Annotated in this window: 193 protein-coding genes, 6 pseudogenes and 1 riboswitch (1 of these 200 cut by a window edge); of the genes and pseudogenes, 165 read left to right on the top strand and 34 right to left on the bottom strand. The window is 37.4% G+C overall.

Going from position 1 to position 230,686, the window contains the following annotated elements:
* The first annotated feature begins 5 nt into the window (after positions 1 to 5).
* From Ana3638_RS08600 to Ana3638_RS08705, 21 genes and pseudogenes are all read left to right on the top strand, one after another.
* Positions 6 to 248, top strand: coding sequence for a hypothetical protein (locus Ana3638_RS08600; RefSeq protein WP_161837652.1), 243 nt, complete (start codon positions 6 to 8; stop codon positions 246 to 248).
* 283 nt (positions 249 to 531) lie between these two features.
* On the top strand, positions 532 to 1,680 hold the full coding sequence (locus Ana3638_RS08605) for a LacI family DNA-binding transcriptional regulator (protein WP_161837653.1): 1,149 nt from the start codon (positions 532 to 534) through the stop codon (positions 1,678 to 1,680).
* Between the two features lie 347 nt (positions 1,681 to 2,027).
* Positions 2,028 to 3,782 (top strand): extracellular solute-binding protein, encoded by a 1,755-nt coding sequence (locus tag Ana3638_RS08610; protein ID WP_161837654.1) that lies wholly within the window; start codon positions 2,028 to 2,030, stop codon positions 3,780 to 3,782.
* Positions 3,783 to 3,845: 63 nt separating this feature from the next.
* Positions 3,846 to 4,787, top strand: a complete 942-nt coding sequence (locus tag Ana3638_RS08615; RefSeq protein WP_246240914.1) for an ABC transporter permease — start codon at positions 3,846 to 3,848, stop codon at positions 4,785 to 4,787.
* 12 nt (positions 4,788 to 4,799) lie between these two features.
* The gene (locus tag Ana3638_RS08620) at positions 4,800 to 5,585 is read left to right on the top strand and encodes a carbohydrate ABC transporter permease (RefSeq protein WP_246240917.1); all 786 of its coding nucleotides are present in this window, start codon (positions 4,800 to 4,802) and stop codon (positions 5,583 to 5,585) included.
* A gap of 1,293 nt (positions 5,586 to 6,878) precedes the next feature.
* Entirely contained in the window at positions 6,879 to 7,460 is a 582-nt protein-coding gene (locus tag Ana3638_RS08625) for a hypothetical protein (protein ID WP_161837656.1), read from the top strand.
* A gap of 117 nt (positions 7,461 to 7,577) precedes the next feature.
* A complete protein-coding gene (locus tag Ana3638_RS08630; protein ID WP_161837657.1) occupies positions 7,578 to 8,933 on the top strand; it encodes an ABC transporter substrate-binding protein in 1,356 nt (451 codons plus the stop codon).
* A 151-nt stretch (positions 8,934 to 9,084) separates the two neighbouring features.
* Entirely contained in the window at positions 9,085 to 9,966 is an 882-nt protein-coding gene (locus Ana3638_RS08635) for a carbohydrate ABC transporter permease (RefSeq protein ID WP_161837658.1), read from the top strand.
* 4 nt (positions 9,967 to 9,970) lie between these two features.
* Positions 9,971 to 10,867 carry a carbohydrate ABC transporter permease gene (locus Ana3638_RS08640; RefSeq protein WP_161837659.1) on the top strand — a complete coding sequence of 299 codons (897 nt, stop codon included), beginning with the start codon at positions 9,971 to 9,973 and terminating at the stop codon, positions 10,865 to 10,867.
* Positions 10,868 to 11,243: 376 nt separating this feature from the next.
* A complete protein-coding gene (locus Ana3638_RS08645) occupies positions 11,244 to 11,822 on the top strand; it encodes a hypothetical protein (protein WP_161837660.1) in 579 nt (192 codons plus the stop codon).
* Positions 11,822 to 12,103 (top strand): hypothetical protein, encoded by a 282-nt coding sequence (locus Ana3638_RS08650; protein ID WP_161837661.1) that lies wholly within the window; start codon positions 11,822 to 11,824, stop codon positions 12,101 to 12,103. The genes Ana3638_RS08645 and Ana3638_RS08650 overlap by 1 nt, the downstream gene beginning before the upstream one ends.
* Entirely contained in the window at positions 12,103 to 12,996 is an 894-nt protein-coding gene (locus Ana3638_RS08655) for a sensor histidine kinase (RefSeq protein ID WP_281352941.1), read from the top strand. Before Ana3638_RS08650 ends, Ana3638_RS08655 begins: the two co-directional genes overlap by 1 nt.
* Entirely contained in the window at positions 12,993 to 13,733 is a 741-nt protein-coding gene (locus Ana3638_RS08660; RefSeq protein ID WP_246240922.1) for a response regulator transcription factor, read from the top strand. The genes Ana3638_RS08655 and Ana3638_RS08660 overlap by 4 nt, the downstream gene beginning before the upstream one ends.
* 377 nt (positions 13,734 to 14,110) lie before the next feature.
* Positions 14,111 to 14,298 (top strand): annotated as a pseudogene (locus Ana3638_RS08665) (ArsR family transcriptional regulator).
* Positions 14,299 to 14,306: 8 nt separating this feature from the next.
* Positions 14,307 to 14,903: an SdpI family protein gene (locus Ana3638_RS08670; RefSeq protein ID WP_161837663.1), complete on the top strand. Its 597-nt coding sequence runs from the start codon at positions 14,307 to 14,309 to the stop codon at positions 14,901 to 14,903.
* Between the two features lie 431 nt (positions 14,904 to 15,334).
* Positions 15,335 to 15,894, top strand: a pseudogene (locus Ana3638_RS27025) (AAC(3) family N-acetyltransferase).
* Between the two features lie 354 nt (positions 15,895 to 16,248).
* On the top strand, positions 16,249 to 16,998 hold the full coding sequence (locus Ana3638_RS08685) for a class I SAM-dependent methyltransferase (RefSeq protein ID WP_161837666.1): 750 nt from the start codon (positions 16,249 to 16,251) through the stop codon (positions 16,996 to 16,998).
* 225 nt (positions 16,999 to 17,223) lie between these two features.
* Entirely contained in the window at positions 17,224 to 17,958 is a 735-nt protein-coding gene (locus Ana3638_RS08690; protein WP_161837667.1) for a 4Fe-4S double cluster binding domain-containing protein, read from the top strand.
* Positions 17,959 to 17,994: 36 nt separating this feature from the next.
* Positions 17,995 to 18,342, top strand: coding sequence for an inorganic pyrophosphatase (locus Ana3638_RS08695; protein WP_161837668.1), 348 nt, complete (start codon positions 17,995 to 17,997; stop codon positions 18,340 to 18,342).
* Between the two features lie 140 nt (positions 18,343 to 18,482).
* Positions 18,483 to 18,920, top strand: a complete 438-nt coding sequence (locus tag Ana3638_RS08700) for a hypothetical protein (RefSeq protein WP_161837669.1) — start codon at positions 18,483 to 18,485, stop codon at positions 18,918 to 18,920.
* Between the two features lie 140 nt (positions 18,921 to 19,060).
* Positions 19,061 to 20,356 carry a helix-turn-helix domain-containing protein gene (locus Ana3638_RS08705; RefSeq protein ID WP_161837670.1) on the top strand — a complete coding sequence of 432 codons (1,296 nt, stop codon included), beginning with the start codon at positions 19,061 to 19,063 and terminating at the stop codon, positions 20,354 to 20,356.
* Between the two features lie 351 nt (positions 20,357 to 20,707).
* Here Ana3638_RS08705 and Ana3638_RS08710 read toward each other — a convergent pair whose 3' ends face one another.
* Positions 20,708 to 21,400 carry a class I SAM-dependent methyltransferase gene (locus tag Ana3638_RS08710; RefSeq protein ID WP_161837671.1) on the bottom strand — a complete coding sequence of 231 codons (693 nt, stop codon included), beginning with the start codon at positions 21,398 to 21,400 and terminating at the stop codon, positions 20,708 to 20,710.
* Positions 21,401 to 21,549: 149 nt separating this feature from the next.
* On the opposite strand from Ana3638_RS08710, the gene Ana3638_RS08715 reads away from it, so the two are divergent.
* From Ana3638_RS08715 to Ana3638_RS08740, 6 genes are all read left to right on the top strand, one after another.
* A complete protein-coding gene (locus Ana3638_RS08715; RefSeq protein ID WP_161837672.1) occupies positions 21,550 to 22,158 on the top strand; it encodes a TetR/AcrR family transcriptional regulator in 609 nt (202 codons plus the stop codon).
* A gap of 59 nt (positions 22,159 to 22,217) precedes the next feature.
* Positions 22,218 to 22,925, top strand: a complete 708-nt coding sequence (locus tag Ana3638_RS08720; protein ID WP_161837673.1) for a response regulator transcription factor — start codon at positions 22,218 to 22,220, stop codon at positions 22,923 to 22,925.
* The gene (locus Ana3638_RS08725) at positions 22,918 to 24,327 is read left to right on the top strand and encodes a HAMP domain-containing sensor histidine kinase (protein WP_161837674.1); all 1,410 of its coding nucleotides are present in this window, start codon (positions 22,918 to 22,920) and stop codon (positions 24,325 to 24,327) included. The genes Ana3638_RS08720 and Ana3638_RS08725 overlap by 8 nt, the downstream gene beginning before the upstream one ends.
* 123 nt (positions 24,328 to 24,450) lie before the next feature.
* Positions 24,451 to 26,322: a serine hydrolase domain-containing protein gene (locus Ana3638_RS08730; protein WP_161837675.1), complete on the top strand. Its 1,872-nt coding sequence runs from the start codon at positions 24,451 to 24,453 to the stop codon at positions 26,320 to 26,322.
* 485 nt (positions 26,323 to 26,807) lie between these two features.
* Complete coding sequence (locus Ana3638_RS08735) at positions 26,808 to 27,083, top strand: YciI family protein (RefSeq protein ID WP_161837676.1); 276 nt, start codon at positions 26,808 to 26,810, stop codon at positions 27,081 to 27,083.
* A 457-nt stretch (positions 27,084 to 27,540) separates the two neighbouring features.
* Positions 27,541 to 27,945, top strand: a complete 405-nt coding sequence (locus Ana3638_RS08740; RefSeq protein ID WP_161837677.1) for an NUDIX hydrolase — start codon at positions 27,541 to 27,543, stop codon at positions 27,943 to 27,945.
* A 26-nt stretch (positions 27,946 to 27,971) separates the two neighbouring features.
* Here the strand turns inward: Ana3638_RS08740 and Ana3638_RS08745 are convergent, their stop codons facing one another.
* Complete coding sequence (locus Ana3638_RS08745) at positions 27,972 to 28,853, bottom strand: AraC family transcriptional regulator (protein ID WP_161837678.1); 882 nt, start codon at positions 28,851 to 28,853, stop codon at positions 27,972 to 27,974.
* Between the two features lie 426 nt (positions 28,854 to 29,279).
* Between Ana3638_RS08745 and Ana3638_RS08750 the strand changes: the two genes are divergently transcribed.
* Entirely contained in the window at positions 29,280 to 31,199 is a 1,920-nt protein-coding gene (locus Ana3638_RS08750; protein ID WP_161837679.1) for a glycoside hydrolase family 127 protein, read from the top strand.
* Between the two features lie 332 nt (positions 31,200 to 31,531).
* The gene (locus Ana3638_RS08755; RefSeq protein WP_161837680.1) at positions 31,532 to 32,881 is read left to right on the top strand and encodes an MATE family efflux transporter; all 1,350 of its coding nucleotides are present in this window, start codon (positions 31,532 to 31,534) and stop codon (positions 32,879 to 32,881) included.
* Between the two features lie 170 nt (positions 32,882 to 33,051).
* Here the strand turns inward: Ana3638_RS08755 and Ana3638_RS08760 are convergent, their stop codons facing one another.
* Positions 33,052 to 33,933, bottom strand: coding sequence for an aldose 1-epimerase family protein (locus Ana3638_RS08760; RefSeq protein ID WP_161837681.1), 882 nt, complete (start codon positions 33,931 to 33,933; stop codon positions 33,052 to 33,054).
* A 215-nt stretch (positions 33,934 to 34,148) separates the two neighbouring features.
* Between Ana3638_RS08760 and Ana3638_RS08765 the strand changes: the two genes are divergently transcribed.
* From Ana3638_RS08765 to secD, 17 genes and pseudogenes are all read left to right on the top strand, one after another.
* A complete protein-coding gene (locus Ana3638_RS08765; protein WP_161837682.1) occupies positions 34,149 to 35,003 on the top strand; it encodes a class II fructose-bisphosphate aldolase in 855 nt (284 codons plus the stop codon).
* Positions 35,004 to 35,047: 44 nt separating this feature from the next.
* Entirely contained in the window at positions 35,048 to 36,064 is a 1,017-nt protein-coding gene (locus Ana3638_RS08770) for a LacI family DNA-binding transcriptional regulator (protein ID WP_161837683.1), read from the top strand.
* A gap of 183 nt (positions 36,065 to 36,247) precedes the next feature.
* The gene (gene xylB / locus Ana3638_RS08775; RefSeq protein WP_161837684.1) at positions 36,248 to 37,759 is read left to right on the top strand and encodes a xylulokinase; all 1,512 of its coding nucleotides are present in this window, start codon (positions 36,248 to 36,250) and stop codon (positions 37,757 to 37,759) included.
* A gap of 5 nt (positions 37,760 to 37,764) precedes the next feature.
* Positions 37,765 to 38,814: a galactitol-1-phosphate 5-dehydrogenase gene (locus Ana3638_RS08780; RefSeq protein WP_161837685.1), complete on the top strand. Its 1,050-nt coding sequence runs from the start codon at positions 37,765 to 37,767 to the stop codon at positions 38,812 to 38,814.
* A gap of 26 nt (positions 38,815 to 38,840) precedes the next feature.
* A complete protein-coding gene (gene pfkB / locus Ana3638_RS08785; protein ID WP_161837686.1) occupies positions 38,841 to 39,776 on the top strand; it encodes a 1-phosphofructokinase in 936 nt (311 codons plus the stop codon).
* Between the two features lie 197 nt (positions 39,777 to 39,973).
* Positions 39,974 to 40,987: an aldo/keto reductase gene (locus Ana3638_RS08790; RefSeq protein WP_161837687.1), complete on the top strand. Its 1,014-nt coding sequence runs from the start codon at positions 39,974 to 39,976 to the stop codon at positions 40,985 to 40,987.
* A gap of 129 nt (positions 40,988 to 41,116) precedes the next feature.
* Positions 41,117 to 42,766, top strand: coding sequence for a response regulator (locus tag Ana3638_RS08795; protein ID WP_161837688.1), 1,650 nt, complete (start codon positions 41,117 to 41,119; stop codon positions 42,764 to 42,766).
* 5 nt (positions 42,767 to 42,771) lie between these two features.
* Entirely contained in the window at positions 42,772 to 45,552 is a 2,781-nt protein-coding gene (locus tag Ana3638_RS26160) for a substrate-binding domain-containing protein (protein WP_161837689.1), read from the top strand.
* 447 nt (positions 45,553 to 45,999) lie between these two features.
* Entirely contained in the window at positions 46,000 to 47,493 is a 1,494-nt protein-coding gene (locus Ana3638_RS08805) for a sugar ABC transporter ATP-binding protein (RefSeq protein ID WP_161840497.1), read from the top strand.
* A gap of 13 nt (positions 47,494 to 47,506) precedes the next feature.
* A complete protein-coding gene (locus Ana3638_RS08810) occupies positions 47,507 to 48,490 on the top strand; it encodes an ABC transporter permease (RefSeq protein ID WP_246240924.1) in 984 nt (327 codons plus the stop codon).
* A gap of 26 nt (positions 48,491 to 48,516) precedes the next feature.
* Positions 48,517 to 50,009: pseudogene (locus Ana3638_RS08815) on the top strand (sugar ABC transporter ATP-binding protein).
* A gap of 12 nt (positions 50,010 to 50,021) precedes the next feature.
* Positions 50,022 to 51,017: an ABC transporter permease gene (locus Ana3638_RS08820; protein WP_161837691.1), complete on the top strand. Its 996-nt coding sequence runs from the start codon at positions 50,022 to 50,024 to the stop codon at positions 51,015 to 51,017.
* A 61-nt stretch (positions 51,018 to 51,078) separates the two neighbouring features.
* Positions 51,079 to 51,282, top strand: a complete 204-nt coding sequence (locus tag Ana3638_RS26170) for a hypothetical protein (protein ID WP_330587948.1) — start codon at positions 51,079 to 51,081, stop codon at positions 51,280 to 51,282.
* Between the two features lie 23 nt (positions 51,283 to 51,305).
* Positions 51,306 to 52,280 (top strand): substrate-binding domain-containing protein, encoded by a 975-nt coding sequence (locus Ana3638_RS08825; protein WP_330588027.1) that lies wholly within the window; start codon positions 51,306 to 51,308, stop codon positions 52,278 to 52,280.
* A gap of 392 nt (positions 52,281 to 52,672) precedes the next feature.
* Positions 52,673 to 54,535, top strand: a complete 1,863-nt coding sequence (locus Ana3638_RS08830) for a methyl-accepting chemotaxis protein (protein ID WP_246241097.1) — start codon at positions 52,673 to 52,675, stop codon at positions 54,533 to 54,535.
* A 385-nt stretch (positions 54,536 to 54,920) separates the two neighbouring features.
* Positions 54,921 to 55,376 (top strand): hypothetical protein, encoded by a 456-nt coding sequence (locus Ana3638_RS08835; protein WP_161837693.1) that lies wholly within the window; start codon positions 54,921 to 54,923, stop codon positions 55,374 to 55,376.
* 92 nt (positions 55,377 to 55,468) lie between these two features.
* On the top strand, positions 55,469 to 57,631 hold the full coding sequence (secD, locus tag Ana3638_RS08840) for a protein translocase subunit SecD (RefSeq protein ID WP_161837694.1): 2,163 nt from the start codon (positions 55,469 to 55,471) through the stop codon (positions 57,629 to 57,631).
* 323 nt (positions 57,632 to 57,954) lie between these two features.
* On the opposite strand, the gene Ana3638_RS08845 is transcribed toward secD, so the two are convergent.
* Genes Ana3638_RS08845 through Ana3638_RS08850 form a run of 3 tightly spaced genes read right to left on the bottom strand, consistent with a single transcriptional unit; the run spans position 57,955 to position 60,138 of the window.
* On the bottom strand, positions 57,955 to 59,037 hold the full coding sequence (locus tag Ana3638_RS08845; RefSeq protein WP_161837695.1) for a tetratricopeptide repeat-containing glycosyltransferase: 1,083 nt from the start codon (positions 59,035 to 59,037) through the stop codon (positions 57,955 to 57,957).
* The gene (locus Ana3638_RS26175) at positions 59,030 to 59,320 is read right to left on the bottom strand and encodes a hypothetical protein (protein ID WP_330587949.1); all 291 of its coding nucleotides are present in this window, start codon (positions 59,318 to 59,320) and stop codon (positions 59,030 to 59,032) included. The genes Ana3638_RS08845 and Ana3638_RS26175 overlap by 8 nt, the downstream gene beginning before the upstream one ends.
* A gap of 17 nt (positions 59,321 to 59,337) precedes the next feature.
* Positions 59,338 to 60,138 carry a glycosyltransferase gene (locus tag Ana3638_RS08850; protein WP_330587950.1) on the bottom strand — a complete coding sequence of 267 codons (801 nt, stop codon included), beginning with the start codon at positions 60,136 to 60,138 and terminating at the stop codon, positions 59,338 to 59,340.
* Positions 60,139 to 60,478: 340 nt separating this feature from the next.
* Here Ana3638_RS08850 and Ana3638_RS08855 point away from each other — a divergent pair, with 340 nt between their 5' ends.
* From Ana3638_RS08855 to Ana3638_RS08895, 9 genes are all read left to right on the top strand, one after another.
* Positions 60,479 to 61,081, top strand: coding sequence for a hypothetical protein (locus tag Ana3638_RS08855; RefSeq protein WP_161837696.1), 603 nt, complete (start codon positions 60,479 to 60,481; stop codon positions 61,079 to 61,081).
* 132 nt (positions 61,082 to 61,213) lie between these two features.
* The gene (locus tag Ana3638_RS08860; protein WP_161837697.1) at positions 61,214 to 62,023 is read left to right on the top strand and encodes a GNAT family N-acetyltransferase; all 810 of its coding nucleotides are present in this window, start codon (positions 61,214 to 61,216) and stop codon (positions 62,021 to 62,023) included.
* Positions 62,024 to 62,472: 449 nt separating this feature from the next.
* A complete protein-coding gene (locus tag Ana3638_RS08865; protein ID WP_161837698.1) occupies positions 62,473 to 64,314 on the top strand; it encodes a sensor histidine kinase in 1,842 nt (613 codons plus the stop codon).
* Positions 64,292 to 65,578, top strand: a complete 1,287-nt coding sequence (locus Ana3638_RS08870) for a response regulator transcription factor (protein ID WP_161837699.1) — start codon at positions 64,292 to 64,294, stop codon at positions 65,576 to 65,578. The genes Ana3638_RS08865 and Ana3638_RS08870 overlap by 23 nt, the downstream gene beginning before the upstream one ends.
* Before the next feature lie 179 nt (positions 65,579 to 65,757).
* On the top strand, positions 65,758 to 67,131 hold the full coding sequence (locus Ana3638_RS08875; protein ID WP_161837700.1) for an ABC transporter substrate-binding protein: 1,374 nt from the start codon (positions 65,758 to 65,760) through the stop codon (positions 67,129 to 67,131).
* Between the two features lie 65 nt (positions 67,132 to 67,196).
* Positions 67,197 to 68,021, top strand: a complete 825-nt coding sequence (locus Ana3638_RS08880) for an alpha/beta hydrolase (RefSeq protein WP_161837701.1) — start codon at positions 67,197 to 67,199, stop codon at positions 68,019 to 68,021.
* A 131-nt stretch (positions 68,022 to 68,152) separates the two neighbouring features.
* Complete coding sequence (locus Ana3638_RS08885; RefSeq protein WP_246240927.1) at positions 68,153 to 69,040, top strand: carbohydrate ABC transporter permease; 888 nt, start codon at positions 68,153 to 68,155, stop codon at positions 69,038 to 69,040.
* A gap of 10 nt (positions 69,041 to 69,050) precedes the next feature.
* Positions 69,051 to 69,938 carry a carbohydrate ABC transporter permease gene (locus Ana3638_RS08890; protein WP_246240929.1) on the top strand — a complete coding sequence of 296 codons (888 nt, stop codon included), beginning with the start codon at positions 69,051 to 69,053 and terminating at the stop codon, positions 69,936 to 69,938.
* 12 nt (positions 69,939 to 69,950) lie between these two features.
* Positions 69,951 to 71,756, top strand: a complete 1,806-nt coding sequence (locus Ana3638_RS08895; RefSeq protein WP_161837702.1) for an FAD-dependent oxidoreductase — start codon at positions 69,951 to 69,953, stop codon at positions 71,754 to 71,756.
* 423 nt (positions 71,757 to 72,179) lie between these two features.
* On the opposite strand, the gene Ana3638_RS08900 is transcribed toward Ana3638_RS08895, so the two are convergent.
* Complete coding sequence (locus tag Ana3638_RS08900; protein ID WP_161836914.1) at positions 72,180 to 72,359, bottom strand: hypothetical protein; 180 nt, start codon at positions 72,357 to 72,359, stop codon at positions 72,180 to 72,182.
* A 55-nt stretch (positions 72,360 to 72,414) separates the two neighbouring features.
* A complete protein-coding gene (locus tag Ana3638_RS08905) occupies positions 72,415 to 73,572 on the bottom strand; it encodes an IS91 family transposase (RefSeq protein ID WP_161836913.1) in 1,158 nt (385 codons plus the stop codon).
* Positions 73,573 to 73,867: 295 nt separating this feature from the next.
* Between Ana3638_RS08905 and Ana3638_RS08910 the strand changes: the two genes are divergently transcribed.
* From Ana3638_RS08910 to Ana3638_RS08925, 4 genes are all read left to right on the top strand, one after another.
* Positions 73,868 to 74,920: a ComEC/Rec2 family competence protein gene (locus tag Ana3638_RS08910; protein WP_161837703.1), complete on the top strand. Its 1,053-nt coding sequence runs from the start codon at positions 73,868 to 73,870 to the stop codon at positions 74,918 to 74,920.
* 70 nt (positions 74,921 to 74,990) lie between these two features.
* Positions 74,991 to 75,848, top strand: coding sequence for a hypothetical protein (locus Ana3638_RS08915; protein ID WP_161837704.1), 858 nt, complete (start codon positions 74,991 to 74,993; stop codon positions 75,846 to 75,848).
* A 27-nt stretch (positions 75,849 to 75,875) separates the two neighbouring features.
* The gene (locus Ana3638_RS26180) at positions 75,876 to 76,034 is read left to right on the top strand and encodes a hypothetical protein (protein WP_202621590.1); all 159 of its coding nucleotides are present in this window, start codon (positions 75,876 to 75,878) and stop codon (positions 76,032 to 76,034) included.
* A 487-nt stretch (positions 76,035 to 76,521) separates the two neighbouring features.
* Positions 76,522 to 77,640 carry an anaerobic sulfatase maturase gene (locus Ana3638_RS08925; protein ID WP_161837705.1) on the top strand — a complete coding sequence of 373 codons (1,119 nt, stop codon included), beginning with the start codon at positions 76,522 to 76,524 and terminating at the stop codon, positions 77,638 to 77,640.
* 182 nt (positions 77,641 to 77,822) lie between these two features.
* Here Ana3638_RS08925 and Ana3638_RS08930 read toward each other — a convergent pair whose 3' ends face one another.
* Positions 77,823 to 79,163, bottom strand: a complete 1,341-nt coding sequence (locus tag Ana3638_RS08930) for an MATE family efflux transporter (RefSeq protein ID WP_161837706.1) — start codon at positions 79,161 to 79,163, stop codon at positions 77,823 to 77,825.
* A 20-nt stretch (positions 79,164 to 79,183) separates the two neighbouring features.
* Positions 79,184 to 79,504 (bottom strand): ArsR/SmtB family transcription factor, encoded by a 321-nt coding sequence (locus Ana3638_RS08935; protein WP_161837707.1) that lies wholly within the window; start codon positions 79,502 to 79,504, stop codon positions 79,184 to 79,186.
* A 335-nt stretch (positions 79,505 to 79,839) separates the two neighbouring features.
* On the opposite strand from Ana3638_RS08935, the gene Ana3638_RS08940 reads away from it, so the two are divergent.
* The 19 genes from Ana3638_RS08940 (at position 79,840) to Ana3638_RS09030 (ending at position 104,540) form a co-directional block, all read left to right on the top strand.
* A complete protein-coding gene (locus Ana3638_RS08940) occupies positions 79,840 to 80,802 on the top strand; it encodes an ABC transporter permease (protein ID WP_161837708.1) in 963 nt (320 codons plus the stop codon).
* A gap of 14 nt (positions 80,803 to 80,816) precedes the next feature.
* On the top strand, positions 80,817 to 81,686 hold the full coding sequence (locus tag Ana3638_RS08945; RefSeq protein WP_161837709.1) for a carbohydrate ABC transporter permease: 870 nt from the start codon (positions 80,817 to 80,819) through the stop codon (positions 81,684 to 81,686).
* Positions 81,687 to 81,793: 107 nt separating this feature from the next.
* Complete coding sequence (locus Ana3638_RS08950; protein WP_161837710.1) at positions 81,794 to 83,419, top strand: extracellular solute-binding protein; 1,626 nt, start codon at positions 81,794 to 81,796, stop codon at positions 83,417 to 83,419.
* A gap of 139 nt (positions 83,420 to 83,558) precedes the next feature.
* Positions 83,559 to 85,883, top strand: coding sequence for an AraC family transcriptional regulator (locus Ana3638_RS08955; protein ID WP_161837711.1), 2,325 nt, complete (start codon positions 83,559 to 83,561; stop codon positions 85,881 to 85,883).
* A gap of 309 nt (positions 85,884 to 86,192) precedes the next feature.
* Positions 86,193 to 86,711: a TetR/AcrR family transcriptional regulator gene (locus Ana3638_RS08960; RefSeq protein ID WP_161837712.1), complete on the top strand. Its 519-nt coding sequence runs from the start codon at positions 86,193 to 86,195 to the stop codon at positions 86,709 to 86,711.
* Between the two features lie 68 nt (positions 86,712 to 86,779).
* Entirely contained in the window at positions 86,780 to 88,021 is a 1,242-nt protein-coding gene (locus Ana3638_RS08965; RefSeq protein ID WP_161837713.1) for a hypothetical protein, read from the top strand.
* A 75-nt stretch (positions 88,022 to 88,096) separates the two neighbouring features.
* Complete coding sequence (locus tag Ana3638_RS08970) at positions 88,097 to 90,322, top strand: YhgE/Pip family protein (RefSeq protein WP_161837714.1); 2,226 nt, start codon at positions 88,097 to 88,099, stop codon at positions 90,320 to 90,322.
* On the top strand, positions 90,298 to 91,341 hold the full coding sequence (locus Ana3638_RS08975) for a YhgE/Pip family protein (RefSeq protein ID WP_161837715.1): 1,044 nt from the start codon (positions 90,298 to 90,300) through the stop codon (positions 91,339 to 91,341). Before Ana3638_RS08970 ends, Ana3638_RS08975 begins: the two co-directional genes overlap by 25 nt.
* 517 nt (positions 91,342 to 91,858) lie before the next feature.
* Positions 91,859 to 92,740 (top strand): hypothetical protein, encoded by an 882-nt coding sequence (locus Ana3638_RS08980; protein ID WP_161837716.1) that lies wholly within the window; start codon positions 91,859 to 91,861, stop codon positions 92,738 to 92,740.
* Positions 92,741 to 92,820: 80 nt separating this feature from the next.
* Positions 92,821 to 93,657: a heparinase II/III domain-containing protein gene (locus tag Ana3638_RS08985; RefSeq protein ID WP_161837717.1), complete on the top strand. Its 837-nt coding sequence runs from the start codon at positions 92,821 to 92,823 to the stop codon at positions 93,655 to 93,657.
* 10 nt (positions 93,658 to 93,667) lie between these two features.
* Entirely contained in the window at positions 93,668 to 95,398 is a 1,731-nt protein-coding gene (locus Ana3638_RS08990; RefSeq protein WP_161837718.1) for a type 2 periplasmic-binding domain-containing protein, read from the top strand.
* 96 nt (positions 95,399 to 95,494) lie between these two features.
* Positions 95,495 to 96,451, top strand: coding sequence for an ABC transporter permease (locus Ana3638_RS08995; RefSeq protein WP_246240931.1), 957 nt, complete (start codon positions 95,495 to 95,497; stop codon positions 96,449 to 96,451).
* 43 nt (positions 96,452 to 96,494) lie between these two features.
* Positions 96,495 to 97,388: a carbohydrate ABC transporter permease gene (locus Ana3638_RS09000; protein WP_161837719.1), complete on the top strand. Its 894-nt coding sequence runs from the start codon at positions 96,495 to 96,497 to the stop codon at positions 97,386 to 97,388.
* A 46-nt stretch (positions 97,389 to 97,434) separates the two neighbouring features.
* Positions 97,435 to 98,244 carry a hypothetical protein gene (locus Ana3638_RS09005; protein ID WP_161837720.1) on the top strand — a complete coding sequence of 270 codons (810 nt, stop codon included), beginning with the start codon at positions 97,435 to 97,437 and terminating at the stop codon, positions 98,242 to 98,244.
* A 185-nt stretch (positions 98,245 to 98,429) separates the two neighbouring features.
* A complete protein-coding gene (locus Ana3638_RS09010; protein WP_161837721.1) occupies positions 98,430 to 99,233 on the top strand; it encodes a hypothetical protein in 804 nt (267 codons plus the stop codon).
* Positions 99,233 to 99,727 carry a helix-turn-helix domain-containing protein gene (locus Ana3638_RS09015; protein WP_161837722.1) on the top strand — a complete coding sequence of 165 codons (495 nt, stop codon included), beginning with the start codon at positions 99,233 to 99,235 and terminating at the stop codon, positions 99,725 to 99,727. Before Ana3638_RS09010 ends, Ana3638_RS09015 begins: the two co-directional genes overlap by 1 nt.
* Positions 99,728 to 99,885: 158 nt before the next feature.
* A complete protein-coding gene (locus tag Ana3638_RS09020) occupies positions 99,886 to 101,427 on the top strand; it encodes a L,D-transpeptidase (RefSeq protein ID WP_161837723.1) in 1,542 nt (513 codons plus the stop codon).
* Between the two features lie 187 nt (positions 101,428 to 101,614).
* On the top strand, positions 101,615 to 103,354 hold the full coding sequence (locus Ana3638_RS09025; protein ID WP_161837724.1) for a pyridoxal-dependent decarboxylase: 1,740 nt from the start codon (positions 101,615 to 101,617) through the stop codon (positions 103,352 to 103,354).
* A 163-nt stretch (positions 103,355 to 103,517) separates the two neighbouring features.
* Complete coding sequence (locus tag Ana3638_RS09030; protein ID WP_161837725.1) at positions 103,518 to 104,540, top strand: zinc-dependent alcohol dehydrogenase family protein; 1,023 nt, start codon at positions 103,518 to 103,520, stop codon at positions 104,538 to 104,540.
* Between the two features lie 216 nt (positions 104,541 to 104,756).
* On the opposite strand, the gene Ana3638_RS09035 is transcribed toward Ana3638_RS09030, so the two are convergent.
* Positions 104,757 to 106,619 (bottom strand): hypothetical protein, encoded by a 1,863-nt coding sequence (locus Ana3638_RS09035; RefSeq protein ID WP_161837726.1) that lies wholly within the window; start codon positions 106,617 to 106,619, stop codon positions 104,757 to 104,759.
* 29 nt (positions 106,620 to 106,648) lie between these two features.
* Positions 106,649 to 108,838, bottom strand: coding sequence for a helix-turn-helix domain-containing protein (locus Ana3638_RS09040; protein WP_161837727.1), 2,190 nt, complete (start codon positions 108,836 to 108,838; stop codon positions 106,649 to 106,651).
* Positions 108,839 to 109,084: 246 nt separating this feature from the next.
* Here Ana3638_RS09040 and Ana3638_RS24655 point away from each other — a divergent pair, with 246 nt between their 5' ends.
* From Ana3638_RS24655 to Ana3638_RS09110, 15 genes are all read left to right on the top strand, one after another.
* On the top strand, positions 109,085 to 109,387 hold the full coding sequence (locus Ana3638_RS24655; RefSeq protein WP_202621591.1) for a hypothetical protein: 303 nt from the start codon (positions 109,085 to 109,087) through the stop codon (positions 109,385 to 109,387).
* 38 nt (positions 109,388 to 109,425) lie between these two features.
* Positions 109,426 to 110,046 carry an ABC transporter permease subunit gene (locus Ana3638_RS09045; protein ID WP_202621592.1) on the top strand — a complete coding sequence of 207 codons (621 nt, stop codon included), beginning with the start codon at positions 109,426 to 109,428 and terminating at the stop codon, positions 110,044 to 110,046.
* Between the two features lie 15 nt (positions 110,047 to 110,061).
* Positions 110,062 to 110,934 (top strand): carbohydrate ABC transporter permease, encoded by an 873-nt coding sequence (locus tag Ana3638_RS09050; protein WP_161837728.1) that lies wholly within the window; start codon positions 110,062 to 110,064, stop codon positions 110,932 to 110,934.
* A 48-nt stretch (positions 110,935 to 110,982) separates the two neighbouring features.
* Positions 110,983 to 112,560 carry an extracellular solute-binding protein gene (locus tag Ana3638_RS09055; protein WP_161837729.1) on the top strand — a complete coding sequence of 526 codons (1,578 nt, stop codon included), beginning with the start codon at positions 110,983 to 110,985 and terminating at the stop codon, positions 112,558 to 112,560.
* Positions 112,561 to 112,666: 106 nt separating this feature from the next.
* Entirely contained in the window at positions 112,667 to 114,685 is a 2,019-nt protein-coding gene (locus Ana3638_RS09060) for an alpha-glucuronidase family glycosyl hydrolase (protein WP_161837730.1), read from the top strand.
* 250 nt (positions 114,686 to 114,935) lie between these two features.
* Positions 114,936 to 115,619 (top strand): response regulator transcription factor, encoded by a 684-nt coding sequence (locus Ana3638_RS09065; protein ID WP_161837731.1) that lies wholly within the window; start codon positions 114,936 to 114,938, stop codon positions 115,617 to 115,619.
* The gene (locus tag Ana3638_RS09070) at positions 115,612 to 116,292 is read left to right on the top strand and encodes an ATP-binding protein (protein ID WP_161837732.1); all 681 of its coding nucleotides are present in this window, start codon (positions 115,612 to 115,614) and stop codon (positions 116,290 to 116,292) included. Before Ana3638_RS09065 ends, Ana3638_RS09070 begins: the two co-directional genes overlap by 8 nt.
* Before the next feature lie 26 nt (positions 116,293 to 116,318).
* Positions 116,319 to 116,618: a hypothetical protein gene (locus tag Ana3638_RS09075; RefSeq protein WP_161837733.1), complete on the top strand. Its 300-nt coding sequence runs from the start codon at positions 116,319 to 116,321 to the stop codon at positions 116,616 to 116,618.
* Complete coding sequence (locus tag Ana3638_RS09080; protein ID WP_246241103.1) at positions 116,603 to 116,839, top strand: ATP-binding protein; 237 nt, start codon at positions 116,603 to 116,605, stop codon at positions 116,837 to 116,839. Before Ana3638_RS09075 ends, Ana3638_RS09080 begins: the two co-directional genes overlap by 16 nt.
* A 567-nt stretch (positions 116,840 to 117,406) precedes the next feature.
* Complete coding sequence (locus Ana3638_RS09085; RefSeq protein WP_161837734.1) at positions 117,407 to 118,441, top strand: WD40 repeat domain-containing protein; 1,035 nt, start codon at positions 117,407 to 117,409, stop codon at positions 118,439 to 118,441.
* A 226-nt stretch (positions 118,442 to 118,667) separates the two neighbouring features.
* Entirely contained in the window at positions 118,668 to 119,675 is a 1,008-nt protein-coding gene (locus tag Ana3638_RS09090) for a hypothetical protein (RefSeq protein WP_246240933.1), read from the top strand.
* An 8-nt stretch (positions 119,676 to 119,683) separates the two neighbouring features.
* Positions 119,684 to 120,544 (top strand): carbohydrate ABC transporter permease, encoded by an 861-nt coding sequence (locus Ana3638_RS09095; RefSeq protein WP_161837735.1) that lies wholly within the window; start codon positions 119,684 to 119,686, stop codon positions 120,542 to 120,544.
* Between the two features lie 98 nt (positions 120,545 to 120,642).
* Positions 120,643 to 121,491 carry a carbohydrate ABC transporter permease gene (locus Ana3638_RS09100; protein WP_161837736.1) on the top strand — a complete coding sequence of 283 codons (849 nt, stop codon included), beginning with the start codon at positions 120,643 to 120,645 and terminating at the stop codon, positions 121,489 to 121,491.
* A gap of 19 nt (positions 121,492 to 121,510) precedes the next feature.
* A complete protein-coding gene (locus Ana3638_RS09105) occupies positions 121,511 to 123,553 on the top strand; it encodes a hypothetical protein (protein WP_161837737.1) in 2,043 nt (680 codons plus the stop codon).
* Positions 123,540 to 124,616, top strand: coding sequence for an ABC transporter permease (locus Ana3638_RS09110; protein ID WP_161837738.1), 1,077 nt, complete (start codon positions 123,540 to 123,542; stop codon positions 124,614 to 124,616). The genes Ana3638_RS09105 and Ana3638_RS09110 overlap by 14 nt, the downstream gene beginning before the upstream one ends.
* Positions 124,617 to 125,074: 458 nt before the next feature.
* Here the strand turns inward: Ana3638_RS09110 and Ana3638_RS25695 are convergent, their stop codons facing one another.
* The 3 genes and pseudogenes from Ana3638_RS25695 to Ana3638_RS09120 all read right to left on the bottom strand — a co-directional run.
* Positions 125,075 to 125,209, bottom strand: a complete 135-nt coding sequence (locus Ana3638_RS25695) for a hypothetical protein (protein ID WP_281352897.1) — start codon at positions 125,207 to 125,209, stop codon at positions 125,075 to 125,077.
* Positions 125,206 to 125,652: a DUF6932 family protein gene (locus Ana3638_RS09115; protein ID WP_161837739.1), complete on the bottom strand. Its 447-nt coding sequence runs from the start codon at positions 125,650 to 125,652 to the stop codon at positions 125,206 to 125,208. Before Ana3638_RS09115 ends, Ana3638_RS25695 begins: the two co-directional genes overlap by 4 nt.
* 545 nt (positions 125,653 to 126,197) lie before the next feature.
* A pseudogene (locus Ana3638_RS09120) lies at positions 126,198 to 126,362 on the bottom strand (helix-turn-helix transcriptional regulator); the annotation flags it as partial.
* Between the two features lie 150 nt (positions 126,363 to 126,512).
* Between Ana3638_RS09120 and Ana3638_RS09125 the strand changes: the two are divergent.
* The 4 genes and pseudogenes from Ana3638_RS09125 to Ana3638_RS09140 form a co-directional block, all read left to right on the top strand.
* Positions 126,513 to 126,818: pseudogene (locus tag Ana3638_RS09125) on the top strand (recombinase family protein); the annotation flags it as partial.
* A gap of 468 nt (positions 126,819 to 127,286) precedes the next feature.
* Positions 127,287 to 127,940 carry a 4Fe-4S binding protein gene (locus Ana3638_RS09130; protein ID WP_161837741.1) on the top strand — a complete coding sequence of 218 codons (654 nt, stop codon included), beginning with the start codon at positions 127,287 to 127,289 and terminating at the stop codon, positions 127,938 to 127,940.
* A 115-nt stretch (positions 127,941 to 128,055) separates the two neighbouring features.
* Positions 128,056 to 129,441, top strand: coding sequence for a redoxin domain-containing protein (locus Ana3638_RS09135; RefSeq protein WP_161837742.1), 1,386 nt, complete (start codon positions 128,056 to 128,058; stop codon positions 129,439 to 129,441).
* Between the two features lie 222 nt (positions 129,442 to 129,663).
* Complete coding sequence (locus tag Ana3638_RS09140) at positions 129,664 to 130,119, top strand: RpiB/LacA/LacB family sugar-phosphate isomerase (RefSeq protein ID WP_161837743.1); 456 nt, start codon at positions 129,664 to 129,666, stop codon at positions 130,117 to 130,119.
* Between the two features lie 316 nt (positions 130,120 to 130,435).
* Here the strand turns inward: Ana3638_RS09140 and Ana3638_RS09145 are convergent, their stop codons facing one another.
* Positions 130,436 to 132,316: a PfkB family carbohydrate kinase gene (locus Ana3638_RS09145; RefSeq protein ID WP_161837744.1), complete on the bottom strand. Its 1,881-nt coding sequence runs from the start codon at positions 132,314 to 132,316 to the stop codon at positions 130,436 to 130,438.
* Positions 132,317 to 132,594: 278 nt separating this feature from the next.
* On the opposite strand from Ana3638_RS09145, the gene rbsK reads away from it, so the two are divergent.
* The 16 genes from rbsK (at position 132,595) to Ana3638_RS09225 (ending at position 156,142) form a co-directional block, all read left to right on the top strand.
* Positions 132,595 to 133,518, top strand: coding sequence for a ribokinase (gene rbsK, locus Ana3638_RS09150; RefSeq protein WP_161837745.1), 924 nt, complete (start codon positions 132,595 to 132,597; stop codon positions 133,516 to 133,518).
* A 100-nt stretch (positions 133,519 to 133,618) separates the two neighbouring features.
* Entirely contained in the window at positions 133,619 to 135,007 is a 1,389-nt protein-coding gene (locus Ana3638_RS09155; protein ID WP_161837746.1) for an ABC transporter substrate-binding protein, read from the top strand.
* A 195-nt stretch (positions 135,008 to 135,202) separates the two neighbouring features.
* Positions 135,203 to 136,084, top strand: coding sequence for a carbohydrate ABC transporter permease (locus Ana3638_RS09160; protein ID WP_161837747.1), 882 nt, complete (start codon positions 135,203 to 135,205; stop codon positions 136,082 to 136,084).
* Entirely contained in the window at positions 136,074 to 136,916 is an 843-nt protein-coding gene (locus Ana3638_RS09165; RefSeq protein ID WP_161837748.1) for a carbohydrate ABC transporter permease, read from the top strand. The genes Ana3638_RS09160 and Ana3638_RS09165 overlap by 11 nt, the downstream gene beginning before the upstream one ends.
* Before the next feature lie 71 nt (positions 136,917 to 136,987).
* The gene (locus Ana3638_RS09170; protein WP_161837749.1) at positions 136,988 to 139,126 is read left to right on the top strand and encodes an ADP-ribosylglycohydrolase family protein; all 2,139 of its coding nucleotides are present in this window, start codon (positions 136,988 to 136,990) and stop codon (positions 139,124 to 139,126) included.
* A 95-nt stretch (positions 139,127 to 139,221) separates the two neighbouring features.
* Positions 139,222 to 140,148: a carbohydrate kinase family protein gene (locus Ana3638_RS09175; RefSeq protein ID WP_161837750.1), complete on the top strand. Its 927-nt coding sequence runs from the start codon at positions 139,222 to 139,224 to the stop codon at positions 140,146 to 140,148.
* A 46-nt stretch (positions 140,149 to 140,194) separates the two neighbouring features.
* A complete protein-coding gene (locus Ana3638_RS09180) occupies positions 140,195 to 141,217 on the top strand; it encodes an ADP-ribosylglycohydrolase family protein (RefSeq protein ID WP_161837751.1) in 1,023 nt (340 codons plus the stop codon).
* A 256-nt stretch (positions 141,218 to 141,473) separates the two neighbouring features.
* Entirely contained in the window at positions 141,474 to 143,318 is a 1,845-nt protein-coding gene (locus Ana3638_RS09185) for a sensor histidine kinase (RefSeq protein ID WP_161837752.1), read from the top strand.
* Between the two features lie 177 nt (positions 143,319 to 143,495).
* Positions 143,496 to 145,103, top strand: a complete 1,608-nt coding sequence (locus Ana3638_RS09190; RefSeq protein ID WP_161837753.1) for a response regulator transcription factor — start codon at positions 143,496 to 143,498, stop codon at positions 145,101 to 145,103.
* A 205-nt stretch (positions 145,104 to 145,308) separates the two neighbouring features.
* On the top strand, positions 145,309 to 146,256 hold the full coding sequence (locus tag Ana3638_RS09195; RefSeq protein ID WP_161837754.1) for an ABC transporter permease: 948 nt from the start codon (positions 145,309 to 145,311) through the stop codon (positions 146,254 to 146,256).
* A gap of 289 nt (positions 146,257 to 146,545) precedes the next feature.
* On the top strand, positions 146,546 to 147,436 hold the full coding sequence (locus tag Ana3638_RS09200; protein ID WP_161837755.1) for a carbohydrate ABC transporter permease: 891 nt from the start codon (positions 146,546 to 146,548) through the stop codon (positions 147,434 to 147,436).
* 265 nt (positions 147,437 to 147,701) lie between these two features.
* Positions 147,702 to 149,471 (top strand): type 2 periplasmic-binding domain-containing protein, encoded by a 1,770-nt coding sequence (locus Ana3638_RS09205; RefSeq protein ID WP_161837756.1) that lies wholly within the window; start codon positions 147,702 to 147,704, stop codon positions 149,469 to 149,471.
* 177 nt (positions 149,472 to 149,648) lie between these two features.
* On the top strand, positions 149,649 to 151,967 hold the full coding sequence (locus tag Ana3638_RS09210; protein WP_161837757.1) for a hypothetical protein: 2,319 nt from the start codon (positions 149,649 to 149,651) through the stop codon (positions 151,965 to 151,967).
* A gap of 281 nt (positions 151,968 to 152,248) precedes the next feature.
* Entirely contained in the window at positions 152,249 to 155,158 is a 2,910-nt protein-coding gene (locus tag Ana3638_RS09215) for a glycoside hydrolase family 38 N-terminal domain-containing protein (protein ID WP_161837758.1), read from the top strand.
* A complete protein-coding gene (locus Ana3638_RS09220; protein WP_161837759.1) occupies positions 155,145 to 155,435 on the top strand; it encodes an ABC transporter permease in 291 nt (96 codons plus the stop codon). Before Ana3638_RS09215 ends, Ana3638_RS09220 begins: the two co-directional genes overlap by 14 nt.
* 389 nt (positions 155,436 to 155,824) lie before the next feature.
* Positions 155,825 to 156,142 (top strand): cyclic-di-AMP receptor, encoded by a 318-nt coding sequence (locus Ana3638_RS09225; protein ID WP_161837760.1) that lies wholly within the window; start codon positions 155,825 to 155,827, stop codon positions 156,140 to 156,142.
* Positions 156,143 to 156,265: 123 nt separating this feature from the next.
* On the opposite strand, the gene Ana3638_RS09230 is transcribed toward Ana3638_RS09225, so the two are convergent.
* On the bottom strand, positions 156,266 to 157,099 hold the full coding sequence (locus Ana3638_RS09230; protein ID WP_161837761.1) for a helix-turn-helix domain-containing protein: 834 nt from the start codon (positions 157,097 to 157,099) through the stop codon (positions 156,266 to 156,268).
* A 209-nt stretch (positions 157,100 to 157,308) separates the two neighbouring features.
* Between Ana3638_RS09230 and Ana3638_RS09235 the strand changes: the two genes are divergently transcribed.
* The 3 genes from Ana3638_RS09235 (at position 157,309) to Ana3638_RS09245 (ending at position 161,963) form a co-directional block, all read left to right on the top strand.
* Positions 157,309 to 159,174, top strand: a complete 1,866-nt coding sequence (locus tag Ana3638_RS09235; RefSeq protein ID WP_161837762.1) for a beta-L-arabinofuranosidase domain-containing protein — start codon at positions 157,309 to 157,311, stop codon at positions 159,172 to 159,174.
* A gap of 395 nt (positions 159,175 to 159,569) precedes the next feature.
* Entirely contained in the window at positions 159,570 to 160,568 is a 999-nt protein-coding gene (locus Ana3638_RS09240) for an aldo/keto reductase (protein WP_161837763.1), read from the top strand.
* A gap of 213 nt (positions 160,569 to 160,781) precedes the next feature.
* Positions 160,782 to 161,963 (top strand): iron-containing alcohol dehydrogenase, encoded by a 1,182-nt coding sequence (locus Ana3638_RS09245; protein ID WP_161837764.1) that lies wholly within the window; start codon positions 160,782 to 160,784, stop codon positions 161,961 to 161,963.
* Between the two features lie 133 nt (positions 161,964 to 162,096).
* On the opposite strand, the gene Ana3638_RS09250 is transcribed toward Ana3638_RS09245, so the two are convergent.
* On the bottom strand, positions 162,097 to 162,348 hold the full coding sequence (locus Ana3638_RS09250) for a hypothetical protein (RefSeq protein WP_161837765.1): 252 nt from the start codon (positions 162,346 to 162,348) through the stop codon (positions 162,097 to 162,099).
* A gap of 210 nt (positions 162,349 to 162,558) precedes the next feature.
* Here Ana3638_RS09250 and Ana3638_RS25045 point away from each other — a divergent pair, with 210 nt between their 5' ends.
* From Ana3638_RS25045 to Ana3638_RS09275, 6 genes are all read left to right on the top strand, one after another.
* Positions 162,559 to 163,272 carry a M20/M25/M40 family metallo-hydrolase gene (locus tag Ana3638_RS25045; RefSeq protein WP_246240935.1) on the top strand — a complete coding sequence of 238 codons (714 nt, stop codon included), beginning with the start codon at positions 162,559 to 162,561 and terminating at the stop codon, positions 163,270 to 163,272.
* Between the two features lie 29 nt (positions 163,273 to 163,301).
* On the top strand, positions 163,302 to 163,664 hold the full coding sequence (locus Ana3638_RS25050) for a M20/M25/M40 family metallo-hydrolase (protein WP_246240938.1): 363 nt from the start codon (positions 163,302 to 163,304) through the stop codon (positions 163,662 to 163,664).
* A 111-nt stretch (positions 163,665 to 163,775) separates the two neighbouring features.
* Positions 163,776 to 164,840: an ABC transporter ATP-binding protein gene (locus Ana3638_RS09260; protein ID WP_161837766.1), complete on the top strand. Its 1,065-nt coding sequence runs from the start codon at positions 163,776 to 163,778 to the stop codon at positions 164,838 to 164,840.
* Positions 164,841 to 164,860: 20 nt separating this feature from the next.
* Entirely contained in the window at positions 164,861 to 165,730 is an 870-nt protein-coding gene (locus Ana3638_RS09265; RefSeq protein WP_161837767.1) for an ABC transporter permease, read from the top strand.
* Positions 165,727 to 166,500, top strand: coding sequence for an ABC transporter permease (locus Ana3638_RS09270; RefSeq protein ID WP_161837768.1), 774 nt, complete (start codon positions 165,727 to 165,729; stop codon positions 166,498 to 166,500). The genes Ana3638_RS09265 and Ana3638_RS09270 overlap by 4 nt, the downstream gene beginning before the upstream one ends.
* Positions 166,501 to 166,589: 89 nt before the next feature.
* Positions 166,590 to 167,759 (top strand): polyamine ABC transporter substrate-binding protein, encoded by a 1,170-nt coding sequence (locus Ana3638_RS09275; protein WP_161837769.1) that lies wholly within the window; start codon positions 166,590 to 166,592, stop codon positions 167,757 to 167,759.
* Positions 167,760 to 167,922: 163 nt separating this feature from the next.
* Here the strand turns inward: Ana3638_RS09275 and Ana3638_RS09280 are convergent, their stop codons facing one another.
* The 7 genes from Ana3638_RS09280 to Ana3638_RS09310 form a co-directional block, all read right to left on the bottom strand.
* On the bottom strand, positions 167,923 to 169,308 hold the full coding sequence (locus Ana3638_RS09280; protein WP_161837770.1) for an APC family permease: 1,386 nt from the start codon (positions 169,306 to 169,308) through the stop codon (positions 167,923 to 167,925).
* Positions 169,309 to 169,556: 248 nt separating this feature from the next.
* Positions 169,557 to 170,684 carry an NAD(P)/FAD-dependent oxidoreductase gene (locus Ana3638_RS09285; protein WP_161837771.1) on the bottom strand — a complete coding sequence of 376 codons (1,128 nt, stop codon included), beginning with the start codon at positions 170,682 to 170,684 and terminating at the stop codon, positions 169,557 to 169,559.
* A 2-nt stretch (positions 170,685 to 170,686) separates the two neighbouring features.
* Entirely contained in the window at positions 170,687 to 171,013 is a 327-nt protein-coding gene (locus tag Ana3638_RS09290; RefSeq protein ID WP_161837772.1) for a (2Fe-2S)-binding protein, read from the bottom strand.
* 198 nt (positions 171,014 to 171,211) lie between these two features.
* A complete protein-coding gene (locus Ana3638_RS09295; RefSeq protein WP_161837773.1) occupies positions 171,212 to 172,789 on the bottom strand; it encodes an FAD-dependent oxidoreductase in 1,578 nt (525 codons plus the stop codon).
* A gap of 182 nt (positions 172,790 to 172,971) precedes the next feature.
* Positions 172,972 to 173,280, bottom strand: coding sequence for a (2Fe-2S)-binding protein (locus Ana3638_RS09300; protein ID WP_161837774.1), 309 nt, complete (start codon positions 173,278 to 173,280; stop codon positions 172,972 to 172,974).
* 35 nt (positions 173,281 to 173,315) lie between these two features.
* On the bottom strand, positions 173,316 to 174,452 hold the full coding sequence (locus Ana3638_RS09305; RefSeq protein ID WP_161837775.1) for a tyramine oxidase subunit B: 1,137 nt from the start codon (positions 174,450 to 174,452) through the stop codon (positions 173,316 to 173,318).
* 130 nt (positions 174,453 to 174,582) lie between these two features.
* Positions 174,583 to 174,978, bottom strand: coding sequence for a Rid family hydrolase (locus tag Ana3638_RS09310; protein ID WP_161837776.1), 396 nt, complete (start codon positions 174,976 to 174,978; stop codon positions 174,583 to 174,585).
* A 570-nt stretch (positions 174,979 to 175,548) separates the two neighbouring features.
* Between Ana3638_RS09310 and Ana3638_RS09315 the strand changes: the two genes are divergently transcribed.
* Positions 175,549 to 176,394 (top strand): helix-turn-helix domain-containing protein, encoded by an 846-nt coding sequence (locus Ana3638_RS09315; RefSeq protein ID WP_161837777.1) that lies wholly within the window; start codon positions 175,549 to 175,551, stop codon positions 176,392 to 176,394.
* 310 nt (positions 176,395 to 176,704) lie between these two features.
* On the top strand, positions 176,705 to 177,874 hold the full coding sequence (locus Ana3638_RS09320; RefSeq protein WP_161840503.1) for an iron-containing alcohol dehydrogenase: 1,170 nt from the start codon (positions 176,705 to 176,707) through the stop codon (positions 177,872 to 177,874).
* 150 nt (positions 177,875 to 178,024) lie between these two features.
* Here the strand turns inward: Ana3638_RS09320 and Ana3638_RS09325 are convergent, their stop codons facing one another.
* A complete protein-coding gene (locus tag Ana3638_RS09325; protein WP_161837778.1) occupies positions 178,025 to 178,927 on the bottom strand; it encodes a PhzF family isomerase in 903 nt (300 codons plus the stop codon).
* Between the two features lie 364 nt (positions 178,928 to 179,291).
* Here Ana3638_RS09325 and Ana3638_RS09330 point away from each other — a divergent pair, with 364 nt between their 5' ends.
* Positions 179,292 to 179,642 carry a winged helix-turn-helix transcriptional regulator gene (locus tag Ana3638_RS09330; RefSeq protein ID WP_161837779.1) on the top strand — a complete coding sequence of 117 codons (351 nt, stop codon included), beginning with the start codon at positions 179,292 to 179,294 and terminating at the stop codon, positions 179,640 to 179,642.
* A gap of 11 nt (positions 179,643 to 179,653) precedes the next feature.
* Here Ana3638_RS09330 and Ana3638_RS09335 read toward each other — a convergent pair whose 3' ends face one another.
* Entirely contained in the window at positions 179,654 to 180,118 is a 465-nt protein-coding gene (locus tag Ana3638_RS09335; RefSeq protein WP_161837780.1) for an Lrp/AsnC family transcriptional regulator, read from the bottom strand.
* Positions 180,119 to 180,458: 340 nt separating this feature from the next.
* Here Ana3638_RS09335 and Ana3638_RS09340 point away from each other — a divergent pair, with 340 nt between their 5' ends.
* The 4 genes from Ana3638_RS09340 to Ana3638_RS09355 all read left to right on the top strand — a co-directional run bounded on the left by Ana3638_RS09340 (position 180,459) and on the right by Ana3638_RS09355 (position 185,840).
* Positions 180,459 to 181,877 (top strand): aspartate ammonia-lyase, encoded by a 1,419-nt coding sequence (locus tag Ana3638_RS09340; protein WP_161837781.1) that lies wholly within the window; start codon positions 180,459 to 180,461, stop codon positions 181,875 to 181,877.
* A gap of 266 nt (positions 181,878 to 182,143) precedes the next feature.
* Positions 182,144 to 182,656, top strand: a complete 513-nt coding sequence (locus Ana3638_RS09345) for a DedA family protein (protein WP_161837782.1) — start codon at positions 182,144 to 182,146, stop codon at positions 182,654 to 182,656.
* A 201-nt stretch (positions 182,657 to 182,857) separates the two neighbouring features.
* A complete protein-coding gene (locus Ana3638_RS09350) occupies positions 182,858 to 183,559 on the top strand; it encodes a response regulator transcription factor (protein WP_161837783.1) in 702 nt (233 codons plus the stop codon).
* A complete protein-coding gene (locus Ana3638_RS09355; protein ID WP_161837784.1) occupies positions 183,534 to 185,840 on the top strand; it encodes a sensor histidine kinase in 2,307 nt (768 codons plus the stop codon). The genes Ana3638_RS09350 and Ana3638_RS09355 overlap by 26 nt, the downstream gene beginning before the upstream one ends.
* Positions 185,841 to 185,965: 125 nt before the next feature.
* On the opposite strand, the gene Ana3638_RS09360 is transcribed toward Ana3638_RS09355, so the two are convergent.
* Positions 185,966 to 186,724, bottom strand: coding sequence for a YfjL-like protein (locus tag Ana3638_RS09360; RefSeq protein ID WP_161837785.1), 759 nt, complete (start codon positions 186,722 to 186,724; stop codon positions 185,966 to 185,968).
* 352 nt (positions 186,725 to 187,076) lie between these two features.
* Here Ana3638_RS09360 and Ana3638_RS09365 point away from each other — a divergent pair, with 352 nt between their 5' ends.
* From Ana3638_RS09365 to Ana3638_RS09455, 19 genes are all read left to right on the top strand, one after another.
* Positions 187,077 to 187,556 (top strand): MarR family winged helix-turn-helix transcriptional regulator, encoded by a 480-nt coding sequence (locus Ana3638_RS09365; protein ID WP_161837786.1) that lies wholly within the window; start codon positions 187,077 to 187,079, stop codon positions 187,554 to 187,556.
* Between the two features lies 1 nt (position 187,557).
* The gene (locus Ana3638_RS09370) at positions 187,558 to 188,955 is read left to right on the top strand and encodes an MATE family efflux transporter (RefSeq protein WP_161837787.1); all 1,398 of its coding nucleotides are present in this window, start codon (positions 187,558 to 187,560) and stop codon (positions 188,953 to 188,955) included.
* Positions 188,939 to 190,303: an MATE family efflux transporter gene (locus Ana3638_RS09375; RefSeq protein ID WP_161837788.1), complete on the top strand. Its 1,365-nt coding sequence runs from the start codon at positions 188,939 to 188,941 to the stop codon at positions 190,301 to 190,303. The genes Ana3638_RS09370 and Ana3638_RS09375 overlap by 17 nt, the downstream gene beginning before the upstream one ends.
* 474 nt (positions 190,304 to 190,777) lie before the next feature.
* Complete coding sequence (locus Ana3638_RS09380; protein WP_161837789.1) at positions 190,778 to 190,951, top strand: hypothetical protein; 174 nt, start codon at positions 190,778 to 190,780, stop codon at positions 190,949 to 190,951.
* 298 nt (positions 190,952 to 191,249) lie between these two features.
* A riboswitch (FMN riboswitch) is annotated at positions 191,250 to 191,363 on the top strand.
* Between the two features lie 179 nt (positions 191,364 to 191,542).
* A complete protein-coding gene (gene ribD / locus Ana3638_RS09385; protein WP_161837790.1) occupies positions 191,543 to 192,643 on the top strand; it encodes a bifunctional diaminohydroxyphosphoribosylaminopyrimidine deaminase/5-amino-6-(5-phosphoribosylamino)uracil reductase RibD in 1,101 nt (366 codons plus the stop codon).
* 3 nt (positions 192,644 to 192,646) lie between these two features.
* Positions 192,647 to 193,294 (top strand): riboflavin synthase, encoded by a 648-nt coding sequence (locus Ana3638_RS09390; RefSeq protein ID WP_161837791.1) that lies wholly within the window; start codon positions 192,647 to 192,649, stop codon positions 193,292 to 193,294.
* A gap of 121 nt (positions 193,295 to 193,415) precedes the next feature.
* Positions 193,416 to 194,627, top strand: a complete 1,212-nt coding sequence (locus Ana3638_RS09395) for a bifunctional 3,4-dihydroxy-2-butanone-4-phosphate synthase/GTP cyclohydrolase II (RefSeq protein WP_161837792.1) — start codon at positions 193,416 to 193,418, stop codon at positions 194,625 to 194,627.
* Positions 194,628 to 195,089, top strand: a complete 462-nt coding sequence (gene ribH, locus Ana3638_RS09400) for a 6,7-dimethyl-8-ribityllumazine synthase (protein ID WP_161837793.1) — start codon at positions 194,628 to 194,630, stop codon at positions 195,087 to 195,089.
* 1 nt (position 195,090) lies between these two features.
* The gene (locus Ana3638_RS09405; RefSeq protein WP_161837794.1) at positions 195,091 to 195,765 is read left to right on the top strand and encodes an HAD family hydrolase; all 675 of its coding nucleotides are present in this window, start codon (positions 195,091 to 195,093) and stop codon (positions 195,763 to 195,765) included.
* 483 nt (positions 195,766 to 196,248) lie between these two features.
* Complete coding sequence (gene hydE / locus Ana3638_RS09410) at positions 196,249 to 197,304, top strand: [FeFe] hydrogenase H-cluster radical SAM maturase HydE (RefSeq protein ID WP_161837795.1); 1,056 nt, start codon at positions 196,249 to 196,251, stop codon at positions 197,302 to 197,304.
* Between the two features lie 309 nt (positions 197,305 to 197,613).
* Positions 197,614 to 197,898 carry a DUF2325 domain-containing protein gene (locus tag Ana3638_RS09415; RefSeq protein WP_161837796.1) on the top strand — a complete coding sequence of 95 codons (285 nt, stop codon included), beginning with the start codon at positions 197,614 to 197,616 and terminating at the stop codon, positions 197,896 to 197,898.
* Positions 197,899 to 197,951: 53 nt separating this feature from the next.
* Complete coding sequence (locus Ana3638_RS09420) at positions 197,952 to 198,383, top strand: flavodoxin (protein ID WP_161837797.1); 432 nt, start codon at positions 197,952 to 197,954, stop codon at positions 198,381 to 198,383.
* Between the two features lie 109 nt (positions 198,384 to 198,492).
* A complete protein-coding gene (gene acnA / locus Ana3638_RS09425) occupies positions 198,493 to 201,252 on the top strand; it encodes an aconitate hydratase AcnA (protein ID WP_161837798.1) in 2,760 nt (919 codons plus the stop codon).
* Between the two features lie 399 nt (positions 201,253 to 201,651).
* Complete coding sequence (gene rhaM, locus Ana3638_RS09430; protein WP_161837799.1) at positions 201,652 to 201,963, top strand: L-rhamnose mutarotase; 312 nt, start codon at positions 201,652 to 201,654, stop codon at positions 201,961 to 201,963.
* Positions 201,964 to 202,126: 163 nt separating this feature from the next.
* Positions 202,127 to 203,317 (top strand): anaerobic nitric oxide reductase flavorubredoxin, encoded by a 1,191-nt coding sequence (locus Ana3638_RS09435; protein ID WP_161837800.1) that lies wholly within the window; start codon positions 202,127 to 202,129, stop codon positions 203,315 to 203,317.
* Positions 203,318 to 203,550: 233 nt separating this feature from the next.
* On the top strand, positions 203,551 to 204,267 hold the full coding sequence (locus Ana3638_RS09440) for a Crp/Fnr family transcriptional regulator (protein WP_161837801.1): 717 nt from the start codon (positions 203,551 to 203,553) through the stop codon (positions 204,265 to 204,267).
* A gap of 107 nt (positions 204,268 to 204,374) precedes the next feature.
* Entirely contained in the window at positions 204,375 to 205,064 is a 690-nt protein-coding gene (gene ric / locus Ana3638_RS09445) for an iron-sulfur cluster repair di-iron protein (protein WP_161837802.1), read from the top strand.
* A gap of 104 nt (positions 205,065 to 205,168) precedes the next feature.
* Complete coding sequence (locus Ana3638_RS09450; protein ID WP_161837803.1) at positions 205,169 to 205,399, top strand: DUF1858 domain-containing protein; 231 nt, start codon at positions 205,169 to 205,171, stop codon at positions 205,397 to 205,399.
* Between the two features lie 74 nt (positions 205,400 to 205,473).
* A complete protein-coding gene (locus tag Ana3638_RS09455) occupies positions 205,474 to 206,679 on the top strand; it encodes a DUF438 domain-containing protein (RefSeq protein WP_161837804.1) in 1,206 nt (401 codons plus the stop codon).
* A 159-nt stretch (positions 206,680 to 206,838) separates the two neighbouring features.
* On the opposite strand, the gene Ana3638_RS09460 is transcribed toward Ana3638_RS09455, so the two are convergent.
* Positions 206,839 to 207,537 carry a GNAT family N-acetyltransferase gene (locus tag Ana3638_RS09460; protein ID WP_161837805.1) on the bottom strand — a complete coding sequence of 233 codons (699 nt, stop codon included), beginning with the start codon at positions 207,535 to 207,537 and terminating at the stop codon, positions 206,839 to 206,841.
* 395 nt (positions 207,538 to 207,932) lie between these two features.
* On the opposite strand from Ana3638_RS09460, the gene rfbA reads away from it, so the two are divergent.
* The 4 genes from rfbA (at position 207,933) to rfbB (ending at position 211,548) form a co-directional block, all read left to right on the top strand.
* The gene (gene rfbA, locus Ana3638_RS09465; protein WP_161837806.1) at positions 207,933 to 208,802 is read left to right on the top strand and encodes a glucose-1-phosphate thymidylyltransferase RfbA; all 870 of its coding nucleotides are present in this window, start codon (positions 207,933 to 207,935) and stop codon (positions 208,800 to 208,802) included.
* 84 nt (positions 208,803 to 208,886) lie between these two features.
* Complete coding sequence (rfbC, locus tag Ana3638_RS09470; RefSeq protein ID WP_161837807.1) at positions 208,887 to 209,444, top strand: dTDP-4-dehydrorhamnose 3,5-epimerase; 558 nt, start codon at positions 208,887 to 208,889, stop codon at positions 209,442 to 209,444.
* Positions 209,445 to 209,590: 146 nt separating this feature from the next.
* Positions 209,591 to 210,469, top strand: coding sequence for a dTDP-4-dehydrorhamnose reductase (rfbD, locus tag Ana3638_RS09475; protein ID WP_161837808.1), 879 nt, complete (start codon positions 209,591 to 209,593; stop codon positions 210,467 to 210,469).
* Between the two features lie 5 nt (positions 210,470 to 210,474).
* Positions 210,475 to 211,548, top strand: a complete 1,074-nt coding sequence (rfbB, locus tag Ana3638_RS09480) for a dTDP-glucose 4,6-dehydratase (protein WP_161837809.1) — start codon at positions 210,475 to 210,477, stop codon at positions 211,546 to 211,548.
* Positions 211,549 to 211,809: 261 nt separating this feature from the next.
* Here rfbB and Ana3638_RS09485 read toward each other — a convergent pair whose 3' ends face one another.
* Positions 211,810 to 212,328 (bottom strand): GNAT family N-acetyltransferase, encoded by a 519-nt coding sequence (locus Ana3638_RS09485; RefSeq protein WP_161837810.1) that lies wholly within the window; start codon positions 212,326 to 212,328, stop codon positions 211,810 to 211,812.
* 556 nt (positions 212,329 to 212,884) lie between these two features.
* On the opposite strand from Ana3638_RS09485, the gene Ana3638_RS09490 reads away from it, so the two are divergent.
* The 7 genes and pseudogenes from Ana3638_RS09490 to Ana3638_RS09515 all read left to right on the top strand — a co-directional run bounded on the left by Ana3638_RS09490 (position 212,885) and on the right by Ana3638_RS09515 (position 220,666).
* Positions 212,885 to 213,730, top strand: a complete 846-nt coding sequence (locus tag Ana3638_RS09490; RefSeq protein WP_161837811.1) for a cell wall hydrolase — start codon at positions 212,885 to 212,887, stop codon at positions 213,728 to 213,730.
* 173 nt (positions 213,731 to 213,903) lie between these two features.
* Positions 213,904 to 214,226 (top strand): annotated as a pseudogene (locus tag Ana3638_RS09495) (BlaI/MecI/CopY family transcriptional regulator).
* Between the two features lies 1 nt (position 214,227).
* Entirely contained in the window at positions 214,228 to 215,823 is a 1,596-nt protein-coding gene (locus Ana3638_RS09500) for a M56 family metallopeptidase (RefSeq protein WP_161837812.1), read from the top strand.
* Between the two features lie 245 nt (positions 215,824 to 216,068).
* On the top strand, positions 216,069 to 217,472 hold the full coding sequence (locus Ana3638_RS09505) for a S41 family peptidase (RefSeq protein WP_161837813.1): 1,404 nt from the start codon (positions 216,069 to 216,071) through the stop codon (positions 217,470 to 217,472).
* 611 nt (positions 217,473 to 218,083) lie between these two features.
* Complete coding sequence (locus Ana3638_RS25055; RefSeq protein ID WP_246240940.1) at positions 218,084 to 218,884, top strand: ATP-binding cassette domain-containing protein; 801 nt, start codon at positions 218,084 to 218,086, stop codon at positions 218,882 to 218,884.
* Between the two features lie 8 nt (positions 218,885 to 218,892).
* Positions 218,893 to 219,615, top strand: a complete 723-nt coding sequence (locus tag Ana3638_RS25060) for an ATP-binding cassette domain-containing protein (protein ID WP_246240943.1) — start codon at positions 218,893 to 218,895, stop codon at positions 219,613 to 219,615.
* Positions 219,616 to 219,685: 70 nt separating this feature from the next.
* Positions 219,686 to 220,666: a nucleoside hydrolase gene (locus Ana3638_RS09515; RefSeq protein ID WP_161837814.1), complete on the top strand. Its 981-nt coding sequence runs from the start codon at positions 219,686 to 219,688 to the stop codon at positions 220,664 to 220,666.
* Between the two features lie 228 nt (positions 220,667 to 220,894).
* On the opposite strand, the gene Ana3638_RS09520 is transcribed toward Ana3638_RS09515, so the two are convergent.
* Both Ana3638_RS09520 and Ana3638_RS09525 read right to left on the bottom strand, forming a co-directional pair.
* On the bottom strand, positions 220,895 to 221,260 hold the full coding sequence (locus Ana3638_RS09520) for a helix-turn-helix transcriptional regulator (protein ID WP_161837815.1): 366 nt from the start codon (positions 221,258 to 221,260) through the stop codon (positions 220,895 to 220,897).
* A gap of 38 nt (positions 221,261 to 221,298) precedes the next feature.
* On the bottom strand, positions 221,299 to 221,790 hold the full coding sequence (locus Ana3638_RS09525) for an AraC family ligand binding domain-containing protein (RefSeq protein WP_161837816.1): 492 nt from the start codon (positions 221,788 to 221,790) through the stop codon (positions 221,299 to 221,301).
* A 248-nt stretch (positions 221,791 to 222,038) separates the two neighbouring features.
* Here Ana3638_RS09525 and Ana3638_RS09530 point away from each other — a divergent pair, with 248 nt between their 5' ends.
* The 5 genes from Ana3638_RS09530 (at position 222,039) to Ana3638_RS09550 (ending at position 228,381) form a co-directional block, all read left to right on the top strand.
* On the top strand, positions 222,039 to 223,415 hold the full coding sequence (locus Ana3638_RS09530) for an ABC transporter substrate-binding protein (RefSeq protein WP_246240945.1): 1,377 nt from the start codon (positions 222,039 to 222,041) through the stop codon (positions 223,413 to 223,415).
* Positions 223,416 to 223,615: 200 nt separating this feature from the next.
* Positions 223,616 to 224,521: a carbohydrate ABC transporter permease gene (locus tag Ana3638_RS09535; protein WP_161837817.1), complete on the top strand. Its 906-nt coding sequence runs from the start codon at positions 223,616 to 223,618 to the stop codon at positions 224,519 to 224,521.
* 13 nt (positions 224,522 to 224,534) lie between these two features.
* Positions 224,535 to 225,368: a carbohydrate ABC transporter permease gene (locus tag Ana3638_RS09540; RefSeq protein ID WP_161837818.1), complete on the top strand. Its 834-nt coding sequence runs from the start codon at positions 224,535 to 224,537 to the stop codon at positions 225,366 to 225,368.
* A gap of 97 nt (positions 225,369 to 225,465) precedes the next feature.
* Positions 225,466 to 227,400 carry a glycoside hydrolase family 127 protein gene (locus Ana3638_RS09545; protein WP_161837819.1) on the top strand — a complete coding sequence of 645 codons (1,935 nt, stop codon included), beginning with the start codon at positions 225,466 to 225,468 and terminating at the stop codon, positions 227,398 to 227,400.
* 375 nt (positions 227,401 to 227,775) lie between these two features.
* Positions 227,776 to 228,381: an HAD family hydrolase gene (locus Ana3638_RS09550; RefSeq protein WP_161837820.1), complete on the top strand. Its 606-nt coding sequence runs from the start codon at positions 227,776 to 227,778 to the stop codon at positions 228,379 to 228,381.
* Between the two features lie 155 nt (positions 228,382 to 228,536).
* Here Ana3638_RS09550 and Ana3638_RS09555 read toward each other — a convergent pair whose 3' ends face one another.
* Both Ana3638_RS09555 and Ana3638_RS09560 read right to left on the bottom strand, forming a co-directional pair.
* The gene (locus Ana3638_RS09555) at positions 228,537 to 229,628 is read right to left on the bottom strand and encodes a GNAT family N-acetyltransferase (RefSeq protein WP_161837821.1); all 1,092 of its coding nucleotides are present in this window, start codon (positions 229,626 to 229,628) and stop codon (positions 228,537 to 228,539) included.
* A complete protein-coding gene (locus Ana3638_RS09560; protein WP_161837822.1) occupies positions 229,625 to 229,819 on the bottom strand; it encodes a hypothetical protein in 195 nt (64 codons plus the stop codon). Before Ana3638_RS09560 ends, Ana3638_RS09555 begins: the two co-directional genes overlap by 4 nt.
* Positions 229,820 to 230,237: 418 nt before the next feature.
* Here Ana3638_RS09560 and Ana3638_RS09565 point away from each other — a divergent pair, with 418 nt between their 5' ends.
* A protein-coding gene (locus Ana3638_RS09565; protein ID WP_161837823.1) for an iron-containing alcohol dehydrogenase crosses the window boundary here: on the top strand, positions 230,238 to 230,686 show its start. 721 nt of this gene lie beyond the right edge of the window; 449 of the gene's 1,170 nt are visible here — the first part of the coding sequence; the start codon lies at positions 230,238 to 230,240; its stop codon lies beyond the right edge, outside the window.

Genomic DNA, 230,686 nt, shown 5'->3' on the forward strand with positions numbered 1-230,686 from the left:
TGCTTATGAATAATCCTACTTATTGCAGTATTTTCAAAACCGAGTTCCAGGATCTGGTAGAAGTCAAAAAAGCACTTGGTTTCTCCTATGATGCAGAAGCAGCCAGCTTCCAGCGAATAGACATGTTCTTTGTCCAAAACCACCTTACAGTTAAAATGATTTCCTGGGAGCTTTGCGATGAATGGTGCAAAAAGCGCAGCTATGAAAACGAGCTTTATCCACTATTGTGCTCACAGCAGATATGCTAACATGCTGAAAGTATACCCGTTAGCTGAACCGAAGACATATGTCAGTGTTTACTCTGAATAATTGTTAACAATTAATTTTGTGAAAAGCCGGATGCGGGAAAATCGCACGTCCGGTTCTGTGAAGGGGTATGTCTACCCGACTGGTGCAAAGGCATTGATTCAAGTGTGAAGTTTTAGTAATTTAGTTAACGGTATGTGTGGCCTATACGTGTCTTTTGTTGAGGTACGAGGCTTAAAAAACACGCGCCATTGAGAGCCAAAAAACGAAGGGAGGATAAATAAGATGAAGAGGGTAGTTACAAGGGCAGATGTTGCAGAAGCAGCAGGTGTGTCGGTAGCTTCGGTAAGCCGTGCTATAAATAATTCGGGTTACGTCAAAAAAGAGGTTAAAGAGCGAATCTTGGAGGTGGCAAGAAACATGGGTTATAACCCTAACCCCATCGCATTGTCGTTGTATAGACAAAAGACAAGGCAACTCATTCTCTATCAAAACGAAATAACTGCGCCGTACAACCTTCAATTTTTTAATGGGGCAACAAGGGCTGCTTATAAGCGGGGTTATTCGATATTTCTGGACATTAATTGCGACTTCGATAAAATTAGGAGACATATGGTTGATGGCGTTATGTTTTCTTTGGATTATATAGCAGAAAATTATATCAACACAGTTGGCTTCAATTATCTTTTGCCAGTAGTTGTTGCCACAAATGATGCGAATTTCACGTTTTCTCATCCTGTTCATGAAGTCATTATTGATAATTATAAGGTAGTCAACATAGCAATCGATTATTTTTTGGAAAAAGGGCATCGGAGAATTGGGATGGTTTTACCTGAGAGGGGGAAGCATAGCGAAATACGGTATCAGTTATGGAAAGCGCGAATGAATCAAATTAAACAAGATTTCGAAATAAATATGAACTTAGAAGAACTCGTTGTACGAGCGGAAATTGATGATACCGATAATATGCATATTAATCACCCTGACCCACCGCTCATATTACAACCTTCGGATGATAATTATGCAAATTATTCATCCTTCAATATGGGTAAAAGAGCGGCGAAGAAATACTTGGAAAGTAAAAACCCAGCAACTGCTTTGTTGTGCTTTAACGATGACATGGCGTATGGTTTTATCCGAGGTGTGGAAAAGAGTGGTTTGTGTATACCCGAGGACATTTCAATTATGGGTATAGACGGTATTTATTTACGGGAATGGCTTGAAAAAAAGGTAACAACGGTATCTATCGACCCAGAAAACATTGGCACTCTTGTCACTGATGTTATGATAGATATTTTGGAGAACAAAAATCCAAAGTATAGAAATTGGACTTCGCCAAAAATACTTGAGGGCGAAACGGTCAAAACAATTGCTGTGCGTGAGAGTAAAGACGGTATGAGGAGGGTAATTTGCCCCAAATCAAGCGACCTTTAAATACTGCATTATCCCGATGGGACGCGTCTTTGAGAACGCGAAGACGATGAACCACAATTCGATCCGGGTGTATTTATAGAAAGAGAACATATCTATCTGTATACCGCTTTTTCGGGCATGGTGATGTCTCGAGGGCGGGTGCGATGGTTACAGTGCTTGAGAATGTGGTGTCTGCCAGTAACATCCCAGACAATATTCATAATCATAAATATATGTACATAGGTACATGTTTCTGATATTTGACAATATTGCATAAAAAAGTTAAATTAATTGTGTTATATATGTATAGAATTACATATATTTAAAATCAAAGAAATGATTTACTAAAACTAAGAGGAGGAGATTATATGAAAGTAAAGAAAATTTTAGCGCTTGCTATGGTTCTTGTAGTAATGCTTACCGCTGTAGCATGCAAAAAGGATGCTGAGCCGACGAAGGCTCCAGGTTCCGTAACGAATGCACCTGGCACAACTGAAACACCTGCTACAACTGAAACACCTGCTACAACAGATCCGCTTGCCGATCCATCCGGCGTACTTACACCCGACAAGGAAACAACACTTTCGGTGTGGTTGATGACCGCCGAGCAGGCACCTGCACCTGACAACAAGATCACCAAATTACTTAAAGACAAATTGGGTGTAACAATCAACTATGAAATAGTTTCTCCGGACAACGCTGACCAGAAAATCGGCGTTATGTTAGCAGGTGGTGAATATCCTGACCTGGTTGGCACAACAGATTTAAAGATGCGTCTTCTGGAAGGTGGTGCACTGATCAAACTGGATGATCTCCTTGCTACAGGCAATTATCCAAATCTTAAAACACACGTGGATCCATATATTAAAAAGATGAGTTATAGCGGCAGCGAGGTGGATCCAGGACTATACATAATCCCGAACTATAATCGTTTTTATGGTGAGATCACCGGCGGTATACACTGGGGTACAGCATTCTGGATTCAGAAGGCTGTTCTTGAGGATGCCGGTTACCCAGACCTTACCAACATTACGCTTGAACAATATTTCAAATTGATTGAAGATTACAAGGCAAAATATCCGGAGATTAACGGTCAGAAGACGGTAGGCTTTGCAGTTCTTGCCTCTACCGGACGAGAATGGGGTATGACGAACGCTCCGAACTTCCTTGCGGGTAATCCAAACAACGGTGGCGTTATCGTTGACAGTAATAATGTTGCGACGATTTATGCCGACAAGCCGATTGCACACGACTACTTCAAGATTTTGAATGCTGAGTATGCAAAGGGTATAGTAGACCCTGAATCTTTCACAGAGAATTTTGACCAATATATTGCGAAAATTGCAACAGGCACTGTACTTGGTATGCATGACCAGTATTGGAACTTCCAGACTGCTACACAGTCTTTACAAGGTGCCAAAATGGATGAACGCACGTATGCTCCGGTTATGCCGGTATATCCCGGTGCGGAGCCATACTATGCAGACCGGGATGTTATGAATACAAATCAGGGCTTCGGTGTATCAGTATCCAGCAAACAGCCTGAGACTGCACTTAAATTCGTAGATTTGATGCTGAGCGAGCCTTGGCAAAAGGTTTTGTCATGGGGTATTGAAGGAGAAGACTATGAAGTTGACAGCGATGGCAAGTTTTACCGTACGGAGCAGCAACGAATTAACTACAAGGATTTGACATGGCGTTCCAGCAACAGGTTAACTGCGTTACTTGATTTATTGCCAAAGCACAATGGGCAGTACACCGACGGTAATGCCTACAGCCCGGATGACCAACCTACTGAATTCTATGATACATTAAGCGATTATGATAAGGCTTTCATGAAAGCCTATGGCAAGCAGACATGGCGTCAGTTCGTGAACAGCCCGCCTGAAAATCCAGTGTATTATCCATGTTGGAATATCACACTGAGTGACGATGCCACTGAGGTTAACCAACAGCTTACTGATGCGGGAGTGCAGTATTTGCCAAAAGCAATTACGGGTTCAGTAGATGACTTCGAAAGTAACTGGACTAAATATGTTGATACCATAAAGAAAGTGGATGTAAAGGTGTATGAAGATGCTATAAACGCAGGCATTCAGGAACGTATTAAAAACTGGAAGTAATCACTAAATTTATGTAAGACTATGGGGGATTCAATGCCCCCCAATTTTGTGGGAGGTGCCAGATTGAATCATAAAAGAAAAAAAAGTGTGCGGGCTACCATCTGTTCCCAGAAAGCCTTGCTCATCATGAGTGTACCGTTATTATTATATCAGATTTTGTTCAGGTATGTACCGATATACGGTTGGTCTATCGCATTCCAGGACTATAAGCCGGGGCGCGGTCTGTGGGATCAGAAATGGGTTGGATTTTCCAATTTTAAGAAGTTGTTTACGGGCGTTATGGGTGAGCGATTCACGCGGGATATTGTAAACACACTGGGGCAGAGCATACTGACATTGCTCCTTGGTACGATATTAGCGATTCTGCTGTCACTCATGTTGAACGAGGTAAAAAACGTGGCGTTTAAGCGAGTCATTCAAAATATTACTTATATGCCACACTTTCTTAGCTGGATTATTGTGGCAGGCATTGTTTCAGTTGCACTCTCTGAACCAAGCGCCGGCGGATTTATCAACTCTATTCTCATGGCGTTGCATATTATTGACCAGCCGATACAGTTCCTTGCGAAACCCGGATATTTTTGGGGCATCGCTGCAGGTAGTAATCTATGGAAGGAATTAGGTTGGAATACTATCTTGTATATGGCAGCTATGACAGCCATAGACCCGACGCTTTACGAAGCGGCGGATATGGATGGCGCAGGTCGCTATAGAAAAATATGGAACATTACACTTCCGAGCATTCGACCAACCATCGTCATACTGTTGATTATGTCTACGGGTTACATTTTAGAGGCAGGGTTTGAAATTCCATATTTCTTAGGTAACGGACTGGTAGTGGAAAAATCAGAAACAATCGATGTATTTGTTATGCGATATGGCTATCAGATGGGAAATTACAGCTTGGCTGTTGTGGCAGGTATCTTTAAGACAATTGTAGGCATTGGTATCGTTGGCCTGGTCAACTATATTGCCGGGCGGCTTGGCGAAGAAACACTGGTGTAAGGAGGCAAACGAGTGAAAATTAAGAGGTGGAAACCAGAGAAAATTATATTCACAATATTAAATTCAGGCATTCTTTTATTATTGTCTGCATTTATGATTTATCCGCTACTGAATACACTGGCGATTTCCTTTAATGACGGACTGGATGCGATAAAAGGCGGAATTACTATATGGCCGAGAATGTTCTCACTAAAGAATTATGATATTGTCTTTCATATGTACACGATTTATGATGCATTTTTTACTAGCGTGACAAAGACGATAGTCATTGTGCTTACAAATATTTTATTTACATCTATGCTTGCATATGCACTTAGTCGGAACGAGTTTTTCTTAAGAAAGCCGATTACGATTATATTCGTGTTGACAATGTACTTTAACGCTGGTCTTATCCCGAATTATTTATTGATAAAGGATATGAATATGTTGAATACATTTCAGGCTTATTGGGTACCAAATATCATCAGTGCGTTCAACCTCATTGTTATACGAACATATATGAAATCAATCCCCGATTCGCTTACGGAGTCTGCCAAGATTGATGGTGCGGGACATTTCCTTATATGGTGGCGTATCATTATGCCACTGTGCAAGCCAACGCTTGCGGTTATTGCACTTTTCGTAGCTGTAGGCAGCTGGAATAGTTGGATGGATACGCTTCTGTATAACTCAGGGGATCAAAAGCTGTCCACGCTTCAATACGAGTTGCAGAAACTACTGGCAAGCGCAATGAACGCAGGAACGAATCAAGGCGGTATGGCAGGCGCAGCGGCAATAGCCGGTCAAGGGGGCAGGTAACGACGCCGCTGGCTTTACGTGCCGCGATTACCATTGTGTCTGCTGTACCAATATTATGTGTGTATCCATTTTTGCAACGGTACTTTGTCTCTGGTTTGACTATCGGCGGCGTAAAAGAGTAATTTCTTATTACAAGACAAAACGATCCATAAGCTTACGTTTAAATTATAAGAGGATGTTGGATGAGATTTATCTCCTTGTTAAAGACAAAATAGAATTAGCTTAATATAACTGTCTTCAGTTGCGAACAAATACGTTTATTTCAAGAGCGGAATGAGAGCAGAATGTCGAAGTTAAGTTTAGCTCTTGCTATTTTTAGATAATCTGTTATAATGCAATTAGAAAAGGCAATCGCCACAGGGTGGTTGACCAGTAGAAAAAAGTAAAAAACCTTCCTGAACCGGTCAAAGTACAGGGAAGGTTTTTTAAGTTAGAGTCATATTAAATAAATGTCAGTAATGCAATAATGAACATTCCAAATTGTATTAAGTATTTAAAATCAAACTTATTATTCATACGCATCTCCTCCATTCTATGTAGAATGAAGGTCAACCACCCTATATACGATGGCCGGCAGTTATGGCTACTGCTTAGGTAAACTATACCATAATTAAAATGAGAACACAAGTTCGAAAAGCGGATTGTAAATATATTTAACTAAAGACAATAAAAATACTTGAAATAGCAAGCTTAAGTTTTGGCTTCGAAGAAAATTGGTAGCTATGTTTTCATTGGGGTCTACACAGGCTGTTCTGAATAATAAATAGTTTTAAAATACAGAAAAGCAGTCCGTAAGGGCTGTTGTTAATATAGGCTGTCGTAGTGCCGAATGATATTTAACTGTTGAAGTATATATTTGTATATCAAAAATTCAAAATACAGCACTCTATCATATGAAAATGGTAGGGTGCTATATTTTGGGGGATTATGAGCGAAAAATAACAATGACTGCCGAAGATGGCCGAAAGATAACCAAAAATTTATATAATGCAAAAGATTTTCATATTTATCAATACTGAGAGGCTAAGGAAAATTATATTAGTTGATACTCCTGGGTTTAAATACTGTATCTTGCTCGAAGAAGTTTGAGGTGAGATTCCTCTTGCTTACTTAACTGTGAGGACGGAAGCTGCTTACTCCCTCCTACCGGGTAATAAACAATCCTAGGCATAAAACTAAATTAAAAAAATATAAATTGGCAAAAATGGTAAAAATAGTGCTTGATGAAGTAAATATATTACATTTAAATTCTAGATAGATAACTATATAATGAAACAAGAAAGAGGGAATTGCATGAAAATAGTTAAATTTCTGCCAACTTTTTTGGTTATTGTGCTCATAATGCTGTTGACGACAGCATGTGGTAAGAATGCCACCGCTAAATCGAACGAAGCAAAGGGGATATGCGGCAGTTGGGCTTATACACACGATAAAGAGACGGCTATAGCAGTATTTCATAAAGATGGTACCGCACAGTATGAAGGCAAGGATTATTCTTTCGAATGTGACAGTCAATTTATTAAGCTAAAGGATAAAGACGATAAGACAATAAAGCTTCGCTATTTGCTTGATGACGAGGGAATGTACCTATATAGCAATAATACATATACCTTTAGTGGTAAGGGGGAGCCTCATGGGCTGGTAGGTGAATGGTCATGCGCAGATAAAAACTGGTCTTACTCCTTTACTGAGGCAGGAACATTTTTGGAGGATGGTTTTTTTCCCGGCAACTATACAATAGATGATGAGAAATCGACCATCAAGCTTGTTTACAATGATCATTTTGAGGATACAGTGTGCTATTTTCTTCAGTTAGGCGATAGTAAGCTGCAGTTAGAATATCCGTGGCCAATGGTTAAAACAAGCAACGAATAACAGGGATGGAAATGTGATTTGGACTTAGGAGACATACGGCAGAAATCCGGATGCTTCCAAGATACACAGGATCATATCACATTAACATAAATAAAATTATTTTATAGGAGGAGCATAATGAAAAAAGTTATTGCGTTATTAATGACTATGATGATGCTTGTATCTCTCGCTGCATGTGGAAAAAAAGATTCCAGCACATCTACCGACAATACTGCACCTGCAGCAACCGAAGCTGCAACCGCAACTGAAGCAACTGAAACACCTGCAGCAACCGAAGCACCGGATGTAAGCAAGAGTGAGCCTACCAACCTCACTATGTGGTGTATAGCAGTAGAGAGCGATTCAAATCGTCATGCTTATGAAACTGCCATCGCTGATTTCCAGAAAGCACATCCGGATATCAACCTCAAATGGGAAGCTACCCAAAACCAGGATTATAAGACAAAGATTAAGGCAGCAGTAGCAGCAAATGAATTGCCAGATATCTTCTTCACATGGGGAGGCGGTTTCCTTAGAGAATTTGTTGATGCTGGTCGTGTTTATGGCTTAGATGATGTCTATGCTAATTATTCTTCTGAATTGCCTGATAAAGTGTTGACAAACCACAAATTTGACGGAAAGCTTTATGCCGTACCAACAAATTACAACGCCGTTGCTATGTTCGCTAATATGGAACTTCTCAAACAAGCAGGTTTCGATAAAGTTCCTGGTACATACGAAGAACTGTTGGCTTGCTGTGATGCTCTTGTTGCAAAGGGAATTATTCCTTTTGGCTGTTCAGGGAAAGAGACCTGGTGTGTTACCGAGTATCTTGAGTCTATTATCGAGAAGAGTGTTGGTGCTGCCGCACTTACCGATATGTATCTTGGCAAAACTCCATGGAATAACGAGGGTGTTATCAAGGCAGTTGATAGTTTCCAGGAAATGATTAAAAAGCAGTATTTTGATCCGGAAGGAATTGCACTTAGTAATGATGAGGTGAAAGCAAACTTCATAGCAGGAAAGTACGCATTCTATATTAATGGTACATGGAACTGTGCAAGTTTTGTTGATATAGCGGATAAGGTTCAGGTTGCTGAGTTCCCGGTTATTGATTCTACCAAGTCTCAGCTGGGCGAGCTCATTGGAGGTCCTAGTGATTCACTTGCTGTTTCAGCTAGTTCTAAGAGTCCTGAGATTGCTGCAATGGCCGCATTTGAACTTGCTAAGAGTGTTTGCAAATATGGTTACCTTGATGGTAATGGACTTCCAGCATGGACACAAGATCCTAATGGTGACTATTCATCCGTCAACCCTCTGACACTGTCAGTTGCTGAAATTATGAATAATTCAAAACAGAGTGTTCTGTTTGGTGATGGTATTCAGTCTGCTGATAATGCAAACATTTATCTTGACTATGTTAGCCAGATTTATGCTTCTGCAATTGATGGTAAGGCATTTGTTGAAGGTCTTGATAAGGACCTTAAAAAATAATTCTGAGAAGTATATGATAATTTAAGAAACATGAATAAGAGCTGTTGAGCTATTAGGCTCTGATTTGATAAAGCAAGAAGCGGTTTCCCAACGATTGTCTGGATCAAAATCATTTGGGAACCGCTTCTTATCTATTAGGGAAGGAATCAAGATGAAAAAACTATATAGTAATAAACTAACAATTATTCTTTTTATTCTCCCTGCGCTGCTACTTTTTTTTCTCATTCTTGTTGCACCGATATTTATATCGGGCTATTACAGTTTTTTTGATTGGAACGGCTTTGGAACAAAGACTTTCATTGGATTAGAAAATTATAGGGAACTGTTTACCAGCAACTCGATAGGCTTTGTAAAGGCTATGGGTAATGCTCTGCTTTTGGCACTGCTTTCGGTAGCGCTTCAATTGCCTCTTGCGTTAGGGCTTGCACTTCTTCTCGGCAAGGGAAGAAAGGGGGAACGAGGTTTCCTTTCAATTTATTTTATGCCCGTTCTTATATCGACGGTTGTTATCGGTCAGCTCTGGCTAAAGATTTACAATCCATCCTATGGTTTACTTAATGTAATGCTGAGATCTCTTGGTCTGGATAGTTTGGCAAAGATTTGGCTTGGAGAAAAAGCTACCGCACTCGGTGCTGTTTTCGTACCTGTTTTATGGCAGTTTGTCGGTTATCATATGCTGCTAATGTTTGCAGGTATCAAGAGTGTTCCTCCCGAGTATCGTGAGGCAGCAATGATTGATGGAGCAAGAGAGGGACAGGTAAACCGTTATATTATTTTACCGTACATAAAGCCTATACTGAAGATAAGCACTATCTTCGCTGTTACAGGCTCCCTTAAGTCTTTTGACTTAATTTATGTTTTAACAAATGGCGGACCGTTACACGCAACGGAAGTGCCCAGTACGCTGATGATAAGTATGTTGTTCCTGCGTAATAGATATGGTATGGGCAGTACGATTGCTCTCCTTCTCATCATTTTATGCTTCGCATTTGCTTTGATTATTGGCCGCATATTTAAGGATAAGGAGGATTAACAACATGAAACAAGGTGATATCTTTCTGAATCAGAATAAGAAATCCAGACCTCAGGATAAGTCTTTCCAGAATAAAGGAATTAAGGGCAAAGAGATTTGGGTATACATAGTATTTGGTATATGGGCGCTTATTAACCTGTTCCCCGTCTATTGGATGTTTACCTTTTCCCTCAAGGGAAACGAGGAAATATTTGGCAGTAATATTGCCGGTCTTCCGAGAGAGTGGCTGTGGTCAAATTATGAGCAGGCAATGAGGGATGGGCATATTGGTAAATATTTCATAAATAGTACCATTATTGCCGTTGTGACCATTTCAATAGTTATGATGTTTTCACTTATGGCGACTTTTGCCCTGACAAGATTTATTTGGAAGGGAAGGAAGCAAATGAACGCATTTTTTATGCTTGGCTTGACGATTCCTATTCATGCGGCAATCGTGCCTATCTATGTCATTCTTTCCAAAATGGATATGCTCAATAAGTATGTTTCTCTAATTATTCCATACTCTGCCTTTTCATTGGCGATGGGGATACTTATTTGCACAGGTTTCATGCAAGAATTGCCCATAGATCTTGATGAGGCAGCGTGTATCGATGGCTGCAATACATGGGGTATTTTCTTCCGAATCATAGTACCGCTGATGAAGCCGGCTGTAGCAACGGTGTCAATTTATACGTTCCTGCAGTGCTGGAACGAGTTGATGTTTGCAACTGTCTTTATTAGTGATTCTGCGCACAAAACACTACCTGTCGCTATACAAGGTCTTTCCGGAACGTATGCGCAGAATTGGGGACCTATTGGTGCAGCGTTGGTTTTAGCAACGTTCCCAACGCTCATATTCTACATATTCTTTAGCAAGAAGATACAGGATAGCTTCATTGCAGGAGCAATCAAGGGCTAGTGTGCTGTCCGCCTGATATCTTGACTAATTACTTGCCTGAATTTCCTTCTGCTGCGTTGTCGTCAATCGCCGTAGCATTTATGCTGCTGACATCGCTACGATTCATTCCTCCGTCTTGAAGGCTGATTCTTCATTCTGCGTAATTAGTTCAAGTACCAAGCGGACAGTACACTAATGATAAGTTAATATTTTTATCAGATGGGTTTCAGACTATGCTTAAGTATACATAACAGAGTCGGAGACCCGTTGTAATATCAGAGTTGTGGATAACTTTGGATGTACCGTGTTGAAAATAAGGAGCAGGTGTGATACGATAACATATGTAAAGTATAGGTAAAAATAGCATTTACATAAATATACGTGTTTGAGGTGTAGAATGAGGAATGGCGGCAATGAATTTAAACGCGATATTAGAATGTCGCTGCAGCAAAAGGCCCTGTTAATGCTTATTATTCTGTTGCTTTTTTTCTGTATGATGTTTATAATAACAACCTCTATCATAATTAAGAAAACGGAAGATGATTTCAAAGCAAGAACATCGGAAACGGCAGTCAACAATGTGGTGTCCACCATCAGAGCAAGTTTGGTGAACTACAATTATTTGACACGACTGATCATGCTCAATGACAGAGTCGTGAGCTATTTAAAAATGAAAGAAACAGATAGAGAAACGATATATGACGCACGAGAGAGTATAAATGAAATACAAAGTTTATATAGCTATATTGATTCGGTATATATCTTCCGCAACGATGGTGAGCATGTAAGTACAGGAATAGGTGAATATACTATCGAAATAAACAGCATAGAGCGTTCTAATATATTGGAGGCACGTGGTGCCACAGTTATTTCAATTAATGGCAACGGCACGATTAGAAAAAAAGAAGTAAACCGTTACTTACTATGTCACGTGCAATATATGATATTAATTCACAAAAGCTTTTGGGTATGCTGATGATGAACATATCAGGCGATGTGTTTGACGATGCGCTTGCGTTACAGAATTCCAGCGGTATGTGTATAATTGATCATAATGGTACACTTCTATGTGGGAATAAAGAAATCGGTGCATTGTATGACAGAGACTACGATAGTAACAGTATAGTTTATAAGAGTATTCGCTTAGGAGATGAGAGGAAGACTCTGACCGGCAAACTTGCGGTAAAGCCGCTAGTGGTTTTGTGTGCCAGCGGTAGGGGGCAGAGCCACTACCGCGAGATACCTTATATGCGTTGATGATCACTCTGACAGCATTTATCCTGTCGGCGTTTGTTTGTGCTTGGTTTATTACATATAATATTGCACGACCTATCAGAAATCTAAGTGTAGCAATGGAACGCACGAGATCATCTGGGTGGCTTAAGAAGATTGAAACCAAAATGCCAAACAATGAAATTGGCAGGTTGGCTGAAAGCTACAATAGCATGATAGAGTATCTTAACGAGCTGTTCAATCGCCTGCTGGAGAATGAAAAGAATGTGCAGAAGGCAGAGATACGCGTGCTCCAAGAGCAGATAAAGCCTCATTTCCTCTATAATACATTAGAAACGATCAGCTATATGGCAGTGCAGGAGAATGCAAGCAAAGCCCATGATGCACTGGAAACACTGGGCAGCTTTTACCGCAATTTCCTTAGCAAAGGTGATCGCGAGATACCACTAAAACGTGAGCTGCGCATTACGCAGGATTACCTCTCACTGCAAAAGCTTCGGTATGGAGATATATTTGAGGATGAATATATCCTTGACGATAGTACACTCGATTACATGATACCTAAGCTGATTCTTCAACCGCTTGTGGAAAACTGTATCTACCATGGAGTACGTCTCAAGGGAGAAAAGTGCGTTATTCGCATCACTACCTGCATGGACGAGGGCGGTTTGCATATAATTGTGTACGATTCAGGCGTTGGCATGAGCCCTGAGCAGATAAAGAACGTGCTGGAAGCAAGCGAGAAGGATGATATCAAGGTACTGTCAGGTTTCGGTCTGCGCGGCACCATCAATCGAATACGTTATTACTATGACTGCGACAACGTAGTACAGATATGCAGTGAGCCTGGCGAGTATACGGAAATTGAGATATACATACCCAAGATGAGGAAAACAAAAGTAGAGGGGGAAGAATGATGTACCGAGTTATGATCATAGACGACGAGGTGTCTGCTCGTAGGCTGCTGCAGGTATCCATAGATTGGCAATCGCTTGATATGGAATTGGTGGGTGAGGCGGCAAGCGGTATAGAAGCGATTAATATCATTGATGAGTTGCGGCCAGACATTGTTTTTGTTGACATTTCCATGCCCTTTATGAATGGGATAGAATTCATAAAAGTTGCAACGAAGCGATATACAGACTTGATGATTATCGTTTTGACAGGATTTGATGATTTTGAGTATGCACGTCAGTGTGTTCGTCTGCCGGTGGTAGAGTATATGCTTAAACCGATTGTACGGCAAGAGGTGACTGAGGTGTTAACCAAGATAAAGGAAAAACTTGATAAACACAAAACTCGTACACAGGAGATTGGACAGGAAATTACGACCTCTGATATCGAGAAGATAATGCAGTATTTACGCGATAATTTTACCGATTCTAACATCAACCTAACCTCTGTGGCCCAACATTTTGGATTTAATCCGAGTTATCTTAGCCGGAAATTTAAGCAGGAAACAGGAAAGAGCTTTGTCGAATTCCTGAACAAGTGCCGGATGGAACGGGCAATTGTGCTGGCAGGAACAAGCAAGAAAATGTTCTGTACTGCCAATGATGTCGGCATCCCTGACCCGAACTATTTTGGACGCTGCTTCAAAAAATATACGGGCAGCAGCTATTCGGATTATGTCAGCTCACATACCCCACGGTAAACTTTTTCGTATTACGGTATTTTACTATAATCCAAATATCACCGCAGAACCGGAATATTGAAAGCGTGTTTTGGAGCATATTCTACACCAATTTCAAATCATGGCCGCAGCAGCACAGGCAGTGCTGAACAACAATAATTGATAGAAACTAATAAATGAAAAAGAGGACGTATAGTCCTCTTTTTCATTTATGGAAGAAGGCTCGGGCTTGCAAGTCAAGATATAATAATCTATTGACAATGGGAAACTTAAATGATACTATTTAACTAAATAGTTAAATAGTATCATTCAAAAGGAGGGTTAATGTGGCGAATGTATTTAAGGCTTTAGGAGATCCGACAAGGCGAGAAATTCTAAAATTGCTTAGAGAAAAAGATATGAGTGCAGGTGAAATTTCTGAAATTTTAGTATGTCAAAGCCGGCTATAACAAAGCATTTAGAAATACTGAGAGAAGCGGAGTTGGTATCTTCTGAAAAGAAAGGTTTGTATATAATATATTCGATAAATATATCTGTATTACAAGAAGCAATAAGTAACTTTATGACATTTTTTGAAAAGGAGTAGGAAAGATTATGAATAAAAATTACAGCGTTTTAGAATTAATAGTTTGTATTTTGTCTTTAATTGTATTGATTTGTGGATTCTTAGCACCAAATACCAATACAACATCTACCATAGTAGGAATATTAATATTTATTCTTTTGATAATATTTCACGTTTATACGCCAAAGATTGCAGGATTATCAGCAGATAATCCTAAAGTAAAGACTATGAGAAGAATGAATGTGCTCTCGATGGTATTAGTAGCGATCTGTTTTGGAATCATGAATTGGTCATCAGAGTTACCGTTTGTTAAAGATAATCAAAGTTTTATGGAATTTACTATTATCATTGCAGTAATTATTGGTATAGGAAATGTTGCACCGAAATTTCCGTTTAACAGGTATATGGGATTGAGGCTGCCATGGACAATTCGTGATGAGAAGACATGGAAAATAGCACACCATATATTAGGATATTTGACGTTCCCTATAGTTATAATAATACTTATTGGTGGATTATTGGTTGATACTGAAGAATTTGCAAAATGGGGAATTATTGCATGGGTTGCTATTCCAAGTCTTTATTCATGTTATTATTATTACATGAGGATATCAGGAAAAAAGTAATGCAGATAATTACATCCTATATTTTGTTTGATTTTCCGAAAGGACAGTCATATCTGGTAATTAGATAAGTAGAAGTGTTAAAAACCTATCATCTCTGTATTCGGTTGGTAGGTTTTTTGCTTCCATAAAATATATTTTAAGTTATCGATTATGATAGTTGAAGGAATAAAAGGTTTCATAATATATACAGAAATAAAGAGAAATGATAAGTAAGAGGGTTATAGGCATCTGAGGATAACTGGAATAAAAAGGTAGAAATTAATATTCTATGATGCTATAATTTAATTAATGATTTGAAATTGTTGCAACAAGCATAAAATTGATCATATAAAGCGCTTTGGCAAGCAGGAATTCATGGAGGAAATGCAGTGATGATTGTTACTAAGTCACAAATTATAGCGGGTTTAAGAGATTTAGGCATAAAAGAAGAAATGGAACTGGAAGTACATAGCTCTCTTAGTAGTTTTGGTATCGTAGATGGCGGGGCTAAGACAGTAATTGATGCGTTAAAAGAAGTGCTTGGTCAGAATGGAAGTATATTTATGCCGGCATTGCGATTAAGTCCTGAATTGCCTCTTTCAGAAACTGATAAAAAATTGGGGATATTTCGTAAAATAAAGGTTCTTTCACCTGATAATACACGAAGTGCGATGGGATAATCGCAGATACATTTCGGATTATGCCGGATGTTTATACAGGTAATGGAGTTTTTCGAATATCTGCATGGGGAAAACACGCAAAAATGTCTGAAAGAGGATTGGAGTATTTGATTTCAAATGGCGGGAAAGCACTTTTGCTGGGTGTTGATATATATAAATTAACTGCTATGCATTATGTTGAAGATTTACTTCCACAAAAAATTCGTGATATTTTTAAACCTTCTGACGAAGTTAACAAAATCTATCCCCCGGAAGACTGGTTTATTGAAATGGGAGAACCCCAGTTAAACCTTGGTATACAATTCAAGAAATGGCATATAAAAAAGGGCTGATTAAGACAGGAGTAATTGGAAATTGCAAATGTATGTTTTTTGACATTTGGGATGTGGTAGGGATATACGAAAGAGAACTTCGAGATAATCCTTATAAGCTTTATGGAATAAAGTAATAATTGCAATTTGCGAGATGATTTCCAGGAAATGATACCAATGGATATGGCGAGATTGCAACTTTTCAATGTCCAAATTCAAAGCTGTGTTTTCAGGTGTTAACGAAACAATTTTTTAGAGCTAATTTATCTATAAAAGAAAAATTAGTGATTTCCGACATTCCATGCAAAAGTGGGGACGCTTTACCTGTACTATTAACAAGTTACAAAAATAATATAGGAGAAATCAGGAGGCCACATGAATAAACATACAATCATTCAAAAAGCAAGAGCTGGATTTGATGAAGATTTTTTAAAGAAAAATTATATGGAAGAACGTACTGGAGATGTTGAACATTTACTTAAAATCCTTAGCCATTTAAACATAACATCTCATAGCAGAATCCTAGATTTAGGAACGGGTAGCGGATTCTTAGCATTTCCAATAGCACAGGCTGATCCGGAAAATACTGTTACTGGACTTGACATAGCAGTCAGGACACTTGCACAAAACAGAGAGAAGGCATCCATGATGGGACTGACCAATCTTAATTTCATGGATTATGATGGAATAAACTTCCCGTTTGAAGATAACACATTCAATTATGTTGTTACAAGATATGCATTGCATCATTTCCCGGATATCGAAAAGTCTTTTATTGAAATCAGTAGAGTCTTAAAAACGGGTGGAATTCTATTTATCTCTGACCCGACTCCAAATGGGATTGATGACATTAGGTTTGTTGATACCTTTATGCAGATGAAAGATGATGGGCATGTTAAATTCTATTTGAAATCGGAGTTCACGGAATTAGCAGGTAAGCATGGATTTCAACTAATAGCTTCATTTGATTCTGAAATCAGATTTCCAAGTGACCGTACAGAGAAATATCTTCAAATTGCAGATAGTATTGATGAAACAATTATTGAAAGCTATGACCTTGAGGTGAATCAAGGGCAGGTATTTATTACAGAGCAGGTTGTTAATCTTATGTTTAAGAAGCTGTAAGTATTAATTGGTGAATTAGGATGATATGGAAATATGTTGCATGATATCATCAAATATCAATATGCGGGGGCTTACTTCGCATTTATCCCCGAATGTTGACCAATTTAACACTTGGGAGTGGTGAAATTAACTTGAAAGAGAGATGGAAGATAGCTGAAGAATATGGCTGCAGATGTGTTATAGAGACCAAAACAATAGAATGTTAAAATGGAAACGAGGTGCTGTATGAATCAAGAAATCGAACAAATGTTATTAGAAAATGGTGCATCTATGGTTGGGTTTGCAAAGATTGGTGAATTATATAGTAATGTGGATTTGAATGGTCCAAGAAGTGGAGATTCGGTAACAGAGCCAATAAACATACCGAATTATCCACTTGGAATATCTATTATTCTTGCCCATCCTAAAGATGTTATAAAGAACATTAGCATTTCTCCGACGATGGATTATTATGATGCATATCATAGGTTAAATAATAAGCTGGATGATTTAGCAATTCAATGTGCCGAATACATAAAGGAGCAAGGTTATAACGCATATCCGCAAACGGTCTTAGCTACGAAAGAATATGGCATATTCCGGACAGTTATGCCTCATAAGACAGTAGCTGTTCATGCAGGACTAGGATGGATTGGAAAGAGTGCATTATTTATTACAGAAAAATATGGTTCCGCTGTTCGCTTAACGTCAGTTTTGACGGGCGCTCCTTTGGAGTATAACAAACAAATAATGCAATCAAAATGTGGAAGCTGTATGCTTTGTACAAATGCATGTCCGGGAAAAGCGATTTCCGGACAAATATGGAATCCTGAGCTTAACAGGGATGAGTATTTTGATGCAATGGCTTGCAGGAAGAAAGCTAGGGAAATTGCAGCTAAAACGATTGATAAGCAAATTACTTTGTGCGGTAAATGCATTGAAGTATGCCCATATACCAGAAGATACACGCTCGATATATAACAACCAAATACAAGGGAATGCGGAGGATAAGATAAAATGAATTGTGAATTTTGGACAGCATTAGATAATTTAGTAAATCAATCTGAAATAGTAATCGACAGACCAAAAGGGACTGCTCATCCAAGATATCCGGATTTTATATATAAAGTGGATTATGGATTCCTGAAAAATACTACCTCTATGGATGGAGCAGGAATCGATGTATGGGTTGGAACGGATGAAAGAAAGAGTATCGATGCAATCATATGTACTGTTGATTTGATGAAGCGAGATACAGAAATTAAGATACTGATTGGATGCACAGAAGAAGAAAAGGAAATTGCTTATAAAACTCATAATGAATCAGAATATATGAAAGGTATTTTAATAAAACGGGAAAATTAGATAACAGTTGTTTGAAGAACTGCCGGGATTTGAAATTGAATAAATGAGTGATAAGTATTATATCTGATATTATAAATACGCTAGTAAAAAGATATTTGGTAACCAATGTCAAGGATTTAGGTTATTAGATTAATGCCCAATTGGGTATTGGTGATATACCGGATAAACTTAAAAGGGCTATAAGTAAATCTCATGAAGTGGATAAAGAGACCGCAGGATATGAAGATACGAATAAATATTATTCTTATGGATGGAGTAATGATGTAGAAGATAGAGTGATTAACCATAGCGGAAGTAATCCGAATTATTCTTCTCAGGTTATGATAGATTTAGAAAAGCAGGAGGCTATATTTGTACTGGCAAATTTAGATTCAAGTGTACCTACTCAAATAGCTGATAATATATATGAAAATATGAATGGTAAGCAGTTGAGAAAATTTAGTTATGATGATTTTAACATATTACTGGATTTGATATTTTCAATTTTAACAATAATAGCATTGGTGAGCTTATATTTTCTTACCACAGTAGAAAAAAAATACACATTCTACTTGGGCTTTTGGCACTCTATCATGTAAAAATGACAGGGTGCTTTTAAATATGGGCTTTAGCCTGTTTAGCTGGAGTGGAATTTCGCAAAACAGGAAAGGTTTATTTAAAACTTTAATGTTATGATATGTGTGTAGCTTGCAAGCACAAATAAAGTGAGGTGAGACAGATGGATAACCGAGAGATTATTCAAAACAGCATTGACTATATTGAAGAGAACCTAAAAACAGAAATAACGGCATATGAGCTTTCTGAAAATGCGGGATTTTCGATTTATCATTATTATAGACTTTTTCAGTCGGCTGTTGGTATGCCGGTTATGCAATATATTATAAGGAGAAAACTTATCAATGCAGTTTATGATACCAGTCAAGGTCAAAAGATGATAAACACCGCTTTGATATATGGCTTTGATACTCATGCAGGATTTTATAAGGCATTCAAACGTGAATTCGGTTATACACCATCTGAGTTTCTCAAGAAATATAAGGCAAAAAAACCTTATAGAATCAATCTATTTAAGGAGGAACATATTATGGTAACACATAAAAAAGTGAGTGAAGTTCTTAAGAAATGGGGACTTCAAAACGAAACTATTAAAGACATTTATTACGAGAAAACAGGAAATCATAACGACAGTGCATATTATGTCGGTAATGACTATGTAATTAAATTTACAGCTAATGTAGGTAAGTTAAAAAATCATATAGAACTTTCAAAAGCCATTGAAAATGTAGGGTTATGGTCAGCAACAGTAATAAGGACCGAAGATGGTAAGGAATATATCCAAGACGGGGAATTGTATTTCTATCTGACTAAACGTCTCAATGGCAGCCAGATAAAATCAGGCGATATATATGAAGGGGATTATGATAGGAAAGGACGTTTTGTCGGTGAAATTATTGGGCAGCTTCACTTGGCTTTGAAAGAAGCAGATATAATAGTTAATGATGTTGATATGTATGAGAATGTAAAGAACTGGGCTATGCCAAAAGTAAGAGAGCTTATGAATTTGCCAGATTATATTTGCAAGGATTATATAGAAGTTTTTGGAAATCTCTACCCTAAATTGCCCAAACAAATTATTCATCGCGACCCAAATCCTGGCAATATTATAGTCAATAATGAACGATGGGGATTTATTGATTTTGAACTTTCGGAAAGAAACTTGAGAATTTATGACCCTTGTTATGCTGCGACTGCCGTTTTATCTGAAAATTTTTCAATTGGTGCCGATAAAAAACTTACACAGTGGATAGAACTATGTAGAAGTATTATTGAGGGATATGACAGTGTTGTAAAACTATCCGAAGAAGAGAGAAAAGCAATCCCTTATGTAATACTATCAAATCAGCTCATCTGTGTTGCTTGGTTTTCAGAACAAGAAAAGTATAAAGAGATTTATCAAATAAACAAGGCAATCACTAATTGGATAGTAAATAATTTTGATAAATTGCATATATAACATATATCAATCCGCTTGAAAAGAGTATATGTATTATGCGGTAATTTCTAATTAATTGAAGAAAAGCAAGAGGAAGCTGTTACGCTTCCTCTTTTGATTTCCGCGAAAGCAAAGTGAGAATTAGCAAGCTTGCTTGCAATAATTCGAACGCGCACGCGAACCGAAGAAACTCGCAAAGCGTGTTTCTTCCGGTTCTAATTGTTAATATGAAAGTTGTTGTTCAGACATAAATGGAACACCCATTTCATTTGCAGAACAGCATTAAGGATGGCAGATACAGATTTTGAAAAATGCCTTGATTATATTGAAATTAGTCCGGAGTCAGTTATTTGTTGGGCGTAATAGCTTCATTTATTTTTTCTTGGCATATAGCACTTTACATGGAGGAAAGATCTGAAAAGGATGTTTATCAATATATTCAATAACAAAACCTTGATTTACAAGAATATTTTTATAATACTTAATGTATGCTATATCCAGTATAGCTAATTTACAGCCTTTTTTTGCCACTCTTGTTATTTCAAGAAGAGCTTTTTTTCTTTCTGCATTATTTCTTAGATTATGTATAGCAAGACTTGATACAATGACATCAAAATATTCATCTGCAAATGGTAAGTTTCTCATGTCTGAATTTATTACTTCAACTTTTGATTCAGTACCTTCTATCTTTGCATTTTGCATAACAGCATCAAGCGTGTTTCCGGATTGATCTTTAATCTTCCAAATATCGATACCATATGCTTTCCCGGAATTGAGCTGAGCGGCTACTCCATGAAGCATCAAACCTCTTCCGCAGCCTACATCCAAGGATAGTTCTTCTCCGTTTAAAGATAGTCTTTGTATTATTTTTTCTCTCATCTTGTACTTACCAATTTTGCTGCTATAAATCATATAAAACCCAATGACGAAACATAAAGCTCCTAAATAGAACAGCCAGCTTTCACTGGAAAAATTAAAATATCCTATAAGAGATAACAGGATACCGGATGTAATATATGCGATAACTACAGCTGGTGCATCTAAACCATACTTGCCTTTTTTCATAATATTTTATCTCCTATATTGTTATTATATTTTTTTAGTAATTTTGACCGACGGTCAATTTTTATATAGAGTATCCTATTTTTGACCACTGGTCAAGTGAAATTTTATATGATACAATAAAATTAGTTAATTAAAAATAGGAGGATAAAATGAATAAAAAAGATTTAATTTTAGATGCAATGTTGGAGTTGTTAAAGGAAAAATCAAATGCTTCTATAAGCGAAATTGCTAAAAAAGCCGGGATTGCAAAAGGTGGAATTTATTACTATTTTTCCTCTAAGGAAGAAATACTTGATTCACTTATTGACCGTTCCTTTAATGAAATTATAGAAAACTGCAGGATAAAGCTTCAAGAAAAAGAGGCAGATGCCTTATTGAAAATTAGCATATTATTTAAAGCATATTTTAGCCAACATGTGAATTCCGAAATAGATACTTATTTACATTTACCCCAAAATGCTGAGTTGCACCAAAAGTCACTTGCTAAAATATTAATGGAGATATCCCACATTCTTGCGGAAATTCTTAAGCAGGGTGTAGAAGAGGAAAAATTCCATTGTGATTTTCCTGATGAGTATGCTGAAATAATACTGTCTGTATTCACTTTTTTGCTTGACCCTGGTATTTTTCATTGGACTATAAATGAGATTGACACTAAATTAAAAGCTTTAGCTAATTTATTGGAGCGAGGTTTAATGATTCCTTCCGGCAGCTTTAGCTTTTTATATGAAATTGATTTATCAGTACAAGAAAGCTGAACCCAAATTGTGTTAAGATATACTGCAAAGGGATCTTATAAGATTTATGGAGGTATTAAATGCATATATTGGTAGCGGAAGATGAAAAAGATATTTTAAATCTGATAACAGAACAACTAAGAATGGAAGGATATACAATCTATCAAGCATTCAGCGGATTGGAAGCATGGAATTTATTTCAAAAAGAAACGATTGATTTAGCTTTACTGGATGTTATGATGCCAGGAATGGATGGATTAACACTATTAAGAAAAATTCGCGAAACAAGTGAAATTCCGGTTATATTTTTAACAGCAAGGGGAGAAGAGATGGATAAAGTGTCGGGGTTATCATTAGGTGCCGATGATTATATGGTAAAACCTTTCAGTCTTGCAGAATTGAGTGCACGAGTAGCTGTGCAGTTAAGACATTTGAAAAAAATAAAACGGCCGGATGTTAAAGAAGATATTATAATTTGCGGTGAATTGTGTCTGGACAGGCTTCACGGTACATTGCATAAAAGGGGGAAACTGATAGAGTTAAATGCAAAGGAATACTTGTTGCTGACATACATGATGGAAAATCAAGAAATCATTTTAACCAAAAGGCAAATGTACCAGGCAGTATGGGAAGAAGAATATATTTATGATGATAATACGGTTATGGTACATTTATCTCATATCAGAAATAAGATAGAGGATAATGCGAAAGAACCGCAATATATGATTACATTCCGGGGTGTAGGTTACAAATTAACAGATCCGATAAAGAGTGAACATTATGAGTAAGAAATATAAAAATATTTCAAGAGTACTTTGGAAAAATTACATAATAATGGTTATAGTTTCATCCGTTTTGATCATAGTCCCATTTGTATTAATGATAATTATAACTGATATCATGAAAGATAAGGTTGTTTCTTATAAATATACTGCAGATTCCATCATGTGTGATGATATTAATAAAATCACAGTAGATGATGTTATAAAAAATCATGGGGGAGTGCAGGTGATAACAAAGGATTTGGAAGTAATCCAATTGGGCGGGTTAAATAACATACTGTCTAATCAGTTGTCAGTTACGGAGTGGACGGATTTTTTGCTTCAATGTAACAGGGAAGAATCGGAATACGCTTATTCTATAGCTTATAATGAAAAAGAAAAATTCTGGCTGGTTGTAGAATTCCCGGTTTCTTTGATATTCAAAGTATATTATAATTTTAACTCGGATTCTGTTAATTTTGGCAGGATGGTCTGGTTAATGGGTGTAATTGTAATAACTTATATCCTGCTTTTGATAATTAGTGCAATTATTTTTTCAAATATTACGGTAAGACAATTTATAAATCCAATTAAAGATTTAAACAGGTTTATGAAAGAATTAGAAAACGGCCAATATCAGAAGAAAAGGGAAACAAGCAGCATTACTGAATTAAAAGAACTGCAGGAGGGATTTAACCATCTTACAGAGGAACTTAAGGTACAGGAAACCATTCGCCAGGAGATGCAGGAAAATAGAAACAGACTGATACGGGATATTTCTCATGATCTTAAGAATCCGCTGGCTAGTATACAGGGTTATGCAGAGATGTATATGAGACAGAAAGGACTACCAGATGATACTCGGGATAACTATCTAGGTATCATATATAATAATAGTGTAAGAGCTAATACTCTGATACAGAGTTTGTTCCGTTACTCACAAGTAAACAGCAGTGATTTTAAACTGAATCTTAAGAAAACGGATTTATGTGAATTATTAAGAAACAAAATGGCATCATTTATTCCTGTTCTTGAAGAAAAAGGGTTTTCTTACGAAATCAATATACCGGATGAGGACATCATCTGTTTGATTGATGTATTGCAAATGAATCGAGTTTTTGATAATCTTCTGGATAATGCATTAAAATATAATAAAGTTGATACTAAGATAACGGTAATGATTCGTAAAACAAAGCAGAAAGTAATAATTGAAATATCAGATAATGGTGTTGGAATGGATGAAACAGCATCAAAATCTATTTTTGAACCCTTTACAAGAGCGGATGAGAAAGTCAGAAATTCCGAAAACGGCGGCAGTGGACTGGGTCTGGCAATAGTAAAAAGAATTGTTGAATTACATAATGGCGTAATTTATGTTAAAACAAAGCCGGGTGAAGGCTGTTTGTTTGAGATCATTTTAAATATCTGAAAGTTTAAGATAGATTTAAGGCAGATTCAAGATATATTTATAGGTACTTAGTTATAATATGTTTAAAGGTTTTGGAAAGCTTTATTCCAAACTACATATGTCAAATAACTAAGTGGAGGTTTTATGAAAAAACTTGCAGGATTATTTATAGCCATTGCTGTTGTAATGAATTTATTTTCAATGAAAGCTTATGCCGAAGAAATAAAGGAATGGGAAACACCCTCAGGAATTTCTAGTGAAGAAATAGAGACTGTTTGTGATAAGGCTTTTGCTGGTTATATCGGTGATAGTGTGGCCGGAGGAGCAATTGCCATTGTAAAAGATGGGAGGATTGTTTTTGAAAAAGGGTATGGTTATGCTGATATTAAAAACCGGATTACAGTTGATCCAAAAACTACGGTTTTTGAGTATGGTTCCGTAACCAAATTATTTACATGGATAAGCGCCATGCAATTGGCAGAGCAGGAAATGCTTGATTTAAATGCTGATATCAGAAATTATCTTCCTAATGGTTTTAAACTAAAGATGAATTTTGAAAAACCGATTACCATGCTCAATTTAATGAATCATCAGGCAGGATATGATGATTATCTGATTCATCTGTTTAGTAAGGCAAATGAAATACCGGATTTAAAATCCAGCCTTTATGAAAATCAGGCAGATCAGGTACATGAACCGGGATTTGCCATGAGTTATTCTAATTATAGTGCCGGACTCGCAGGATATATCGTCCAATGTGTCAGTAAAGAACCTATGTACCAATATGTGCAGGAACACATTTTTGATGCGGCAGGAATGGAACACACAACCATGAATCCTGATATTTCAACTAATGAATATGTGCAGGAACATAAATCATTAGCCTATAAAATGCAGGACAGCGGTGATTTAGCAGAAGCCCGGTGGAGTTATGTGCCAATGTATCCGGCAGGAAGTGCCAATGGAACGGTTGAAGAGCTTGCTGAATTTGGTATTGCACTATGTAATGAGGATGAGAATCCGGTACTGTTTAAAAATAAAGGCAGTGTGGAGAAACTTCTTTCTGCCAGTTACCGGGCAAAGGAAGAAGTTTCGGGTATTGCACATGGTTTTATTGAGTATGACGGAGAATTTAAAACTTATTGGCATAATGGAGGCACAGAAAACTTCTCCACCTTTTTTGCAGTAGTACCGGAAGCTGATTATGCAATTGCTATGGCAGCCAATACAGAAGCTGGAATGTCTTTGATTCAGGAGCTTGGATTTCAAACCGTACAAAAAAAGGCTGTGACTCTGGAAAAACCGGAAGATAATCTTCCGGATACGAAAAACGTGGAAGGAAAGTATAAGGATTTCAGGGAAGTACATCATGGTATCTCACAGTTATTTTATTTGTTCCCCGAAGCTATTAAGGTAAAGGCAGTTAATAACACTCAGATATCGGTGGCTGGAGAACTTTATACCCAGATAAAACCATACCTGTATCAGAGTGTGAAAACAGGAATAAAAAGCGGGTTTGTTGTAGAAAAGGGTAAAGTAGTGAAATACTCCAATATGATTGACTATATCCCCGTTACCTGGAAAGAAAATATTAAAAGGTATATTACATATATTATACTCGTCTGCTTCTTACTGTCATTTTTTATTCAAGTTATTTACCTGATCGGAACATCTGTCAGAAATAGAATCCGCGGTACTGAACGGGTTCAAATAACCGGTATAAATAAAAAAAGATGGGCGATTTTTTCCTTGGCTGGTTACCTGGCATTGTTTTCTAATATTTATATAATAATTAATAAAATTCTTTCGTGGGAGAATTTTTCAAGCATACGAATCCATATTTTTGTGAATTATGGAATCGGTATATTTGTAATGATAACGAGTGGAATTGTTATTTTTTCTTTAAGACAAAAGAAAGGCAGATTGGAGAAATTTATATATGGAAGTTATGGCATTTCCTCTGTTTTTATGATAATTACCTTAGGAATGTGGGGAGTCTTTAACTTTATGAGATAGGATCAGCGCTGATGTGCAGAGGTTCGTTTTAAATGACCGGTTATGTCAGAGGTATCAATGCTGGTATTTATGGGATTTATGGTGATAGAGGACAAGCAAATTATAATAACCGCATTAAATTTATGTTTACCGGAAGATATTTGTAAGAGTATACAATTTCGCTTTGTTAAAATTCCTGTCATATGCCAATGATCGAAAATCCCGTGGAATTGGCTGATATAATAAAAGAAATAATTAGAGTAATTTAATTGATATTTAAAAATATCTTGTGATTTAACCATTGATAAAGTATATTTTAATAATATTAGGTAATTGCGAAACTCTAAAGTTTTATGGATATACCATACAATTAATACAATTTCATAGCTTCAGTTGCCTTTAGGGGTAAAATTCAGCTCTGAAATTGTATTAATTGCATGGCATATAAATGCAATAATCTAGTTTCGCAATTACCTATTTAATAATTTATGAAAGAGGATAAGAGTATGTTATATGTTTATTTAATGAAGAATCAGAAGCCGCTTAATAGCGATATCATTAAGAGTCATGTGGAACACTTAAGAAAATTGAACAAGCGGGGTAAACTAGTACTTTGCGGTCCTTTCACTGATTATCCGGGAGGAATGGTTATCCTATCGGCAAAGGATATTCAAGAAGCAACAGACCTTGCAAGTTCTGACCCATTTATCGCATCAGGTTGCAAATCTTATGAATTAAGATCACTTGAACCAGCAAACGAAGAAAATAATTATTTACTTTAATTCAGTATTAGAGGCTGTTGTAAAATTCAAAAAACAAACTATATTCTAGACCTAAGCCCGGTAAATTTATAATTTTGCAGCAGCCCCTATAATAAAGCGTTTCATGAAAAATAAGCAAATGCGAAACCAGATTAGTATCATTAGTTTTTGGATTAATTTCACATTAAATACTTGTAATTACAAATTTTGGTTGAGTGCCAGTCGATTTTATAGTAATATGATAAAGTATTAAGATATAAGAAATACAAAAGTAAGAGAAAAAAACTGTTTGTGATAAAAGGTGATAGTGTGAATAGTCTCGCCAACAACATGCGAGCCATTAAAAGAATAGCAAAAGACGCTATTCTTCACGATTTTTGCCCAAAGAGCATGGGCGTTAGTGTGCAAATTAAAAGCAATTTTCACTTTCTATTTGAGCAGTTTCGCAAGTAAATTTACAAAATGCAAGAGGTGTAATATGGAATGTAAAATTTACAACTTAAATGAATTAAAAGAATATAAATATGTTGTAATTCTTTCAAAATATAAAGGCAGCATATTACTTAGCCGTCATAAAAAACGTTCAACCTGGGAAACCCAGGGTGGACATATCGAAAAAGGAGAAACACCCCTTGAAGCAGCAAAACGGGAATTGTTCGAGGAATCAGGTGCAGTAAAATATACAATTACTCCTGTATTCGACTACCTGGCAGGGGATGAAAAGTCTTCAGCCAACGGTATGGTATTTATGGCAGATATAACCGAACTAGCGGATATCCCGGATAGTGAGATGAAAGAAGTAAGGACTTTTGATAAGTTACCTGATGCCTTGACCTATCCTGAAATAACTCCGATTCTTTTTAAGAAGGCAAAGGAATTTTAACCATTTTAGGCAGTATATGGTCTAAACTATCTATCGTTTATCATTTTTCTGGTAAATGCTTTCTTGTATTGGGACGGAGTCATACCTTCTAATTTCTTAAATATTTTCAAAAAATACTTCTCATCTGAAAATCCGCAGGAATAAGCAACTTCTTTAATCGATAAATCATAATTGCTGATCAGTGACTTCGATATTTCAATCCTTGTTTTGTTAATATAATTTGTTAAGGTAATATCCGTAGTCTTTTTAAACAGGGTAGATAAATAATCTGAATTATACCCGAATTCATTGGCTATTTCTTTTACAGTGATAGGCTTATAATAATTTGCTTTAATCCATTCCATAACCCGGGCAATATTCGGGGAAATATTGTGTTGTATTTTATAATGCATTTCTATAAATTCCTGGGAAATCTCCATTATCAATAAACTAAGTGCATAATCTATTATCTGGTTTGAATAAATCATTTCCTGTCTTGATAAATCCAGCAGTTGATTAAAGAGTAACGGAGCTCTTTGAGTAAGTGCTATTTCTCCGTATTCCGGTATTATATAAAAGTTGTTTTGCGTGGATTCTATTGTTCGGTCCATGATGCCATTTAAAAAACTTTCTTTGGTGGTAACTGTCATTATATCATTTGTTACAAAGTGAACCCATAAATAAGATAATTTTCCGGTAGACGGTTTATATCCATAGTGTTCCTCCTTTGCTCTTAATAATATAAATTGATTCGGGCCGACTTCGTAATTTACTCCGTCCTGGGCAATATATAATAACCCTTCTTTTACCATAATAAGTACGTTTATATTAAAATTACGCCTTACATGCAGAAATTCCTGCTTACTAATCAGATTACCGCATGATAGGTATTTTAATGGATAATTAGCGTCAGATAAAAAATACCGCATCTAAGTTTTCACCACCTTTTATATAGTTATAGCAGTTGATTATTAATTGATAATATCTATAATTAGTATATATCATAAAACAATTTAAAATAATTGTCTATCTGTTTTATACACTTAAGATTAGGGTGTCAAAAGCCATACGAATAATTAACATTCGTCAATTTGCACATCTATTCCTCTGCATTAGCGGGATACTGAATATAGTTTGAGGAGCAACTGTATGAAGTCGTTGGTACTTAGGTCCTGTATTTTAGGACCTTATGTACCATTACGTACGTCATCCAAGCGAGAGTGTGCCCGGAATGAACTATGTTCTGTATCACCTGGTCAAGAAATTAAATTGTGCAAATTGCGTACCATAATTTAAAATTGACCTTTTGAAACCTTAATCCTAATAATTTATAATCATAAAAAGGAGGATAAATAATGAGTGATTTATTAAAGAATTTTACTGTTTCCGACAGTTTCCTCGGAAGATATGAAAAACTTGTAAAGGATATAGTGATACCCTACCAGGAAAAGGTGTTAAAGGATGAAATCCCGGATACTGAAAAAAGCCATGCAATTGAGAATTTTAACGCAGCAGCTAAATTGCTTGAAACCGGAAAATGTGATGATGAATTTTACGGGATGGTTTTTCAGGACAGTGACGTTGCGAAATGGCTTGAGGCTGCCGCTTATTCACTTCTTAAGTATCCGGATAAAGAACTGGAAAAACGCTGTGATGAGGTAATTGCTCTTATCGGCCGTGCTCAGCAAAAGGATGGATATCTGAATACTTACTTTACGGTTAAGTCCCCTGATAAGCGCTGGACTAACCTGGAAGAGGCCCATGAGCTTTATTGTGCGGGACATATGATGGAAGCAGCTGTTGCTTATGCAGAATCAACAGGCAAAACAAAACTTCTGGATATAATGAGCCGTATGGCTGATCACATTTACAAACGATTTATAGAAGAGGGTGCAGAGGGATATCCCGGACACCCGGAAGTTGAACTGGCTCTTATGCGAATGTACCGATGCACCAAAAATGAAAAATATAAAGAACTGGCAGAGCATTTTATTAATGTACGGGGTGTAGACAGTGATTATTTTATAAAGGAAAGTGAGAAGTACAATTGGACCATATGGGGAAATGACTGCCACAATAAGGAGTATACCCAGAACCATGTGCCGGTACGTAAGCAGACAAAAGCCGTAGGTCATGCAGTCCGCGCCGTTTATCTATATACGGGTATGGCAGACGTAGCTATTGAAACGAATGACCAGGAACTAAAAGATGCCTGTAAAACATTATGGGATAACATCACCCAGTGCAGAATGTACGTCACCGGAGCTATCGGCTCAGCTTACGAGGGGGAGGCTTTTACAAAAGATTACCATCTACCCAATGACACGGCTTATGCCGAAACCTGTGCTTCGATAGGATTAATTTTCTTTGCAAGAAAAATGCTTGACCTGGAGAAAGACAGCAGATATTCGGATACCATGGAACGTGCGTTGTATAACTGTGTACTGGCTGGAATGCAGCTGGATGGAGAAAAGTTCTTCTATGTTAATCCCCTGGAAGTAATTCCTGGAATTTCCGGTGAAGCCGTAACACACCGCCATGCTCTTCCCCAGAGACCGAAATGGTTTGCCTGTGCCTGCTGTCCTCCTAATGTGGCCAGATTACTGTCTTCCGTAGGCAGATATGTTTGGAGTGAAGAAAGAGATACGGTTTATTCTCATTTGTTTGTAGGCGGAACCCTTGATCTTACCCATACTTTACATGGTAAAATAGATGTTGTAACCGAATACCCATATGGCGATAAGGTCACATATAAATTTAAGCCGGATGATACGGTAATGAATATGACACTGGCAATTCGGCTGCCTCAGTGGAGTAAAGAAACCATTATTACTCTTAACGGTAAAAACTGCAATTATGAAACAAAAGGCGGGTATGCTTATCTTACCGGAGAATTTACTGATAAAGATGAATTAACCGTGAAATTTGACATGAGTGTAAGGCGTATTTTTGCTTCCAGTAAAGTTAGTTCCAACAGCTGTAAGGTTGCATTTTCCAGAGGACCTTTGGTTTATTGTGCGGAAGGTATTGATAATAGCGATGATGTTCTTAGCCTAAGTGTTAAGAAAGAAGCGGAAGTGGAAACTTGTACATCAAATAAACTGAACGGAATCGTTGAAATTAAAATGGATGGATACAGGACTATAACAGGTGATTCCCTATATTCACTTGAACGCCCTAAGACGGAAACCTGCAAGCTTACACTTATCCCATATTATGCCTGGGGTAACAGAGGGTTGAATCAAATGCGGGTATGGTTACCGGAAGAGGAATAATAATATAAAACTAATTGAATAATAGGGCTGTTGCATAATATAAAATCTATCTTGCTTAGGAGAGAATATAAACCATATTCCAGTTCCAAGCTTTATAGGTTGATTAGATTGCAGCAGCCTTTTTTCAGTATAATGATAACTGACTTATTAGAGTAATTTTGAAATTTTTAATTATTTGTATTGTAATTTTCTACCCCAATGCATAAAATGGACATATGCCATTTAGTTTCGGAATTATAAGGCTTAAGTATTAAAGATGGGGAGGCAACCTATAAGTCTTTCATTAGGGTAAGATTAAAGTATTTATATAGAGGTGGAAAGGGGCTAAATTCATGCCGAATGATATGACAACAGATAAACCTATGAAATTGATGATTGGTTTTACAATCCCGATTTTAATAGGCAATATAGTACAGCAATTATATTATGTAATTGATTCCATTATTGTAGGACAATACTTGGGGGTAAATGCACTTGCAGCAGTAGGCTCTACGGGATCACTTACTTTTTTGGTTATTGGATGGGTTATGGGAATGACAGGAGGTTTTGCAATCATTATAGCCCAGCGTTATGGCGCAAAAGATTTAAAAGGTGTGAGACATTATGTAGCAATGTCTTATTATTTATGTATTTTTATGGCAGTTGTTTTAACAGCCGGATTATTAATAGCTAACAGATGGATATTAACTGTAATGAATACACCGGAGGAAATCATGGAGGATACCTATCGTTTCATACGTGTCATTTTTATGGGACTGACCGCTACCATTGCATATAATATACTCGCTTCCATTTTACGGGCGTTAGGTGATAGTAAAACTCCATTATACTTTTTAGTCCTTTCTTCCATCGTAAATATTATATTGGATTATATATTTATCGCAGGATTTTCTATGGGAGTGGAGGGTGCCGGTTATGCTACGGTAATATCCCAGGCTTTAGCCTCTCTTTTGTGTTTCGTTTATATGGTAAAGAAATTTCCGGTTTTAAGATTGAAGAAAGAAGATTCCAATTTCTCAGGGAAAAGTATTAAGCGATTAATCGGAATGGGAACTCCTATGGGGCTTCAATTTTCTATAACAGCGATTGGAACGATGATGGTTCAGGTAGCTCTGAATGGATTAGGTCCGATTTACATAGCTGCATTTACCGCATGCGGTAAGATTCAGAATATTATTACACAACCATTTCCGTCTTTAGGAGCTAGTATGGCCACCTATGTAGGTCAGAATACCGGAGCCGGAAGAATGGACAGAGTCAAAGACGGAGTCAGGGCAGGTATTATTATAACATTAATCTGCAGTGCGGTTTCAATGGTGGCAGTATTGGTTTTCGGCGATTTATTGGTAAGGTTATTTATTACTGATAACAGCGGAGGCGTTGTGGAAAAGGCAAAAGTTTATTTCTGCGCGGTAGCCGGATTTTATCCTGCCTTAGGATTTATTTATGTTTACAGAAATTCATTGCAGGGTTTGGGATACGGACTGTTACCTATGTTAGGCGGAGTTTTTGAATTATTTGCAAGAGTGCTTGTTATAATAATCCTGGCTAAGCCTTTTGGTTATGTTGGAATATGTTTTGCAAATCCTGTTGCCTGGGTATCCGCGTTAATACCGTTAATTCCGGCTTATTATTACCGAATGAAAAAGTTAAGCGGTAATATTACCAATACTTTGGAATAATAAGATAATATCAAATTAAAAAGGTGCTTGAACGAAAAAAACAGCAGGATTACGCTCTGCCAGACTAACCCTGCTGTTTTTATGTGCAAATAAATTCCATATGAGTAAAAGTATTAAATTAAAAATTAAATATAATATCCCCGCGCCGCATGGGAGTATGGTTTCATTAATTATAGTATGGTGATATCAAAGGCAAGTACTGTAGACTGGTTCGGAGGCAGTATTTTAACTCCTCTTTTTTCTTCAAAGATATCGGATTCATCATTGCAGGTGGAAATTCCGGTCCAAGGTTCCAAAGCTACAAAAGGGCCATTATTGGAACTTGACCATAAAATAAAATAATCAAAACCTTCAAAATCCACTTTAATTCCTTTGCCGGTTCCTGGATTAGTCAGTTTTACGGAACGGGATTTTAATTGGTCAAAAATCAACGCATCCACACTGAAATAGCTGTGTTTCAGCGGAAGTACGGATTCATTGTTAAGAACAGGCAGACGGTTATCCACATTTATCAGGCCGGTGGCAGGTATGGATTCCGGACATAGTGCAACTTCAGGTTTTTCAAATTCTACAATATAATCTTCAAATTTTTCACCGGGCAGAAGCGGACAATTAAAGCCAGGATGTCCCCCGATAAAAAATGGCATTGGGATGGAATTACGGTTAAATACATTAAAAGATGTTGTTATTGTTTTATCCTTAAGCATATATGTAATTTGTAATTCAAAATCATAGGGGAATCGGGATTTTAATTCCTCATTGGACCGAATGGAAAATGTTATGGAATCATCTGTTTGGCCTACATAGGTGAATTCCAGTTTTCGTACTATTCCATGACGCTCCATAGTACAGGACAAACCATCACCGATAACAGCCTTTTTATCCCTTATACTTCCGCATATGGGGAACATGACAGGGGCCTGTCCGGACCAGAAAGCAGGATCCCCTTGCCACAGGTATTCTAAACCCTCAGAATCTTTAATCGAAACGATTCCACCACCCAGGGTATCAAATTTTACTGTAATCTTATCGTTTTTTAAAAAATATTGCATAATTACCTCCATTTCTATACATATCTTATTGGGAATCTGTAGTTTGTAACATAAAACTTAGATATTAAACTAATATTATTAACTTGTTTTTGAAAAGTCAATAGAAAAATTTATTTAAATAGTCGAAAATAATAAAGTTGACATTGATGATGGTTATGATATAATGTAATTGAAAACAGAAACGTTTCGGATTTGAATAAAGGAGGAAATGGAATATGGCACTTGTAACATCGGAAAAAATGCTTTTAGATGCTCAGAGAGGTGGATATGCCGTTGGAGCATTTAATGTTGAAAATATGGAGATGGTAAAGGCAGTTTTAGCGGCAGCAGAAGAATTGAATGCACCAGTTATGCTTCAGACAACTCCTTCTACTGTTAAGTATGGTTCACTTGAAACCTTTGCAGCTATCGTTACAGCGGAAGCCAAGAAAGCTTCAGTTCCGGTTGCATTGCATCTGGATCATGGCAGCAGCTTTGAACTTGCAGTAAGAGCGATTAAAGAGGGATATACTTCAATTATGATTGATGGGTCCCATGAAACTTTTGAAAATAATATTGAAGTCAGCAGGAAAGTAGTTGAAGTAGCAAAACCTAATGGTATACCCGTAGAGGCGGAGCTTGGCAAAGTCGGCGGTAAGGAGGATGATCTGGAAGCGGAAGCAGATACCAATACAGATCCTATGGAAGCAAAAGAATTTGTGGAAAGAACAGGAATCACTTCTCTTGCAGTAGCGATTGGAACAGCACATGGTTTTTATAGTGGTACTCCGGTGCTTGATAAAGAAAGACTTTCTGAAATCAGAAAGGTAGTATCCATACCTTTGGTATTACATGGTGCTTCCGGGTTAAGCGATGAAGATGTAAAAGACTGTGTAAAACGGGGAATCTGCAAAGTTAACTTTGCTACGGAACTTCGGGTTGCTTATACGGACGGAATTAAGGAATTGTTAAAAGAAAAACCGGATACCTTTGATCCGAAGAACTTTGGAAAAGCAGGTATGGAGAAAGTGAAAGAGCTGGTTAAAAACCGTATTTTAGTTTGCGGAAGTGATAATAAAGTGATAAAATAATTAAAAGTTATTAGTTATTTTATAAAAAGGCGGGTAGTAAAGCAGTGGTAGCTACGATTAAAGATATAGCAAAGTACACAGGTCTGGGGCTTGCGACAATTTCTTCCTATTTAAATGGCGGTAATGTCCGGGAAGAAAACCGGAAAAAGATAGAAGCGGCAATTAAAGAGTTGAATTTCGAAGTAAACGAAGTAGCACGTGGCCTAAAAACAAATAAAACCAAAACAATTGGTGTCGTGATTCCGGAATTAAATATTAATTTTTGTACGGAAATTATAACTGCTATGGAAGATGTTTTGAGAAACCATGGATATGCTACCATTGTCTGTGACTGTAGAACCAATAAAGAGCTGGAGAAAAATGCAGTTGATTTTCTTTTTCGTAAAAGAGTGGATGGAATTATTAATATGCCGGTTAATTCGGACGGGTCCCATTTAAGCTGTTTCCACAAGGCAAAGAAACCAATTGTTTTGATTGACCGTAAAATTAATGGAATCGAATGTGATTATGTTCTGGTAGATAATCTTACCGCAGCAAAAAATGCGATACAGAGGCTTATAGATAACGGACATAAACGAATTGGCATGGTTGGCGGCCCGGAGGATGTATTTACTGCACAGGAGAGAATGCTTGGATATAAACTGGCTCTAATGGAAGCCGGCATTGTTCCCGAGGATAGACTGATAGAACATGGGGACTATACCATTAATGGTGGGGCCAGGTGCCTGGAAAAACTGGTAAAGAATAATAGAGATATGACGGCGGTATTTGTTGCAAATCATGAAATGACCATGGGTGCGGTAATCGGAATCAATGAGTTGGGTGTTAAAATACCGGAAGAGCTTTCTGTTATTGGTTTTGATAACACGGAATTTGCGAGAGCATGCAAACCTAAATTAACCATTGTAACCCAGCCCAAAGAAGAGATAGGCAAAAATGTAGCCGAATTAATTTTAAAAAGAATTGCAGAAAATAAAAGTGAACAGGAAATAGAATATAAAATTATAAAACTGCAAACAGATATCATGGAAGGCAATTCTATCAGAAATTTAAAAAAATAATAGAAATAAAAACAGAAATAGAAATAAAAATAGAATTAAAAATTATAATAACAATAATAATAAAAAATAACAGACATTTAAGTGTAGTTAATTTTAATTAAAGGCGAAACGTTACGATTTTGAGAAGCTGCCGGTAAAGCTGATACCTAAATCCGCGGCGTGTTGGCAGCAGGGAGGATTAGTGTGAAGAAATACTTACTTGGAATCGATATTGGAACAAGTGCTTGCAAGATAGCAATTTTTAACAAGCAGGGTGAAGTGTTAGCCAGTGAAAACGGAGATTATCCGGTTTATTATCCAAAACCGGGTTATGCGGAACAAAATCCGGATGAATGGTGGGAAGCAATTTATCAAACCATAAATACTACTATTCAAAAAGCAGGTATTGAGAAAGAAGAGATCGCTGGTATTGGTGTTGACGGACAGAGCTGGTCGGCTATTGCAATTGATGAAACAGGAAAAGTCCTTACAAACACGCCAATCTGGATGGATACCAGGGCAGATGCCATCTGTAAACGTCTGAATAAAGAAATCGGTGACGACGCTATATTTAATCTGGCGGGCAATTCTCTTCAGCCTTCTTATACCACTGCAAAAATATTGTGGTATAAAGAAAATCTTCCTGAGGTATATGAAAAGACTTATAAAATATTACAATCAAACAGTTTTATCGTTTACCGACTGACCGGAGTGTTAAGCCAGGAAAAATCCCAGGGTTATGGATTGCACTGTTTTGATATGCACACCGGAACCTGGAATGAAGATATGTGTAAGAAACTTGGAATTCCATTTCATTTTCTGCCGGAAATCTATGACTGTCATCAGGTGGTTGGCCATGTGACGGAAGAAGCGGCCAGATTAAGCGGTCTGGCAGCAGGAACTCCTGTTGTAGCCGGTGGTTTGGATGCAGCCTGCGGAACACTTGGAGCAGGAGTTATTCACCCCTATGAGACACAGGAACAGGGAGGCCAGGCCGGCGGAATGAGCATCTGTCTTAAGGAATACAGTGCAGATCCCAGTCTGATTCTCAGTTTTCATGTAGTACCGAATTTATGGCTGCTGCAGGGCGGCACTACCGGCGGCGGTGGTGTGATGAGATGGTTCGAGAAAGAATTTGCCGATTATGAAAGAGAAGTGGGGAAAAATACCGGAAAATCTTCTCTGGCTCTATTGGATGAATCCGCAGCCAAAGTAAATCCAGGCTGTAACGGTATGGTCTTTTTACCGTATATGGCGGGGGAAAGGTCACCAATCTGGGATGTGAATGCGAAAGGCGTATATTACGGACTGGATTACAGTAAGACCAAAGGGCATTTCGTAAGAGCGGCAATGGAGGGAGTAGCTTTTTCCCTAAAGCATAATCTGGACGTTGCAGCGGCTGCCGGTGCACAGGTGGGCGAATTAAAGGCTATGGGCGGAGCGGCCAATTCCCGGATTTGGACGCAGATAAAATCAGATATAACCGGTAAGCCGATTGCCGTTCCGTCTTCCGATACGGCAACCACCCTGGGAGCGGTTATTCTGGCCGGTGTCGGCGTGGGAATGTACCGTGATTTTGAAGAAGCGGTAGAAATGACGGTTAAAGTAAAAAGGTATCATGAACCAAATATGGAGAATTATAAGATATATCAGGAAAGATATAAGACATATTTGGAACTGTATCATAATTTAAAAAACACCATGAAGGAGAGGTAAGGTAAATGAAAGCAGCTGTAGTCGTAGCAAATGAAGATGTACAATATTTGGATTATGAAGAACCGGTAACAAAACCCGGTACGGTTAAAGTTAAAGTAAAAGCTTCCGGTATCTGCGGTTCCGATATTCCAAGAGTATTGCATAACGGTGTCCATTTTTACCCTATTGTATTAGGACATGAGTTTTCCGGAGAGGTTGTAGAGATTGGTGAGGGTGTTACAAAAGTTAAGGTCGGAGACAGGGTTTCCGGTGCGCCGCTGCTTCCTTGTTTGACCTGTGATGACTGTCAGAACGGAAACTATTCCCTGTGCAAACATTACAGTTTTATTGGTTCCAGAGAACAGGGGAGTAATGCGGATTATGTAGTAATACCCGAAAGAAATGCAGTGGTATTTGATAAAAGTATCTCTTTTGAACAAGGTGCTATGTTTGAGCCTTCTACCGTAGCTCTCCATGGACTGCTGCAGAATGATTATCAGGGTGGAAAAAATGTTGCCATATTAGGCGGAGGAACCATCGGTTTATTCACCATGCAGTGGGCAAAAATCTATGGATCCAGGAAAGTGGTAGTATTTGATATCAACAACGAAAGGCTTGCACTTGCTAAACGGCTTGGTGCGGATGAAGTGGTGAATACTACGGAAGAAGGTTTCATGGAAAAAGCGATGGAATATACAGACGGGAAAGGTTACGACTATGTTTTTGAAACAGCAGGGGCAGCCCCGACCATGTATATGGCATTTGAATTAGCAGCTAACAAATCCCACGTTTGCTTTATCGGTACTCCCCATGTTACTTTAGAATTTTCACAGAAGTTGTGGGAAAACATGAATCGTAAGGAATTTAAATTAACCGGTTCCTGGATGTCTTACAGTGCGCCGTTCCCGGGAAAAGAATGGGAGTTGACTGCCCATTATTATGCAACGGGACAGTTAAAATTTGATAAGGATTTAATCGCAGGAAAATACCCAATGAGCAAAGCACAGGAGGCATTTCAGTTATTTAAGGTGCCTGGTGCGGTAAACGGTAAAATTCTGCTGGTAAATGAAGAATAGCGTACGGCATAGAAAGGAATACAGATATGATTTTAACAGTTACCCTAAATGCAGCGATAGATAAAAGGTATGTCGTAGAGAATTTGCAGACCGGCAGTGTAAACAGAGTAAAAGAATGTACTTATTCCGCCGGAGGAAAAGGATTAAATGTATCCAGGGTTGCAGCAATTGCGGGTGAAGAAGTAACGGCAACCGGGTTTGTCGGCGGACATGCAGGTGATTATATTGTAGAAGCACTGGATGGGCTTAATATTAAAAGTGACTTTGTGCATATCAGCGGAGAAAGCAGATCCTGTATTAACATCTACGATGAAACAAATCATACCCAGACAGAGTTCCTGGAACCTGGAGTATTTATAACAGATGCAAATGAAGAAGAAATGTTAAAAAAGTTTCTTTCACTCATTGACTCCTGTTCGGTTGTAGCTATTTCCGGAAGCGTTCCAAAAGGGATGGACGGCTCGTTATACAAAGAAATGATTAAGATTTCAAAAGAGCATAAAAAACCAGTAATTCTGGATACCAGCGGGAAATTACTGGAGGAATCCCTTGAGGCAAAACCTACCATGATAAAACCCAATATGGATGAAATCAGAATGTTAACCGGGAAGGAATTAAACAACCAGGAAGATTTAATAAAAGCAGCCGTAGACATCAATAAATCAGGAATAGAAGTAGTGGTAATATCCTGTGGTTCCGATGGTTCCCTGATTGCCTGTGAAGAAGGCGTATACAGGGCTTTTGTACCTAAGATTGATGCGGTTAACACAGTAGGATGCGGGGACTCTATGATAGCAGGCTTTGCAGTTGGATTCTCAAGAGGATTATCTATGACAGAAACCATAAAGCTTGCCAGTGCGATTTCAGCGGCGAATGCAAAACGTATGGAAACCGGATTTTTTATGACTAAAGATATGCAGGAATTACTGCCGCAGATTAAAGTGGAAAAATTAATTTATTGATTAATTTAACCTTACAAGTAAGTTCCCGCTTCTTAGTGGAACGTAAGAGGTGGGTTAGGGACTTACTTGTTTCAGTCGGAGTTTATGGTTCCGACTGAAATACCTGCAAAGCAGGTATAAGGTTATGAGCCGGGTAGCGTAGCGGATTGTGAATAACCGCTTAGACTAATAAAATTTAAAAATAAGGAGAATATAATATGACAGCATTTATTGATCCAAAATCAGTACCTCAGAGAAAATTATATACAGGCGAATATATACCGGGTATTGGAATGGGAACTTTCGGTTCCGACCGTTTCACACCGGATCAGGTTTCCGCAGCAGTAGCCGGTGCAATTGAAGTGGGTTACCGTTTATTTGACTGCGCGGCAGTTTATGGGAATGAAGACCTGATAGGTGAAGTGTTCCAGGCAGCATTTGACAAAGGAACCGTAAAAAGAGAAGAATTATTTATTACGACAAAAGTATGGAATGATATGCACGGAAAAGGTGATGTACTCCTCTCCTGTGCGAAAAGCTTAAGAGATTTACATTTAGATTGTATCGATCTTTTCTTTGTTCACTGGCCATTTCCAAATTATCATGCACCGGGTTGTGACGGAGATTCCCGTAATCCAAATTCAAAACCTTTCAGCGTAGATGAATTTATGAATACCTGGAGGCAATGCGAGAAATTAGTTGATATGGGTCTTGTAAGATACATCGGTATGTCCAATATGACCATACCTAAATTAGAGGCAGTACTTCCTCTTTGCAGGATTAAACCGGTAGCAATAGAAATGGAATTACATCCATGCTTCCAGCAGCCGGAATTATTTGATTACTGTATCGCACATGAAATCCAGCCAATCGGTTTCTGTCCTATTGGTTCTCCTACCAGACCGGACCGTGACAAAACTCCGGATGACGTTGCGGATATTCAGGTACCGGAATTAGTGGAAATTGCGAAAGCACATAATGTGCATCCGGCGGTAATCTGCTTAAAATGGGCAGTACAAAGAGGGCAGATCCCGATCCCATTTTCTATTCATGAGAATGAATATGTAAGTAATTTAAAATGTACAACAGAAGATCCTTTAACAGATGAAGAAATGGCTGTTTTAAAATCCATTGATAAAAATAACCGATTAATCAAAGGCCAGGTTTTCTTATGGGAAGGTGCAAATGATTGGGAAGACCTTTGGGATTTAGACGGTACTATAACAAAATAATAATTGATTGTATCGTTGCAAAATGTTAACTTAAAGTAATTGACAATATATTAGGCTGTTGCAAAAATCTTAAAATATCAGTTTGCGGTTTGTGCAAATTAATTAATTCTAAGCTTTTGCAGCAGCTTTTTGGCTAAAATAATTATGGGAGTGAAAGCCATGTACCGGGTATTATTAGTTGATGATGAAGTGCTTGTAAGAGAGGCTATTAGTGAAAATATAAAATGGGACGAATTGGGGTATGAACTCGCAGGAAGCTGTCAGAATGGAAAAGAAGCAATTGATTTTCTGGAGAAAAATTCAGTTGACGTTGTTCTTACTGATATCTGTATGCCATATGTGGATGGTATGGAATTAAGTGAATTCATCTTCAATCATTTAAAAAATATAAATATAATTATATTCAGTGGTTTTGATGATTTTGAATATGCAAAAAAAGCAATAAAATATAATGTGAAAGAATATCTCCTAAAACCGGTCACCGCTTCTGAATTATCCAAAATCTTAACGGATTTAAAAGATAAAATGGATAAAAACAAACAGGAAACGGAAAAATTTGTAAGATTAAATGAAAGCTACAATAAAAATAAACTTTTAATTAAATCCAAAGTAATGGATGATTTAATCAAAGGCAGTAAAACTGTTGAAGAAAACGAGAAAGCTCTTCTGGAAAATAATATTATTTTAGATGCTTCCGAATATAGAGTGGCTATTGTTGAAATTGAATTTGATTCCGATCTTAACAAGGATGAGGAACAAAATAAACAATTTAGTTCCTTAATGACATTTGCCACATACAATATCTGTGACGAGATATTAGACCAATATCAGGTTGGGCTTGCCTGCCTTGGTAATGATAACAGAGTTTTTATGCTGTTTAAGACGAATAAACCGAAAGCCTCCCATCAGGAAGTAAAAAATGTTTGTATGGAAATAAGCAGTAAAATCAAGCAATTTATGAATCTTGGAGTTACCATTGGTATCGGAAGAGATGTAAAAGACTCTAAGGATATCCATAAATCTTATGAGGAAGCGGAATATTCCATGAAATATCAATATCTTTTTGGGAAAAGCAGTATTATTGACACGGAAGATATTATAAGAAATCAAAAATCAAATGAGGAAATAATGCTGGAAGACAAGATTGATTCCCTGATATTAGCTATAAAGATGAAAGATAATCTAAGTATAGATGACATTTTAAATAAAATTGAAGATACGATAAAAAGGTCGTTGGCAGATAAAAATAGAATCGACTTATCTCTGCAGCAGATAATTTTAGCCATAAATAATACATTAAAAGCCTCTGAGTTAGAGGAAAACCAGTTATATATCATGAGAAATCAAATATTGACAGATATTGCAAATTCAAAAACACTGGGGAAAGCAATGGAATTACTTAAAAACTATTGCTATAAGGCAACAAATGAAATAGATATTCAGAAAAATATCGGCGGTAAAAAGCAAGCTTTATTGGCTATGGACTATATAGAGAAGAATTATGCCGATAAAGACTTAAACCTTAATTCCATTTGTTCCTATCTTAGTATAAGTGCCAGTAGATTCAGCACTATTTTTAAGAGTGCGACCGGAGAAACATTTATGGAAGTGCTCATCCGAACCAGGATGCAAAAAGCAAAAGAACTATTGGAAAACACAGATCTTAAAAACTATGAAATAGCTGAAAAAGTAGGTTTTAGTGATCCCCACTATTTCAGTATTGCATTCAAAAAAATGACAGGAAAGACTCCGTCTGAATATGCCAAGGAGAAGAGGTAACTAATTTGAAGAAAGAAAGTAAGAAGAATGTATTATTACATCATTTTAAAAGCATTCGCCTTACCATATTGTTTTCCTTTTCTGCATTAATTGTTTTTTCATTACTGATATTTTTATTGATATCATTAAATTATACCGAAGATACCGTACTTGAAAATTCCATCGACAATACCACACAGTTAATTAAGCAGGTTAACGCAGATATAGATTCTTATATCAATTATATGGAAAACATCTCATCCTTAGTTACAAATAATGATAATGTAAAAGACTATTTATTTGATGATAATTTATCTAATGATCAGAAATCACTTTTTATTACGGCTATTTTAGATCAGTTTAATACAATTATGGAAGCAAGGCATGATATCTGTAATATTGCGGTAATCTCCAGTAATGGGAGATATATAATCAATGACGGTACGGACATGCTGAATGAGTTTGTTTCTCTTTTTAATCTTGATTGGTACCGCTATGCTTTTTTATATCCGGATAAAACTGCCTTATCTTCCTCCCATGTACAAAATGTCATTAAAAATAATTATAAATGGGTTATAACCTTAAGTAAAAGTATAAAAAACGCAAAAAACAATAAAGAGTCAGGGGTATTTTTTATTGATCTTAATTATAACGTAATCAGCGACATGTGCGAAAACAATAGTCTTGGAGAAAAGGGATATGTATTTATCCTGGACCGGGACGGCAACATTATCTATCATCCCCAGCAGCAGCTGCTTTACAGCGGGCTGAAAACCGAACGGGTAGAGCAGGTTTTAAATAATAAGACTAATTATTTCGTAACGGATGAAGGAGATGAAAGTAAACTTTATACTATTTCCACCTCCAAAAAAACAGGGTGGACCATAGTTGGTGTAGTATATGAATCGGAATTGATGAAAAACAAAACCCAGACACAGATTTTATATATTGTGGTGGCTTTTATTTTACTTGCTGCGGCAATGATCATTTCTGCATTTGTTTCTACCAGAATTACCAGACCGATTAAAAAACTGAAGGATTCCATGAAAGAAGTCGAGAAAGGGCATTTTGACAATGCCAACATTGAAGTAACCTCAGAAAACGAGATTGGAAGTTTAAGTAAGTCTTTTAATATTATGACAGCTGAAATAAAAAAATTAATGGAAGAAAATATCTATGAGCAGAAACAAAAAAGAAAAAGTGAATTAAAAGCCTTGCAATCCCAAATTAATCCGCATTTTCTCTATAATACACTGGATTCCATTATCTGGATGGCAGAAAGTAATAAAAACAAAGAAGTTGTACTTATGACCTCTTCCCTGGCAAAATTATTACGGCAAAGTATCAGCAACGAGAATGAGGTGCTTAAAATTGAGCAGGAAATTGGCTATATAATAAGTTATTTAACGATACAAAAGATGCGGTATAAGGATAAATTGGAATATGAAATTGATGTGGACAAAGATATTTACCAATACGAGATTGTAAAACTTGTACTTCAGCCAATCGTTGAAAATGCAATTTATCATGGAATTAAATGTAAAGAAACGATGTGCCTGCTCCGTATCCGGGGATATTCTGCAGGAAATAATATTATAATTAAAGTTATTGACAATGGTGTAGGTATGTCTAATGAAGTTCTGGCTCATATATTTGATGAGCATAAGCATAACCATAAATCAAATGGAGTTGGTGTTTTTAATGTACAGATGAGACTTCAGCTGTATTACGGCAAGAACTACGGAATTTCGTATGAAAGTTTTCCTGGTGAAGGAACAACAGCCACCATCACAATTCCAAAAGGAAAAGTACAGGGGATAATAATGAAAAACTATAAAATTTTAATTTTGATTATCGTATTATCGCTCTGTATTTTAGTACCCGGTATTTATAAAATAGTGAAGAATAGCTTAGGAACGGAAGAACCGATTAAAATTATATATATACCGAAAATTATTGATGATACCAACGAATTCTGGTCTGCTTTAATAGGAGGAGCCGAAATGGCTGCCAAGGAGTTCAATGTTGATTTAAATGTTGTAGCTCCCGACGCGGAAGAAGATTACGAAAGACAGAATGAACTGATTGACTGGGCCATCAGGCAAAACCCGGATGCTATTGCCCTATCCCCTGCCGATTATTCCGAAACGACTGCGATGGCAAAAGAAATCGTTAAGAATAAAATAAAGCTTATTTTCATTGATTCCACCGTAAATGAGAATGTCCAGGATGCTCTTGTTGCAACGGATAACTATCTGGCAGGTAAAAAAATGGGCGAATTTATGAAAACATTTGTAAATAAGGATACTAAAATTGCTATTGTGGGGCATGTAAAAACGGCATCCACGGCAATTGAGAGGGAGAAGGGACTTCGTTTTGGATTGGGGTCCGATGAAAAAAGAATAGTGGATGTCGTGTTCTGTGATTCCGAGTTCGGCAAAGCATATAATTTAACCATGGATTTATTAAAAGAGTATCCGGATATTACTATGATTGCGGGATTAAATGAATATTCATCCGTCGGTGCGGCCAGGGCAATCAAGAGGCTTGGCCTGTCGGGGAAAGTAAAAGTAATAGGATTTGACAGTTCTATTGAAGAAATTGAACTGTTAGAAGAAGGAGTCTTCCAGGGAATTATTATCCAAAAATCGTTTAATATGGGTTATCTCGGAATTGAAGAAGCAGTGAAATTGGTCAAAGGTAAAAAAGTAGAACAAAATGTGGATTCCGGCTCGCAATTAATTACGAAGGATAATATGTATACGGAAGAAAACCAGAAATTATTATTCCCTTTCTGGGGGGAGTAAGGAATTGGTTTACATGATAAAATCAGCGTTTCAGACCTTGAGAAAGCAGTGGTTATGATTATTTTTCCTATATTTGCTTTGAGCTGATTTTATCATTTTAGACCTGCAAACTAATATCTAATATGAAAGAAGTTTTGCAAACCATTTATCAGTCGTTTGCAATAGCTTCTTTTTTTATTCCGTGTCAGGGCAGCCGTAAGGCTGAACTGTAACTATTTCACAGGTAATTTATACGTAACAGGTATGGATGAAAGCCGATAAGAGAATTTTGAATGAAAAGAGTTTCCATAATGGTCAATTTTATGGTTAATTTTTATACAGTCAGTAGAATTTTAACTATTTTTAAAAAGATATTCTATTAAATAATTGAATAATTGATTATATAATATTTACATATTAAGAGACTGAGAAATGCCTGAAAGAATAGACCAAAAGGAAGGTGAAAACGTGGGCGAAGTAATTTTAACAATGAAAGGGATAGATAAATCTTTCCCAGGCGTGCATGCGTTGGATCATGTGGATTTTGAGGTAAAAAAAGGCGAAGTTCACGCACTTATGGGCGAAAACGGAGCCGGAAAGTCAACACTGATGAAAGTACTGACCGGCATCTATAAGAAAGATTCCGGAACTATAACCTATGAAGGCAGGGAATTGGAATTTAACAACCCGAAGGAAGCACAGGATGCAGGCGTTGTAATCGTACACCAGGAGCTTAACATGATGGGCCACCTTACTGTGGCACAGAATATATTCATTGGCAGGGAATTTATGAAAGGTAAACTGATTGATGATGCCAAAATGAATGAAGAAGCTGGAAAACTATTTGATAAACTGAATATTAATATAGATCCCAACGAAAAAATGAACAAGCTAACGGTAGGAAAACAGCAGATGTGCGAGATAGCAAAAGCTATTTCCCATGATGCAAAGGTTATCGTATTCGATGAGCCCTCCGCAGCACTGACAGAATCCGAAATCGAAGAACTGTTTAAGATTATTAAGGATTTAAGGAGCAGGGGACTGGGAATCGTTTATATTTCCCACCGAATGGATGAAATCAAAGTCATAACCGATCGTGTAACGGTAATGCGTGACGGCGGATATGTAGGAACTCTGATTACCAAAGATTCTACCAAAAATGACATTATTAACATGATGGTAGGGCGTGTGATCTATGAAGATCCGAAGACAGAAAGCAATGTTTCGAAAGATGCACCGGTAGTACTAAAGGTAGAACATCTGAATGCAGGAAAAATGGTACGGGATGTAAGCTTTGAACTGCACAAAGGTGAAATCTTAGGTTTCTCCGGACTGATGGGAGCGGGAAGAACAGAAACAGCAAGAGCACTGTTTGGAGCAGATCCGATTGAGAGCGGAGATATCTATATTAATGGTAAAAAAGTAGATATCAAGTCCCCTATGGATGCGGTAGCCAATGGAATCGGTTATTTATCGGAAGACCGGAAACGTTTCGGTATCGTAGTACAAAAGACCGTAGCGGAAAACACCACCATGGCAGCCTTAGATAACTTCATGTCAGGAATCTTTATCAATAAGAAAAAAGAAAAAGAAGTGACCAAGAAATATATTGAACAGTTAAAGACAAAAACTCCAAGTACGGACCAGCTGGTAGTAAACCTGTCAGGCGGTAACCAGCAGAAGGTGGTAATTGCGAAATGGCTTGTAAGAAACTGTGACATCCTGATATTTGATGAACCTACAAGAGGAATTGACGTAGGAGCAAAAAATGAGATCTATCATCTGATGAATGAATTGGTTGCAGAAGGAAAGTCAATCATCATGATTTCTTCTGAGATGACAGAAATATTAAGAATGAGTGACCGTATCGTAGTTATGTGTGAAGGAAAGAAAACCGGTGAAATAGATATAGCGGAAGCAACACAGGAAAAGATTATGAATGCGGCAACGCTTAGAAACTAGGAGGAAAGAAGAAGTGGAAAAAATTAAAAACAATGCATTGGTTAAAAAAATTGGATTTAATAAGCTGGTGCTGTGCTTCGTTTTAATCTTGATGTATTTTGCATTTGCTATAGTTAGTCCGACATTTATTAGTTACTCCAGAATATTAAGTGCATTAAGTTATGCATATTTCTTAGGATTCCTTGCATTGGGTGTAACTTTTGTTATTGGTACCGGGGGAATTGATTTCTCCATCGGACCGGTTATGTTCTGTGCGGCATTAGTATCAGGGCAGTTACTGACCAAAAGCGGTTGGCCGTTGATTCCCTGTTTAATCGTAAGTATACTGGTTGCTTTACTTTTTGGAGCATTAAATGGATATATGGTTGCATATTTCCGTATCCCTCCTTTCATTACCTCCATGGCAATCATGCAGATATCAAAGGGTGTCGGATCCGTTTTCACAAAAACCCAATCCGTAAGCTGGCCTCAGGCTTCAGAAGCGAATGGCTGGTACCGTTATCTTGTTAAAGCAAATATCGGTGGGGTGGATGTACCAACAGGACTTATCTTTTTAGGTATAACTGCTGTCATTTGCGCAATAATTTTAAATAAGACAAAAATAGGACGTAATATATTATGTATCGGCAGTAACAGAGAAGCAGTTCGTTTATCCGGTGTTAATGTAAAGAAGTGGGAAATGATGGCATACATGATCTGCGGTGTATTGGTCGGTATAGCGGCAATATTCTTTGTAGGTGCCTACACAACGATTCAGCCGGGTCTTGGTGATCAGTATAACAATGAAGCAATTGCAGCTGCAGTAATGGGCGGAACCTCTATGGCAGGTGGTATTGCATCTATCGGAGGTACTTTTATCGGTACCATGATTATCGCATTACTTCAGGAAGGTATCCTGGCAATGGGCTTTACAAAGGATTATCAGTTAGTAATTACAGGTATTATAGTTATAATCGCCGTATATATGGATGCTATGTCCAAGAGAAGAAGAAATTAATCAGGAAAGGATAGATAGGTGAAAACGTGGGCGAAGTAATTTTAACAATGAAAGGGATAGATAAATCTTTCCCAGGCGTGCATGCGTTGGATCATGTGGATTTTGAGGTAAAAAAAGGCGAAGTTCACGCACTTATGGGTGAAAACGGAGCCGGAAAATCAACACTGATGAAAGTACTGACCGGCATCTATAAGAAAGATTCCGGAACTATAACCTATGAAGGCAGGGAACTGGAATTTGCTAACCCGAAGGAAGCACAGGATGCAGGCGTTGTAATCGTACACCAGGAGCTTAACATGATGGGCCACCTTACCGTGGCACAGAATATATTCATTGGCAGAGAGTTCATGAAAGGTAAACTGATTGATGATGCCAAGATGAATGAAGAAGCTGGAAAACTATTTGATAAACTGAATATTAATATAGATCCCAACGAAAAAATGAACAAGCTGACGGTAGGAAAACAGCAGATGTGCGAAATAGCAAAAGCTATTTCCCATGATGCAAAGGTTATTGTATTCGATGAGCCCTCCGCCGCACTGACAGAATCTGAAATAGACGAACTGTTTAAGATTATTAAGGATCTTAGAAGCAAGGGATTGGGAATCGTTTATATTTCCCACCGAATGGATGAAATCAAAGTCATAACCGATCGTGTAACGGTAATGCGTGACGGCGGATATGTAGGAACTCTGATTACCAAAGATTCTACCAAAAATGACATTATTAACATGATGGTAGGGCGTGTGATCTATGAAGATCCGAAAACAGAAAGCAATGTTTCGAAAGATGCACCGGTAGTACTAAAGGTAGAACATCTGAATGCAGGAAAAATGGTACGGGATGTAAGCTTTGAACTGCACAAAGGTGAAATCTTAGGTTTCTCCGGACTGATGGGAGCGGGAAGAACAGAAACAGCAAGAGCACTGTTTGGAGCAGATCCGATTGAGAGCGGAGATATCTATATTAATGGTAAAAAAGTAGATATCAAGTCCCCTATGGATGCGGTAGCCAATGGAATCGGTTATTTATCAGAAGACCGGAAACGTTACGGTATCGTAGTACAAAAGACCGTAGCGGAGAATACCACCATGGCAGCCTTAGATAACTTCATGTCAGGAATCTTTATCAATAAGAAAAAGAAAAAGAAGTGACCAAGAAATATATTGAACAGTTAAAGACAAAAACTCCAAGTACGGACCAGCTGGTAGTAAACCTGTCAGGAGGTAACCAGCAGAAGGTGGTAATTGCGAAATGGCTTGTAAGAAACTGTGACATCCTGATATTTGATGAACCAACAAGAGGAATTGACGTAGGAGCAAAAAATGAGATTTACCATCTGATGAATGAGTTGGTTGCAGAAGGAAAGTCAATCATCATGATTTCTTCTGAGATGACAGAAATATTAAGAATGAGTGACCGTATCGTAGTTATGTGTGAAGGAAAGAAAACCGGTGAAATTGATATAGCGGAAGCGACACAGGAAAAGATTATGAATGCGGCAACGCTCAGAAGTTAGGAGGAGAAAGTGATGTCAAATAAAAATGGAAATATAGTAACGAATAATCCGTTTGTCAGAAAGATGGGTACACAAAAAACGATTGTCTTAATTATCATTATTGCCCTGTTTACATTCTTTTGTATAGCAAGTCCGTCATTTAGACAGTATTCTACGGTTTTGAGTATTATGGATTATTCCTATTACATTACTTTAATGGCAATTGGTGTAACCTTTACCTTGATTACAGGCGGTGTTGACTTATCAATCGGTACCGGACTTGTATGTTATTCCATTGCCGGTGGTTATCTGGTTGTTTATAAACACTGGCCGGTTGTACTTGGGATGCTGGTAGCGATTCTGTTTGGTGTTTTAATTGGGTTATTAAATGGTATTTTAGTAGCAGTTATGAATTTGCCGCCATTTATTGCAACCTTATGTACCATGATGATAACCAGAGGGTTAGGTTCCCTTTGTTCCGGTGGTTTTGGTATTCCCTGGCCCCAGGCTGGTACGGACGGAGCATGGTTTCGAAGTATTTTTAAACTCAAGATCGGTACTATGAAATATCCGGTAGGTTTCCTGCTGATAATTGTATTAATTATAATTATGTCGATCATCTTAAATAAATCTAAGATTGGCCGCTATATTATTGCAATCGGAAGTAATAAAGAAGCAGCAAGGCTCTCCGGTGTTAATGTTAAAAAATATCTTATTATTGCCTATGTTTTATCCGGTTTATTTGCAGGTTTAGCCGGAATCGCATACGCAGCAACCTTTACCAGTATTAATCCTGGTACCGGAGCAGGTTTGGAATTAGATGCTATCGGTGGTGCAATAATCGGTGGTGTATCCACAACCGGCGGATCCGGTTCGATTGTCGGCGCATTACTTGGTGTATTTGTAATGTCAATGTTAAAAACAGGACTTCCCTATATCGGTTTGCAGGCTAACTGGCAGCAGATTATTACAGGTGTTATATTATTAAGCGCAGTTCTAATTGATGTATTAAAAAGAAAAGACAAATAAACATGTTATGTAAACGCGTATGCGGTTCATAAATAAATGAAAAATAATGGAGGGTTCAAAAATGAAAAAGAAATTTTTGGTAGGTTTACTTAGTGCAGCTATGGTAGCAACCATGTTAACAGGCTGCGGAAAAAAGCTGATACATCAGACAATTCAGCACCAACAACAGCTCCAACTCAGGAAGCAACCGCTGATGAGGGGACTGCAGAAGCAACAACAGACGATGCTGCAACTTCTGATTCATCATCCACAGGTGATATCGTAGCAAAATCTGCTTATCACTTTGAAATTGTATCAAAAGGATTCCAGTCCACTTACTGGCAGGCAGTTTACAAGGGAGCTTCTGCTGAAGCAGAAAAATTAGGGGTAACAATCAACATGGTTGGGCCTAACTCTGAATCAGATATCGCAGATCAGGTACAGATGTTAAATAGTGCAGTGAATGCAAAACCTGCAGCAATCGGTTTAGCATCCCTTGATACAAAAGCAGCTTTAGATGCTATCACAGCAGCTCAGAGCGCTAATATTCCGATTATTGGATTTGACTCCGGTGTTCCGGCCGCTCCGGAGGGTGCTGTATATGCTAACGCATCAACCGATAACTATAAAGCTGGTGCAGTAGCAGCAGACGGTATGTATGACGGTATTAAAGACAGGGTAGCTAATGCGTCCGGTCCTGTTAGAATTGGTGTTGTTAATCAGGATGCTACGTCCGAATCGATCTGTAACCGTGGTTTAGGATTTATTGATGAAATGATTACAAAGCTTTCAGCTGACGGTAAAACAGCGGCTGTAGTTGGTAATGATTATTATGTACAAAATGTAAAAAGCCCTGTAGTAGATGAGAAGAGCGCTAATGTTATCATTGAAGTCAGAGTACCTTCCCAGACTACAACAGAATTGACAGCAATCGAAGCATCCACAATCTTAAATCAAAAAGACACAATTGCTATCTTCGGTTCTAACCAGACAGCAGCTGAGGGTGTTGTTACAGCTAATGATAACTTAAGTGTTTTAGGAACAGGCGAAGGCCAGATTATCGGTGTAGGTTTTGACTCCGGTTCCGTTCTGAAAGCTGCAGTAACCAGTGGAACCTTATATGGTGCTGTTACCCAGGCTCCGGTATCTATCGGTCAGAAAATGGTTGACTTACTGGTACAGGTTGCTAACGGTGAAACAGTAAGCAATGTTGATACAGGATGCCAATGGTATAATAAAGATAATATTGCCAGTGAAGAAATAGCTCAAAACTTATATGACTAATATCTACTTCTGAAATAGAATAAACTTACGAAAAAGAAGGAGCTGCTTTTAATAGAAGCTGCTCCTTCTTTTTCGTATAAATAGTCCCGCGAAAGGAATGCGAACTTTTAAAAGAATAGCAAAAACGCTATTCTTCATGATTTATACCCAAAAGCATGGGTATTAGTTTAAGATAGGAGGGGCAATACGGTGAAGAAAAGAAAGATGGAAGAAAGGTATTCCGTATTAGGAGGAATACGAGTAAAGCTAACTGGTGCCTATTTAATACCGGTTGTCTTAATCGTTTACTTGGAGTACTATCCTATACCAGAGCTTCTGAAGCGATTATATCTAATTATGAGGCAGCAACCAGAAATACGGTACAAAAAACGGCAGAATATTATAGTTTGCTGATGTCGGATATTAATGCAAAATCTCAAAAACTCGCCGGTGATAATACGATAAGAAGTTATTATAACGGTGATTATAAAGATTCCTCCGGTAAAGAATCAGACAGCTACAGTTCAATAAACAGAAACATTCTTTCTGAAAAGACATCGGATTCTAACTTGAATTTAATATCAGTGTTAGCACCAAAAGGAAAGGGTCTATCAACCAATGGTATAATCGGTCAGGAAGCATACGGTAAATTTATTGAAACAAAAGAGGGTAAAAAAATTCTAAATGCTTCCAATACGGCAGGCGTATGGACCGGGTATCACAATTACATAGATGATTATTTAAATATTGGGATAAATACTTATGGAATAGCGCTGTCCAGACAGATTATAAATAATAAGATGGAGACTATAGGTATTCTGGTAATGGATATAGCTTTGCCCGCGATTAAGACCCCATTAAAAACGATAGATCTTCCTAAAGGAAGCCAATATGCTTTTATCACTGCCGATGGAAGGGAAATTATTTCAGAAGGTGATAATACAAAAGCCATCTTTTACGGACAGGATTTTTATAATAAGGCAGTAAAAGCTGCAGAAAATACCGGGCTGCAATATACCAACTATCAGGGAAAAGCCAATCTCTTTATTTACTCCAAAGTAGGAGATACCGGAAGTATGCTTTGTACCCTGATTCCTAAAAGTGTTATTATAAAACAGGCAGATGGCATAAAAACCGTCACAGTTATTGTGGTTATATTAGCTATAATAATTGCATTTTTAGTTGGAGTTATTCTCGCAAGCGGTATCGGAAGTACAATACATAATATAAATTCAGTTGTTAAAAAGGCGGAAGAAGGAGACCTGACTGTAACGGCCCGCACCAAACGAAAAGATGAATTCAGTCTTCTGGCAAAACATATAACGGGAATGTTAAGCGGCATGAAGTTATTGGTCAGTCGAACAGCAAATGCAACCTACTCCATATCGGAATCAGCCGAATCGGTAGCTGCCGCCACATCCAGGTTAATTGAATCCGCACGCAGTATAACTCAAGTGGTTGAAAATATTGAAGCCGGTATAGAGCAGCAGGCAGAAGATGCGCAAAACTGTCTGAAAATTATGGGTAATCTGGATGAAAAAATTAATTACGTAAATATAAGTGTTTCGCAAATTTCGAAATCTGCCGGCAGTACAAAAAATATTGTAAAAGACGGAATTATTACTATGGATGAATTAAGGAATAAATCAAAAGCTACGTTCCGGATCTCAAAAGAAGTAATAGAAAATATTGAACAGCTGGGATCAGAGTCTGCCGCCATTGGAAGTATAATCTTAACAATTAATGAGATAGCGGAACAGACAAATTTACTAGCGCTAAATGCCTCTATTGAAGCAGCCAGGGCAGGTGATGCAGGGAGAGGTTTTGCCGTTGTAGCGGATGAGATCAGAAAACTCGCTGAAGCTACGGTTTTGGCCTCCGACAGAATCAATAAAATAATAGGGAATATAGAAGAGAGGACAAAGATAACGGTAAAAGCCGCCAGTGAAGCAGAAGAAATAGTGAACTCACAGGAATCAGTGCTTTTGAATACATCACAGGTGTTTGACAACATTACGAAACATGTTGAAAGTTTAACGAGAAATATAGATGAAATTACTAACCGTGTGAAAGATATTGAAGAAACGAAAGTAGACACCTTGAATGCAATCACCAATATATCATCCGTATTGGAGGAAACAGCTTCTGCATCGGTAGAAGTTCAATCGGCTGCTGACAGCCAGTTAGCTGCAACAGAACATTTAAACCACACAGTAGGAAGACTTAGAGAAAATTCTAAAGAGTTGCAGAATGCAATCAGCAGTTTTAAATTATAACAATAGTACAAATTTACTTAATTAGGATAACGTTGCGGTATAGTTCTTAAGATATAAACCTGTTAAAGAATATGATTTCATATTTAAAAACAGGTTTATATTTTAGTAGACTGCAGCGTTTTTTTAAATTATTTTATATCAATGTTGCAAAGGCAGTGTTCCTACGCTGTTATTCTCCGGTTTTATGTAACGATACACTCACAAAAAACACGTCACTTATGTTGCCTATGAACAGTAACGTTAATAAACTATAAAGTTTTTATACTATTATAATAATATTGTATAAATTATTGATATATGATAAAATAACAATGCAAAACTATGGGACAAGGCCTTAAATTATTAAAGAATCAGGAAACTGTGTGTTGTTACAGGAGGTTTAACATTGAGATACCGTTCTAAAAAAAAGAAAGAAATATCATGGCTAAAAACAATCTTATTATGTTTAGTCCTAATATTAACAGAACTTTATGCTCTTGATGTTGAAACTGAATTTCAGTCATTACATACTGTTGCGATCAACAATCTTTCAACAGTTTTCTGGCATAATAAAAGAGTAGATAAAATAGCCGAGATTTCAAGAAGTCTGTCGGATGAAGTGACTTCAGATATCTCATCCGGGGCTGTGAATTTATTATCGCCCAAAATTAACTCATTCGATTTCCTATCTTTTTTAGTAAAAAACAAAGGTATTTATCCTTTTACTTTGAAAGTCTTACTTACTTTATTACTGAATGCGTATGTAATAAGAAGGTATTTAATTCTTTATATACATAATTCGGATGGTGAAAAAGGAGTGGCGGCGGGTTATAGGGCATTAATACCTTATTATAAATTTTGATATTCAGATTCCGTCCGGATATTTGTTTAATAAAATAACTATAATAATTTAAACAGTATCTGCAACTAAAAATTATGAAAAGAGGATTATTTATGAAACCAGGAAAGAAAATGCTTGCTGTCATATTTATTACTATAGCGGCATTTATTTATATAGCAGGATTTGGACTAGGCAGCCGCGTAAAGGGTGTATTTGATATGCGTTTTGGTATTGATATCCGCGGTGGAGTTGAAGCAATATTTGAACCCCAGGGATTGGATCGGAATGCTACCGAACATGAGCTTAATACAGCCAGGGAAGTAATTGAGACCAGACTTGATAATGAGAATATTGCTGATCGTGAAGTAACAGTTGATAAGAATGCCGGTTACATTATCGTTCAATTTCCTTGGAAATCCGGTGAAACGAATTTTAATCCGGAGGATGCTATTGCAGAATTAGGAGAAATGGCAGAACTTACCTTTAAGAATCCTGATGGGAAAGTATTGATACAGGGTAAAGATGTTGAGAATGCATCCCCGGAAGTTAATAAATCGAATGATATAATCAGCGGCTATCAGGTGGCTTTGCAATTCAATGCTAATGGAGCAAAATTATTTGAAAAAGCTACCGGTGATTTAATTGGCGAGAAAATGAGCATCTATATGGACAATAATCTGATATCCAATCCTACGGTACAGACTAAGATAGCTGGTGGAAAAGCAGTAATCACCGGCCTTGAAAGTTTTGAAGAAGCAAAGGAATTAGCTGATAAAATTAACGCAGGTGCGCTTCCTTTTTCCTTGGAAACTACGAATTTCTCAACCATTAGTCCGTCACTTGGGAATAACGCTTTAAATATTATGGTAATAGCCGGAATAATAGCATTTTTTATGGTATGTATTTTTATGATCATTTATTATAAACTGCCGGGTGTTATCGCATGTATCACACTGGTACTGCAAATGGTATTGCAGATGCTTTCCATTTCTATTCCGCAGTATACCCTTACCCTTCCGGGTATTGCCGGTATTATCTTAACACTGGGTATGGCGGTGGATGCCAATATTATTATTTCGGAACGTATATCGGAAGAGTTAAAGAAAGGTGTTTCTGTCAGAAGTTCCATTAGAAACGGGTATAAGAGTGCTTTTTCTTCCGTATTAGACGGTAATGTTACAACCGCTATCGTTGCGGTTATTTTAATGATTTTTGGATCCGGTTCCATGTTAAGTTTTGGTTATACCTTATTAGCAGGTATGGTTGTGAATCTGCTGGTGGGTGTTAACGTATCAAAAATGCTCCTCTTATCATTTTCCGATTTCCGTTTATGGAATAATGAAAAATGGTATAGAAAAAAGAAAGAGGTAAAAATATTACCGATTTATCAGAAGAAATATGTGTTTGCAATAATTTCCGGTATTATAATTCTCTCCGGAATTGTTGGATGTTTTGTAAAAGGGGTAAAACTGGATACACAATTTACCGGCGGTGCCGTTTTAAGTTATACGGCTTCGGAAAGTGCTGATACGGATAAAATTAAGGATGCAATCGAAAAACAGACCAACAGACCGGTTACGGTTCAGATTAAGAAAGATAATATGACCGGTAAAGAAAGACTTTCGGTTACCCTTGCCGGTAATGAGGGTATGTCACCGGACGAACAAAAAGAAATTACAAAAGTAATTAACAGTACCGGAGATAAGGTTAATGCAGAACTTTCAGAGACTTATGTAGTAGAACCGTATATTGGTGCAAAAGCACTTAGGAATGCAGGTATAGCCATTGCACTTTCTTCTATCTTCATCGTAATTTATGTTTGGATAAGATTTTCTGCAATGTCAGGTCTGTCAGCCGGTATTACTGCCCTGATAGCATTGTTCCATGATGTATTTGTAGTGTTTACCGCATTTGTACTGTTTGGTATTCCTTTAAATGATGCTTTTGTAGCGGTAGTCCTCACCATTATAGGATATTCCATTAACGATACAATTGTAGTATATGACAGAATCCGTGAAAACAGGAAATATGACAGTAAGATATCTGTAGTGGATTTGATGAATGCAAGTACATCCCAGACACTTGCCAGGTCAATCAATACTTCATTAACTACCGCAATCTGCGTTCTTATTATAATGGTTGCCTCGGTGGTATTCCAGATTAATTCCATCAGGGAATTCTCATTGCCGATGTTTTTCGGTATTCTGACCGGATGTTATTCATCAATCTGCATTGCAGGTACTTTATGGGCTGGCTGGAAGAACAGAAAAGCCTGAGGAAAAGGGTTAAGGCTGTGAAATAAGTTATAACTTCATAATTACTTATGCCAGTAAAAATAATTATGGCCTAAGTAATTATTACTAAAATAGTAATTGGGAAACATAAAATTTGTATTTATAGGACATGAAATTCATAGAATTTTAGAGTTGAATCTTGCCCCTAAAGGCAACTGAAGGCATAAAATTCGTATGAAATATTTGTAATATTTAGATAGCTATATTGTTTTGCAAATACCTATATTACTAACAAACTGAAAGGGAATACTGCATTAGTTAAGAACATAACGATGTAGTATTCCCTTTTAAGTATCTTATCTTTATTAAAGCTTCCTTTCAATGAGCTGCAGATTTTTCTTAAGCCGTTCATCGAAAGGACTGATTTCAATTGCAGCTTCTGCGTGTTGTTTGGCCCTCTCATACATTCCAAGACGGTAACAGCTGATGGCGGCCAGGTCGTGGGGAGTATAATCCCAGCAATAGCCCATATTTACAAAAGATTTAGATTTTTCTTTGATTTTTAGTGCTTCTTCCGACATAAAAAATGCCATAGGCCAGTCGGTTTTCAGATATGCGGTTTTTGCACACTCAACATATGGATCACGCATATCCGGTGTTTCAGCAATTGCCCTAAAAAACCAGCTGTAAGCCTGTTTCAGATCTTTTAACTGGAAGTACGAATTTGCAATCCATCGCATGGCGGCACAACGTTCCTCTTTCCACACTGAGGAAGGAAGGGTAAGATACCGCTTTAAAGTATCAATACATTTCAGCCATTCTCTGTTGTACATATATTCTCTTCCCAGGTAATAAGTGACACGGCTTCCTTCCGGATCTTCATCGACTGCCAGTTCCAAAAGAGGCAAATAGGATTTTCTGGATTTTGTATTGTCTGGGTAATGGTTCAGTACCATACCGTTTATAATTACGGTTTTTAGAGGCTCTTTGCCATAGTAGCTCAGCCATTCATGGACAGGGTGGATCCATTTAAACCCCTGTCTCACATGTATTTTGGAATAATACATCTGGATATCGGGAGAGCCGTCCGGTTTTAAACTCCAGTTGTAGATGTACTTACCGGATTTGGCATCCGGTGTCCAGGACTGTTCCAGATGTGTTCTCCAGCCTTTTTCAAATAGTTCATCAAGATCCGTACAGACACAGATATCAACATCAGCAGGAACATGGTCCAGCGACAGATTACGTGCGGTGTCAAATCGCCAGGGATTAATTTGTTCTACATAAACATAAGCTCCTCTGCTTAACAATTTTTCTGTGGTTTTGTCATTGGAACCCGTATCGGTTACTACGATAAGGTCGGCTTCACTCATGGAATCCATCCATCGGTCTACAAATTTCTCCTCGTTTTTGCAGATCGCATAGACACATACTTTATACTTATTCATGAGAGGACTCCAAAGCCGCATTATATTTTATATCTATCAATTCCAGATTTCTTTTTAGACGGATATCATCTGGCTCCATCTTAATAGCGATTAGCGCATAATTATGAGCTTTTTCATACATTCCAAGTCGGTAACAGCAGATGGCTGCCAAATCATAAAGCTCATAACCCCAAGAGTCGGTTTCGAGGAGATAACTGCCTGTTTTCTCGGTGATGGCCAAAGCTTTTTCCGTCATTAGGTGAACAAGGGGCCAATTATTTTCAAGATAGCCAAGTCTCGCCAAATACAGATAGGGTTCCCTTATATGCGGGCACTCGGCGATTGCTTTAAACAGCCAACTCTGTGCTTCCTTATAATCCCCTTAAGCTGATAGCATTTCGCTATAAAACGCATGGAAGCAGAACGTTCCTCATCCCATTTTGCCGAGGGAAGACTTAGGTGCCGCTTAAGCTCTGGAATACATTTGTCATATTGACCATAATACATATATTCTCTGCCAAGCCAAAAGGCTGTCCTGTCATCCTGGGGATTTTCTTTCGCGGACAATTCCAGCAGAGGCAGGTATTGGGACCTGGGTTTGGTAAGATCAGGACGGTGGTTTAATACCAAACCGGGTATTCGTACGATTGACTCTTCACCTTCACCGGTGTATTGCAATATCTCATGAACGGGATGTACCCAGTGAAAATTTTGGCGTCTATGGATTTTTTCCATAAAGGATTGCTTATTTGGGGTACCGTCCGGTTTCCGGTTCCATGTAAACGTATACATTGCCCTGGTATTACCTGGCTGCCACGCATCTTCCAGTTTTTCACGCCAGCCTTTTTCGAAAACCTCATCCATATCATTAGCAACACAGATATCCACATCCTCCGGAACGTGGTTCAAAGCAATATTGCGGGCAGTATCAAACCGCCAGGGATCAATGGTTTCTGAATAGACGACAGCACCCCTTAAGCGGAGTTTTTCAACCGATTGATCCGTTGAACCGGTATCTGTCACCACAACCATATCAGCCTCATTAACTGAATCCATCCAGCGGTCTACAAACTGTTCTTCGTTTTTACATATGGCATAAACGCATATCTTATATTTATTCATTTGATTTATACACCTCTGTCTTTCCTTAACAGTCTGATTTGAATCAGAGTATTATATTAATATAAAGGGAAGAAAAAAGCCGTATGAATACTCTGATTATTTATATAATATGCGGAAAGAGATTTGGGTGTTAAAAAAGGATATTAAAAAATTAATTGAAAAACATGTTCTATTGTTATAAAATTTAACTATGCGTTACAAGCTAAGGACAGAATTCATTCAAAGAAAAGTAATGGATTGAAATGAATGGATTGAATGAATAGATTGAAATGAATAGTTGAAATGAATAGTTGAAATGAATAGATAGGTTATATGTAATAACAAAGGAAAGGATGGCCATATGGGAATATTCCAAAGTAAAAAAATCAAATTAGAGAAAGTTAATAATGAGGGCAAAGACCTTTATTTTATCGATTATTATAAATTGAATGAACCGGAGGGATTTTTAATCAATTTCATTCAGGATTACAGTGAAAATAAAAACAGTCTTTTAGTCGTTGATGCCGATAACTTTTATGTAAAAAAACATAAAGAAGCTGATAACAGAATAAATGAATTGAAGACAATACTTGATAATCATTGTATTCCCTTTAAGGAAGTAATATCTAAAAAAGAAGTTGACAATAAGATTTTCGGCATAAAAGTACAAAATTCAATAAAAGTAAATACTTCTAAGATTGGATTGACTGTATCAGCGGACCAGCTCAGTAAAGTAAGCAATCTTATAAAAGACTATAGTGTATTTTATTATATTGCTTTTGATAATATGGATTCAGAAACACTTATAAACCAATTTCTTGATACCCGCGGTAATTATGATGAATTAAGCGAATTATACGAATCAGCTATATTTAATGATGCTTATTTCCGTCGCATGAGAGTATGCAGTAAGAAAGATATAAGCCAAGCCCTTGAATCGCTAATACAAAAATATCAAGGCTAAGCTTAAATCAAATATACAAAGCCAATTATCCTCCTATTTCGGTAATGGTGCAAATAACTTGTATGTGAGATAGATACCTTGTATAAGTATAACAATTATATTTATAGAATTCTTAATAAACAAGGAATAAAATTGAGGATTAAAAAATATATAAAGTTGTCTTTGGAAAAGTGGTATGAAAAGGGATTCTGGAATGATAAAACGATACCATATACCCTTTTTGACGGACAAAAGGCGGCGGCCAATATTCTTGTTATCCAATATGAATTCAGTATGGAGGGTAAGACAAAAAAATATATTCAATTAAGTACGGTAATGACGGATAAAGAATACCGGAAACAAGGACTTTTGCGGTTTCTCATGGAGAAAGTATTAAAGGATTGGAAAGGGAATTGTGACGGTATGTATCTGTATGCTAATGATTCCGTCCTGGATTTTTATCCGAAATTTGGTTTTAGGAAAGAAAACGAATTTCAGCGAATCCTACCATTAACAGGGAAAAACTTCGCCATGCGTAAATTAGACATGTCCAATCAGGATGATTTTAATCGATTGCTTGGCTTGTGCAGACAGCCTAATCCTTTTTCCAGGATTGATATGAGTAAAAATTATGAGTTAGTTATGTTTCATGCCATGATGGACAAAAAAGACCATATCTATTATTTAGAGGAATATAATATAATTGTTTTAGCTAAACAACAAGAAAAAACTCTCATTTGCTATGATATATACGGTTATACAGATGTTTCGTTAACTGAGATTTTATCAAAAGTTGCAGATTTTTCATGTGAAAGAGCACAATTATTATTTACCCCCAAAAATCCGGAGACCGGAGTTACTTCTGTTTATGAGGAAGAAGATACTACACTTTTTGTTTTGGGAGAACGCGATACTATATTTGCCGAGGATAAGGTAATATTACCGCTTACTTACAGGGCTTAATTAGTTGGAGAATACTATGGAAGGACTTTGTTGGAACATTTAGAAATAGTTAACGAGTTTATTTCTAAATGTTCTTTTTTCTACTGCTAAAATATACCAGTTAAAAATAGTATTAAAGGCCCATTGGTGATATTTGCTTGCTTTTATATGCTGCCGATTGTATACTTAAAATGTAGTCCGTTTTGTAAAACACTGCATGTACTGTACAGAACTTGCCAATGGGCAGGTTTTTTTATCTTATAGGAGATTATGTCCTATAAGATAAAAAAACCCTCCGGGCAAGATGCACACCTCGCGGAAAGGAATTTATTGCTTCGCAATCCGCTCGGGCGCGAAAGTGTCAGCAGGCTGACACTTTGTTGTTTCATAGGATTCAGGTGTCTAAAGGTAAATTTAGCTGCCTTTCCCTCGAATACTACTATTTGTTTCTGAAAAGGATGATTCTAATTATGAAAAAAAAATCATTTACCTTAACTGCTAAGATATTTCTGATTCTTATTATATTCGCTGTTATCCCTATGGATTTGATATTAATTTTTATGAAGAGTCGTTTTGAAAATTATATTATATCAGAATTAAATGCAAGAACGGCACAAACACTTACAAAAAGTGAAGAAGATTTACATGAGACATTTGATCGGCTGTCTAATTTATCAAGTATCATTGTGTCGAGTGAATTATTAAAAAATGAATTACAAAGTAAGGATTCTTATTTCAAAAAATATAAAGTTTTTGATGATGTAGTTTATCAGATTATGCTGAACAGTGTTTTCGATGCTAATAAAGTACAAATAACCATTATTGATAATAATCAGGATATTTATTCAAACTGGGAAAAGAATTATCATGACTATACTTTTTTGTTGGATAAAGAATTTGTTAAGCAAAGTCAAAACAATAAAGGGTATGTACAATGGGCTGCATTTTCGGATGCTTTTATTTTAGAAGACAAAGAAACAGATAAATATATAGGATTATCCAGAAGTATACTTAATGAAACGGTAGTTGGGAATGAGATAGGTACTTTAATTATCAGCATAAGGCAGGATCAGATCAGCAAGGTCTTGGAGAAGTATGCAAATCCTGGTGATAGCATCTATGTGTGTGATGAAGACGGACAGATAATATTAAGATTAGACCAGGGAAATGGAATATTATCTGAAGCGGCAAGTATTATGCCAAAAGAATATTATCAAGATGTAGTAGAAGATAAAGTAAAGTCCATCAATGGTTCGGACTACTTATTGTGTAATTATAATATCGATGCAAAATGGACCATGAATGGAAAAGAATTGAAAGTATGTTATTTTTCTGACTATCAGGATGTCATGAAGCAGTTTAGAGTCTTCACAAAACAAATGAACATCTTAGTAATGGCAGCTCTTATTATATTAATTATAGTAATCTATTTTATTGCAATTATGATTGTCAAACCAATAAAGCTATTGGCACACCATATGAATCAATATGATATGAATATAGATACCTCTTATAAAGAATTGAATGTAAAGAGAAATGATGAAATCGGCCATTTAAATCGTTCTTTTTATAATATGAATGAAAACATCAAAGAACTGTTTAAGCAAATTAAAGTGGAACAGAAAGTAAAAGAACAATATCGTATTGAGTTTCTAAAAGCTCAATTAAATCCACATTTCCTGTTTAATACCTTAGGTACTATCAGATGGATGGCTATTATTAAAAAGGCTGATAATATTGTAGAAATGATAGATGCTCTTGGTAATATGCTAAGATACAGTATGGGAAAAGGAGAGGAACTGGTATCCATTGAAGAAGAAATTGATAATTTAAAAGGATATATTAAGATTCAGAATATGCGCTATGGAAATTTATGTGAAACGCGAATCCTGGTACCAGATAGTTTATTTCAATACAAAATAATACGATTTATGCTTCAGCCTATCGTTGAAAATGCAATTGTACATGGTTTTGGGAAAAATAAAAAGGACAACATATTGACGATTAAAGCAGATACGATAGGAGACTATTTACAAATAATCATTGAGGATAACGGAAAAGGGATAACGGATGAGCAAATGGTTCATATAAATCAGGAGAATTGTGAAAATAGTCCGGAGGATAGTCAATTAGAATATAAAAAATTTAATAAAATCGGTATTCATAATGTTAATGAACAAATAAAAATCAGATTTGGAAATATGTATGGCTTACATTTTGAACGAGCAAATGATAGCGGTACAAGTGTTATAATAAAATTACCTTTAATAAAAGAGGATGATGAGAATTATGAAGAACGTAATGATTGTTGATGATGAGATTATGGTGCGGCTAGGTATGCAGTCAATAATTGATTGGGAAGAACAAGGATATCAGGTAGTTGCCGAAGCGGAAAACGGTCAAGATGCATTGGAAAAAATTGAAATATATCATCCGGATTTAATCTTTACCGATTTAGTAATGGATAAAATGGATGGTTTTCGATTAATCGAGGAATGCAAAGAAAAATATAACAATATACAATTTGTTATATTGAGCAATCATAATGATTTTAATAATGTGAGAAAAGCATTGCAATTAGGCGCATTAGATTATGTATTTAAATTAACCATCAATAAAGAAGAGATATTAAAAATACTGGGGGAAGTGAATCAGAAGTTAGGAAAATCATTAAATAATGAAATGGAAAGTGTCGTTCGTAAAAACAGACAAGCAATAAAAAGTACATTGATAAAAATGCTGGCTGAAAAAACATATATAGATAGAGATGAGATATTAAGAGAATTGAATATTGTTAACGTTAGATTCCCTTTTGACAAACCATACATAGTAATGATAGTTGGAATAGATGATTTTACAAGGGAAGTATTAACCGGAAAAATCACCAGCATTCAGTTAACCAAATTTTCAATGGAAAATATGATCACTGAGATTTTAGAAGATCAGTTTAATATTGTAGGATTTAACTATGATGCGGATGATGTGTTATATTTGATTGAAACGGAAGGATTTGACGATCAGGGAAAGATTTATAGTGAATTAAATCAAAAATTTCAAATCATTTTTGAATATCTAAAAAGATATTTTGATATTAATGTAACCGGAGTTATCAGTAAAATTTATAACAACATTGAAGGAATTCATTATGCTGTAAATGAATGTAAAAATGCATTATACCAAAGACTGCCGGGTGAATGTGGAAAATTACATTTCTGTGATGATAATTTACGAAGTGAAATCAGGATTATTAAAGAATATATAAATGAACATCTGAATGAAAATTTAAGCATAGAGATTGCAGCCAGAGAAATAAATATGAGCCAGAGTTATTTTTCACATGTGTTTAAAGACAATATGAAAATGGGATTTACGGATTATGTTAATCGTACAAGAATTATGCGTGCCTGTGAACTACTGCAGAATCAAAATATAAAGATTAACGAAGTTGCCTTATTAGTAGGAATTGAAAACTATAACTATTTTAGTATCTTATTTAAGAAAATTATTGGCATTGCTCCCAATGTATACCGTAAAAATATTATTGAAAAAACAGAAGAAATAGGAGAAAGTATCTAAAATATACTTACATCAAAAAATAATGATGATATTTCAAAATAAAGTGATAATAAATAAATTGTTGCTTCTTTAAAAAGTATTATTGTATAGGAAAATAGCAATTTACTTAATGGAGAATTGAAGATTGTGACTATATAATCAAACTGTATTTAAAATAATCCATCGGGAGGAGATACAAGATGAAACGTAAATTGGTTTCAATTATTTTGGTAGCAGTTCTGTGCACTTCATTACTAGCGGGTTGTGGGGCAAAAAAAGAAACAGCAGGAACAAATGTTACTGCAGATGATGCAGCAGACAATAAGAGTAGCAACAAAGATATGGTGACAATTAGATTTTGGGGCGGTGTACCGCCGGAAACAGGTCCGCAGGATGTTGTTGACCGTTTTAATGAAGAATATAAAGATAAAGGTATTCAAGTAGAGTATGAGAGGTATGTAAATGATGATCAAGGAAATTTAAAACTTGAAACAAGCCTTTTAGCCGGAAGCGATATTGATGTATACGTATCTTACGGTACTTATAAGATGCAGAAGAGAGCAGAAGGCGGAATGGCGCTTGACCTTTCAGAATTAATGACCAGAGATAATTTTGATTATGAAGGCATGTTTGGCAGTGACGTGAAAGCAGATTATATTAATGGTAAACCGTATTCAATAGCAAGTGTTATTACAAAAGGTACACTTCTCTTAAATAAAGATATGTTTGATGCTGCCGGAATTGCAATTCCTACGGAATGGACTTTTGATGAATTTAGAGAGGTATGTAAAAAGTTAACCAAAGGCGAAGGCCAGGATAAAGTATATGGTATGTTCTGGAACACTCAGCAAAACATTACTGAATATTGGCTGTATCTGGCAATGCAGACTTTAGGCGGTAATCCTTTATACAAAGAAGGCGGTAAAGAAACTAATTTTGATAATGATGTTCTTAAGAAAACAGCTGAATTAGTATACAATACAATGAATGTTGACAAAACAGCACCTACCCATGTGGACAGCATAACACAAAAATTAACTCAGGAAAGTATGTTTTTAACAGGACATTCGGCTATGATAGTTGGAAATTGGGCAATTCGCAGCGTAAAAGATAAAGAGCAATATCCCCATGATTTTGTTACTGCATATGCACCTTATCCGGTTATTTCGAAAGACCAGAGAAATTATGTATATGGTGGTTTAGGCGATGAGATCAGTATTAATCCCAAATCAGAAAATGTTGATGCCGCTTGGGAATTTGTGAAATGGTATACGCAAGATGGTGTGTCATCAATGGCAGCAGGCGGACGTATTGCATTGTGTAATAAAGTGGACAAGAATGTATTAGCTGAATCGTTCTCAAAAGGTGCAGAGGATTTAATAGATATGGATTCTGCAAAAGCTCTCGTTTTCCCGGTAGGAGGTGAAAAACTTACGATACCGACGATAACAACCAGCTTACCGGAGATACAGAAGATACTGGCAGAAGAAACAGAAGCTTATTTTACAGATCAAAAGGATCTTGATACAGCATTTGCGGATGCAAAATCCAGATCAGATGAATTATTAAAATAGAAAAAAGGGAGGGGGTTCCCTCCTTTTTCTATTTTCACGAGAATCTTACAGAAAGGAAAATAACTATGATACATGAGAAGATTGATATTAAAGTCAATAATAAAAAAGCCGCTTTGGTAACATATATACTTGATAATTTTGTGGAAATGGATTTAAACCGAAAACGGCCGGCGGTTATTATATGCCCTGGCGGTGGATATAGTTTTACTTCAAACAGAGAAGGAGAACCGGTCGCTATCGCTATGAATCAGAAAGGCTTCCATGCATTTATTCTGCACTATACAACAGAATACGGGAATTTCCCTCAAGCCCTGTTAGAGTTGGCAAAAAGTATGGAATTAATTCGAGAGAATGCGGATAAGTGGCACATAGATAAAGAACAAGTGATAGTCTGTGGTTTTTCTGCCGGCGGTCATTTAGCAGCCAGTTTGGGGGTTTTCTGGAATAAAGATATCCTATATAATAAATTACATTGCCAGAAGGAAAAAATAAGACCGAATGCTCTTTTACTCGCTTATCCCGTCATATCATCTGCTCAAAATAAACATCAAGCTTCTTTTCAGAATTTATTAGGAGAGGATAAAAGTAATCTCTTGGAAATGTTGTCTTTAGAGAAACAGGTTACAAAAGATGTTCCGCCTGCTTTTATTTGGCATACCTATACGGATAAGACGGTGCCGGTTGAGAATTCCTTATTATTTGCAACGGAGTTGTGTAAGTATAAGATACCATTGGAACTTCATATTTATGGTGAGGGAAATCATGGGCTAAGCCTTGGAACAGAAGAAGTAAGTACTGAAAAGTTTGAGTGCAGACCAGAAATACAAAACTGGATTGATATGTTTTCAGTTTGGATAAAAAAATTAAAAGATATTAAAACAAATTCGTAAAATAATAATTATTTTATAAAAAAGCGTACATCAATAAACAGATTATTATAATAAAAAGACCATTTACTTCATGGATGTAAGTGATCTTTTTTTATATACTTTTTATTAAGAAAAGAACAGGAGGTAAGATTGTGAAATTAAGCAGACAGACAAAAAAGGATATAGCAGGGTATGTTTTTATATTACCCAATTTAATAGGTGTCTTGCTATTTACGTTTATTCCAATTGTATATTCCTTAATAATCAGCTTTACAGATTGGGATTTTACAAAAGGATTTGGTAATTGGAACTGGGTAGGATTTAAGAATTTCCTGGATATATGGAAGGATAAGTGGTTTGTAGATTCCTTAAAAAATACAATCATTTTTGCGGTTTGTGTTGTATTATTCACCTTAGTAACAGCAATTATATTAGCGGTTGTAATAGACCGATTCTGTTTCGCCAAAACGCCGATACGATTGGCATTATTTATGCCATACATCTCGAATGTTGTAGCGGTAGCGATCGTTTGGGTTATGATGTATTCACCCTGGGGGCCGTTTACGCAATTTGTTAAATCAATGGGTGTGAAAAATCCACCGCAGTGGCTGGGCGATTATAAATGGGCACTGCCGGCGGTTATCATTATGACCGTATGGGGGGGAATTGGTTATGCAGTTATGATTTATACGTCAGCAATACAGGGATTACCTAAAGATGTGTATGAAGCAGCTGAGGTTGATGGTGCCGGAGAAATAACAAAATTTTTAAAATTAACCATTCCTTTTCTGTCACCAACAACATTTTTTCTAATAATAACAACACTGATTTCTTCTTTTCAGGTATTTGCACCCATCCAGTTGATGACCAGAGGCGGCCCGGGTTCCTCTTCGTCCGTATTGGTATATTATATTTATCAATCTGCATTTAGCTTTTATAAAATGGGTTATGCATCGGCAATGTCATGGATTCTATTTATTCTCTTGTTTATAGTTACATTAATACAATGGAAAAATCAAAAGAAATGGGTTAGTTACTAGGAGGCAAGTGATGATGGAAAAGAATAAGAAAAACAAAGAAATAATTTCATTAAAAAGCAAAGGTATATTAGTTAAAGTGCTTCTTACAATAATCATAGCAATCATAGGAATTACAATGATTATTCCATTTATATGGATGTTAAGTGCTTCCATGAAAATATCGGCAGATGTAATGGAATTACCAATAAGGTGGATACCAAAAAGTTTTAATTTAAATAATTATAAAGAAGTATGGAACATTGGTGGAGGAGCAACAAGAGACTATCATTTTGGATTGGCTTATTTTAATTCCTTAAAGATTGCATTTATAAATTTAATCGGTGCGGTTTTGACAAGTACTTTAGCTGGTTATGCTTTTGCAAAAATTGATTTTAGAGGACGAAATATACTATTCCTTGGGTATCTTGCCACTATGATGATTCCATCTCAGGTTACATTAATACCTAAATTTGTAATGTTCAGTAAGATAAATTTACTGGGGACTCATCTTACTTTAATACTACCAGGAATTATTACAGTTACAGGAACATTTTTAATGAGACAGTATTTTATGCAGATTCCGGATGAGTTAAAAGAATCGGCATACATAGACGGAGCAAATGAATTCCAAATATGGGCACATATCATGGTACCTATTGCAAAACCATCTATGGCATCATTGGCCATGATTGTATTCCTGTGGAATTGGAACAACTATCTGGATGCATTGGTATTCCTATCAAATTGGAGATTGTATACGATTCCGGTATCATTAACCAACTTCATTGAGGAAACTTCTACACAGTACAATTTAGTTATGGCAGCATCAGCGTCAGCATTAATACCTGTTTTTATTGTATTTTTAGCGGGACAGAAATTCTTTGTAAAAGGGTTAATGTCCGGTGCAGTGAAAGGATAGTGGGTGATATATATGGATAAGAACAGAAATCATAACGAATATATTGTGAAAAAATACGATGTGGTAGTGGTTGGCGGAGGAATGGCAGGAATCTGTGCAGCTATCGCTTCTGCCAGAAATGGAGCGCGTACAGTGCTTATTCAAAATCGGGCCGTACTTGGCGGCAATGCAAGCTCAGAGATACGCATGCATATTTGTGGAGCTGATAGCCATATGAACCGTCCCAATGCCAGAGAAACCGGTATTATTGAAGAGATATTATTGGAAAACAGAAGCAGAAATCCATTGCATTCATTTTCCATTCTTGATACGGTTAATTGGGAGATGGTAAAGTACCAGGAAAATCTGGAGTTATTTTTAAATACTCAAACGTTAGAAGTGATAACTCAAAATAATGTAATTAAAAAAATATATGCTTTTCAGTGGACAACAGAAAAGTCTTATGAATTTCAAGGGAACATTTACATTGACTGCACAGGAGATGGGAATGTTGCTTATCAGGCAGGAGCAGAATGCCGAATGGGAAGAGAGGCAAGGAGTGAATTTGACGAAGAGTTCGCTCCGGAACAGGCAGATAAACATACGATGGGAAATACCATTATGTTCTGTGCTAAAGACACTGGGAAACCATCTAAATTTATAAAACCTTTCTGGGCATATGATATTACGGAAGAACAACTAAAGAACCGGGGACACAGTCATATGGTAAGTGCTATGGAAAACTATGGAGTGGATTCGGGTTACTGGTGGCTGGAACTTGGAGGAACCAAGGATGTCATTAAGGATGGAGAAGAAATACGGGATGAGTTATTAAAATATTTGTATGGAATTTGGGATCATATTAAGAATAAGGGCGATCACGGAGCGGAGAATTATGAATTAGAATGGGTTCAATTTCTGCCTGGTAAAAGAGAAAGTAGAAGAATTATGGGAGATTATATCTTAAAATATCAGGATCTTAAAGAATCCAGGGTATTTAAAGATGCTGTTGCTTATGGCGGCTGGCCGATGGATATGCATCCGCCGGAAGGGTTTATGTATTCAGGTGAAGCTACGAATTTTATTAAATTAAAAGATGTATACACCATTCCGTATCGGTGCTATTATTCAAAAAATATAGAAAATCTTATGATGGCCGGAAGAAATATCAGCGCCACACATATGGCATTTGGCTCAATCAGAGTTATGGCTACTTGTGCAGTGGGCGGGCAGGCAGTAGGAACAGCGGCAGCCTTAGCAGTGGCTAAAGGATGTATACCAAGGGAAATAGGAGCTGACATTGAGAAACTTCAGCAAAAACTTTTAAAAGATGATTGTTATATTCCCTCTGTCTATAATAAAGATGAAAATGATATCGCACGGCATTCTAAAGTAACAGCATCCTCTTGGCTGAAAGGTTATGAGCCGGAACTTGTTATTAATGGAATGTCAAGGACGGTAAAAGATGAAAATAATTGTTGGAAATCAATGGAAATCTCTAAAACAGGGGAATGGTTAACATTGGCTTTTAAACCGTTGGAAATATCAGAAATCATTTTAAAGTTTGACTCTAACTTATCTCAAGAAATCATGATTTCGCTTTCCAAGGTCACAAGAGATATGCAAAGACCCGGAATACCGCAAACTTTGGTTAAAGATTATAGCATTCATTTTTATATGGATCAAAAGGAAGTTTTCTCACAAAAAGTTAAGGATAACCATCAGAGAGTTAATAAATTAACATTTACAGAATCAATTAGGGCAGATAAGATTACACTTTGTATAAATTCTACTCATGGATGTAAAGATGTAACTATTTATGAAGTACGGATATATTAAAGTTAATGATGTTTAATTCTGCATACAGGCTTTAAGAGAATATGTAAAACCGTTATTGTTCACGCCACTGAAAAAAGCAGCAGTTTCGTGAACAATAACACGTTTTTCGAAACACACAAAACGAGGAGACAGCGTTTCTATGCTGCAATTCTCCGGTTTTCTGTGACAATACACACAAAAAAACACGTGACGTTGTTGCCTGTGAACAGTGACAAAAACCCAGTCATTTTATGCATAGTTGGAAAAATTTTCTTGATTTTATTAGCGGTTAATTGTATACTCAACTTATAGTCCGTTTTTGTAAACGCTGTAAGCACTACTTGCCGATAGGCAAGTTTTTTATTTATTAGGAAAGTTCTCCTCCGGAGAACCTGTGTATTAAATATGCCCGCTAAAAGCGGGCATAGGAAACAGACGATATTGCTAGAAGATATAAAAACCTTCTTCAAATTCGTCCTCATCAAGGTCCTCATCCTCGGTAAGAAAATAATGCATGTCGAGCAGATCAGAATCAGTCATGTTCCGAACAAGCTTAGCCGTCATTCCTTCTGGAGGATTTTTGATATAGTTTTGTCTGAGTTCCTCTAGTTGTTTTGGATCCATTAGTAGTGCCTCCCATCTTAGAATGATTTAAGTATGGACCAGATGGGATAGAAAATCAAGTAACTTTACCGCTGGAGCGGCAGTGAAACTTTGCCATTGCCCTTTCGTAAAGTTCAACTAGAGATACACGTTTGTGGTTAAAGTAGAGTTCCAGAAACTCCATGGTATGATTGCACTTTGGACATTTTAAAGGATCGTAACCAAAGGACAAAAGAATAAGGTTACGCCATTTATTAAAATCCAGAATTATCTTGTGTTTGGATTTTGGTACAGCTTTGGTAAGGCTTTTATCTAACTCGCGATGACGAGCATAAAGACCATAATAGCGCGTCATCTTAAAGTTCTTTTCGGGGATGTGTTGGATAAGAAGCTTAATAAAATCTAATACAGGAATTGTTTTCTGAACATAAGAATTATCCTCATGTTTGTTATAATGAAAAGTTACATTTTCACCATCGTAGGAGTCAATTCTTGAAGTAGCAATAACAGGACGACTAAGATAGCGACTGATATATTTTACAACGGTATTAGGGTCACAAAGATTTGGTCTTGCGTAAACATAGAAACCATTTTTATCTTTCTTGTAGATGGCGGCCTTGGTTTTTTTGAAAGATGGACCGATATGCTTCTCCATTTCATTAAGAAGAGCGGTCTGAAAAGCTTTTCTAAAATAAGAGTAATTAAAATGTTTTACAACACGCCAGAATCCATCATCGGAGAATCCACCTTCGGTAAGTAGACAGTGAATGTGAGGATTCCATTCAAGAGGACGGCCAAAAGTATGTAGAACACAGACAAAACCGGGAACATAGTTCTTACTTTTGTTCATCTTGTGGAACAGTTCAAGAACAACGCTACGGACCGCCTGGAAAAGACAGTTAAGAAGGGAACGGTCTTCCAAAAAGAAGTGACGAAGTTCTTCATCAATAGTAAAAACACAGTGGCGGTGAGTGCAACGAATTAACTTAAAAGATATCGTGGTAGAACGATCGTTGGAGTATTTGCTGCCACAGGTAGGGCAAAACTTGGAGTGACAGCGGAAAGGAACGAATTTAAGTTCACCGCAATGGGAACAGCCGTACATGGCACCACCAAAGGAAGGATCGCCGCAGTTAATCATCTTTTCAATGTTTTCCATAACAACATGACGAGGATGAAGAGAATATTTAATTATTTCATAATTGTCATTGAAAATCTTCTGTAATATATTCATATGACTATTATGAAACAAAATGACAAAAAAAGAAACCCCCAGATTCCCCTCATGAATGAGGGGCTAGGGGAGTTGATGTGTCGAAGACACTTTTTTATGCAATAGGAGCGTGTAAAGCGAAGCGGAAAGGTGTGGTTTGGAACTGGAGAAGACCCTACCTGCCAGCATATGATAGAGAAGATGCGTATAAGCAGTGCGACTTAAGGAAGATAAACATTATCAAAACAAGGATGGAACCTTTTTAACATCAGTGAAATATATTGGAGGATAAAAGCAGAGAGAATCTGAATCAAATATGCCATTACAACAGTCCGGTATTTTTAATTCACCAGAAGAAACTTTAGATTTTTGTCCAGGTACTTTCTACATAGATATATGCCGTATTGGTAATGCGGATTCTTTTTTACTTTGGAAGAATACCGATTTTATGCTTGTAGATACCGGTAATTCTATAAATGCAGCAGATATCATAGGTCTATTGATAAAAAGGCAGGTTACCCGTTTAAAGGCTTTGACGATTACACATTTTGACAGTGATCATATGGGGGCATATCTGTCAATTATTGATTACATGAATTCTATAAAACGGAGTTTAACCGCACAAACCATAGAACATATCTATGCAAGAAAATATACAGCAGCGCAATTAGATATAATTCCAAAAGACCGGTATAAAAATTATGTTAAGTTTATTAATGGTATTTTAAGATATCTAAATCGTTATGAAGAAGAATTTGATTTAGAGGTTTTACCGGAACCGGGTACTTTAGCTGCCAAAGCAGAAGATTTATTTGGTGCAGGTGCCGGGTTATGGATCTTTCCGTATAAAACTAATTTAAACAGTCATTTAAGTCTTGATGATACGGTTCAAATCTGGTGGCTCAACCGATTTGACTCCTATCTGAAAGCGGGGGTATCGGCAAAAACTATGGCTGGGAATATAAATAATGATTCTCTTATTTTCAAAGTAATCTATAGTGATAAATCGGTTTTATTTCTAGGCGATATGGGTCAAAGCGGTTTAAATGATCTACTTCTTTATAATTCGTTTTATCTTAGAAGTGACATTATAAAAATAGCACATCATGGTCATAAACTCAGTTCACCAAAATACTTTATAGAAGAAGTCTGTCCTGTTATTTCTCTGGTCACTACAACGCTTAAATCGGCTCCGGATAATGCTGCATTTGGTAACAGGCTGGAAGAACTTATCTCTGAGAACATCAATTTCGGTACAATCGTTTTCTCCGGCGATGTAAGAGGAGATTATTCGACAATAGCAATCCGATATGTTGAGCCTAAAATCTTTACAGCTAATACATCCATTATAGGTTATCGGCCGTGGTAGAAATGGGGTTACTACATTAAGTCGTATCTCAATTGAGTAATGTTTCATAATAATAAAGGAGGTATTTTTTATGAGCAATCTATTTCCGAGAACTGAGGTAGCAGGAATTTCATTATCAAGGATGATAATGGGAACTAACTGGTTACTTGGCTTTAGCCATACCGGTGCAGCTGCGGATAAGATGATTACAAGCTGTTATGATACAAAGGAGAAGATGTATCCCATTCTGGAAGCTTATTTGGAATATGGCGTTGACACGATTATGGCACCCTTCGGGTTAAGCCAGACCCTGGAAGATGGGGTAAAGGATGTGGAGCAGAAAACAGGGAAACCGATTATTAGGATCGACACTCCCTGTATTAATGTGGATGATACACCGGAGGGCCGAAGAGAAGCAGAAGAGGTAATCAAGGCTTGCGGGAAAAGGGGATCTAAAATATGCCTCATCCATCATTCAAGTGTTGAACAGCTGGTAAATAAGAATAAGGGTGTTATAGACAGGCTTTCCGACTATACCAAAATGATACGGGATGCCGGGATGGTACCGGGGCTTTCTGCGCATATGCCGGAATTAATTACCTATTCGGATGAAAACGGTTATGATGTGGAAACCTACATCCAAATATATAACTGTATGGGTTTTCTTATGCAGGTCGAGGTGGAAACCGTTGCCCGAATCATACATAATGCCAAAAAGCCGGTAATGACCATCAAACCTATGGCCGCCGGACGGGTAACGCCATTTGTAGGTTTTAATTTTGTATGGAATACCATTCGTGATTGTGATATGGTTACCGTCGGTGCTTTTTCTGCAGACGAAGTGCATGAAGATGTGGAGATATCCCTTGCTGCCTTGGAACGAAGACTTCCGGATACGGAAAGGCGCTCAAGCCCTGTAAATGATCAGGCCGCTTTCGGCAGATCATAACAATAATTTCTTGGATGGGAGTAGGATATGCTGAAAGTAATCATAGCCGATGATGAAGATAAAATATGTCAGCTAATATATAAACAGACCGTCCAGGCTGTGTTGGACTATTTGGAGCAAATGAGGGATCAAGTGTCGGTATTGGTAATGCAATTCAGGAATCAGGAGACACTATCGTTGGTGTAGGTTTCGATAAATCCGATACAATCCTGGAATTAATCAAAGGCGGATATATTATTCTTTGTGCAACGGCACAGAACCCTGATGTTATGGGTTATGAAGGCATGAAAGAAGCAGCGAAAGCTTTGGCAGGTGAAGATACCGGAGCGGACTATGTAGATACCGGAGTATCCGTAATTACCAAAGCAAGTTTGGAATAACAAAGATAGTAAGCAACTTAAGTAAAAATCAGATTTATTTAATATTACTAATTAAAAAGTTCCATATCAGCCGGTCATTTGCTGATACGGAACTTTTTGTATTACAATGGCCTGTGCCGGTCAGTGTACTTGGTGCTGCTTTTGGCAGAAAGATTAACAGAAAATGAAATAATATGGCTGTGAATCGGTTATTTCAGGGTTTACTTATTGTAATTATGGTTATTTATATGTATAATTTTAAAAAATATATGCCGTGATAAAAATAATGTGCAGGGTAAGTGAGGAAATATAATATGCCACCAATGAGTGTTTTGATAAAACCGGCTTCCGGTAATTGTAATATGAAATGTGATTACTGCTTTTACTGTGATGAACAGAATAAGAGAAGTATTTCATCATTTGGAATTATGAGCGACCATACATTAAAAAATATAATGCGTAAAACCATATTGCATTCAGAAGGTTTTTGCTCCATTGCATTTCAAGGAGGAGAGCCTACCCTGGCAGGTATTGATTTTTTCCGCAATATCACCCAGTATGAGAAGCATTATAACAGAAAGCATATAAGAGTAGAATATGCCCTGCAGACCAACGGATTAAATATAAATGAAGAGTGGTGCCGCTTTTTTAAAGAAAATCATTTTCTCATTGGTTTATCAGTTGACGGAATTCAGGATATTCATGATAAATACCGTCATACAAAGTCAGGAAATACGACCTATGAACAGATTATAAGAGCTGCCGGGCTGTTGGACCAATATGGTGTGGATTATAATGTCCTGACAGTGGTACATGGGGAAGTGGCCGGACGTATCGATGAGATTTATGATTTTTATAAAAATAAAGGCTGGCATTACCAGCAGTACATAGCCTGTTTGGATCCTTTATATGAAAAACCGGGAAAGTATGAATATTCTTTACTTCCGGCGGAATATGGCAAGTTTTTGGTTAAATTGTTCGACCGATGGTTTTGTGATTTGGAGATGAATCAGCAGCCCTTTATCAGGCAGTTTGAAAATTATATAGGCATACTTTTAGGCAGGATGGCAGAAGCCTGTGATCAGCGGGGAACATGCGGAATTCAATATGTAGTAGAAGCGGACGGCAGTGTTTATCCTTGTGATTTTTATATGCTGGATGAATATAAACTAGGAAATATGAATGATACCACAATAGCTGTTATGGATGAAAAGAGGAAAGAAATAAGATTTATAGAAGAATCCTTTAAATTAACGCAGGAATGCAAGCAATGTGAATTTTATGGAATCTGCAGAGGCGGCTGCCAAAGAAGCAGATTGAAAACTGATAATGAAATGTATAAAAATTATCTGTGTGAGGGATATAAAGAATTTTTTGAAAAATGTCTCCCCAAGATGGTACAGATAGCAGATATGATAAAAAAAAGTAATTAGAGGCAGTTTATGAATAAACGTAAAAACACCTGAGCAGGTAACAAGGGTTGGAATAAGCAGGCCTTACCTTAAGTTCACAAGCAAGTGAGGTTGAAGCAGTCCCAGGAAGGAATTGGGGCTGTTGCAAAATAGCCAAATGTACTCTTTTGCAACAGCCACGTTAACAGTAGCTTTATTGAACTCTATTTTAATTTAATAGTTTTCCATTTTCCGGTCAAATATCTTCCAAAAGATAACAGGTAATTCGCGGTCCACCCCATGGGAACCGCATACCAGACGGCAGCTATTCCCCAGACAGGGGCAAAATGAAAGGCTACAAAAACACGGATGGATAGATTCACCAGATTGGCAATGGTAAATACTTTCATGTCCCCGGCACCTCTGAGTAAACCGTCCGTAATCATTTTCAGGCCAATCATCACATAGAAAAATCCCATAAATTTTAAATAAGCAGTACCTGTCTGTAAAGCCAGTGTACTGCTTTCTTTATTTAAGAAAGCAGATATGATAGGGGTATGGAATAATTCCAGTATTAAGCAGGTTGCTATGGCAAACATGGCAACGATAAGATATCCGGCATGATATCCTTTCTTTGCACGGTCTTTCTGATTGGCGCCAATATTTTGCGCCGTAAAGGTTGAAACGGCATTTCCCATTGCCGTAAGGGGCACAACAACGATACTTTCAATTCGTATTGCTGAAGAGTAGCCGGCAAGGACCTCGGAACCGAAACCATTAACGACGGATTGTACCAACATCATACCAATGGATACAATAGATTGCTGTAGGATGGATGGAAGTGCAATCTTAAATATTTTACCTAAAGCAGATGTATCATATCTTTTTATGTTACCGGTATCCATATAAATCTTTAAATGCCTCATTAATATTATAAAGGACATAATTGCAGAAATTCCCTGAGCTGTCAGGGTTGCCCATGCGACGCCTGCCACACCCAGGTGAAAAATACATACCATGATAAGATCCAATACCACATTTAAAAGGGAAGAGAAAATTAGAAGATATAACGGTATATTTGATTTCCCCAGGGAATTAAATACGGAGGAAAGGACATTATACATAAATAAAAACGGTAATCCCATGAAATAGATACGTAAAAATAAAGAAGCCTGCTCTATAATATTATCCGGGGTGTTAAGCCATTGCATAATGGAGGAACTTAAAAAGAAACCGCATAGGCCAAGTATGATACTCAGACCTAAAAATGTAAACAGAGCGGTAAAGATGGAAGTTTTCATTTTTGAAAAATCTTTCCCGCCCAAATATTGACTTGTCAGGACGGAAGCACCAACGCCGCCTCCGATTGCAATTGAGATAAAAACAGTTGTTAAGGCATAGGAGGCACCAACGGCCGCCAGCGCATCTTCCCCAACAAATCTTCCTACGATAACTGCATCGATCATAGTATAAAATTGCTGGAACAGGTTTCCAATCATCATGGGAAGTGCAAACAGGAATAAAGACTTTCCTGCACTGCCACGAAGCATATCGTTTGTTTTCATTTATATTTTCTCCTTATAATTTATCTGTCGCATGAATACTCACAGGAACAATTTTTTATTTCTTTTGAGGACTGTTCGGCTGATTGCAGCATTTTTGACATTTCATCCCGTATTCTTTGCAAAGTATCCGTTTTAACAATATAATGCATATGATAACCCAGCTTTTTTCCGTATACAATGCCAGCTTCTTTTAAAACACTCATATGTTGTGATACCGCAGATTCACTTATATTTAACTTTTTCGAAAGGATTCGGACACAGTAATGCCGCTCCAAAAGCAAACCAATTATTTTATATCTGGTGGGATCAGAAATAGCTTTTAATTGCATGGTAATATCCATGGCAGTATCCTCTTTTTCATTAAGTATGTACGAATTAAATTATAGTATCCTATTTGATTAAGTCAATACTTAATTAAAATTTTATCTTATTTTATTCAAATAAGAAAATTTCAAAATAATATCCATTGTATAAGATGAATATTCCAACAATACTGTTGGTCATATTGTCTAAAAAACCCATAAAATATCAGGTTTTATAGCGAATAATCAAATGTGTCTGCAAAAAAATCATTTTTGTCAATTGTTATATTGTGTAATGAGCTTTATAATTCTAGGCATATCAGTTTTGTTTTGTGCTATTTGTACATTACAATAAAAATACAGGAGGCATTTCAATGGTTTCAACTCACGGATTAAAGGCCAATAGTCATAAAACAGAGAGAGCCAGAGTTAAAAATCAAAAATGGAAGCAGGTCAAAAATGATTATATACTTTATTTGATGCTTTTATTACCTATTATTTATCTGGTCATTTTTAAATATGTACCCATGACAAACATTGTTATTGCATTTAAAAATTATAATTTGTTTCAGGGCATGTGGGAAAGCCCTTGGGTAGGGTTAGACATTTTTAAGCAGGTATTTACAACGGATGGTTTTTACCGGGCATTAAGAAATACGATTGTACTTAATTTTTTAGATTTAGTTGTAGGTTTTCCTGCTCCAATTATATTAGCACTTTTACTTAATGAAATTTGTTTTAAGAGATTTAAGAAAATTACACAGACAGTAGTTTATATGCCGCATTTTTTATCCTGGATCATAATCAGTGGTATTGCATTACAGGTTTTTGCTCCCAATACAGGTCTTATTAATCTGGTCCTCAGAAAGTTTGGCATAGAAGCGATCCCCTTTTTAAACGAACCGGCACACTGGATAATCTCCTATATTCTGATTGGTGTCTGGCAAAGTGTAGGCTGGAACACGATTATTTATTTGGCCGCAATTACCGGAGTAAATACGGAGCTTTATGAAGCGGCTGTTGTAGACGGTGCGAACCGTTTCAAAAAAATTTGGCATGTAACGCTGCCCGGTATTCGTCCAACAATTGTAACACTCCTGATTTTAAATTTAGGACGTATTCTGTCTATTGGTTTTGACCGGCCTTATGCACTGGGTAATTATTTCGTAACCAATGTGGCAGATGTTATCAGCACGTTTGTTTACCGGGTGGGTCTGCAATCACAGCAGTATTCCCTGGCAACGGCAGTAGGACTGTTCCAGTCGCTTGTATGCATTATTTTCCTGACCATTGCAAATGTAATTGCCGAGCGATTTGGAGAAGAGGGTATCATGTAAAGGGGGAGAAAGTTATGATTAAATCAAAAAAGACAAAAACAGTGGATTGGATCATAGTAATATTTGCATTATTGGCAATTTGCATCTGTATATTTCCGGTTCTGAACGTTATGGCAGTATCATTAAGTTCAAATTCGGCAATTACCAATAACAAAGTGTTTTTATTGCCGGTGGAATTTACAACAAAAGCCTACTCCTATGTATTATCCGATGCAAGTGTTGTAAGAAGCCTGTTTTTTACAACATATCTGACATTGGTATGCACAGTTCTTTCTATGGTTATAACAATACTTTGCGCTTATCCTCTGGCACAGACAAAGCTTGTGGGAAAAAAGGCCATTAATATCGTAATTATTATAACCATGTATTTTAATGCAGGCATTATTCCGGATTATTTAAATGTGAAGAACCTTAACTTGTTGGATAATTTTTGGGTACTTGTTATTCCATCCTGCCTCAGTGTATTTAATATGATCATTCTTAAAACATTTTTCAGGTCCATCCCTGAAAGTCTTAAGGAATCTGCCAAACTTGACGGGGCTACCCACTGGACAATATTGTCAAAGATTTATTTGCCCCTATCAACTCCCGTATTGGCAACACTGGCACTTTTTTATGCTGTGGGGCGGTGGAATGGTTTTCAGGATGCACTTTTTTACATATCGAACCGTAACCTTTATACGATCCAGCTCAAGCTTTATCAGATCGTAAATAATCTTTCTTCCATAGACACACATGCGGAAGCTAATGTTGTATCTATGGTTACAAGTGAAAGCATGAAAGCAGCCACCGTTATGTTTGCAACAGTTCCGATTTTGCTGATATACCCCTGGCTTCAAAGATACTTCATTGAAGGGGCTACCATCGGTGCGGTCAAAGGTTAAGCTTACTTTGCAGATATATATCATATATTCAGCCATTTTGGCTTGTATATAAAACAAAAAACGTTGTGACTAACCGTCACAAAAATAATTAATATGGAGGAATTAGTATGAGAAAGGTATTATGTAAATTGGGGCGTTTAGCATTGGTGCTTACTCTAACTGTTGCTATGGTAAGCGGCTGTGGAGCAGGTACGAAGAATACGGCGTCCCCGGCAGAAACTACATCCCGCACATCGGATGGGGCATCCGGGGAGACATCTGAGGGAGCAGCAGAAGCTGTCACACCTCTTACGGTGGAGGTCTTTGACCGTGGCGCAACTGGTGCAAGCGATCCGACAAACAACTATTGGACAAAATGGATACAGGAAAATGCGTTAAAAGACCTTAATCTGGATGTGAAATTTGTGAGCGTTCCCCGTTCACAGGAAATCGACCAGCTGAATGTTTTAATGGCAGCCGGCACGGCTCCGGATATCTGCTTTACATATGATGTGGGTACGATATATAATTATTATAAGAACAACGGTATTGCAGATCTGACTGGAAGTTTGGAAAAGTACGGAAGCGACCTGAAAGCCTATCTCGGTGAGGATATTTTATCCAGAGGCCAATTCAAAGGAAGCCAATATGCAATTCCTGCAAAACGTATTGTACTTGGCAAATACGGAACCTATATCCGTAAGGATTGGCTGGATGCTCTTAACATGCCGTTACCTACAACAACGGAAGAATATTATCAGGCTTTAAAAGCATTTAAAGAGAAAAATCCCGGTAAGGTTGAAAACGTGATTCCCCTTACGGCTACTTCGGATGTCGCCTGGCGTTGTGCAACAATTTTAGAATCCTTTATTGAACCAAATCTTTCAGAAGAAACCATGTATGTAAACTGTCCGACAGGCAACTTCACCTTACTGCTTCCGGGTTATGCGGAAGGTGTACGTTTCCTGAATAAGCTTTACAACGAAGGTCTGTTAGACCCCCAGTTCGCGCTTTATAAGGATGATATACAAAGTGATGCGGATACTGCCCGGGGTATCGTAGGTTCCTATATTCATACCTATGACCAGCCTTTGCGTTCAAGCCCCGGGATTATGGACCAGTTAAAGGCCAATGTGCCTGCGGCGGAATTTGTTCCGATTGATACCTTTCAAAATGCCGACGGTAAATATTTTAAAACGAATTATAGTCCAACCGGCATTAATATAATTGTTCCTGCATCAAGCAAAAATGTTGACGGTGCGGTTAAATATCTGAACTGGATGAGCAAACAGCCTGTCCGTTATTATCTTGAAACAGGTGAGGAAGGAGTAAATTATGATATGGTAGACGGTTTACCGATTATGAAAGCGGCAACCGGAGATATGATAATGAACTCCCCCAACAATTTTGACTATGTACTTGTTGTAAATGGCATGGAGATGGATGATCCTGCTAAAAATATTGATGTAATCGCCAAATCTTATCCGGGATATGAAGAGGTATTCAGGCAGGCTTATAATATAAGTCTTAACGATGGGTATATTTTACCTACACTTATGGATCCTATTGATGCTGAAGCACAATTTTCCAATACTTTGAAAGAAAAGCAGAAGGAAATATTTGCAAAAGCAATTACTGCAAAACCGGAAGACTTTGATAATGTATGGAATGCCGGCATTCAGGAATTTTTAGAATCAGGCGGTCAGGCAATTATAGATGAAAGACAAAAGGTTTGGAATGCGAACCATCAATAATTAATTGAGATATAAAATGTAGTAATGGGACTGTCGCAAAATAGCCAAATTTACTCAATCCTATTGTTGAAGTTTTATTAAGGCTATTTTACAACAGCCCCGTTGTTGTATTTTGACTAATAAATAAGGAGGGGGCATTTTGAAGCGGTTTTATTTTTTTAAACTATTAATAGCTCTGATTCTGTTTGTAATCGTTCCAAGTAGTATTATTACTACCATAAATAATTATGCTACGGCCCAGTTTTCAAAAGATATCATTGCAAGTTCAGAAATTCACCGCCTCCAAATGGTAAGCAATGCCAACAATTTAGTATTCGACAGCATTTTCCGTGATGCCATGCGCCTTTCCGTGGATACGTCCTTGCAGAGCTTAGGAAATAATAAAAAAATTGATGAAATAGTAAAAAGACACAATGACATGTTTGACTTATTAAAGTTTGAAACTTCAATCATAGATTATGCAAGGACAAATGATTTATTTTATTCCGTTTATTTTTATGTTAATGGCGCGGATTATATTATCTCATCCGATATTGGGATAGTGCGGATTAACCAGCTTACGGATATAAGGTGGATACAGGAGTATAAAAAGCTTGAAAATGGCACATCAGGTAATATAATTCTACCTTCTCATTTTGTTAAGTCCAATGTGATCTCCGTTTCCGACAAGGAGGAGGTTAAAGGCCAGAACTGTATTTCGTATATTTATAAAATTACTCCCTATACGTCCAACCTGAAAGGGGCATTGGTTTTCAACATTAACGAAGAGAAGCTGCGGAGTTTATACACCGTTAATAAAGGTGATGATGGGTTTGTGATAATAATCAATAACAGGGGAGAGGTAATATCAAATGCGGAGCAATCCAATAATCTGGAGCTCCTTAAAATGAATTTATTTCAGAAGATTCAAAAGAGTAAATCAGAACAGGGATATTTTTCATTGCTTGTAAATGGGAAAAGCCAGCTTTGTTCTTTTTATAAGTCACCAAATAGTAATCTTATTTATTATGGCGCCAATGATATGGATGTATTGTTCAGAAATCAGACGTCCGTTCAAATCAAGCTTGTTTTTGCCGCCTTTGCCATTTCTTTGGCCGGTCTGTTTGCTGCCTATTATATTTCAAGACGTTTATATAACCCAATTGCACTCTTGGTGAAAGAAATATATGCAAATGAAAGGTTGAATTTAAAAAATGGCAGTGATGAAATTCAGACAATATCAAAAGTATTAAATGAGCTTCTAAAGGAAGAGAACCGCATTTTTATTGATAACCGCTCAAATAAAATCCACGAAGCTTCGCTGCTTCGTATCATTTCCTCCGTTAACGATGCCACAGACGATGACATTATGAAAATATTACCTTTCCCCTTTACGGCCTGTGCGGTAATTCTTCCCGGCAAATTGCAGGAAAGAATGGTCATTGATAATAATGAAAAATTTGAATATTATGCAAAAATTATTATACGTATCTGCGAAGAAATGTTAAGTGAGGGTATGTGTACATCGGGAATCCGGTATCATGATGAGAGTATAGCACTTATCATAAGTATAGATGCCAATCTAAAAAACCCCATGGAAATTCTGCGGGAAAAGCTCAATAAAATTCAGTTGGAGCTATCCACAATGTTTAATTTTCCAATGACAATTACGGTAGGGAGCCTGCAAAAGAATAAAGATACGGCTTATAAATCCTTTGAACAGGCAAATGAGATATTACATTACCGGTTTATAAAAGGATATAACAGCATCATTTTTTATAGTGATGTATATCCGGAAGCTGCATATTATTATCCGGCCGAGGACATCAATCTGATTGAAACCTGTCTTGAGCTGTGCGATAAAGATAAATTATTTGCCGCAACAGAAAAAATGTTTAAAGAAATAGCACAGCATGACCATATTGATTACAATAATGTGATTCAAATATTAAACCAGTTGGTTACTAATTTAATAGATAAAATAGTTGAATCCCATCTGCGTATAACGGATATTTTTGAAGATAAGGACCATTTATATAAGAGTTTATGGCTGAATGAAACATTAGACGATGCCTGTAACTGGTTGATTGAAAAGTATAACGCCGTTATAGATTATCAAAACAGGGTATTAAATAACGATGAAATATATTTTAATAATGCGATTCAATTTATTAAGCAAAACTACAAAAAGGACATTAATATTGATATAGTAGCGGAGAATATAGGAATCAGCTACTCCTATTTACGAAAGATCTTCAAAGAAAAAACAGATAAAAGTCTCGTTGACTATATCAATGAACTGCGTTTAAACGATGCGAAAAACATGTTAAGAAATACACGGTTAACTATAAAGGAAATTTCAAGCTTGTGCGGCTATAACCATGAACGCAGCTTTTCCCGTGTTTTTACACAATATGAGAATATTACGCCGGGAATGTACCGGAATACCTATAAGCAGGATAAGAAAGTAGAGGAAGTTTCATAAATGATCAATAGAGGTGGAGGATAAGATTTTAGGAATAAATTTAATACATAGGGTCCGCAAGGGGTTTCCCGGCATTGAATGTAAAATCGATGTTGGGAAACCCTGTTTTATTACATAAGAATCATCCCCAAAATGACAGTGCAGGAGTCTGCCAGGCCAGATTCTTTTTGTACAATAGAAAATTTTATCCTATAAGTTTGAGAAATAATTTATAAAATTATAATATTTTACTAATTGACTTTTTTATAATAATATTTATAATGAACTAATGACTTGAATTGTCATATAGTCATTTTGGAGGGATTTAAAATGGATGGGAAAGAAATAAAAAGGAAAGAAATTGCGGAAGCTGCCAAGGAACTTTTCACAGATTACGGCTATAAAGCGGTCAGTATGGATCAGATAGCACAGAAATCCAATGTGGCAAAGGGTACGCTTTACTTATATTTTAAGGATAAAGAAGATTTATTTATGTACCTGATCAACGGCTTCATTAAAGAATTCGACTCCTATGTAGTGGATATAGTGAATAAAAAGTTATCGCTTGTGGATGAAATACATGAAGTGATTTACAATATGTTGATGTATCGGAAAAATCAGGAGTTTCTATATAAAATCGTGAAAGAAGCAAAAGAATTCCGGACCCAGGTTTCCTGTAAAGTTGTTGATATGCTGGATGACACCATAAGTGTCTATCTGGAGAAACGTTTGAATAATGCGGTGGAAAAAGGCTTAATTAAGCCTTGTAATACAACACTGCTTACTTTTTTGGTAATAAAGGTATATACGGCGCTGGCTTTTGAATGGGAAGAAAACACGAGGCGTTAAATGAACGTGAAATTGCAGATTCGGTAGGAAGGTTTTTAAAACAAGGTTTGTTTCTGTGAGGTGATTCTTTGAAAATTAAAAAAAGACTGGTTATTATTATAATTACAGCGGCAGTATTGATTACTTACATGGCCGGCCATATTTCAAAATTTGATTTGGGATTGATTTATTTACCTAAAAGTTATGTGCAGTTTTGTATGGAAGATACCCTGTTAGACGGGTGGAGAGAGCTTAAATCCCTGTATAATTCTCCTTTAAGTCTTACGGTAAATACCTTTGAGGATGAAAATAGAGTATTTTCCCTGACGGCTTATAATGATAAAAATAAAATAATTTTTTCCTCAAATAATTTACATGGGGATTATATAGGCCTTACGAAAAACAAAAATATTAAGAATAAGAATGACAATAGCAAGAACAACAATAACAAGAACGATAATAGCAACAATAATATTGACGAAAACAGCAATCAAAAGGATAGTACTGATAAAATAAACGGGAAAAAAGATCAGATACTTACCTTAATTGAGATATATAATAAATATGCCAGAGTTAGTAAGAGCGGCCATAAATCCTTTGCAGTAACGGGAGGCAAGGACAGTATGTGTGATACCGACGAATACGAAGCGGTCCTTAATAGAGAGATAATAGAAATATTGCCGGATTATTTTAAGAATTACATAGGGGATGAAAAGGTATTAAAAAATATAAATACTTTCCTGAACCGATTGGATTCCGATATTCTTTTACATATTTATATAGATGATTCCGATAAAATACGAAGTATAAATGTATCCTTTCGTTATAACGGACAGAACGTTTATATGGAAGTGATATTTAATAATGCGGTTAAGATATGGGATGATCTGACCATTACCTGTATTTTAGGTGATAATGCGGATACCACGGTATCTATAAAATCCAAAGGAAATCACAGCCGTGACGGAAATATATTTACAGATGAAACAAACCTCCTTGTTCTTTCCGGTGCTGCGACCACCCTGCAATTAAAAGCAGTTACGGAAGTAGATTTCAATAAACAAAAAGATAATATCAGTTTCGGTATGAAAGGTGATATTTTTGGCATGCCGGTTAATCTGAATACGGTTGGAGATTTAGGCAGTAAAAATGGGTGGGATATTCATACGAATACGGATTTAGAATTAAAATTTGTGGATTACCGGTCTGAAATGAATTTTAGTGAGAATAAAAATTACCTGAACGATGTTAATTCTTTTCAAAGTATGGGAAGTTTCTATAATGAGAAAAAGGCTGCCATAAAAGATGGTTTTTTGAAAATATTACAATAATTAATCGGGAAAGAGGACACCGCTTATGGAGTACCGTGATTGAAAATGTGATTTAAAACCAAAGGAGTGATATAAGTGAAAAAATCAAATGCAGTTCGTATACATATAAAAAAGAATCATAATGCTTTACGCCAGGCAATTGGGATCTTCCGGTCGGATATAGGTAAAATAACGACCAGCTGGGTAACTGTAGTAATATTGTTTGGACTTACCATATTACCGCCGGTTTATGCCTGGTTAAATATTTATGCCTCCTGGGACCCCTATGGCAATACCGGAGGACTTAAGGTAGCCGTAATAAATGAAGATGCCGGAGGAACCATATTTAATATGGACTTTAATATCGGTACGGAAATAATGTCGACACTTAAAACCAACGATAAATTAGGGTGGATTTTTTGTGATAATAAAGACGAAGCTTTAAAAATGGTGGAGGACGGTAAAGTTTATGCCGCCATTATCATACCGGAAGATTTTTCTCTTTCTCTTTCTACCATTTTGGATGAACACCCAAAAAAATTAAGTATCGATTATTATAAAAATCAGAAATTAAACGCTATTGCTCCCAAAATTATTGATTCGGCTACCAATACCCTGAAAACGGAAATCAGCACTAAGATTATTCAGACTGCGGTATCCAAGGTTTTGGAACAGATTAATACAATCGGTACGGATTTAAAAGAAAATTATCCCGACCTGGAGGATTCGGTTAGCCTGTTAAAGCATATTGATGAAAATGTAAAAGAACTTCCGGGCAGATTAAATAACCTGACTGACAATATTGAAAATGGGGTTGTTAAAATTGATTCGGCCAGTGAAGATTTTGTATTTGTTCAGGAAACCATTGATGATTTAGTTGAATTTAATGACAATATGTCGGATATGATTACAGATACCGGTGAAGATATTGATAAGTATTCACCGAAAGTAAGAGCTGATTTGGCTTCCGTTCAATCCCTATTTATGGATATATCGAAAGATGCCGAATATCTTTCCGGTGAGGTCACAGCCAATAAACCTGAATTTATCAATGATATCGATCAGTTAAACAGTAATCTGACCATATTGAAAGAAGATATGAATGATATAAGCGGGGATATGCTGAAGTTAAATAGCGACGGAATATCTGATATTATAGATCTGAATAATGATATTTCAAATGATATTGATGATATGCAGGAAGTTTTAACGGATTTAAGGGATGGTTCCGATGATTTATCCAAAGCAGAATCTCTTATCAGGAAGTTTGGAAATCTGTGTGATGATGTGGGAGACAGCCTGGATGATTTAGCGGATCAGCTGGATGACCTTTATAATTCCGGGGACGACGTCCTGGCCGGCCTTGAGAATATAAGCAAGGAATTAACAACTCTTGTAGATACTATTAATAACGAAGATAACATTAAAAACATATCCGGGACTATTAATACATTGATAACCAGTTTAAATACCATTAATGGAATACTGGAAAAGAATCAGAAGCTATTTGCAGATATTATAGCAATAAATAATAAAATTATTAAAGATCTGGATAATTTATCGAAAGGTTTCATTACGGAGGAAGCCATAACAAGCCTGGATAACCACTTAAAACAACTAAGTTCATCCCTGGATACGATTTCAGGCAATCCTCCGGGCGGGATTGACGGCCGGATGGCAGAAGCTTTAAAAGACCTTGAAGGTATACTAACCCAACTGGAAAACCTGTTGGCTCAGATTAAAAACAGCAATACCGGTGAAAATATTGCCGCTGTTATCCTGTCTTTGGAGAACAGCCTGAAAAATATTAACGGTGTATTAGAGAATTCTTCGGGTATGTTCGGTGCTATTATAACTACCAATAATGCAATTCTGAAAGATTTGCAGGTCTTATCCAAATCACTGAACGAAAACGGGCTTAACGATCTGGAAAATGATATGGAAAAACTAAGCCGGCAGATAAGTGACATCAGGCAGACGCTGGAGAACAGCAGTGATGATGTAAAGGATGAACTAAATAATGCCAAAAGGCTTTTACGCCAAATTGATGATTTGAGCGATGATCTGGCGGATGGTTTGTCAGAGCTTAATTCCGATATCAGTAAGTATTCCGGAAGTATCAGCACTACGTTAAAAGACATACAGGATATTCTGTCAAAAACGAATACGGAATTGGCTAAAAACCAGGGAGACGGAAATCAGAAGATAAATACCTTTATCTGGAATATGAATGAACAGATTGATACGGTTAATTTAAGATTAAGTGATCTCAAAGATGAGATAAAAACAGCAGCCGTATGGTTACCCTGCTTGATGATATAAAAGAAGTGTCTTTTAATGCCGCTTCCGCAGTCGGTACCGTATTAAACGGTATAAATGATGAAGCACTGGAGAACCTGGAAAATAATTTATCTAATGGTTCGGCATTGTTTCAGGACATTAACAACATACTGGCAAGCACCAAAGCCACAGTAAATGATTTAAGCGATTTCTCCGATGATGTTGCTAAAAGCGGTAAAACCACCATAAGCAGGATAGAGGAAGTGAAAAAAGAAGTACCGGCGGTACAATCGGGCTTTACCATGATTACCGATAAAATCGATAAATTAAACGGCAAAGTAACTTATGATGATTTGGTTAAACTAATTCACCGGGATGTGGAAGAAGACAGTGATTATTTTTCTTCTCCGGTAGTATTATCCTCTCATGATGTATATGTATCGGAGAACTATGGTAAAGGCCTTGCTCCGTTTTATTCCATTCTTGCCCTTTGGGTCGGAGGTATGTTTTTAGCAGCGCTGCTTCAGACAAAAGTGGATCGGACCGGAGTTACCTATTCACCGAAACAAGTTTATTTTGGGAGATACTTTTTATTTGGAACAGTGGCATTGGCGCAGGGACTTGTAACAGCCCTGGGAGATCTGCTGATATTGCGGATACCAATACATAGTCCGGTGCTGTTTACTATGTTATGCTGTTTTTTCAGTTTAATATTCTCCATGATAATCTATTCCCTGGTTACAACTTTAAATAATGTTGGTAAGGCACTTGGTATTATTTTACTGCTTCTTCAGGTTACCGCATCGGGCGGAACTTTTCCGATTCAGGTTACACCGGTATTCTTCCGGATAATTAACAAATTTATGCCATTTACCTATGCTATAGGTGGTCTGAGAGAAGCAATCTATGGTGTTACTTATGATAACCTGACGAAAGATATTGCCGCACTCTGCCTTTTTGGCATAATCTTTACCTTGTATGGTGCTCTGTTTAAGAAACGTTTAAATGAAATATTCGAAAGATTTTCATTAAACTTAAGAAAATCGGGAATTATTCATTGAAAATAGAAAATCCCTTAAGGAATGGAATCTTATCAGATTAAATATATTTATAAAGATGGAGGATGTCCCAAAATAATGATTTTATTTCATTATTTTGGGACATTTTTTTATGCAATAGGAAATTGCGCCCTATTGCATAAAAAGCCCTGCCGGGCGGGATGCGCATGACGCGCTAGCAGAAATTGTCACTGGAGTGACAGCGCGTCAGCGCCAGAGTCTGGCAAGCCAGACTCTTTCTTATCTCATAGGAGCAAGCCAGACTCTTTCTTGTTTACCAGGAAAGTTCTCCGAACTTAAGCGCCAGGATTCGGTTTGTCAGGCGCTTTTTTGTTAATTATCCATGAATTTACTCCGTATTGCCATAATTTATGCTATTTGAGAGCCAAAACTGAAAATGAGAGTATCTGATTCTTACGATTTGATAATAGTTTTAAAGATTGAGACTGTTAAACAGGGGTATAAAGTTATATAAAGATTATAGGTCCGGACCTAAAATAAAAGGAGGAGTTTAATTTATATGATTTATGAAATAGCAAAAGGATATAAAGGTGATTATACCATATTTAGGCCTTATGCCCCTGAGAACAACAGGGAAAGCTGGGAAGCTTTACCCCAAAAATTAAAAAAGGATTTGTTAACTTGGGGAGAAAAGCATCTTGGATATGAGTATCCATGGATACCGGCCACCAGGTATATGGAGTTTTGCCGTATAGGTAACAGAGCAAATTTTGAAAGCCTGTATTTTGCCAGAAGACGTGCTTTAAATGCTCTGGTAATGGCTGAATGTACGGAGGGAAAAGGAAAATTTCTGGATGAAATTATAAACGGCATTATGAGTATATGTGAGGAAAGCGGCTGGCAGCTGCCTGCTCATAATCATAATGGAAAAGGCGAGTTTGAATGTCTGCCGGATAACAGTAACCCCGTCATGGACTTATTCGCCTGCGAGACAGGAGCCCAGCTTTCTATGGTTGCTTATTTATTGAAAAGTCAGCTTGATGCTGTAAGCCCGCTGATTATAAAACGCATTTACAATGAGCTCACTGTCAGAATACTGAATCCTTACTTAAGCACTCACTTCGGGTGGATGGGGGAGTATGGAGAAAGTGTTAATAATTGGACGCCCTGGTGTACTCAGAATACCCTGATTACCATATTCTCCATGGAAGGAATTGAACGGGAAATAAAGCAGAGAGTGTTAGAACAGGCAGCAAAAAGCCTGGATATTTTTTTAAATGTATATGGGGAAGACGGATGCTGTAATGAAGGTGCCAGCTATTACCGTGCAGCAGGCCTATGCCTGTTTAATGCCATTGAGGTTATGAATGCAGTGACGACAGACGAATTTGTATCTTTGTATCAGAATAATAAAATACGCAATATTGCCCCTATATTCTGAATGTGCATGTGGCGGACAAATATTATGCAAATTTTTCGGATTGTGCGCCTGTATGCGAAAGGCCGGGGGTAAGGGAATTTTTGTTTGCCAAGAGGGTTGGAAATGAAAATATGATGCGTTTTGCGGCGGCAGAACATAAAAAGGATGAAAATTACCTGCTTCCTAATTCGGAAAATTTATTTTACCGTCTTCAGGCAGCCTTTACGGAAAATGAAATATCTTCATTTGATACTGCAAAACCTGTTCAAAAGCCGGATATTTATTATGAAAGTGTGGGAATTCTGCTGACAAGAGATTCCAGCTATTTTTTGGCTGTTAAGGCCGGCTGCAATGGTGACAGTCATAACCATAATGACACGGGCAGTATAACCGTGTATAAAAAAGGTAAGCCGTTTCTGATTGATGTGGGGGTGGAAACCTACAGCAGAAAAACATTTTCGTCCAGCAGATATGAAATTTGGACTATGCAGTCCGCTTTCCATAATGTGGTTAATTTTGGAAACAAGATGCAGAAAGATGGTGCCATGTATGCGGCTAAAGTTTCTGAGGTAATACTGGAAAAAGAAAAAGCCGGTATTACCATGGAGTTGGCAGGTTGTTATCAGGAAGGAACCGTTAATAGCTATGTAAGGAAAGTAGAGTTTATTAAAGAACAGGAAATTCGTGTTACGGATACTTGTAATCCACTTCCGGAAGATACTTATTTAAGCCTTATGACTTTAGAACAGCCGGAACTGCAAGGCAAAACCTTAGTAATCGGAGAGTTGGGGAAAATATATTTTGAGTCAGAGTTTTCTGCCGAAATAGAGGAAATTAAGCTTACGGATCCTAAGCTGATGAAAGAATGGGGCGAGAAGTTATACCGGACTAAAGTCTACATAAACGATTCAAAGTTAACCTTTAGTATAAAAGATTAAGGAGGACTATATGGAAGATAACAAAAGCCATGTAAATTATAAAAAAAGAATTACGGCAGCATTTGTATCGGTGGTACTGGTACTGACAGTGGTTTTAACAGGGTGCGGCGGTAAAAGTTCTTCGGATGTACAGACATCCTTAACGGAAAATAGCAGGGATGGCAGCAGTGCAGCCGACAGCGACAGCTCAGAAAAGGAAACAATCACCATTGCCTTGCAAACCGACAGTTTTATTACCGATTATAATGATAACTATCTGACCAACCTGATAGAAAAGGAACTGGGAATCAATCTTGAAATTTACCAGCTTCCCAGTGATTCCACAGAATTAAAATCTAAGGTTTCTATCATGGTTGCTGCGGGAAAAGACATGCCGGATGTATTCTCCGTTAAGGCATTATCTAATGAAATGATTTTGGATTATGGAAGTAAAGGCGCATTCATTCCGTTAAATGACTATGTGAATGATCCGTCAAAAGCAGTTAATTTTAGTGCCATTCCAGGAGAAGATAAAGATATTATGTTAAAAGCCATGACCAGTGCGGACGGCAATATCTATACTCTTCCGGCCTATGAGCCGGAAACCTGGAATCTCACGCCGTATCGTCTTTATATTAATGAAACATGGCTAAATAAGCTGGGGCTTAAAATACCTGCTACTACGGATGAATATTATGAAGTATTAAAAGCATTTGTAAACCAGGATCCCAACGGAAACGGCATAAAGGATGAAATCGGTGTATATGGTTATTCTACCGGCGGCTATGGTGAAAATATCATACAGGCCTTAATGAATGCATTTACATTTTATAATAGCAGTGTGAACGGAGGATTGGCCTTAGATGGGGACGGCAGTACAGTAATTGCACCTTTTACTACAGATGAATGGAAGAATGGTATGGAATATATGAATAAACTTTATTCGGAAGGTTTATTGACCGCATCCATTTTTACCGATGATATAACCCAATTTAAGGCAACGTTAAACAATGAGGCAGTCAATCTCATCGGTTCGGTAACGGCAGGGAGTACCGGTAACTGGACAGATGCCGATAATAATCCGAATTTTCAGGACATGACCCTGATCAGCCCGTTACAAGGCCCTGAAGGAATTGCATATACGCCTTATGCCGAATATTCTCCCACACCTGCCTGGTTTATAACATCAGCCTGTAAGAACCCGGACCTGGCCTTTAAACTTGGAGATTTATTCTACCGTCAGGACATGAGTATGACAGTCCGGTTCGGTGAAGAAGGCGTAGACTGGACTATGGATGAAGCAACCTGCGAAGCGAGTACAAATGCATTTGTCGATGCGGGGCTCTATGACAAGATCGGTTTGGTTTATTTAACAAATATCTGGGTAGAAAATAATAATAAATTCTGGCGTAACTGCCAGCCGAGATATGCATCTTTATCCACAGGTAATACCTATGGAAACGGTACGGCAGAATATAATCCGGAACTGAAGACGGCAAAATTAGGTGCATACAACTATCAGCATTATTATAATGCCCATCCGGAAAAAGTATTGCCGGTTTTACACTACACTGCGGAAGAAACCGGAAAAATTTCCGAAACCACAACCAATATTCCGGAGTATGTGAATCAGAGTCTTGCGGAATTTATAACAGGTGCAAGAAGTATGGATGAATGGAGTGATTATCTGGATACATTAAATGGTATGGGGCTTAAGCAGTGGTTGGAATGTGCCCAGACAGCATATGACAGAATAAAATAAGCTGATCTCAAAACTGTGAACTTAAAAAAATAAAATGGCGGCGTGGAGTTTTATTCTGAGCCGCCATAAAAAATAAAATATAAAGGCGGAGTACTATTGAATAATAAAGTTACAACAAATATGATAATGTTAAATAAACCCAAATCACTTGGTAAAAAAATTGCTGACCGATGGCAGATTTATCTGCTATTGCTGATACCGGTCACTTATATGGTGATTTTTGCGTATGTTCCCATGAGCGGTCTGGTTATTGCATTTAAGAAATATGATTTTTCAAAAGGGATTCTTGGAAGCCCATGGGTAGGTATGGATAATTTTATAAAGTTTTTCAATTCCTATAAATTTACGTTGATACTAAAAAATACATTGACTATTTCTCTGTACAGCCTATTTATAACCTTTCCGGTTCCAATACTTTTTGCCTTGATTTTAAATGCTTTTCCGGGAAAAAGATACAAAAAAATGATACAAACAACAACTTATATTCCCTACTTTATATCAACGGTAGTAATGGTAGGATTACTATTTCAGATTCTTGATTACCGTACCGGAATTTACGGCAGTTTTTATACTCTACTTACAGGTGCCACCGCACCCAATATTTTAACAAACGGAAAACTATTCAAACATATCTATGTATGGTCAGGGGTATGGCAGGGTACGGGATACAGCGCAATCATTTACATAGCGGCTTTGGCCAATGTAGACCAGGCCCTTCATGAAGCCGCCAGAATTGATGGAGCCAGCCGGTTCCAGTTGTTAAGATACATAGATGTTCCAAGCATATTGCCAACCGCAAGTATAATGTTAATTTTGGCGGTGGGCAACATTATGAATGTAGGATTTGAAAAGGTATTGCTGATGCAAAATAATTTAAATATAAACTATAGTGAAATAATTTCCACATATGTTTATAAGGTAGGGCTTGCCAGCGGAGTAAATGACTTTTCCCTGTCTACGGCAATCAGCATGTTTAATTCAATAATCAATTTTATTCTGCTTCTTATTGCCAACTGGGGCAGTAAAAAACTGAATGGAACAGGAATTTTTTAACGAATATCAAATCAAAGATTCAATATTCAGGAAAGAGGAAACTATGCATAAATTTAAAAACTATAGTAGAAATGATAAACTTTTTTATATCATTATTGGATTTATCCTCACTGCTCTTTTTATTCTGGTACTTTATCCCTGTATTTTTGTATTGGCTGCTTCTTTTTCCTCAGGTTCGGCAGTGCAGGCAGGAAAGGTTTTTCTATGGCCGGTCGATTTCAGCCTGGAAGGTTATAAGGCGGTATTTAAAACTTCCTCTGTATGGACAGGTTTTCGAAATTCTTTATTTTACACCCTTGCAGGAACCTTTATCAATATTTTTATTACCATTATTACGGCTTACAGCCTTGCAAGAGCCGACCTACCCGGGAGGAACGGCATAATGCTGTTCTTTACTTTTACCATGTTTTTTAACGGAGGTATGATTACTACCTATATACTGGTAAAAAATCTGAATATGATAAATACCGTCTGGGCAATGCTGATACCCGGTGCTCTTGGGGTTTACAATATGATTATAGCCAGGACCTTTATCCAGTCCAATATTCCTCTTGAATTACTGGAGGCTGCAAAAATGGACGGCTGCAGTGATATTAAATTCTTAACCGGTATTGTAGTGCCCTTATCCAAAGCAGTAATTGCAGTTCTTGTATTATTTTACGGAGTAGGTCATTGGAATGCTTATTTTAATCCTATGATTTATCTGAATACGAAAGAGCTGTATCCTTTAACCTTATTCTTAAGGGAAATCCTGATGGCGGATCAGATTGATCCTTCAACCATACAGGATCCCGAGTTACAGGCGCAGCTGGCAAGGATGGCAGGCGTTATAAAGTACTCGTTAATCGTAGTCAGTATGGTTCCGATTTTGATTATTTACCCATTTATACAGAAGTATTTCGTTAAAGGTGTTATGATTGGATCCGTTAAAGGGTGAGAATTTTAAAAATCTGTTAATCCTGATACAAGAAAGGAGAGAAAATGTGAAATTAACTAGTATTTTTTTAAAATACTGTCTCAAATATTTTCTTGCATTTCTTATCGTTTTAATTTGCTGTATTCCCATTGCTAAGCTTTCCTATAAGATTGTCGAACAACAGGTAATGAAAATGAATGAATTAAAGCTTAAGGAGGGTGTTAATGAAATTGAACAAAATATTTCAAAAATGTATTTGCTGGCACAAAGTATGAGTCAGGATCTTCACTTTGATACATTAATCCGAAATAAAGGCAAATTGTCATCAAGTGAATATCTCCAATTGGGATATGCCAGGCAAAACCTGGTTAATACAAGACTTATTTATACGTTTCCCTGCTTTAGTTTTATGTTATTCCGCGATAACGATTTGTTTGTATCCTCCAGCCAATGCAGTGAACAGTTTTCTGCTTATTACGGTAAATTCTTTAAGGTATATGACCATGGTCTGATTGAAGCAGATAAATTTAAAAGCAGCCTTTTATCCAAGAATAGTATCTACTCTTTCTGGACCGTAGACAGGCTGGAATATTGTTTGGATGATAAGACACAGATATTGGAAAATGCGATCCTTTTTATGGTGAAAGCCAATTCGAAGATGACAGTCAGTACTTCCCATGTAATGACTTTTGTAATACAACCGGCAGAATTAATTGAAATGCTGCTTACAGAAGAATGCAGGAAGGAAGGATTTGTACAAGTGATCAATACCTCTGATGGTGAGATATTATTAAATTATGGGGAGAATGCGGAAGTGCTAAAAGATGCGGCAGATAAAGACCAGGTCCGGTATGGGGTAATACCTATTGGCTTTTAACCTATGAAACGAAAGAAGCCGGATTAAAGGCCACCATTGGATTTCCCAAATCTATAATAGACAGTCAGGTCAGGAGTATCACCAATATAATTATAATTTACAGCTGTACAGGAATTATTTTAGTATTATGCTTAACATTATTTTTTAGCTATAAGCAATATTCCGCAGTAAGAAAACTGTTTGTTTTGGTTTCTGATGAAAACAGTGCTTTTGTCAAAGGTCAGAATGAATATGAGGTACTAGGACGTATTTTACATGATATTACGGAAAATAAAAATGAGTACAGGAATCAGCTGGAACTTCTTAATCAGCAAAAACAGGCGCTTGTATTGGAAAATCTTATTGTAAAAGGAATTAATACCAAAGAAGAACGCAAGGAATTTGAAAAATGTTTTAAAAAGCCCATAGAGTACTTTTGCGTTGTTTTACTGCAGATGAAGCTGAAAGATTCTGAAGATTACCAGATTGCTTTATTATGTATTGCAGAATACTTAAAAGAAAGTTATCCCAATGATTTTGCCAATGTACATACCGGTATCCGGGATGAGCTGTTTTTATTTTCTTTAAGTCCGAAAGATCCCTCCAATGTTCAGAATATCAAAGAAATCTTTGAAAGAATAACCTTAGCATTAACCGTAGATATGAATATTACTTTTAATGTGGGTATCAGTGCCATTGGAACGGATATTTCCAATATAAATATATGTTATAATCAGGCACAGCAGGTTACCCAGGCATTTTACCGTGAACATGAAAACTCGGTGGAAATTTATAATATTAATATTAATTCTGCTAAAGAAAATATAGTAGGGATGGAATTCTTAACAAAACTATATAATTTAATTCTGTGCGGAGAAAGGGAAACCATTGGTGAACAATTTTCAAAGCTCCTGAACTATTACCAGAAAATGCCCTTCCAGTATGAGACACAAAAGCAGCAGATATTTTTTCTATCAGAAACGTCATATATAGCGCATGTCTTCAGTTAATGGAAATATCCCAGGGTAAGGATATACTTCCAGGTTATAATAATCATTATACAATCCGGGAAATGGTCGAATCCCTGCAAAATTCTTCCTATAAGCTGTGTGATTTTCTAAATGAAAAGAAAAAGAGCAGGAACAACGAACTCAAAGAGAATATAATACATTATCTGGAGGAAAATTATACGGATTCTTCCCTGACAATGGCAGCCGTAAGTCATAAAATGCGGATATCCGAAAAATATTTATGCAACTTTATTAAAGAACAGACTGGGGAGACTTTTGCGGTTTATTTGGAGCGGATTCGGATCCAGCATGCGAAAGAATATTTGATAACAACTAATTGGAGTAATGAAAAAGTTGCAGAACAAACAGGATTTGCTGCCGTTAATACTTTTTACCGTGCATTTAGTAAGCAGACGGGAGTATCGCCGGGAATATACAGAAGTTCTTACCAACAATACCAAAAAGAAACAATTAATAGGAATGAATTACAATAATGGTGAAAAAAGTAAAATAAATTACTATTTTATTGCTGTTTGTAATAATGATTTAAAGAAAACTTAATTAAAATGCCTAAAAAAAAACACCTTTTTATGTTACAATGTTTATATGAAACATATTCTTTACAAAATAAAGAAATTTAAGAAGGTGCATTATGACAAATACAACTGTAACTAAGAATAGAAATGCTAATAACAGAAGCAGAAGCAATAACAGAAGCAGAAACAAAAGCAGCAACGATAAAATTCTGCCTTATGTAGCTTTGGGGTTATTGATACCTTTTGTTATATTATATTTTTTCCTGTCGTTTTATTATAGTACCCATTTTTATCATAATACGGTTATTAATGGAGTAAATGCTTCCAATAAGACAGCGGATCAGGTGGAAGAGGCTATTAATTCCCAGGTTAACTCCTATGTATTAACCTTGGAGGAGCGAAACGGTGTGGAGGATTCCTTTAACGGTGAGAATATTGGATTACATACCGTTTATGATGGAAGTATTAAAGATTTATTAAAGAAGCAAAATGGTTTTATCTGGCCTGTTTCTTTTTTTAAGACTCATGAATTGGAAATGAACGCCATACTTGAGTTTGATGAATTTTCTATGAATAAGATGTTGGATAAACTTAATTGCTTTAAGGACTCTAATGTTATAGAACCCGTAAATGCACATATTTCCGAATACGGAGAGAACGGTTTTGAGATAGTAAAAGAGGAGCAGGGAGCGAAAGTAAATAAAGAAAAATTATATGAAGCAGTGAAAGAAGCCGTTACCTCCCTGCAGCCGACTTTATCTTTAGAGGAAGCAGGCTGTTATGAGGAACCGAAAATAAATTCCGAGAATACCAAATTGCTGAAAGCTTTGGAGCAGATGAATAAAATAGCCGGGGCAAAAATTACTTATCAATTCGGGGATGTAACGGAAGTTTTAGATGGTAACCAAATCAGTAAATGGCTTTCCGTTGATAAAAAATATAAAGTTAAATTAGATACTAATGGTATAAAAGAATATGTAGATTACATAGGTAAAAATTATAATTCCTTTGGCAGGGTCCGAAATTTTAAAACTTCTTATGGTGATGTTCTGCAGATCAAAGGCGGAGATTATGGCTGGTGGCTAAACAGAACCCAGGAAGTAACTGATCTTACGGAATTGATTAAGAATGGAGAACAGCTGGTAAGAGAACCTGCTTATTACCAGACTGCCCAGCAATATGGTGATGATGATATAGGCAATACTTATGTGGAAGTAAACTTAACGGCTCAGCATTTGTTTTTCTATAAAGAGGGTAATCTTATTCTGGAAACAGATTTTGTATCCGGCAATGTTTCAAAAGATTGGGGAACTCCGGTGGGTACTTATCCGGTCCAATATAAAGAAAATGATGCCACCCTGAATGGAGAAGACTACTCCACACCGGTTAAATACTGGATGCCCTTTAATGGTAATATAGGTTTCCATGACGCACCCTGGAGGGATAAATTTGGTAAAGATATTTATATGACAAGTGGTTCCCACGGCTGTATTAATATGCCTCCGGCTGCTGCAAAGAAAATGTTTGAAAACATTAAAAGAGGTGTAGCAGTTGTCGTATATGAACTGCCAGGTACGGAAAATTATGATAAGGATAAAGGAAAAGAAGAAAATAAAAAAACTGATGAGAAAAATAAAAAAATAGAGGAAGAAAATTAAATCTAAATGGAATTTATATAGGACCTGTAAAGAAATATCTTTATGGGTCCTTTTTTGCATTTGATTGTCTTCCCAGGGAAGTATGAGAGTAAGGAATTAACCGAAAACTGAGTTTGAATGGTAATATACGGCAGATTTAGTAATATAATTATAAAAAATGGAATCGGTTATTTGGAAAGGAAGTAAGATGGCAGAGCCAAATTATCAGGTAACCGCAGCGGCGAAAGATCCGGGTGACGTCTATCCTAAAGTCCCGGGGATTGACTATAATGATTTTAAGCTGTCTTCGGAAAGAATGCCGCAGGAACAGAGAAACCGTGCCTTAGAGCAGCTGTACAGGTATGAATCCGTACAGAAAGAAAATTTTATGGGATACCAGTCCAATCAGAAACTGGATTTTAAGGATGATTTGTCAACATACCTGAATTATCATATTAACAACATAGGAGATCCCTTTGTTTCGGGAAATGATACTCTCAATACAAAATTCGTGGAACGGGCCGTCCTGGATTATTTTGCGGCATTGTGGAATGCACAGTGGCCTCATGAATACACCCCTGATTCCCCGGACAAAACCTGGAGGGATAGTTATTGGGGATATATTGTTTCCATGGGCTGCACGGAAGGTAATATTTATGGTCTGTGGAATGCAAGGGATTATCTTGCCGGGAAATTTATTCTGGAGGATCCCGATGTCTGGGAAAAAGCCAGGCTTGCAAGCCTGAATGGCCGCAGAGCAGCCGTAGAGCCGCGTCTTATATATTATCAGGCAAAAGCACCGGAGGATGCGCCTAATAAATATACTCCCATTGCTTTTTATTCACAGGATACCCATTATTCCATCATAAAAGCCATGAGGGTACTGGACATTGTCACTTTTAACGAGGAAGGCAGCGGTAAATTTGACTGTCCGCTTATTTATCCGGATGATTATCCGCCCGGTTATTCCGTACATTATCTTGATAAGAACGGATGGCCTCTGGAGGTCCCTTCCGATCAGGATGGCTGCATCTACATTCCCGCTTTAAAAAAACTGGCTGAAGCTTTTCTAAAACGGGGTTATCCCATCATTGTGAATTTTAATTACGGTACCACATTCAAAGGAGCTTATGACAATGTGGCCGGAGCAATAAGCGAAATAGTACCTATCCTGAAACAATACGGCTTTTATGAACGGGAAGTGGAGTATGATCCGGCCCATAAAAAGTCCGATATCCGGACAGGATTTTGGTTTCATGTGGACGGCGCATTGGGGGCTGCCTATATGCCATTTCTTGAAATGGCAGAAAAAAGCAAGGATTTTCCGGTCTTTGATTTCAGGATTAAGGAACTGCAGTCCATTGCCATGAGCGGGCACAAGTGGATTGGGGCACCGTGGCCCTGCGGTATTTATATGACAAAAGTAAAGTATCAGCTTTTACCCCCTGACAATCCCATGTATATTGGTTCGCCGGACAGTACCTTTGCCGGCTCAAGGAACGGTCTTTCTCCCCTGGTTTTATGGGATTATCTTTCAAAGCACTCCTATCAGGATTTAATCAACAAGGTAATGTATACCAAAAACCTGGCGGAGTATGCCTTAAAGAGACTTAAGGAACTTGAAAAGCATTTGGGAAAGGATCTATGGGTGGAATATTCGCCCCGTTCCCTTGCCCTCCGCTTTAAACAGCCGAATGCTTCCATTACCTTTAAATATTCTTTATCGGAAGAGATCCTTTATGTGAATAATGAGAAACGTGCCTATTGCCATATCTATATGATGGAGTCCGTGACTCCTAAGCTCATTGATGACCTGATAACTGATTTAGAGGCACCGGATGCTTTTTTAGACCAGCCGGATGAAGAAATAGCATATCGGAAAGAAATAGTTGCTCCTGATGCAAAACGCGGGATCTTCATACCCCAAAACGGCCGGGGATTTAAATAATAACAAAATAACTTCGCTTTTATAATTAAGAAAAACTCAGGGGTATTTTTCCGGAGTTTTTCTTAAATTTCTTGAAAATAAATGCAAATAATAGTAATATTAAAATGGTTGGAAAAAATAATTGCATATTGCAAAAATAATACATAAAGGTGAGGTATAGCTTATGAAGAGTGCAGTATTTTATGGGAAACATGATTTAAGGATTGAGGAATTACAAAAACCGTCACCAAAAGACCGCGAGGTATTAATTAAAGTTATGGCCTGCGGCGTATGCGGAACGGACGTACATATTTATGAGGGGGATAAAGGTGCGGCAGACTCTCCGTCCGGAACCGTATTGGGCCATGAATTTTCCGGTATAGTAGAAGCGGTCGGCGCATCTGTTACCAATTATAAACTTGGTGACAGGGTTTGTATTGATCCCAATGCTTTATGCGGAGAATGTTATTATTGCAGAAACGGAATCGGACATTTTTGCGAAAAAATGATAGGAATCGGTACAACCTGTAACGGTGGATTTTCCGAGTATTGTGTTGTTCCACAATCCCAGGTATATAAAATAGGGGATACAACTACTTTTGAAGAAGCAGCCATGACAGAACCGGTTGCCTGCTGCCTCCATGGAATTGATATGTGTAATATTAAACCGGGAAGCACTGCTTTAGTGATCGGCGGCGGTATGATCGGCCTTATTATGTTACAGCTGGCAAAACTAAACGGAGCTTCCACCGTAGTACTTATGGAGCCGGTTGAAGAGAAAAGGGAAATGGGAAGAAAATTAGGTGCTGATCTTTGTATCAATCCCTCCGATGACATTCACTCCCTGTTAAAAGAAAATAAGATTAACCGTTTTGATGTCGTTATAGAATGTGTCGGATTAACTAAAACAATTGCCCAGGCTATAGAGCTTGCAGGTAAGAAATCCACCGTTATGATGTTCGGACTTACCAAACCGGACGATACGGTATCCATTAAACCTTTTGAAATCTTTCAAAAAGAAATTGATATTAAAGCTTCCTTTATTAATCCGTATACTCAAACCAGAGCGATCAATTTAATAGACACCAAAAAGATTGATGTTACCTCCATGGTTCATAGAGTTGCATCCTTAAATGAGTTAAAGGATATCTTAAGTAAACCGGAATTACGGGCTAAGGGTAAATACATTATTAATCCCTGGATGTAATTCATATATAGGGTAATAAATTATATAAATAAAAGCTAATGGATAAATCACGTATAAATTAATTCTTTGATTTATCCGTTAGCTTTTTTTTGCCTTACAAATAAGTCCCCGTTTACAAGCAGCAGATTTAGACTTACTTGTTTTAAGTCGGAGGCAGAGTTTAGACAGGATTTCCGCTGAAATGCCTGCTAGCAGGTATCAGTTCAGGTGTTTTTCTTATCTGGGTTGGTAAAAGGCTTCTTTGAGATAAGGATTATCATATCTGTCATAGTTATTTATTATAATTTCTTTTCCATTTATCATTAGCGGTAAATTCCAGCCAAAGGTTATAGTACCCTGGGAGGGAGAATGATAAGTAAAGTGGAAGGTATCTCCTGTTAGAGCAGCGTTTTCAAATTGATTTATAAAGTCTGAAAAACTGCCGTTTTGCGCCTGACTGCCCAATTCGGTAATCCATATATTAGCATGACCGTTGGCATGATAAAAATAAGGCCTTGCATTATTCCAATAGGATTCCCACTCCTCTTTATAAACTGCCTTATATAAAGCGGGATCCGGTTCTTTCCAATGGGCGGGAACGAGGGACCTAAGAGCAATGTAAGCACTCTCCTTTTTACCGAAAATCCAACCCCATTGTTCTGCTACCTCATCAAATTCATGCTGAGGGAAATAAGCATGGGTCTCCAGCATTCTGATACAATCTGCCGGAATCCGGTAAATACATAATAGTACATTTTCGTGCTGGGCAGCTCTGGGCAGAATCCAGTTTCCCGCAATCAAGTTCGGCCGGTCTTCAAATTCCTGGGAACCAGGATGGTTTGTAAATACCACCGCACGCCCTCCGAGGGTTGCACCCCATGGCATTTGCTGATAACCCTGTTTGCCTTTTCTGTAATCCTGGGCACAGCTCAGACCGTAATCAGGCGTTCTGTATGTATAGATATCTGCCTGCGTAAGGGCGGTAAAATCAGGGTCAGGATCATAAGGTATTCCTGCCATATCACATAACTTATATTTTTCTTTATATGCATTGATTCGTTCATTCATCCAATTAGAGGGTTTGATAACCCGGGTGGAATTTTCGATAACTTCTTTCGCATCAAAAGTCTGATTTCCCCAAAAAAACATAATATTATCAAAATCAGCCGGGTCGATGCCGTAGTACCTGGCATCCGCGGTATTTATTCCCATTCGTTCTTTATTGATCATTACGGAAGGTTTATCAAGGGCAATTTTTACGATTTCTTCGGGGCATTCATATTGATAAACCGCCAGCATAATGGCACAGTCGGCCAGGTCGCCGTCAATATTTCCTTCTCCCCAGTACATACGGCATATCGGACTGATGGAATCAAAGGCAGGTTCAACAACATAGTGGGTGTAGGTACGCCCGTGAGTACCGATCCATTGACCGCGGAAACTGTTAAGTGCAATTTCTAACAACAACGTATTTATTAATTTACCTGCTTTCTTTTTCAATATCACATCCTCAGCATAATAATAGATGCCAAGCAGGGCAATCATATCTTCCGCATAGTAATTGGTACACCATTCACTGAACCCGAATTTAATACGCCAGTCCATCCAACGATTCAGATAAGTATATGCATGCTGCTTATGCCACTCGCCGCTTTTCCCGTTAGATGGGAAAGTAGTATCAGGGAAAAGGCTTCCTGCCAAATATTCACCGCTATGGTAAAGCGGCTGATGATTTTCTGAAAAATAGCAGGCGTGAATTTCCCCCGGCTCATCCAGCCAATAGCGGAATCCGGTTAAGGTTTCTTCTATTTCAGATATGATTTCTGACGGAAGCATATGGCGGTATTCTTTTAAAATCCTGACTAAGGACGGAATACCGAATTCAGCCATATCCTGACGGTTTTTAAGCCGGTTTAGCGTATGGGACAGATGTTCGTAACAGAAGTCCTCCGATTCCAATCCCCGTAATTTTAATTCCAATTTTACCACCTCGTAGTAGGCGGCATGGAAATCCTTAAGAGTTTTTTTAACAAAAGGATTTTTATGCCCGGAATTAAGGACATGGAGTAAATATTCGTTGCTGCTCATTTTTTGACTCATAGTAAGCCTCCTTATTTATGAAAAATTATTTATGAACTATAATTAGCCGGGTTAATCCCGAAATTTCTTTTAAATGCCCTGCGGAACGAGTGGGCACTGGTATATCCGACAGATTCTGCAATGGAATCTATACTTAAGGAATGTTCTTTTAATAATATGCATGCCTTGGTAAGCCGTTTTGTTTCTATATAGGATATAAAATTAATGCCTGTCTGTTCTTTAAAAAAAGCGGATAAATAGGCTTCTGATATATGAAAAGTATCTGCAACCAGGGACAGGCACATATCATTTTCATGATAATGACTGTCAATGAATTCTAATATATTCTGTTTCAGCTGATTGCTTCGTATGGTCTGCGACATAGAAGTGATACGGCATATGGCTTCAAACGTCTCTTTGATTTTATTGTAGGTTTGTTCCTTAGGGTTATTACCCTCAGAGGAAAAAATAAATGAAATGGTATCCTGATATAACACTCCGTTTAATGCCTGGATTTCACTGCAGGCTGACAAAAGGGTAGTTTTTATTTTCATAACCAATAAATCGCTCATATTGTCCGGGATTTTTGTTTTTAAATAATTCTCTGCATATATTAATTCCAGGGATTCTTTAATTGCAGCATAATCACCGCATCTGGCACTGATAAGGATACGCTGTTCAATCTCAAGGGGATAGAAAAACATAGGTATCAGATTTTGGTCATTATACCAGAAAACTAAATTATTACCCTGGCTTATCCGGCTTTTAAAGGAAAAAACGGCTTCGGAATAAGAATCTCTTATTTGGGTGATATCCTCATAAAAACAGCCGCATCCTGCAAGAACCGAAATATGGTGTAATGACAGATGGGATTGAATTTCCTCTATTACGGAAATAATTTTTTCTTTACACCGGTCAATGTTTGATTCGGAGAATTCAAAGATCAATGAGAGGCAGTCCAGTCCGGTATCTACAGCATAAATATGATTATCTGCTGTAAATTCAATAATTCGTGCTTTAATCCCTATGTAATCAGTTAATTCCTGCTGGCTGTCGTTTTGCATGACAATATTAACTACATTGTAGAGTTTATTGGAGGAATCAATGCCAACTAGTCCTAAAGATAATTTAATTTCCTGTTTACTGCTGTAAAATCCCGTAAGAAGGCGGCAAAAGATAGAAACCTGAACCTGTTTTGTCTGCTCTTTTATGCGGGAGTTTAAATCATGATTATCATCCAGAAGACTCTTAACAGGTTTGTTTATCTTAATAAGAATTACGGCTGCGGCGGAAAGGCAGGCTGCAAAGCTGAAAGCGATCATAAAATAAAAAATATTCTTTAAATAATATGCCTGGGACATGACTTCTTTATATGGTGTTACCGTAACAAAAACCAGTCCTTCGTTAGAACGGGCATAGGTTATAATCTGATTTTCCTGATTAATTTTTTTAATAAGGCTGCCTGCATTCTTATTCTCCGGTATTTCGATGGGATAATCGGCAAGGTCTATGTCCCGGTAAGAATATAAAAGTTCCGAGTTTTGGTTTGTAATATAGTAATTTTTATAAGAATTGGAATCCAAAAACCCGGTAAACAGTTTCTTACAATTTATTAAAACACATACATTTCCAATATTATGTGTTTTACTTCCCAGGGGCAGCTTTTGTATAAGGGGCAGTACTCTTACGGGTACACTATTCGTGTAATAGAGTTGTTCGGGATAAATTCTGCCGGGTGTATTATTTATTAATAATTGTCTCCACTGCTCTAAAGCATTGCTGCTATTTTTTTTGAAAGTGTCTTTATGCCAGTCATTTAATGTCTTTACTCCTTTTGAAGTAAAGACTTCGTCATTAGATAAAGAATAGACGGATAATTCTGCTATCAGATCATTAGCAAGGGACAGCGTACCAATATAATCAATATAATCCTTTGCATAAATCATATCCATCGGTTCACATTCCGCCAGAGGAGTTTTCAAATTTAACAGATAATTTGTTTTATAATAAGAACCCAGATTATTAATCGTATTAATTATTTTGTTCAGTCGTTCGTCTACAATATCTTTCATCTGAATTGCCATTTTCTCGTTGTTTGTTTCTAAATTAGTTTCCAGGTTTTTAATTGTTCCGTAGTAGGAAATTCCAATTAGTAATGTGGAAAAAACAATGGTAAACAGAAAAAAAATAAAATACTTCAATAAAAAATAACTCGAAAAAAATGTCTTGTTCTTAATCATAGGGGTATCCTCACTCCTTATTTATTTATGGAGATGTTAATTATTACCATAATGCAATACTTTATGGCGTGGATTTATTGTATTATTATATTTGAATCATCCTATGAAATCAAGGAAAGTAAAAAATATGTACTATAAATTAATTATGTACTATCAATTTTTGTGTATTATATAGAATTGATTACCCCTAAAAAAGAAATGTACCTTGCTGATTTTCACTCCTTAAATTAAGATGCAGTTATCAACTTGAAAGGAGGTATTAAATGGAGGTACAGACAACTAAAAAAGGCAGGAAAGAAATTCTTTTTCCCGTTTCAGGAAAAATTTTATCAGGGACCGGTATTTATATCTGATGATTCTTCCGGGAATCGTACTGCTGATATTATTTCGTTACCTGCCAATGGGGGGTTGATTATTGCATTTAAGGATTACTCATTTAAGAAAGGTATTCTGGGCAGCAGCTGGGCCGGATTGGAAAATTTCAAATTTATTTTCAATAATTCGGACTTTTATACCGTAGTAAAAATACACTTGGGATTAATATCCTGAAATTACTTTTCTCTTTTCCGGCACCAATATTTTTTGCGTTGTTAATTAATGAAATAAAGGGAAAGAAACTTAAAAAGTGTATCCAGACATCAATCTATCTTCCTTATTTCGTTTCCTGGGTTGTATTCGGAGGAATTGTAATTCAATTCTTAAATCCGGGAACAGGTATCATAAATCAACTTATCGGGTTTTTCGGAGGGGAACCTATTGCATTTATGCAGGAAGGAAAGTATTTTAAAGGAATTGTGGTATTAAGTGATATTTGGAAAAGTGCCGGCTGGGGAACCATTATGTATTTATCCGCACTCACTTCTATAGACCAGGAGATCTATGAGGCGGCCAAAATAGACGGTGCCGGCCGTCTTGCAATTATCCGCCACATATCCCTGCCCGGAATATCGGAAACCATCGTTGTATTATTACTTTTACAGATCGGTGCCATGATGGATGTAGGTTTTGAACAAATATACGTATTATGTAAACCTATCTTATACGGAGTAGGTGACGTTATCAGTACCTATGTATACCGGGTGGGAGTCGGCAATGCACAATTTTCTATTACAGCGGCCATCGGATTGTTCCAGTCCATAATAGGCCTGATTCTTATCATGATATCCAATATGGTATGTAAGAAATTATTTGATAAGAGTTTGTGGTAGACATGGAGACAAATTATGAAAAGAAAAAATGTAAGAAAAAAAATGTCACTTTCCTACTTAATTATTGTTATTATATTAATTAGTTTTGCGATTATTTGTATACTTCCTTTCTGGTATGTATTAATATGTTCCTTAAGCAATCCCCAGTTAATACAGGTGGGGGAAGTCAGACTGTTTCCGAAAGGATTTTCACTGCAGTCTTATAAAATAGTATTAAGCCAATCAAAATTTTATCAGGGTTTTTTGATTACGGTTACCAGAACCGTCCTGGGTACGGTACTCGGCCTGCTGGTCCAATCCATGGCAGCTTATGTACTCGCTTATAAGAATTTCCAGGGCAGAAGCTTTTTTACTAAAATGCTCGTATTTACAATATTATTCAATGGTGGGATTATTCCTACCTATCTTGTAATACAAAAACTGCATTTATTAAATACTATTTGGGCACTTATACTGCCTATGGTTTTAAATCCCTGGAATGTTATGCTTTTAATCAGTTTTTTTTCGGCAATACCGGATTCCATTACGGAATCGGCAAAGATAGACGGTGCGAATGAATTTGTAATTTACAGGAAACTTGCCCTGCCCTTATCAAAACCGGCGATCCTGACAATTTTGCTGTATATTGCCGTGCGTCATTGGAATGAATTAATGGATGGCGTAATTTATATTAACAGTGATGCCCTAAAACCGCTGCAGGTATATTTAATTGAACTTATTATGAGATCCTCCGTTCAGAATATGGTGGAACCTGCAGAGAATTTTGTATCCCTGCTGTCGATACAGACAACTGCGATTTTTGTATCCTGTATTCCTATTTTATTGGTATATCCGGTGATACAGAAGCATTTTGTGAAAGGCATTATGGTCGGCGGAGTAAAGGGGTAGTGGAATAATGATTAAATGAGCCGTATATTATGGCAGAATGGAGAGTTTATGAATAGGAAAAATTCTTTAAGTAAATTATTATCTTTATTGATGGTATTGGTTTTTGTGATATCTTTATCTTCCGGATGTTCCGGAAACAAGAAAGTAAATTCTGATAATACAGGCGCGGAATCAGCAGATACCTCGTCAGGAGGAGAAGCTTCCGAACGTCCCAAAGTAACCATATTGACGAATATTAATGTAGATACGGAAGGAAGTGACGTAAATGATAACGATTACGTAAAATATATTGAAGACCAGACAGGTATTGATATTGAATTTATAAATGATACCTCTTCGGTTTATACTCAGAAATTAAATACGATCATGGCTTCCAACGATTTACCGGACGCAGTTATGCTTATGGGAGATACCCAACGTTCTGATCTGGCCCGGTTTGCAGAGGAAAAGATGTTAATTCCACTGGATGACTATATTGATTCTTATCCTAACCTGAAAGCAAATATTAAACAGGAATCCTGGGATGTGACGAAATACGACGGTAATATTTATGCGGTCCCTTTTCAGAGATATGATTCAAGTCCTTATATGACTTTCCTGAATAAAAGCTGGCTGGAAGCGCTGGGGATTAATCCGGAAACGGATCTGGTCACCGTAGATGACTGGTATAATATGCTGAAACGATTTGTCACGGACGACCCTGACAAAAACGGACAAGAAGATACTTTCGGTATTACCGCTACCTCTTCCGGTACTCATTTCACAAATTTTACATTCCTGGATTCTTTTGGTGCGGCGAAAGCAAAATATGTCAACGGGGAATTGCTGCCGAATTATATCCTTCCGGAATACAAAGAATGGCTTATTTTCATGAATAAATTGTATGAGGAGAAAATCCTTGATACGAATTTTATTGTGGATGATCCCTCTACAATCTGGGATAAAATAAATTCCGGTAAAGCCGGTGCTTTCCTATGGTTCTGGGGATTAACCGAATATCAGAGCATGGGTTATGACCGTTCAAAACTGGTTGCGGTGAAACCTCCCGTACATAAAGACGGAAGTGAAGCTTCTTATGTCTATTCATCCCCTAACCGCCATATGATGGCCATAACAAGTGCCTGTGAACATCCGGAATATCTGCTGAAGCTTTGGGATTGGGCATGCTCGGAAGAAGGAGGTATCTTTACATTTGCAGGACTGGAAGGAAAAGATTATGATTTAGACAGCAGTGGCTCCATTGTCTTAAGGGATGACAGAAAAGGTAAAAATATAGGCTGGCGTCAGTTAACGTTGGGAGTGCAACTTCCCAATGTTGATAAAGAGCCGATTTATGGCATTATGACACAAAATTTCGGAGAACAGGGAATACACGATTTAATGCTGTCCAACGAATACGGTTCTTATGATGACCTTTCCTTATATTGCCCGGTATTTAATGAATTATTAAAATATGATTTTACGAAATCAGTTCAGGAATTTACGGATAAAGCGATTACCGGAGCGATTGATATTGAAGCAGAATGGGATAATTATGTTGCCAACTGGAGAAAAGAAGGCGGAGATGAGAAAATCAAATTGTCAACGGATTGGTACGTAAACTCGGATTACTATACCGGCGAATAAAGGCCGTTATACTCTGAGCAGATAATTTGTTGCAGCCTTTTATATTTCCTGTTATGATGTAGAAGATAATATTTCTATCAGATTAATACAAGTTGGGAGGAAAGTAATGGAATACACACAATGTTGGTTGCAATATAAAAAAATATCAGATGTGAATAAACTCGATGTTAACGTCTACTGCGGGGAAACCGGCAGACTAATCGACAGAATTTATGAAGAATTAGCATTAGGATTTTGGGACATGTATCATAGAAAGATAAAGATAAGCGGCGGTGCAGCCAATACCGGAACAGGCAATGGAATTGTTCTTACTGTAAATGAGAAGTCATCCTTAGGGCCGGAAGGATATTCCTTAAAAAGCAACAGGGGAAGATGTATAATAGAGGCCGACACGCAGGTTGGATTACTGTACGGTACATTTGCATTATTAAGGAATCTGCAGACTGGGGAGAGTAAAGCTCCTAAACCTGCGGCAAATTTTGATAACTGGTCCTGGGAAGAGGAAAAAATCCCGTCTAATCCGTTAAGAATGCTGAATCATTGGGATAATATGGACGGTTCCATAGAAAGAGGATATTCAGGAGAATCGTTCTTCTTTCATGATAATGAAATCATTGTTAATGACCGGACCAGGGCATATGCCAGGCTGATGGCTTCCGTAGGAATTAATGCGGTTGTAATAAATAATGTTAATGTTAAAGATGCTGCGACAGAGTTAATAACAGAAAGATATTATACGCAATTAAGGAAGCTGGCCGATATTTTTGAAAGTTATGCAATAAAGTTATACCTTAGTATTAATTTTGCGTCTCCCGTAGAACTGGGCGAACTGGATACTGCAGATCCGTTGGATGAGAGGGTCGGCAAATGGTGGAGAGAAAAAGCAGAAGAAATATGGAAGAACTTGCCCGGACTTGGCGGGTTTTTGGTAAAGGCAGACTCAGAAGGCAGGCCGGGACCTTATACCTATGGAAGAACTCACAGCGAAGGCGCCAATATGCTGGCGGAGGCAGTAAAACCCCATGGAGGAACAATTATATGGAGGTGTTTCGTATATAACTGCAGACAGGATTGGCGGGATAAAATCACAGACAGGGCTAAAGCCGCTTATGATAATTTTAAGCCGTTGGACGGAACTTTTGCCGATAATGTTATATTGCAAATTAAAAACGGTCCTATGGATTTCCAGGTGCGGGAACCGGTATCTCCCTTACTTGGCGGATTAAGTAAAACAAACATGATTCTTGAGTTTCAGATAGCTCAGGAATATACCGGACAGCAAAAGCATGTTTGTTTTCTGATTCCGTGGTTTAAGGAGGTGTTGAACTTTGATATGTATTGTAAGGAAAAGCTGTCTACGGTTGGGGATCTGGTCAGCGGTAAAACCTATCACCAAGTAAAGTGCGGGATAGCTGCGGTAGCGAATACTGGGAATGATAATAACTGGACCGGACATGATCTGGCGGCAGCCAATCTTTATGGTTTTGGAAGACTGGCTTTTGATACAGGTTTGTCCTCTGAAAGAATTGCTAAAGAATGGATCGCCTTAACCTATGGATTTGAGGAAAAGGTAGTAAAGAATATCAATAAGATTTTACAGATGTCCTGGCCGGCTTATGAGAAATATACCTCACCCCTGGGAATCGGCTGGATGGTGACGCCCCATACCCATTACGGACCAAGTGTAGACGGATATGAGTATGATAGTTGGGGTACCTATCACCGGGCGGATCATTTTGGAATAGGTGTTGACAGAAGCAATAAGGGAACCGGTTATTGCAGCCAGTATAATCCGCCGCTTGATACAATATATGGAGATAAGGAAACTTGTCCTGAGGAGTTACTTTTGTTTTTTCATTATGTTGACTATAGTTATACATTATCTTCGGGAAAGACACTTTTACAGCATATCTATGACTCCCATTTTGAGGGTGTGGAAGACGTAGAAAAAATGATTTGTCTTTGGGAAGAAATAAAAGAAGCAATGGATATGGATTCCTATAACAATGTGATCTTAAAACTGAATGAACAACTGAACAGTGCTAAAGAATGGAGAGATGTGATTAATTCCTATTTTTATAGAAAAACCGGAATCCCGGATGTGAAAGGCAGAAATATTTATTAATTAAAATAAGTTAAAAAATTAATCTAATATTATTCCGCCAATATAATTATTGTTAAAAATGATTTAGAAGAAATAGAAAGCTAATTAATAAATCCGTATTAAACAATCTTAAGATTTATTAGTTAGCTTTTTTATTGTTTTTAAATATCCGTAATGGTAAAATTAAGAAATATAAGGAAATACCGATTGTTTTATAGTAAAAAGAAAAATAGTCACATAGCTGAATGAATTGTCGGTGAAAGGGCATTTTATGAGATTATTAATGATCGAAGATGATGAAGAATTATGTGAAGCAGTGTCAGTCCATATAAAAAAAGAGAGTTATGAATTAGATATCTGCCATAATGGAGATGAGGTGTCCTATTATCTTAACGGGTCGGCTTACGATGTGATTATTCTGGACCGGATGCTGCCGGGGGTGGACGGACTGACTATATTAGAGAATATAAGGAAAAAGGGGAATACAACCCCGGTGATTATGGTAACCGCCATGAACGGTATAAATGACAGAATAGACGGATTGGACGGAGGCGCAGACGATTATCTGGCAAAGCCTTTTGAAGTTCAGGAATTAATGGCGAGAATCCGGGCACTTTTAAGACGGCCCAGAAAGATAGAAGATCTAACTGTTCTTAAATTTATGAATGTCGAATTAAATACCAATACATATGTAGCAGCTTGCGGTGATAAGAGTCTTTCATTATCAAAAAGGGAAGGGGCATTACTTGAATTTTTTCTCCTGAACAAAGAACAGATATTAACAAGGGAACAGATTCTTGGCAGAGTATGGGGACCGGATTCCTTTGTAGAAGACGGTAATATTGATAACTATATATTTTTTCTGAGGAGAAGGCTGAAAGCCCTTGATGCGAAAGTGAGTATCAAAACAATACACGGTATTGGTTATCGAATGGAGAGAAAAGAAAATGCTTAATTCCATAAAAAACAGGCTAATCTTATTATATACCTGCTCCACAGGACTTATTTTAACAGCGGTAATTATTTTTGTAGCAGTAATCACCAATGAACAGTTACAAAGAAGTCGAATGGAGTCCTTTCGGAATAATTATATTACCATAAATCAAAATGTACATATGAGTCAGGAAATCAGCAACTTATGGATGGCGGAGATGGAAACCAGCAATCATTTAATTATCCATATTGAAGATAATGGGACCCCTTTTTTATTTAAGGGTTCCTGGCAGACGCCCACCAAACGGGAAGTACTGGTTGATAAAATAAAAGAACTTGCACTTAAGGATAATATCAATACCAATATCCGGCCCGTTTCCCTGAATGAAGTACAGAGTAAGGTATATGAAATAAGAGGCAATAAAAACGACCGGTACCTTGGGGAGGTCTTTATTGTTCCAATAGACAGAGGATTTCGAAGTGTTGCAGCACTCCAGTATATATCAGGAAATGAGGCTTCTGTTTTAGAACAAAGGCTTTTATTGGTTTTCCTGGATTTATTGGGAATCACTGCGTTATTTTTTGTAAGCAGATTTATGGTAAGTAAGTCCTTAAAGCCGGTGGAAGAAAGCAGGAGGCGTCAGACTGAATTTATAGCAGCGGCTTCTCATGAACTAAAATCACCCTGGCAGTGATTCGGGCAAATGCTTCCGCATTAATTGTGGAACCAGAGAGGGCGGAGCATTTTACAAAAGGAATTGATAAGGAATGTAAACGTCTGGCAGCTTTGATTGAAGACATGCTGTTATTAGCTTCTGTGGACGCAAAAAGCTGGAAAATTAAGAAAGAAATACTGGACATGGATACTCTGCTGCTTGAAGTTTATGATCTGTTTTATCCATTCTGCAAGGAGCAGGGGAAAGAACTTAAACTTAAGGTACAGGATGATATACTTCCGAAAGCAGAGGGGATGGAGAACGGATCAAACAGATACTGGCTGTCCTTATTGATAATGCGGTAACTTATACGGTGGAAAGAGATACCATCCTGCTTCGCGGTCACTGTAAGAAAAACCGTTTATGGCTTGAGGTGGAAGATCACGGACCGGGTATACCGGAGGATAAAAAGAAAGAAATTTTCGAAAGATTCTACCGGGAAGATAAATCCAGAAAGGATAAAACCCATTTCGGACTGGGACTTAGTATAGCCAAAGAGCTTACTGTGCTGCACGGGGGAGCATAGAGGTGAAAGATACGGACGGCGGAGGAGCAACCTTTAGTATCTCATTTCCCATATATACCAAAAACTAAAAAGTAAAATGATAGCCCGGCAAAAGCCCTCACAAATTCGGGCGAACCAAAACCAGTATGACAGTACACCATTACAATGTTCCTGAATAACTTGATAAATAGGTCCGCCAGTCAAATAAAATACAGCAATTTACTGTATTTTATTTGACTTTTTTATCTCATAGGAAAGTTCGTCCTATGAGATAAAAACCCTCCGGGAGGATCGCACTGCGGCGGCAGGGATGGATGTCGCAGAGGCGACCCGCCGCAGGCGGAGAATCCTGCAAGCAGGATTCTTTCTTATTTCATAGGAAAGTTCTCCGAATTTTCCTATGAAATAAAAAGCCCTCCTGGCAGGATGCACATGACGCGCTAAGGAAAATCGTCACTGAAGTGACAGCGCATCAGCGCCAGAGTCTGGCAAGCCAGACTCTTTTTCATTGTATAAGGATTCTTAAAGATTTTTTAGAGATTTGCCTGTTAAGTTTATTATAGTAATATGAAAAGTGGAGGAATAGTAATGAGGAGAAAGATAACCGTATTTTTTCTGCTCCTGACATTGGTAATAACCTATTTGCCAGGCTGCAGTAAGGAAAACCGAAAGGAAGCCGGACAGCCAGTGACCGGTGCCCAAAGCGGGCAAATTGAAAAGGAAAATAAACCGGATAAATCAAAAGAGAAGACAATGGGAAGGTATATGGAAAAAGAGGTAACATTACCGGAATTGTCATCCGGTGAAGTTATTATTAAAATCCTGGAAAATGCGGATAAGCAGATAGAAGTATATACTTTAAAGCATAGTGATGAACCGAAATATTTCTGTTATCAGTTACAAGAGGATATGACCTGGAAGTCTGATACACCCGGATGGTTAAATGACGGTTCGGCCGGAAAAAATAACTATGCGGCGGATATCTGTTTAGGGAGGGACGGAAATTATTATGCGTCTTTTATAGATTATGGTGAGAATACCGTTAAATCCTTTATCATAAGGTCGGAGGACGGAAAAAAAAAGGCAAAGAAATTAAAAATTCCATACCTGGAGAAAGAAACACATACCATAGAGAATTATCATTATTACCCCAGTATTGAGAAAATGGGAATATTAAAGAATGGAAACCTGGTATTATATGACACGTGGGATACCGGCTCTTTACATATATATTCTGAAAAGGAAGATCAATTGGATAAACTTTCAATTGGGGAGGAGCAGAATTTCATAACCTCTGATGAGGATATTATTACGGTAAACGGGGACGGTACCGGCGTCATGTTCTATGATACGGCCACAGGGAAAGCAGAAAGAACTATAGAATTTAATAATACGGGAAGTGCCAACGCCTATGCCTTAAAAGATGACGGCACTCTGTTATTAGGCAATTCCGGCGGAATACACCGCCTCCGGAATAACGGTACCCTATGGGAAACCGTGGTAGATGGTTCCCTCAATTCCATGAGTATGCCCTCCCTTCAGTTTAATGGGCTGTTTGTAATGGAAGGAGAGGAGGAAGAGTATTATGCGGTATATACCAATAATGACGGGGATATGAACTAAAACACTATGTATTTGATGATAAAGTAGCTTCGGTACCGGAAAAAGAAATCACCGTATATTCCTTGAAAGAAAATAAAACTATAAGGCAGGCAATTTCCCTTTATCAGGCGGAAAATTCCGACACAAAAGTAAACTATGTGGTTGCTATGGGGAAGAGGAGGGAAATATCTCAGATTACATCCGTGCACTTAATACGGAATTATTAGCCGGAAACGGTGCCGATGTATTGGTACTGGATGGATTGCCGGTGGATTCCTATATAGAAAAGGGAGTGCTGTCAGATATAACGGATATCATAAATCCCTTGGAAGAAGCAGGAAAAGTGCTTTCCAATATAACGGATTATTATCATAAGGACGGGAAAGTTTATGAAATGCCCCTCCGGTTTTCCATTCCTGTTATTGCAGGAAAAAAAGAAGCCATTAAAGCCGCAGATAATACCGGTAATATTGTAAAATACATAGAGCAGGCCAATATACCCTACTGTGAATCAACCAGCTACCAGGCGCTGCTAAGTGATTATCTGGCATTGTATTCCGGGGAAATATTCATAAATGGCAAACTGAATGAGGAGAATTTTACTCTGTTTTTAAAAAATATAAAAATAATAGCCGACAATATAAAGGCAGAAGAAAATGATGTGAATCCAATAAACTATTCGAAACCATCCCGAATGTTTTTTGACAACCTGTTCTCAGGTAATGTTGTGTCTCTGGGGAAAAAAGTTGCCACTTCCACGGAACAGGTCAAAAACATAATGGATACCATGTTGCTGTTTGAAGTATTAAAAGACAAAGATTTTGAATACAAATCCATCAATCAGATGTATATACCAGGCAGTGTTGTTGGCCTTAACAGCAAAAGCAGGGAAAATGATATTGCAAAAAAATTTATCGGCTTTTTGTTTGAGGAAAAGGTTCAGAATACCAATCTTTATGATGGATTTCCGGTAAACAGCGGTTCCATAAAGAAGTGGGCCGCCGAGGAAAACACCGATCTTATGATTGGGATCAGTGATGCCGATGGAAATCAGGTATCTGCCGAATGGCCAGAAAAGGAAGAGCGGGAAGCCTTTTTAAATACAGTTTTGGAGGTTAAGATACCAATTGAGATAGATCCGATCTTGATTAATATGATCGTAGAGGAAGCCGTGCCGTATCTTAAAGGTGAGACCGGAGAGGGCCAGGTAGTGGCGGCGGTCAAAGCGAAAGTAAATACTTATCTGGCGGAATAGTAAAAATTATGAAAAGGATTAAAAAAAGGAAAAAAGGGGAGGCAGGAAAGGCCTGGATTTTTTTGCTTCCAAGTTTAACAGGGGTGACCGTATTTGTATTACTTCCGTTTATGGATGTTATAAGACGATCCTTTTATGAAGCTATGAGCGGTAAGTTTGTAGGAATGGATAACTATAAACTGGTTTTTCATAATGAGGCTTTTTTGCTGGCGGTAAAAAATACGGGACGTTTTTTAATTACCTGTATTCCGTTACTGATGATAATCTCTTTGATTTTATCCCTGCTTTTATATAACCAGAGAAAATACGGCGGCTATTTTAAGACATCATTTTTATTTCCTATGGCAATACCGGTGGCTTCCATGGTATTACTCTGGCGGTTGTATTTCCACGAAAATGGTCTGCTCAATGTTTTACTTGCGCATATGGGAAAAGAAAAGATAGATTTTATGAATACGGATCATGCCTTTTGGGTGTTAATTTTTACTTACCTATGGAAAAATACAGGGTACGATATGATTTTATGGCTGACCGGTTTAAACGGAATACCTGTAATTCTATATGAGGCAGCCAGTGTGGATGGCGCCGGGACCTGGGCTAAATTCCGCTATATTACATTGCCAAGGCTTCGGACATCCGTATATATAATTGGAATTCTGTCTTTTGTAAATTCTTTTAAGGTATTTAGAGAGGCTTACCTGATTTCGGGAGATTATCCACAGGAAAGTATTTATATGCTGCAGCATTTATTTAACAATTGGTTTGTCTCATTGGATATTCAGAAAATGTGTGCTGCGGCAGTTCTGTGTATATTTTTGTTTGTTATTATCATGTTAGTATTTAAGAAACTTGATATGGAAGAGGATTAAAACAGCTGTCGTAAAAACCAAAGGCAATCGCTGCATGCAGCGTAGCGGACCTAAGAATATCCGCTTTGACTTAGACTTATTACTGGAGTTGATTCGATATGAAAATTAAATTGGGAGTAAAAACCTGTCTGTTGTTTATCCTTACCCTGTTTATATGGGTGCCATTGTGGATGTTATTTACCGGGTCTTTTATGGGAGGGGATGAATTATATAAATACATATGGTCCGTATTAAACCAAAGGGAAAGTATGGCCTCCTGGACGGGTTTTCCCAGGTACCCTACATTGCGGCATTACGTGGAATTACTACTGGATTCACCTGAATTTTTTGTTATGTTCTGGAATTCCTGTATTCAGGTAATACCGGTGCTTCTGGGGCAGATAGGAATCGCGGTGCCGGCTGCCTGGGCTTTTGCCAGATTTGAATTTAAGGGAAAGAAACTTCTGTTTTTTATTTACATGATTCTTATGGTGCTGCCCTTTCAGGTCACGATGGTATCCAGTTATCTGGTATTATACCGGTTGGGGTTTGTGGATACCCATCTGGCCTTAATCCTCCCTAATATTTTTTCTACGTTTCCTGTATTTATTATGGTTAAGTTTTTTAAAGAAGTACCTAAGTCACTGATTGAAGCGGCAAAACTTGACGGTGCCGGTGAATTTATTATATTTACACGGATCGGGATACCCATTGGTTCCCCCGGTATTCTTTCCATCATAACATTAGGGTTTTTAGAATATTGGAATGCCATTGAGCAGCCGCTTACTTTCCTGGTCAGAAGAAAGGAACTCTGGCCTTTGCCGCTTTATTTGCCTGATATTTCATCGGATAATGCAGGAGCAGCCTTTGGGGCATCTGTTATTATGATGCTTCCGGCATTGTTATTGTTTCTGTACGGACAGAAGTATCTGGAACAGGGTATCGCAGCCTCTGGTTTAAAAGAATAAGAAAGGCAAAAGGACTATTATGGAAAATAAATTAAGGAGACTATTATTCATATTTTTTATACTAATGGCATTTTTTACAGTTGTATCCAGAGCAGCAGCCTCTGTAATGGTTGCCAGGGTAGAAGTGACTGGGGCGAAAGAAGGGGAGTTGTCTTATGAGATTTCAGGGACAGGGACAGTAAAAGAAAATGCACAAAAATACATAACCTTATCCGATGGGCTGAAAATCGGAAAGGTTTCCATAAAGACGGGGCAGCAGCTGGAAAAAGGAGATTTACTGTTCCAATATGATTTAACGAGTTTGCTTAAGAAAAAATCCTCCCTGGAAAATGAATTAACAAAATTGCAGCTGCAATATGACAAAACAGGATTAACCGGTGAGGAAGGGGACGGTTTATCCGAAGTTAAAGCAGCACAAATGGCTAAAGAAAATGCCGAAGAGGATTTAAAAGCAGCCGAACGCGTTTTGGCAGATATAAAGGAGAATACAAAAAAAGAGAAAGAAAAGGAATTTAAGGAGGCTTCTTTAGCGTGGGAAGATTTAGAAATATCAAAGGAAGAAGCCAAAAAGGAAACTGAAAGGGCAGTTACTGATGCCAAAAGGGAACTGTCGGAATTAAATAAACCACAGCAAAACCTGATGGAAAAACTGGAAGAATATAAAGAAGCGGTAATAAGTAAGAAAGAAAAAAATATAGAAGATGTCTTATATGAAATCTATGATTTTTATTATAAAGGGAAATATGAAGAACATCTGGCTGAAAAAAGTGAAACGAATGAAAAATTAAAAAGAGCCAAAGAAGATCTGAAAGATATTAAAAAGAAATGGGACACAGCCATCAATGAAGATGATAAGGATTCGGACGAGGAAGCTGTTAGAAAAGCTTATGAACAACAGTTATTATCCAAAAAAGAAGAAATAAAAAATGCGGACCGGGCGGTAGAGGATGCCAAAGATTCTCTTTTGCGGCTATCGGAAAAGGATGATGAACTGAACGGCGCTATCAATAATTACAGAGAAGATTTGGAGGAAAATGATAGAAACAATATGGGTAAAGCCTATGCCGCATTATACCAATTCCTTTATGATACGCTGGAAGTGAATGAAGAGAAAATCAGTACGGCAGAAACGAAATTAAGCCGCGCCAAAGAAGATGAAGCTCAGGTAAATAAGCAGTGGGATTCTAAATTAAAGGATGCCTTTCATAAAAAAGAAGAGCTGAATCATGTTTTAAAAAATATAGAAAATGGAACCTATGATTATAAGGAAGAATTAAAAGAAGGAAAAAAAGCGGTAACGGATGCGAAGAGGGCTCTTATGAATGCGGAACTTTCCTTGGCGGAGGCAAAGGAAACCCGGCAGTTAGGGGAAGAAAACAAATACATTCAGCAAAAATCCATAGAAATTGATCAAAGTATACTTTTATTGGATTTGAATGGGAAACAGGCTGAAATAGACGAGCTGCAAAGGATTATCACAGATAAGGGAAAAGTAACCGCACCGGTGGCAGGAGTGGTTACAAAAAATGATCTGGAACAGGGCGGTATCTTAACAGGCCAGGAAAAACTGGTTCTGGCAACCGGAGGTTATGAACTTTCCATGAATGCCGACAAAGAGGATATGAAACGGTTCGCGGTTGGAGATGAACTGCAAATAGATACCGGTACGGATAATGATAAGATAACCTCCAGGATTGAGAATATCGGTTTACCGGATCAAGACGGTAAGGTTAAATTCTCTGCACTTTTACCGGAAGGAAATTATAGTGTGGGAGGAAGCCTGGATTATGAAATAAGTAAGGAGTCCCAGGCCTATCCAAGATGTATTCCGGTTCAGGGACTTCGTGAGGATTCCAAAGGTACTTATATTCTTCTTGTGAAAGAAAAGGACAGTGTACTTGGTAAAAAAGATACGGCATTCCGGTTAGATATAACCGTAATATCGCAGGATACCAAATCTGCGGCGATTGATGCTTCTTTGTCGGACGAGGATCAGATTATTACCGGCAGTAATAAAAACATCTCAGAAGGAGATCGAGTAAGGATTTATGAAATGGAATAAATACAGGGTACTGCTTGTCTTGTTAATTGCAATAACTGTTTGGTTTACTGCTTCAAAAATAAAAGAAGCTTCCTTTATAAAAAATGAGTATTCTACCGTAAGTGTCCGGTACGGTACGGGCGGAGTCAATGAACAGATAATAAGTAATGCACTTAAAAATGAAAAACTTCAGGGTAATTCCGACATTCCTGAGGTAACGGCCTGGTTTTGGATAAAGGAAGCCGAAATAAAAAATAGGAATTTTAACCGGACTCAAAAGGTATCCGTGGTTATTACATCCGGAAATATGGCTTTAACGACCCCTATGAAGTTAGTAAGGGGTAATTACGTATACCGGCAGGATAAGGTGGGATGTGTTATTGATACAAACACGGCATATCTTTTATTCGGCACGGAATTTGCAGTTGGCAATACGGTAACTTACGACAAAAAAGACTACGTGATCCGAGGTGTGGTCAGAGCAGATTACCCGGTTTTTTTGATCCAGGGGTCCGGTGATAAAATGGAATATTCCAATTTGGAGTTGGGGTTTATGGATAAAGAAAGGGGAGAAACACTTGCAGAAGAGTTTTTGTTGGGAAATGGACCCACCGGAAATTATGTGATTATAGATGGATATTTTTACGGAAGAATCATTTATTCCTTAATAAGTCTACCGGTTTGGCTTTTTTTCTTTTTTGGCGGTTATGAGATTTTCAAGATTTTTTATAGTTATATGAATAAACAAAAGCCAGGGCATTTTATCCTTTATAGCAGTATTCTGTTGCTTATTCTGGCGGGTTACGGCTTTATTCTTTTCCGTATTACAGGCAATCCCCTTTATATACCTGAAAAACTGATTCCGACCAAATGGTCGGACTTTGATTATTGGTCTAAACAGTATCAGTTAATTCAGAATCAGATACTAAAGATACGGTATTTAACTCCTAATCCTAAGGATGTGTATTTGGTGGACAAAATATCAAATCTATTGCTTAACACAATTGTTATGTTTCTTTTATATATGTTTATTATTACGGATATACATATTCTTAGGTTAAAAGGTAAATCCAAAAATAATTAAAATACAGTGGGAATCTCAAACAACTTTTACTCATAGCTTACCGAATGAAAATAATATTTCGTTTACAAGAATTAACCTTAATCCATGACAGACTTTTTTGTAAAAAAGTTTAGGCAGCTTATAGCTGCCTCTGACTATAGACAAAGTCCAGGACTTTTGCCCTGGACTTTACACCATAAAGAGCCTTTAAAGTCAATATTTACCTATGTTAGCAGTACCAAACATCCATCCCAGTAATGGTCAGTCCCAGAGTGTAAAAAAGAGCAGTTTAACGACTTACTCCCAAGGTCGATAAAATCTCGTCTGACTTCAGCTTTAATCTTTCTGATATCTTCCATATCAAGAAATGTTTGGGTGACTTTTGACTTTTGTACATTTTCTTTCACCTTATTCCAGAATTCACTTCCAGTCTAATAGCTTTCCCAGATTGTATAATCAAATGGTTTCAGGTCATAAGGTTATTCTTTATACTTGTTATCATCTTCTAAACTCTCATTGAATGAGTCAAGGCAATCTTTAGCATAATAATTTAAATCCACAAGAGCTAGCTGGCAAGTGTACACTCTTCTGCCAAAACTATTCATATCTCTCAAGATGAATACCTCCTTTCTAATTCACATCGATATAAAAAATTAGCGTTATCCGAAAATTCGTAAAAGTCACGTCTCTTTATAGCTAAATTGGCGATATACTCTTGCAAATCTACAGGGAAATAATCAGTCATCTTATATCTGCTAGTGCAGGCATCAATATCAACAAAAGCATCCATACCGGTATCAATTAATAATACATCGCAATCAATTGCCAAGACTTCAGAACAATACTTTTCTACAAAGTTAGATATTTTCACACCAACCCTTACATCTTTACAGAATACAGCAACGTCTATATCGCTCTTATCTGGTTTAAATTTATCTGTAACAAAGCTTCCAAAAATAAATACATTATAATCCATGTCTTTGAATTTTTCTGATAAAGTTTCCTTAAAACCTGTTAAAAAAGTTTTTCTTTTTTCCAATGTACTTAAGTCGATCACATTAGCACCTCCTACCAGCAATGAATTCTATTCCACTTTATGCAAAGCTTTCCATCTCACAATCACCAAACACGGTCCCGCTCATTCAAGAAAATACTTAACCTGATCGTAAGACCATTTTTGTTTTTTTTAGAGTAAGAAAATAATACTTTCGAATATAAATCAAATAAAATAAAAATGTAATAAAATGTTACAATTTCTATCTTTAGCCTATCACTTGGGACATATCGTGTCAACACTTTTATATCATCTTGAAAGTTCTCTTGAAAGGACGATGATAACTTAGAATTCTTACTAAAAAACTGGTTTTAAGCATTAAAGTTCGCTTTGGACACAGAAAATTTTACGCTCTCAGGTATTCCCCTGTGGAACTCCCCTACTCGCCGTGTGGCAGGGATTCGGGGAATCCTGCGGGTCAGTGTGAGGCTTCGGCTTATGTCAATGGCACGGCAAAAATCCAGCCAGCCAAGGTTTCAAGAGTGGAGATTTTGCGTCAGCAAAATACGACTCGTCCCTTGACTGGCTGGATAGGCGCAGCGGCCGGATTTCGCCAGCGTTACAATGCTGGTGTGGCTGATGTCCTTGTAATCTTCCGTTTCATAGTTGCCTAAAGCGGATTTTGAAATGCCTGTCCGCTGTTTCAACTGCTCCAGCGTCAGGCCGTGTTCCACCCGCAAATCCTTTAACCGTTCCTGTATCGTCAAGGCCACATTCATAGCTGTATCCCGCCTTTCTCCCCATGGGTTTTCTCTGTATTTTCATTATACCATACCTTTCCACAAACGTGGAAATTTTCGGTTTTCGTCCTGTTTTCCAACCTTGTGGATATACGGGAGGGAGGTCAAAAAAGTATACACTTGGTGGATATTGCCCATGTGGAAAGCGAAATTGAAAAGCTGGTGGACAGCCTGACCGGGGCAAACAATGTCCTGCTCTCCCATATGAATGTGAAGATAGCAGAGCTTGACAGCCGCAAGCAAGCCCTTGTCAAAGAGATTGCGGAATTGACGGTGGAAACCATATCCCCGGAACAGGTACGGCAGATTTCCGGCTACTTGGACACATGGGAAACCGTCAGCTTTGATGATAAGCGGCGGGTGCTGGATTTGCTGGTTATGACTGTGGAAACCACCAGCGAAAAGATGAACATCACATGGAAAATCTGACGGGCAGTACACCCGTCAGACCGTTACTCGGTGTAGTCCCTTGTAAACTGCACTTTAGTATAATATTAATTAATTTTATCTGAATATCTATCTTTCAATTGATTTTAGTTTACCAAAAACCCAAAAAAACTTTCCGCCAACTTCCATTGGTAATATATGTAGTCTAAATATATCACTATATGGATAATATTTCAAATTATATATACTGATTTAAAGAGTTAATAGATGGTTAAAGTTTTGTTATTATTTTTTGGTTTTCATAACGGTTTTAATGGGTACTTATAAGTGTAAAACTTATAAAGGCGTCCTTTTTCGTGTGATAAAGTCACTGATTACAATAAATAAATGAGTATAATGAAACTAACATTGATAAACTTCAATAAAGGAACTTTGCAGGAAATTATGAAAGGCATGGTTTTCTGAAGATTTTATTAGAGAGGTTTAAAATATCAGTTAGGAGAGTTTGTATTGAAAAATTTATTGGTTCTTTGGAAAAAGTATTCTTTTATACTGTTGATAGGGTTTATCTTTTTCAATTTGTTTGATTTAAGATTTGCATTGGCAGCAGTAATCTGTATGGCGGCACCGATTATAGTATCCTTTTTCAAAGGGAGATTCTGGTGCGGAAATCTATGCCCAAGGGGAAGTTTTTATGATAATGTAGTTATAAAATTCAGCAAGAACCGGAAAGTGCCAAATTTTTTAAAATCTACCTTTTTCAGAACTTTTATGGTTATATTTATGTTGACAATGTTTGCGGCAGGAATAAAAAATAACTGGGGCAATCCTTATGGTATTGGTATGGTTTTTTATCGGTTAATTGTTATAACCACCATAGCAGGTGTGCTGCTTTCTCTTCTGTATAACCATCGCACCTGGTGCCACTTTTGCCCTATGGGAACTCTTGCATCCCTGGTTGCCGGATTCAGAAAAAGTAAAAAAGTTCTGCATGTTACATCCGCTTGCGTTTCCTGTAAATTATGTGAAAAGAAATGTCCCCTGGGCATTGTACCATATGATTATAAAGGAAATATCTTAAGCCATCCGGATTGTATTCAGTGCGGTAAATGTTTAAATGTCTGTCCGAAAAACGCAATCGGTTATAATAAAAACAGTTTTTAGATATGTGCTATTCCTGTTATAATAAGAATATGCTTGTAATAGATAAAAAATCAATTATGTAAATATTGTTCATAATCTTAATATATGGCAATATAACATCAATAAGGAGGAGATAATGATAGTTGGGGTTATAACGTCGGAACATATCAGCTTTGTACTGGTATTCTTGGAAGGCCTGCTTTCTTTTTTCTCTCCCTGCGTTATTCCGTTGATACCGGTTTATATGAGTTTTTTAGCAGGTAATGCGAAAAAAGTAGCGGAGGAGGGAGTGATACAGTACGAGAGAAAGAAAGTATTTCTTCATACTTTATTTTTTGTTCTTGGGATATCTTTTGCTTTTTTCATCTTGGGTTTGTCTTTTACCGCATTAGGCAGATTTTTTAACGATAATAAAATGTTATTTACCAGACTCGGCGGTATTCTTATTATTGCTTTAGGTTTGTATCAACTTGGAATATTAGAATTTTCTTTTATGCAGAAAGAGAAAAAAATACATCTTGATTTAACAGAGAAAAAAGTGAATCCTTTGATTGCATTATTACTAGGTTTTACTTTTAGTTTTGCCTGGACTCCCTGTATTGGACCTATTCTTTCTTCCGTACTAATTATGGCATCCGGTGCTAAAACAGCCCTGGCCGGAAACTTCCTGGTACTTGTTTATACAATAGGATTCGTATTGCCTTTTTTACTGCTTGGCTTATTTACCACCCAGGTATTGGATTTTTTAAAGTCAAAACAGAATCTGTTACGGTATGCCATTAAAGCAGGCGGAATACTGTTACTTATTATGGGGATCATGACTTTTACCGGGTGGATGAACGGAATATCCGGTTATCTGAACTCCATCAGCAGCAGTCAGCAAAACAAATTCTCGGAGGCGGCAAAAAATAATGCCGGAAACGATAATCAATCCAATAATACGAACAAATCGGATTCTGCCAATAATACGGCTGATAATGCAAGTAATTCCAATAACAGAGATAATACCGATACCGGAGACACTTCTAACACACAGGATTCGGAAAATGAGAATACGAAAAATACCATCATTCCTGCCTTTGATTTTACCCTAACCGATCAATACGGCAATGAGCATACCCTTTCTGATTACAAGGGAAAGGTCGTATTTTTAAATTTCTGGGCTTCCTGGTGTCCGCCCTGTAAGGAAGAACTGCCCCATATCGAGGAGCTTTACCAGGAGTATAGTAAAAATGAAGATGAAGTGATATTTTTAGGTATCACCAATCCAAAGAATGAGGATTATCCTTATAATCAGGATGAAGAAAAGGATAAGATTATAAGTTTTATGGATAAGAACGGATACACATTTCCCACCCTGTTTGACGAGACGGGGGAAATTCTGCATGATTATTACATTTCGGCATTCCCGACTACCTTTATGATTGATAAAGAAGGCAATATATATGGTTATGTCCCTGGAATGATGACTAAAGACATGATGAAAAATGTCATTGACCAGACACTTAAATCAACGGATTGACATTTAGTATGATTTGCCCGACAAAAGCCCTCACAAAATTGGGTTTTTGTCGGGCGAATCATAGTATTGCAATAGTAATATTTTTATGGAATTAATGTCATAAGAAGTAATAAATACTATCAGGTGATAGCCTTTCATGCCATGAAGCTTTGTAAAATTAACTTGCTGATTCTCCGGCTATGGAATAAAATAATATATAAATCGGACAAGGAGTGTATTGGAATGAAAATAGCAGTTGGAAGTGATCATGCAGGTTATGAATTAAAAATAAAACTATTGGATGGAATTAAAAAATTGGGGCATGAGATAACGGACTTCGGAAGTTTTGACCCGGAACCGGTAGATTTTCCCGACATTGCAAAACTGGTATGTGAAGAAGTTTTGGAGGGAAAAGCGGAAAGAGGGATCATGTTCTGTGGAACCGGTGTCGGCGCCGGTATAGCCTGCAATAAAGTGCCGGGTATCCGTGCCAGTGTATGCCATGATATCTATACGGCACATCAATGTGTTGAACACGATAATGTTCAGATCATGTGCCTGGGTGCACAGATTATCGGACATACTGTGGCTTTGGAATTAATCGACCTGTTTCTGAAAGCAGAGTTTTCCACCAGCGAAGAATTCAGGCGGAGAGTAAAAAAGCTTGAAATGATGGACGGAAGTTATCATAATGTATGATATTGAATAATCAATATAGGAGGAACTAAAGATGTTAATTTATATTATTTTGTTCCTGACAGGATGTATATTGGGGATATCATTCATTATCACAGGCATTATCTTCAGAAATCGTATGCAGCCCTCAATAATGATATCTATGATATTTTTTGGGATATTTATAACTATAGGGTGCAAAACTATGGCTCTGGCATGTAGTGCTGCTGTTTTGCCATTAGCAAAATAGCAGTAATGAGAGATAACCTGGATTTTGCCTGCAGTCCGAAGCTTGCCTTAGGGCAAGCTTCTTTGTAACATGAGAAACTAACCTATAAGGTTAGTTTCGTTGTTTACTCATATAAGTCTCAAGTGATATCCGGTCGATCATTGCAGAGGTAACCCCTTCCCTGGTGATACAGAAACCGGCTGCTCCTGTGGCATACTGAATCGCTTCCGTTATTGGACGGTCTTCCGAAAGATATACGGAAAGAGCGGCAATAAAAGCATCCGCGGCACCGGTAGTATCAACAGGTGTAAAGGGAAGAGCGGGAAAATGCTTAAATAAATCTTTTGTCCGCAGATAACAGCCATTATGACCGGCTGTCAGAATAACATTTTTTACGCCTTTTTCGATAAAATATGCGGTTTGTTCTTCCGGTGCGGACAACCCCGGACATAAATAATTAATTTCTTTTTGATTTGGTACAAAATAATCCAACATTTCTAATAAGTGGTCACTTAAATTGGGAACTGCGGAGGGCTTTAAAATAGTTTCCACATGGTTCGCTTTTGCCAATTCAGCCGCGCGCTCAATTGTTTCTAATGAAATTTCTGTCTGTATAAGACAAAAACGGGCATTTTTAAAAGAAGCGGTATTTTTGTCTATATCTTCCGGCGTCAGGCGGTTATTCGCAGCAGGGTAAAAGGTAATGGTACTTTCCCCGTCTTCCAGTATATGAATAAAAGCCTTCCCGGTATCTGCGTATTCGTCACGGGAAATACCCTGAATATTAACACCGTTTTTCTGTAGAAAATCTAAAATAACGGTACCCTCGTAATCATTTCCTACTTTTCCGATCAAAAAAATTTCTTTTCCCAGCTTCGCAACACCAACCGCCTGGTTGGCGCCTTTACCGCCGGGATTAAAAGCACAGTGGTTTGCTTCGATACTCTTACCGACCTGGGGACATTCTTTTACATTGAGATTAATATCCATATGAATACTTCCAACTACAACTATGTGTTTGGAACGTATCGTCCTTGGTATATCGATACTCCGGTCATCGATCACAGGTTCCGGAAAATCAAAAAACTCTTTATTATGGTGGAGCTTTTCCAATTCTTCAATTAAGTAATTGCAAAGGAAACCGCCATAATCATAATAAGGTATCTCCAAGTGGGATAACTTCGGATAAGTCTGCCGGACCGGAAGATCATCCTGTAAACAAATCAGGGAAAAATCCCGGGGTATCTTTCGGTGCAGCCGGTCTAATTCCTCATAAATAGTAAGGGCGATTTCGCGGCTGGTGCAAATGGCCGCAGTAAACTCGTTTATTAATAAAGTATCTATTAATTGGGAGTTCACATGGTTAATATACATGGAATCCGAATAAGGAATCATATTCTGAAATAAACATTGTTTAAAACCTTCAAAAAATGTATTTTCATGTTTAAACTGATTATCGGTAATATAAGCTATTTTCTGATGTTTCTTTTGAATTAAACTTTCGGCGGCTAATTCTCCTAATTTGGAAAAATTAATACTTGTTGCGGACATATCAGGTTCGCTATCAATACAAATATAAGGAATATTGTTATCCGCTAATTGTTTCTGACTTATTTCCGAATTACCGTCAAATTGTTCCCATATGATTCCGTCAACTCTGTTTTTACATAGTGCGGTGATGGACATGAGCTCATCTTCCGGAGAAGTATTATAAATAAGAGTTACCTGGTAATTTAAAGACTTTGCCGCATCAATCACACCGTTAATTAATGAAAAGTTGGCCGATGATTCCTTTAATACCACGGCGATACAAAAGGTCTTAGCCTGACTTGCATTTTTTACAAAGGAATAGGGAGAATAATTATAATCTTTTACTATTTTTAACACACGGTTTCTTGTATCGACATTAATATTTTCATCTTTCCCATTTACGATCTTAGAAACGGTGGATACGGAAACACCGGCTAATTTCGCTATTTCTTTAATTGTCATATCAACCCTCCAATATTCCCCATAGAATCATAAACATTATCATATATCATTCTTTAAAAGTCAATAGTAAAAAACAAAGAGGAAGTTGGTTATTGTTCACGGAACTGCTTCTTTTTGCAGGGGAGTGAACAGTAGCGGAAGTTGAGCCAAGTTATAAAAATAGTTTACAAATATTATTGACAAGATAAATTATATGAGTTAATATGTATATGAAAATAGTTTAAGAAAATGATTTCATATACATAATTCATAAAATGAAAAATGATGCGAGGTTAAGGATGAAAGAAAAAATACTGATAATTGGAAGCCTTAATATGGATATTGTGGTCTCATTAAAAAATATGCCAGGCCTTGGAGAAACCGTTTCCGGATATTCCCTTACTTATATTCCCGGTGGCAAAGGCGCCAATCAGGCTTATGCAGCCGGAAAACTATCGGGTGATGTTTCAATGCTGGGATGTGTGGGCAATGATGAATTCGGCAGGATACAACTAGCAAACTTAAAAAAGGCAGGGGTGAATATAACAAAATTAAAGGTATCGGATAAAAATCCCACAGGAACGGCTATTATTTATGTCAACGAGATGGGGGATAACAGCATCGTTATTATTTCCGGAGCAAATGGGGAATGTGATGTGGAATATTTAAAAGAAAACGATGACTTATTCAGGTGGTGCGATTATGTAATCCTTCAAATGGAAATACCATATGAATCGGTTCTGTATAGTATCAAGAGAGCGAACCGGTTGGAAAAAAAGATTATCTTAAATCCTGCACCGGCACCGGAGGAACTGCCGGATGACATATTAAAAATGTTGGAATACATTACTCCAAACGAAACGGAATTAATGAAATTAACAGATTGCGAATGTAAGAACCTGGAGGATTACATAAAAGCGTCAAGAAAGCTCTTAAAAAGAGGTGCCAAAAATGTCCTGGTAACCTTAGGAGAGCAGGGAGCCTTGCTGGTAAATGAAAAAACGGAAAAAGTTTATCCGGCCAGAAAAGTGGAAAGTGTGGATACAACTGCCGCCGGAGATTGCTTTAATGCCGCACTGACAGTGGGACTGGCAGATAACATGGATGAAGAAGAAGCAATCTTTTTTGCAAATATATCTTCTTCTGTTGCGGTAACCAGAAAAGGTGCACAAAGTTCCCTGCCGGACCGAACGGAAATCGATAGGGTTATTCGCAATTTATAAACGGAAAATTATGTTGTTTCATCGATTATGGATACATATCATAAAGCCAACAAATGTAATTCATAATCTTCATTAAAAAATAAAAAGGAGGAATTAAAAAATGAAAAAGATGAAAAAATGGGTTTCTGTATTATTATCTGCAGCACTGGTTTTATCGTTGGTTGGCTGTGGAGGTAAATCAGAATCGGCGCAAACAGGAAATAGTGGCGGGGAAAAAGCTTCAGGTGAGGCTAAGTCAGATAATGCAAAATCAGGTGAAAAGCCTAAAATTGTAATATCATGTTATCCAGCTGATGAGGCTGGTACGCAGCTTCGTGATGAATATTATACGAAACCGATCCAGGCTGCATTTCCAGACTATGACATATCTGTTGAAGTATTTAATGACAGACAAAGCTTACAGGTACAGGTAGCCGGCGGTGGTGGTCCTGACATTCTGGATCTGGATGGATTATCAGACGTTGTTGAATTTGCAAGAGCAGACAGAATTGTAGCTTTGGATGATTATGCATCGAAATACGGTTGGAACAATATGTTCTATGACTGGGCATATAACAGCAGTTTCTATGATAAAAAGCTGTATTCATTACCAACAGGGTATGAGAGTATGGTAATTTATTATAACAATGATGTATTTAATGAACATGGATGGAAAATTCCTACTACTATATCAGAAGCGGAACCACTTATGGAAGATATGGTAAAAAATGATGTTATCCCGTTTTCTTTTGGTAATTCCAATTATGTAGGTGCTGTTGACTGGCTGTATTCCACGTTTATGAGCGGATTTTCGGGACCTGAAGTATTAAAGAGTGCACTGGAGGGTAAAACGCCAATGACGGATGAATCAGTTGCGGGAGGTATTCAGTTAATGGCAGACTGGTGGCAGAAAGGTTACATAGGAGATAAAGCATCCCAATCTATTACAGGTGATGATATGATAGCATTATTTGCCCAGGGAAAAGCTGCTATGATGATTAATGGAACATGGGCAGCTTCCAGCTTAATTTCTTCTTATCCTGATTGTAATTGGAGCTGTGCAACACCTTTTGAGATGAAAGAGGGAGTGGGACCGGTATTACCAATCGCCAGCTCAGGCGGATATGCAATTAATACAAATTCTAAGAACCCGGACGTATGTGCGGAAATACTTAATTATTTATTTACTGATATGGATCGTATGGAAAAAGGGGTTGTTGAAGCAAGTTATTGTCCTTATCCCGTAAAGGAATTTTCTATTAAGCAATGTGAAGGCAAGGGCATGGATGAAAGATTATATAATATTTATGTAACCATGGAAGAAGCAATGGCAGCTGGTAATGTTGGTTATTGTTCCTGGACATTTTTCCCTGCAGATGCGCGGGCATATATGAATGAAAATACAGATGCACTCTTCCTTGGAAGCCTGTCAGTAGAAGATTATATGACTAAAGTGCAGGAATTTGTAGATGCAGCAGTAGCAGATGGAACTGCACCGACGGTGCCCTAATGCTGTGAAGTAATTAAATAATTACAAACGAATGGGACTGTTGCAAAATCTTTATGATATTAAACCTGTATAAGGAATATGTCTTGTAGGTCTATATTCAGAAAATTTTACAGCAGTCTCGTTTGTTAACGTTAGATGACAACCCGGAGCAGATTTTTGTATTACTACTTTAGAAGGGGAAAGTGATAAAGAACTATGAGAAAGAAGAGTTATGTACCTTATTTATTTATCTTACCGGCTTTTATTATACATTTTTGTATTGTATCACTGCCATCTTTAAGTACTTTAGCCATGTCATTATTTGATTGGAACGGTATCGGCAATGCTACTTTTATTGGACTGGATAATTTCACTGAAATTTTTACAGAGGATACTGTTGTTAAGATAGCTATTATAAATAATTTAAAGTGGCTGGTAATATTTATAACAGTCCCTATCATAATCGGTTTTATTGTTTCTATTATAGTGAGCAGAATCAAAAAAGGACAGATGTTTTATCGGGTGGTATATTTTATCCCATATGTTATTTCCGCAGCGGTTGCCGGTAAAATATTCACAGCATATATGAATCCCTATTACGGCATCAATTTATTTTTGGATAAAGCAGGGTTAACTTCATTAGCCGATACCTTATGGCTGGGCAATCCCAAAATAGCACTATACTCCGTAGCTTTTGTAGACAACTGGCACTGGTGGGGATTTGTTATGGTTCTTTTCCTGGGGGCATTACAGCAGGTGGATCCTGTGTTGTATGAAGCTGCCAGAGTTGACGGAGCAAACCGCTTCCAGGAATTACTGCATGTATCCATTCCCGGAATTAAGGCAACCATAGCGTTTGTTTTAATTATGACTGTTATGTGGTCATTTTTAACCTTTGATTATGTATATGTTATGACCAATGGCGGACCGGCTAATTCCACAGAGATTTTAGCCACCTGGATTTATAAGAATGCATTTACCAAATATAGGGCAGGATATGCAAATGCTCTGTGTGTTGTACAAAGCGGTATTTGTCTTATTTTCTATTTTATTCAGAGGTATATAAGCAAAAAAGGGGGCATGGAAGATGAAGAGTAAGAAGAAAATTAAACAGAATATAATGGAGGGTCTCAAGTATATTTTTCTCACACTGATGCTTGTCTTTTCCGCATATCCTTTGCTTCAGGTTCTGATTAACTCCTTTAAAACGGATGCTGATGTAAAAACCATGCCGATTGGTTTACCGCCAAAATGGGTGTTTAATAACTATAAGGATGCATGGGAAATCGGTGGATATGCAAGGGCTTATTTTAATAGTTTCCTGATAGGGGGATGTACTATTATTATTGTTTTGACTGTAGTTGGCCTGGGTGCTTATTCTTTAAGTAAACTGCATTTTAAACTAAGAGGTTTTTTTACGGCATATTTCTTTGTAGCAATTTCCCTGCCTGGTTTTTTATACATAGTTCCTGATTATTTCTGTATGAATAAGCTGGGACTATTAGATACTAGATTTAGTCTGGTTATTGTATATACTGCGATGCAGATTCCGTTTAATATGCTTTTACTTCGCACTTTTCTTGGCGGAATCCCGAGAGAACTGGAAGAAGCGGCTAAAATTGACGGATGCAGTGAATTAAGCAGTTTGCTTAAAATCACATTCCCGATTGCCAAACCTATGTTTTTAACGGTAGCATTGCTGGTATTCGTAAATACCTGGAATGAGTATCTATGGTCAAATACCTTTATTATAACGGATGAATTAAAAACCGTGGCTACAAGATTTATTAAGTTTACCGGAGAATATTCTTCCAATATGGCCAGAATTTATACTGCGAGTGTGATTTCAATAATGCCGGTTATATTACTTTACTTTATATTCAGTAATAAATTTATTGAGGGAATGACGAGCGGAAGTGTAAAAGGATAAAAGGAAAGAACCGATATTTAAATTAAGGTATGACCGGAAAGAGATTATATTTAGTGTAAAGGAGAACTGACATGAAAGAAGCATATATTGAGAAAATTTACGCCGGATGGCTTGCTAAAATAATTGGAATCCGTTTAGGTGCACCAATTGAGGGATGGACTTACGAAAAAATTAAAAACATCTATGAAGAATTAGATCATTATCCTGTTGATTACCATGAATTTGCGGCAGATGATGACAGCAACGGACCTTTGTTTTTCTTAAAAGCAATGGAAAACAAAAAAGATAAATCGGAATTAAAAGCACAGGACGTAGCGGAGGCACTTTTAAATTACGCACCTTACGAACATGGCTTTTTCTGGTGGGGCGGTTATGGCGTATCAACGGAACATACGGCATATTTAAATCTCAGGAGTGGAATAAAAGCACCAAGAAGCGGAAGTATAGAACAAAATGGAGCTGCCATAGCGGAACAAATCGGCGGACAGATATTTATAGATACCTGGGGTCTGGTTACTGCCGGTAATCCGGATCTGGCGGCAAAATATGCGAAAGAAGCAGCCAGTGTTACCCACGACGGTAATGGTGTGTACGGAGGGATTTTTATAGCTGCCTGCATCAGTTATGCTTTTGTGGAACAGGATATCAGAAAAATAATAGAAAAAGGGTTAACTTATATACCGGAAGATTGTGAATATACAAGAGTTGTGAAAGCGGTGATTCAATATCATGAAAATAACCCTGAAAACTGGAGGATTTGTTTTAGATACATTTTTGATCATTTTGGCTACGATAAATACCCGGGTAACTGTCACATAATCCCCAATATAGCAGTTATGATTCTTGGTTTATTATATGGAGAGGGAGATTTTTCTAAAACAATTACAATTACCAATATGTGCGGCTGGGATACGGACTGTAATGTAGGAAATGTAGCAACTATAATGGGTGTCAGATGCGGCCTTACAGGGATTGATTATGATAACTGGAGAAAACCAATTAATGATTTTGTGGCATGTTCCAGTGTTGTTGGTTCCTTAAATATTATGGATATACCTTTCGGAGCTTCTTATATAGCAAAACTTGCATATGAAATTGCCGGTGAGGAAATTCCGGAACCTTTTAAAACGGTGTTTGAAAAACGCCTGGATTCCTGTCATTTTGAGTATCCCGGTTCTACCCATGCCATAAGGGTCCGCACGGTTAAGGATAGTAAAAATGATAACCAGACTTTAGAATATGAATTAAAAAACAGTATGGAAACTGCGTATACCGGAAATCATTCTTTAAAAATCATGGCGAAACCGGCAGTTCCCGGTGATAAAATCTATGTTTACAAAAAAGTATATTATGTGCCGGAAGATTTTCATGACAGCCGGTATGACCCATGCTTTTCACCCTTAGTTTATCCGGGACAGACCATTCATGGAAGTGCGTATCTGCCTGCTTATGGAAAGGAATGTAAGGTTCGTTTATATGCCAGAGAAAAAAGAAGCAATGAGATATTAACCGGTGAGCCGGTTTCACTGAAAAAAGGTGAATGGGAAGAATTAGTGTTTCAAATTCCAAAAAGCCACGGCGGACTGATTGATGAAATAGGTTTTGAGTTTAGCCTTTGCGGCTGCAATGGAGAAAGAACAGAATTGACAGTGTTTATTGATGACCTCTATGCTGACGGCGCAGCTGACTATATTTTGGATTTCTCAAAAGAAGAGGAAGAAAAGTGGAACGGTTTGCATCGTGAAATCAGTCAGATGACCAGATTAAAAGGACTGATGTACTTGCAGAACAAAAGTCTGCACCTTACCTGTTCCGATTTTGCAGAAGCTTATACCGGAGGTTATAACTGGAAAGATTACCAGGCTGAATATTACTTTACGCCGCTGCTGGGAGAACATCATGGCATGAACTTCCGTGTACAGGGTGCAATTCGTTCTTACGCTATTGCGTTATTACCGGACCATAAAGCAGCCTTATTAAAAAATGATAATGGCTATATAACGTTGACTGAAAGCAATTTTTATTGGAACTTAGGAGAGGAGTACAAGGTTTTAGTAAGTGTTTCCGGCAATCATATAAAAGCTGTGATAAATGACACCTTAACCTTGGAATATACGGATAAAGATTATCCTTATCTGGAAGGTTTCATTGGAGTTTCCGTAATGAATGGAAGCCATTGCAGTTATCAGAAAATTAAGGTGTATTCATAAATTTCAAGTATCGTAAGGCTGTTCAAAGATTTTAGTAAGTTATTAGGATACATTGATTATGGGGCTTATGAAACAGTCCCTGAAAGGAGTAAAGTATGGATGTTATTGGTTTGGGAACGTTAGCTATGGATATACTTCGGAAAGTAGATAAACTGCCGGGAGAAGATTCTTTCTGCATTGTTGAAAATACTGCCTATGCGCCGGGCGGAAGTGGAACCAATGTAATCGTTCAAATGGCCAGACTCGGGGCAAAATGCGGATATGTCGGCAAAGTATCGGATGACAAAATAGGAGAAGAAATTATTGTGAACCTGAAGCAGGAGGGCGTTGATACCAGTTTCATGGTTATCAAAAAAGGCGGCACAACTTTGCATACGGAAATAGTAATTGACCGTGCCGGAAAGAAATTTATTTTACTTAACTTAGGGGATGTATTCCATACCTTAGGCGTGGATGAAGTAAATACGGAGGCCATTCAAACTGCAGCAGTATTTTATACGGATTTACTTCCTTTTGAACCGGCAGTAAAAGGACTGAAAACTGCTAAAGAATCGGGGAGAAAAACGGCTTTTAACATGCAGACTGGACTGGATACAATGAAAGGTTTTGGTATATCAAAAGAAGATATTTTCAATGTTTTACCATATACAGATGTATTTGCTCCATGTCAGGAGGGGTTATATGCATTAACGGATACTACGGATTTAGAAGAGTGCAGAAAGAGATTAAGGAAATATTGCAGTGGTGTATTATTATTTACTTTAGGAAGTAAAGGTTCGGTTGCATATGATAAAGAAGATAATAGATATGAGATTCCCTGCAGAAAAATTAATTGCGTAGATACAACCGGTGCAGGAGATTCCTATCTGGGTTCTTTTTTATATAGTTACTTTCTAAAGAAAGATTCCTTAGAAAACTCCATGAAATTAGCAACGGATTGCGCGGCTTATACCTGTACCGGAATAGGCGCCAGATATAGCCCGACTGTTGAACAGATAAAAAATTTTGTAAAGCTAGATTGACTGACACTCAGATCAAAGTAATTTAAATTAAGGAGTACAGCATAATATGGATATGATCTATGATAGAATTCTTGGAGGAATGATTGGAATTGCATTGGGTGATGCGTTTGGCATGCCCTCTGAAATGTGGTCCAGAAAAAGGATTAAAGATTACTTTGGTGAAATTCATTCTTTTAAACCCGGTCCGGATGAGAATGCTATATCAAAAGGGCTTAAGGCCGGCGAAGTAACCGATGATACCATGAATACTATTTTTGTAATTGAGATGTTATATGAAAACAGAGGTAAGGCAGATCCATATTTATATATTAAGAAGTTAAAGCACTGGTCAAAAACCTCTGATAAAAGTATTGCTGTAATAGGGCCCAGTACTTCAAAAGCAATTAAGCTGTTGGAAGAGGGTACTCCGATTGAAGAAACAGGGAAAACCGGCATAACTAACGGAGCTGCCATGAAAATCCTACCCATTGGCTTTGTGTATTCCGTTAAGAATATGGAAGAAATGGTTAAGGAAGTTTATAAACTATGCCTGCCGACCCATAATACATCGGCAGCTATAAGTGGTGCCAGTGCAATAGCAGCTGCCGGTTCCTATATGGTTTCAGGTGGCAGTTCTATGGAAAAACTGTTAGAAACAGCATGTGAGGCAGCTGAAATTGGTATAAAGTACGGATTTGATGTGGCAAGTGCTTCAATTAGGAAGAGGATTCTAATGGGCAAAAGAATTGTCGATTCCATGGAACGGGAAAAGCAATCTTCAGATAAGATTCTGGATGAAATATATGATGTAATTGGAACCGGACTTCCTATAACAGAAAGCGTTCCTGCAGCTTTGACATTGGTTTATTTGGCGAAAGGTGATCCTATAAAATGTGCCCGGTACTGTGCAAACATAGGAGGAGATACCGATACCCTTGGCGCTATGGGATGCGGGATATGCGGGGCTGGTTTCGGAGGACAGAATTTTCCGGCTGAATTGGTTGAAACACTGGAACAAACAAATCATATAAATTTTTCCATGTCAGCAGAATGGTTAACTGAACTAAGGAAAACTATGAAATCAAGATAATTATTATTTAAATTATAAACTCCCAAAATATTGAAATAGGCTGTTGCAAATTTGCACAGCCTTTTTTTTATAAAAATTAACGCTAACATTTTTGTGACTAATTGGAAATAACCTATGGAAACATATGTAATAAAATGTTATAATTTACTGGCTGAAAGTGAATTAACGACATATAAAAATAATTACCGTTTAAGTAATTAGGAATAATTTTTCTTTCGGATATACCATATAATTAGTTTATTTGAAAGGATAGTCTATGATAAAAAAACATAGAAATCACTTAAAAAAAACCGGAAAACATTGGGTTCAAAAATTTTTTATAGTTACCTCTATGCGGTCTATGCTTTTGCTTACCGTTATGATTGTTTTCAGCGCTTCCTTAAGTATGGGTTATATCGTACGTAATTATGTCATTAAGGTCAATCAGGAATTTAATGAGATGTACCATCAATCTGCGGATGTTTATGTTTCTTCAATAAATGAAAAATTAGCCAGTTATATCACGGCTATGGGTGTAGTTTCCATGAGCAACGATCTAAGGGATAATATTTTCAGAAATAATGTAAGCCGTACGGAGATGGTAACCCTTAGTAATAAATTAGGGCAGAGTATCAGTGAAATGACGTTTTTTCTCTATCAGTCACAGGAAGTACTCAGCCATAGATTATATACTTATTTGCCCGCCGACGGTTATTATTTCTGGAACATTAAAAAAGTACAATATGAATCATGGTTTATAAAACTGATGCAAAGCAGTCCGCAATGGTGGTTCAGTTATTCTAATGTGACCAGGTCTAATCATCTGACATTGGCAGGAATCATAAATAATTTTAATTCAGCCGTTGGATCATGGGGGCAAGGATATTGCTGCCAGACCATTACCGTAGATACTGCAAACCTCTTTATGCCCTCAGATGGAGCGGAAACTGGGGTGTATCTGTTTGATAACAAAACGGGCAACATTATTTATGATTATTTAACACAGGTAGATGAAAAAGATAACTATTACAGGCAGATCAGAAGAATCTATGGAACTACACGAAACGGAATGGCCTTACCGGAAAAAGTTTCTCTAGTTAACAGCAAAGGGGAGACAGTACAGTATATGGCTTTAACCAGCCAGATAGATTTGATTGATGTGACCGCCGTATTATTGTTTAACCAGAAACAAATGAAAGGGACCGGCGGAATAGGTATTATCTATGCCACTTCAATCATCATATTAGGTATGATGCTTTTACTTATTTTATCCAATTGGATTTATAACAGAAGATTAAAAACCTTACTTGTCAGAATGGACAAGTTTGATGAAAAAAATGTAGAGCTGCCCGAGCCTATCGGTGGAAAGGATGAACTTGCAAAGATAGATAACCATCTTTTGCAGATGCAAGGGCGGATTCAAAGTCTGATACAGGATGAGTATACGGCTAAAATGCAGGTAATGGCTGCACATCAGGAGGCATTAATGGCCTGTATCAATCCCCATTTTTTATATAATACCTTAAATACGATCTCTGCAATGGCCGGTATCGAGGGAGCAGACAGTACGGTAGAGATGATTTCATCACTTTCCGCAATGTTTCGGTATTCGTCGGATGTAACCAGACAGCATGTGACCTTACGGGATGAACTTAAGAATATATCGGACTATTTATATATACAGAGTATAAGATACCAGAATGCTTTTACATATAGAATAGATATAAATGAAAACCTGTATGATTACCAGGTGCCAAAACTTATATTACAGCCGTTAATCGAAAATGCCTTTAAACATGGTTTTAAAAATCAAATGACGGAAGGAAAAGGTGACAGACAGCTGCATATATCGGCCGAAAAATCAGATGAAGATCTTGTTATTTATATCAATGATAATGGAAAAGGTATCACTGCCGATAAATTAATGGAAATAAAAGACCAAATAATGGAATCGGAATCCCAGATGACGGCTTCCGTATGGGCAAATGGCAGTATCGGAATTCTAAATGTACACCGACGTATCAGATTGAGGTACGGGAAAGGTTATGGCCTGGAGATTATCAGTAACGGAGAGGGGATGGGGGTAAGTGTGCTGGTACGTTTACCCTGCATAAAAGGATAAGGTAATTGCGAAACTATCCACTTGAAAATATACCATACAATTCATATTTGTTTCATAGCTTCAGTTGCCTTTAGAGCAAGATTCAGCTCTGAATCAAATATGAATTATACGGTATATAGATACGATATCTTTGTTTCGCAATTACCAGGAAGATCAGTTAATTAGGAGGTAGGATGATTGTTTAGTATTTTAATTGCAGATGATGAAAAACTTGCCAGGGGGGACATTTTATATAAAGTCAGCCGCAGTGGATTTAATTATAAATGGGTAATGGAGGCTGCTTCAGCCGAAGAAGCTCTGAATATGATTAAGGAATACAAACCGGATATTCTTCTAACGGATATTATAATGGGAGAAATGAGCGGAATCGATTTGGTACGGGCAGCCAGAACCGGCTCCCCGAATATCGCATCAATCCTTATATCAGGATATTCGGAGTTTTCTTTTGCCAAGGAAGCCATTGCACTTAATGTGGTGGATTACCTGTTAAAACCGGTGAGGCAGGAGGAATTAAATACGGCGCTCTCTAATGCCGTCTCAAAAGTAATGAATCAGCGAAATATGCTGTTACTTCCCATGCAATATGATAAGAATGTGGATGAAAAACTGGATGTCGGTCAGAAAGAGCAATTATTTGCTTTTCTAAACGGAATGGAAACCAGGCTTAATTTTCCTGAAACTGTTATGCTGCCAGGAAAAGCAGAATATTTTCAGATAAGTATCATACAGATGAATCAAAATCAAACGGAAGTCACAGACAAAGATAACCTGTATATAGAACAGTTCCGTAAAATGGTACAGGAAATTGTCCGGGACATCGGAGGAGAGTATTTTCTTATTTTTAACCAACTCATGCAGAAACAGCAGATTATTTTAATTGCAGCATCTCCTGTTACCGATAAAAAGAAAGCTTCCCATATACTGAATGAAAAATTAAATGATATATACCGGAAAATCCATTGTAAAGCGGAGGGAACCATACATATGGGAGTTTCCGGTTTGGAAGAATCCGTATCCGGAAGTCTTATAACTCAGGCCAGACAAGCACTGGATCTTCGTTTATCATCGGAGGGTAATTCGAAAGGAGGAATTTACTTCTGGACTGAATGTAAGAAACATGCCGTAATACATCTTCCGGAGGAACAGATTAAGCTATATCAGAATTTTTTAGCAGCCGGAGATTTAAATCAGACATTGGATACGGTCCGCCGAATTTTTTCTTCAGACCGGCCCGGAACTGCATTGCATATTCGTATGTTATATGTAGAACTAATGTGTATCCTGGCGCGTAATTCCATAAAAAAGGCTGGCGGAAGCGTGGTATCCATGCTTGGAACCGAAACCTTGTCCGGCAGCATCATTGATCAGTTTGAAAGCCGTGAAGAATTGATTGAAAATCTCTGCAGAACCATTACAGCTGCGCTTGACCAATGGATGGCGGTAACGGATAATGCCAGATCGGTATTAAAAAATGTAAAAATCTTTATTGAAAGTAACTTTATGAACAGCCAGTTAAGTACACATTTTCTTTCAAAACAGTTTTGTATTTCATTGGGTTATCTTTCGGCATCTTATAAAAAAGAATTTGGTGTTACCATATCAAAGCATATTATTTCTTTGAGAATGGATTATGCTAAGAAATTACTGGCAGATACGAGGCTAAGTATTATGGATATTGCTGAAAACTGTGGTTTTAATAATTTAAGTTATTTTATGAGAACCTTTAAAAAATATGAGGAATGTACACCATCTGAGTTCCGTGAAAAATTACAACAAAAAAGGTAAGGTGTAAAAATAAGTTCGTCAAAATACTCTCTAAATCAATGATTAGAGAGTATTTTTTGTGCAAAAGAAATAATAAAATTAAAATAGTGCATAAAAAATATTAAAATAATTGATGTGATTGGTACAAATAAATCAGTAAAATAGTAAATGAAAAGGGAACATAAACAAACAGCAAGTGATTAGCATCTGGAAGGGAGAGGATGATATGAAAACTATTTCTACCGGGATAAAGACGGGACCTGACCGTTACAAGAATATATTCCGGCAAATTAAAAGACATAAATTGCTATATTTATTTATTTTACCGTGTGTGGTCTTGCTGCTGGTGTTTTGTTATTATCCTATGTATGGCGCACTTTTGGCTTTTAAAGATTATAATTACAATTTAGGGATTCTGGGAAGCCCGTGGGCCGGATTAAAGCATTTTAAAACTTTCATCCATTCACCTGATTTCTGGATGGTTATGAAAAATACCATTATAATCAGCGGTTTAAAAATTATATTTGGTTTTCCTGCCCCTATTATAATAGCTTTATTACTTAATGAAGTAAAAGGAAAAAAGTTTAAAAAAGTGGTACAGACCATGAGTTATCTTCCCTATTTTGTGTCCTGGGTTGTAGTAGTGAGCTTAATGACCGTTATCTTTACACCCTATGGAGGAATTATTAATAACTTCCGTAAGGATTTAGGAATGGAAGCCGTCTTTTTTATGGGAAAAAAGGAATTTTTCTATCCCATGGTTGTTCTGTCTGATATCTGGAAAAACGCAGGGTGGGGCTCCATCATTTATCTTTCCGCTCTTTCCGGAGTAAATCAGGAATTATATGAAGCAGCAACCGTAGACGGAGCGGGTCGTCTAAAATGTACCTGGCATATAACACTGCCCTCTATTAAAGGGACAATAGGTATTATGTTTATCTTTGCAGTTGGAGGTATTTTAAATGCCGGTTTTGACCAGATTCTGTTATTGCAGCAGCCTGCTAATAATCAGATATCGGAGATTTTGGATACTTTTGTTTTAAAAACCGGTTTGAATTACGGAAGGTTTGAATATGCAACAGCGATCGGTTTGTTTAAATCTGCGTTTGCCTTTGCCCTGATGGTTCTTACGAATAAAATAACCAGGAAATTTATGGAAGTCAGTATTTGGTAGATTGATAGGATTTGGGTGTCAAACCCAAAAAAGTGTTTTGAATGAATACGAGCGTATATATATTCTATTTAGCTGCCTTTTTCTCGAATACTATATTTTTTACAAACCTCTAACGACTTAAAATCAAGTCGCCTGGCTTGATTTTTGGTCAGAGTCTTGACAAATATAAGCAGTATCCTCGGTCGGTCGACGCTAAATTGAATATATATACACTGTATTCATAATCTACACTAAGAGGACTTTGATACCCAAATCCTTGGAAGAATAAAATAGAAAGGAGTCTTCTATTATGAAAATAAAAGAATCCAGGTCCAGAAAAATATTTGAAATTTTTAATTATCTCTTTCTTGCAGCTTTTGGATTTATTACGTTATATCCATTTTGGTATGTACTGGTAGCCTCTTTCAATACCGGAAGGGATTTTGTACGGGGCGGTGTATATTTCTGGCCCAGGGAATTCACATTGGAAAATTTTACCCATGCTTTCCAGGATCCCAGAATTTTTTCTTCTTTAAATATCTCCGTATCCAGGACCTTAATCGGTGTATTTTTAGGTTTATTTTTTACATCCCTGATTGCTTATGCATTAAGTGTAAAAACCTTACCTGGCAAGACATTTTTCACATTCTTTTTCTATTTCACTACTATATTTGGCGGCGGAATGATACCTTATTATATGCTGCTGCGTGATTTGGGATTTACAAAGAGTTTTCTGCTATATATCATCCCGGGAATTTACAGTTTCTTTAATTTCCTGTTAATGAGGACTTTCTTCGATGGTATTCCCTATGAACTTCGGGAATCTGCCCAGATTGACGGAGCAGGGGAAGGAAAGATACTTTTTGGGATTTATCTTCCATTGTCCAAGCCGATTATAGCAACTTTAGCTTTATTTATTGGCGTGGGTCACTGGAATGACTGGTTTACGGGAGCTTATTATCAGAGCCGGACAGCACTTTATCCTGCGGCTACGCTTTTACAGAAACTCTTAAGCGAGTCAATGACAACATCTACCATTAAACTCGGTCAGGAGACGAATTTATCCACTATGACCAGTTTTACAACCCAATCCTTACAGATGGCGTTTGTTATGATTCTTACCATGCCCATCGTTGTGGTTTATCCATTTTTGCAGAAATATTATGTTAAGGGTGTAATGATTGGTTCGATCAAAGGTTAACCGGTATGTACGGCATGAAATGAGGAACATGCTGTTAAACATACATTTACAGGTAATTGGGGAACAAGATTACCTGAAATCTATTAGGTAATTGCGAAACTCCACTATTATTTCCTATACCATGCAATTAATACAATTTCAGAGCTGAATCTTACACACAGGGTAACTGAAGCTCTGAAATTCGTATCAATTGTATGGTATATTCGGAAAACTATATAGTTTCGTAATTTCCTATGAAACATCGATTAATGAAAGGAGAGTAATTATGAAGAAACGTTTTCTTGGAATTCTGTTAACAATGGTAATGATACTATCACTGTTATCAGGTTGTAACAAAGGGAACAAGGATACCAACGAGGAAGCAAAACCAGCTGCTTCGGATGCTTCAACTGTTACCGGTGAAAGTACGGATCAGCCTGCAGAAACGTCAGCTGATACGGGAAGTAAGAAATTTGATGATGTCAAATTGAAGATGTTGGTATGTTGGAATGGGGGATTTAAAACAGCAGCAGATCAATACAACAATGAGGTTGCTACCGCAATCAGGGATAAAATCGGTGTCACGGTAGAATACGAAGGGATCATGATGAGTGAGACAGAAAAGTTAAATCTTATGTTTGCTTCCGGTGATATGCCCGATATAATTAATGCTCCCTATTGGGGGGGAGATGCCGGTGAAACAGCAGTTATTAAAAAAGCAGCCACGGAGGGGCGTTTACTTCCTATAGAAGATTTAATTGGTAAATATCCCAATCTTGCCAATGCTTATGATATTGGTATAGTTTCACAGTCTTACCTGGAAAATGATTTGGATTTTGAAGGCTTTGGGGGTCACCGCTATATTTTGCCCCAGGAAACTCCCGGGGATGATGCCGACGTTACAAACTGGACTTACGGTGTATTTGTCCGCGGTGATGTACCAAAGACTTTAGGAATTGATCCAACTACCATAAAAACTGCAGATCAATTATATGATTTTATGGAAAAAGCAAAAGAATATGGCTTTAAAGATGCCAATGGAAATGATTGTATCGTAGCTACCACCTATCATAACGGCTGGGACAGTACAGGTTATTCTATTAATTATTCACAAAAACAATTTACTGATTATGTAAAACAGGCAGACGGCACATATACTTACAAATACCTTACGGATGACTGGATTACCCGAGAACTGTTTATCTGGAAATTAGTAAACAAGGGATTAATGGATGTGGAATGCTTTAAACAAACGGATGCCCAGGCAGATGAAAAAGTGGGAAATGGTACCGCACTGTTTGCTTCCGCTCAGTTCGGGTCCGTTATTAATTCCACAAAACTCACCGGTTTATATAGTTCAAATCCGGATATGCGTTATATACCGGTAGGCCCGATGACTTATAAGGATGGTTCACCCCTTGTACAGCTTGAACAAAACGGACGTAACGGATCACCTGCAATCATTTTCCCGACTTCCTGCTCTAATATTGATGCAGCTTTAACTTATCTTGATTATGTCAACAGTGAAGAGGGTGCCCGTCTGTGTCAGTATGGTATTGAAGGAGATACCTATACTATGAATGATAAAGGACAGCCGCGTTTAAATGCAGATATACTGGAAAGAAAGAAAGCAGGGGATGCTACGGTTGACGAAGAATTACGCCAGAAAGGTATTACTTATATCTTAGGCCGTACTCTTCAGGCAGATAAACGTTTTACCTGGTGGGGAGAAATCAATCCAGGTGATGCGGATGCAGCCGTTCCGGAGCAGGTAGCTTATAAAAAAGCCCGTCCGGTTGAACGTGTAAACGGATATCCGTTAACAGGGCTTGTTATTAAATACGAGAATTATGATGTTGTAAAGAAGTTTGCTTTTGAAGGTACAACTAGAGATGATTATACTCAGCGTGCATATTTTGCAGGAACGGAAGAGGAGGCACGCGCTATATTAAAAGACTATCAGAACTATTTATTAACCCAGGAGAACGGTATCTTTAAAGATTACCTTAAATTTGTTAACGAATGTGCAAAATCCAGGGATGATATACTGGATTAATTGATGTAAGGAGCTGCTGCAATAATAAGAAATAATATACGTATACTTACAATTCGGTAATAACACGTAAGTATTGTTGTTATCTATTCTGCAGCAGCTCCTGCTTTATGTATTTTTCACAGAAAACAAGGAGTATTAATTAGCTGGATTACAAAATATTAACAGGAGGTTAAATAAATGGCTTATATCAGGGAACGAACGAAAGAACTTACCGGTTACCAGGAGAGTGCACCGTGGGAGCCAAATATTGATATACAATGTGATTTTGTTATGGTCTATGGCATCGATGCTACCATGCCGGAAAGGGTACGGCAGTTTCGTGAAAAAGGATATGTGGTTCATTTAATGACAGGTATATCCTGGGGAGAATATCAGGATTATCTGTATGGAAAATATGATGAAAGAAACCATTGGGATGAGAGTCAGATGGACCGGTATGGGAAACATATCAAACATGGAAAAGAGGTACCTTATATGTCTCCTGCCATTGCTTTCATCGACTATCTGACAGAAAAACTCAAGGTTGCCGTAGATGCGGGTGTGGAAGCAATCCATATGGAGGAACCGGAATTCTGGGATCATGGCGGTTATTCTGAAAGCTTTAAGCGGGAATACCTGCTTTATTACAGGGAACCCTGGCAGCCGCCCCACACCGGTCTTGATGCCAGGTATAAATGTGCAAAGTTAAAAGCATATCTTTATACCAGAGCAATCGGCCGTATCGGATCGTCTCTGAAAGAATATGCATTAACAAAATATAACCGTGTTCTGCGGTTTTATATTCCTACCCACAGCCTTGTGAATTACACCCAGTGGAAAATTATCAGTCCGGAGGGGGCACTAATAGATTTGCCGGCAGTCGACGGTTACATTGCTCAGGTCTGGACCGGCACCAGCAGAACTGCCAATGTTTTTGAGGGAATCGTGAAAGAGAGGACCTTTGAAACCGCTTATCTGGAATATGGTATTATGCAGGAACTTGTTAAGGGAACCGGCAGAAGAATGTGGTTTCTTCATGACCCCATCGAAGACAATCCGGAATATACCTGGGAGGATTACCGCTTCAATTATCTTAAGACAGCAGTAGCATCCCTTTTACATCCGGCTGTCCATACCTATGAAATCTGTCCCTGGCCAAGAAGAGTATTTAACGGCGTATTTCCGCGTAAAGCAGGCCTTGCAGGCGGAACCATCCCTACCACGAATATGCCGGGAGCAAAAGCAATTCCTAAGGAATATGCAACGTTACTTAGCAGTATGGTGCAGTTGTTTGGAGATATGGATCAGACGGATTATGTTTTTGATGGAATCGACGGCGGTATCGGAGTATTTATGTCGGATTCCGGGTTATTCCAGAGAAGTTATCCGGATGGTATCGTACCGGAAGAAAATATTATAACCATGGAAAAAACAATACGGGAATTCAAAGACAGGGAACACAATGGAGAGGATTGTTCCATAGAAAGTAAAGCATATATGGAAGCGGTGGCTGGTGATAAGGAGGCTTATCTTGCATTGATACAAAGCGTTGCTTTTCCAAACTTTTTCGGTATGGTTTTACCTTTGCTAAAATACGGTCTTCCCATCAGGCCGGTTCAATTAGATAATGTTAGGCGGTTTCCCGGTTATCTGGATGATTATACTACATTAATTCTAAGTTATGAGTATATCAAACCGGAATCACCCGATGTAAATAATGCCCTTGCGGCATGGGTTAAAAACGGAGGGTCATTAATGTATATCGGCGACGGCAGTGATCCTTACCACAGAATAAGCGGCTGGTGGAACCGTTCCCTGACCGATGATAAAAATAGTTCGGGGTATGAGAATCCAGCAGAGCATTTATTCGAGATGCTTGGGATGCCCCGTAGACCGGAAGACGGCATTTTTGAAGTTGGAAAGGGATATAGTTTAATTTGGAATATGGCTCCTGCTAAATTATGTACCTCTAAGGGATTAGCGGAAGAATTCAGAAAACGTATGAAAGAATTGTTAGCTATAAACAACCGTTCCTGGGAATATACGAATCAGTTAACCATCAGGAGGGGCCCGTATATCATTTCCGCTGTTATGGATGAAAGTGATATATCTAATCCATCGAAGTTACATACTTTCCACGGCTTGTTTGCCAATATGCTTGAGAATGACTATAAGATCATTACGGAAAAACAACTGAAAGAAGACGAAAATGCCATATTATTTGACTTTGCTAAAATAGAGGGAATTCAATACCGGGTTATTGGCTGTTCGGCCAGGGTATTTTCCCTGAAAGAAACAGAGGAGGGCAGTGGTTTTTCCATGGAAGTAAAAGCGGCTGACCATATAAAAGCATATCTTAGGGTAAGGCTGCCAAGACAGGTAGTATCCGTGAAAGCAGAGGACGAAAAAGATAATCCGGTACCGGTTGATTTTATATGGGATGAATCATCCAGAACAGTCCTTATAAGTTATGAGAGCAGGAACCAGCTGATAAAGATTGACGGTATTTATAAATAATGAATTAGTATGTTCATAACAGCTTAATTATTAAGTGATTTATCTACAGCCTGATTATGGAGTGATTAATTATTTACCGACTATGAAGTAAATTAATTATAGTAACAGAACTATTTATTTATCAGTTTTTACCAATAAACTATATATTTTATGAGTTGTTTATATTATAATTTTATTCGGTATTAACAATATGCATCAATGTAATTGCAAATCAAGCAATTACATGCTGTATACCATACAACTGATACTGTTCAAAAAACTTTGAATAAGGAGGTTTAGGAGTGAAAGAAAATTTGATATATCCGGCGGCAAAATACACCAGGTTAAAGCGGCAGGTTGGAGGAAATCGTGAAAAATATCATTACGAGGAAACCTTTGGCCAGCCAATGGAAGAATTTTATGGAATAACCATGCCAAATGCGTGGAATAGAAGAATATTAGCAGAGATAGAATTCTCAATCCGGCTTTCGAAAGAGCTTAATGGAAAATATGATGGTATTCTGCATCAAACTCTGGATTATCTTTTGGATAAGATGAATAATGAGGGGGCACTTACCATTAATACTTGCAAGGAAGCGGAACAGATGCTGTTACCCCTTTCCGGTGTCGCGAAAGAATATGAACTTATCTTAGCGGCTCATGCCCATATTGACATGAACTGGATGTGGGGCTGGCAGGAGACGGTTGCCGCAACCATAGCAACTTTTCAGACTATGTTAAAGTTGATGGAGGAGTATCCTGACTTTCATTTTTCCCAATCCCAGGCGGCTGTTTATAAAATCATTGAGGACTATGCACCTGAATTAAAGGAGAAAATGAAACAGCGAATCAGGGAAGGACGATGGGAAATTACTGCTTCTGCCTGGGTAGAAACAGATAAAAATATGCCGTCAGCCGAATCGTTATTAAACCATATCTATTATACCAAAAAGTACTTAAAGGAACATTGGGAGGTGGAAGAAGCTTCCCTTGATATCGATTTTTCACCGGATACTTTCGGCCATTCCGCTCATTTACCGGAATTAGACACCTTAGGCGGGGTAAAATATTATTATCACTGCAGGGGCTTGGACGGAGATAATGCGTTATACCGCTGGCGTTCAAAGTCCGGTAAGGAACTTCTGGTGTACCGGGAACAGTATTGGTATAACAGCGGAATAACTCCGCTGCCAGCCATCGGATTAATCGATGTGGCGAAACGCTCCGGTGGACTTAAGACCGGACTTGTGGTTTATGGAGTGGGTGATCACGGCGGCGGCCCAACTCGTAAAGATTTAGAACGAGCAATAGAAATGATGGAATGGCCTGTATTTCCTCAATTACGGTTCGGTACTTTCCATGATTATTTTAAAGCGGCAGAGACAGTAAGGGATAAGATTCCGGTAGTGGAACAGGAACTTAATTTTATATTTCCGGGATGTTATACAACCCAAAGCCGTTTGAAACTGGGAAACCGTCATGCAGAGAACGGCCTTTATGAGGCAGAGTGTCTGGATGCTTTTGCAAATGGCATACTTCATACCCCGTATCAATCAGTGCAGTATGAGTCGGCATGGCAGAGTATGCTGTTCACCCACTTCCATGATATCTTAACCGGATCCTGTGTTCAGGAAAGCAGGGAACATGCAATGGGATTGCTATCTCATTCAATCGCAACTGCCGGCACCAGAGCTTCCTTTGCAATGCAGGCATTAGCCGGTAATATTGATACCTCCGGTATCTCTATGGAGGAGGGCCTCCCGGTAGAGAGTAAAGCTTATTCTCAGTCAGAGGGTGCGGGCGCCGGTTATGGAATAACAGCTTTAAAAGGTATTCCTGCCCCTGAACAGGGCGCCGGACTAACCAGGATTTATCATATCTTTAACGTAACGGCCTGCGACAGGGAAGATAACTGTCTGCTGACGGTATGGGATTATACGGGAGATCTGCGTTATCTTTATGCACAGGATACAAATGGAAAAGAAATTCCGATACAGTTAATTGATACCATGCCTAAAACTTACTGGGATCATAAATATTTCAGAGTATTGGTAAAAGTTAAGGCTCCTGCCTTCGGATTTACTACGATTGTGCTTTCACAAAAAGAAGCGGAAGAATATCAGATTTATTTACAGCCTTCTGTAAGAACCAATAAACCGACGGAAAATATCATTCTGGAAAATAAATTCCTTCGTGCAGAATTTGACTTTAAAAATGGTTCTCTGATCTCCTTAAATGATAAAAAAACCGGAAAAGAATTATTAAAAGATAAGGAAAGAGGCGGACTTAGGTATTTGACGACGGAACGGGATTCCTCCAGTGCATGGCAGATAGGCAGATATACCGATATCCAGTCGGATTGTTTTCAAACCACAAAGATAACGATGGAAAAGGGGAACCTGCGTCAAGGTTTTACAGTGGAACAAACAGTGAAAAATTCTCTGGTTAAGACTGAAGTATTTTTAGAAGAGGGTGCAAGGGCTTTAACGATTCATCTGGAGATTGACTGGCATGAAGTAAGCAGGGATAAAGAACCGGTACCGGTACTCCTGTACCATTTGCCGTTAAAAGAGACAGATAACTTCCTATATGATGTGCCCGGCGGAGTTCAGTACAGGAGGGGAATGCAATTGGATGTACCCGGACTTACCTTTGGTGCAGCCTTGGATGAAAAAAGCAGCAAAGCTGTTTTCCTGGCTTCCGACTGTAAATATGGGTATCGGGGCAGTGAGGACGGATTAAGCTGCACCTTAATTAATTCCACGACAAATCCAGATCCTTATCCGGAGAGAGGAATACATAATATTACGCTTTATGCCGGAATTTGTGAGAAGAATCCTGTAATTTTACAAACCCTGGTTTCTAGGTTCCTCCACCCGCTGTTGTTTCAATCAGGAAACGTTCATAAAGGAACTTTACCCTTAACAGAAAGTATGCTGAAAATAAATGGGGGGTTACTGAATGAAACTCAAAATGCAGTCGTATCGGGAATTTTCCGATTAAATAGAAAACTGGTTGTAAGGATATCGGAAATCTGCGGACAGAGGGCAGAAGTTAATTTAGAATTTAACCAGGAACCTAAAAAAGCAGGTCTAATCGACATAGTAGGAACAGAAATGGACGGCACGGTTACAATCTCAGGAAATACTGTAAAAGTGTCAATACCTGCCTATTCCACGGTAATGGTTCAGATATCCGGTGAGGAGATATAGTAGTCAAAATGAGATCCGTAAAAAATGGGAGCTTAAGCCGGTCCAAACAGTTTTAATAGCAGGTTTTATAGCCGTTGTTGCTTGCCTTTATGCAGCCTTTCTTTGCGGGGTAATTAAAAATGATATGAATGCCAATATTTCCGCATCCGGTTTGGCAGTTATTCTGTCCTTACTTGGAGGAACGTTTGTAGCAGTAGAAAACATGCCTAAGGTTTTTCAGATCATGAGTTTCGCAAGTCCTATAAGGTGGGTTATTCAGATAATGCATTGGATTTAATCTCCAAAAGTTATTTGTCTGTTTAGGTTATAGTAATTTTTAATGGCAAGTTTTTATATTATAGGCTATGATATAGGTATTCCTAATAACTGGAATACCTATATTACAATATAATAATTGTTAAACTACCTAAATTACAAACAAGAAATGGATAAAAGTAAAATAACCCTTTTTAAACTTTACTTTCCAATCCTGATATACTATAATTAAATTAGATAAAGGCAATATGTATAAATTAATTGTAACACAACGAAAAGTTTAAGTTTGGGGATACCATTGATAGGGTAAGGAACATGAAGAAAAACGAAAATGCAAGACAGAAGTAAAGAATTTTTCTGAATTAACAAATGCTTTGCAAATCGATTATAATGTTGAAAGGATGGGATTCTATGAAACTAATCTACGTAATTGTACGCAATGTTGACAGCAGTCGTGTAATGGAAGGGTTGAATAAACAAGGTTTTTATGTAACGAAACTGGCTTCTACCGGAGGATTTTTAAGGGAAGGAAATACTACCCTAATGATTGGCACAGAAGAAGAGAAAGTAGAAGAGGTTATAAGTGTTGTGAAAAAAGAATGCGGACCGCGTCAGCAGATAATATCCAATCCCGTCGGACCGGCTGAATATACCTCCATGCAGGTTTTGGTTAACGTTGGAGGCGCAACCATTTTTGTAATGGATGTAGACCGATTTGAGAAAATCTAAAATGATAAGTAAGTATTGAATGCTTTTGTAAATATACCACTTTCCTGATAGATATCGATTAATACTATCAGGAGGGTGGTTTTTTGTCTGTTTTTTCGTTATATATTAATTGTTTGAGAGTACCTATTTGCTCATTCCCCTGCTTTCTTCCCGCCAGTTGCCGGGTGAAATTCCGGTTTGCTTTTTAAATGCTTTATAAAATACGGTGGTATCATGATAACCGGTTTCCTTTGTTATATAGGAAAGAGTATGATCGGTATTGGCTAATAGTTCCTTGGCTCTTAAAATTCTGATTTCCTGCAGATACTGGCCCGGAGTCTGCCCGCAGTATTGTTTTACTTTCCGGTTAATATATTCGGTAGAAAAATGGAATTGCTTTGCCAGACAATTACAGTTTATATCTTTATTATAATTTTCGGAAATATATTTCGTTATCTGCCGGCCAAGCCCTGATTTTTCCTCTGTATTATTGTTAACCGTTATAGTATTCAGGAGGGATAGGAATATGGATTGACAATTGAGAAGATGTACGGCTTTATTCCTATAACAATAATCTAACTGATGAAATAAAGGTATTAGAAATTTACTGTCATAAATTCCTCTCCTTGGTAATATCACATTTGCAATATTCTGGCTCTTGTTTAAAGATACATTTTCTATATCGGGTATTTCCTTGGCATTAAAATGGATATAAAAGTAAGAAGGAGCCGGGCTCCCTTTTATACCCTGCTGCAGCAGGTCTGGTTTTTGGATGTACCATTCTCCTTTATTTAATACAATGTCCTTACCATCTTCCCGGAAGAAAAGACTTCTTTCCAACATAAATATTAAAACATAAAAATCGCAGATTCTTGTTATATGTTTTTCATTTTGATAGAAATTCCGGAAACTGGCCCCTGTAAATTCCGGCCAGGGATTTAAACTTACTGTTATCTGATTTTTATCTTCATTATTCATATATTACTCCATTTATCATATAAGCTATCCATCAAATTCTCCGACCATTGTATATCCCAACCAACATAGACGCCATCCATTATATGCATACCTTAGTGCAGTATTTGCAATTTTCAATATCAATTATACCTGATAAACTACTAAAAGAACAGAGGTTATTGTACAGAAAATGAATGCAAGCTGTAAATAGGCAGCAGATAGGAGATTATATGAACAAACTAAAAAAACAGGTATTTACTCTATTACCTACGCAAGACCTGAAACCACAGGGCTGGCTTTTAGAACAACTGCAAATTCAGGCAGACGGACTTTCCGGCAATCTGGATAAATTCTGGCCGGATATAAAGGAAAGCAAGTGGATAGGAGGAGATAAAGAGGGGTGGGAGAGAGTTCCCTATTGGTTGGACGGTTTTATTCCCTTAGCCTGGCTGCTGGATAAGGAAGATATGAAAGCAAGGGCGTCAAGGTATATTGATTTCATCATTAAACAGCAGGATGAAGATGGGTGGATCTGTCCCGGTGAAGAAACGGACCGGAATCAATATGATATTTGGGCTCTGTTTCTGATACTTAAGGTGCTGGTTTTATATCATGACTTTACCCAGGATAATAGAATTGAGGAAGTTGTAAAAAAGGCACTATTAAATTTAGACAGGCATATTGACAGCAATTTATTATTTTCCTGGGCACAGACCAGATGGTATGAATGCCTGATTTCTATCTGGTGGTTATATGAACGAACCGGCGAAGAATGGCTGCTTAATCTGGCGTCAAAGCTTCACTGCCAGGGTTTTGACTGGATTAAATTTTTTAGACATTGGCCTTATAAAAACCCGGACGGAAAGGGACGCTGGAGTCAGATGAGCCATGTGGTTAACAATGCAATGGCATTAAAATCCGGTGCTTTAATTTCGCGTATGACGGGAGATTATGAGCAGTTACATAGCGCGGAGAAAATGGTTGAACTGCTGGATGAATACCATGGAATGGTAACAGGAGTATTTACCGGAGATGAATGTCTGGCGGGAAAAAGTCCGGTGCAGGGAACAGAGCTATGTGCCGTAGCGGAATATATGTATTCCTTAGAACATCTGATTGCAATCACCGGCAGGGCTTACTGGGGTGACAGGTTAGAAAAGATAGGGTTTAACGCACTTCCTGCTACTTTCAGTCCGGATATGTGGAGTCATCAATATGACCAGCAGGTAAACCAGGTGGAATGCAGCAGGAGGGAAGAAGCCTTATTCAATACCAACGGAGGAGAGGCACATCTGTTTGGACTGGAACCGAATTTTGGCTGTTGTACGGCAAACTTAAGCCAGCCCTGGCCTAAATTTGCTATGAATACCATACTAAAAGCGGAAGATGGTTTCGCGGTTATTTTATATGCGCCCATGTCGGTACAGACAGTTTTTGAGGGGATTAATGTTAATATAACCATGGTAACGGATTATCCTTTTAAAGATATAGTTCATTTTAAAATAAACACGGATAGCAAAATACGTTTTTCCTTGCGTTTAAGAGTTCCAGCCTGGTGTCAAACACCGGAAATTAATATAGCGGGTATTGGAATTAAAAAAGATAACGGAGAATTTATGATATTAGAGAAAGAATGGGATGGAGAAACAGAATTTCTGTTGAAACTGCCTATGAAAGCGGAATTGGTTGAAAGGCCTAACGGACTTTATTCCATAGTCAGAGGACCGTTAGTTTATGCCCTGGAAATAAAAGAAAAGTGGGTACAGATCAATCAGAACATAGTGGGTAGAGAATATCCTCACTGTGATTATGAAATATATGCACAATCCCCCTGGAATTATGGTTTACGAATTAATGAGGAGGAGATTACGGACAGTATTCATTTTGAAGAAAGAGAAGTGGGTAAAATGCCATTTTCTCCTGCAAATGCTCCCATAAAAGCTAAAGTAAAGGGAAGTAAAATTGACTGGCCAATGATAAATGGTTCGGCTGCCGTTAAACCGGAACTTAACCGGATATCTGATGAGATTGAAGAGTTAACTTTAATTCCTTATGGTTGTACGAATCTGCGTTTAACGGAGATGCCAATCTTATAAAGTATAAGACCAAGTTCCGGACAGTCCGTCTGGTTAAATGAGGTAATTAATCTGGATATTAGTTTATGTGATATAGATGCAGTGAAACAATTTGTTATTGCCAGAGTAGAAGAATTAATAACAAAACAGCAGGAGAATGATGATATAAATAACCAGACCTGAATATCGGATAAGGATATGGAGGTTAGATGGCTGTATTTGTTATGAATAAGAGCTGTTGCAAATCTTAATATTTAAGATTTCGTAATAGCTTTTTTATAGTTACCGGATTTTATTTAAATACTTTACTGATTAATACTGAAGAAGTATAATGATATCTAATTATAAGGTTAAATTTAACTTTGTTATGAAATGTTAAACCATTGGTATTGGTATGAATCAAAAGGAGGTTTACCATGAAGAAAATAGAATTAAGCAGAACGGATCTGGTAGTAAGCAATATCTGTTTAGGCGGCGGAAATTTTGGAGAGAAATTAACAAAAGAAATGGTTTTTCAGGTTTTGGATACTTTTACGGCAGCAGGTGGAAATTTTATTGATACGGCTAATGTATACTGCCGCTGGGTACCGGGTTTAGCAAATGTAAGTGAAGAAATCATCGGGGAATGGTTAAAATTAAGAAAAGCAAAAAACGGCGTGGTGATAGCAACGAAAGGGGCACACTATGATTTTAAAGCACCTCAGATACCAAGAGTTACCAAAGAAGATATCCATCATGATCTTGATGAAAGTATGCGGACATTAGGGCTTGACCATATTGATTTGTACTGGCTTCACCGGGATGATAAAAATAAGCCGATGGAAGAGATAGTAGAGTGGATGGAGGAACTGGTAAAGGGTGGGAAAATCCGCTATTACGGTGCTTCTAATTTTTGCAGAGAACGTATGGAAAAGGCATGTGATTATGCAAAAGAACATAAACTACAGGGATTCAGTGCCGTATCCAATCAGTGGAGTGCTGCCAGTCTTAATATTGATAATCATCTGGAGCGGGATGCTACCATGGAATTAACAGATGAAGCTTATTATGAATGGCATAAAAATACCAGGATGCCTCTGATTCCTTATACATCTACCGCCAATGGTTTTTTTGAAAAATTATATCAGACAAATGCAGAAGTAAGGGAGGGAACCCTTATAACACCTGTGGATGAATTGAGGCTTTCCGATAAATTAAAGAAGGAATATTTAAACAACAGGAATCTTAAATTATATGAGAAATTCCTTGCATTCCATAAAAAGACCGGTGCCTCCCTTTTTGCCATATCCGTAGCTTATCTACTGAATCAGCCATTTGACGTAATACCCATTGGCAGTGTAACCAAATTGGAGCAGTTAAATGGATTATTGGAAGCAAGTGAATTAAAAGTTGAAAATGAATTGTTTGAACTATAACATGAAGTTATAACATATAAGTATTAACATATAAGTATTAAAATGTAAGCATTAAATAATAAGCATTAAATAATAAGCACTAATAAGCATTAAATTATAGAACAATTAAATTACAAATTGAAGAATTTGAAAAAAATATTGACCTAGAGCTATCTCTAAGTAATACAATGGAGATACCATGTTTACTATATCAGGAAAAGAGGTACATTTGCGATGGAAAATTTTCAATATTTTACACCTACCAGAGTATTATTCGGTAAAGGAACGGAAAAACAGGCAGGAACATTGGTAAAAGAACAAAATTGTAAAAAGGTTCTTGTTCATTACGGCAGTAAAAGTGCTGTTAAATCAGGCTTGTTAGACAGGGTTTTTAGCTCATTGGAAGAAGAGGGAATAAGTTATGTCAGTCTGGGAGGAGTAGTTCCTAATCCGAGATTATCCAAGGTGTATGAAGGGATAGAGCTTTGCAGAAAGGAAGAAGTGGATTTTATCCTGGCAGTTGGCGGGGGAAGTGTCATTGATTCTGCCAAAGCAATTGGTTATGGAATTGCAAATGACTGTGATGTTTGGGACTTGTTTTCAGGGGTACAGACTCCAACCGGCTGCCTGCCAATCGGAGTTATTTTAACGATTGCCGCAGCAGGAAGTGAGATGAGTAATTCCTGCGTTATAACAAATGAAGAGGGATGGCTTAAGAGAGCCTGCAATACGGACTATGGACGATGCAAATTTGCAATTATGAATCCGGAACTAACCTATTCCCTGCCCCAATACCAGACACAGAGCGGATGTGCGGATATACTTATGCATACCATGGAGCGTTATTTTAGCACCGGTAAAACGATGGAATTAACAGACGGTTTTAGTGAAGTTTTAATGAAAACTGTAATCCGCAATGCAAAAATTTTAATGGAGGATCCGAATAATTATGATGCCAGAGCGGAAATCATGTGGGCCGGCAGCATTTCCCACAATGGTTTAACCGGATGCGGAACTACAGGAGGAGATTGGGCTCCCCATCAGCTGGAACACGAATTAGGCGGTATGTTTGATGTAACCCATGGTGCCGGATTGGCAGCAGTATGGGGAAGCTGGGCGAGATATGTATATAAAACCGCTCCAAACCGTTTTGCCCAGTTTGCGGTAAATGTATTGGGTGTTCCAAACAATTTTAATGATACGGATAAAACAGCTTCAGAAGGCATTAAGGCTATGGAACATTTCTACTGGAGTATTGGTATGCCCACTTCTATCCGTGAATTAGGAATCGAAGTAACGGATGAACAGATTCATGAACTCGCCTTTAAGTGCAGTTTTCAAAATACCAGAACCATAGGGCGTTTTCAAGTACTTAACATGGAAGATATGGAAGAAATCTTTAGGATGGCAAGATAAGGAAAACTTGTAATATAATTGAGTAAAAATAAAAGAATGAGCTGTCGTAAGCATATAAATTTTTTCATTGCGTCAATGACGTAGATTAAGATGATATCTTACAACAGCTCTCTCCAATGCTTTAAACAAGCAATCAAAATACCATTTTTTGTATTGTTGCATCCGCAATTTTATATACTTTTTCTTCAAATTCAGCAGCAGCATCATCTGCATTATCTTTAAATTCCAAAATAATTAATCCATTAGGACTGCAGGAATCCGAAGAAGCTACATGCAGACCGAGGCGTGTACATATATCACAACCATATTCTGATAGTAATTCCTGAAATTTACTTGCTGTTTTCATACGTTCCATAAGTTTGATGCCCATAATAATTTTTGACATAATATCTCATCCCTTTCATTGGCGGTTGGTACAATTCTTATTGTATCCGTTTTACAAAACTTTATTAACCGTATATATGAATATCCCTATTGACTTTTATTGGAATGATTATAAAAAGTATGGTAAAGCTAAGTATAAATTTTATTATTAATATTGAAGTAAAGTTTAAAACGTGTTACATTATCACAAAAAGGAGGAAAAAATTGGACTATGATTAATAAAATGCGAGTGACAGAGGAATTTATGAAATTGGTCTCTATAGACTCTCCATCTTTTAAAGAGAGGCAAATGGCTGATGTCTTAAAACAATATTTAATCCAGTTAGGTTTTGAAGTTACGGAAGATGATGCATATAAACATTATGATGGTAATTCAGGTAATTTATACGGATTTTTAAAAGGAGACATAGAGGGTGATCCAATACTTTTTTCCGCCCATATGGATACGGTAGAACCAAGTACCGGTAAAAGAGCGGTTAAACACCAAGATGGAACGATCACCAGTGATGGGAATACGGTATTAGGCGCGGACGATTTAGCAGGGGTTGCCGCTATCCTGGAAGCAGTACGGACCATAAAGGAGAAAGGGCTGTCCCATAGAAGTATAGAAGTATTATTTACCATAGCGGAAGAAGTGTATATCCGTGGCAGCGAAGTATTTGATTATAACCGGATCAAAGCCAAAGAGGCTTATGTGCTTGATTTAAGCGGTCCTGTAGGTACAGCTGCCTTAAAGGCACCGACACTTATATCTTTCACGGCTGAATTTATCGGTAAGGCATCCCATGCAGGGTTTGCACCGGAAAAAGGCATCCATGCAATATCCGTTGCCGCAGAAGCAATTACTGCAATCAAACAGGGCCGGATAGATGAAGAAACTACGGTAAATGTAGGTACAATTGAGGGGGCCTTGCCAGAAACATAGTGCCTGAGAGATGTATTTTAAAAGGGGAAGTGCGCAGCTTAAATCATGAAAAAACATTAGCAGAGATCGGTAAGATAGAGCATATATTTAAAGAAACCGCGAAGATTCGCGGCGCGAAGTTAGAATTTGAAACCTCTTTCGGATGTATTGCCTATGAAATAAACCAGGAGCAAAAGGTCGTAAAGCGCTTTGAGAGAGTATGCAGGGAATTGGGGTATGAAACCGATTATATTGCAACCTTCGGAGGCAGTGATAACAATAACTTTGTCCGCAATGGGATACTGGGAATTGTAATAGCCTGCGGAATGAATGCGGTACATTCCACAAAGGAATATACTCATATCGATGAATTGGAAAAGTGCAGTAATATTACTTTAAAATTAATGACTTGACATACTATTTTAACAGGAATATACTGGAATAATTAAAACATACTAAATCAGTAGGAAAATAGTAAGTATTGATTGAGCAGTTACGGAAAATAAAGAAATTGGAGCTGGAGTATGGGAGAAACGATTTTAAATTTACAAAAGATAACCAAAAGGTTTGGAGATACGAAGGTGTTAAAGGGTATCGATTTAACCATAGAAAAAGGTGAATTTATTACTTTTTTAGGGCCTTCCGGCTGCGGTAAAACCACTACTTTAAGGATTATTGCAGGTCTTGAAACCCCCGATACAGGTAAAGTTATTTTAAACGGTGAGGATGTCACCGATACGGAACCAAATAAAAGAGATGTGAATACCGTATTTCAAAGTTATGCTTTATTCCCGCATATGGATGTAGCCTCAAATATTGGATATGGGCTTAAACTAAAGAAAACGTCAAAGGAAACCATAAAAAAGAAGATAGAGGAAGTTCTTGAACTGGTTCAGTTACAGGGTTTTGAGAAACGAAAGCCCTCTGAGCTCAGCGGAGGCCAAAAGCAAAGGGTTGCCATAGCCAGAGCAATTATCAATAATCCAAAGATTTTATTATTGGATGAACCGTTGGGAGCCTTGGACTTGCAGCTTCGCAGACAAATGCAGCTGGAGCTTAAAAAACTACAGAAAAAACTGGGCATCACGTTTATTTATATCACCCATGACCAGGAAGAAGCAATTAATATGTCGGACAGGATTGTTGTTATGAGGGACGGGATATTTGAACAGACAGGAACGCCGGATGAAGTGTACAATACCCCTCTGACCAGTTATGTTGCCAGATTTGTCGGAAATGCCAATGTCATTGAGGGAAAGGTATCTTCCATAGGCGAAGATAGGATAGTGGTAACAGTTGGCCAGGAAAATATCGCGGTTAAGAAGTCGGAAAAAGATTATAAAGTGGGAGATAGGATCACCTTAGCGGTGCGGAGTGAAAATATTCTGGTAAATGATGAGATGGAATATCCGATTACTGCCAAGGTTACGGAAAAATCTTTTGCCGGCGGACTGCTTCGAATGGTATTTCAATTAGAGAATAAAGAAGAGCTGGTTGCAAGCCGCCATGGTATTAATTATAACCTGGAAATCGGTGATGAAGCTAAAATAGGATGGAACATGGATAACGTGGTTATTGTTAATAATTAGGAAAGGAGCCGGGATATGTTATGAGTTTGAAAAAGAAAAAAAATCATAATCGATTTCTTTGGCTGACATTAGTGCCTATTTATCTTTTTACCCTGGCATTTGTATTAATTCCGTTTATTTACATGCTGGTTTTAAGTTTTTTAACAAGGGCAGAGGTCTGGGGGACAGTCAATCGTTTTACTTTCGATCATTACATAAGGATTTTAGAACCGTTATACATTAATACTTTTCTTTCCTCACTTAAACTGGCATTTATAGTTACTTTATTTATTACCTTATTTGGTTATCCGTTTGGCTATTTTATGGCAAGGCTGCCCGGATACTGGAAAAGCAGGGTTATGATGCTGCTTATGATACCTTTCTGGACCAGCGGATTAATCCGGCTGTACGGATGGATTATAGTCTTTCGCAGTAATGGTTCGCTGGACCAGATATTAATGGGATTACATATTACAGAAAAGCCTTTAAAGTTACTTTATTCCTATCCTGCTGTGGTTGTAGGTATGATTTATGTATTAGTACCATTTATGATATTGGCAGTTTATTCCAGCGTAGAAAAAATGGACTGGACACTGGTGGAAGCTGCCAGAGACTTGGGGGCAGGCAGAATAAAAGCTTTCCTGACCGTTACGTTTCGGCTGACACTTCCCGGACTTTTATCCGGAGTGGTACTTACCTTTATACCATCCATGGGTCTTTTTTTTGTAGCAGATATTTTAGGAGGCAATAAAATTGTCCTGGTGGGGAATGTAATCCAGGAGCAGTTGACGAAAGGAAGAAATCTTCCTTTTGCAGCGGCATTATCGGTTATACTTATGATTCTCACATCCCTGATCATCGGATTATACCGTAAATTAGCAAATACAAAAGAATTGGAGGGATTATTTTGAGAAATCGAACAAAACTTCCCATTATTTATTTGACGGTATTTTTAATTATCACCTATATTCCGATTATACTGACAGTGATTTATTCCTTTAATGAATCCAAGATTACATCCGTATGGGGCGGCTGGTCCCTATCCTGGTATCAGCAGTTATTGCATGACAGGGATATTAAGGAGGCTTTAATTAACAGCCTGGTATTGGCTTTTTTAAGCTGTATGGCCGCTGTATTCATCGGAACCCTGGGTGCTATCGGCATGACGAAAATCAAAAGAAAAGCGAATGGATTTGTGGAGTATTTTTCCATGATACCCATTATGATACCTGAGATAATATTAGGTATGGTATTTTTAGCCACTTTTTCATTTATGGGTTTACCCTTTGGTATGACTACTTTAGTGATAGCACATACCTCTTTCTGCATACCCTACATATTTATGATGGTTCGGGCAAGTCTCATCGGAATGGATATAAGTATCGAAGAAGCAGCCAGGGACCTTGGCGCGTCATCCATCCGTGTATTTTTTGATATTACCTTTCCGCTGATTCGGCCTGCAGTTCTTTCCGGGATGTTATTATCTTTTGCCATGTCTTTTGATGATGTGGTAATCAGTATCTTTGTAACCGGTCCGAAGGTCAATACCTTGCCCATAAAAATATATACCAGGCTAAAAACCGGAGTAACACCTGAGATTAATGCTCTTGCCAGCATTATGTTAGCTGTTACTGTTATTCTGCTGGTTCTTTCCGGTCAGATAAATAAAAGAAGAAGATAAAAGAAGAAAAAAGAAGATAAAAGAAGAAGATAAAAGAAGAAGATAAAAGAAACCATCAGTTAATGAATATAATTTAAGGAGGAATCATTATGAAAAGATTAATCGCATTATTATCCGTATTTACGCTGGTGTTAACCCTGTTTGCAGGGTGTGCCAAAAATAATACGGAAGATACGTCAGCTCAGGGTAATAAACAAGATAACGGTACAGCTGCGGAGACTGCAGCGGAAGAGAATACCGTTTCGGAAGATACGTCAGCCGGAAAAACAGCAGACAAGGAAAGTAAGAAAATTGGGGGAGACCTTAATTTATATACCTGGGATGGTATGTTCCCACAGGAAGTTTTAGATGGTTTTGAAGAGGAAACCGGCGTACGTATTTATTATTCCAATTTTGATTATGATGAAGATATGCTTGCTAAGCTGGAAGAAACCAAAGGAGGCGATTATGACCTGGTTATAGCTGATGATTATATCATTGATTTGGTTATTAAGGAAGGACTTGCACAGAAGCTGGATAAATCCGGGATCTCTGATTTTGGTAACATCAATCCGCTCTACCAGGGACAGTTTTATGATACAAAGGATGAATATACAGTACCTTATGGAGCCGGAATTCCTTTAATTGTATATGACCCGGCTTTAGTAGATTTTGAAATAACCGGCTATGGTGATTTATGGAATCCGTCTTTAGAAGACAGTGTTGCTATAATCGGAAATTACCGCGTTATTAACGGAATTACTCTTAAGACCCTGGGAGAATCCTTTAATACCAATGACCTTGCTACCATACAAAAAGCAGGAGATAAGTTAAAAGAACTGGCCCCCAATATCCGCATTATCAGTGACAGTAATGCACAGGATTATATTATCAGCGGAGAAGTAAGCGCAGCATTTTTATATACCTCTCAGGTTACACAGGCTCTTGCAGCCAGGCCTGATTTAAAGGTTGTATATCCGAAAGAGGGTCTCGGGTTTGGAATTATGGCAGGATTTATTCCGTCCAAGGCTCCTAATCCTGCTGCGGCCCATGCCTTTTTAGAATATATCTTAAGACCGGAAATTTCCGCAAAATGTTTTGAATTTATTGGATATTACTGTACGACAAAAGCAGCGGATGATTATATCTCAGAAGATATGAAGAGTTCCCTTGTGGTTCCGGCTTCCGTAAAAGATGGTGAAATCATTCAAAACATATCTCAGGAAGCAGAAGATTTACACAATAAAGTATGGAGTGAATTTGTAGACGCCTGTGACTAAATATAATTAACGAACGGAACCCCAAATGCCGGTCACGTGGAAACCGGTGTTTGGGGTTCCGTTTAATTATCCTTTTCCTGTTACTTTTTGTGCACAGCATTAATGATTTACCCGACAAAGAAAATCTAAAATCATTATATAACATAAAAAGTAAATGAATTAACTAAATACTCTGTAAAGATTCGGAATAGGAGGATTCCCTTTCTAATTTTACATTGTTAACTTTATCAATGGATACTCTTTCAAAAGGTTTTGCTCTCTTAATAACTTTTACCCATATCATTGCAAATGCTGCCATGACTACAAGTAAAGCAAAGAATATTTTATAGATAAAAATTCTTGCATCTCCTTCAGCTATATTCCAAATCATATAAATATCGCCAATAATACATATAAATTGAGGAATACCTAAGAGAGTTAATTTTTTATTTCTTCCTTTTGCATCGGGATAACGTTTCCTTAATACCAGGACCGTAATATTTACTAAAATATAAGAGGCTAACCAAAAACAAGAAGCTGCAAGTAAAATATTTGTAAGGCCTGAACTGTTAGCAAAGCCAGTAATTAAAACAATTGCTATAACTCCAACCATCATTACAAGACCTGCAATAGGTGTACCTTTTGCATTCTTTTTCTGAAAAAAACAGGGCATCATTTCAGCTTCAGCCATACCACTTAAAATTCTTGTGACACTGCCAAGCACCGTATTAATTGTACTGACACCTGCAAGAATTGTTACAACACCCATCCAATAGGTGCCGGGAGTTCCTAATAGATTTTTTGCAAATACAATATGAGGCATATCACTTGACATTAAATCTTCTAAAGATACATAATTGGTCATACCAATACCCATTAAAGCCTGAACCACAAATAGTAACAAAACACCTAAAATCATGGCCAGGGGAACATCTCTTTTTGGATTCTTTAAATCTTTAGAAATTGGTATGACAAATTCAATACCAATGAATAACCAGAATGCTAACGCTGTAAGAGATGCAATGCCGTACATTCCTGTAACTGCCGGCTGACTCTGGGAAGCTGCTTCGATTACTGTTCCGGTACCTAACTTAAAGGCACTGATAATACCAAGCAAAACCAAGGAACCAATTAATAATACAACAACCAGATTCTGAATCCTGGCAAATATATTGACACCAAGATAATTAACAAATGCCAGAAGAAATAGGATTAATAAACTAATGACAACTGCCGGAACCTGAGGTAAAAACGTTTCCTGTAATACGATGCCGCACATAGCAAGTTCAACAGAACCGGCAAGCATATTGGTAATTACATATGCGGAAAGATTAGAAACGATGGAAGGAACGGGTCCAAGCCCGCCTTCCACATCAGGCATCATACCGTGAAGCTCACTAAAAGAAAATGCCAGTAAAATATTTAAAATAACAACAATAAACATTGCTAAAATAAATCCTCTTCCTGCAAGCCCCATACCAAGTCCCAATGATAAGAGACAACTGGTTGCAACAATTAACCCGACACATACTGAAATTGCACTGCCGAGTCCTAGTTTTTTGTCTTTCATTTGAAATCCTCCTTATTTAAAATACTTTATTTTTGTTTCCTTTCAATGGCGAAAATCCTATAAAGTAAAAAATAGCGTCTTGCAAATAAAGCAAGACGCCATTGTCGGTTGTAAATAATTCATCTATCGATTCTTCTAAAAGGTTAAGTATACTATAGATGGATGGTTATGAATTGTAAAAATCGGAACAATTCACCGGCTCTTTGATTGTTTCATGTTCAAGTAAAATTCCTGGTTACAGAAAGATATTAAATTTTAGCTTTAAATCTATTATATCGGAAATCACTTATATCAAGTACCGTCTTTTCGTCCGTAGCCATTTGGGAAAGGAGAGTTCCAACGGTTGGTGATATACCAAATCCATGACCGGAAAATGCACAGGCTAATATTAGACCGGGAACTTCTTCCACATGACTGATAACCGGAACGTGATCTGCACAAACATCAATCCAGCCCGCCCAGGTTCTAACTATCTTGGCATCAGACAGACAGGGAAAATATTTCATGATACCTCTGCAGATACAAGATGCCGTTAAGCTGTTGGTAACCGGCTTTCCATTATCTTTATTGGTATCTTCAAAACCTGATGAACCACCGAATACAAAAGAACCATGTGTGCTTTGATGACCATAAAAATCGGCATCAGCCGTTCCTAACATTTGATAAAACATAGGAGGTTGTGCCTCTGTTACCAGTACTTCCAATAAGGCTTTTGTCATTGGAATATCTAAGCCAATGGTTGCAGCTATTTGTCTGCTTTCATAACCTGCTGCCAGAATGATGGTGTCTCCCTCATATATATTAGAAGTGGTTACCACCTGCTTGGCTTTTCCTTTTATTTTTCTTATCTCAATTACTTCTTCACCGGTAAAAAACCTGACTCCTAACCTTCTTGCCTTTCTATAATAGGCAAGTGTTGCTAACATAGGATTGGCATGCCCATCCGTCGGACACCAGCTTGCACCAATTACCTCATCAGAAAGATAAGGAGTAATTACTTTTGCCTCAGACCCATTTATCATTTTCACGTCCAGCCCCAAAGAAGCTGCCCTTTCTGTAAGACCATTCAATATGTTAATATGTCTATCCGTTTTACCTAAACGTAAATTACCTTCCTGATAATATTCAATGTCCATTTCTAATTCTTCTGAAAGAGCCGGCCATAAATTTTTTACACCATACATAGCCAGAGGTAATTCTCTTTTATCACGTCCTGATTGTCTTACACCGCCGCCGTTCCTACTGGAACCGCCATTACCGATAGAATCACTTTTTTCAAGAACAATGACAGAACATCCTTTCTTCGCCAGATAGTATGCGGTAGAGTTTCCCATAATGCCTCCTCCGATAATTATTACATCTGCCAGGTTATCCATTTTCAGGCCTCCTTTCCTTCGGTTCCGAATATTTTCATTTCAATGGGTCTCATAGGAGCCCTGGATACGGCAGGTTCTAATTCCATGGGAGAGACTTTAAGTTCTCTGGCTACAATTCCTTTTACCAGTCTGCCGCAGGTCTGCCCCTGGCACAGCCCCATACCGGTTCTTAAAAATCTTCTGATTTCTGTTATGGTGAACATTCCGTCATGGACAGCTTTTCTGATTTCACCTTTGGTAATCTCCTCACATCGGCAGATAATCATAGTATCATCGGGCTGAGGCACAAATTCACCAATGTCTTTAAATCGATCCTTTATTTTACTCAAAATGTGGCTTCCTTTCATTCATGATATTTTCTTTCAACCTTCCCGTCATGATGCCGCTCCAGCGGCATTACAAAGTGAATTGTCTTAGTAATTCACTTTGTTAAGACGTTTTTCTTTACACTTGCTCCCATTGCATACCGCAGGCGGGCCTGCGGTACTGCCATAAATAATGGAGTGAAAGTGTTCTTCTTTCACACTTTATACCAGCAACCTGCGAAAAAATCTGGCTTTCATTGCCATATCAGTTGGAACTTTCATGGTTAATAAATGGGTGTGGTCAAATCCATTCGAGGATTTTACACTTATAATCTCAGCTTCACATACCTCCTTACCGCTTCTGTCTAAGGCCTTGCCTTTATCACCAGACGCCGGTAACGGAAGAAATTCATAGGGAAGGGTTATGAATGTGTAACCTGGTTCAACTTCCTCATTAACAAGGAATATTGCCTGACCGGAACAGGAGGCAACACAAAGACCACAGCCGGTACAATCTTTCATTTCATCAACAGCCGGTAAAGAAGTAATTTTCTCGCCAATCTTAATCACTTTTTTCGGACAGGCATCCTGACATGGATTACAGGGAATATTCTGTGTGCATTCAATAACCGGATGTACGCCTGCTCTTTTAGTTACGCCCGGAAAACGCTCTATTTCAGATTCATCCACATAACCTTTTCTCAACAGACTGTCTGACACCTCAATTCCCTCATCTGTTTTTTCAATTATTTTACCTCTGTTTTCGGGAGCAAACATTCCTTCTCTTAAGCTTTTAAGTGCTTTTTCTAATTCCGTAAGATTATTCTGTAATTCTTCTTTCGTAATAAATCCTAAATACTCTGCTGCCGAGATACCTGCAATTCGTCCTTCAATCATAGCAGAACTTGCCTCTTCTATACCGGAGACATCTCCTGCTGCATAGATTCCGGGTATTGAAGTTGCTCCGGTTTCATCACATTCCGGAACAAATCCTCCCGGGGTTTCTTTCATCTTACAGCCGGACATGCCAAGCAGCTGTGACATAGGAGATAAGCCAACGGCAAGACATATGGTATCCACTTCAAAATGTTTTTCAGAGCCGGGTATTGTCCTCCAGGAATTGTCAATTTCTCCGATAGTAACTCCGGTAACACATTCCTCACCTTCTGCTTTTATGATTGTATGGGATAAGTAAAACGGTACGCTACATCTTGCAACCTTGGCTGCATGAACACCGTAGCCTCCTACCTTTAGGGCCGCATCTACAAGGGCAACCACTTCACAGCCTGCCTGCATAAGCTGAAAACTTACCACAAGACCAACATTACCGGTACCAAGCATTAATACACGGTTTCCCGGTTTTATACTGTGTAAATTCATCATTGTCTGAGCCGCTCCGGCACCAATCACACCGGGCAGTGTCCAGCCATCAAAGGTGACCATATTTTCAGAAGCTCCGGTAGCAACAATAATACTATCTCCTTTATAATGTATTATCTCATCACCGATTTTTACAGTTACTTCTTTATCCAGATACAAACCGATTACTATGGCATTTAACTCTACTCTGACACCACAGTCATTTGCTTCTTTTAATAAATCATCACCTATTTTAAAGCCTCTGATTTTTGCTTTATGTTCTTTGGAACCAAAAAATTTATGAATCTGTTTAAAAAGCTGTCCACCCGGTTTTGCATTCTCATCGAAAACGATAACCTTAAGACCTCTTTTGGCAGCTTCAATTGCGGCTGACAAACCGGCGGGGCCAGCTCCAATTATAATTAAATCATACCTTTTCATGTTTATACCCACTGCATGGGTCTGTTACATGTATGCAAAATATTGACGGAATCAATACCCCAGTGCATAATACCAGCCCCAATGCCACAAATAAATAGGTTGAAAGAATCTACATGTGGCAATCCTTTCTAAGATATTTTCTTTCAACCTGGTATTTCTCTTACTGTTATTTCTTAGTTATACTATTCCTTTACGGATACACCGTATTGGGTCCTTATGTCCATTCCTTCTTCCAAGGGTGTTATACAGGTTCTGACATTAGGCTTACCGTTAACTACCATAACACAGTCAGTACATCTGCCGATGGCACAAAAAAGACCTCTGGGTTTATGATATTTCTTCGTATAGCGGTGAATCATTACACCGGCAGCTTCTAAGGCCATTGCGATTGGCTCACCTAGAAGGCCTGTTAAAGTTTTACCGTCATAAGAAAACTCAATGACTTTCTTCTCCACCGGTTTTCCCAGTATTGGATGTTCCTCTATTCTCATAATTACCTCCAATCTTACTTAAATAAGCAATTTATTTATGCCAGATAAGGTTCTTTCCATAAGTTTAATTTTGTTCCGATACCTTTTTCAATTGCATTACGATATACAATGGTTCCCCAGGCAACATCTTCAATAGGCATACCACCAACAGAATAAATAACGATTTCATTCTCTTTTCTGTGAACCGGGACTTTTCCCATGATTACATCACCTAAATCATCTACTTGTTCTTTCTTCATTTTTCCTTCTTCAATTAAGTCCATACAATGTACTGCAGGAATGGGGATGGAGTTATATGCAGGAAAATCCATTTCTTCTTCCCATGCCTCATATAACTGAATATTATCTGCAACATTTCTGGCACGGTTTAATAAAAAGTCATCATCAAATCTTGCAGAGGCAGGACAGCAAAGAACTGCACCCGGTTTAATCCACGCTTCATTAATATAAGGATAAAGGTTAGGATCACCTGTTGGGCTGGAGGTTGCAAGGCTTACAATATCGGCATCTTTAACAGCTTCTTCTTCCGTTTCAACCACTCTGAAATCTGTAATTTGTGGGTATTTCTCTTTTACATAGTTAATAAAACTATCTACTGATTTTTTACTTCTTCCTTTAATTTGAACTGTTTCGATGCTATGTCTTACTGCCATAGCTGCATCAAATGCAGTTTTACTCATAACACCGGGTCCTATAATACCTACTACTTTAGAATCTTCTTTTGCAAAATATTTGATTCCTACACCGGGAACCGCACCGGTTCGAAAAGCACTTAAAATATTAGCGGACATATAAGCTAATGGAGCACCTGTATCTTTATCATTTAAAGTAAGCATAAGTATGGATCTTGGAAGGCCTTTCCCACGGTTTTCCGTATTAGAACCATACCATTTCATTCCTGCCATATCAAATTTTCCGCCAAGATAAGCGGGCATTGCCATAAATCTTCTATCGGGACCATCGGTTGGCATATTAGGAAATGGAGAACTTTCGGGAAATGTCATCATAACGCCGTGGGAGTTGGCATTGGCACCACCCATACGGTAATCACCGATTTTTAGTAACTTAAACATCTCTTCCATGGCCTCAACACAACCTGCCATGTCAGTAACGCCTGCTTTAATCATATCTTCCTCATTTAAATAGATAAAGTCTATATTTGGATATCCCATACTTTTTTCCTCCGCCAATTATAATTTTATATTTTTATTGATTTTCATATTTAATAATTTTTGAATACAGGCTTTTATTTTTATAAATATTCTTTCTTCATAAATTCTTTTTTCATGTGTGATATTCTTCTTATTCCGTTCCACATCCAACAATTGCTTCTAATTCGATTTCCACAAATTGAGTAGGCCGGTTTAATTTCGGAGTTTCTACCATTGTAAATAATGGTCTGACCTCCTTAAAAAATTCTGAAAAAGCATCCCCTACTTCTTTCGCAAATTTCATATCCGTAACATACGCTTTAATCTTGATAACATCCTTGTTTACAGCCTCAGCTTCTTTCAGAAGCCGGACCAACTTTTCAAAAATGTATTTCGCCTGCTCATAAGGAGATTCCCCTGATACAGATCCGTCAGGTAAAACAGCTGTAGTTCCGCCAATATAAATATGATCTCCTACTTTAACCATTCTGGAATATCCCACAATTTCCTCTAAAGGAGCCCTTGACGAGTAATTGATTCTTTTCACCTTTTCTACCTCCTGTCATTGCATTAATTGTAAATAAAAGTATAAACTTTTAATTTATATTTTTATAAACAAAAAAGGTCTTGTGGAATTAATCCACAAGACCCCTTTGCCTTTTCTATGATACTATTTTATTCCCAAAATCAACACAATTCTTGTAAAAATCGGAACTCAAATAAAACAAACCGGATCTGGTAAATAGAATAAATACTAAAACAATACTCTTATATTTGGAACAATTTATTTCTTGACGTTACCTCATTCAAGTGATAAAATAATGGCAAATCACAAAGGCATGAAATCTTTGTGTTTTTTTTATTTTCCGCGAAAGCAAAGTGAGAATTGGCAAGCTTGCTTGCAATAATTCGAACGCGCACGCGAACCGAAGAAACTCGCAAAGCGTGTTTCTTCCGGTTTATTGGAAATTCTTCAAATCGAAAAATAGTGTCTAATAGAGTAGAAATAAAATGGCATGCCAAATACCTTTATTGGAACAAGGATTTTATAAACTGGAAATGTAATGTCAACCACTAATCCGGGGATATCACATAAAATATCCGGAAGGAGGCAACTATGTTAAATGTAAATACTGGTTCAAAGTTTACAGAATTAAATCCGAAACAACCGGAATTTGTTCTTGTTACGTCAAATTACAGTAAAAAATATTTGATGAAATACAATTTAGCACATTTTTATCAGTTTACTGCCGAGTCCGATAAAATGGGCGTTATTCCTGACGCCTGCGTGGATATCCTCTTTTGGAAAAAGGACGGTAAATTATATTCAAAAATAGCCGGAACCTTTCTTGAGAAAGGAACGACGGAAACAGATATAAAATGTGAGTATTTCGGAGTTCGTTTTATGCCCGGAGTAAATCCCGTAAAAGGAGTTGTTCCTTTAAGTGACCTTGTAAATAATGAAGAAGTATTTGAAGATATGATTTCCTCTCATGACGAAAAAGAGAAATTATTAGAAGATATGTTTTTTGCAAACAACTTTGAAGATAAAATAAATATTTTTATGAATTATTATTCCAGACACTTTGATACTGAGGCAGAAGATAAGAACAGTATGAAGTATGTTCTCAGAAATGAGATATTAAAATCCGGAGGCAGTTTAAAACTATCGGACTTAAGCGCTTTCACCGGATATACAGAGCGTTACCTGAATAAAAAAATTCACGAGGAGTTCGGTATGAATCCCAAAAATTTTATCAGATTCATTCGATTTCAGAAATCCGTCAGTAATTTAATTGATACCATCCATAGCGTCAATTGTGTAGATACGGCATTGGAATCGGGTTATTTTGATCAATCCCATTTCATAAAAGATTTCAAAAGATTTTCAGGATTAACTCCTAAAAGTTATATTGATAATCTACTATTGAATGCATATGATAAGAAATTGCATATTGTATAATACTATGTTTTTCCCGGTAATTGACGAAGCTCCATTTACCATATTATATAGCGACAAGCCTTCCAGGACGAATACGCCGGTCAGTGTCAGCATGGATGCCTTGTGATCAAGCAGATTTGAATTTAACTTTACATAATTATTTTTATTTTTTTATGAATTTTCATATTATTAATAACAAATTTTACACGAATTTTAAATAAAATACTTGCTCTCGAGTTAACTCTAAGGTGTAAGATGATTCCTATAGGCTAAAGTATGATATGAAAAGGTTTCAAAAAAAGAAAATACAAGGAAGGAATTGGTGAAAGATATGAATTTTAATTATTTTATACCGACAAAATTACTTTTTGGCAAGGGGCAGCTTGGAAATCTACACAAGGAGAAGTTACCGGGTAAAAAAGCGCTGATTGTTATTTCATCAGGGAAATCAACAAGAGCAAACGGTTATTTGGATAAGGTTGAGAAAGAACTTAAATTGGCCGGTATTGCTTATGCCGTATATGATAAGATATTACCGAATCCAATTAAAGCCCATGTTATGGAGGGAGCAGAATTTGCGAAAGAAAATGGCTGTGATTTCGTCATCGGTCTTGGCGGCGGAAGCAGTATTGATTCAGCAAAAGCCATTGCTGTTATGGCTAAAAATGAAGGGGATTATTGGGATTATGTATCCGGTGGCAGCGGGAAAGGTCAGCCGGTACCTGTAGATCCTCTTCCTGTTGTAGCGATTACTACTACAGCCGGAACCGGTACGGAAGTGGATCCCTGGACTGTTACAACGAAAGAAGATACGGAGGAGAAAATCGGATTTGGTTACGAAAAAACATTTCCGGTTTTAGCAGTGGTAGATCCGGATTTAATGCTTACCGTACCGGCTGACTTAACAGCTTATCAGGGATTTGACGCCCTTTTCCACAGTACGGAAGGTTATATTAATAAAACAGCTTATGTAATGAGTGATATGTATGCATTAAAAGCAATTGAACTGATTGGACATAATCTTTCAAAAGCAGTAGAGAACGGTAAGGACGAAGAAGCCAGAGAAAAGGTTGCACTGGGTAATACGTTAGCCGGTATGGTAGAATCTACCTCAGGCTGCACCTCCGAACATTCTCTGGAGCATGCCTTAAGTGCATATCATCCCAGTTTACCTCACGGTGCCGGTTTAATTATGATCAGCAAAGCTTATTATACTTTTTTTGCCGGGCAGGATTGCTGTAAGGAAAGATTTATTGCAATGGCAAAAGCCATGGGAAAAGAGAATGCAACGGATCCTATGGATTTTGTAGATGCTTTGGTGGAACTGCAAAAGGTTTGTCATGTGGATGAGCTTAAGATGTCCGATTATGGCATTAAAAAAGAAGAAATTGAGAAATACGTAATGAAAGCCTATGATACCATGGGTGGATTATTTGAAGTAGATCCGGTACCTTTAACCAAGGAAGATTGTATTAAAATCTTAGAGGATTCTTATAAATAATAGTTTATTATTACAGAAGCATAACAGAGGCAGAAGCAAAATTTTTATGGCGTATACTTATTATGACAGTTACATTAAAATATCACAATAATAACCGGCTGAAGATTTTACATCTGCCTCTTTTAACTCTTAAGATAATATGTAATACCCCTATTCTGCAGTTATTTCCGTTTGAAATACAATTACTGCATTTCCGGAGATTTTTACTTCCACTGGTTCTTCATTTTCTATTTTCACTTCCACTTCTATAATTCCGGCTCTGCCTATTGCTTCGCCCTGCTTTGCCTTGAATCGGAGTACAGCATTATCATGTTTTGCTAATTTATGTTTTACCAGGTAAGCACCTAGGGGACCATTTGCATTACCGGTAACAGGATCTTCATTAATTCCAATGGCAGGTGCAAACATCCTTCCATGTACCAATATTTCATTATCTTCCATCGTATAAATATAATATCCATTGCAGCTAATAGTATTACTTAATTTCGTTAGAGCGTCATAATTGGGTTTAAGTTCATTCAGCTTATTTTTACTATTTATGCCTATCATAACCTTGGAATGGCCTGTTGAGACAATTTGAACCGGATGGTTTATAAGCAGATCTTCTTCGGTGATATTTAAAGCGGTTAAGAGGTTTTCTTTGTTAATTCCGTCAATTAATTCCCCAAATTCGATTTTACCCTGGGTCATAACGATTTTATAATCGTTATTTTCCTTTATGATATCTACGGGCAGAATACCTGCACCGGTTTTTTGAATAACTTTTGATGAAGCAAGGTTATTTTCCACCGCTCTTGCATAGTGGGCGGCAATTGTGGCATGGCCGCATATTGGTACTTCTTTTGTCGGAGTAAAAAAACGGACTGCTACGTCATAGTCCTTATTATCGGATGGTAAAATAAAAGCAGTTTCGGAATTATTAAGCTCTCTGGCAATTTTTTGCATTTCCTCTTCGGTTAATCCGTCCGCATTTGTTATTACTCCCGCAGGATTCCCTGTAAATTTATTTTTAGTAAAGGAATCAATCTGATATAATCGGTATTTTTTGTTCATGGGTTGAATCTCCTTTCAAATAGTAACTTCAATAAGCAATTGCGAAACTATATAGCTTTCTGAATATACCATACAATTGATACGAATTTCAGAGCTTCAGTTGCCCTATGGGCAAAATTCAGCTCTGGAATTGTATTAATTGCATGGTATATAGATACAATATGTGAGTTTCGCAATTACCTAAATAACTTCAATTATCTTGTTTCATAATTACCTAAATAACTTAATTGCTTAAACTTAATATTGTACGTGTTGATTGCATTAAATACAGCGGTATTATATAATTAATTATAACCAGGTATTGAAACAATACAAGTACGCACTTTATTAGCAGTTACTAACCATTTTGAAAGAGGGACGGAATATGGATGATATTATGGAAAAGTTTCCGAATCAAAGAAAAAGACAGAAAGACTTTAAATGTTCTATTGGTTTTGCCATGACAGTAATAGGGAGCAAATGGGGAGCGATTATATTATGGCATATATTAAAATCCCCACATATAAGGTATGGTGAATTAAAAAAATCCATACCCAACATCAGCCATAAAATATTATCCCTGGAATTAAAAAGACTTGAAATGGATGGCTTAATTGAAAGGATTGCATATCCGACGATTCCTCCTAAAGTCGAATATAATCTGACAGAAAAAGGAAGATCATTGGATAATATATTAACCGAACTGTGCCTATGGGGTAGAAAATATATGGTATAGAAAATATATAATTAATCTGAAAGGCCAGATTCTTCCGCTTTTGTAATTTCCTGAATTCCCCTGTGTTCAACAGCCGTAGAGAAAACAATCTGGGTACTGGTTCTGCCGAACTTCTGAATCTGTCCAATAAAAGTATCCAGTTCCATGGTTGAGGAAAAACAGACTTTGATCAACATGGCATAATGTCCGGTGACGCAGTTGCATTCAATTACGTTTGGACAAGCTTTGATAAAAGGATAAAATTCCGGTTTTTGGTTCGGTTCAACTTCCAGATTAATAAATGCAGTGATATGGTATCCTAATTTGAACCAATTTACTTCCGTGTGGTAACCTTTAATAATTCCTTCTTTTTCTAATCTGCTGATTCTGGCTGCAACTGCCGGAGAAGATAAAAATACTTTCTCCGCTATAACTTTTAGTGGAGCTCTGGCATTTTTCTGCAGCATCATTAAAATCTGTTCATCAATATGATCCATATTCAGCTTTCTTCCTTTCCTGTCCGTATGTAAATGTTTCTGGTGAATAATAAGATAAGTGCCCGGATTACTGTTTTTCTAAATAATCCTGGGGTTAATTCTTAATATTATAAATTATATAACCAATCTTTTCAAGCTAGTAACTCATAAAACGAAATTAAATAAAGCGAAATTAATTTTTTAAAGAAAATCAGTATATTAATTTATTTTATAATGTTTTAAGGTCAAATAATTATTTATCTTCGTATCTGCACTGAGTATCTTTACGAAAAAGGAAGAACATGTTATTCTCGTTTTCATAATTTACGGCATTGAATACTTGAAAGAGAGGATGATTTAAATGGAAATAAGAATTGAAGCCGATTCGATCGGCAGTTTGGCTGTTCCGGCAGACGCGTATTACGGTGTACAAAGCTTAAGGGCTAAAAAGAATTTTAATATAACCGGGAAACCTATGCATCCTGTATTTATACGGAATCTGGTTAAGATAAAGAAAGCAGCGGCTGTTACTAACCAGAGTATAAATAAGCTGGACTTAAAAATAGCTGATGCTATTATCTGTGCCTGTAATGAAATAATAAGCGGTAAATTTCAGGACCAGTTTATCGTAGATCCCATTCAAGGAGGTGCGGGTACATCCGCTAATATGAATGCCAATGAAGTAATTGCAAATCGTGCAGCAGAAATACTTGGTGGAATAAAAGGAGATTATTCGCTGGTTCATCCTAATGATCACGTAAATATGTCACAATCTACGAATGATGTCATTCCCAGCGCGGGAAAATTAACCGTTTTAGAATTGCTTCCGGGAACTATATTTGAGTTAAAACGTCTTCATACCGCACTTCTTAAAAAATCCAAAGAATTTAACCATATATTAAAAATTGGTAGAACCCAGCTTCAGGATGCAGTGCCCATGCGGCTTGGGCAGGCATTTCAGGCATACGCATCCGTAATCGCCAGAGATACCTGCCGCCTGGAAAAGTCTATGGATGAGGTATCAACCCTGAATATGGGGGGAACCGCCATAGGCACCGCTATTAATGCCAATGCATTATATTTACAGCAGATCATCCCAAACATAAATAAAATATGCAAAACATCCTGCAAGCAGGCAGCCGACCTGTTTGATGCAACCCAGAATCTGGACGGATTTGTATCTATATCGGGAGTTATAAAAACCTGTGCGGTTAATTTATCAAAATTATGTAACGATCTTCGGCTACTTTCCAGCGGACCCAAAGCCGGAATAGGTGAAATTAACCTACCGGCAAAGCAAAATGGGTCATCCATAATGCCTGGGAAAGTAAACCCGGTTATCCCGGAGGTAGTAACCCAGGTCGCTTTTCATATTATCGGAAATGATATGGCGATTACCATGGCGGCAGAGGCAGGTCAGTTGGAATTAAATGCTTTTGAACCGGTATTATTCTATAATCTGTTTGAATCCATTGAGACATTAACGGGAGCGGTGGCAACCTTAACGGATAATTGCATAACGGATATTACTGCCAATGAAGAACAGTGCCAGGTATTATTAGATGCAAGTGTAGGCATTTCCACAGCACTGTGTCCGTTTATTGGTTATCAGAAAGCAGCGGAACTGGCCAAGAAATCTCTAAAAACCGGAATTGCATTTAGGGAGCTGGTACTAAAAGAAACGGAGTTAACATTAGAACAGCTAAATGAAATACTAAATCCCACCAATATGACGGAACCGAAATACCATCTGGATAACTTATTCCTACAAACAAATTAAAGGCTTATTCATATTATGATTCGCCCGGCAAAAGTCCTCACAAATTATATTTAATGAATATATATACGCTGGTATTCATTTATAAGATTAAATTGGGCTTTTGTCGGGCGAATCATTTAATATCGTTTTTCTTTAGAAATTCTTTCGTTTTTTATAGAGTTGGTTTTTAGATTTATGTTTTATAGTAATTAAAAAGCAACAAAAGAAGTAAAGTAAGGAGCAAAAAGATATGGTTATTAAATGCTATAGAAAGAGGAAGAGAATAAATGGACACTCAAATTATAACAAATTATTTTCATCAGTACGGTGCCATTGTAATATTCGTTATTGTATTCTTAGAATATTTAAACCTGCCAGGGTTCCCGGCAGGCCTGGTTTTTCCCCTGGCAGGAATCTGGGCATCCCAGGGAGGAATTGGCTTCGGTATGGCGCTTTTGCTTTCAGTATTGGCTGGACTTTGTGGGAGCTCATTGCTTTATTTTGTGGGGAGATTCGGAGGTGAATTTCTATTAAACAGATATGTAAAAAAGTTCCCCAAACATAAGCGGGCAATTGACCAGGCAATGGAACGAGTAAGAAATAAAGGATATATTGGTATATTTATCGGCAAATTAATACCTGTAATTCGGACCATTATACCGATACCAGCAGGTATCCTAAAAATGAATTTTTGGAGATATACGGTATTTTCCATGTTGGGAATTACTATATGGAATCTGACTTTAGTTGGCGCCGGATACCTTTTGGGTAATCCTGTTCTGCAAGTATTAAACGAATGAAAGGAGAAAAATGAAAAATGCAGGATTGGATAATTGTAGTCATGAATCAATTTGGCTGCTTTGAATTTGAAAGAAACCCCATCAGCGTGTATAATGATTAAAGCTGGAAAAAATAAGTGACAAAAGATAATTATTATTATGATGCAAAAAGTTTTACCAAATAGAAATTACGTATAGTTCATGTGATAGAGGGAGGTTAACATGGAGTCGAGTCATGTATTAGTAGTGGAAGACGATAAGGAGATATTAGAGGGTGTCAGCATCTACTTAAAGAATCAGGGATACACCGTTTTTAAGGCATCCAACGGAGTAGAGGGACTTGATATTATCGAAAAGGAAGAGATACACCTTGCAATTGTGGATATCATGATGCCAAGAATGGATGGGATTACCATGACCTTAAAGTTAAGGGAGAAGTATGAATTTCCTGTTATTATGCTGACTGCTAAATCCGAGGAAATCGACAAGGTTACAGGACTTAATATCGGAGCGGATGATTATGTGACAAAACCGTTTACCCCCATGGAACTTCTTGCCAGAGTTAATTCCCATTTAAGGCGTTACGCTAAGTATCTAAATGTACTGGAAGAAAAAAAAGAGGATAATGTCTACCTAATCGGCGGTCTTGAGTTAAATGAAAATACTATACAGGTTATGGTAGACCAAACCCAGGTTAAGTTAACTCCCCTGGAATTTAAAATTTTAGCTTTACTGATTAAAAATCCGGGCAGGGTTTTTTCTGCTGAAGAAATTTATGAAAAAGTATGGAACGAAAGGGCAGTTGGTACGGACACGATTATGGTTCATATTAGAAATATTAGAGAAAAAATTGAAATAAATCCGAAAAATCCAAAATATTTGAAGGTGGTGTGGGGTGTTGGATACAAAATTGAAAAACAATGATTTATCAAAAGTATTGGGTATATTTATCAGCTTATTGCTGCTAACCGCAATCTCCATCGGTGTGATTGCTTCCTATCCGATTATATTGCAAAATGCGAATTCTATTATGGATAGGTCAAACGAGGAAGATAAAAAAATCAAATCAGGGATGGAGAATTCTTATCAAGAAGAATTTTTAAAAGATTTATACCGGGGGAATTATTGTCTGTATTGGGATACCATGGAGCAGGTAAAAGGTAATGTTTTGACCCCGGGAGAAGTGCTTATACCCGGCTCAATAAACTGGGTACAGCCGAAAAATACAGAATACAGCGAGGAATATGCAAATCAGACAAGTACTCAGGTCGAGGGAGAGTTTGACAATAACTATTATGATAAAGAATTTGTTCAAAATATAAACAGTATATTACAAAACTGGCATAATTCTTTTTTTGACAATAGTTTAGCCAGTTATAGTTTAGAGTATTATATTATAGACAATAAAACCGGAAAGACCTTGACTAATACAGTGACTAATTTGAATATACTTCAGGAAAATTCGGAAGAGGCACAGAAAATAAAAGCTTTATATCCTTTTTATGGAGTTTTCCGGTATAAAGAAGACGGAAGCTTGGAGATACCGGAGTTATACGGCCTGGAGGAAAGCCGGAAAGACAGTTTTAAAACCCTGGAATTAACTAAAGAATTATTCAGTAATGAATTATATAACAGTTCCCGGTATCAATATTTCAATCAGATAAAATCTCCTGCAGATGTAACGATTATATATGCCTCCAAAGATAAGGAGTTTTATTATCCGGGAGGAGTAAATTATGATAACCAGTGGAGACAGATCTGGTCTTTCAGAAATGGAGGATTTCTGTATGTCTATGCCATTTCCTTAATCCTGGTAACCTTACTGGCACTCTTGCTTCCATTTAAGAAATCCTTTGGATTAGAGAAAAGCCTGGTTGGAAAAGTACCATTGGAGATTGGTTTTTTAGGAATATGTTTCGTGTTTGGAATATATAGGGACTTGTCCAGTGTGGCTTATGAAACGATATCTGACCACTACTTAGATTTTTCAGAGTATACCATCTTCCCCTACTGGATGCAGAGAATTATGGATTACGGAGCTAATTTCCTTATCTTTCTGTTAATTTTTATGATCTTATTTAGTGTTGTATTATCCGTACGTAATGTGTTTTCCTTAGGATTAAAGTCTTATTTTAAAGAAAGAACTTTGACCGGAATCCTTCTGGTATGGATAAAACGTAATGGAAAAAGATTAATCGCATATCTTTCTGATATCGATTTGACCGACTCTTCCAATAAGGCGATTTTTAAGATACTGGCAGTTAATTTTATTATTCTTACGTTATTATGCAGCATCTGGTTTTTGGGTATTGCAGTTCTGATTCCTTATACCATAATCTTATTTTTTGTCATGAGAAAGATTGTAACGGACATTAAAGCAAAATATGCAAAGCTGCTTAATGCTACCAGCAGTATGGCAGAGGGTAATCTGGAGGTTTCCATAGAGGAGGATTTGGGAGTATTTAACCCCTTAAAAGAAGAACTGGCTAAAGTACAATTTGGCTTTAAAAAGGCTGTGGAACAAGAAATGAAAAGCCAGAAAATGAAAACAGATTTGATAACAAATGTTTCCCATGATTTAAAAACTCCTCTGACGGCTATTATCACTTACGTTAATTTATTAAAAGAAAGGAATATTACGGAAGAGGAAAGAGCTTCTTATATTGAAACCCTGGATAAGAAATCATTACGGTTAAAAAGCCTGATAGAAGATCTGTTTGAAATCAGTAAAGCCTCCAGTAATAACGTTGTCCTGAATTTAGTGGATATGGATTTAGTATCTTTAATAAAGCAGGTACAATTCGAATTATCGGAAAAGATTGAACAGTCTGAAGTGGAATTTCGTTTTCTTTTACCAGAGGAAAAAGTAATATTAAAGTTAGACAGTGACAAAACATTCCGTATCTTTGAAAATCTGATGCTTAATATAACCAAATATGCAATGCCCCATACCAGGGCATATATAGAAATACAGTCATCAGGGAAAGAAGTTACCGTAACCTTAAAGAATATCTCAGCGTCAGAGTTGGATTTTAATTCCCAGGATATCACCGAACGTTTTGTACGGGGAGATAAATCACGAAATACGGAAGGTTCCGGACTTGGCCTTGCTATTGTGAAAAACTTTGTAGAAGTACAGGGAGGCAAATTTAAGATTCATTTGGACGGAGATTTATTCAAAGCAGTTATTATATGGAAGAAATAAGAAAATTGAAATGGTAATGTTACATTAGTGTGAAGAATATGGGGTTGTATTTCGCAGATAATCCGTACGAAATATAATCCCATATTTTATGTGTGCTTAGGAAGAAAGAGGAAAGCCTTACCGGCTTACTTTTGGTGGGCAGGATCCTGCTCCCATTCTGTCTGATGTTTTTTTATCTCATTTACTAAATCCGTACTGTTAATTTTATCAGCTGGGAAATCTATTAAATACAGTCTATGATCAGCCGGTTTATCCACAGTTTCATAAGCTTCCAGTGTTAAAGAATAGGTAGTGATGGGAATATTGTGTTTTTTCATAATAGCATCCAGCTCCAGAAGCCGTTTGCTTAAGACTTCATAGGTGAACTTGTCACTGGAACAGTAGACGGTTAAAGACGCAGGCACCGGTGGATTTGTAATATCATAGGGCATATCCAGTATAAGCTTGTTTAAATCAAATTCACCTTTGCCATAGTCTGCAATCACTATTGTGGTAGGATAAGGAAATTCCTTGTTTAAGATATCTTCCACATCCTTATTAAAAAGGTCACACAGACGGCGGTAGGTTGTAAATTTATTGGCAACTTCATACTCATAATCATCCGTAACCCTGCCCTTACTACAGCTTACCGTAAATTGTGTGTCCTGGCTTTTTTTAGACTGTACTTTGGAAAAATAACCTGAATTCTTAAAGTTATATTTCGTTTCGGAAACTGTCAGGTCAAGGTCCGGGTAAGTTTTATTTATATATGCTTTCATTTTAGAATTGGCAATCTCAGCAGATATCGGATTACCCATAAATCCATTGTATATGTAAAATAAGAAGAAAATAATTGAAAATGCTGCTATGGCTGTGAGTGATTTAAGTAATGTTTTCTTTTTCATAGTTCGTAATACCTTAGTACCATAAATATTCTGCGGTGCTGCCGCAAAATAAGACAGAAAAATTGTCTATAGCTTCCTTTCTGATTTATTTTTCACTCAGGTAATTGCAAAACTAGAGTATAGTGTTTATCTACCATGCAATTAATATAATTTCAGAGCTGAATTTTGCCCTAAACAACTGAAGCTGAGAAATAATACGCCGTCATTATCTATTTCCGAAGTAAAGGTGATAACTCAAATTATACCACAATGTATCTATATTTTGTTAACTGTTTCTCATTGACTTTTTGTTTAAAAAATGTTATTTTGTCCTATATCGGACTAATTTTACTAAACTTAAAAGGAGCTGAATATGGAATATGAAAATGAAAATATTACCAATATACCGGAACAGATAGAGAGCTGGTATAACCAGTGGATTTTAGTAGAAAGATTATATACGGAGTTTGCAAAACGTTATGATCTTACCAGTTCAGCTATGTTTGTTCTCAGAGCAATATTAGAGCATCCTTCCGGCTGTACCCAGCGATATATCTGCGAATCTTTATTTTATCCCAAACAGACGGTATCCAGTATAATACAAGGTTTAATAAATAAAAGCATAGCAGGAAAAAAACAGTCGGAAGAAGATAAACGGAATTATGAAATTTATCTCACGGAAAAAGGATATAAGTTTACATTGGATATGATAAATGATTTAACACAGGCAGAATCGGAAGCATTTAAATCTATAAAGCCAAAGGATAGGGAGGATTTCACTCGAATTAATGAAAACTTAACCAGGGCACTTCGTGTTTCCATGCATATTGACTCGAAAGGTGAGGTTTCATAAAATGGCGGATACGATAAGGGACATGACGGTGGGCAAACCATCCCGCCTCATCTTAGGTTTTGCATTACCGCTAATGATAGGTAATATATTTCAACAGACTTATACTCTGGTAGATACCATTGTAGTGGGGCAGGTTGTGGGTGTTGAGGCCCTGGCATCTCTTGGGGCCGCGGAATGGCCTAATTGGATGGTACTGGGAATGATTGTCGGATTCACTCAAGGATTTTCCATACTGATAGCGCAGAGATTTGGTGCCCGTGATAATGAGGGACTAAAAAAAGCAGTTGGAATGTCCGTAAAACTGGCTGCCGTAATTGCTGTTTTTATGTTGATAATAAGTCAGCTATTAGCACGGCCGGTTTTGGAGTTTTTACATACACCGGAAAATATATTAAGCGGATCTTTAATCTTTTTACGCATTGCTTATCTGGGAGTACCTGTTATCATGGCTTATAACACGTTAGCCTCTATCTTAAGGGCATTAGGAGACGGTAAAACTCCCTTGATTTCAATGATAATAGCATCAGCTGTTAATATACTGTTGGATTGTTTATTTGTAATGGGATTTCAATGGGGCATTGCAGGCGCTGCCACGGCCACTTTGATTGCCCAGATTTGTTCCTGTATCTTTTGTTATCAGGTTATACATAGAAATTCTTATTTAAAGATGAGTAAAAAAGATTGGGAACTGGACTTCTCGGTTATAAAAAAATTAATAGCTCTTGGTATTCCATCCTCCTTTCAGAATGGTATTATTGCAGTGGGAGGATTAGTGGTCCAATATGTAATTAATGGATTTGGTTTTATATTTGTTGCAGGATTTACAGCAACCAATAAATTATATGGTTTATTAGAGATTGCAGCAACTTCTTTTGGTTTTGCAGCAGCTACCTTTACCGGACAGAATCTTGGCGCAGGGAAGATAAGGAGAATCAGGGAAGGGATGAGAAGCGGAATTATTATGGCTGTTATTACCTCCGGAATCATCTCAATTATTATGTTGGTATTTGGCCGGCATATACTTGGATTATTTATATCCGGAACCAAAGAGGAAACAACTGAGGTTATAAAAATAGCATACCGTTATTTAAGCATTATGGCGGCTCTATTATTTATCTTATATCTGCTGCATCTGTACCGGTCTGCCCTACAGGGTATGGGGGACACCATAACCCCTATGATATCCGGTATTGTTGAATTGTGTATGCGTGTTTTAATTATACTTATACTTCCGAAACTAATTGGCGATTGGGGCGTCTATTTCGCTGAAGTTGCAGCCTGGACCGGAGCTGAATTTTTACTAATGGTTATGTATTATGTGAGAGTTCACAGGTTTTTTGTAATGGAAAGAGGATTAGCAAATATTTTAAAGGAGAATACATATGACTTATGTAAATGACAGAGATGAGAAAAGGGCTTTTTATAAATTAGTTTTTTCATTGGTTCTGCCAATGACACTGCAAAATCTTATTAATGTTGGAGTAACTTCCATCGACGTAATAATGCTGGGAAAGGTAAGTGAAACCGCTTTGTCAGGCGCATCTTTAGCAGGCCAGGTGCAATTTATTATGACACTGATTTTCTTTGGATTGACCTCTGGAGCGGCGGTATTAACGGCTCAGTATTGGGGAAAAAAAGATATCCTTACCATAGAAAAAGTGCTTGGAATTACTATGCGGTTTGCTTTGGTGGTAGCAGTTATATTTACGTTGGCGGTGCTTCTGTTTCCGGCACCAATTATGGGGTTATTTACTTCAGAAGAGACGGTATTAAATGAGGGTGTACATTATTTGAAAATTATAAGCATTTCCTATATATTTGTTTCCATAACCATGATTTACTTAAATATTATGCGAAGTGTGGAACGTGTTGTAGTATCTACAGTAGTATATCTGGTATCTTTAATAGTTAATGTAATTTTGGCATCCATCCTTATTTTTGGTTTATTTGGTATTGAACCTATGGGTATCAGGGGAGCTGCCATTGCAACTTTAGTTTCAAGAATTGTGGAATTTGTGATAGTTGTGATTTATTCCACAAAGATAAACAGAGAAATTAAGTTCCATATTAAAAATTTATTCATTAAGGATAAGATTCTTATGAAGGATTTTCTTACGTTCGCATTTCCGGTTATGTTAAACGAATTGATCTGGGGAGCAGGTACCTCGACGAATGCCGCCATTATAGGGCATTTGGGAAGTCCGGTAGTTGCCGCTAATTCCGTGACCCAGGTTACCAGACAGCTTGCAATGGTAGTTGCCTTTGGTCTTGCCAACGCAACTGCTATCATTCTCGGTAAAGCTATTGGGGAACAGAAAGAGGAACTGGCGAAGGTATATGCAAAACGTTTTATCCGCTTAACACTGATTGTCGGAGTCATCGGGGCAGGCGTTATATTAGGGGTATCAGGAATAGCCCAGAGTCAGTTAACTTTAAGTACGGAGGCGAAAGAATACTTAAAGATAATGATGTTTGTTATGTCCTATTTTGCAATCGGGCAGGCTTATAATACCACTATGGTAGTTGGTGTATTCAGAGCCGGCGGTGATACAAAATTTGGTTTGATATTAGATTTTTCAACTCTTTGGGGATGCTCCATCCTTTTTGGGGCCCTGGCGGCTTTTGTTTGGAAATTACCGATTCCAATTGTTTACATGATTATTATGAGTGATGAAATTATAAAGATTCCTCTTACTACCCTGCGTTATAAATCCTTTAAATGGGTACGTAATGTAACAAGAGGGTAATCTTGAAAGTATTCTGCCGAGTATGCTCGCAAACCGGAGAAACTGTAAAGTTTCTTCCGGTTTTACGGTATTCCCTTTAATCTCAGGGAAAGCAAAAGCTAGCAGATGCAAGTTAGCTTGCCCAGATACGAGCATACACGCTTAATAATAAATTAGAAACATTGAAAGGCCCAGATACGGTTTAAATTAATTCTTTCGAAAGTCCAGGCAAATCCTCTCCAACGGAATCCCAATACCGCCTGACGGCCAACAAATGTCGGAAAGAACCAAAAACTGTTACCATTGTTCAGCCAGATAAAAGTATTCCTGAATAAACAATTTCTAAGACCTCTTGGACCGGTTTGACTAGATGGAATACGTGGTGAAAATGTTGGCGGTGCCGACCTGGGAGGCTGCGGCTGTCCACCTGTCGGTGGTATTGGCCGCGGAGGTGTAACAGGCGGCCGTGGAGGCGTAACAGGCGGCCGTGGAGGTGTGACAGGCGGCCGTGGAGGTGTAACAGGCGGCCGTGGAGGTGTGACAGGCGGTCGTGGAGGTGTAACAGGCGGCCGTGGAGGTGTGACAGGCGGTCGTGGAGGTGTAAACGGTGGCCGTTGTGGTGTTCCAGGTGGCCGTGATGGTGTAAATGGGGGTGCAAACGGAGGTTGATTACCTCTTCCGGGACCTCTGTCCTCTCTTTGGTTTTCATCTCTTCTTGGCGGGCGTCCGGTTTCCCCTGGTTGCTGCATAAATGTCATATCAGGAAAAGCCGTCTGCTCACTGTTAGAATTCTGGAAGTTTTGAAATTTATCTTGATAAAATTGATCGTCCTGCAATAAAATACCCCTTTCAGCTTTATATAATAATTTATGCAGAACGATTAAGAAGCGTGTGCTTTTATGGGTATTACAATTAATTATTGACAAACAATAATTGAAATGATATATTTAATAAAAATAAAAACTGAATAAATCTTCAGGGCAGGGTGTAATTCCCTACCGGCGGTATAGCCCGCGAGCCATTTGGCAGATTCGGTGAAACTCCGAAGCCGACAGTAAAGTCTGGATGAAAGAAGATTCCATAGATTCTATTTATGATTATATAAGTATAACGGTAAATAATCTGACATAGAATTCCTATATAAGAATGCTTTATAAGCCCTGATTGATTCAGGGCTTTATTTTTTTGTTTAAAAGGAAAGTTCTTTGAAATTGATTGGTTTATCAAGAATTGGCAACAATAACTCTGAGGTGCATGTATATGGAAATTAAATTTATGAAAAAAGCTTTAGAATTAGCGGAAAATGGTATTGGATATACGAATCCGAATCCGCTTGTGGGAGCTGTTATAGTCAAAGAGGGTAATATAATCGGAGAGGGTTATCATGAGTTTTTCGGAGGACCACATGCGGAAATAAACGCTTTTAAAAATGCAACAGAAGATGTGACCGGAGCGACCATGTATGTCAGTCTTGAACCGTGTTCCCATTACGGAAAAACTCCGCCCTGTGCAGAGGCCATTGTGCATAATGGAATTAAAAAGGTTGTAATAGCTATGGAAGACCCCAATCCCGAAGTTTCCGGCAGAGGAATTAAATTATTAAGGGAAAATAATATTGAAGTTATAACCGGAGTATTGCAAGAGGAAAGCAGAAAGTTAAATGAAATATTCATCAAGTATATCACGACGAAGTTACCTTTCTGTTTATTAAAATCTGCTATGACTCTGGATGGGAAAATCGCTTCGGTAACCGGGGATTCCAAATGGATAACCAATAATGAATCCAGACAATATGTTCATAAGCTAAGGAATAGGATGTCGGCCGTTATGGTCGGAGCAGGGACAGTTATGAAAGACGATCCTTTCTTAAATACACGCCTTATAAATGGAGATGGCAGGGATCCTGTCAGGATAATAGTTGACAGCAGTGCAAGAATTCCAGTGACTTCAACGGTATTAAACCTTAAATCCCGGGCAAAAACTATTATCGCTACAACCACCCTGGCTAAAGACGAAAAGCTTAAGGAACTTGAGAAAAAGGGAGCGGAAATCATTGTAACTCCTATAGCGGAAACAAAAGTTGACCTAAAGTATTTAATGAAAGCATTGGGAGACAGGGATATTGACAGTGTTTTGCTGGAGGGAGGCAGTGAGTTGAATTATTCTGCTATAAAGGAAAACATAGTAGATAAAATAAACCTCTTTATTGCACCTAAAATTATTGGCGGGAGGGATGCTAAAACTCCTGTGGGCGGTGTGGGAATCAAGTTTATGAAAGATGCAGTTCACCTTAAAGATATTAAAACCGTTACATTTGGACAGGACATTATGATAGAAGGATATTTAGACAAGGAGGGATAATCCATGTTTACCGGCCTAATAGAAGAAATCGGTGAAATTCAGAACATAATCAAATCAGTAAAATCTGCAAAATTAAGAATCAAAGCAGGCAATATACTGGAGGATGTAAATTCCGGAGACAGTATTAGTACGAATGGAGTATGTTTAACGGTTACAGAACATAGTTTTGACAGTTTTACCGTTGATGTTATGGCTGAGACCATGAGAAAGAGCAATCTTCATCTTCTCTCGCCAGGTGACAGAGTTAATTTAGAAAGGGCTTTAAGAGCAGGGGATCGAATGGGTGGACACATTGTCAGCGGACACATTGACGGCATGGGAACAATAACTAAATATGAAAAAGAGGATAACGCAGTTTGGGTGACCATAAATGCGGAACCGGAAATCATGAAATATATTATTTTTAAGGGATCGGTATCCATAGATGGTGTCAGTTTAACAGTGGCGTATATCGATGATACAATATTTAGAGTGTCCATAATTCCCCATACCAGGGATCTGACAACGCTGATTAATAAAAAGATTGGTGACCGGGTTAATATTGAATGCGATATGATTGGTAAATATATTGAAAAATTACTCTTTAAAAAGGAACAGGAGAAGAAAACGGGAATTGATATGGAATTCTTAAGTCAAACCGGTTTTATCTAATGATAAATTAATATGAAGTAAGTATTCAAAGAAAATAAAGAAAAGTATATAGGTTTAGATTACCTTTATTTTTAAATTAAGCTAGTACACAGATAAGATTGACTTTAGAAGGAGGTTAAATATGTATAAATTTAATACTATTGAAGAAGCGATAGAAGATATTAAAGATGGTAAAATGATTATTGTCGTAGATGATGAAGACAGGGAAAATGAGGGTGATCTGTTAATGGCAGCAGAGAAAGTAAGACCGGAAGCCATTAATTTTATGGCTAAATACGGAAGAGGATTAATTTGTATGCCGGTAAACGAAGAAAGATTACAGGAACTTAATCTTCAGTTAATGGTTTCAAATAACACCGAATCACACCAGACAGCATTTACCGTATCCATTGATGCCAAAGAAACTACAACCGGTATCTCTGCACAGGAAAGAGCAATGACCATAAAAAAAATTGTGGATGAACAAGTAAAAGAAGAGGATTTTAAAAGGCCAGGGCATGTTTTTCCACTGGAAGCAAAAAAAGGAGGGGTACTAAAACGTGCGGGACATACGGAAGCAGCAGTTGATCTGTCTGTTTTAGCAGGATTATATCCGGCGGGTGTAATTTGTGAGATTATGAATGAGGATGGTACGATGGCCAGAGTGCCGGAACTTATGGAATTCGCTTCTAAACATGGATTAAAAATCATAACCATAGCAGATTTAATCTACTACCGCCGTAAAACTGAGATTTTTATAAAAAGGGCTGCAGAAGCAAAACTTCCTACTAAATACGGTGAGTTCAGAATGATAGGATATGAAAATAACTTAAACGGAGAACACCATGTAGCTTTGGTAAAAGGCGATATAAATGACGGAGATCCGGTTTTAGTAAGGGTTCATTCAGAGTGCCTTACGGGAGATGCTTTCGGTTCCCTGCGGTGTGACTGCGGGGAGCAGCTTGCGGAGGCTTTAAGAAGAATTGAAGAGGAAGGCCGGGGAATCCTTTTGTATATGCGTCAGGAAGGCCGGGGAATCGGATTAATAAATAAAATAAGAGCCTACGCCCTGCAGGATCAAGGTATGGATACTGTGGAAGCAAATCTGGCATTGGGCTTTCCGGAAGATATGAGGGATTATGGGATTGGAGCCCAGATATTAGCGGATCTGGGAGCGAAGAAAGTAATACTGCTTACCAATAATCCACGAAAAATCAAAGGGTTGTCAGGTTATGGAATTGAAATAGTCAACAGAAAACCCATACAGATGAATCACAATGAAAGAAATGAGTACTATTTAAGAACCAAAAAAATAAAAATGGGACATATGTTAAATTTTAAGGAGGAACAATAGATGAGAACAATCGAAGGAAATTTAATTGCACAAGGATTAAAATTTGGAATAATTGCAGGTAGATTTAATGAGTTCATCAGCAGTAAATTAGTAAGCGGTGCAATCGATGCCTTGAAAAGACATGGCGTTGATGAAAATGATATCGATATTACCTGGGTACCGGGTGCTTTTGAAATACCCTTAACGGCTAAAAAGATGGCAAAATCACAGAAATATAGCGGAGTAATCTGCCTTGGAGCCGTTATCCGGGGTGCAACACCTCATTTTGATTATGTATCCAATGAAGTTTCCAAAGGAATTGCCCATGTAACATTAGAAACGGAGATTCCGGTAATATTCGGAGTCCTTACCACGGATAATATAGAGCAGGCAATCGAAAGAGCTGGTACCAAAGCAGGTAATAAAGGCTATGATGCAGCCATAACAGCCATAGAGATGGCAAATCTCTTAAAACAGCTTTAATATGGAAATTAATAAAAAGATACCCACAGGGGATATAAGGACTATATTTTTTGATTATGACGGTACCTTGCATGATAGTTTAAAAATTTATTCCCTGGCATTTAAAAAGGCTTATGTTTATCTTGTAAACGAAGGCCTGGCTGAGGATAAAGAATGGTCAGATAAAGAAATCAGTTATTGGCTGGGGTATAATGCAAAAGAGATGTGGAAGAGTTTCCGGCCGGATCTTAGCAGTGAATTACAGCAATATTGCAGTAATATAATTGGCAGCGAAATGAAAGAACTGATTGAACAGGGAAAACCTGTATTATATGAAGGAGCTTTTGATGTCCTGTCATATTTAAAAAATACCGGTTTTCATCTGATTTTTATCAGTAACTGTAATGTCTATTACATGGAGAGTCATAAGAAATTATTTCAACTGGATCGATATTTTGATACGTTCCTATGTTCGGAAGAATATAATTATAATCCTAAGTCCGAAATCATTAGTAATATAAAAAATCTTTACCCGGAAAAAATGGTTATCGTAGGTGACAGAAAACAGGATATGGATGCCGGTGTCAAAAACGGAATTTATACAATAGGATGTCGGTTTGGTTATGCACGTGCAACCGAACTGGAGGAAGCGGATATTTTAATTGATGATATCAGGGAACTAACCGGTATTTTTTAATCTGCTGTAAAAAGTCACTGAGTAGCCAGCATATAAGAATTAGTATTTACTTCAAAACCTTACAGGTGTATAATAAATATATAATAATTAATAAAATAGTTCGTGCTGAGCACAAGGGTATGTCCCAAGTGAAAAGGCGAGAGTATAGAGTACACAAAACTGGTATACGTAATATCCCGTTTTGTGGCTATTCAGTCACAGCGGTTCTGGCGAACCGATGCACATGCATATTTTGCACTGATTAACTCGAAATTCTGCGAATTTCCCGGGTGACTGAATAATTAGGTTTTGCTTTTATCCTTGTGCCTCTTTATAGGGCGCAGGGATTTTTTATTTCCGCGAACGCAAAGTGAGAATTAGCAAGCTTGCTTGCAATAATTCGAACGCGCACGCGAACCGAAGAAACTCTCAAAGCGTGTTTCTTCCGGTTTCCGCGAAAGCACATTCATATCCTTTTACCTTAAAAGAAAGCGAGTAATAAAGATGCCTGATAAGAAAAAACTAATTGACACCTTAGAATTACAAAAAACATTAACCAAGGAAGAATTTATTGAACTTCTTACCGGATTTACCGATGAAGATGCAGAGTATATCAGACAAAAAGCAGTTAAAAACGCATTACAATATTTTGATAACAAAATTTATACCAGAGGTTTAATTGAATTTACAAATTATTGTAAAAACGACTGTTATTATTGCGGGATCCGTAAAAGTAATACGAAAGTTACCCGGTACAGATTGACCAAAGAAGATATACTACAGTGCTGCAAACAGGGATATGAGCTGGGATTCCGTACTTTTGTGCTGCAGGGCGGAGAAGATTTACGATATTCCGATGATGAGCTGGCTGATATTATATCAACGATAAAAGCGGGTTACCCTGACTGTGCCATCACTCTGTCCATTGGAGAAAAGAGCTACGAGTCTTATTTAGCTTACTTTAAGGCAGGAGCAGACCGATACCTGTTACGTCATGAGACAGCCAACCAGGAGCATTATGGGAAACTTCATCCGGATTCTTTAAGTTTGGAAAACCGGAAACAATGCCTTAGGAATTTAAAGGACATCGGATATCAGGTAGGTACCGGTTTTATGGTTGGGTCTCCCTATCAGACCGCGGAATACCTGGCTGAAGATTTGCTTTTTATTAAGGAATTATCCCCTGCAATGATAGGCATCGGACCATATCTGCCCCATCATGATACACCGTTTGCAGATATGGAGAAAGGTTCCATGGAACTTACGCTGTATTTAATCAGTATATTACGCTTAATGGTACCGAATGCTTTAATACCTGCAACTACCGCTCTTGGTACAATTCATCCGCTGGGAAGAGAAAAGGGTGTTTTATCCGGTGCTAACGTGGTTATGCCAAATTTGTCCCCTGTAACCGTTCGTAAAAAATATGAACTTTATGATAATAAAATCTGCACCGGAGATGAAGCTGCTGAATGTAAAGTCTGTCTGCAAAACAGGATGAAAAAAGTTGGTTATGAAATTATCAGTGCCAGAGGTGATTTTGTACCTATAGAGGGATAATAAAAAAAGTTGTTGCATTACTTTAAAATTTTGCAACAGCTTTTTTATTTTCCGCGAAAGCAAAGTGAGAATTGGCAAGCTTGCTTGCAATAATTCCAACCCGCACGCGAACCGAAGAAACTCCCAAAACGTGTCTCTTCCGGTTTATAGAAAAGTTCGCCGAACCAAGCCAGACTCTTTCTTGTAAATTTTAAACGGGAAAACAATAATTTTTATCATTAAAAATACTTGCCAAAATAAATGGGAGTATGTTACTCTATAATCACATAATGATAATGAAAATCAGTTGCAATTACCCGGAGGTGAAAGATGAGCATCGTAATAGTCGGAGGACATGACAGAATGGTCTGTACATATAAAGAGATTTGCAAACAGCATAAGTGTAAGGCTAAGGTATTTACACATATGCCCGCCAACTTTAAAACCATGGTAGGAAAACCGGATCTGCTTATTTTATTTACCAATACCGTTTCTCATAAAATGGTTGTTTCTGCCCTTCAGGCGGTGGAAAAAGATGATACAATTATTGAAAGAAGCCACAGCAGCAGTGCCTGCGCATTAAAAGACATATTATTGGAATATTGCGCGGTATAACATTTTATTTCTTCGGGAGCACCCGGTTACTTTTAAACTTAAGGAGGATTCTTATGAATAAGATATATATAGTATATTGGAGTGGAACAGGTAATACAGAAAAGATGGCGAAAATGATTGGCGAAGGTGTCATTTCGGAAGGGAGAGAAGCAGAGGTTATTGAAGTTTCAAAATTAAAAGCGGAAGTGCTAAAAGAGGTACCTGTATTTGCTCTGGGATGCCCACCCATGGGGGCAGAAGAACTGGAGGAAGAATATATGGAACCTTTTGTAGCCGAAGTTGAAAAGTTTGCACAAGGAAAAAAAATTGGTTTATTTGGTTCGTACGGTTGGGGAGATTGTGAATGGATGTCTGATTGGGCAGCAAGATTCATTAGGGCAGGAGCAGAAATAGTAAACGGAACAGGTGTTACCGTTCTTGGTGAACCGGATGAAGAAACCCTGGATAAGTGTTATCAGCTGGGGAAAAACCTGACCTTTTTATAATGAATAATAGAAAAGAAAATTGCCAATAATCAAAGCAAATTCACCCCTTGCCAGAATTAATAATAATATTAATATCTATAAAAACAATTATGGAAACGGAGGAGTTCTTATGGAATGGATGAATAAGGATAAATATTTACAAAGCTTTGATTACGCCGGGCATACTTACTATTATTACAATATCGCAGCATTGATGAAAGAAAGTTATGATATTAACCGTTTACCCTACAGTATCCGCATTTTATTAGAAGCCGTATTAAGGCAATATGATAACAGTGTAATAACAAGGGAACATATCAATGCTTTAGTTAACTGGACAAAAACAGATAAGGAAGCAGAAGAGATTCCATTTAAGCCATCCCGTGTTATTTTGCAGGATTTTACAGGTGTTCCTGCTATCGTAGACCTGGCGTCCATGAGAGAAGCTATAGTAAGATTCAGTCAGGAATTAAAGGAAGAAAATAACCATAAGACAGCAGAAAGACCTGTGGACATGGAATTAATGAATCAAATTAATCCGGAAATTTCCGTAGATCTGGTTATCGATCATTCGGTACAGGTTGATTTCTATGGTTCACCTGGTTCATTAGAGAAGAATATGAAATTGGAGTTCGAAAGAAATTTAGAACGGTATGAATTCCTTAACTGGGCTTCCAAAGCATTTTATAACCTTAAAGTAGTTCCACCTGCCACCGGTATCATTCATCAGGTAAACCTGGAATATTTGGCTCAGGTAGTCATGAAAAAGACGGATGGCGGGAAAACGCTTCTGTATCCGGACACATTGGTAGGAACGGATTCCCACACAACCATGATAAATGCATTGGGTATATTGGGCTGGGGTGTGGGAGGCATAGAAGCGGAAGCAGCTATGTTAGGCCAGCCTTCATTTTTCTCCGTACCTGAAGTCATAGGAGTGAGATTTACCGGCAGATTATCCGAGGGAATAACGGCTACGGATCTGGCTTTACAGGTTACGAAACTGCTGCGTCAAAGAGGTGTGGTAAATAAATTCATCGAATTTTTCGGCGAGGGTATCAAACATCTGTCTTTAGCTGACCGGGCAACTATAGCTAATATGGCACCGGAATATGGTGCTACCTGCGGATTTTTCCCGGTGGATGGGGAGACGCTTAAATACCTTTTACTAACCGGACGCACAGAAGAACAAACGCAATTAATAAAAGCTTATTTCGTTAATAACCAAATGTTTTATCATGAGGGTGAACAGGAGCCCAGTTACAACGAAATTATCGAAATTGATTTATCCCATGTCAAACCAGGCCTATCCGGTCCAAAACGCCCTCAGGATCTTATTCCTCTTGATAAAATGAAAGAGGAATTCCTTAATTCCCTATCCTTACCTTTGGGAAACCGTGGTTTGGGTTTAGGAGAAGAGGAACGTAAGAAACAAGTCCGGTTTAGATTGCAGGACGGAGGAGATGCAGTGCTTAAAACCGGTTCCCTGGTAATAGCGTCGATTACCTCCTGTACCAATACCTCCAATCCTTATGTTATGTTCGGGGCGGGGTTATTAGCCAAGAAGGCAGTACGAAAAGGTTTAAGCGTACCTCCTCATGTAAAAACCTCATTTGCACCCGGTTCCAGAGTAGTATCGGATTATTTAAGTAATTCAGGATTACAAGAATATCTGGATCGGCTTAGATTCCATGTGGTTGGATATGGTTGTGCTACCTGTATCGGTAATTCTGGCCCGCTTTTACCGGAAATCGAAGATGCAATACGAAAGAATAACCTGTTGGTAACTTCCATATTATCCGGTAACCGTAATTTTGAGGGACGTATTCACCCCTTAGTAAAAGCGAATTATCTGGCTTCGCCAATACTGGTGGTGGCATATGCATTGGCAGGAACCATGAATATAGATTTAGTAAACGAGCCAATTGGAACAGACCAGAAAAACCAGCCGGTTTATTTAAAAGATATATGGCCGTCTTCTCAGGAAATCCATGCTGCTATGGGAGAACATGTTAAAGCGGAGTTGTTTCAAAAGGAGTATGAAAAAGTATATGGAAGTAATGTTATGTGGAATTCCATTAAAGCAGATGCAGGTCCCCTTTATCCATTTAAGGATTCATCCACATATATTCAGAATCCTGCGTATTTTCAAAATATCTCTCATAGTTCCAGGGAGATTACCGAATTAAAGAACCTGCGTATCGTTGGTTTATTTGGAGATTCCATTACTACCGATCATATTTCGCCGGCAGGAGCCATTGGTAAAGATACACCTGCAGGACATTATTTAACTGAACATGGAGTCGGTTATAAAGACTTTAATACCTACGGTGCAAGGCGGGGTAACCACGAAGTTATGATGAGGGGAACATTTGCCAACATCCGTATCCGTAACAAACTAGCGCCGGAGACGGAGGGTGGTTATACAATGTACTGGCCAACAAAAGAAGTCAAAACGATTTATGAAGCCTGTATGAAATATCAGGAGGATAACACCGGACTTGTTGTGATTGCCGGAAAAGATTATGGAATGGGTTCCTCCAGGGATTGGGCAGCCAAAGGTCCCAGCCTTCTAGGAATTAAAACAGTCATTGCAGAAAGTTTTGAACGGATCCACCGCTCAAATCTTGTTATGATGGGAATCCTGCCCCTGCAATTTATGGAAAAGGAGTCGGCCCAAACCCTGGGTTTGAACGGTGAAGAAATTATAACGATCCATCTTACAGACAAGGTAAAACCCAATGATATAATTACAGTAACCGCAAAATCAGATGGTAGAATGATAGACTTTAAAGTAAAGGTTCGTTTTGATTCTAAAATAGATTTGGAATATTACCGTAACGGCGGGATTCTGCCTATGGTTTTAAGAAAGAAATTAAAAATTATATAATACAGTGAGCTGTTGTAAATAGTTAATTTACTTGACTTAGGTCTTAAATTAAGACGAAGTGAATTTACAACAGCTTGCTGTTTTTAAGGTAAGGAATTTGCGAAACTCTTTGCTTTAAGGCTTTCATTTAAGTTAGTAAATGAGTATAATTATATATAGATAAAAGGGTACCAAAGATGTAAAAGAAACTGCTTTGCAGTTTCTTTGGAAATATGATAATAAAGCCAGAGAGGCTTTATTATCATATTTCTCAAGGGTTTCTATTAGCGATGCCGAAAAGCGGCATCAAAACGGGAAGATTGAAAGAAAATATAAAGAAAGGTTAGCCACAGTTTATTCTTTCAATCTATTTATTTGTGGCGGTCTGCATCTTACGATAGATGCAAAAAGGGTATTAATATGATTAAAGGATTTAAAATGAAATTGTATGAAGGAATGGAACAAGAATATATTAAACGCCATAATGAATTATGGCCTGAGATGATTGATATGATTCATGCCTATGGCGGGAAGAATTATTCAATTTTTCTGGACAGAGAAACCAATACGCTGTTTGGATATATTGAAATACTGGATGAAGAGTTATGGGCACAGGCGGCAGATACCGCTATTAACAGACAGTGGTGGGATTATATGGCTGATATTATGGAAACTAATCCGGATAACAGCCCCGTAACTGAGGATTTACAGTTAGTATTTCATCTGGATTAAACACAGCTGGGAATAGTGTGAAATAAAAAACATTTCTGTTAAGGTTATTGTGCCATGCATGGATATAGTGTTTATTTTCAAAATGTGATTTGTATCATAGTTTAGATAATTCGAAATTGGTATACTATAAGCAAATAAAGAAATCATTCTGGAGGTAAATATTATGATGAAGAAATTAACAGATAAAGTAACTTGGGTTGGTAAAGTTGATTGGGAATTGAAAAATTTTCATGGACATGAGTACTCCACACGGAAAGGCTCCTCTTATAATGCCTATTTAATACGTGATAAAAAAACTGTTTTAATTGATACTGTATGGCAGCCATATGATAAGGAATTTGTTACCCGTTTAAAAGAGGAAATTGATTTAAATGAAATTGATTATATTATTGCCAACCATGGTGAAGTAGACCATAGCGGCGCGCTTCCGGAACTGTTAAGGGAAATACCGGATACTCCTGTTTATTGCACTGCTAAAGGTGCTCAGTTATTAAAGGCTCATTATCATAAAGACTGGAATTTTGTAACGGTAAAAACCGGTGAGACATTAGATATAGGTGAAAGCAAACTGATCTTTATTGAAGCTCCGATGCTGCATTGGCCGGACACTATGTTTACTTATATGACGGGTGAAAATATTTTATTCAGTAATGATGCATTCGGACAGCATTATGCTACGGAATCGCTTTATAACGATATGGTAGATAATTCTGAATTATATGAGGAAGCACTAAAATACTATGCAAATATATTAACACCTTTCAGTTCTTTAGTAACCAAGAAAATAGACGAAATTTTAAGTTTTAACCTGCCGGTAACTATGATTTGTCCAAGTCATGGTATCATATGGAAAAAAGATCCTCTCCAGATAGTGGATCAATATATAAGATGGGCGGATGCTTATCAGGAAAACCAGATTACAATTATTTATGATACTATGTGGAATGCCACAAGAAAAATGGCAGAGGCCATTGCAGACGGTATCCGCCAGGCAGATAACTCCGTCACAGTAAAACTGTTAAATTCCGCAAAAGAAGATAAAAATGATATTATTACAGAAATATTCCGTTCAAAAGCTATCCTGGTTGGTTCCCCTACCGTCAACAACGGTTATTTACATTCCATCGGAGGACTTTTAGAGATGGTAAAAGGCCTCAAGTTTAAGAAAAAAAGCGCAGCAGCATTTGGCAGTTATGGCTGGAGCGGGGAAGTTGTTAAACAGTTAACCGACGAACTTGGCAAATGTGGTTTTAAACTTGCAGATGAAGGCCACCGCTCCCTGTGGGTACCGGATGAGAAGGAGTTAGCCAATTGTACCGAATACGGCAGACAGTTTGTAGGACATATTAAATAAAATTCATAATCTAAGCTTATCTTACAAAATGTGCATGAGTGCCCTATTTTGCAGACTAACTCTCATTTAAATTTGGAGTTTCTTATGTAAAAGTTCATTCATGCACTAATACTATATGCGAACATAAAACGAACGATCATCAATAGGTAATTGCGAAACTCCACTATGGTATATTCGGAAAACTATATAGTTTCGCAATTACCTATTATCATCAAGTTTGAAAGGAGTTTTTTATGCCGGCAGAATCAAATCAATGCATGTTTTGCTCAAATAAATTATGTATTCATAAAGTTCCTATCTTTAACAGCCTTAACCATGAAGATCTGGTTAAAATATCAGAGAAAATTGAACATAAGGATTACAAAAAAGGAGAATCCATCTTTAATATAGGTGATAAACTGGATACTATCGTTATTATTAACGAAGGCAGTGCAAAGGCATATAAATATACGCTGGATGGGCGGGAACAAATTTTATATATCTTTTCAGAAGGAGACTTTTTCGGAGAACAATATTTACTAAGTAATCAGACGGCAGCTTTTACGGTAGAAACATTGTCAACTTTAAAAGCATGCACACTTACAAAATCCCAATTACAGGAATTATTATTTAAACATCCCGATATTGCCATAAAAATAATTGAAGAACTTGGCAGCCGTATGTCAAGATTAGAAAACAGCCTGCAAAGTATGGGTGTTCGAAGTGTGGATGCAAGAATCAGTTCCCTGTTAATTGACTTCTCTGAGAAATATGGAAAAGCTGTCACGGAGGGGATACTGATTCGCTTACCCTTAAGCCGGGAGGGTATGGCAAATTATTTGGGGGTAGCCAGGGAAACAGTCAGCCGCAAACTCAGCCAAATGGAAGAGGAAGGAATCATTCGATCAGTAAGCAATAAATCCATACTAATCTTAAATGTAACTTTTTTAAAAGAAACAGCAGATTTATAAAGTTTGATTTAAATCACGGAATTCTTGCCTGAAACAGGTTATAGTTAAGTATAACAAAAAACGTAACTGAATAGTTACCAAAAACAAATATTTTAGGAGGAATGAATATGAATTATATGGATAAAAATATAAGTATCGGTGATGTGGTAGCTGCAATACCTGGGGCAACTAAAGTTTTAGACGAATTTGGAATTGATTATTGCTGCGGCGGTCATAGGCCTCTGTTGGAAGTTATTAAGAATCAGGGGATTGATGAAACAAAAGTTTATGAAAAGATAGGGCAGGTTTTGGCTGACAGGCAAAAAGATTATAGCAGTCAGGGAAATAATTTTAATGAAATGAGCCCGGCTGTATTATCCACTTATATCGAAGATACCCATCATAGTTATTTGAGAAAAGCTTTACCGGAAGTATCTGATTTATTAAATACAATTGTAAGAGTACATGGTAAAAATCATAGGGAATTATATGAAGTTTATAAACTATTCGGAAAATTAAAAACCGATTTGGAGCAGCATTTATTAAAAGAAGAAACATTATTATTTCCAGCTCTTGATCAGGCTTTGGAGAATGAAAAGGAAGTGTTGTCACTGACCGAAGAAATTGTGACGGAACACGAGGCAGCCGGTGAAATTCTAAGGGAACTACGTAATGTATCCATGGATTATCATTTACCGGAAGATGCATGTAAAACTTACCGTAAGGCTTATTCCCTGCTAATTGAATTAGAGCAGGATCTCCATCAGCATATCCATCTGGAGAATAATATTTTACTGAAGCAATATGTAAGACGTTAAGTTATTATTTGACTCCAAGGCCAAACTGTAACGACACTAAGAAGTACTGACTGCTATTAGTTGGCAGGAGGGGCCAGCCTTAATCATAGAAAGGAAAAAGCTTGATGACAGAAAAGGTGATTTATTTAAATAAAACGGTTTATGAATTATGCCGGGAAGATTCTGAAGTGGCCGGTATTTTAGCAGAAGCGGGATTTACGGATATTATGAAACCCGGAATGTTAAACACAGCAGGAAGATTTATGACTATTCCTAAAGGTGCAGTAATGAAAAAAATGAATTTGGATACAATAAAACAGATATTTAAAGAACATGGATATGAAATCAGGGATTAATAACATGATTTCTTCGCTTTGATTCAATAAAATTATCAGAATACACAATAAGTGTATAGTCAGGAGTAGTTATTATGAGTGAAAGTATAAATAACAGAGAATACAGACAAAACGTTTTAAAGCAGGTAATAACTAAGCTTCACGAAGGCAAAACCGTAGAGGAAGTAAAAGGAGAATTTGAAGAAGCATTTGCAGGTGTATCAGCTATTGAAATATCTGAAGCAGAAGGAGCTTTAGTAGCAGAAGGGCTGCCGGTTTCTGAGATTCAGCGTCTTTGTGACGTACATGCAGCCGTGTTTAAAGGTTCTATTGAAGAAATACACCGGCCTACCGATCAGACCCAGATTCCAGGCCATCCTGCCAATACTTTAATCCGGGAAAACCGTGCAATCGAAAGAATATGGAATAAGTTTGTTAAACCATATTTGGATGAGCTGACAAAAGAAGAAAATCTAACTGCATTAAAAGAGGGGCTTAACAAATTATCGGATATCGAACTTCATTATCTAAAGAAAGAAAATCTGATTTTCCCATATATGGAGAAGTACGGAATTACAGCTCCGCCAAAAGTCATGTGGGGTGTGGATGATGAAATCCGCGCTAGGTTAAAAGATGTAATAAAATCTTTAACAGAGGTTTCACAGGCAGCAGAAGTAAAAGATAAAGTTGAAAATCTGGGAGATAAAATTACTGAAATGATTTTCAAAGAAGAAAATATACTTTTACCCATGCTTATAGAAACATTGACACAGGATGAATGGAAAAAAATCGCGGACGAAAGCGGCGAAATCGGTTTTATGATTGAAAAAGTACCTGTCTGGAATCCGGCTAAGGAATATCAAGCTGAAATAAAAGAAGAGAAAAAAGAAGCAGGTATTATAACCTTTCCTACGGGATTGCTGAAAACAGAGGAATTAATCCGGATGCTGGATACCCTTCCTTTTGATATTACATTTGTTGACAAAGATGATGTGGTAAAATATTTCTCTCAAAGTTCCGAGAGAATTTTCCCAAGAACAAAAGCTGTAATTGGAAGAAATGTATCTAATTGCCATCCGCCGGCAAGCGTCCACATTGTGGAGCAAATTGTTGCCGATTTTAAAAGCGGTAAAAAAGAACATGAAGATTTCTGGATTAAGATGGGTGAAAAATATATATTCATTCGTTATTATGCAGTGCGAAGTGAAACAGGTGAGTATTTAGGAGTACTGGAAGTAACTCAGGATATTAAACCCATTCAAGATATCACGGGAGAAAAAAGGCTTGTATCACAAGATTAAAATTTGTTTTATAAATTATAAATATAGGTCTGTAGCAAACTATCCGGCGTAAAGTCAATAAACCCATTCGTTGCGCAGACCTAAATCTCTTACTAGGAATGTTAGCTTATGGTAATCGGTATATTAATTTCAGTTCACATTAATGAATTAAATGTCACTTTATAAAATTTTAAAACCTGTTCCAAAACAATATAAGTTTGCTTTTTGTGCCACCCTTTGTGATTTGAAATTATCACTAAAAGTACTGTACAAGGGTTCACAGCCTAATAGCCTGACTTCCTGTGCCCATTTAATAAGAACATCATGGGCGTAACCGTTTCCCTGAAAGGATTCTAAAGTTTCTATACCTGCTTCCTGTGCTTTACAACTGATACGTACACTGCGGCATATTGACACGGCCTGATCTGCCTGTATGAGGGCTGCACAAGGCAATGAAGAAGGAAACTCTTCTTTTAACCATTCAAATCCGCCGGAAGTAAATTTACTTACGTTTTTGGAATCAAGCAGAATACATTCCCGAATTTTTTCTCCGCCCTCAGGTACATAAAAGCATACCTCCTCGGTATAATGACCGTTATCAAAACATTCAAGATATTGTTCAAAATACCTGGGTCTTTCATTTGTATTTTGAATAGCAGGCTCTTTCAAACATAATTCACTTACTTTATGAATAATATCATCGGAAATATCATTACGGAAATAATATAAGATATCACCCTGAAAAGTCCGCCCCATAACAAACTTGGGCGCAGGTTTTGTGTTATCCCATGGTTCATTTATATTCATCAGTTTTAGATCATGATTCAATGTGAACAACGCTTCTATATGCATTCGCATCATTTCCTGCTCATTTATCATATTTTACACCTATTGCATATCACAGACTTGTCTGTGATTTTGCCACAAATAAAAATGAGTGAAAGAATCTCTTCGTGGCAGCCTTTCTTAGTTTATTTATTTTTTCAGTGAGTCATCCTAAAAGCTTTAATATTTTTATATTAAGGTATCATACTCAAATTAATAATAAAAGAGAAAGAACAGTTATAATTAAATACAGACCTGCGTAGCAGGTATAAGGTTATAAGCAGCAGTTAGCGGACCTAAGAATATCCGCTTTGACTCGTTCATACATAAAAAATTTGCTTGTCTGGTAAAAAAGTGAAAGATTTTTTTATTAAAATGTGGTAAAATAAATTAGATTATGAAATATTATATAAAACAAAACAGAATTAATCATTTAGGAGGATTTATAAATGAAAGGAATTATTCTGGCCGGCGGTTCCGGAACCAGGTTATACCCGGTAACAAAGGCAGTATCAAAGCAAATACTTCCGATTTATGATAAACCAATGATTTACTATCCCCTCTCTATATTGATGTTATCAGGTATCAGGGAGGTACTGATTATCTCAACACCAAGGGATTTACCGGTTTTTGAAGAATTACTGGGAGATGGAAGCCAGCTTGGTATGGAACTCTCTTATGAAGTACAGACCGAACCAAAAGGATTGGCGGAAGCTTTTATCATAGGCGAAAAGTTTATCGGCAATGACAGAGTTGCGCTGATTTTAGGTGATAATATATTTTATGGCAGAAGTTTTACGGCAACCCTGCAAAAAGCCACGGAAAGAGAACATGGGGCTACTATATTCGGCTATTATGTTAGAGAACCGAAAGCATACGGTGTGGTAGAATTTGATGCGGCGGGGAATGCCGTATCGATAGAAGAAAAACCGGAGAAACCGAAATCAAATTATGCGGTGCCGGGGTTGTATTTCTATGACAACCGGGTTATAGAGATCGCTAAAAGTATTAAGCCCTCCGCAAGAGGAGAGCTTGAGATAACGGCAGTAAATAATGTTTATTTAGAATTAGGTGATTTGAAAGTAGAAACCTTAGGCAGGGGAATGGCTTGGCTGGATACGGGAAATCATGACTCCCTGCTGGATGCATCCAACTATGTAGCGTCTATTCAGAAAAGACAGGGACTTTATATTTCCTGCATAGAAGAAATTGCGTATAAAAAAGGATATATTAATAAGGAACAACTGTTAAAACTTGCAGAGCCTTTACTAAAAACAGAATACGGCAAGTATCTGGTTGAAGTAGCTAATGGACTGTAATTAGTATTAACCTGACTAAACATAAACAAAATTGGGTACTGCAAGGATGGATGTGCAGTATAGGAAAATACAACAGGAGAAATTATGGGACAATTTAATTTTATCAAATGTAATATCGAAGGTTTATATCTTATTGAACCAAAATGCTTTGAAGACAGCCGCGGATACTTTATGGAAACATATAATTATCAGGATTTTGAGGCAGCAGGACTAAATCAGGTTTTTGTTCAGGATAATCAATCCAAATCTATAAAAGGGGTACTGAGGGGACTTCATTATCAAAAGAAACATCCCCAGGGGAAACTGGTTCGGGTATTAAAGGGGAAAGTATTTGATGTTGCCGTGGATTTACGGCCTGGTTCCAAGACATACGGTAAATGGTATGGGGAGATCCTATCGGAAGAAAATAAAAGACAGCTTTATGTTCCGGTAGGGTTTGCCCATGGATTTTTAGTACTTTCCGATGAAGCAGAATTCGCATACAAATGTACTGACTTTTATCATCCGGAAGATGAGGGCGGAATTATATGGAATGACCCGGACCTGGATATAACATGGCCCATAGAGGATGGTATGGATTTAACTATTTCCGAAAAAGATAAGGAGCAGATCAGATTCTGCGAATTAGACAACGAAAAATGATTTGAGGGTCCGATGTATTCATAGTGGCGCCAAAATCCTGGCATGGGAATTTGACTCTTGAATCAAGAATACAAAGTATAGGAAATATTTTAGTTGGGGATGGGGGAAAACGTTAAGAACCCTGGTGGTACGGAAAAGAGGTTAAAATGGAACGAAGAATTGTAATAACAGGTGCTAATGGCCAGTTGGGGCGGGCATTAAACCAAGTACTGAAAGAACGAACAGATTTAACAGTTGTTAATACCGATACAGGAGAACCTACCGCATATTGTCCCATTATATTAGACATTACCAATTCTGTTGCGGTTATGAATTTAGTACAGGAGATAAAACCTGAGATTATAATAAATTGCGCTGCTCATACTGCTGTGGATTTATGTGAAAGTGATCAGGATAGGGCTTACCGTATTAACGCAATCGGTCCTAAGAATCTGGCAGCAGCAGCCAGTGCCCTGGACGCAAAACTAATTCACATATCAACGGATTATGTATTTGACGGTGAGGGAGATACACCTTATACGGAAGAGTCTATAACCAACCCCCAAAGCGTATATGGTAGCACAAAACTGGCGGGAGAAGAGTTTGTTAAAGATCTTTGCGAAAAATATTGTATTTTACGAACAGCCTGGTTATACGGCGACGGAAAAAATTTTGTTAAAACGATGTTAGCTTTAGCAGAAAAACAAAATGATATTAAGGTGGTAAGTGACCAGTATGGATCACCTACCAGTGCACTGGAGCTTGCCAGGGCTATTACCTTTTTAATTGATAACGACGGTTTTGGTGTATATCATGCAACTTGTGAAGGAAAAACAACCTGGTATGAATTTGCAATGGAGATATTCCGATTAGCAGGAATAAATGTAACAGTAACACCAATCACAACAGACGAATATAAAGCACCTGCTAAACGTCCGAAGTACTCTGTATTAGAAAATGAGAAACTAAAAGCTGCGGGATATCATATGAAATCCTGGCAGGAAGCACTACAGGAATATATGGAACAAATATTAATCAGGAGGTAATTAACTTGAAGACATACCTTGTAACCGGAGGAGCCGGTTTTATCGGATCCAATTATATTCAGTATATGTTTAACAAATATAATGAGTCGATTCGTATTATTAATGTAGATAGTCTGACCTATGCCGGAAATCTTGAGAATTTAATATCCGTAAAAGACAGGGAGAATTATATCTTTATCAAGGAAGATATCTGTAATAAAGAAGCGATTCATAAAATATTTACAGATTATGAAATTGACAGGGTTGTACATTTTGCAGCAGAAAGCCATGTAGACCGCAGTATCCGTAATCCGCAGGTTTTTGTAAATACCAATGTTATGGGTACATTGAATTTGTTAGATGCCGCTAAATGTGTTTGGGAAACGAATGATGGATACAAAGAAGATAAAAAGTATCTTCAGGTATCTACAGATGAAGTATACGGTTCACTGGAAGAGGAGTCCGGCTATTTTTATGAAACAACTCCGATTGATCCCCACAGCCCGTATTCAGCAAGTAAAGCATCGGCGGATATGTTAGTAAAGGCTTACATAGATACTTTCCACTTTCCTGCCAATATTACCAGATGCAGTAACAATTACGGACCTTATCAATTTCCTGAAAAACTGATTCCTTTAATGATTAATAATGCACTAAATGGTAAGAAACTTCCGGTTTACGGGGATGGTAAAAATGTAAGGGATTGGCTTTATGTTATGGACCATGCCAAAGCAATTGATATGGTTATGGAAAAAGGCAGACTTGGCCAGGTGTATAATGTCGGCGGTCATAATGAGAAACAAAATATTGAAATCATTGATCTGATTATTGGTACCCTTACGGAGCTGTTACCGGAGGGAGATTCACGAAAAGCTCATATTAATAAAGAACTGATTCAATATGTGGAAGACAGGAAAGGTCATGATAGAAGATATGCCATTGCTCCGGACAAAATTAAAGCGGAAATCGGCTGGGAACCGGAGACTATGTTTGCAGAGGGAATCCGTTTAACGATAGAATGGTACCTGAATAATAAAGAGTGGATGTCCCACGTAACAAGCGGTGATTATCAAAAATATTATCAGGAGATGTATAAATAAGCCGGACACTCCGTATCTGAGATAATAATAATCCGGGAGATACTTAATCGGTATTACCTGCTAAGAGAATGAATGGATTCTTTCTGATCTGCAGTGAATAACAAGAAGTACCACCCGGATTTTTTCAGCCTTTTATGCAAAACCGGGGGCTCATACATTTGAACTTTAATTTATACGGTATAGTTAATAATTAGTAGATTATTATTAGTATGGATTACCTGAGATAAAGCCTTATTTGTTTCACTATTGTCTTGTGCTTTATTATAAGTACAGATTCATTAAATAGGCATCATAATACTGATTGCTAATTTTAAAAAATTTTTCATAGGTTCCTATCTTAATAAAGCCTAATTTTTCATATAAGTGGATTGCTTTCTCATTATCAGATTTTACTTCTAACTGTATCACTTCTATATTTGCATTTTCCTTCCCAAATTTTATTAACTCTTTCATCATTGCGGTTGCTATGCCTTGGCCCCAAAAGGATTTTTTTACGGAAACAGCTATTTCGCCTCTATGTGCAATCCTGGCTTTGGAATAACCGGACAAAGATCCGACAGATACAATTTCACCATTAATTTTTCCAAGCAGCATAATGGATTTAGTAGAATTATTCATACTTGAAATAAAGGACTGTTCCTGCTCGACCGATAACTTAAATTCCCCTTTGCCAAATAATAAATTATCACTTTCGCCCCCGATTAAATTTAAATATTCCATGATTGCCTCGGCATCTTCTAAGCCGGCTTTAATAATAGATAAGCCATCTTTATTAATCATATATACTCCTTTCTCGCTTAAAAATCATATAGGTTAATTGCGAAACTATATAGTTCTCTGAATATCCCATGCAATTAATACGAATTCCATAGCTTCAGTTGCCCTCTGGGCAAGATTCAGCTCTGAAACTGTATTAATTGTATGGGACAAATATAATAATGGCGTTTCGCAATTACCTATTAAAATTCATATCTTTCTAATATGCTACCATATTTTCCATAACTTTGTCAAATAGCATAAAACTTTATTTAATATTTTGTAATATATTTAAAAAGAATTGCAATTTGTTAACTGAATTGTAACTTATTTAATAGAATTTCAAGGTTGTTTTTATATATTTTGTCTTATTTTACCCTGGTTTAGCGATTTTTTTATGGATAATTTATGCGGGAATGGATTTTAATAGCTTGCAATTTTAATTTACATATGATATAATTATTACATAATTATTAAATGATTATTACCCAATCTTAATACATGTTCGAAATTTGTAATAATTTGATGGTTATAACTAGGAATGACTTAAATAAAATTAAGCCGTTAAAAGGAGACTATTATGAAATTCAGAAAGTTACTATTGTGTATGTTTGCAGGAATTGCTTTAACAAGTTTTGCGAATGTATACACATATGCAGCAGAAGAAGATAATATTGTTACAGAAGATACTACAATACAAGATACTACCATAGATACAACAGCTGCTAATGAGGCTGTAACGAATAATACAGAAGTTGTTAATGGTACAACGGGCACAGATACAACTGTTACAGACACCCAAAGTACAGAAGCTGTTTTACCAGGGACAACAGAAGTTCCGGCTGAAGTTAACAATGTAAGTGCTACGACGGATACTCAGGCAGAAGAAGATAAAAAAGCGGAAGAAGAAAAGGCCGCTAAGGAAGCCCAGAAGAAAGCAGAAGCTGCTAAAAAGGCAGAAGAAGCAAAAAAAGCAGCTGCGAAAGCAGAAGCTAAAAAGAAAGCAGAAGCTGCTAAAAGAGCAGAAGAAACAAAATATTCGAAATCTGATTTAAGATTATTATCTGCTTTAATTTACTGTGAAGCTAACGGAGAATCCTATAATGGTAAACTTGCAGTTGGTATTGTAGTAATGAACAGAAAAAGAGCCGGAGCATTTCCGGATACAGTAAAAGGTGTAATTTATCAGAAATATCAATTCGGACCTGCATCAAACGGGGCGTTAAACAATGCCTTAGAGCAATATGATAATGGTAAATTCACATCAAGTTCTGAAAAAGAATGTATTAAAGCCGCAAAAGCTGCATTAAGCGGAACCACCAGCATAACAGTGAATGGTTCTAAGAAGAATTTTACTAAGTATAAATATTTCAGTGGTAATTTAAGAGGCAATACATTTACTTTAGGAAATCATGAATTTAAATAAAGAATACTTAAGGCTGTTGAAATTCAACGGCCTTTTTTTTAACGTAAAAAATAAATTCCCTATTGACAGGTTGAGACTATTGTGATAGTCTCAAGTTATGAATTAGACTATTGCAATAGTCCGAAAGGAGAATAAACATGGAAATGAAACTTTTTGACTCTGAACTAAAGGTTATGGAGGTCTTATGGGAGAAAGGAGAAATTTCTGCCCGTTGTGTTGTAGAAGTACTGGCTGAACAAATTGGCTGGAATAAGAACACAACTTATACAGTAATTAAAAAATGTATTGAAAAGGGGCTATTGAGCGTAAGGAGCCCGGCTTTATCTGCAAACCATTGGTTACAAAAGATGAAGTACAACAAAGTGAAACGGAGCAGTTAATAGATAAGATGTTTGGCGGTTCAAGTGAACTTTTCTTTTCTGCTTTTCTCAAAAATAATGGCATTTCAGAAGAGGAAGCAGAGCGCCTCGCTAAAATGATTCGGGAGGTGAAGTAAAATGCTGCATTTTAGAATGGGTATGCCTCTTTATCTTATGGCTTTATATGGCAGTGTTATGATTCTTACAATTTTGATTTTAAGAGGATTATTAAAAAATAAACTGCCTAAGCCGATTTTTCCCTTTTTATGGATCCTTGTACTAATCCGATTTCTGGTTCCCTTTTCCCTGTCCAGTCCGCTTAGTGTATCGGTACCTGAATTAAGCTTTTTAAACCAGAAAAATGGAGCAGTTTCCATAGAGGAGGCTTTACCGCAAGCGACTGATAGCACAGAAGTCCTTGCCCCAGGAACGCTTGGTTCAGAGGAAACTGCTACAGAAGCACTTGACGCAGATAATTTGGTTATAGTAAAACCTGTTACAAAAAGTACTGCTACAGAAAGTACTGCTACAGACATAGCACAATCTGTTGATTATTATCCGGTATTTCCTGCATTTCACCTGCTTGATACCTGGATACTTATCCTTTGTATAGGAATTGTCATAACAGCTAGTATACTGTTTTACCAGAAATGGCATTATTCTCGAAAATTGAGGGACAGTTTGTTAGTTGAACACAATGAAACCATCAACGGTATTCTGAGGGAGATGGATTATGGACATGTTCTGGTTTTTACTAATGATTACATTGCTTCTCCAATGGTTACCGGTATTTTACATCCGCGGATCTATCTGCCGGCAAGGATGGAGTTTCAGAATGTACAGTTGCTAAAGCATATACTGACACATGAAACCATGCACATCAAACACAGAGATAACTTTACAAAAGCAGTTATGCTGCTGGCCCTTTGCCTCCACTGGTACAATCCTCTGGTGTGGCTGATGTCGAAATGTCTTTCTGCTGATATGGAGGCCGCCTGCGATACTGCAGTTCTAAAGAACAGCAATACGGAGGAACGCCAAAGCTATGCCTACAGCCTGCTTGCCATGGCTATTACAGGAAACCGTCAGACCTTGCTTTACAGTGCCTTTTCCAAAACCGAAGTAGAGAGAAGAATTCAAAATATCTTGCATTATAAAAAGGCAACTGCTTTGGTGATGGCACTTTCTATTTTTTTTGTATTTGGCAGTTTGGTAGCCTTTGCCACAGGCATTCAGGCACCTTTCTCCAGTTATCTCAGCAGCTATTGCGGCAGTGACAATTGCAGATGGGCTGTGCAGGCAACGCTTATGAGAGATATTGCCTTAGGAGATAACCCGCAGAAGCGGGCTAACAATATAATTTTAGAGGTTATGGGAACGGAAGCTTTAAAGGATCCCGATATCCTTCGGAATAAAATAGCTGCTGCTTTAGCACGGGAATTTAGTGTGGAAAAGGGTGCTTTCCGGATAAACCTCCAGCTAAGCCTTGATGAGCAAACCTTGGAATCGGAATATTCTGAGTGTGGAATCGGTAAGGATAAAAACGGCCTATATGTGTACAAGGATGAGCCGGTACGGGCTTATCAAGATGAAATGTTGGGCAGAATGCAAGTAAGAGATATTGGTACGGTGGATATCACCGTAAATCGGGACCATTTGGGACAGATAATCTCGGTAACTGCTTGGCATAAGGGGATAGTGAATATGATAAACGCTCTCAGGAATTTGGATTGAATGATTCAGTGTGGACTTCCGGTTCAGGAGCGTCAACGACCATAACTCAGGGTACTGAAAGAAACCAGCCATAGTAGAGGAGATCATTATTATGGATAATCATCAGCTTAAAATATTCGTCCTCTTCACCATGTTATTTGACCATGTTGTCAGAATTTTTCCGTTGTGGGAATTGTTATCACTGATTTGAATAAATATATAGATTCACAATTAGTAAAGTTTTTAAGAAGAGGGTGAGGAAGGTCGTGAAAAAATCATTAATTCTGTTACTTGTTATAGTATTGGTTTTAGGTTCCTGCTCGAAAGATATAAGGACAAAACAGACTACTCCTAAAGTGCTAACTAAAAAAAATGTTCAATCCAATGCAACAAAGGCAAGCAGGACAGAAGAAGCAAAAGAAACAGTTATAGAAAAAGAAGTAGTAACAGAAGAAGATATACTAAATGAAATGAAAAGTGAGGACAAGAATTGGATGAACCTCACCAATAAGCAATACCTGAAAGATTTTGATTATTTATATAAACAATTAAAGGAAAATTACCCTTTTTTTGGTGTGGCAAAACGTAAGTATGGTATTGATTTAAAAAAACGCTATGAAAAAACCAGAAAGTTACTTGAATCCTGTGACAATGATTATAATTTCTTTTATCTGTTACGTGAAGAATTTATTCCCCAGGAGTTTATCGGACATATGTCTTTATGGGGAACACGTTATTTATCAGAGGTCAAAAATAAAAAGGATTTCGTAGTAAATTTTCCACAATACGGGGAACAGCTCAATCCATATATAAAAGCACTGGAAAATCCAGTTTCAATAAAAAATTACGAAAAAATGACTACGTTCTTCGAAAATTTATCTAAAAAAGCAGAAGAAGCTAACAAAAGGAATGAAATCTCTGAAAATTCCAATTCAAATGAATATGAAAATGAGATTGCTTCAGCTAATGTAACAACAAAACTAATAGAAGATAAAAAAATTGCATATATACAAGTACAGTCTTTTGATATGGATTGCTATAAAGAAGATATAAAAACCCTTATGGAATTTTATAAAAAAGTCAGTGGTTATGATAATCTTATCATAGATATTTCGGAAAATGGCGGAGGAGGAATGGATTACTTTAATGATTTGATCGTATCTCCTAATATTGATAAGCCTATACAAGTACCAGTTTACTCATTTATTAAGGCTGGTGAAAATAATAATAAATTCTTAAAGATCAAGGAGGGTATTAAAAACGGCGAGTGGAAACCGGTAAAGGAAATCCCCCCTTTACCCGAAATAAATAAGGATGATTTACAGGAACTGGATTATTTTAACGATGAAGTATATACCATAGAACCCATGGGAAAAGAAAAGTTATTTAAAGGTAAAATCTGGCTCCTGGTCAGTGAAATGAATTATTCATCCTCTGAATATGCGGCGATGGTTTCTAAATATTCGGGATTTGCAGAATTAGTAGGAAGAAATACCGACGGAGACGGAATAGGAACAGATCCCGTCTATGTTATATTGCCAAATAGCGGATTAGTTGTTCAGTACAGCCCATATATGGTGCAACAGCAGATGGAGCTAACAGCGAAGAATTTGGGACAAAGCCGGATATATTATCTTCAGAAGGAGAGGAACCACTTAATACCTGTTTAAAAGAAATTCGTCAAATGAAGTAGAAAAGTACGGATAAAACCGACCCTTTGTATAATTAATATATCATTTTTATTGGAAAGATAATAGTTATTTACATTAATTTTAGGATTGACTTCTTAGCAGTGCTATGTTAGGATAATTTTAGAATTTGAGTATAGTTGGAATATAATAAACAAATATCTTGATGACATAGATTAAAAAATATAAAAAGAAAGCAGGCGAATAAAATGATGAATTTAAATAGTAATGCTAACAAATTAAATAGTTCTATTTATACTTTGGAAGTTGTTTTATTCGCAGTTTTAGATTCGAAAAGTGAGAACATATAAAGATAAGTTCTACTTTAGACTCTTAAAGGGAGAATATAGGAGTAATGAAGTACTCTTATCTGCCTGAAAGCAAATATCTCTTAAGAAAAACACTTTCATAAGAAAGTGTTTTTTTAATGCGTTTAAAGTAAAATGTTGACAGGTTAATTTTTGTACATCAATAAGCGGTGCATTAAATTTAAGAAAACAGCATAGCCTGTTTTTACTGAATATTATTTGGGAGGTGGGAAAATGAATAAAGAGCTTATCTAACGAATGAATTAAAATGAAAGAAGGAAAATGATGTTAGATATAAAGAATGTGACGATTTCTAAAAAAGAAGATAACAGGTTATTAGTGAAAGATTTTAATTTTACCCTGAATCAGGGAGACAAAGCAGTTATTATTGGGGAAGAAGGAAACGGTAAAAGTACTCTGTTAAAGTTTATCTATGATAAGAACTTAATAGAAACTTATTGTGATTATTCCGGTCAGATCTTAGGCGGTAGTAAATTAGGTTATCTGGAACAGGAAATGAATGAGAAATGGCTGAACAGCAGTGTGGCCGATTTCTTATCAGAAGTGGATATTTATAGTTGTTCTGATCCAAGCATATGGACGATGAATATAGATGCTTCCCTGTTTAGCAGCAATCAGCTTATGAAGACCCTATCCGGTGGTGAAAAGGTAAAAATCCGGCTGATCAAGTTACTGGCGGAAGAACCGGATGTCCTCCTTATGGATGAGCCTACCAACGACTTGGATATCTCCACTTTGGAATGGCTGGAGGATTTTATTAATCATTCCAAATGCCCTATTTTATTTGTATCCCATGATGAGGCTATGATTGAAAATACAGCAAATGTAATCATTCATTTGGAGCAAGTAAAACGAAAGACAGAACCTAAATATACCATAGTTTACATGGGATATAAAGAATACGTAGAAAAGCGGTTAAGCGGTTTACAGAAACAGGAGATGGTTGCCAGAAAACAAAGAGAAGATTATAAAAAACAGATGCAGCGCTGGCAGCAGATTTATAATAAGGTAGATAACAGACAGGACACCATATCCAGAGGGAATCCGGCGGGGGCAGATTACTAAAAAAGAAGATGAAGAATTTATTGTCCCAGGAAAAACGTATTGAAAAGAAGGCTGAAGAATTTACGGAAATACCGGATGTGGAAGAAGCAATCCTATTTGATTTTCCCGATGATGTACAGATACCAAAGGGAAAAAAGGTATTAGAATATTCTGTAGATGCCTTAAAGATCGGCAAAGATGGAGAAGAAGTAGTATTAGCCGAAGATATATTTCTGCGTGTAACCGGACCGGAACATGTTGCAATCATCGGAGATAACGGTATCGGTAAAACAACTTTTCTGCATGGAGTTTCAAAAGAATTATTAGAGCGTAAAGACATTAAGGCTGGTTATATGCCTCAAAATTATGAGGAATTATTGGATTACAACAGGTTTCCGGTTGATTTCCTGGTGGCCAGCGGTCAGAAAGAGGATATTACCAAGGCATTTACTTTTATGGGAGGTATGAAATTTACCCGTGAGGAAATGGAGCATAAAATAGGAGATTTAAGCGGTGGGCAGAAAGCAAAATTGATTCTTCTGAAATTAATACTGGATGGATGTAATGTTTTAATATTAGACGAACCCACCAGAAACTTAAGTCCATTATCCAATCCGGTGATCCGAGGGGTATTAGCGGATTATAACGGTACAATTATCAGTGTCACACATGATAGAAAATATATGGAAGAAGTTGCAACTACTATATATGAATTAACGAAAACAGGATTAAAAAAGGTAAAAGGGGATTAATATAACCACAAAGAAAGAATTATAGAACAATATACAGAACTGTGAAATAACTTGGAGGATAATTGAAACTATGGAACACGATATAACAAAACAGAAAGATGGAGAACTTACCGAATCCAAAGGGCTTAATCCGAGGCTAATTGACAATGCAAAGCTGATTAAAAGGTTAGAAAAACCAAAGGGTAGAATTGATGTGGTAATTGACACGGATACCTTTAATGAGATTGATGACCAGTTTGCTCTTTCCTATTTGATAAAATCAGAGGATAAGTTGAATTTAAAAGCAATTTATGCAGCGCCCTTTCATAATGATAAATCCACCGGGCCTGCCGATGGTATGGAAAAGAGTTATGGAGAAATTATTAAGATTCTTACCTTATTGGAGAGAGAAGATTTAAAGGAGTATGTTTACCGCGGTTCCAAAACTTATCTTCCATCTGAAACACAGCCGGTTATTTCGGAGGCAGCTAACGATTTAGTGAAACGGGCCATGAGTTATACGGAAGAAAAGCCGCTTTATGTGGTGGCAATCGGAGCAATCACTAATATAGCCTCAGCAATATTAATAAATCCGGCCATTCTGGATCGAATTGTACTGGTCTGGCTTGGCGGACATTCTTATGAATGGCCGAATAACAGGGAATTTAATTTGTATCAGGATGTTGCAGGTGCAAGAATCATTTTCTCCTGCGGGGTACCTCTTATTCAGCTTCCCTGTATGGGTGTGGTATCCGCTTTTGCAACCACCGGACCGGAACTGGAATATCACCTGCGCGGAAAGAACAAGCTTTGCGATTATTTAATTGATGTTACTACGGCCGAGGCTGCTATGTATCAGGGAGGTTTGGCATGGAGCAGGGCTATTTGGGACGTGACTGCAGTGGCCTGGTTACTGGATGGCGATTTCGAATATGACAAACTTGTTCATAGTCCAATACCGGAATATGATGACAGGTATGCTTTTGATGAAAACCGGCATTTTATAAAATATGTATACCATATTAACAGAGATAACCTGTTTGCGGACCTTTTCCAAAAATTAAGCCGTTAATATTCTATATACAAACAAGGGACTGTGCAAAATTACAAATTAAACTACTTTGCCTGGAATCCAGGAATACAGTTGTTACTTTGATATAGTCCCTTTTTGTGTATCTTTTTATTAATCTTTCTCTCTTTTGTGGATAAATCACTATTTTTCCTCTTACATAATATTTCAATTCAGGAAATTATGTAACATCATTATTATTCTTAATCTTTTACTTTTAAATTCATTAAGTTATCTATTCATATGTTTATGGGAAAAGGTATCCCGGTATTGAGTCGGGGTGATACCCTCAATCTTCTTAAATACTTTCATAAATAGTTTCTCATCCTGAAAACCGCATAATTTTCCTATGGTACGGACCTTTAATGTAATATCGTTGATAAGCAGGTTTTTTGATATGGCAATCCTTGTCCGGTTTATGTAATTAATTAAGGGATATCCCGTATACTTTTTAAACAGACTGGAAAGATATGTGGGGTTATATCCGAACATCTCAGCTAATTCCTGAACAGTTAAAGGCTGATTATAATAAAGTCTGATCCATTCAATGATATTAATGACAGCTACGGGAATGTTATGCTTTGTTAAGTCCGGCATAAACAGTGCTTCTGTACTCAATTCCAGCAATAAAAAACTCAATATATAATGGCAGCGGTAAGTTGCCGCATAATTTTCTCTTTTTGCAGTATCAAGCAGCTGAACAAAAAAAGGGAAGAGCGGTTATCATTTGGCAGAGTTCCGAATTCCGGCATAATGTAATTGGTCATGGTAAATGGTGTCTGTGAAGGTCCTACATTCCAGATTTCCAAGTTTCTTTTCAAACTGGAGGAATTATAGTATTTATAGTCCGGATCCTGGATAGTAAAATGAGCCCAATAATAGGATAAAGGTTCTTCACTGGGTTTATAACCATAATGGTGCCATCCTGCGAACAGAATAATGAACTGGTCAGGTCCTATATCATAATTAACACCGTTTTGATTAATATGCAGGGTACCTTTTCTGATGATAATTAATACATTGGAATCCAGGTTTCTGTCGGGGTGAACAAAATTATGATTATTGGTTAAATTTCCGCTGGTTAAATAGTGAATTGGATATTTTACATCACTTACTAAGTATAACATATGGGATTTGACCACCTTTTTTATGGTATGGGGAGTTGTAACAGAAATTTCCATATATTATCATATAAGCATAACATATGTACATAATGTTGAATTAAATAAATTTTATCCAATATAATATAGCATTTTGACTATAAAAAGTCAATGCCATTGTATTAAAGTCGTATATTTTTATAAATAATAACAAAGTTGAATTAAGTCGCATAATAATAGCATATGGGAAATGGACTCATTAGGAGGAGGATACTATGAAATTAAAAAAGGTATTGGCAGTTTGTTTGGTTATTATAATGGCAGCTGTAACCATAGTTGGATGCAGTAAGGATAACAGTAAGACAACGAATTCCGATTCAGGAACTGCGGCAGAGAAAGCAACGGCAGAACAGACTCCGTCAGAAACTAAATCAGATAACTCAGGAGAAGTGGTAACTTTGAATTTTATGGGATGGGAAGCAAGTCCGTTAGAGACAGCTGCGGTAGAAGACGGTATTGCAATATTTGAGAAAGCACATCCGAATATTAAGGTAAATTACACACCGGGACTTGCTGGAAGTGAATATAATGCAAAATTATTAGCTTCCGCAGCTTCAAATTCCATGCCGGATGTTATGTTTATGATGGCAAATGCCTACCGGCAATTTGTATCAAAAGGTGCGCTTTTAGAAGTAACGGATAAGTTCAACGGGGAATTTCCACTGGACGATTTTATTGATTCGTCCAAAACAATTATGAGTATAGATGGTAAGGTATATGGGGTATCTTCCTGTACCGTGTCCCCGATTCTTTACTACAATAAAGATGTGTTTGATACTGCCGGAGTAGAATATCCAAACTCCGACCCTGCAAATAGCTGGACAATGGATGAATTCAGGGAAGTTGCCAAGAAATTATCAACCGATGATATCTACGGCTGTTACGGACTTGAAACAGTAGCCGATACCCTTGCTGCTCAGATTATTTCCAATGGGGGAGCCAGATACAGCGCAGATTATAAGACCAGTACCATGAATACACCGGAAGTAAAGAAAGTATTAGAAACGATCAAAGCGGTTCGTGTGGAAGACGGTTCTGCTCCCGATGCCACGACCTTAGACAGCGTTGGTATGAAAGCCGTACAAATGCTTGAAACCGGTAAAGTTGCCATGTTAATTGACGGTTCCTGGGCATTGCAGGAACTAGCGGCTTCGGGAATGAATGTTGGAATGGCACCGCTTCCATCCTACGGTAAAGTACTTACAACCGGTCAGGCTCATTTGCATTGTATTTCCGCAGGAACCAAATATCCGGAACAGGCCTGGGAATTTGTTAAATTCCTGTCCAGCCTGGATTATCAGGGAGCTTTAGTAAGTTCAGGACTTTGGATGCCGAACCGTAAATCCATGTATGAAGCCGATATGGTAGCTAAATGGTACAAAGATGATGTACATGGTGACAGCTATAAAAACATGCTGAATTATTTTAAAGATGCAGTAGTAGATCCTGCAGCACTTCAGTATTCCTCTAAATGCAGTGATATCATTTCCGAAGAGACAAAACTGTATTTTACCGATGCCCAGGACATTGACACTACCTTGCAGAATATTGATAAAAGATCAAATGAAGCAATTGCAGAAGCTTTAGAGTAATTACATTATTTTAACGCCAGAGTGTAATATCTGCTCTGGCGTTCTTAGATTAAAACAATTAAGGAGGCATAAGAGTGAAAGAAAATTTAGGAAATGAAAGGTTGCCACAATGTGATTCTTTCACTCTGCGAAACTTTGTTTCGCATTTTATTCTGTGGCAGTATCGCAGGACTACCTGCGATATGCAATGGGTGTAAAAAATGAAAGCAGTTGCTGTACCGAAAAAGAAACCCGGAAAGCTGTTCAATGATGCAAAATGGGCCTGGGTTATGTTGTTACCGAATATATTAGGATTTTTTATGTTTATGCTGATACCGGTCGCAGCCACCTTTGTATTAAGTTTTACAAAATATGATATGTTAACAAAACCGAAATTCATCGGATTAAAAAATTATATCGATATGGTACATGACCCTATCGTATGGCAGGTTACTGGTAATACCATAATGTATACGGTTATGACCGTTCCTGTGGGAATGAGTTTATCTCTGCTGCTGGCAGTAGCGCTGGATCAGAAAATCGGGTTAAAACGGTTTTACCGGGCAGCCTTCTTTTTACCCTCAATTACTTCCATGGTAGTTATCTCCATTGTATGGCAGTGGATTTATAACCCGGAATTTGGGCTGCTGAATTTTGGCTTATCTATTCTGGGGCTTCCTACCGGTAAATGGCTTACAAGTGCCTCCACTTCTCTGGTATCCATTGCAATCGTAGGTATATGGAAGCGTTTAGGATATGACATGATTATCTTTTTATCCGGTCTGCAGGGAATTTCCACTACCTATTATGAAGCAGCAAAGCTGGATGGAGCCAGCAAGACCCAGCAGTTTCGTTACATAACGGTTCCTATGTTAAAACCAACTACATTTTTTGTATTTATTATGGCAATTATTAACTCATTCCAGGTATTTGATCAGGTTATGTTAATGACAACCGGCGGTCCCGGAAGGTCATCTTCCGTATTGGTACATTATCTGTATCAGAATGCATTCCAGTATTTTAAATTAGGTTATGCCTGCTCAATTGCTTACCTGCTATTTGCAATTGTTATGATTATAACCGCAATTAATTTAAAAATGGAAAAAAATATGAGAGAAATCTATTAAGGAGGGAGATTACATGTCAAATAAAACAAAAAATAGAATAATAAAAATTATTTCACATTGCGTTCTGCTTTTTGGTTCTTTTTTAATGCTGGTACCCTTTCTTTGGATGCTGTCTTCTTCTTTCAAGGATTTAGGTGAGGTATTTGTATTTCCGCCGAAAATCTTTGGCAAGCGTTTGGTATGGGAAAACTATACCAATATTTCATCCCGTTTTAATTATTTTGCTTATTTTATGAATAGTGTAAAAGTATCTGCCTGGGTGGTATTTTTTCAGGTATTTACCTCAGCTCTGGCGGGATATGTGTTTGCACGGCTTAATTTCAAAGGCAGGGATAAAATCTTTATGTTGTATTTGGGAACCATGATGATTCCTTTTCACGTAACTGTTATAACAAACTTCCTGCAAATGTCCTCCTATGGACTGGTAAATACATTATGGTCGTTGATGATACCTCCCATGGTATCCGCTTTTGGAACGTTCTTAATGAGACAGTTTTTCATTACGGTCCCCAGAGAATTAGATGAAGCGGCTAAGATTGACGGCTGTAATCCGTTTCAGATCTTTATCCAAATACTATTGCCAATGGCTAAATCTACCATAGCAACCCTGGTTATCTTCTGCTATATGAATACCTGGAATGACTATTTTACTCCTTTGATTTATATTAATAACGCTGCAAAATATACCCTGCCTCTGGGGCTGGCAAGCATGAAAGGTATGTATTCCACAGACTGGCCGGTGCTTATGGCATCTTCTACCATTGCCGTCATGCCGGTATTAATCGTGTTCCTGTTTGCACAGGATGCATTTGTAAAAGGTGTTATGTTATCCGGTATGAAAGACTGATAAGGTAAAATAGTATGAACGTTAGATTAAAATATCCGTATCCATTTTTTATGTAAAAATATAAACGGGAATATAAATAAGATTGGAGCGTAGTTATATGAAGTTACTATCAATGAAAGAAATGAATATGAAAGATAAATTTTTTAGTGAATATATGCAGTTAATTCGCAATCATGTAATTCCGTATCAATGGGAAGCATTAAATGACCGTATTGAAGGAGCAGAGCCAAGTTATTGCATGCAAAATTTTAAGGTGGCTTCCGGTAAAATTCAAGGCAAATTTATGGGAATGGTTTTTCAGGACAGCGACGCCTATAAATGGCTGGAAGCGGTAGGGTATTGCCTCATGTGGAATCCGGATAAGGAACTTGAGGAAATTGCGGATGGGGCAATTGATGATATCTGTGCAGCCCAGCAGCCCGATGGTTATCTTAATACCTACTACATAATAGGCGGTCTTGATAAGCGTTTTACCAACTTAAAAGATCATCATGAATTATATTGTCTGGGTCACATGATAGAGGCAGCAGTTGTATATTATCAGGCAACCGGTAAACGTAAATTTATGGATACGGCAATCCGTTATGTTGATTGTGTTAACAGTATATTTGGTGCAGAGGCCGGTAAATTACATGGCTATCCCGGCCATGAAGTTATTGAGATGGCATTGGTTCGGTTGTATGAAGTAACAAAAGATGAAAAACACTTAAGATTAGCCAAATATTTTATTGATGAACGCGGAAAACAACCGCTTTATTTTGAATCGGAAACAATTATAAACCAAAACAATTTTCATTGGAAAGACAGTTATTTTAAATTTCAATATTATCAGGCCGGCAGGGAAGTAAGGCAGCAGGAGAAAGCAGAAGGTCATGCGGTTCGTGCAGTTTACCTCTACAGCGGTATGGCAGCCGTAGCAAACGAAACCGGGGATGAAAGTTTAATAAGAGCCTGTGAAAGACTCTGGGATAACATAACCAATAAGCAGATGTATATTACAGGAGCAATTGGTGCTTCCAGGTATGGGGAATCCTTTACTTTTGACTATGATTTACCCAATGATACCATTTATGCTGAAACCTGTGCGGCAGTTGGTTTAATTTTCTTCGCAAGAAGAATGTTTGAACTGACAAAAGACAGTAAATATATGAATGTGCTGGAAAGAGTTTTATTTAATGGTGCCATCAGCGGAATGTCACTGGATGGAACTAAATTCTTCTATGTAAATCCACTGGAAGTAGTTCCGGAAGCTTCTGAGAAAGATGAACAGAAAAGGCATGTTAAAGTGGAACGGCAGAAATGGTTCGGATGTGCCTGCTGTCCTCCCAACATCGCCAGGCTTTTATCTTCTATCGGCAGTTACGCCTATACGGAAACAGACGAATGTTTCTTTATGAATCTGTATATTGGCGGGGATATTACAACGACCATTCATGGGCAGAACGTAGAATTACATGTGGAAACGAATTACCCCTGGGACGGAGCGGTAAAGATCAGTTTTAACCAGAAGGAAGAGGCAGAATTTTGTTATGCCATCCGTATTCCGGACTGGTGCAGAAAGTATGTAATAGCATTGAATGGGGAAGAGATCCAAACTGATTTGGTAAAAGGTTATGTATACCTGCACCGGAAATGGAAAAATGGAGATACTATTACCTGTGATTTTAATATGGAAATCATATTAAACCAAGCAAATCCCAAAGTAAGGGAGGATATCGGTAAAGCAGCCATATCCAGAGGTCCGCTTATTTACTGTCTGGAGGAAGCCGATAACGGTAATAATCTGCATCGGATTTATATTAAGAAGGATACTAAGTTTACAGAACAATTTGAAAAGGACCTTCTAAAAGGTATTGTTACTTTAACCTGTGATGGAGAAAAACTGGTTGATAGCAATTGGAACGAAGAGGTTTTGTATCAAATTTACCAGGATCCGATATTTGAAAAGAAAACATTAAAATGGATTCCATATTATTCCTGGGCAAACCGGAATCCGGGTGAAATGCTGGTTTGGGTGAGAACGAAAGTTTAAAAAGATACATATTGCAGCTTACCTGGGAATTATTCGGACAATAAATGCTTCCGCGGGTGGTTAGACGCTAACTATAAAAATATCGTTCCAATAACACAATCAAAATTCAGAAAATCCAATAAATAGGGTTTTCTGGATTTTTTTGTATTAAGTTTTTCTTAAGGTGATATTCTATCTTGTTATAAGTCTTGATTGGGAGTAAGGCTAATGATATAATTCTTATAATATAATTGTTGTTTTACAATTAGCTATAATAATTTGAGGGTCAAAAGGACTCAAAGTATTTATGAATATATAATATACTTGTATTTATTCGAAATACTAAATTGAACTTTGATGCTCAAATCCTATAATATAAAAGATTTGGAGGATAGTATGATTAAAACAATCGTTTTGGATATTGGGCAGGTTTTGGCCCATTTTAATTGGAAAGGTTATATGGAAAGCTGCGGTTATAATGAGGAAACCCTGGATAGGTTAAGCAAAGCTACCGTACTTAGTAACGTTTGGGGCGAATTTGACAGAGGAGCTCTTAGTGATGAAGAGATTACCAGGTTGTGCTGTGAATTGGATACAGGGATAAGTGAAGAAATCAAATATTTTATAAAAACCAGTTATAATACGGTACAGGAATTTCCTTATTCCGTTGATTTTATTAAGAATTTAAAGAAGAATGGTTATAAAGTTTATCTTCTGTCCAATTATGGTAAAACTAATTTTGAGTATGCAAAAAAGAATTTTAAGTTTATTCCCCTTGCAGACGGCGGTGTTATATCCTATGAAGTTAAAAGTATTAAACCGGAACCAAAGATATATAAAGCCTTGATCGATAAGTATGATATTAATACAGAAGAAGCCGTATTTTTAGATGATTGCATTCCTAATCTGGAAGCTGCTAAAACATTCGGATTTCATACCATACATGTGACGGAATTTGAGAAAGCTTTAGAGGATTTAAGAAAATTAGATGTAAAGATTTGATGAAATCCATACAGGACGGTCCATATCCGTGCTAATAAACAGGGCTTTTGCAAATTCTTTAAGCTGGTGTTAAATCCTTTAAGAATTTTGCAGCAGCCCCTTTGCATATTTGATAGTATAAGTAACATTATTCTTAACTGCTAAGTTTAAATAAATCAGAAGAAATTATTGATCCAGCAAGGTTTTTTATAGATAAAATCTGCAGCTTTTTCTTTATTGCAATACAGGGTGATTCCTTCTAGATAATCCAGATCAGTAACATCATAACAACCAACTAAAACGGCAGAAAATTGATTGATCGTCATCTCCATATCAACATCCATAGGTTCCTTTGCCGAGGCGGAGGTATCCGGTAAAACTTCCTTTATACCTGGTGAGCCAGTTTCCTCAAAGGTTATTTCTTTTGTCCTGCCGTCTCGATAAACCACGTGAAAAACTCCGTTGTTCTGGTTTATAAAGGAATCTGTAATTTTAATACTCATTTCTCCGCTGTCTTTAAAGATGGCATGATTTAAAACCTCTTTGACATTAATAACCCGTACCATTCCGTTTTGCCTGATACTGCGGCTGCTTTTTGACTGGGAGTAATCCTCACAGAAATATTCTAAGGATAAACACCTTGGTGCATTAAATTGTACCGTATTATAATCGGCGGAAAAGGTCTTAACAAAACTCATAATAGCTTTTAAAGTGGTAAAGTTGTCATATACCATTTCCTTGCAGTCAAGAATAATCTGATTAGGCTCATTAAGTTTATCAAATACGAAATAACCTTTTGGGATCCCCGCTTTATCTTTATAAAGATAAGCCTGCCTGCTTCCTTTAAACGGATTTGAAGATTTTAATACTTCCCAGTCATAAGAATCCCTGTTTACCATCATATTATATTTTTCCGCAAATGTTTTATAAGCAGTTTCAAACTCAGAGTAATTCCCGTCTCCCCGATATAAGTGAAATGTACCGTCATAGTAATTATTAGGAATCGTATTCAGATTGAAATTCCAGCGAATGCTTTGGGAGGAGGGGATATAGCCAAAATTCATATAAAACTTTTCACTGAAAGGGTATAAATAGGAAAAGGAGATTCCACGTTTGTACATATCTTTTAAAACTTCTCGAAACATTTCACGGACGGCCCCTTTTCTTCTGTGTTGGGGATAAGTGCATACACCTCCGATTCCGGCCATTTTTAATTGATTTCCGTCAAAAAAAACTTCGTAAGGAAGTACACTGAGACAGGACATCATTTCTTCTTCTTCCGTAAAGGCAGCAAACGTATCTGTAAAATAAGCATCACTTTTGGAGGGGGATTTTCTTTTATACTCTTTATGTAATCTTCAGTGGTCTTACCCTTGGTGTCATGGATCCAGTTAAAGCACAGGGAAGATATATTCCTTGCCTCCATAAGTTCAGTTTCCTTTATTCTTCGAACTATCATTAATATTAAAACCTCCAATATTAAAATAATGTTTCATGTGACCGGTAAAGACTTGAGTATCACACACAAATCCATACTAATTTATCAATAATTATATCAGTAAAAGACTAACAAAACAAGAACAAAAGGAAAATAATGGGTTCCATGCCGCTTTTTAGGGGGATAGCTTGACATTAAATGGGGGCGAGGGTAATATGAAAGAGAGATATGATTATGTATACAACAGATAAAGGATTATCGCTCAGATAAAACAAAAATCAAGTCTTATTCACTTATTTTTAATACCGCAGAAGCGGTATTAAAACGGGAAGGTTGAAAGAAAATATAAAAGAAAGGTCAGCCACAAAAAATTCTTTCAACTATTAGTTTGTGGCAGCAGCATATCTGAAGCAGATATGTTATTTACAGGGTAAATAGTATGAACAATTTTACATTTTACAGCCCTACTTATTTTGTATTCGGTAAAGAGCAGGAGGAAAAAACCGGCAGTTATATTAAAAGATTCGGCGGATCAAAAGTACTGATTCATTACGGCGGAGGTTCCGTTATACGTTCAGGTTTATTAGACAGGGTAAAAGCTTCCTTAACAGAAGAGGGGATTGACTTTCTGGAATTAGGAGGGGTGAAACCAAATCCGAGAAGCGGTCTGGTATATGAGGGGATTAAGATTTGCAAGGAAAACAAGGTTGATTTTATTCTGGCAGTAGGCGGAGGCAGTGCTATCGATTCTGCTAAGGCAATAGCGGCCGGAGCCTTATATGACGGAGATTTTTGGGATTTTTATGAGGGAAAACCGGTGGATAAGGCTCTGAAAGTCGGAACTGTTTTAACCATTGCCGCAGCAGGCAGTGAGGGATCTGGTGATAC

The organism is Anaerocolumna sedimenticola, from assembly GCF_009931695.1.
Taxonomy (GTDB): Bacteria; Bacillota; Clostridia; order Lachnospirales; family Lachnospiraceae; genus Anaerocolumna; species Anaerocolumna sedimenticola.

Excerpts from the sequence above, each read along its gene's own strand:
- Ana3638_RS08645 (WP_161837660.1), top strand. The coding sequence starts at position 11,244 with ATGAGGAATGGCGGCAATGAATTTAAACGCGATATTAGAATGTCGCTG.
- Ana3638_RS08670 (WP_161837663.1), top strand. The coding sequence starts at position 14,307 with ATGAATAAAAATTACAGCGTTTTAGAATTAATAGTTTGTATTTTGTCT.
- Ana3638_RS09035 (WP_161837726.1), bottom strand. The coding sequence starts at position 106,619 with ATGAGTCAAAAAATGAGCAGCAACGAATATTTACTCCATGTCCTTAAT.
- Ana3638_RS09175 (WP_161837750.1), top strand. The coding sequence starts at position 139,222 with ATGGATGTTATTGGTTTGGGAACGTTAGCTATGGATATACTTCGGAAA.
- ribD (WP_161837790.1), top strand. The coding sequence starts at position 191,543 with ATGGAAATTAAATTTATGAAAAAAGCTTTAGAATTAGCGGAAAATGGT.
- Ana3638_RS09500 (WP_161837812.1), top strand. The coding sequence starts at position 214,228 with ATGCTGCATTTTAGAATGGGTATGCCTCTTTATCTTATGGCTTTATAT.
- Ana3638_RS08950 (WP_161837710.1), top strand. The coding sequence starts at position 81,794 with ATGAGAAAGGTATTATGTAAATTGGGGCGTTTAGCATTGGTGCTTACT.
- Ana3638_RS09170 (WP_161837749.1), top strand. The coding sequence starts at position 136,988 with ATGAAAGAAGCATATATTGAGAAAATTTACGCCGGATGGCTTGCTAAA.
- Ana3638_RS08610 (WP_161837654.1), top strand. The coding sequence starts at position 2,028 with ATGAAAGTAAAGAAAATTTTAGCGCTTGCTATGGTTCTTGTAGTAATG.
- Ana3638_RS09280 (WP_161837770.1), bottom strand. The coding sequence starts at position 169,308 with ATGAAAGACAAAAAACTAGGACTCGGCAGTGCAATTTCAGTATGTGTC.
- Ana3638_RS08755 (WP_161837680.1), top strand. The coding sequence starts at position 31,532 with ATGCCGAATGATATGACAACAGATAAACCTATGAAATTGATGATTGGT.
- Ana3638_RS08745 (WP_161837678.1), bottom strand. The coding sequence starts at position 28,853 with ATGCGGTATTTTTTATCTGACGCTAATTATCCATTAAAATACCTATCA.
- Ana3638_RS09415 (WP_161837796.1), top strand. The coding sequence starts at position 197,614 with ATGAGCATCGTAATAGTCGGAGGACATGACAGAATGGTCTGTACATAT.
- Ana3638_RS09160 (WP_161837747.1), top strand. The coding sequence starts at position 135,203 with ATGAGAAAGAAGAGTTATGTACCTTATTTATTTATCTTACCGGCTTTT.
- Ana3638_RS09545 (WP_161837819.1), top strand. The coding sequence starts at position 225,466 with ATGAAGTTACTATCAATGAAAGAAATGAATATGAAAGATAAATTTTTT.
- Ana3638_RS09515 (WP_161837814.1), top strand. The coding sequence starts at position 219,686 with ATGGAACACGATATAACAAAACAGAAAGATGGAGAACTTACCGAATCC.
- Ana3638_RS08705 (WP_161837670.1), top strand. The coding sequence starts at position 19,061 with ATGGATAACCGAGAGATTATTCAAAACAGCATTGACTATATTGAAGAG.
- Ana3638_RS09490 (WP_161837811.1), top strand. The coding sequence starts at position 212,885 with ATGAAATTCAGAAAGTTACTATTGTGTATGTTTGCAGGAATTGCTTTA.
- Ana3638_RS09205 (WP_161837756.1), top strand. The coding sequence starts at position 147,702 with ATGAAGAAACGTTTTCTTGGAATTCTGTTAACAATGGTAATGATACTA.
- Ana3638_RS08910 (WP_161837703.1), top strand. The coding sequence starts at position 73,868 with ATGCCATTACAACAGTCCGGTATTTTTAATTCACCAGAAGAAACTTTA.
- Ana3638_RS26170 (WP_330587948.1), top strand. The coding sequence starts at position 51,079 with ATGAAAAAGAAATTTTTGGTAGGTTTACTTAGTGCAGCTATGGTAGCA.
- Ana3638_RS08890 (WP_246240929.1), top strand. The coding sequence starts at position 69,051 with ATGATGGAAAAGAATAAGAAAAACAAAGAAATAATTTCATTAAAAAGC.
- acnA (WP_161837798.1), top strand. The coding sequence starts at position 198,493 with ATGGAATGGATGAATAAGGATAAATATTTACAAAGCTTTGATTACGCC.
- Ana3638_RS08650 (WP_161837661.1), top strand. The coding sequence starts at position 11,822 with ATGATGAACATATCAGGCGATGTGTTTGACGATGCGCTTGCGTTACAG.
- pfkB (WP_161837686.1), top strand. The coding sequence starts at position 38,841 with ATGATTTTAACAGTTACCCTAAATGCAGCGATAGATAAAAGGTATGTC.
- Ana3638_RS09555 (WP_161837821.1), bottom strand. The coding sequence starts at position 229,628 with ATGATGTCCTGTCTCAGTGTACTTCCTTACGAAGTTTTTTTTGACGGA.
- rfbA (WP_161837806.1), top strand. The coding sequence starts at position 207,933 with ATGAAAGGAATTATTCTGGCCGGCGGTTCCGGAACCAGGTTATACCCG.
- Ana3638_RS09390 (WP_161837791.1), top strand. The coding sequence starts at position 192,647 with ATGTTTACCGGCCTAATAGAAGAAATCGGTGAAATTCAGAACATAATC.
- Ana3638_RS09375 (WP_161837788.1), top strand. The coding sequence starts at position 188,939 with ATGACTTATGTAAATGACAGAGATGAGAAAAGGGCTTTTTATAAATTA.
- Ana3638_RS09275 (WP_161837769.1), top strand. The coding sequence starts at position 166,590 with ATGAAAAGATTAATCGCATTATTATCCGTATTTACGCTGGTGTTAACC.
- Ana3638_RS09225 (WP_161837760.1), top strand. The coding sequence starts at position 155,825 with ATGAAACTAATCTACGTAATTGTACGCAATGTTGACAGCAGTCGTGTA.
- Ana3638_RS09485 (WP_161837810.1), bottom strand. The coding sequence starts at position 212,328 with ATGATTAATAAAGATGGCTTATCTATTATTAAAGCCGGCTTAGAAGAT.
- Ana3638_RS08600 (WP_161837652.1), top strand. The coding sequence starts at position 6 with ATGAATAATCCTACTTATTGCAGTATTTTCAAAACCGAGTTCCAGGAT.
- Ana3638_RS09365 (WP_161837786.1), top strand. The coding sequence starts at position 187,077 with ATGGAATATGAAAATGAAAATATTACCAATATACCGGAACAGATAGAG.
- Ana3638_RS09405 (WP_161837794.1), top strand. The coding sequence starts at position 195,091 with ATGGAAATTAATAAAAAGATACCCACAGGGGATATAAGGACTATATTT.
- Ana3638_RS08735 (WP_161837676.1), top strand. The coding sequence starts at position 26,808 with ATGTTATATGTTTATTTAATGAAGAATCAGAAGCCGCTTAATAGCGAT.
- Ana3638_RS25045 (WP_246240935.1), top strand. The coding sequence starts at position 162,559 with ATGATTAATAAAATGCGAGTGACAGAGGAATTTATGAAATTGGTCTCT.
- Ana3638_RS08720 (WP_161837673.1), top strand. The coding sequence starts at position 22,218 with ATGCATATATTGGTAGCGGAAGATGAAAAAGATATTTTAAATCTGATA.
- Ana3638_RS09185 (WP_161837752.1), top strand. The coding sequence starts at position 141,474 with ATGATAAAAAAACATAGAAATCACTTAAAAAAAACCGGAAAACATTGG.
- Ana3638_RS08730 (WP_161837675.1), top strand. The coding sequence starts at position 24,451 with ATGAAAAAACTTGCAGGATTATTTATAGCCATTGCTGTTGTAATGAAT.
- Ana3638_RS09525 (WP_161837816.1), bottom strand. The coding sequence starts at position 221,790 with ATGTTATACTTAGTAAGTGATGTAAAATATCCAATTCACTATTTAACC.
- Ana3638_RS09155 (WP_161837746.1), top strand. The coding sequence starts at position 133,619 with ATGAAAAAGATGAAAAAATGGGTTTCTGTATTATTATCTGCAGCACTG.
- Ana3638_RS09420 (WP_161837797.1), top strand. The coding sequence starts at position 197,952 with ATGAATAAGATATATATAGTATATTGGAGTGGAACAGGTAATACAGAA.
- Ana3638_RS09050 (WP_161837728.1), top strand. The coding sequence starts at position 110,062 with ATGAAAAGAAAAAATGTAAGAAAAAAAATGTCACTTTCCTACTTAATT.
- Ana3638_RS09110 (WP_161837738.1), top strand. The coding sequence starts at position 123,540 with ATGAAATGGAATAAATACAGGGTACTGCTTGTCTTGTTAATTGCAATA.
- Ana3638_RS08870 (WP_161837699.1), top strand. The coding sequence starts at position 64,292 with ATGAAGAACGTAATGATTGTTGATGATGAGATTATGGTGCGGCTAGGT.
- Ana3638_RS09200 (WP_161837755.1), top strand. The coding sequence starts at position 146,546 with ATGAAAATAAAAGAATCCAGGTCCAGAAAAATATTTGAAATTTTTAAT.
- rfbC (WP_161837807.1), top strand. The coding sequence starts at position 208,887 with ATGGGACAATTTAATTTTATCAAATGTAATATCGAAGGTTTATATCTT.
- Ana3638_RS08625 (WP_161837656.1), top strand. The coding sequence starts at position 6,879 with ATGAAAATAGTTAAATTTCTGCCAACTTTTTTGGTTATTGTGCTCATA.
- Ana3638_RS08900 (WP_161836914.1), bottom strand. The coding sequence starts at position 72,359 with ATGGATCCAAAACAACTAGAGGAACTCAGACAAAACTATATCAAAAAT.
- rhaM (WP_161837799.1), top strand. The coding sequence starts at position 201,652 with ATGATTAAAGGATTTAAAATGAAATTGTATGAAGGAATGGAACAAGAA.
- Ana3638_RS08895 (WP_161837702.1), top strand. The coding sequence starts at position 69,951 with ATGGATAAGAACAGAAATCATAACGAATATATTGTGAAAAAATACGAT.
- Ana3638_RS08630 (WP_161837657.1), top strand. The coding sequence starts at position 7,578 with ATGAAAAAAGTTATTGCGTTATTAATGACTATGATGATGCTTGTATCT.
- Ana3638_RS09455 (WP_161837804.1), top strand. The coding sequence starts at position 205,474 with ATGAGTGAAAGTATAAATAACAGAGAATACAGACAAAACGTTTTAAAG.
- Ana3638_RS09105 (WP_161837737.1), top strand. The coding sequence starts at position 121,511 with ATGGAAAATAAATTAAGGAGACTATTATTCATATTTTTTATACTAATG.
- secD (WP_161837694.1), top strand. The coding sequence starts at position 55,469 with ATGAAACCAGGAAAGAAAATGCTTGCTGTCATATTTATTACTATAGCG.
- Ana3638_RS08765 (WP_161837682.1), top strand. The coding sequence starts at position 34,149 with ATGGCACTTGTAACATCGGAAAAAATGCTTTTAGATGCTCAGAGAGGT.
- Ana3638_RS08925 (WP_161837705.1), top strand. The coding sequence starts at position 76,522 with ATGCCACCAATGAGTGTTTTGATAAAACCGGCTTCCGGTAATTGTAAT.
- Ana3638_RS08880 (WP_161837701.1), top strand. The coding sequence starts at position 67,197 with ATGATACATGAGAAGATTGATATTAAAGTCAATAATAAAAAAGCCGCT.
- rfbD (WP_161837808.1), top strand. The coding sequence starts at position 209,591 with ATGGAACGAAGAATTGTAATAACAGGTGCTAATGGCCAGTTGGGGCGG.
- Ana3638_RS25055 (WP_246240940.1), top strand. The coding sequence starts at position 218,084 with ATGTTAGATATAAAGAATGTGACGATTTCTAAAAAAGAAGATAACAGG.
- Ana3638_RS08845 (WP_161837695.1), bottom strand. The coding sequence starts at position 59,037 with ATGAATAAGTATAAAGTATGTGTCTATGCGATCTGCAAAAACGAGGAG.
- Ana3638_RS08830 (WP_246241097.1), top strand. The coding sequence starts at position 52,673 with ATGTCGGATATTAATGCAAAATCTCAAAAACTCGCCGGTGATAATACG.
- Ana3638_RS09250 (WP_161837765.1), bottom strand. The coding sequence starts at position 162,348 with ATGTCAAAAATTATTATGGGCATCAAACTTATGGAACGTATGAAAACA.
- Ana3638_RS09315 (WP_161837777.1), top strand. The coding sequence starts at position 175,549 with ATGTTAAATGTAAATACTGGTTCAAAGTTTACAGAATTAAATCCGAAA.
- Ana3638_RS09530 (WP_246240945.1), top strand. The coding sequence starts at position 222,039 with ATGAAATTAAAAAAGGTATTGGCAGTTTGTTTGGTTATTATAATGGCA.
- Ana3638_RS09300 (WP_161837774.1), bottom strand. The coding sequence starts at position 173,280 with ATGAGAATAGAGGAACATCCAATACTGGGAAAACCGGTGGAGAAGAAA.
- Ana3638_RS09060 (WP_161837730.1), top strand. The coding sequence starts at position 112,667 with ATGGAATACACACAATGTTGGTTGCAATATAAAAAAATATCAGATGTG.
- Ana3638_RS09395 (WP_161837792.1), top strand. The coding sequence starts at position 193,416 with ATGTATAAATTTAATACTATTGAAGAAGCGATAGAAGATATTAAAGAT.
- Ana3638_RS09440 (WP_161837801.1), top strand. The coding sequence starts at position 203,551 with ATGCCGGCAGAATCAAATCAATGCATGTTTTGCTCAAATAAATTATGT.
- Ana3638_RS08710 (WP_161837671.1), bottom strand. The coding sequence starts at position 21,400 with ATGAAAAAAGGCAAGTATGGTTTAGATGCACCAGCTGTAGTTATCGCA.
- Ana3638_RS09240 (WP_161837763.1), top strand. The coding sequence starts at position 159,570 with ATGAAGAAAATAGAATTAAGCAGAACGGATCTGGTAGTAAGCAATATC.
- Ana3638_RS09350 (WP_161837783.1), top strand. The coding sequence starts at position 182,858 with ATGGAGTCGAGTCATGTATTAGTAGTGGAAGACGATAAGGAGATATTA.
- Ana3638_RS09265 (WP_161837767.1), top strand. The coding sequence starts at position 164,861 with ATGAGTTTGAAAAAGAAAAAAAATCATAATCGATTTCTTTGGCTGACA.
- Ana3638_RS08655 (WP_281352941.1), top strand. The coding sequence starts at position 12,103 with ATGATCACTCTGACAGCATTTATCCTGTCGGCGTTTGTTTGTGCTTGG.
- Ana3638_RS09085 (WP_161837734.1), top strand. The coding sequence starts at position 117,407 with ATGAGGAGAAAGATAACCGTATTTTTTCTGCTCCTGACATTGGTAATA.
- ribH (WP_161837793.1), top strand. The coding sequence starts at position 194,628 with ATGAGAACAATCGAAGGAAATTTAATTGCACAAGGATTAAAATTTGGA.
- Ana3638_RS25060 (WP_246240943.1), top strand. The coding sequence starts at position 218,893 with ATGAAGAATTTATTGTCCCAGGAAAAACGTATTGAAAAGAAGGCTGAA.
- Ana3638_RS08740 (WP_161837677.1), top strand. The coding sequence starts at position 27,541 with ATGGAATGTAAAATTTACAACTTAAATGAATTAAAAGAATATAAATAT.
- Ana3638_RS09320 (WP_161840503.1), top strand. The coding sequence starts at position 176,705 with ATGAATTTTAATTATTTTATACCGACAAAATTACTTTTTGGCAAGGGG.
- Ana3638_RS09065 (WP_161837731.1), top strand. The coding sequence starts at position 114,936 with ATGAGATTATTAATGATCGAAGATGATGAAGAATTATGTGAAGCAGTG.
- Ana3638_RS08760 (WP_161837681.1), bottom strand. The coding sequence starts at position 33,933 with ATGCAATATTTTTTAAAAAACGATAAGATTACAGTAAAATTTGATACC.
- Ana3638_RS08935 (WP_161837707.1), bottom strand. The coding sequence starts at position 79,504 with ATGGATATTACCATGCAATTAAAAGCTATTTCTGATCCCACCAGATAT.
- Ana3638_RS09145 (WP_161837744.1), bottom strand. The coding sequence starts at position 132,316 with ATGACAATTAAAGAAATAGCGAAATTAGCCGGTGTTTCCGTATCCACC.
- Ana3638_RS09535 (WP_161837817.1), top strand. The coding sequence starts at position 223,616 with ATGAAAGCAGTTGCTGTACCGAAAAAGAAACCCGGAAAGCTGTTCAAT.
- Ana3638_RS09330 (WP_161837779.1), top strand. The coding sequence starts at position 179,292 with ATGGATGATATTATGGAAAAGTTTCCGAATCAAAGAAAAAGACAGAAA.
- Ana3638_RS08875 (WP_161837700.1), top strand. The coding sequence starts at position 65,758 with ATGAAACGTAAATTGGTTTCAATTATTTTGGTAGCAGTTCTGTGCACT.
- Ana3638_RS09305 (WP_161837775.1), bottom strand. The coding sequence starts at position 174,452 with ATGGGATATCCAAATATAGACTTTATCTATTTAAATGAGGAAGATATG.
- Ana3638_RS08990 (WP_161837718.1), top strand. The coding sequence starts at position 93,668 with ATGGAAGATAACAAAAGCCATGTAAATTATAAAAAAAGAATTACGGCA.
- Ana3638_RS09165 (WP_161837748.1), top strand. The coding sequence starts at position 136,074 with ATGAAGAGTAAGAAGAAAATTAAACAGAATATAATGGAGGGTCTCAAG.
- Ana3638_RS09450 (WP_161837803.1), top strand. The coding sequence starts at position 205,169 with ATGACAGAAAAGGTGATTTATTTAAATAAAACGGTTTATGAATTATGC.
- Ana3638_RS09460 (WP_161837805.1), bottom strand. The coding sequence starts at position 207,537 with ATGATAAATGAGCAGGAAATGATGCGAATGCATATAGAAGCGTTGTTC.
- Ana3638_RS08725 (WP_161837674.1), top strand. The coding sequence starts at position 22,918 with ATGAGTAAGAAATATAAAAATATTTCAAGAGTACTTTGGAAAAATTAC.
- Ana3638_RS09030 (WP_161837725.1), top strand. The coding sequence starts at position 103,518 with ATGAAGAGTGCAGTATTTTATGGGAAACATGATTTAAGGATTGAGGAA.
- Ana3638_RS09180 (WP_161837751.1), top strand. The coding sequence starts at position 140,195 with ATGGATATGATCTATGATAGAATTCTTGGAGGAATGATTGGAATTGCA.
- Ana3638_RS09015 (WP_161837722.1), top strand. The coding sequence starts at position 99,233 with ATGGAAATATCCCAGGGTAAGGATATACTTCCAGGTTATAATAATCAT.
- Ana3638_RS09370 (WP_161837787.1), top strand. The coding sequence starts at position 187,558 with ATGGCGGATACGATAAGGGACATGACGGTGGGCAAACCATCCCGCCTC.
- Ana3638_RS08715 (WP_161837672.1), top strand. The coding sequence starts at position 21,550 with ATGAATAAAAAAGATTTAATTTTAGATGCAATGTTGGAGTTGTTAAAG.
- Ana3638_RS09055 (WP_161837729.1), top strand. The coding sequence starts at position 110,983 with ATGAATAGGAAAAATTCTTTAAGTAAATTATTATCTTTATTGATGGTA.
- Ana3638_RS08930 (WP_161837706.1), bottom strand. The coding sequence starts at position 79,163 with ATGAAAACAAACGATATGCTTCGTGGCAGTGCAGGAAAGTCTTTATTC.
- Ana3638_RS09245 (WP_161837764.1), top strand. The coding sequence starts at position 160,782 with ATGGAAAATTTTCAATATTTTACACCTACCAGAGTATTATTCGGTAAA.
- Ana3638_RS09100 (WP_161837736.1), top strand. The coding sequence starts at position 120,643 with ATGAAAATTAAATTGGGAGTAAAAACCTGTCTGTTGTTTATCCTTACC.
- Ana3638_RS08605 (WP_161837653.1), top strand. The coding sequence starts at position 532 with ATGAAGAGGGTAGTTACAAGGGCAGATGTTGCAGAAGCAGCAGGTGTG.
- Ana3638_RS26180 (WP_202621590.1), top strand. The coding sequence starts at position 75,876 with ATGCTGAAAGTAATCATAGCCGATGATGAAGATAAAATATGTCAGCTA.
- Ana3638_RS09235 (WP_161837762.1), top strand. The coding sequence starts at position 157,309 with ATGAACAAACTAAAAAAACAGGTATTTACTCTATTACCTACGCAAGAC.
- Ana3638_RS09230 (WP_161837761.1), bottom strand. The coding sequence starts at position 157,099 with ATGAATAATGAAGATAAAAATCAGATAACAGTAAGTTTAAATCCCTGG.
- Ana3638_RS08660 (WP_246240922.1), top strand. The coding sequence starts at position 12,993 with ATGATGTACCGAGTTATGATCATAGACGACGAGGTGTCTGCTCGTAGG.
- Ana3638_RS08945 (WP_161837709.1), top strand. The coding sequence starts at position 80,817 with ATGATTAAATCAAAAAAGACAAAAACAGTGGATTGGATCATAGTAATA.
- Ana3638_RS09000 (WP_161837719.1), top strand. The coding sequence starts at position 96,495 with ATGCATAAATTTAAAAACTATAGTAGAAATGATAAACTTTTTTATATC.
- rbsK (WP_161837745.1), top strand. The coding sequence starts at position 132,595 with ATGAAAGAAAAAATACTGATAATTGGAAGCCTTAATATGGATATTGTG.
- Ana3638_RS09340 (WP_161837781.1), top strand. The coding sequence starts at position 180,459 with ATGGAAATAAGAATTGAAGCCGATTCGATCGGCAGTTTGGCTGTTCCG.
- Ana3638_RS09140 (WP_161837743.1), top strand. The coding sequence starts at position 129,664 with ATGAAAATAGCAGTTGGAAGTGATCATGCAGGTTATGAATTAAAAATA.
- Ana3638_RS09040 (WP_161837727.1), bottom strand. The coding sequence starts at position 108,838 with ATGATTAAGAACAAGACATTTTTTTCGAGTTATTTTTTATTGAAGTAT.
- Ana3638_RS09295 (WP_161837773.1), bottom strand. The coding sequence starts at position 172,789 with ATGAAAAGGTATGATTTAATTATAATTGGAGCTGGCCCCGCCGGTTTG.
- Ana3638_RS08905 (WP_161836913.1), bottom strand. The coding sequence starts at position 73,572 with ATGAATATATTACAGAAGATTTTCAATGACAATTATGAAATAATTAAA.
- Ana3638_RS08975 (WP_161837715.1), top strand. The coding sequence starts at position 90,298 with ATGGTTACCCTGCTTGATGATATAAAAGAAGTGTCTTTTAATGCCGCT.
- Ana3638_RS09520 (WP_161837815.1), bottom strand. The coding sequence starts at position 221,260 with ATGCCGGACTTAACAAAGCATAACATTCCCGTAGCTGTCATTAATATC.
- Ana3638_RS09210 (WP_161837757.1), top strand. The coding sequence starts at position 149,649 with ATGGCTTATATCAGGGAACGAACGAAAGAACTTACCGGTTACCAGGAG.
- Ana3638_RS09260 (WP_161837766.1), top strand. The coding sequence starts at position 163,776 with ATGGGAGAAACGATTTTAAATTTACAAAAGATAACCAAAAGGTTTGGA.
- Ana3638_RS09020 (WP_161837723.1), top strand. The coding sequence starts at position 99,886 with ATGACAAATACAACTGTAACTAAGAATAGAAATGCTAATAACAGAAGC.
- Ana3638_RS08855 (WP_161837696.1), top strand. The coding sequence starts at position 60,479 with ATGGGAATATTCCAAAGTAAAAAAATCAAATTAGAGAAAGTTAATAAT.
- Ana3638_RS09335 (WP_161837780.1), bottom strand. The coding sequence starts at position 180,118 with ATGGATCATATTGATGAACAGATTTTAATGATGCTGCAGAAAAATGCC.
- Ana3638_RS08865 (WP_161837698.1), top strand. The coding sequence starts at position 62,473 with ATGAAAAAAAAATCATTTACCTTAACTGCTAAGATATTTCTGATTCTT.
- Ana3638_RS08780 (WP_161837685.1), top strand. The coding sequence starts at position 37,765 with ATGAAAGCAGCTGTAGTCGTAGCAAATGAAGATGTACAATATTTGGAT.
- Ana3638_RS08750 (WP_161837679.1), top strand. The coding sequence starts at position 29,280 with ATGAGTGATTTATTAAAGAATTTTACTGTTTCCGACAGTTTCCTCGGA.
- Ana3638_RS09195 (WP_161837754.1), top strand. The coding sequence starts at position 145,309 with ATGAAAACTATTTCTACCGGGATAAAGACGGGACCTGACCGTTACAAG.
- Ana3638_RS09095 (WP_161837735.1), top strand. The coding sequence starts at position 119,684 with ATGAAAAGGATTAAAAAAAGGAAAAAAGGGGAGGCAGGAAAGGCCTGG.
- hydE (WP_161837795.1), top strand. The coding sequence starts at position 196,249 with ATGCCTGATAAGAAAAAACTAATTGACACCTTAGAATTACAAAAAACA.
- Ana3638_RS08820 (WP_161837691.1), top strand. The coding sequence starts at position 50,022 with ATGTCAAATAAAAATGGAAATATAGTAACGAATAATCCGTTTGTCAGA.
- Ana3638_RS09345 (WP_161837782.1), top strand. The coding sequence starts at position 182,144 with ATGGACACTCAAATTATAACAAATTATTTTCATCAGTACGGTGCCATT.
- Ana3638_RS08635 (WP_161837658.1), top strand. The coding sequence starts at position 9,085 with ATGAAAAAACTATATAGTAATAAACTAACAATTATTCTTTTTATTCTC.
- Ana3638_RS09435 (WP_161837800.1), top strand. The coding sequence starts at position 202,127 with ATGATGAAGAAATTAACAGATAAAGTAACTTGGGTTGGTAAAGTTGAT.
- Ana3638_RS09540 (WP_161837818.1), top strand. The coding sequence starts at position 224,535 with ATGTCAAATAAAACAAAAAATAGAATAATAAAAATTATTTCACATTGC.
- Ana3638_RS08940 (WP_161837708.1), top strand. The coding sequence starts at position 79,840 with ATGGTTTCAACTCACGGATTAAAGGCCAATAGTCATAAAACAGAGAGA.
- Ana3638_RS09070 (WP_161837732.1), top strand. The coding sequence starts at position 115,612 with ATGCTTAATTCCATAAAAAACAGGCTAATCTTATTATATACCTGCTCC.
- Ana3638_RS08695 (WP_161837668.1), top strand. The coding sequence starts at position 17,995 with ATGAATTGTGAATTTTGGACAGCATTAGATAATTTAGTAAATCAATCT.
- Ana3638_RS08640 (WP_161837659.1), top strand. The coding sequence starts at position 9,971 with ATGAAACAAGGTGATATCTTTCTGAATCAGAATAAGAAATCCAGACCT.
- Ana3638_RS08690 (WP_161837667.1), top strand. The coding sequence starts at position 17,224 with ATGAATCAAGAAATCGAACAAATGTTATTAGAAAATGGTGCATCTATG.
- ric (WP_161837802.1), top strand. The coding sequence starts at position 204,375 with ATGAATTATATGGATAAAAATATAAGTATCGGTGATGTGGTAGCTGCA.
- Ana3638_RS08915 (WP_161837704.1), top strand. The coding sequence starts at position 74,991 with ATGAGCAATCTATTTCCGAGAACTGAGGTAGCAGGAATTTCATTATCA.
- Ana3638_RS09560 (WP_161837822.1), bottom strand. The coding sequence starts at position 229,819 with ATGATAGTTCGAAGAATAAAGGAAACTGAACTTATGGAGGCAAGGAAT.
- Ana3638_RS09025 (WP_161837724.1), top strand. The coding sequence starts at position 101,615 with ATGGCAGAGCCAAATTATCAGGTAACCGCAGCGGCGAAAGATCCGGGT.
- Ana3638_RS08980 (WP_161837716.1), top strand. The coding sequence starts at position 91,859 with ATGATTTATGAAATAGCAAAAGGATATAAAGGTGATTATACCATATTT.
- Ana3638_RS09550 (WP_161837820.1), top strand. The coding sequence starts at position 227,776 with ATGATTAAAACAATCGTTTTGGATATTGGGCAGGTTTTGGCCCATTTT.
- Ana3638_RS09135 (WP_161837742.1), top strand. The coding sequence starts at position 128,056 with ATGATAGTTGGGGTTATAACGTCGGAACATATCAGCTTTGTACTGGTA.
- Ana3638_RS09360 (WP_161837785.1), bottom strand. The coding sequence starts at position 186,724 with ATGAAAAAGAAAACATTACTTAAATCACTCACAGCCATAGCAGCATTT.
- Ana3638_RS08790 (WP_161837687.1), top strand. The coding sequence starts at position 39,974 with ATGACAGCATTTATTGATCCAAAATCAGTACCTCAGAGAAAATTATAT.
- Ana3638_RS08685 (WP_161837666.1), top strand. The coding sequence starts at position 16,249 with ATGAATAAACATACAATCATTCAAAAAGCAAGAGCTGGATTTGATGAA.
- Ana3638_RS08960 (WP_161837712.1), top strand. The coding sequence starts at position 86,193 with ATGGATGGGAAAGAAATAAAAAGGAAAGAAATTGCGGAAGCTGCCAAG.
- Ana3638_RS09285 (WP_161837771.1), bottom strand. The coding sequence starts at position 170,684 with ATGGATAACCTGGCAGATGTAATAATTATCGGAGGAGGCATTATGGGA.
- Ana3638_RS08850 (WP_330587950.1), bottom strand. The coding sequence starts at position 60,138 with ATGAATAAATATAAGATATGCGTTTATGCCATATGTAAAAACGAAGAA.
- Ana3638_RS09325 (WP_161837778.1), bottom strand. The coding sequence starts at position 178,927 with ATGAACAAAAAATACCGATTATATCAGATTGATTCCTTTACTAAAAAT.